205 protein-coding genes, 1 tRNA gene and 1 riboswitch (2 of these 207 only partly in view) are annotated in these 230686 nt (G+C 55.3%); of the genes, 94 read left to right on the top strand and 112 right to left on the bottom strand.

Annotated elements, in window-relative coordinates; all coding sequences use genetic code 11:
- The 5 genes from ytfQ to IB237_RS13095 form a co-directional block, all read left to right on the top strand.
- A protein-coding gene (gene ytfQ / locus IB237_RS13115; RefSeq protein WP_192489116.1) for a galactofuranose ABC transporter, galactofuranose-binding protein YtfQ crosses the window boundary here: on the top strand, positions 1 to 827 show its 3' portion. It extends 175 nt beyond the left edge of the window; the window shows 827 of its 1002 coding nt (coding positions 176–1002); its start codon lies beyond the left edge, outside the window; the stop codon is at positions 825 to 827.
- 262 nt (positions 828 to 1089) lie between these two features.
- Complete coding sequence (locus IB237_RS13110; protein ID WP_192489115.1) at positions 1090 to 2622, top strand: sugar ABC transporter ATP-binding protein; 1533 nt, start codon at positions 1090 to 1092, stop codon at positions 2620 to 2622.
- On the top strand, positions 2622 to 3662 hold the full coding sequence (locus tag IB237_RS13105; protein ID WP_192489114.1) for an ABC transporter permease: 1041 nt from the start codon (positions 2622 to 2624) through the stop codon (positions 3660 to 3662). Before IB237_RS13110 ends, IB237_RS13105 begins: the two co-directional genes overlap by 1 nt.
- Positions 3659 to 4639 (top strand): galactofuranose ABC transporter, permease protein YjfF, encoded by a 981-nt coding sequence (yjfF, locus tag IB237_RS13100; RefSeq protein ID WP_076846325.1) that lies wholly within the window; start codon positions 3659 to 3661, stop codon positions 4637 to 4639. The genes IB237_RS13105 and yjfF overlap by 4 nt, the downstream gene beginning before the upstream one ends.
- 147 nt (positions 4640 to 4786) lie before the next feature.
- Positions 4787 to 5686, top strand: coding sequence for a LysR substrate-binding domain-containing protein (locus tag IB237_RS13095; RefSeq protein ID WP_192489113.1), 900 nt, complete (start codon positions 4787 to 4789; stop codon positions 5684 to 5686).
- Between the two features lie 102 nt (positions 5687 to 5788).
- On the opposite strand, the gene IB237_RS13090 is transcribed toward IB237_RS13095, so the two are convergent.
- Complete coding sequence (locus IB237_RS13090; RefSeq protein ID WP_192489112.1) at positions 5789 to 6055, bottom strand: cyclic nucleotide-binding protein; 267 nt, start codon at positions 6053 to 6055, stop codon at positions 5789 to 5791.
- 241 nt (positions 6056 to 6296) lie between these two features.
- Between IB237_RS13090 and IB237_RS13085 the strand changes: the two genes are divergently transcribed.
- From IB237_RS13085 to IB237_RS13065, 5 genes are all read left to right on the top strand, one after another.
- Positions 6297 to 7859: an ABC transporter substrate-binding protein gene (locus IB237_RS13085; protein ID WP_192489111.1), complete on the top strand. Its 1563-nt coding sequence runs from the start codon at positions 6297 to 6299 to the stop codon at positions 7857 to 7859.
- Positions 7859 to 8806 (top strand): ABC transporter permease, encoded by a 948-nt coding sequence (locus IB237_RS13080; RefSeq protein ID WP_192489110.1) that lies wholly within the window; start codon positions 7859 to 7861, stop codon positions 8804 to 8806. The genes IB237_RS13085 and IB237_RS13080 overlap by 1 nt, the downstream gene beginning before the upstream one ends.
- Complete coding sequence (locus tag IB237_RS13075; protein ID WP_192489109.1) at positions 8803 to 9627, top strand: ABC transporter permease; 825 nt, start codon at positions 8803 to 8805, stop codon at positions 9625 to 9627. The genes IB237_RS13080 and IB237_RS13075 overlap by 4 nt, the downstream gene beginning before the upstream one ends.
- Positions 9624 to 11240 carry an ABC transporter ATP-binding protein gene (locus IB237_RS13070; RefSeq protein ID WP_192489108.1) on the top strand — a complete coding sequence of 539 codons (1617 nt, stop codon included), beginning with the start codon at positions 9624 to 9626 and terminating at the stop codon, positions 11238 to 11240. The genes IB237_RS13075 and IB237_RS13070 overlap by 4 nt, the downstream gene beginning before the upstream one ends.
- A 94-nt stretch (positions 11241 to 11334) precedes the next feature.
- The gene (locus IB237_RS13065; RefSeq protein ID WP_192489107.1) at positions 11335 to 13338 is read left to right on the top strand and encodes a CocE/NonD family hydrolase; all 2004 of its coding nucleotides are present in this window, start codon (positions 11335 to 11337) and stop codon (positions 13336 to 13338) included.
- 43 nt (positions 13339 to 13381) lie between these two features.
- On the opposite strand, the gene IB237_RS13060 is transcribed toward IB237_RS13065, so the two are convergent.
- Both IB237_RS13060 and IB237_RS13055 read right to left on the bottom strand, forming a co-directional pair.
- Positions 13382 to 13999, bottom strand: a complete 618-nt coding sequence (locus IB237_RS13060; RefSeq protein ID WP_210323939.1) for a nuclear transport factor 2 family protein — start codon at positions 13997 to 13999, stop codon at positions 13382 to 13384.
- 71 nt (positions 14000 to 14070) lie between these two features.
- A complete protein-coding gene (locus tag IB237_RS13055; protein ID WP_192489106.1) occupies positions 14071 to 14907 on the bottom strand; it encodes a bifunctional 5,10-methylenetetrahydrofolate dehydrogenase/5,10-methenyltetrahydrofolate cyclohydrolase in 837 nt (278 codons plus the stop codon).
- Positions 14908 to 15033: 126 nt separating this feature from the next.
- Here IB237_RS13055 and IB237_RS13050 point away from each other — a divergent pair, with 126 nt between their 5' ends.
- From IB237_RS13050 to IB237_RS13030, 5 genes are read left to right on the top strand one after another with little or no spacing between them, the layout of a single operon-like run.
- Positions 15034 to 15615, top strand: a complete 582-nt coding sequence (locus IB237_RS13050) for an NAD(P)H-dependent oxidoreductase (protein ID WP_192489105.1) — start codon at positions 15034 to 15036, stop codon at positions 15613 to 15615.
- A 39-nt stretch (positions 15616 to 15654) separates the two neighbouring features.
- Complete coding sequence (locus tag IB237_RS13045) at positions 15655 to 16434, top strand: ABC transporter ATP-binding protein (RefSeq protein WP_192489104.1); 780 nt, start codon at positions 15655 to 15657, stop codon at positions 16432 to 16434.
- Positions 16434 to 17288 (top strand): ABC transporter permease, encoded by an 855-nt coding sequence (locus IB237_RS13040; protein ID WP_192489103.1) that lies wholly within the window; start codon positions 16434 to 16436, stop codon positions 17286 to 17288. Before IB237_RS13045 ends, IB237_RS13040 begins: the two co-directional genes overlap by 1 nt.
- Before the next feature lie 40 nt (positions 17289 to 17328).
- Positions 17329 to 18489, top strand: coding sequence for a hypothetical protein (locus tag IB237_RS13035; protein ID WP_192489102.1), 1161 nt, complete (start codon positions 17329 to 17331; stop codon positions 18487 to 18489).
- A gap of 10 nt (positions 18490 to 18499) precedes the next feature.
- Positions 18500 to 19357 carry a bifunctional 5,10-methylenetetrahydrofolate dehydrogenase/5,10-methenyltetrahydrofolate cyclohydrolase gene (locus IB237_RS13030; RefSeq protein WP_192489101.1) on the top strand — a complete coding sequence of 286 codons (858 nt, stop codon included), beginning with the start codon at positions 18500 to 18502 and terminating at the stop codon, positions 19355 to 19357.
- Here IB237_RS13030 and IB237_RS13025 read toward each other — a convergent pair.
- The 8 genes from IB237_RS13025 to IB237_RS12990 all read right to left on the bottom strand — a co-directional run bounded on the left by IB237_RS13025 (position 19354) and on the right by IB237_RS12990 (position 28167).
- The gene (locus IB237_RS13025) at positions 19354 to 20754 is read right to left on the bottom strand and encodes a mannitol dehydrogenase family protein (RefSeq protein ID WP_192489425.1); all 1401 of its coding nucleotides are present in this window, start codon (positions 20752 to 20754) and stop codon (positions 19354 to 19356) included. The two genes, IB237_RS13030 and IB237_RS13025, sit on opposite strands and share 4 nt — an antisense overlap.
- Before the next feature lie 2 nt (positions 20755 to 20756).
- A complete protein-coding gene (uxuA, locus tag IB237_RS13020; RefSeq protein WP_192489100.1) occupies positions 20757 to 21953 on the bottom strand; it encodes a mannonate dehydratase in 1197 nt (398 codons plus the stop codon).
- Between the two features lie 28 nt (positions 21954 to 21981).
- Entirely contained in the window at positions 21982 to 23022 is a 1041-nt protein-coding gene (locus tag IB237_RS13015) for an L-idonate 5-dehydrogenase (RefSeq protein WP_192489099.1), read from the bottom strand.
- Between the two features lie 62 nt (positions 23023 to 23084).
- On the bottom strand, positions 23085 to 24491 hold the full coding sequence (locus IB237_RS13010; protein ID WP_192489098.1) for a TRAP transporter large permease: 1407 nt from the start codon (positions 24489 to 24491) through the stop codon (positions 23085 to 23087).
- A gap of 3 nt (positions 24492 to 24494) precedes the next feature.
- A complete protein-coding gene (locus IB237_RS13005; protein ID WP_192489097.1) occupies positions 24495 to 25070 on the bottom strand; it encodes a TRAP transporter small permease in 576 nt (191 codons plus the stop codon).
- Between the two features lie 65 nt (positions 25071 to 25135).
- Positions 25136 to 26110: a sialic acid TRAP transporter substrate-binding protein SiaP gene (locus IB237_RS13000; RefSeq protein ID WP_192489096.1), complete on the bottom strand. Its 975-nt coding sequence runs from the start codon at positions 26108 to 26110 to the stop codon at positions 25136 to 25138.
- Positions 26111 to 26179: 69 nt separating this feature from the next.
- Complete coding sequence (locus IB237_RS12995) at positions 26180 to 26893, bottom strand: FadR/GntR family transcriptional regulator (protein WP_192489095.1); 714 nt, start codon at positions 26891 to 26893, stop codon at positions 26180 to 26182.
- Between the two features lie 206 nt (positions 26894 to 27099).
- Positions 27100 to 28167, bottom strand: coding sequence for an Ldh family oxidoreductase (locus IB237_RS12990; RefSeq protein ID WP_192489094.1), 1068 nt, complete (start codon positions 28165 to 28167; stop codon positions 27100 to 27102).
- A gap of 155 nt (positions 28168 to 28322) precedes the next feature.
- Here IB237_RS12990 and IB237_RS12985 point away from each other — a divergent pair, with 155 nt between their 5' ends.
- Positions 28323 to 29315: a GntR family transcriptional regulator gene (locus tag IB237_RS12985; protein ID WP_192489093.1), complete on the top strand. Its 993-nt coding sequence runs from the start codon at positions 28323 to 28325 to the stop codon at positions 29313 to 29315.
- A 170-nt stretch (positions 29316 to 29485) separates the two neighbouring features.
- Positions 29486 to 29992, top strand: coding sequence for a BA14K family protein (locus tag IB237_RS12980; RefSeq protein WP_192489092.1), 507 nt, complete (start codon positions 29486 to 29488; stop codon positions 29990 to 29992).
- 60 nt (positions 29993 to 30052) lie between these two features.
- Here IB237_RS12980 and IB237_RS12975 read toward each other — a convergent pair whose 3' ends face one another.
- Entirely contained in the window at positions 30053 to 30445 is a 393-nt protein-coding gene (locus IB237_RS12975) for a rhodanese-like domain-containing protein (RefSeq protein ID WP_192489091.1), read from the bottom strand.
- Between the two features lie 82 nt (positions 30446 to 30527).
- On the opposite strand from IB237_RS12975, the gene ftrA reads away from it, so the two are divergent.
- Positions 30528 to 31529 (top strand): transcriptional regulator FtrA, encoded by a 1002-nt coding sequence (gene ftrA / locus IB237_RS12970; RefSeq protein ID WP_192489090.1) that lies wholly within the window; start codon positions 30528 to 30530, stop codon positions 31527 to 31529.
- Here ftrA and IB237_RS12965 read toward each other — a convergent pair whose 3' ends face one another.
- Together IB237_RS12965 and IB237_RS12960 are read right to left on the bottom strand one after the other, a co-directional pair.
- Complete coding sequence (locus tag IB237_RS12965; RefSeq protein WP_192489089.1) at positions 31530 to 32900, bottom strand: sigma-54 dependent transcriptional regulator; 1371 nt, start codon at positions 32898 to 32900, stop codon at positions 31530 to 31532.
- Between the two features lie 2 nt (positions 32901 to 32902).
- Entirely contained in the window at positions 32903 to 34744 is a 1842-nt protein-coding gene (locus tag IB237_RS12960; RefSeq protein WP_192489088.1) for a sensor histidine kinase, read from the bottom strand.
- A 241-nt stretch (positions 34745 to 34985) separates the two neighbouring features.
- On the opposite strand from IB237_RS12960, the gene IB237_RS12955 reads away from it, so the two are divergent.
- Together IB237_RS12955 and IB237_RS12950 are read left to right on the top strand one after the other, a co-directional pair.
- Positions 34986 to 36326 (top strand): dicarboxylate/amino acid:cation symporter, encoded by a 1341-nt coding sequence (locus IB237_RS12955; RefSeq protein ID WP_192489087.1) that lies wholly within the window; start codon positions 34986 to 34988, stop codon positions 36324 to 36326.
- 137 nt (positions 36327 to 36463) lie between these two features.
- Positions 36464 to 36901 carry an EamA family transporter gene (locus tag IB237_RS12950; RefSeq protein WP_192489086.1) on the top strand — a complete coding sequence of 146 codons (438 nt, stop codon included), beginning with the start codon at positions 36464 to 36466 and terminating at the stop codon, positions 36899 to 36901.
- 18 nt (positions 36902 to 36919) lie between these two features.
- On the opposite strand, the gene IB237_RS12945 is transcribed toward IB237_RS12950, so the two are convergent.
- On the bottom strand, positions 36920 to 39274 hold the full coding sequence (locus tag IB237_RS12945) for a response regulator transcription factor (RefSeq protein WP_192489085.1): 2355 nt from the start codon (positions 39272 to 39274) through the stop codon (positions 36920 to 36922).
- Here IB237_RS12945 and IB237_RS12940 point away from each other — a divergent pair.
- The 11 genes from IB237_RS12940 to IB237_RS12890 all read left to right on the top strand — a co-directional run bounded on the left by IB237_RS12940 (position 39239) and on the right by IB237_RS12890 (position 52127).
- The gene (locus tag IB237_RS12940; RefSeq protein ID WP_192489464.1) at positions 39239 to 39412 is read left to right on the top strand and encodes a hypothetical protein; all 174 of its coding nucleotides are present in this window, start codon (positions 39239 to 39241) and stop codon (positions 39410 to 39412) included. The two genes, IB237_RS12945 and IB237_RS12940, sit on opposite strands and share 36 nt — an antisense overlap.
- On the top strand, positions 39412 to 40440 hold the full coding sequence (locus IB237_RS12935; protein WP_192489084.1) for an ABC transporter permease: 1029 nt from the start codon (positions 39412 to 39414) through the stop codon (positions 40438 to 40440). Before IB237_RS12940 ends, IB237_RS12935 begins: the two co-directional genes overlap by 1 nt.
- Positions 40440 to 41321, top strand: a complete 882-nt coding sequence (locus IB237_RS12930; RefSeq protein ID WP_192489083.1) for an ABC transporter permease — start codon at positions 40440 to 40442, stop codon at positions 41319 to 41321. The genes IB237_RS12935 and IB237_RS12930 overlap by 1 nt, the downstream gene beginning before the upstream one ends.
- Before the next feature lie 3 nt (positions 41322 to 41324).
- A complete protein-coding gene (nikE, locus tag IB237_RS12925; RefSeq protein ID WP_192489082.1) occupies positions 41325 to 42971 on the top strand; it encodes an ABC transporter ATP-binding protein in 1647 nt (548 codons plus the stop codon).
- A 14-nt stretch (positions 42972 to 42985) separates the two neighbouring features.
- Entirely contained in the window at positions 42986 to 44542 is a 1557-nt protein-coding gene (locus tag IB237_RS12920; protein ID WP_192489081.1) for a hydantoinase/oxoprolinase family protein, read from the top strand.
- The gene (locus IB237_RS12915; protein ID WP_192489080.1) at positions 44535 to 45671 is read left to right on the top strand and encodes a DUF917 domain-containing protein; all 1137 of its coding nucleotides are present in this window, start codon (positions 44535 to 44537) and stop codon (positions 45669 to 45671) included. The genes IB237_RS12920 and IB237_RS12915 overlap by 8 nt, the downstream gene beginning before the upstream one ends.
- Before the next feature lie 39 nt (positions 45672 to 45710).
- Positions 45711 to 47306: an ABC transporter substrate-binding protein gene (locus IB237_RS12910; protein WP_192489079.1), complete on the top strand. Its 1596-nt coding sequence runs from the start codon at positions 45711 to 45713 to the stop codon at positions 47304 to 47306.
- 167 nt (positions 47307 to 47473) lie between these two features.
- Positions 47474 to 48550, top strand: a complete 1077-nt coding sequence (locus IB237_RS12905) for a DUF917 domain-containing protein (RefSeq protein ID WP_192489078.1) — start codon at positions 47474 to 47476, stop codon at positions 48548 to 48550.
- On the top strand, positions 48547 to 50085 hold the full coding sequence (locus IB237_RS12900) for a hydantoinase/oxoprolinase N-terminal domain-containing protein (RefSeq protein ID WP_192489077.1): 1539 nt from the start codon (positions 48547 to 48549) through the stop codon (positions 50083 to 50085). The genes IB237_RS12905 and IB237_RS12900 overlap by 4 nt, the downstream gene beginning before the upstream one ends.
- Before the next feature lie 42 nt (positions 50086 to 50127).
- Positions 50128 to 51072 (top strand): isoaspartyl peptidase/L-asparaginase family protein, encoded by a 945-nt coding sequence (locus tag IB237_RS12895; RefSeq protein WP_192489076.1) that lies wholly within the window; start codon positions 50128 to 50130, stop codon positions 51070 to 51072.
- Positions 51073 to 51083: 11 nt separating this feature from the next.
- Positions 51084 to 52127 carry a dipeptidase gene (locus IB237_RS12890; RefSeq protein WP_192489075.1) on the top strand — a complete coding sequence of 348 codons (1044 nt, stop codon included), beginning with the start codon at positions 51084 to 51086 and terminating at the stop codon, positions 52125 to 52127.
- Between the two features lie 79 nt (positions 52128 to 52206).
- On the opposite strand, the gene IB237_RS12885 is transcribed toward IB237_RS12890, so the two are convergent.
- The 9 genes from IB237_RS12885 to IB237_RS12845 form a co-directional block, all read right to left on the bottom strand.
- Positions 52207 to 53481 (bottom strand): FAD-binding oxidoreductase, encoded by a 1275-nt coding sequence (locus IB237_RS12885; RefSeq protein ID WP_192489074.1) that lies wholly within the window; start codon positions 53479 to 53481, stop codon positions 52207 to 52209.
- Positions 53478 to 54977: a tripartite tricarboxylate transporter permease gene (locus tag IB237_RS12880; protein WP_192489073.1), complete on the bottom strand. Its 1500-nt coding sequence runs from the start codon at positions 54975 to 54977 to the stop codon at positions 53478 to 53480. The genes IB237_RS12885 and IB237_RS12880 overlap by 4 nt, the downstream gene beginning before the upstream one ends.
- A 10-nt stretch (positions 54978 to 54987) precedes the next feature.
- On the bottom strand, positions 54988 to 55446 hold the full coding sequence (locus IB237_RS12875; RefSeq protein WP_192489072.1) for a tripartite tricarboxylate transporter TctB family protein: 459 nt from the start codon (positions 55444 to 55446) through the stop codon (positions 54988 to 54990).
- Entirely contained in the window at positions 55446 to 57806 is a 2361-nt protein-coding gene (locus IB237_RS12870) for a molybdopterin guanine dinucleotide-containing S/N-oxide reductase (RefSeq protein ID WP_246787880.1), read from the bottom strand. Before IB237_RS12870 ends, IB237_RS12875 begins: the two co-directional genes overlap by 1 nt.
- A 25-nt stretch (positions 57807 to 57831) precedes the next feature.
- Complete coding sequence (locus IB237_RS12865) at positions 57832 to 58803, bottom strand: tripartite tricarboxylate transporter substrate binding protein (protein WP_192489070.1); 972 nt, start codon at positions 58801 to 58803, stop codon at positions 57832 to 57834.
- 113 nt (positions 58804 to 58916) lie between these two features.
- Positions 58917 to 59696, bottom strand: a complete 780-nt coding sequence (locus IB237_RS12860; RefSeq protein WP_192489069.1) for an SDR family oxidoreductase — start codon at positions 59694 to 59696, stop codon at positions 58917 to 58919.
- Positions 59697 to 59706: 10 nt separating this feature from the next.
- Positions 59707 to 60651: a 4-hydroxy-tetrahydrodipicolinate synthase gene (locus IB237_RS12855; protein ID WP_192489068.1), complete on the bottom strand. Its 945-nt coding sequence runs from the start codon at positions 60649 to 60651 to the stop codon at positions 59707 to 59709.
- 132 nt (positions 60652 to 60783) lie between these two features.
- The gene (locus IB237_RS12850) at positions 60784 to 61512 is read right to left on the bottom strand and encodes a TetR/AcrR family transcriptional regulator (protein ID WP_192489067.1); all 729 of its coding nucleotides are present in this window, start codon (positions 61510 to 61512) and stop codon (positions 60784 to 60786) included.
- Between the two features lie 144 nt (positions 61513 to 61656).
- Positions 61657 to 62595 (bottom strand): AraC family transcriptional regulator, encoded by a 939-nt coding sequence (locus IB237_RS12845; protein WP_192489066.1) that lies wholly within the window; start codon positions 62593 to 62595, stop codon positions 61657 to 61659.
- A 136-nt stretch (positions 62596 to 62731) separates the two neighbouring features.
- Between IB237_RS12845 and IB237_RS12840 the strand changes: the two genes are divergently transcribed.
- From IB237_RS12840 to IB237_RS12820, 5 genes are all read left to right on the top strand, one after another.
- Entirely contained in the window at positions 62732 to 63979 is a 1248-nt protein-coding gene (locus IB237_RS12840; RefSeq protein WP_192489065.1) for a sugar ABC transporter substrate-binding protein, read from the top strand.
- 67 nt (positions 63980 to 64046) lie between these two features.
- Positions 64047 to 64910 carry a carbohydrate ABC transporter permease gene (locus tag IB237_RS12835; protein ID WP_192489064.1) on the top strand — a complete coding sequence of 288 codons (864 nt, stop codon included), beginning with the start codon at positions 64047 to 64049 and terminating at the stop codon, positions 64908 to 64910.
- Positions 64907 to 65725, top strand: coding sequence for a carbohydrate ABC transporter permease (locus IB237_RS12830; protein WP_192489063.1), 819 nt, complete (start codon positions 64907 to 64909; stop codon positions 65723 to 65725). The genes IB237_RS12835 and IB237_RS12830 overlap by 4 nt, the downstream gene beginning before the upstream one ends.
- A 7-nt stretch (positions 65726 to 65732) precedes the next feature.
- Positions 65733 to 66779 (top strand): NAD(P)-dependent alcohol dehydrogenase, encoded by a 1047-nt coding sequence (locus IB237_RS12825; RefSeq protein ID WP_192489062.1) that lies wholly within the window; start codon positions 65733 to 65735, stop codon positions 66777 to 66779.
- Positions 66779 to 67831 carry an ABC transporter ATP-binding protein gene (locus IB237_RS12820; protein ID WP_192489061.1) on the top strand — a complete coding sequence of 351 codons (1053 nt, stop codon included), beginning with the start codon at positions 66779 to 66781 and terminating at the stop codon, positions 67829 to 67831. Before IB237_RS12825 ends, IB237_RS12820 begins: the two co-directional genes overlap by 1 nt.
- Positions 67832 to 67909: 78 nt before the next feature.
- On the opposite strand, the gene IB237_RS12815 is transcribed toward IB237_RS12820, so the two are convergent.
- Positions 67910 to 70054 (bottom strand): TonB-dependent siderophore receptor, encoded by a 2145-nt coding sequence (locus IB237_RS12815; protein WP_192489424.1) that lies wholly within the window; start codon positions 70052 to 70054, stop codon positions 67910 to 67912.
- Between the two features lie 331 nt (positions 70055 to 70385).
- Between IB237_RS12815 and IB237_RS12810 the strand changes: the two genes are divergently transcribed.
- Genes IB237_RS12810 through IB237_RS12795 form a run of 4 tightly spaced genes read left to right on the top strand, consistent with a single transcriptional unit; the run spans position 70386 to position 74243 of the window.
- Positions 70386 to 71357 (top strand): iron-siderophore ABC transporter substrate-binding protein, encoded by a 972-nt coding sequence (locus tag IB237_RS12810; protein WP_192489423.1) that lies wholly within the window; start codon positions 70386 to 70388, stop codon positions 71355 to 71357.
- Positions 71354 to 72397, top strand: coding sequence for an iron ABC transporter permease (locus IB237_RS12805; RefSeq protein ID WP_192489060.1), 1044 nt, complete (start codon positions 71354 to 71356; stop codon positions 72395 to 72397). The genes IB237_RS12810 and IB237_RS12805 overlap by 4 nt, the downstream gene beginning before the upstream one ends.
- Complete coding sequence (locus tag IB237_RS12800) at positions 72394 to 73434, top strand: iron chelate uptake ABC transporter family permease subunit (RefSeq protein WP_192489059.1); 1041 nt, start codon at positions 72394 to 72396, stop codon at positions 73432 to 73434. The genes IB237_RS12805 and IB237_RS12800 overlap by 4 nt, the downstream gene beginning before the upstream one ends.
- Positions 73431 to 74243, top strand: coding sequence for an ABC transporter ATP-binding protein (locus IB237_RS12795; RefSeq protein WP_192489058.1), 813 nt, complete (start codon positions 73431 to 73433; stop codon positions 74241 to 74243). Before IB237_RS12800 ends, IB237_RS12795 begins: the two co-directional genes overlap by 4 nt.
- A 56-nt stretch (positions 74244 to 74299) precedes the next feature.
- On the opposite strand, the gene IB237_RS12790 is transcribed toward IB237_RS12795, so the two are convergent.
- From IB237_RS12790 to iolG, 16 genes are all read right to left on the bottom strand, one after another.
- The gene (locus IB237_RS12790; protein ID WP_192489057.1) at positions 74300 to 77059 is read right to left on the bottom strand and encodes a M16 family metallopeptidase; all 2760 of its coding nucleotides are present in this window, start codon (positions 77057 to 77059) and stop codon (positions 74300 to 74302) included.
- 161 nt (positions 77060 to 77220) lie between these two features.
- Positions 77221 to 78474: an LVIVD repeat-containing protein gene (locus IB237_RS12785; RefSeq protein ID WP_192489056.1), complete on the bottom strand. Its 1254-nt coding sequence runs from the start codon at positions 78472 to 78474 to the stop codon at positions 77221 to 77223.
- Between the two features lie 62 nt (positions 78475 to 78536).
- The gene (locus tag IB237_RS12780; protein ID WP_192489055.1) at positions 78537 to 79580 is read right to left on the bottom strand and encodes a substrate-binding domain-containing protein; all 1044 of its coding nucleotides are present in this window, start codon (positions 79578 to 79580) and stop codon (positions 78537 to 78539) included.
- A 47-nt stretch (positions 79581 to 79627) separates the two neighbouring features.
- Complete coding sequence (locus tag IB237_RS12775) at positions 79628 to 80662, bottom strand: ABC transporter permease (RefSeq protein ID WP_192489054.1); 1035 nt, start codon at positions 80660 to 80662, stop codon at positions 79628 to 79630.
- Positions 80662 to 82140, bottom strand: coding sequence for a sugar ABC transporter ATP-binding protein (locus IB237_RS12770; RefSeq protein ID WP_192489053.1), 1479 nt, complete (start codon positions 82138 to 82140; stop codon positions 80662 to 80664). Before IB237_RS12770 ends, IB237_RS12775 begins: the two co-directional genes overlap by 1 nt.
- Positions 82141 to 82337: 197 nt before the next feature.
- On the bottom strand, positions 82338 to 82841 hold the full coding sequence (locus IB237_RS12765; RefSeq protein WP_192489052.1) for a DUF2478 domain-containing protein: 504 nt from the start codon (positions 82839 to 82841) through the stop codon (positions 82338 to 82340).
- 179 nt (positions 82842 to 83020) lie between these two features.
- Positions 83021 to 83803 carry a TIM barrel protein gene (locus IB237_RS12760; RefSeq protein ID WP_192489051.1) on the bottom strand — a complete coding sequence of 261 codons (783 nt, stop codon included), beginning with the start codon at positions 83801 to 83803 and terminating at the stop codon, positions 83021 to 83023.
- A gap of 24 nt (positions 83804 to 83827) precedes the next feature.
- Entirely contained in the window at positions 83828 to 84625 is a 798-nt protein-coding gene (gene iolB, locus IB237_RS12755; protein WP_192489050.1) for a 5-deoxy-glucuronate isomerase, read from the bottom strand.
- A 123-nt stretch (positions 84626 to 84748) separates the two neighbouring features.
- Positions 84749 to 85645 carry a myo-inosose-2 dehydratase gene (gene iolE / locus IB237_RS12750; protein WP_192489049.1) on the bottom strand — a complete coding sequence of 299 codons (897 nt, stop codon included), beginning with the start codon at positions 85643 to 85645 and terminating at the stop codon, positions 84749 to 84751.
- Between the two features lie 9 nt (positions 85646 to 85654).
- Entirely contained in the window at positions 85655 to 87487 is a 1833-nt protein-coding gene (gene iolD, locus IB237_RS12745; RefSeq protein WP_192489048.1) for a 3D-(3,5/4)-trihydroxycyclohexane-1,2-dione acylhydrolase (decyclizing), read from the bottom strand.
- A complete protein-coding gene (gene iolC / locus IB237_RS12740) occupies positions 87484 to 89409 on the bottom strand; it encodes a 5-dehydro-2-deoxygluconokinase (protein WP_192489047.1) in 1926 nt (641 codons plus the stop codon). Before iolC ends, iolD begins: the two co-directional genes overlap by 4 nt.
- Before the next feature lie 4 nt (positions 89410 to 89413).
- Positions 89414 to 90532 (bottom strand): Gfo/Idh/MocA family protein, encoded by a 1119-nt coding sequence (locus IB237_RS12735; RefSeq protein WP_192489046.1) that lies wholly within the window; start codon positions 90530 to 90532, stop codon positions 89414 to 89416.
- A gap of 53 nt (positions 90533 to 90585) precedes the next feature.
- On the bottom strand, positions 90586 to 91365 hold the full coding sequence (locus IB237_RS12730) for an ATP-binding cassette domain-containing protein (RefSeq protein WP_192489045.1): 780 nt from the start codon (positions 91363 to 91365) through the stop codon (positions 90586 to 90588).
- Between the two features lies 1 nt (position 91366).
- Positions 91367 to 92473, bottom strand: a complete 1107-nt coding sequence (locus IB237_RS12725) for an ABC transporter permease (protein ID WP_192489044.1) — start codon at positions 92471 to 92473, stop codon at positions 91367 to 91369.
- 54 nt (positions 92474 to 92527) lie between these two features.
- The gene (locus IB237_RS12720) at positions 92528 to 93448 is read right to left on the bottom strand and encodes a sugar ABC transporter substrate-binding protein (RefSeq protein ID WP_192489043.1); all 921 of its coding nucleotides are present in this window, start codon (positions 93446 to 93448) and stop codon (positions 92528 to 92530) included.
- Between the two features lie 144 nt (positions 93449 to 93592).
- Positions 93593 to 94585: an inositol 2-dehydrogenase gene (gene iolG / locus IB237_RS12715; protein ID WP_192489042.1), complete on the bottom strand. Its 993-nt coding sequence runs from the start codon at positions 94583 to 94585 to the stop codon at positions 93593 to 93595.
- Positions 94586 to 94756: 171 nt separating this feature from the next.
- Between iolG and IB237_RS12710 the strand changes: the two genes are divergently transcribed.
- The gene (locus IB237_RS12710) at positions 94757 to 95779 is read left to right on the top strand and encodes a LacI family DNA-binding transcriptional regulator (RefSeq protein ID WP_192489041.1); all 1023 of its coding nucleotides are present in this window, start codon (positions 94757 to 94759) and stop codon (positions 95777 to 95779) included.
- A gap of 190 nt (positions 95780 to 95969) precedes the next feature.
- A riboswitch (FMN riboswitch) is annotated at positions 95970 to 96116 on the top strand.
- A gap of 129 nt (positions 96117 to 96245) precedes the next feature.
- Positions 96246 to 96872, top strand: a complete 627-nt coding sequence (gene ribB / locus IB237_RS12705) for a 3,4-dihydroxy-2-butanone-4-phosphate synthase (RefSeq protein WP_192489040.1) — start codon at positions 96246 to 96248, stop codon at positions 96870 to 96872.
- 73 nt (positions 96873 to 96945) lie between these two features.
- On the opposite strand, the gene IB237_RS12700 is transcribed toward ribB, so the two are convergent.
- From IB237_RS12700 to IB237_RS12680, 5 genes are all read right to left on the bottom strand, one after another.
- Positions 96946 to 99186, bottom strand: coding sequence for a methyl-accepting chemotaxis protein (locus tag IB237_RS12700; RefSeq protein ID WP_192489039.1), 2241 nt, complete (start codon positions 99184 to 99186; stop codon positions 96946 to 96948).
- A gap of 279 nt (positions 99187 to 99465) precedes the next feature.
- On the bottom strand, positions 99466 to 99771 hold the full coding sequence (locus IB237_RS12695; RefSeq protein WP_192489038.1) for an XRE family transcriptional regulator: 306 nt from the start codon (positions 99769 to 99771) through the stop codon (positions 99466 to 99468).
- A 78-nt stretch (positions 99772 to 99849) separates the two neighbouring features.
- Positions 99850 to 100488 carry a YitT family protein gene (locus tag IB237_RS12690; RefSeq protein ID WP_192489037.1) on the bottom strand — a complete coding sequence of 213 codons (639 nt, stop codon included), beginning with the start codon at positions 100486 to 100488 and terminating at the stop codon, positions 99850 to 99852.
- 247 nt (positions 100489 to 100735) lie between these two features.
- Entirely contained in the window at positions 100736 to 101407 is a 672-nt protein-coding gene (locus tag IB237_RS12685; protein WP_192489036.1) for a helix-turn-helix transcriptional regulator, read from the bottom strand.
- A gap of 115 nt (positions 101408 to 101522) precedes the next feature.
- A complete protein-coding gene (locus IB237_RS12680; protein ID WP_192489035.1) occupies positions 101523 to 102173 on the bottom strand; it encodes a response regulator transcription factor in 651 nt (216 codons plus the stop codon).
- Between the two features lie 252 nt (positions 102174 to 102425).
- Here IB237_RS12680 and IB237_RS12675 point away from each other — a divergent pair, with 252 nt between their 5' ends.
- On the top strand, positions 102426 to 102776 hold the full coding sequence (locus IB237_RS12675) for a DUF952 domain-containing protein (RefSeq protein WP_192489422.1): 351 nt from the start codon (positions 102426 to 102428) through the stop codon (positions 102774 to 102776).
- The gene (locus IB237_RS12670; protein WP_192489034.1) at positions 102773 to 103864 is read left to right on the top strand and encodes a quinone-dependent dihydroorotate dehydrogenase; all 1092 of its coding nucleotides are present in this window, start codon (positions 102773 to 102775) and stop codon (positions 103862 to 103864) included. Before IB237_RS12675 ends, IB237_RS12670 begins: the two co-directional genes overlap by 4 nt.
- 48 nt (positions 103865 to 103912) lie before the next feature.
- On the opposite strand, the gene IB237_RS12665 is transcribed toward IB237_RS12670, so the two are convergent.
- Entirely contained in the window at positions 103913 to 104407 is a 495-nt protein-coding gene (locus IB237_RS12665) for a CAP domain-containing protein (RefSeq protein WP_192489033.1), read from the bottom strand.
- Between the two features lies 1 nt (position 104408).
- Entirely contained in the window at positions 104409 to 104675 is a 267-nt protein-coding gene (locus IB237_RS12660; protein ID WP_192489032.1) for a DUF6460 domain-containing protein, read from the bottom strand.
- 144 nt (positions 104676 to 104819) lie between these two features.
- Here IB237_RS12660 and IB237_RS12655 point away from each other — a divergent pair, with 144 nt between their 5' ends.
- Positions 104820 to 105761 carry a methyltransferase domain-containing protein gene (locus IB237_RS12655; protein WP_192489031.1) on the top strand — a complete coding sequence of 314 codons (942 nt, stop codon included), beginning with the start codon at positions 104820 to 104822 and terminating at the stop codon, positions 105759 to 105761.
- A 21-nt stretch (positions 105762 to 105782) separates the two neighbouring features.
- Here the strand turns inward: IB237_RS12655 and IB237_RS12650 are convergent, their stop codons facing one another.
- Together IB237_RS12650 and IB237_RS12645 are read right to left on the bottom strand one after the other, a co-directional pair.
- Positions 105783 to 106658, bottom strand: coding sequence for a transporter substrate-binding domain-containing protein (locus IB237_RS12650; RefSeq protein ID WP_192489030.1), 876 nt, complete (start codon positions 106656 to 106658; stop codon positions 105783 to 105785).
- A gap of 209 nt (positions 106659 to 106867) precedes the next feature.
- Positions 106868 to 108628 (bottom strand): acyl-CoA dehydrogenase C-terminal domain-containing protein, encoded by a 1761-nt coding sequence (locus IB237_RS12645; protein ID WP_192489029.1) that lies wholly within the window; start codon positions 108626 to 108628, stop codon positions 106868 to 106870.
- A 634-nt stretch (positions 108629 to 109262) separates the two neighbouring features.
- On the opposite strand from IB237_RS12645, the gene repA (IB237_RS12640) reads away from it, so the two are divergent.
- From repA (IB237_RS12640) to repC, 3 genes are all read left to right on the top strand, one after another.
- Positions 109263 to 110486, top strand: a complete 1224-nt coding sequence (gene repA, locus IB237_RS12640; protein WP_192489028.1) for a plasmid partitioning protein RepA — start codon at positions 109263 to 109265, stop codon at positions 110484 to 110486.
- Positions 110483 to 111514 carry a plasmid partitioning protein RepB gene (gene repB / locus IB237_RS12635; RefSeq protein WP_192489027.1) on the top strand — a complete coding sequence of 344 codons (1032 nt, stop codon included), beginning with the start codon at positions 110483 to 110485 and terminating at the stop codon, positions 111512 to 111514. Before repA (IB237_RS12640) ends, repB (IB237_RS12635) begins: the two co-directional genes overlap by 4 nt.
- 195 nt (positions 111515 to 111709) lie before the next feature.
- The gene (repC, locus tag IB237_RS12630; protein WP_192489421.1) at positions 111710 to 112924 is read left to right on the top strand and encodes a plasmid replication protein RepC; all 1215 of its coding nucleotides are present in this window, start codon (positions 111710 to 111712) and stop codon (positions 112922 to 112924) included.
- Positions 112925 to 113464: 540 nt separating this feature from the next.
- On the opposite strand, the gene IB237_RS12625 is transcribed toward repC, so the two are convergent.
- Entirely contained in the window at positions 113465 to 114325 is an 861-nt protein-coding gene (locus IB237_RS12625; protein ID WP_192489026.1) for a D-amino-acid transaminase, read from the bottom strand.
- A gap of 148 nt (positions 114326 to 114473) precedes the next feature.
- Here IB237_RS12625 and IB237_RS12620 point away from each other — a divergent pair, with 148 nt between their 5' ends.
- On the top strand, positions 114474 to 115415 hold the full coding sequence (locus IB237_RS12620; RefSeq protein WP_192489420.1) for a glyoxylate/hydroxypyruvate reductase A: 942 nt from the start codon (positions 114474 to 114476) through the stop codon (positions 115413 to 115415).
- A 77-nt stretch (positions 115416 to 115492) separates the two neighbouring features.
- On the opposite strand, the gene IB237_RS12615 is transcribed toward IB237_RS12620, so the two are convergent.
- On the bottom strand, positions 115493 to 117610 hold the full coding sequence (locus tag IB237_RS12615) for a TonB-dependent receptor domain-containing protein (RefSeq protein WP_192489025.1): 2118 nt from the start codon (positions 117608 to 117610) through the stop codon (positions 115493 to 115495).
- A gap of 145 nt (positions 117611 to 117755) precedes the next feature.
- On the opposite strand from IB237_RS12615, the gene IB237_RS12610 reads away from it, so the two are divergent.
- Positions 117756 to 119201, top strand: coding sequence for a glycosyl transferase family protein (locus tag IB237_RS12610; protein ID WP_192489024.1), 1446 nt, complete (start codon positions 117756 to 117758; stop codon positions 119199 to 119201).
- Positions 119202 to 119446: 245 nt separating this feature from the next.
- Here IB237_RS12610 and IB237_RS12605 read toward each other — a convergent pair whose 3' ends face one another.
- From IB237_RS12605 to IB237_RS12575, 7 genes are all read right to left on the bottom strand, one after another.
- Complete coding sequence (locus IB237_RS12605; RefSeq protein ID WP_192489023.1) at positions 119447 to 119629, bottom strand: hypothetical protein; 183 nt, start codon at positions 119627 to 119629, stop codon at positions 119447 to 119449.
- Positions 119630 to 119778: 149 nt separating this feature from the next.
- Complete coding sequence (locus tag IB237_RS12600; RefSeq protein ID WP_192489022.1) at positions 119779 to 120882, bottom strand: alanine--glyoxylate aminotransferase family protein; 1104 nt, start codon at positions 120880 to 120882, stop codon at positions 119779 to 119781.
- On the bottom strand, positions 120869 to 121672 hold the full coding sequence (locus IB237_RS12595; protein ID WP_192489021.1) for an ABC transporter ATP-binding protein: 804 nt from the start codon (positions 121670 to 121672) through the stop codon (positions 120869 to 120871). Before IB237_RS12595 ends, IB237_RS12600 begins: the two co-directional genes overlap by 14 nt.
- A complete protein-coding gene (locus tag IB237_RS12590) occupies positions 121669 to 122469 on the bottom strand; it encodes an ABC transporter ATP-binding protein (RefSeq protein WP_192489020.1) in 801 nt (266 codons plus the stop codon). The genes IB237_RS12595 and IB237_RS12590 overlap by 4 nt, the downstream gene beginning before the upstream one ends.
- Entirely contained in the window at positions 122466 to 123302 is an 837-nt protein-coding gene (locus IB237_RS12585; protein WP_192489019.1) for an ABC transporter permease, read from the bottom strand. Before IB237_RS12585 ends, IB237_RS12590 begins: the two co-directional genes overlap by 4 nt.
- Positions 123299 to 124288 carry an ABC transporter permease gene (locus tag IB237_RS12580; RefSeq protein ID WP_192489018.1) on the bottom strand — a complete coding sequence of 330 codons (990 nt, stop codon included), beginning with the start codon at positions 124286 to 124288 and terminating at the stop codon, positions 123299 to 123301. The genes IB237_RS12585 and IB237_RS12580 overlap by 4 nt, the downstream gene beginning before the upstream one ends.
- Positions 124289 to 124525: 237 nt before the next feature.
- Positions 124526 to 126136, bottom strand: a complete 1611-nt coding sequence (locus IB237_RS12575; protein ID WP_192489017.1) for an ABC transporter substrate-binding protein — start codon at positions 126134 to 126136, stop codon at positions 124526 to 124528.
- A 300-nt stretch (positions 126137 to 126436) separates the two neighbouring features.
- On the opposite strand from IB237_RS12575, the gene IB237_RS12570 reads away from it, so the two are divergent.
- The 3 genes from IB237_RS12570 to repB (IB237_RS12560) all read left to right on the top strand — a co-directional run bounded on the left by IB237_RS12570 (position 126437) and on the right by repB (IB237_RS12560) (position 130436).
- A complete protein-coding gene (locus IB237_RS12570; RefSeq protein ID WP_192489016.1) occupies positions 126437 to 127627 on the top strand; it encodes an aminotransferase in 1191 nt (396 codons plus the stop codon).
- Positions 127628 to 128098: 471 nt separating this feature from the next.
- Entirely contained in the window at positions 128099 to 129355 is a 1257-nt protein-coding gene (gene repA, locus IB237_RS12565) for a plasmid partitioning protein RepA (RefSeq protein WP_192489015.1), read from the top strand.
- 13 nt (positions 129356 to 129368) lie between these two features.
- Positions 129369 to 130436 (top strand): plasmid partitioning protein RepB, encoded by a 1068-nt coding sequence (gene repB, locus IB237_RS12560; RefSeq protein WP_192489014.1) that lies wholly within the window; start codon positions 129369 to 129371, stop codon positions 130434 to 130436.
- Positions 130437 to 130742: 306 nt separating this feature from the next.
- On the opposite strand, the gene IB237_RS12555 is transcribed toward repB (IB237_RS12560), so the two are convergent.
- Positions 130743 to 131768 (bottom strand): saccharopine dehydrogenase NADP-binding domain-containing protein, encoded by a 1026-nt coding sequence (locus IB237_RS12555; protein ID WP_192489013.1) that lies wholly within the window; start codon positions 131766 to 131768, stop codon positions 130743 to 130745.
- Between the two features lie 77 nt (positions 131769 to 131845).
- Between IB237_RS12555 and IB237_RS12550 the strand changes: the two genes are divergently transcribed.
- From IB237_RS12550 to IB237_RS12540, 3 genes are all read left to right on the top strand, one after another.
- Entirely contained in the window at positions 131846 to 132211 is a 366-nt protein-coding gene (locus tag IB237_RS12550) for a helix-turn-helix domain-containing protein (protein ID WP_192489012.1), read from the top strand.
- Between the two features lie 594 nt (positions 132212 to 132805).
- Positions 132806 to 134749: a methyl-accepting chemotaxis protein gene (locus IB237_RS12545; protein WP_192489011.1), complete on the top strand. Its 1944-nt coding sequence runs from the start codon at positions 132806 to 132808 to the stop codon at positions 134747 to 134749.
- 448 nt (positions 134750 to 135197) lie between these two features.
- Positions 135198 to 137126, top strand: a complete 1929-nt coding sequence (locus IB237_RS12540; RefSeq protein WP_192489010.1) for a methyl-accepting chemotaxis protein — start codon at positions 135198 to 135200, stop codon at positions 137124 to 137126.
- 55 nt (positions 137127 to 137181) lie between these two features.
- On the opposite strand, the gene IB237_RS12535 is transcribed toward IB237_RS12540, so the two are convergent.
- On the bottom strand, positions 137182 to 137430 hold the full coding sequence (locus tag IB237_RS12535; RefSeq protein WP_192489009.1) for a hypothetical protein: 249 nt from the start codon (positions 137428 to 137430) through the stop codon (positions 137182 to 137184).
- 101 nt (positions 137431 to 137531) lie between these two features.
- Between IB237_RS12535 and IB237_RS12530 the strand changes: the two genes are divergently transcribed.
- From IB237_RS12530 to IB237_RS12520, 3 genes are all read left to right on the top strand, one after another.
- A complete protein-coding gene (locus IB237_RS12530; RefSeq protein WP_371815312.1) occupies positions 137532 to 138083 on the top strand; it encodes an RNA polymerase sigma factor in 552 nt (183 codons plus the stop codon).
- Between the two features lie 102 nt (positions 138084 to 138185).
- The gene (locus tag IB237_RS12525; protein ID WP_371815311.1) at positions 138186 to 139181 is read left to right on the top strand and encodes a FecR domain-containing protein; all 996 of its coding nucleotides are present in this window, start codon (positions 138186 to 138188) and stop codon (positions 139179 to 139181) included.
- Between the two features lie 111 nt (positions 139182 to 139292).
- Positions 139293 to 142076, top strand: a complete 2784-nt coding sequence (locus IB237_RS12520) for a TonB-dependent receptor (protein WP_192489007.1) — start codon at positions 139293 to 139295, stop codon at positions 142074 to 142076.
- A gap of 118 nt (positions 142077 to 142194) precedes the next feature.
- Here the strand turns inward: IB237_RS12520 and IB237_RS12515 are convergent, their stop codons facing one another.
- Positions 142195 to 143445: an MFS transporter gene (locus IB237_RS12515; protein WP_192489006.1), complete on the bottom strand. Its 1251-nt coding sequence runs from the start codon at positions 143443 to 143445 to the stop codon at positions 142195 to 142197.
- A gap of 546 nt (positions 143446 to 143991) precedes the next feature.
- Here IB237_RS12515 and IB237_RS12510 point away from each other — a divergent pair.
- Together IB237_RS12510 and IB237_RS12505 are read left to right on the top strand one after the other, a co-directional pair.
- Positions 143992 to 144849: a transketolase gene (locus tag IB237_RS12510; protein WP_192489005.1), complete on the top strand. Its 858-nt coding sequence runs from the start codon at positions 143992 to 143994 to the stop codon at positions 144847 to 144849.
- The gene (locus IB237_RS12505; RefSeq protein ID WP_192489004.1) at positions 144849 to 145823 is read left to right on the top strand and encodes a transketolase family protein; all 975 of its coding nucleotides are present in this window, start codon (positions 144849 to 144851) and stop codon (positions 145821 to 145823) included. The genes IB237_RS12510 and IB237_RS12505 overlap by 1 nt, the downstream gene beginning before the upstream one ends.
- A gap of 82 nt (positions 145824 to 145905) precedes the next feature.
- Here IB237_RS12505 and IB237_RS12500 read toward each other — a convergent pair whose 3' ends face one another.
- Together IB237_RS12500 and IB237_RS12495 are read right to left on the bottom strand one after the other, a co-directional pair.
- The gene (locus tag IB237_RS12500; RefSeq protein WP_371815310.1) at positions 145906 to 147384 is read right to left on the bottom strand and encodes an NAD-dependent succinate-semialdehyde dehydrogenase; all 1479 of its coding nucleotides are present in this window, start codon (positions 147382 to 147384) and stop codon (positions 145906 to 145908) included.
- Positions 147385 to 147403: 19 nt separating this feature from the next.
- Positions 147404 to 148438 (bottom strand): L-idonate 5-dehydrogenase, encoded by a 1035-nt coding sequence (locus tag IB237_RS12495; RefSeq protein WP_192489002.1) that lies wholly within the window; start codon positions 148436 to 148438, stop codon positions 147404 to 147406.
- 79 nt (positions 148439 to 148517) lie between these two features.
- Between IB237_RS12495 and IB237_RS12490 the strand changes: the two genes are divergently transcribed.
- From IB237_RS12490 to IB237_RS12445, 10 genes are all read left to right on the top strand, one after another.
- Positions 148518 to 149351, top strand: coding sequence for a shikimate dehydrogenase (locus IB237_RS12490; protein ID WP_192489001.1), 834 nt, complete (start codon positions 148518 to 148520; stop codon positions 149349 to 149351).
- A complete protein-coding gene (locus IB237_RS12485; protein ID WP_192489000.1) occupies positions 149348 to 150418 on the top strand; it encodes a glycerol dehydrogenase in 1071 nt (356 codons plus the stop codon). Before IB237_RS12490 ends, IB237_RS12485 begins: the two co-directional genes overlap by 4 nt.
- A 2-nt stretch (positions 150419 to 150420) precedes the next feature.
- The gene (locus IB237_RS12480; protein ID WP_192488999.1) at positions 150421 to 151230 is read left to right on the top strand and encodes an SDR family NAD(P)-dependent oxidoreductase; all 810 of its coding nucleotides are present in this window, start codon (positions 150421 to 150423) and stop codon (positions 151228 to 151230) included.
- Positions 151230 to 152327, top strand: a complete 1098-nt coding sequence (locus tag IB237_RS12475; RefSeq protein WP_192488998.1) for a mandelate racemase/muconate lactonizing enzyme family protein — start codon at positions 151230 to 151232, stop codon at positions 152325 to 152327. Before IB237_RS12480 ends, IB237_RS12475 begins: the two co-directional genes overlap by 1 nt.
- On the top strand, positions 152324 to 152791 hold the full coding sequence (locus tag IB237_RS12470; RefSeq protein ID WP_192488997.1) for a VOC family protein: 468 nt from the start codon (positions 152324 to 152326) through the stop codon (positions 152789 to 152791). Before IB237_RS12475 ends, IB237_RS12470 begins: the two co-directional genes overlap by 4 nt.
- A gap of 53 nt (positions 152792 to 152844) precedes the next feature.
- Positions 152845 to 153519, top strand: a complete 675-nt coding sequence (locus tag IB237_RS12465; protein WP_192488996.1) for a GntR family transcriptional regulator — start codon at positions 152845 to 152847, stop codon at positions 153517 to 153519.
- Between the two features lie 76 nt (positions 153520 to 153595).
- On the top strand, positions 153596 to 154183 hold the full coding sequence (locus IB237_RS12460; protein WP_192488995.1) for a glutathione S-transferase family protein: 588 nt from the start codon (positions 153596 to 153598) through the stop codon (positions 154181 to 154183).
- Positions 154184 to 154360: 177 nt separating this feature from the next.
- A complete protein-coding gene (gene dctP / locus IB237_RS12455; RefSeq protein ID WP_192488994.1) occupies positions 154361 to 155347 on the top strand; it encodes a TRAP transporter substrate-binding protein DctP in 987 nt (328 codons plus the stop codon).
- Between the two features lie 73 nt (positions 155348 to 155420).
- Positions 155421 to 155927, top strand: coding sequence for a TRAP transporter small permease (locus IB237_RS12450; protein WP_192488993.1), 507 nt, complete (start codon positions 155421 to 155423; stop codon positions 155925 to 155927).
- 67 nt (positions 155928 to 155994) lie between these two features.
- Positions 155995 to 157287, top strand: a complete 1293-nt coding sequence (locus tag IB237_RS12445; RefSeq protein WP_210323934.1) for a TRAP transporter large permease — start codon at positions 155995 to 155997, stop codon at positions 157285 to 157287.
- 259 nt (positions 157288 to 157546) lie between these two features.
- On the opposite strand, the gene IB237_RS12440 is transcribed toward IB237_RS12445, so the two are convergent.
- From IB237_RS12440 to IB237_RS12430, 3 genes are all read right to left on the bottom strand, one after another.
- On the bottom strand, positions 157547 to 158077 hold the full coding sequence (locus tag IB237_RS12440; protein ID WP_192488992.1) for a hypothetical protein: 531 nt from the start codon (positions 158075 to 158077) through the stop codon (positions 157547 to 157549).
- 66 nt (positions 158078 to 158143) lie between these two features.
- Positions 158144 to 159193 (bottom strand): biotin/lipoate A/B protein ligase family protein, encoded by a 1050-nt coding sequence (locus tag IB237_RS12435; protein WP_192488991.1) that lies wholly within the window; start codon positions 159191 to 159193, stop codon positions 158144 to 158146.
- 42 nt (positions 159194 to 159235) lie between these two features.
- Positions 159236 to 160030, bottom strand: coding sequence for a MetQ/NlpA family ABC transporter substrate-binding protein (locus IB237_RS12430; RefSeq protein ID WP_192488990.1), 795 nt, complete (start codon positions 160028 to 160030; stop codon positions 159236 to 159238).
- 330 nt (positions 160031 to 160360) lie between these two features.
- On the opposite strand from IB237_RS12430, the gene IB237_RS12425 reads away from it, so the two are divergent.
- A complete protein-coding gene (locus IB237_RS12425; protein WP_192488989.1) occupies positions 160361 to 161149 on the top strand; it encodes a creatininase family protein in 789 nt (262 codons plus the stop codon).
- Positions 161150 to 161168: 19 nt separating this feature from the next.
- On the opposite strand, the gene IB237_RS12420 is transcribed toward IB237_RS12425, so the two are convergent.
- The 18 genes from IB237_RS12420 to IB237_RS12335 form a co-directional block, all read right to left on the bottom strand.
- Entirely contained in the window at positions 161169 to 161558 is a 390-nt protein-coding gene (locus tag IB237_RS12420) for a RidA family protein (protein ID WP_192488988.1), read from the bottom strand.
- 29 nt (positions 161559 to 161587) lie between these two features.
- The gene (locus IB237_RS12415; RefSeq protein WP_192488987.1) at positions 161588 to 163276 is read right to left on the bottom strand and encodes an ABC transporter permease subunit; all 1689 of its coding nucleotides are present in this window, start codon (positions 163274 to 163276) and stop codon (positions 161588 to 161590) included.
- Complete coding sequence (locus IB237_RS12410; protein ID WP_192488986.1) at positions 163273 to 164331, bottom strand: PotD/PotF family extracellular solute-binding protein; 1059 nt, start codon at positions 164329 to 164331, stop codon at positions 163273 to 163275. The genes IB237_RS12415 and IB237_RS12410 overlap by 4 nt, the downstream gene beginning before the upstream one ends.
- Before the next feature lie 37 nt (positions 164332 to 164368).
- The gene (locus tag IB237_RS12405) at positions 164369 to 165400 is read right to left on the bottom strand and encodes an ABC transporter ATP-binding protein (protein ID WP_246787878.1); all 1032 of its coding nucleotides are present in this window, start codon (positions 165398 to 165400) and stop codon (positions 164369 to 164371) included.
- Positions 165401 to 165570: 170 nt separating this feature from the next.
- Positions 165571 to 166566: a LysR family transcriptional regulator gene (locus IB237_RS12400; protein ID WP_192488984.1), complete on the bottom strand. Its 996-nt coding sequence runs from the start codon at positions 166564 to 166566 to the stop codon at positions 165571 to 165573.
- Positions 166567 to 166611: 45 nt separating this feature from the next.
- Positions 166612 to 168192: a gamma-glutamyltransferase family protein gene (locus tag IB237_RS12395; RefSeq protein WP_192488983.1), complete on the bottom strand. Its 1581-nt coding sequence runs from the start codon at positions 168190 to 168192 to the stop codon at positions 166612 to 166614.
- Between the two features lie 17 nt (positions 168193 to 168209).
- The gene (locus IB237_RS12390; protein WP_192488982.1) at positions 168210 to 169376 is read right to left on the bottom strand and encodes an amidase; all 1167 of its coding nucleotides are present in this window, start codon (positions 169374 to 169376) and stop codon (positions 168210 to 168212) included.
- Positions 169377 to 169390: 14 nt separating this feature from the next.
- Complete coding sequence (locus tag IB237_RS12385) at positions 169391 to 170350, bottom strand: PDR/VanB family oxidoreductase (RefSeq protein ID WP_192488981.1); 960 nt, start codon at positions 170348 to 170350, stop codon at positions 169391 to 169393.
- Positions 170351 to 170354: 4 nt separating this feature from the next.
- Positions 170355 to 171155: an ABC transporter ATP-binding protein gene (locus IB237_RS12380; RefSeq protein ID WP_192489417.1), complete on the bottom strand. Its 801-nt coding sequence runs from the start codon at positions 171153 to 171155 to the stop codon at positions 170355 to 170357.
- Positions 171156 to 171157: 2 nt separating this feature from the next.
- The gene (locus IB237_RS12375; protein ID WP_210323933.1) at positions 171158 to 171991 is read right to left on the bottom strand and encodes an ABC transporter permease; all 834 of its coding nucleotides are present in this window, start codon (positions 171989 to 171991) and stop codon (positions 171158 to 171160) included.
- Complete coding sequence (locus IB237_RS12370) at positions 171988 to 173682, bottom strand: CocE/NonD family hydrolase (RefSeq protein WP_192488980.1); 1695 nt, start codon at positions 173680 to 173682, stop codon at positions 171988 to 171990. The genes IB237_RS12375 and IB237_RS12370 overlap by 4 nt, the downstream gene beginning before the upstream one ends.
- The gene (locus IB237_RS12365; RefSeq protein ID WP_192488979.1) at positions 173679 to 175073 is read right to left on the bottom strand and encodes an FAD-binding oxidoreductase; all 1395 of its coding nucleotides are present in this window, start codon (positions 175071 to 175073) and stop codon (positions 173679 to 173681) included. Before IB237_RS12365 ends, IB237_RS12370 begins: the two co-directional genes overlap by 4 nt.
- A gap of 4 nt (positions 175074 to 175077) precedes the next feature.
- Positions 175078 to 175902: a creatininase family protein gene (locus IB237_RS12360; protein WP_192488978.1), complete on the bottom strand. Its 825-nt coding sequence runs from the start codon at positions 175900 to 175902 to the stop codon at positions 175078 to 175080.
- Positions 175903 to 175971: 69 nt separating this feature from the next.
- A complete protein-coding gene (locus IB237_RS12355) occupies positions 175972 to 176967 on the bottom strand; it encodes an ABC transporter substrate-binding protein (RefSeq protein WP_192488977.1) in 996 nt (331 codons plus the stop codon).
- Between the two features lie 31 nt (positions 176968 to 176998).
- On the bottom strand, positions 176999 to 178390 hold the full coding sequence (locus tag IB237_RS12350; RefSeq protein WP_192488976.1) for an FAD-binding oxidoreductase: 1392 nt from the start codon (positions 178388 to 178390) through the stop codon (positions 176999 to 177001).
- Positions 178391 to 178406: 16 nt separating this feature from the next.
- Positions 178407 to 178826, bottom strand: coding sequence for an oxalurate catabolism protein HpxZ (gene hpxZ / locus IB237_RS12345; protein WP_210323932.1), 420 nt, complete (start codon positions 178824 to 178826; stop codon positions 178407 to 178409).
- Positions 178823 to 179608 (bottom strand): cysteine hydrolase family protein, encoded by a 786-nt coding sequence (locus IB237_RS12340; RefSeq protein WP_192488975.1) that lies wholly within the window; start codon positions 179606 to 179608, stop codon positions 178823 to 178825. The genes hpxZ and IB237_RS12340 overlap by 4 nt, the downstream gene beginning before the upstream one ends.
- A 3-nt stretch (positions 179609 to 179611) precedes the next feature.
- The gene (locus IB237_RS12335) at positions 179612 to 180034 is read right to left on the bottom strand and encodes a cupin domain-containing protein (protein WP_192488974.1); all 423 of its coding nucleotides are present in this window, start codon (positions 180032 to 180034) and stop codon (positions 179612 to 179614) included.
- A gap of 143 nt (positions 180035 to 180177) precedes the next feature.
- On the opposite strand from IB237_RS12335, the gene IB237_RS12330 reads away from it, so the two are divergent.
- The gene (locus tag IB237_RS12330) at positions 180178 to 181101 is read left to right on the top strand and encodes a LysR family transcriptional regulator (RefSeq protein ID WP_192488973.1); all 924 of its coding nucleotides are present in this window, start codon (positions 180178 to 180180) and stop codon (positions 181099 to 181101) included.
- An 80-nt stretch (positions 181102 to 181181) separates the two neighbouring features.
- Here the strand turns inward: IB237_RS12330 and IB237_RS12325 are convergent, their stop codons facing one another.
- From IB237_RS12325 to IB237_RS12305, 5 genes are all read right to left on the bottom strand, one after another.
- On the bottom strand, positions 181182 to 182012 hold the full coding sequence (locus IB237_RS12325; protein ID WP_192488972.1) for a carbon-nitrogen hydrolase family protein: 831 nt from the start codon (positions 182010 to 182012) through the stop codon (positions 181182 to 181184).
- Between the two features lie 16 nt (positions 182013 to 182028).
- Positions 182029 to 182781, bottom strand: coding sequence for an aldolase/citrate lyase family protein (locus IB237_RS12320; RefSeq protein ID WP_192488971.1), 753 nt, complete (start codon positions 182779 to 182781; stop codon positions 182029 to 182031).
- A gap of 41 nt (positions 182782 to 182822) precedes the next feature.
- Positions 182823 to 184196, bottom strand: coding sequence for an aspartate aminotransferase family protein (locus IB237_RS12315; protein ID WP_192488970.1), 1374 nt, complete (start codon positions 184194 to 184196; stop codon positions 182823 to 182825).
- Positions 184193 to 185701 (bottom strand): NAD-dependent succinate-semialdehyde dehydrogenase, encoded by a 1509-nt coding sequence (locus tag IB237_RS12310; RefSeq protein ID WP_246787934.1) that lies wholly within the window; start codon positions 185699 to 185701, stop codon positions 184193 to 184195. The genes IB237_RS12315 and IB237_RS12310 overlap by 4 nt, the downstream gene beginning before the upstream one ends.
- A gap of 126 nt (positions 185702 to 185827) precedes the next feature.
- Positions 185828 to 186289 carry an Lrp/AsnC family transcriptional regulator gene (locus tag IB237_RS12305; RefSeq protein ID WP_192489414.1) on the bottom strand — a complete coding sequence of 154 codons (462 nt, stop codon included), beginning with the start codon at positions 186287 to 186289 and terminating at the stop codon, positions 185828 to 185830.
- A 140-nt stretch (positions 186290 to 186429) separates the two neighbouring features.
- On the opposite strand from IB237_RS12305, the gene IB237_RS12300 reads away from it, so the two are divergent.
- The 9 genes from IB237_RS12300 to IB237_RS12260 are packed head-to-tail and all read left to right on the top strand — an operon-like array spanning position 186430 to position 196255.
- Complete coding sequence (locus IB237_RS12300) at positions 186430 to 187977, top strand: ABC transporter substrate-binding protein (RefSeq protein WP_192488968.1); 1548 nt, start codon at positions 186430 to 186432, stop codon at positions 187975 to 187977.
- 22 nt (positions 187978 to 187999) lie between these two features.
- Positions 188000 to 188944, top strand: coding sequence for an ABC transporter permease (locus tag IB237_RS12295; protein WP_192488967.1), 945 nt, complete (start codon positions 188000 to 188002; stop codon positions 188942 to 188944).
- Complete coding sequence (locus IB237_RS12290; protein WP_060725923.1) at positions 188941 to 189756, top strand: ABC transporter permease; 816 nt, start codon at positions 188941 to 188943, stop codon at positions 189754 to 189756. The genes IB237_RS12295 and IB237_RS12290 overlap by 4 nt, the downstream gene beginning before the upstream one ends.
- A 3-nt stretch (positions 189757 to 189759) precedes the next feature.
- On the top strand, positions 189760 to 191424 hold the full coding sequence (locus IB237_RS12285) for an ABC transporter ATP-binding protein (RefSeq protein WP_192488966.1): 1665 nt from the start codon (positions 189760 to 189762) through the stop codon (positions 191422 to 191424).
- Positions 191421 to 192977 carry a serine hydrolase gene (locus tag IB237_RS12280; protein ID WP_192488965.1) on the top strand — a complete coding sequence of 519 codons (1557 nt, stop codon included), beginning with the start codon at positions 191421 to 191423 and terminating at the stop codon, positions 192975 to 192977. Before IB237_RS12285 ends, IB237_RS12280 begins: the two co-directional genes overlap by 4 nt.
- Entirely contained in the window at positions 192970 to 193827 is an 858-nt protein-coding gene (locus IB237_RS12275; protein ID WP_192488964.1) for a creatininase family protein, read from the top strand. Before IB237_RS12280 ends, IB237_RS12275 begins: the two co-directional genes overlap by 8 nt.
- Entirely contained in the window at positions 193820 to 194518 is a 699-nt protein-coding gene (locus tag IB237_RS12270; RefSeq protein WP_192488963.1) for an RraA family protein, read from the top strand. The genes IB237_RS12275 and IB237_RS12270 overlap by 8 nt, the downstream gene beginning before the upstream one ends.
- Entirely contained in the window at positions 194515 to 195408 is an 894-nt protein-coding gene (locus tag IB237_RS12265) for an N-formylglutamate amidohydrolase (RefSeq protein ID WP_192488962.1), read from the top strand. Before IB237_RS12270 ends, IB237_RS12265 begins: the two co-directional genes overlap by 4 nt.
- 13 nt (positions 195409 to 195421) lie before the next feature.
- A complete protein-coding gene (locus tag IB237_RS12260) occupies positions 195422 to 196255 on the top strand; it encodes an alpha/beta hydrolase (RefSeq protein ID WP_192488961.1) in 834 nt (277 codons plus the stop codon).
- 32 nt (positions 196256 to 196287) lie between these two features.
- Here IB237_RS12260 and IB237_RS12255 read toward each other — a convergent pair whose 3' ends face one another.
- The 3 genes from IB237_RS12255 to IB237_RS12245 are packed head-to-tail and all read right to left on the bottom strand — an operon-like array spanning position 196288 to position 198381.
- On the bottom strand, positions 196288 to 197166 hold the full coding sequence (locus tag IB237_RS12255) for a sucrase ferredoxin (protein WP_210323931.1): 879 nt from the start codon (positions 197164 to 197166) through the stop codon (positions 196288 to 196290).
- Between the two features lie 6 nt (positions 197167 to 197172).
- On the bottom strand, positions 197173 to 198117 hold the full coding sequence (locus IB237_RS12250; protein ID WP_192488960.1) for a GntR family transcriptional regulator: 945 nt from the start codon (positions 198115 to 198117) through the stop codon (positions 197173 to 197175).
- Positions 198118 to 198174: 57 nt separating this feature from the next.
- Positions 198175 to 198381, bottom strand: a complete 207-nt coding sequence (locus IB237_RS12245) for a hypothetical protein (RefSeq protein WP_192489463.1) — start codon at positions 198379 to 198381, stop codon at positions 198175 to 198177.
- On the opposite strand from IB237_RS12245, the gene IB237_RS12240 reads away from it, so the two are divergent.
- Entirely contained in the window at positions 198362 to 199522 is a 1161-nt protein-coding gene (locus IB237_RS12240) for an AAA family ATPase (protein ID WP_192488959.1), read from the top strand. The two genes, IB237_RS12245 and IB237_RS12240, sit on opposite strands and share 20 nt — an antisense overlap.
- A gap of 21 nt (positions 199523 to 199543) precedes the next feature.
- Here the strand turns inward: IB237_RS12240 and IB237_RS12235 are convergent, their stop codons facing one another.
- On the bottom strand, positions 199544 to 199825 hold the full coding sequence (locus tag IB237_RS12235) for a M20/M25/M40 family metallo-hydrolase (RefSeq protein WP_371815326.1): 282 nt from the start codon (positions 199823 to 199825) through the stop codon (positions 199544 to 199546).
- 1 nt (position 199826) lies between these two features.
- Positions 199827 to 199902, bottom strand: a tRNA-Lys gene (locus IB237_RS12230).
- 207 nt (positions 199903 to 200109) lie between these two features.
- On the opposite strand from IB237_RS12230, the gene IB237_RS12225 reads away from it, so the two are divergent.
- Positions 200110 to 200574: a GNAT family N-acetyltransferase gene (locus IB237_RS12225; protein WP_192488958.1), complete on the top strand. Its 465-nt coding sequence runs from the start codon at positions 200110 to 200112 to the stop codon at positions 200572 to 200574.
- A gap of 109 nt (positions 200575 to 200683) precedes the next feature.
- Here IB237_RS12225 and IB237_RS12220 read toward each other — a convergent pair whose 3' ends face one another.
- From IB237_RS12220 to IB237_RS12180, 9 genes are all read right to left on the bottom strand, one after another.
- Entirely contained in the window at positions 200684 to 201478 is a 795-nt protein-coding gene (locus tag IB237_RS12220; protein ID WP_192488957.1) for an ABC transporter ATP-binding protein, read from the bottom strand.
- Complete coding sequence (gene fhuB, locus IB237_RS12215) at positions 201475 to 203445, bottom strand: Fe(3+)-hydroxamate ABC transporter permease FhuB (RefSeq protein WP_192488956.1); 1971 nt, start codon at positions 203443 to 203445, stop codon at positions 201475 to 201477. Before fhuB ends, IB237_RS12220 begins: the two co-directional genes overlap by 4 nt.
- Complete coding sequence (locus tag IB237_RS12210; RefSeq protein ID WP_210323929.1) at positions 203442 to 204335, bottom strand: ABC transporter substrate-binding protein; 894 nt, start codon at positions 204333 to 204335, stop codon at positions 203442 to 203444. The genes fhuB and IB237_RS12210 overlap by 4 nt, the downstream gene beginning before the upstream one ends.
- Positions 204329 to 206473 carry a TonB-dependent siderophore receptor gene (locus tag IB237_RS12205; protein WP_210323928.1) on the bottom strand — a complete coding sequence of 715 codons (2145 nt, stop codon included), beginning with the start codon at positions 206471 to 206473 and terminating at the stop codon, positions 204329 to 204331. Before IB237_RS12205 ends, IB237_RS12210 begins: the two co-directional genes overlap by 7 nt.
- 41 nt (positions 206474 to 206514) lie before the next feature.
- Complete coding sequence (locus IB237_RS12200; RefSeq protein ID WP_192488955.1) at positions 206515 to 207438, bottom strand: helix-turn-helix domain-containing protein; 924 nt, start codon at positions 207436 to 207438, stop codon at positions 206515 to 206517.
- A gap of 273 nt (positions 207439 to 207711) precedes the next feature.
- Positions 207712 to 208872, bottom strand: a complete 1161-nt coding sequence (gene nagA / locus IB237_RS12195) for an N-acetylglucosamine-6-phosphate deacetylase (protein ID WP_371815325.1) — start codon at positions 208870 to 208872, stop codon at positions 207712 to 207714.
- Complete coding sequence (locus IB237_RS12190) at positions 208869 to 209891, bottom strand: SIS domain-containing protein (RefSeq protein WP_192488953.1); 1023 nt, start codon at positions 209889 to 209891, stop codon at positions 208869 to 208871. Before IB237_RS12190 ends, nagA begins: the two co-directional genes overlap by 4 nt.
- A gap of 34 nt (positions 209892 to 209925) precedes the next feature.
- Positions 209926 to 210690 (bottom strand): GntR family transcriptional regulator, encoded by a 765-nt coding sequence (locus tag IB237_RS12185; protein ID WP_192488952.1) that lies wholly within the window; start codon positions 210688 to 210690, stop codon positions 209926 to 209928.
- Positions 210687 to 211574, bottom strand: coding sequence for an N-acetylglucosamine kinase (locus IB237_RS12180; protein ID WP_192488951.1), 888 nt, complete (start codon positions 211572 to 211574; stop codon positions 210687 to 210689). The genes IB237_RS12185 and IB237_RS12180 overlap by 4 nt, the downstream gene beginning before the upstream one ends.
- 208 nt (positions 211575 to 211782) lie before the next feature.
- On the opposite strand from IB237_RS12180, the gene IB237_RS12175 reads away from it, so the two are divergent.
- The 7 genes from IB237_RS12175 to IB237_RS12145 all read left to right on the top strand — a co-directional run bounded on the left by IB237_RS12175 (position 211783) and on the right by IB237_RS12145 (position 218725).
- Complete coding sequence (locus IB237_RS12175) at positions 211783 to 212676, top strand: N-acetylmuramic acid 6-phosphate etherase (protein WP_192488950.1); 894 nt, start codon at positions 211783 to 211785, stop codon at positions 212674 to 212676.
- 61 nt (positions 212677 to 212737) lie between these two features.
- Positions 212738 to 213997, top strand: a complete 1260-nt coding sequence (locus IB237_RS12170) for an ABC transporter substrate-binding protein (protein ID WP_192488949.1) — start codon at positions 212738 to 212740, stop codon at positions 213995 to 213997.
- A gap of 151 nt (positions 213998 to 214148) precedes the next feature.
- Complete coding sequence (locus IB237_RS12165) at positions 214149 to 215084, top strand: carbohydrate ABC transporter permease (RefSeq protein ID WP_371815308.1); 936 nt, start codon at positions 214149 to 214151, stop codon at positions 215082 to 215084.
- Between the two features lie 10 nt (positions 215085 to 215094).
- On the top strand, positions 215095 to 215934 hold the full coding sequence (locus IB237_RS12160) for a carbohydrate ABC transporter permease (protein ID WP_192488947.1): 840 nt from the start codon (positions 215095 to 215097) through the stop codon (positions 215932 to 215934).
- Positions 215931 to 216989: a Gfo/Idh/MocA family protein gene (locus IB237_RS12155; protein ID WP_192488946.1), complete on the top strand. Its 1059-nt coding sequence runs from the start codon at positions 215931 to 215933 to the stop codon at positions 216987 to 216989. The genes IB237_RS12160 and IB237_RS12155 overlap by 4 nt, the downstream gene beginning before the upstream one ends.
- Positions 216990 to 217004: 15 nt before the next feature.
- Positions 217005 to 218006 (top strand): ABC transporter ATP-binding protein, encoded by a 1002-nt coding sequence (locus IB237_RS12150; RefSeq protein ID WP_192488945.1) that lies wholly within the window; start codon positions 217005 to 217007, stop codon positions 218004 to 218006.
- Entirely contained in the window at positions 218003 to 218725 is a 723-nt protein-coding gene (locus IB237_RS12145) for a copper homeostasis protein CutC (RefSeq protein WP_192488944.1), read from the top strand. The genes IB237_RS12150 and IB237_RS12145 overlap by 4 nt, the downstream gene beginning before the upstream one ends.
- Positions 218726 to 218793: 68 nt before the next feature.
- Here the strand turns inward: IB237_RS12145 and IB237_RS12140 are convergent, their stop codons facing one another.
- From IB237_RS12140 to phnD, 4 genes are read right to left on the bottom strand one after another with little or no spacing between them, the layout of a single operon-like run.
- Positions 218794 to 219933 carry an ABC transporter substrate-binding protein gene (locus IB237_RS12140; protein WP_192488943.1) on the bottom strand — a complete coding sequence of 380 codons (1140 nt, stop codon included), beginning with the start codon at positions 219931 to 219933 and terminating at the stop codon, positions 218794 to 218796.
- A gap of 35 nt (positions 219934 to 219968) precedes the next feature.
- Positions 219969 to 221069, bottom strand: coding sequence for an ABC transporter ATP-binding protein (locus IB237_RS12135; RefSeq protein ID WP_192488942.1), 1101 nt, complete (start codon positions 221067 to 221069; stop codon positions 219969 to 219971).
- On the bottom strand, positions 221069 to 222907 hold the full coding sequence (locus IB237_RS12130) for an iron ABC transporter permease (RefSeq protein WP_192488941.1): 1839 nt from the start codon (positions 222905 to 222907) through the stop codon (positions 221069 to 221071). Before IB237_RS12130 ends, IB237_RS12135 begins: the two co-directional genes overlap by 1 nt.
- 39 nt (positions 222908 to 222946) lie before the next feature.
- Positions 222947 to 223909 (bottom strand): phosphate/phosphite/phosphonate ABC transporter substrate-binding protein, encoded by a 963-nt coding sequence (gene phnD, locus IB237_RS12125; RefSeq protein ID WP_192488940.1) that lies wholly within the window; start codon positions 223907 to 223909, stop codon positions 222947 to 222949.
- Between the two features lie 97 nt (positions 223910 to 224006).
- On the opposite strand from phnD, the gene IB237_RS12120 reads away from it, so the two are divergent.
- The 3 genes from IB237_RS12120 to IB237_RS12110 are packed head-to-tail and all read left to right on the top strand — an operon-like array spanning position 224007 to position 227060.
- On the top strand, positions 224007 to 224687 hold the full coding sequence (locus IB237_RS12120) for a response regulator transcription factor (protein WP_192488939.1): 681 nt from the start codon (positions 224007 to 224009) through the stop codon (positions 224685 to 224687).
- Complete coding sequence (locus IB237_RS12115; protein ID WP_192488938.1) at positions 224687 to 226084, top strand: sensor histidine kinase; 1398 nt, start codon at positions 224687 to 224689, stop codon at positions 226082 to 226084. The genes IB237_RS12120 and IB237_RS12115 overlap by 1 nt, the downstream gene beginning before the upstream one ends.
- Positions 226077 to 227060, top strand: a complete 984-nt coding sequence (locus tag IB237_RS12110) for an ABC transporter substrate-binding protein (protein WP_192488937.1) — start codon at positions 226077 to 226079, stop codon at positions 227058 to 227060. The genes IB237_RS12115 and IB237_RS12110 overlap by 8 nt, the downstream gene beginning before the upstream one ends.
- 8 nt (positions 227061 to 227068) lie before the next feature.
- Here the strand turns inward: IB237_RS12110 and IB237_RS12105 are convergent, their stop codons facing one another.
- The 4 genes in view from IB237_RS12105 to IB237_RS12090 are tightly spaced (at most 7 nt apart) and all read right to left on the bottom strand, a layout consistent with a single transcriptional unit that may run on beyond the window.
- Positions 227069 to 227407 carry a hypothetical protein gene (locus IB237_RS12105; protein ID WP_192488936.1) on the bottom strand — a complete coding sequence of 113 codons (339 nt, stop codon included), beginning with the start codon at positions 227405 to 227407 and terminating at the stop codon, positions 227069 to 227071.
- 7 nt (positions 227408 to 227414) lie between these two features.
- Positions 227415 to 227975, bottom strand: coding sequence for a hypothetical protein (locus IB237_RS12100; protein ID WP_192488935.1), 561 nt, complete (start codon positions 227973 to 227975; stop codon positions 227415 to 227417).
- A 3-nt stretch (positions 227976 to 227978) separates the two neighbouring features.
- Complete coding sequence (locus IB237_RS12095) at positions 227979 to 230333, bottom strand: SpoIIE family protein phosphatase (RefSeq protein ID WP_192488934.1); 2355 nt, start codon at positions 230331 to 230333, stop codon at positions 227979 to 227981.
- Positions 230333 to 230686 carry the end of a class I SAM-dependent methyltransferase gene (locus tag IB237_RS12090; protein ID WP_192488933.1) on the bottom strand. Its footprint extends 819 nt past the window's final position, so the window shows 354 of its 1173 coding nt (coding positions 820–1173); its start codon lies beyond the right edge, outside the window; its stop codon occupies positions 230333 to 230335. Before IB237_RS12090 ends, IB237_RS12095 begins: the two co-directional genes overlap by 1 nt.

Raw genomic sequence — 230686 nt, 5'->3', positions numbered from 1 at the left:
TCACCAAGCAGCAAGCGGAAAAGCGTGGCATCACACTGAAGTTCGCTGATGCCCAGCAAAAGCAGGAAAACCAGATCAAGGCCGTGCGTGGCTTTATCGCGCAGGGCGTTGATGCCATCCTTATTGCGCCTGTTGTTGCAACTGGCTGGGATGCTGTCTTGAAGGAAGCCAAGGAAGAAAAGATTCCGGTTATCCTTCTTGACCGTCAGATCGAAGCTCCGGATGATCTTTATCTGACTGCCGTCACCTCGGATCAGGTTCATGAAGGCAAGGTCGCCGGTGAATGGCTGGTCAAGGACGTCGGCTCCAAGGACTGCAAGGTGGTTGAGCTTCAGGGCACGACCGGTTCGTCCCCTGCCATCAACCGTAAGAAGGGCTTTGAAGAAGCCATTGCTTCGCACGCAAACATAAAGATCGTGCGTTCGCAGACCGGTGACTTTACCCGTACCAAGGGTAAGGAAGTCATGGAAAGCTTCATCAAGGCTGAAGGCGGCGGCAAGGACATCTGTGCCGTTTATGCCCACAATGATGACATGGCTGTCGGTGCCATCCAGGCAATCAAGGAAGCTGGCCTCAAGCCGGGCACGGACATCAAGGTCGTGTCGATCGATGCCGTGCCTGATATCTTCAAGGCAATGGCTGATGGTGAAGCCAACGCAACAGTCGAGTTGACGCCTGACATGGCTGGCCCTGCCTTTGATGCGCTGGATGCGTATTTGAAGGACAAGAAAGAGCCTGCAAAGTGGATCCAGACGGAATCCAAATTGTACACCGCTGCTGATGATCCGATGAAGGTCTATGAAGCGAAGAAGGGCCTCGGCTACTAAGTCGCAAGGAACTTCAGTTCGAAACAACAAGACAAAAGATAGGGCATTCCCGTGATGCGGTTTTGAGCGGGAGTGCCCTACCTGCAATCGAGAGAGATGCGGTGGGGTCAGCTCACCGCGTCTTCCCTACAGTGCAAGGACAATGCCGCGCCGTTTGTGCGTGCCGCAGTCTTGGCTCTGTAACGTGTTCGAAATGCTGCGTAATCCCTGGTTATCCGCGTTTCCAAGGGTTTGATGCAGGCAGTTGGCAGGAACCTGATATATGGCAGTAAAGGCCCCACTTCTTGAAGCGCGCACCATTGGAAAATCATTCCTTGGTATTCCCGCGCTGGATGGAGTTGACTTCACGCTGAACGAAGGTGAAGTCCATGCCCTTCTGGGTGAAAACGGTGCAGGAAAATCCACTCTCATCAAAATTCTGACTGGCGTTTACACGCGTGATCGCGGTGCGATTTTTTTGGATGGCGATGAAATCTCCCCCTCCAATGTCGGTGAGGCCCAGCTTCTGGGGATCGGTACGGTGTATCAAGAGGTAAACCTTCTTGAGAACCTGACTGTCGCCGAAAACCTGTTTCTCGGACGTCAGCCACGACGTTTCGGTCTGGTTGACCGCAGGGAAATGAACCGCAGAGCGACTGTTTTGCTGGCCCGCTACGGTCTGTCGATTGATGTCACGTCATTGCTTTCCAGCTATTCTGTCGCCGTACAGCAGATCATAGCCATTGCACGTGCTGTTGACCTCTCAGGGAAAGTGTTGGTGCTTGATGAACCGACTGCCAGTCTCGACAGCCATGAGGTCGAGATGCTGTTTGCGGTGCTTCGCCAGTTGCGTGATGAAGGCCTTGGTATCGTTATCATCACCCATTTTCTCAATCAGGTGTATGACATTGCTGACCGTGTGACAGTTTTGCGCAATGGTCGTCTGGTTGGCTCTCGCGAGATTGCCAGTCTGCCGCGCTCGGAACTTATTTCCATGATGCTGGGCCGCGAGTTGCAGCAGGTCACACATCACAGCCATGCGACGGAAGAAACCGTTGCGGATGGCACGGCGCCGATCCGGTTTGAAGGATATGGGAAGCGCGGCAGTGTTGCGCCGTTCAATCTGTCCATTCGCCCCGGTGAGGTTGTTGGCATTGCCGGTTTGCTGGGATCAGGCCGCACTGAAACGGCATTTCTGCTATTTGGCGTGGATAAATCCGATAGTGGCACTGCCACGGTTGACGGACAGCAGATCACCCTTTCGACACCGGAAACGGCTATTGCGCATGGCTTTGGGTTTTGTCCCGAAGAGCGCAAGACCGACGGCATTATTGGCGATTTTTCAGTGGCTGATAACATCGCGCTTGCCTTGCAGGCTCGGCAGGGTTGGGCAAAACCATTGTCGCGACGCCAGAAGGCTGCCTTGGCAGATGATTTTATCAAGTCACTGGACATCCGTCCGGCTGACCGTGAGCGCCCGATCAAGTTTTTGTCCGGTGGCAACCAGCAAAAAGCCATTCTGGCACGGTGGCTTGCCACCAACCCGCGACTGCTAATTCTGGATGAGCCGACACGCGGCATTGACATCGGTGCGCATGCGGAAATCCTGAAAATGATCGAAAGGCTCTGCGAGCAGGGCATGTCTCTGGTCGTCATTTCCTCCGAGTTCGAAGAACTGACGGCGATTGCGCATCGTGTCATCGTGCTCTCTGATCGCAAGCACGTCGCCGAACTCAGCGGTGATGCCGTCAATGCGGATGCCATAATGCAGGCGATTGCAGATGCCGCTGCCGCATCGAGAACGGAGGCCGCGTGATGACCATGATTGTTTCCCGCTTCAAACGTCTTGCGCCGCAGCTTTGCGCGCTTGCCATTATCCTCGCTGTCATTGCGGTCCTGTCACCTGGTTTCCTGACGATCTCATTTCAGCAGGGCCGCCTTTATGGCAGCTTGATCGATATTCTGGTGCGTGCTGCGCCTGTGGCACTTCTCACCATTGGCATGACGCTCGTGATTGCGACAAGAGGTATCGACCTTTCGATTGGGGCAGTGATCGCAATCTGCGGCGCAGTTGCCGCCACGCTCATCAGTGATGGGCACTCGTTGCCTGTGGTTATCATCGTCTCGTTGGCGGTCGGCATCGCTTGCGGTCTCTGGAACGGTCTACTCGTGGCGGTTCTCGACATCCAGCCGATCATTGCCACACTTATACTGATGGTCGCCGGGCGTGGCATTGCGCAGCTGATCACCGAGGGTGTTATTCTAACCTTCAACAACGACACTTTTGCAGCCATTGGATCCGGGTCCTTTACTGGCGTTCCCCTGCCCGTATTGATCTGGATCGGTGCGGCGCTCATCATCGGAATTCTTGTGCGGCGAAGTGCGCTTGGCTTGTTGATTGAAGCGACCGGCATCAATCGCCGGGCTGCTTCACTTGCTGGCGTCAAGGCGCGTGTGTTGTTGTTTTTTGTCTATGCTATTTCCGGGCTTTGTGCGGCACTGGCAGGACTGATTGTGACCGCCGACATCAGAGGTGCGGACGCTAACAATGCCGGCCTGTGGCTGGAATTGGATGCAATCCTTGCCGTGGTTATTGGTGGCACCTCACTAAATGGCGGTCGTTTTTCCATCGCTGCGTCATTGATTGGCGCCTTGATTATTCAGGCGATCAACACCGGCATTCTAGTTTCCGGTTTTCCGCCGGAATTCAACCTGATCATCAAGGCCGGGATCATCATCATCGTCCTGACGCTGCAGTCACCGGCCATCTCGACTTTCATCAGTTTTCTGAGACCTGAGAAACCAAAACAAAAGACAACGACATCAAATGTTACCAGAGAAGGGCCGGCACAATGATCCACACCCGCAATCTGCCCTTTCTGGCTGCTCTGGTAATCTTTCTCATCGCTTACGCGCTTTGCGTGGCGCAATTCCCCAATATGTTGTCGACCCGTGTTATCGGTAATCTTCTGACGGATAATGCGTTTCTCGGGATTGCCGCCGTTGGCATGACCTTTGTCATTCTGTCCGGCGGTATCGACCTGTCCATCGGCTCTGTCATTGCCTTTGCCAGTGTCTTTGTCGCGGTGCTGGTTGGATCGTATGGCGTTCATCCGCTGGTCGCTTTCGCAGCGGTTCTGGTCATCTCGACGCTGTTCGGATGCTTGATGGGCGGCATGATCCGCTTTCTCGGCATTCCCCCGTTTGTGGTAACGCTGGCAGGCATGTTTCTGGCGCGTGGTGCTGCCTATCTCATCTCCACCCAGTCGGTGCCGATCTCACACCCGGTTATTGATGCCATTCAGGGCTTCTATTTCCGTTTTCCTGGTGGTGGCCGGCTGACTGCACTGGCAATCGTCATGTTGCTGGTGTTTGCAGCTGGCATCATCATTGCCAGCAGAACCCGCTTTGGTGCCAACGTTTATGCGCTGGGCGGCAATCAACAGTCTGCGGAACTGATGGGTGTGCCCGTTGGCGCCACCACCATTGGCATCTACGCTTTGTCCGGCTTCCTGTCGGGTTTGGCAGGAATTGCCTACACGCTCTACACATCGTCCGGCTATTCACTGGCAACCGTTGGTGTTGAGCTGGATGCCATCGCGGCCGTAGTGATTGGTGGTACACTTTTGACAGGCGGGGCAGGTCTGGTGGCAGGCACCTTCATTGGCCTGCTCATTCAGGGACTGATCCAGACCTATATCGTGTTCGAAGGGACGCTGTCGTCCTGGTGGACAAAGATCGTCATCGGTATTCTGCTGTTTGTCTTCATTGTTTTGCAGCGAGGAATTGTCTGGTACTCCAACCGCAAGCTGACTGCAGCGGCGCATGCCTGATAGGTAACGTTCCCGTTGCAGGCGCTTTCTTGACAGTTGAAAATTAAGGCCGTCCAGCCGTATAAGGCTGAATGCATGAGCGGGGTGCTGAATAAGGGCTAAATAGGCAACCCAGGCCATGATTTGCTTCAAATCTGGAGATGGCACATGGGAACGGCAACTCGGCTTCCGCCGCTGGAGGCGCTGGTGGTTTTTGAAACCGCTTCGCGGCTCGGCAGCTTTTCCCGTGCGGGCATTGAATTGGGCCTGACGCAAAGTGCTGTCAGTCGCCAGATCAGCAAGCTGGAAGCCTTCATTGGTTCCAAACTGTTTGATCGCGTACCGACTGGTGTACGTCTGACGACAATGGGTGAAAACTATTCGATCGACGTTTCACGGCTCATTTCTGAAATAGCCAGCGTGACGGATAGTGTGCGCTCATGGTCTGGCGCACGACAGATCACCATTGCCTGTTCACGCGGTATTGCTGACCAGTGGTTTTTACCCCGCCTCTCGAAACTCAAGCAGGACATCGCCGGCGTCGAACTTAGACTGCGAGTGACCGATGATGTCGCGCATCTGCGCCTTGATGAATTTGATCTGGCAATTTTCTACCGCAAGGAACGCCCTATTGGTGTCTGGCTGTCCGAACTTGGGCGGGAGGAAGTGGTGCCGGTTTCCAAGGGGGGGATGCCTGACCTCATGGACCAGAACGCGCCCGTTTTGATCTCGATTGAAGATTCGATGCGCGAATGGCAGGACTGGCGCGACTGGTGGCATTCATCACAGATCACCCCGCCACAGGACGCTATTCAATGGCGGCTTGGAGACTACGGTCTTTGCGTTGCTGCGGCATCGCAAGGGCTTGGAGTAACCTTGGGCTGGACATGGCTTATCCGCGATCAGCTCGATAGCGGCGCGCTTGTTCCCATGCATTCGCACACCATGCGCTCGGAAGGAAAGTTCTATCTTATGCGTCCTTCAGATCGCCATCAGCGCAAAATTGTGCGCGAGGTTTCAGATTGGCTTATCGCCAATAATCAAGAAACTACACGGGAAAATTTGTAATGCGGCGCAGTTGCGCTATTTGCTGAAACCATACGTAGAAACCAAAGCGCGCCTTGTCTTTGACGCGCTTTGGTGGCGGTTGACATACGTCAACGATCAATCCTAGACAGGCACAACACGAGCTTTACGACGCTTTTCCATCAGGAAACGCGTGTAGCCGATGATCGTAAAAATCAGCCACGCAACCTGCGAGATGAGTGAGCCGATATTGAAGTTCCACATCAGCGAATAGATGAGTGCAACACCGCCCAGAACGTTGAGGAGCGTGTAACGCCCGTCTTCAATTGTCAGGAAGCGCAGCTGCAACAGAGCATAGGCGAAGAGATAGAAAAAAGCTCCTGCAAGGCCAACAAAATCAGCAAGCCCCATGGTTCACTCCATACGCGATAACCCCTGTGTCTCAGGGGAATAATGACACCGGACAGGCTCCGGCGTTGCTCATCTACTCCGCTTGAAAAAGAAACCAATACATTGAGATTTCATGCCCCCATGCATAAAAATCATACCCCCTCGGAGCGTCGCTTAGCTAGTACCGAACGATGGAGTACGATAGGGCAATGGCCTCGGCCGAGCCTTGCTACGGCTTGGATAAAAACAGGGAACCCATAGTATGACGTCTTCACCCTTTTCCTTTGCAATCAATCGGCGAGGCTTCCTTGCTGGTGCCGCCGGTTTGACTGCGCTTTCTGCCGGTTTCATCACCGATGCGCGCGCCCAAGGTGCCGAAACGCCGAAAAAAGGCGGTGTTTTGAAGCTTGGTATCGGCGGAGGCAGCACGACTGACAACCTCGATCCACGCATTCTGAAAGACTGGGTTCCCGTCAACCAGGCCTTCATGATCATGAACGGGCTTGTCGAAATTGACGCCAACAATCAGGCTGTCCCTGAACTGTTTGAAAGCTGGGAAGCGCAGCCTGGTGCAGTTGAGTGGACCTTCAAACTGCGTCAAGGTGTCACGTTCCACAATGGCAAGGCCCTGACAGTTGAAGACGTCATCTATTCGATCAACCTGCACCGTGGTGAAACCACCTCCGCTGCTCGCTCGGTTGCTGCAGCCTTGAAGGCTGTCGAGAAGGTTTCCGAAAGCGAAGTGAAGATCGTGCTGGAAAGCGGCAACGCTGACCTGCCTTACATTTTGTCCGATTACCACTTCCTGGTCGTTCCCGAGGGCTGGACCGATTTCAGCAAGCCTGTCGGCACTGGACCGTTCGTTTACGAGAGCTATGATCCGGGCGTCCGTTCGCGCTTCACCCGTAACCCAAACTACTGGAAGCCGAATGCGGCCCACGTCGATGCGGTAGAAGTTATCGTTATCAATGACATTTCGGCCCGTACCAACGCCATGATGTCCGGTCAGGTTCATGCGATCAACCAGCTCGACTTCAAGACCGTTGACCTCCTGCGCCGCAACCCGAACCTCAATATCGTTCAGTCGGCCGGTGGCCAGCACTTCACATTTTTGATGGATTGCACACAGGCGCCTTACACGGACAACAACGTCCGTCTGGCACTGAAGCACTCGATCGACCGTGAGCAGTTGCTGAAAACCGCGCTGCGTGGGTACGGCCGCATCGGTAACGACCATCCGATCCCAAGCTCGGACCGTTTTTATGCGGCGGACCTGCCACAGCGTCCATACGATCCCGAAAAGGCGAAGTTCTACCTCAAGCAGGCAGGTCTCGATAGCCTGAAGGTTGAGCTTTCTGCGTCTGAAGCAGCCTTCTCTGGTGCTGTTGATGCGGCTGCGATCTTCCGCACAGCTGCTGCTGCAAGCGGCATCGAAATTTCGCTCAAGCGCGAACCAGCTGATGGTTACTGGGATAACGTCTGGATGAAGGCACCGTTCTGCATGTCCTATTGGGGCGGCCGTCCGACTGCAGACCAGATGCTGACCATCGCCTATGCCTCGACATCGGCACAGAACGATACGCATTGGAAAAATGACAGCTTCGACAAGAAGCTGGTCGAAGCACGCGCATTGCTTGATGATGCAAAGCGCAAGGAAATCTACGCTGAACTTCAAGGCCTGATTTCCAATGACGGTGGCGCAATTATCCCGATGTTCGGCGATTACCTCGATGCTGCTTCCAAGAAGCTGAAGGGCGTGACCACTCACCCCATGTTCAACTTCATGGGTGCACGCCTTGCTGAAAAGGTCTGGTTGGAAGAATAATGACAAAACTTATCCTGAAGCGCGTTGCTTTGGGTATTTTGACGCTACTGCTGGTGTCGGCGCTTATTTTCGCCGGCACTCAGCTTCTGCCCGGTGATGTGGCGTCAGCGATACTCGGCCAGAACGCTACGCCTGAATCCCTTGCAGTCCTTCGAGCCGATCTCGGTCTGGACCAGCCTCTCCTGCAACGCTATTTCACTTGGCTCGGCGGTTTTGTAACCGGCGATCTCGGAAACTCTTTGGCCAACCGTCAGCCTGTCGCGGATCTTCTGTGGCCGCGCTTTTGGAACACCATGGCGCTGGCGCTTTATGCCGCTCTCGTCAGTGTGCCGGTTGCCATCCTTCTCGGCCTTCTCAGCGCTATCTGGCGCGGCAGTCTTTTCGACCGGATCGTCAATGTCGTCGCGCTGGGGTTTGTTTCTCTGCCGGAATACTTTCTCGGCCTGCTGCTGATTCTGTTCGTATCGGTGCATTACAACCTGCTGCCAAGCCTTGCTGACATCTACCCTGGCATGAGCTTTACCGATTGGTTGAAGGCGACAACATTGCCAGCCTTGACGCTGGTCCTGGTGACGGTTGCCCAGATGTTGCGCATGACCCGTACTGCTGTTCTGGCGGTTATGGATCAGGCCTATGTGGAAACGGCATACCTCAAGGGTCTGCGCACCAAGCGTGCAGTGATGCGTCACGCGCTTCCCAATGCCGCAGCTCCCATCGTCAATGTTGTCTCGTTCAACATTGCCTATCTCATTACCGGTGTTGTGCTGGTGGAAGCGGTCTTCAACTATAATGGCCTTGGCCGGTTCATGGTTGACGCTGTTTCGAAACGCGATTTGCCTCTGGTTCAGGCGGCTGCACTGGTCTTTGGTGCCGCTTACGTCATTTTGAACATCATCGCCGATGTTTCGGCAATCGCCCTCAACCCGCGTTTGAGGCATCCACGATGAAAACCATTCGTTCCATCACTCCGACCGCATGGGTCGGTCTGTTTATCATTTCCGTCAACATTATCCTGTTTGTTCTGGGGCCAAGCATCGCACCATTTGGACAGGAAGAAATTGTCGGCGCACCGTTTGACGCTCCGTCGGCTGCCCACTGGTTCGGCCTTGATCAGAACGGTCGTGACATGCTGTCGCGTCTGCTCGCCGGTGCACAGATTTCAATCGGTGTTTCCCTGGCGGCTTCACTTCTGTCCTTCACCATCGGCATCACCTTCGGTTTTATTGCTGCGATTTTCGGTGGCTGGCTGGATACCGTGCTGTCGCGTATTGTCGATACGGTCATGTGTATACCGGTTCTGATTTCAGCGCTGGTGGTTCTTCAGGCGCTTGGTTCATCCATTCCGGTGTTGATCATCACGATCGCGCTGCTGGATTCGACCCGTGTGTTCCGTCTGGCCCGCATTGTGGCGCAGGGCGTCAACGTGCTTGAATATGCCGAAACGGCGCGCCTGCGTGGTGAAGGTTTGTTGTGGTTGGTTTTCAAGGAAATCCTGCCCAATGCCTTGCCTCCATTGATTGCCGAATTTGGTCTGCGTTTCTGCTTTACCTTCCTTTTCGTTGCGGGTCTGTCCTTCCTTGGACTTGGCGTGCAGCCACCATTCGCCGACTGGGGCGGTATGGTGAAGGACAACCAGCAGGCCATTCTTTATGGTCTTTACGCGCCGCTCTATCCGGCTGCTGCCATTGCCATTCTGACGATTGGCGTCAACCTGGTGGTTGACTGGTTGCTGGCTGGCCGCAGTTCAGTTCAGGGAGCAGACAGATGAGCGATAGCAATGTTCTGCAAATCCGTGGCCTCAAGGTTGCGGCTCCAAATGGGGCTATTCTCGTCGACAATGTCGATCTCGACCTGAAACGCGGCGAGGTAAAGGGACTGATCGGTGAATCCGGTGCGGGCAAATCTACCATTGGCCTTGCGGCCATGGGCTATGGCCGTAACGGTTGCCGTATCGTCGACGGCGAAATTCTCGTCGACGGTGTGTCGCTGATGAAGGTAACGCGTGCAGGCCGCGAGGCTGTGCGGGGTGCACGGATCGCTTACGTGGCACAGAGTGCTGCTGCGGCTTTTAATCCGGCCATGAAAATCGGCGAGCAGATCATGGAAGGTCCGCTTTATCACGGTATCATGAACCGGCAGGAGGCGCAGGCCTGGATGCTGGAACTGTTGCAGACGCTGCAACTGCCGGATTACCAGAACTTTGGTAACCGGTATCCGCACCAGGTGTCCGGTGGTCAATTGCAGCGTGCCATGGTTGCCATGGCCATGTCCTGCCGCCCGGATATTCTGGTTTTGGACGAGCCGACCACGGCGCTTGATGTAACGACGCAGATCGAGGTTCTCGCGCTGTTGCGTAGTCTGATCCAGCGGTATAACACCGCCGCACTTTACATTACGCACGATCTGGCTGTTGTTGCGCAGATTGCCGACAGCATTACTGTTCTTCGTCACGGAAAACAGGTTGAAGCAGGTTCGGCCGAACAAATCCTGGAGCATCCGCAGGAAGACTACACGCGTCGTCTTGTCTCGGAACGTGAAGCCAGCATTGCCGGTAATGGTGCGCACCACAAGGGTGGTGAAGTGCTGCTTGATGTGCGTGACGTCACCGCCTATTACGGCAAAAAGAAAGTGCTGACTGACGTCAATTGCCAACTTCGCAAGGGCGAAACGCTTGCGGTCGTGGGTGAATCCGGATCCGGTAAATCCACCCTCGCCCGGGTCATTGCCGGCCTGCCTCCGCACTCCTCAGGTGTTATCACGCTCGCCGGCCACCGGCTTGCCGACAATTATACCAAGCGCAGCCGTGAAGAATTACGCCGCATCCAGTTGGTCTACCAGCTTCCGGATGTTGCGCTGAACCCGCGTCAGTCTGTTGGTGAAATCATTGGCCGTCCAATGTCGTTCTACTTCGGTATGAATGAAGAGCAACGCAAAGCAGAAGTGGCACGCATACTCGACCTGATCGGTCTGCCGCAGGATTTTGCAGAGAGACTGCCAAAGGCGCTGTCGGGTGGCCAGAAGCAACGTGTTTGTATTGCACGTGCGCTTGCTGCACGGCCCGACCTCATTATCTGCGATGAGGTGACGTCGGCTCTTGACCCTCTGGTGGCTGAAGAAATTCTGAGACTTCTGCGGTCCCTGCAGGACGAGTTGGGTGTTTCGTACCTGTTCATCACTCACGACCTCGGTGTTGTTCGCCGTCTGGCTGACCGCACCATGGTGATGCAGCATGGCCGCATCGTTGAAACCGGTACGACGGAGGAGATCTTCAAGCCTCCTTACCAGCCTTACACCGAACAGCTGATTACCTCTGTTCCGGAACTGCGCCGCGACTGGCTCGATGACGTGCTGGCAAAACGTGACGGCGTCACTGCGGCCTGATTTCAAGTGGCGGCTGGCCTGTCTCAGCCGCCACTTCTGCTCTCCTTTCGCGGTGGCAAGCGCCTGACCGCAACAGCTTCAATTGGAATATCCCATGACCGTACGTGTTGAAGAACATATCTGGATCACCATGAGCGATGGTGCGCGCCTTGGTGCCCGCCTCTGGCTGCCCGAAGATGCAGAAACGTCGCCCGTTCCGGCAGTTCTCGAATATATCCCTTACCGCAAGCGTGACGGCACCCGCGGTCGTGATGAGCCGATGCATGGCTATTTTGCAGCGCAGGGTTATGCCGCCATTCGTGTTGATATGCGCGGAACAGGTGAATCCGACGGCCACATGGCTGACGAGTATCTAAAGCAGGAACAGGATGACGCTCTTGAGGTGATCGACTGGATTTCGCGTCAGCCATGGTGCAGCGGCAATGTGGGCATGATGGGCAAAAGCTGGGGTGGCTTCAACAGCCTTCAGGTTGCCTCCCGCCGCCCACCGGCATTGAAGGCAATCATCACGGCCTATTCGACGGATAACCGTTACACCGACGACATCCACTACATGGGGGGTCTGTTGCTTAACGACAATTTGTGGTGGGGCACCATTATGCTTGCCTACCAGAGCCGTCCGCTTGATCCAAAAATCGTTGGTGACACGTGGCGTGACAGCTGGCTCGAACGGCTTGAAAAGCTGCCGTTTTTTCCGGCTTTGTGGCTCGAGCATCAGCGTTACGATGACTACTGGAAACATGGTTCGGTTTGCGAAGACTGGAACGATATTCAGTGCCCGGTTCTTGCAATCGGTGCGTGGGCGGACAGCTACACAAACCCGGTATCTCGCCTGCTTGAAAACCTGAAGGTTCCGCGCCGCGGCATCATCGGTCCATGGGGTCACATCTATCCACAGGACGGCGTGCCTGGCCCGGCAATCGGTTTCCTGCAGGAAGCGACACGCTGGTGGGATCATTGGCTGAAGGGCAAAGAAACCGGCATTATGGACGAGCCAATGATGCGCGCCTTTGTGTGCGACACCATTGAGCCGACCGGCACCCGCACCACGACCAATGGCCGTTGGGTTGGTGAAGCTGAATGGCCGTCTCCAGCGATTTCGCCCAAAAAATTGCATCTTGGTGCAGATCGCGGCCTGACTGAAGCGGCGACAACGGAAGGTGTTCTGTCCATTCGTTCACCGCAGAGCCACGGCAAGGCCGGTGGCGAGTGGATGTCGACCGGTTGTCCGGGTGAACACCCCACGGATCAGCGCCTGGACAATGGCGGCGCGCTTGTTTTTGAAACCGCGACATTGCAGGACGATCTCGACGTGCTCGGAGCCCCTGTTGTACGCCTGCGCATTGCTGCAGATTGCCCTGTTGCGCAGATCAACCTGCGTCTTAACGATGTCCTGCCGGATGGGCGCGTCTCCCGCACCAGCTATCAGGTGTTCAACCTGACCCACCGTGACAGCCATGAAAATCCGGAAGCGCTTGTCCCAGGTCAGTTTTATGACGTTGCAATCAAGCTGAATGATTGCGGTTATCGTTTCGCCAAGGGGCACAAAGTCCAGCTGGCAATTGCAACGGCCTATTGGCCGATGGTCTGGACCGCTCCTTATGATGCTACCTTGAGCATTTCGGTTGCCGAAAGCGCGCTGGAACTGCCGCAGCGTGCTGTCGGAGACGGCCTGCCTGTGCAGTTTGAAGCTCCAGCCCACGGCCCATTCACACCGGTCACACAAACAGATGCTGGCACGGTTCGCCGCTGGACCGAGCAGGACCATGAAACCGGCATCAATACCTACATTACTGAGGGTGTTGGTGGTCTGTTCGGAGAAGGTGTGCTGCGTTTCGACGAGATCGACACCGAGTTGAGCCATAGCTTGCGGCGCGAGTTGACCATTCAGGATAACGACCCGCTCACTGCAAAATACGTGCTGACGCAGACCTATGAAATGGGTCGTGAAGGTTGTCGCATCAAGGTTGAAAGTCGCACAGCAATGACCTCCGATAGAGAAAATTTCTATCTGACAGGCACATTGACGGCTTACGAAAATGGCGCAGCGGTGAAAACTCGCGAGTGGGACGAGAGTTTCAAGCGCGATCTGATGTAAATGAAAACGCCCGGACAGTTACAGAAACTGTCCGGGGATTTTTTTAAGGACAAGTGTTGGTTGGCGCAGCCTTAACCAGCGGGAAACAGCCTTTCCACTGCTCGGTACGAGGTGGCCAAGGCGTCAAGGTTTCAGGGCTTTCTTCAAGCTGCAAAACGCCAAGAGCCTGCAGGTCTTTGACCCGTCCGTCGAGGTATTCCTTGATGACGCTGATCTTGCCGTTCTTGACGTGGGCGATCCAAACATCGTTCACCACCTGGCGGTTGCCGCGCTGAAAGGTGCGGAACTGCAATTCGGCTGCGATACGCCCCTTTTCCATGTCGATGAAGAATGCATCTGCCGGAAGGTAGATGCTGGTATCCTTGGCATTTTTGCAGAACTGCGCGAGATCCTCCAACATCTTGTCACGGCCGGAAACATGATTGGTCGGGTAGGAAAACTCCACATCCTCGGCCACCGTGTTTTTCATCAGATTTGTGTTGCAGGATGCCCATGCTGAGGCGAGGTCGAAAATGAGGTTCTGCATGGCGGCGCGGCCAGCATTCTTCTCGATCTCTCCGGCAAATGTAACGCCAGTGCGCACTTCTGCGGCGATGCCCATGGCAGGCATAAGCAGGCATACGGCCGTAGCCGCTGCTATTGTTTTTATCGTCCCAAACATGTCGTATTCCTTCCAGCCTCACCCGCGAGCCGGGATATGATCGACATAAGAATACGTTTCTTCGCTACAAATCAAACGATACTCGAAGCTGCTTCGGCGGCTTCCAGAATATTTCGAAACAGGCAGGCAGTGGTGATGGGGCCAATGCCATCAGGCACATGTGTGATGACGGAGGCGATGCCCCTGAGTGCTGCCTGATCCGCATCTCCGACGAGCCCTGTTGCGGTGCGATTGATCGCAACGTCGATGACAATGGCGCCTTTGGCAACGTGGTTTGTACCAAGCAATTTTGGAACGCCAGCGGCCGTTATGATGATGTCCGACCGGAGTGTGTGAGACGGTAAATCCCGGGTCGCGACATGTGTAATGCTGACAGTTGCTTCCTGATCGAGCAACATCTGTGCAAGTGGCCGCCCGACAATGCGAGACGCACCAATAATGGTGACGTTTTTCCCGTTTAGAGAGCCCACCAGTTCCTGCGCCATAAGCAGGCAAGCATGTGCCGTTGCAGGAGCGCGGGATGGAACTCCAAGTGCAAGTCTGCCCGCGTGAAGCGGGTGCAGACCGTCTATATCCTTCTCGGGACCAAGGGCCAATGACAAATCGACAGGGTCAACGCCCGATGGCAGTGGATAGAGAGTGGCAACGGCATCAACAACAGGGTCGTCCTTTAAAATGGTAATGCGTTCAAAGAGGTCCGCCGCATTTGCCGGATATGTTTCGGTTTCCAGCTTTACGCCCGCTTGTAGTGCCATCGAACGTAAGCGTTCTGCATAGGCATTCATGCCGGCATTTGTCTGATTCATCAGGATCGTGCAGCGCGGTGGCCTCGCCATTGCTGATGAGCGCTTTAGCGTTTCCGCATTGATCCCTGCAGCGATTTCGAAACCGGTGACAAGTCTGGTCATGAAATTGGGCTCCACTTTATGCCTGTCACGTCTTCTGGCGCGGTTTTAATCTCTCGCGCAACAAATTTGATATCAGCCCTCTGAGGGACATTTCTTTTTCCGGGATAATTTCTTAAAGCTTCGGCGATGAAAGTACATGTCATCTATGCTCACCCGTTGAAAGACAGCCTGAATGCCCGGCTGCATCAAGTCGTTGTCGAAAGTCTCAAGGCCGCCGGCCATGAGGTTGATGACCTCGATCTTTATGCTGAAGGCTTTGACCCCGTTTTGTCGGAAGCAGATCGTCGGGACTATCATGATGTCAGCATCAATCGTAGCCGCGTGGCACCTTATGTTGACCGGCTGAAAAATGCCGATGCACTGGTGCTCTGTCATCCGATCTGGAATTTTGGCTGGCCTGCCATTTTGAAGGGCTATTTTGATCGTGTGTTCCTGCCTGATGTGTCATTTGTATTGAAAGATGGGAAACTCGGTCCAGGTCTTGCCAACATCAAGAAACTGGCGACGGTGACCACTTACGGATCGCCGCGCTGGCGGGCAATTTTTCTCGGTGATACACCGCGTCGCAATGCGACCCGTTTTCTACGTGTTGTGTGTAATCCCCGCGTAAAGGTGAGTTATAATGCCCTTTACAACATGAACAACGCCAAGCCTGAACGGGTAGAAGCATTCATTGAAAAAATACGCAGGGACATGTCACGGTTCTAAGCGATAACAAGGCTATCTATCCATGAACCCATCAATGCCATGACCACAGGAGACAGCACCTTCCCGTCACATTTGCCACAGGCCAATACCGCTCTCGCCTTTGATCAGGTTTCGCTGCGCTTCCCCGATGGTGTGCAGGCGCTGCAAGATGTCACATTGTCCGTAAAGACCGGTGAGTTCGTCTCGATTGTCGGTCCATCGGGTTGCGGAAAATCGACATTGTTGCGCGTGGCGTCCGGTTTAATGCGGCAGACAGCTGGCGATGTTTGGGTGGACAGGCAACAACTGGGTTACACCTTCCAGGATGCTACACTTCTGCCTTGGCGAAAAGTTCAGGCTAATGTCGAACTGCTGATGGAACTGAGGGGATACTCTCTCACAGATCGACAAAAGATTGCCCGTGAACAAATTGATATGGTTGGTCTTTCGGGTTTTGAGGATTATTACCCCAAAAGCCTTTCCGGCGGCATGCGTATGCGCGTTTCACTGGCCAGATCGCTTGCACTCAACCCCAATGTCTTCTTGTTCGATGAGCCCTTTGGTGCATTGGATGAGATCACCCGCGAACGCCTGAATGATGAGGTGATGGCCCTTTACCTCAATCAAGGTTTCAGTGGTCTATTCATCACACATTCCATTGCGGAGGCCGTCTATCTCTCCAGCAAGGTTGCGGTGATGTCGAATAGACCCGGCCGTATTGTCGAAGTTTTCGATGTGGACTTCGCCTATCCACGCGAACCGGATTTGCGTTACACCCCTGAATTTTCAGCTTTGTGTGGGGAAATTTCCAAATCCCTGCGCAAGGTGATGGAAGCGTGATGAAGCCCCAGAAACCTTTGTTGGAACGCCAATCCGCCATATCACCGGCCAGACCGTCGGGCTTTGCACGTCAATTGCTGAAGGCCTTCTTGCCGCCCCTGATCATGGGTGGCATCCTGTTCTGTCTATACGTCTTTGTGCGTGGCAATCTTGAGCCGCATCGCCAGTTTCTGATGCCAGGTGTCAGCGATCTCTGGTCACAGGCATTTGGAATCGCTGCGGTGCGCGAAGAGTTGCTAGAGCGTTCCATGATCACCATGTCGATTGCGCTTGCAGGATTGGGCATTTCGATACCGACCGGTATTTTTCTCGGCATCATCATGTTCCGGTTCTATGTGATGGAACGAGCGGTGTTCCCTTACCTGGTTGCCTTGCAGTCCATTCCGATCATGGCAATTATCCCGCTCATTCAAAGCGCGCTGGGGTTCGGTTTTTTTCCGAAGGTGCTGATTGTTGCGCTGTTTACTTTCTTTGCCATCCCAACCACGCTTCTTCTGGGGCTGAAAAGCGTCGATCGTGGTATCATAGATCTGTTCCGCCTTCAGGGCGCCAGCTGGTTTGTCATGTTGCGTAAGGCTGGGCTGCCATCAGCGGCCCCTGCTTTGTTTGCGGGATTGCGTATTTCGGGCAGTCTGGCGGTTATTGCGGCAATAGTCTCAGAGCTGTTCTTCCTGTCTGGACGCGGTGGACTGGGCCAGATGCTGATGAACACCAAGATCGACTTCAAATACGAACAGATGTATGCGGCGCTTATCGTGGCGTCGATCCTGTCGATCTGCGTGTATGTGTTCTTCAACTGGCTGGGAAACCAGCTGTTTTCACAGTGGCATGAATCGGCGCGCCGCAATAAATAGACTGTCCGCTGCGGAGGCGAACGGGATGAGGGAAACGACCATGAAAAAAACAAGCGCATTTTTTCTGTCAACTGTGATTGCGGCAACCGCAGCCACATCGCTGCGGGCGCAGGAGCCCGGCGCATTTGCCCGAGAACATTACACGACCTCGCTGAAGGACGTGTGCCCCAGCCCGCTTTACATTCAGAAGGACTGGCTGGCGCAGGCCGAACATGGCGGGCTTTACCAGTTGATCGGTGTCGGTGGTAAAATGGAAACCGGTCGTTATTCCGGCCCACTCGGCGCAACGGGCATCGAACTCGTGCTGCTGGAGGGCGGCAGCGGTGTTGGTCTTGGCGATGGCGAGACCGCCTATTCCGCGCTTTACAACGGCAACTCAAAAGCCGGCGTGACACCGCATATCGGTTTTCAGGAACTGGACAACGCGTTCATTTTTTCCAAGCGTTTTCCTGTCGTCGGTGTGATGGCGCCGCTTGATAACTCCCCGACGGCGCTCTTCTGGGACAAGGCAACCTACCCAGATGGCTTCAAGTCGATCGCCGATCTGAAGGCCTTTGCAGAAAGCGACAAGGGCAAGATCTATGTATCGACCATCAAGCGGACCTTCGGGCTCTACCTTGTCGAACAGGGCGTACCAAGCGATGTTTTTGTTGAGGGCTACCGAGGTGACGGCGAAAACTTCGTCACGAACAACGGTGCATGGCTCAATCAGGGTTTTGTGACCAACGAGGTCTACAAGTTCAGCCACGGCAACAACTGGGGCAAACCGCTTGAGTATCTGCTGATCGATAGTCTCGGCTACCGCAATTATACCGGAATGCTGTCGGTCGCGACAAACCGTCTGGAAGAGCTGGCGCCATGCCTCGAAAAACTGGTTCCGTTGATCCAGCAGGCCCATGTCGACTACGTGAAAGATCCGGCCGAAGTAAACAAGCTGATCTTTGAATTCAACCAGGCCGGATTTGCCGCCAGCTGGTGGAAAACACCTATGGACCTGATTTATAACGCGTCCAAGGTCATGGTGGAAACCGGTGTCATCGGCAACGGCCCAAATGCGACAATTGGTGATTTCGACATGGAGCGCGTTGCGGAAATGTTGAAAATCGTCAAGTCACGGCTGGATGAGCGCGCCAATCCGGATGTTACACCGGAGCAGATCGTTACAAATCGCTTTATCGATCCGTCCATTGGTCTGAAGTGAGGTTTTGCAGATGGCTGGCAGAGCAATCGTCCTTGATGGTGATCTTCTGGCCGTTGAACTGCGACGGGAGATGAAGAGCCGCGTTGCGGCTTTGCGAACTGCCGGAGTGACACCAAAGATTGCCACTGTGCTGGTGGGGGATGATCCCGCCAGCCACAGCTATATCGCCCGCAAACATGCCGATTGCGTTGAATTGGGCATTGAATCCATCGATTTAAGGATGCCCGGCGACGTCGACATGTCTGGCTTGCTTGCTCAGGTGTCCGATCTCAACCGAGATAAAAGCGTTCACGGTTTTCTGGTGCAGCTTCCATTGCCATCCCATCTGGATGGGGAGGCAATTCTTGCAGCCGTTGATCCTTCAAAAGACATTGATGGTCTGCATCCCGTCAATCTTGGTGCGCTATGTGCCGGTTTTCCGGAAATCCTGGCCTGCACGCCGTCTGGCATTTTGACGCTTCTTCGTCATTACCAGGTACCGCTGGCGGGTAAAAACATCACAATCATAGGTCGCGGGATGTTAACTGGGCGACCACTTGCCATGTTGCTATCGCTTCCCGGTATCGATGCTTCGGTCACGTTGTTGCACAGCAAATCTGCCGACATTGCCAGCCACACGAAACACGCAGATGTGGTGATTTCGGCGACGGGGTGCCCCGATCTGGTCACCGCTGACATGATCAAACCGGGTGCTGCCGTTGTTGGTGTTGGCATTTCTTATAATGCCAATTTCGAGGCGGTTTCAGATGTTGCTGATGATGTGGCCGATGTTGCCGGTTGGGTTACGCCCCGACACGGTTCTGTTGGCGCGTTGACGCGCGCCAAGCTGCTATCAAACCTCATCGATTGTGCGGAACGAGCCGGTTAAAGTATTGCCAGTTCGGCATTCACCTGATCCCGCCAGGAACGGGCACTCAGCAATTCCGGCGGGAACAATCCCGGTATAGCGAAGTATGGTGCGCTGGCATCTGCGGGGTCAGTGATCGCCGCTGCGGCAAGAATTTCCTGCCTGCGTGGATCATCGAGATCACCACGTTTCTGGATTGATTTGATCCATAAGGCAATCACATAGGCAAAGGTGATTGCATCTCTGCCGGCTGCCAGTGTTTCAGATGTGGCAGACAAAATGCGTTGTGGCAGTTTCTGGCTAGTGTCCAGCGCAATCTGTTCGGTGCGGTGGGCAATGGTTGGATTGGCAAAACGTTCCAATAGTTGTTTGCGGTAGAACGGCAGGTCGATGCCGGGAACCGGATCGAGCGTGGCGACAACAGCCTCCATATGCCGCTCAACCTTTGCAACAAATTCCGGCACGGCCATCACATCGCGGACAAATTCAAGATCATGCAAAATGCCCAGATGGGCAATCAACGTGTGAGAGCCGTTGAGTAACCGCAGCTTCATTTTTTCATATGGTTCCACATGGGTGGCGAACACTGCACCGCCAGCCTCCCATGTCGGCCGTCCGGAAATGAAATCATCTTCGATGATCCACTGCATGAAGGGTTCGGTTTCAATGGCCAACCGATCATCGACGCCAAGCAGAGAGATCGCCCGCTGCCGCGTTTCTGCTGTTGCCGCAGGCACAATACGGTCAACCATGCTGCAGGGGAATTTGCCTTCTTTTGCAATCCAGCGCGCGAGCTCTGGGTCTCGCTGCTCAGCCATTTCCAGCACAAGGCGACGCACCACGTGGCCGTTGGATGGCAGGTTGTCGCAGCACAGGATCGTGAAAGGCAAATGGCCGCGCTCCCGGCGTCTGACGAGACCTTCGACCAGAAAACCGACCACGCCAACTGGTGCATGCGGGTTGGCCATATCGGCCTTGATTGCAGGATGTTGCAGGTCAAGACCGCCCGTGACAGGGTCAAGCCCATAGGCTTTCTCACTGACGGTCAAAGTCACGATACGGGTGTCCGGGTTTGAAAGGTAAGCGGTAACGTCGCCTCCCCGTTCTGCCGCACAAATCCAGTCAACCGTTGCGCCAATGATATCAGCCTTGTCGCCATCTGCGCTACGGGTGATGACCGAGTAAAGGCCCTCCTGTTGTTGTAGTGCCTTGACCGGGTCAGAAGATCTCAAGTTAACAGCCACGATGCCCCAGGGGCCAAATGTGTTCTCAATGGCTTTCTGGGTGAATACGGCCTGATGGGCGCGGTGAAATGCGCCAAGACCAATGTGGACGATACCCGGCTTGAGCAATTTTCGATTGTAAGTCGGTTGCGAGACGTTGGCCGGCAGAACGCTGCACGACGAGAGAGTTTCCATTGTCATACACGCCCATACTGCGAGTGTAGCAAGGTCCGCTCGATGCCGCGCAATTCCGCCAATCCCTTAAGGCGACCAATTGCTGGATAACCCGGTTGGGCGCCGCGCGTCAGGTCATCAAGAATTTCCTGACCGTGGTCTGGACGCATGGCGATGCGGTGGTCTTCTCGCCCCTCCTGCTTGCGTTTCTTTTCCTCCGCCAGCAGCGCTGCGATAACCGCCACCATATCCGTGCCGCCCTCAAGATGTTCGTCTTCGAAGAACGAGCAAGGCACAGTGTCGGTGTCGCGCGTCACATTGCGCAGGTGAACGAAATGGATGCGGTCTGCAAAACGTTTGGCGATAAACGGCAGGTCATTATCCGCTCTTGCACCCAGCGATCCGGTGCACAGGGTGACGCCGTTGGCGCGGCTGTCGACCTGTTTCAGCATATGCGCGTAATCGTCTTCAGTGGAGAGAATGCGTGGCAGCCCCAGAAGCGGCCATGGTGGGTCGTCGCCATGGGCACAAATATTGATGCCAACCTCTTCCGCCACAGGAACCACTTGCGACAGGAAATCAATCAGATTGGATTGCAGCCTTGTGCGATCAATGCCCTGATAGGTCCGCAACTTCTCCAGCAATTGCTCAAGCGTGTAGCCATCGGCAGACCCCGGAAGGCCTGCGCCGATGTTCTTGCCAAGTGCAGTAATCTTGGTGTCGGGCATATCTGCAAAACGTTTTGCCGCATCGTCTATCAACCATTCCGGATAGTCATTCTTGGCGTCGGGGCGTTTCAGGATATGGATGTCAAATGCTGCAAAATCCGTCAGGTCAAAGCGCATGGCTTTCGCGCCATGACGGGTTTCCCAACGCAGGTCGGTGCGTGTCCAGTCGAGTACGGGCATGAAGTTGTAGCAAACAGTACGGATGCCGGTGGTGGAAAGTCGGCGCAGTGTTTCCTGCCAATTGGCAACATGATCTTTCCAGTCACCTGTCTGTGTCTTGATTTCTTCAGACACTGGCACGCTTTCCACGACGTCCCAATAAAGGCCGCCAGCTTTGATTTCTTCGTGCCGTTTGCGGATTTCATCAACTGGCCAGACGGAACCGGTTGCAATGTGGTGCAATGCGCTAACAATGCCTTCTGCACCGGCCTGAGCCGCATCACGAACGGTTACCTTGTCAACGGGACCAAACCAACGCCATGTATGTTTCATTGCAATATTCCTTTAGAAATCAGTGAGGTCAGCTGAAGGCGATCTGCACCTTGCAGGCAACGGAACGGTCGCCAGCCTGTTCAAAGGCTTCAACAGCGTTTTCCAGCGGAAAGTGGTGCGAGATAATCGGTCGAACGTCGATGGAATGTGATGAAATGGCCTGAACGGCTTGCGCAAACTCTTGGTCAAACCGCTGTGAGCCACGCCAGATGACTTCCTTGCCGACAAGCGCATTGAGTGGAATAGTCATGTCTCCGGTCACACCGACCTGCACAATTGTGCCTCGCGGCTTGATGGCGGCGAATGCGGAACGCAACGCCGGGCCAGCGGCTGAGCAATCAAACACCACTTCGAATGTGCCCTTACCTTCCTGATAAGGTGCAAGGCCCTGTGGATTGGAGATGACGTTGATGGTCTGGGTGGCGCCCATGGCAGGCGCGCGGGACAGTGCGGCATCAGCAAGATCTGTCACAACAACTTCACTTGCGCCAGCGTGTTTTGCGGCTGCGACAGTCAGCAGTCCGATGGGGCCGGCACCGGTCACCAGTACTTTTTTGCCAGTGAGATCCCCGGCTTGGGCGACCGCATGCAGGCAAACGGCCAGCGGTTCGGCGCAAGCTGCTTCTGCCGGTGTAATGTCACTTGGAAAAGCGAAGCATTGTTTTGCGGGAACGACCAACCAATCCCGGAACATTCCCTGTTCGTGGGGCAGACGCATTGCGCTGCCCATGAAACGCATGTCCAGGCAATGAATAGGCTCGCCATTATCGCAATATTGGCATTTTCCACATGGTTGGGATGGATTGACGGCGACCAAGGCGCCAATCGTCAGTTCGCTTACGCCGACTCCCAGTTTGTCTACGTAACCGGAAGCTTCGTGGCCTGATATGATGGGTTCGCGCACCTGAATGGGTCCAAAGCCACCATCCTGATAATAATGCAAATCCGAACCACAAATGCCGCCGACGGCCATACGAAGCAGCACGTTGCCGGGCCCGGGTTCGCTGAACTCCTGGGTTTCAACCTTGAGATCCTGTTTGCCGTAAAGACGCGCAACACGAGTGAGCATTCAAACTGCCTTCATTTTACGAAATGGTTATGCCGCGCGGCTTTCGCCGCGCGGATGGTGTGTTAGCGGATCAGGCCCATCTGGGTCGGCAACCAAAGGGAGATCGCCGGGATGAAGGTTATCAGCATGAGAGCGATGAACAGCGGGATCATCCATGGAAGAATGGCCAAAGTCGTTCGCTCGACGGACATTTTTGATATGCGGGCGAGCACGAATAGCACCATCCCCACCGGCGGAGTCAGCAAGCCGATCATCAGGTTGAGCGTTACGATAAGACCGAGGTGTACAGGGTCAATGCCGTAACGGGCTGCAACTGGCATGAGGATCGGAACAAGGATACTGATGGCCGCGATCGTATCAAGGAAAGCACCAACAATCAGCAGCAACACGTTGACAAGAATAAGGAATGTCCACCAGTTGTCTGTCAGGCCGAAGATGAAGTCCGAGAACAGTTGAGCTGCCTGGCTGACAGTGAGCAACCATGCAAAAATTGAGGCGGCAGTCACGATGAACAGTACCGATGCTGTGGTTTCAATCGTATCGAAGGACGCCTTTGCAAGCGTTTTGAACGTCATTGTGCGATAACGAACAAGACCTAGGAACATCGACCACATCACGGCTGCAACGGCCGCTTCTGTTGGTGTGAACCAGCCCATTGTCATGCCGCCGATGAGAAGTACAGGCGTCATCAGCGCCATGACGGCCGAGAAGTCGAAGTACCAATCAAGAGCGACCAACGCCACAAGACCGATAAGAACCGCAAGATTGACCGAGAGGCCCGCCAGCACAAGCAGATAGACCGCAGCCGGGAAGGAGAAAACGATAACAACTTCTAGCGAGGCGCTCATAAGCTGTTTGAGTTCGAACGGCGTATCAGAGCCCCAGCCCTTGCGGCGCGCAAAGACATACACCGTCAACATCATCAGCACGGTCATAACGATGCCGGGAATGATGCCCGCCATGAACAGCGCGCCAATGGAGGCGTTTGCCATCATGCCGTAGATCACGAACGGCAAGGAAGGCGGAAAGATCGGTCCCAATGTTGCCGAAGCCGCAGTAACGCCTACTGCCGCCTCCACGGGGTAACCGTGATCTTTCATCGCCTTGATTTCGATGGTGCCAATACCGGCCGCATCAGCGAGTGCTGTGCCGGACATGCCGGAGAACACCACAGAACCGATGATATTGACCTGCGCCAGACCACCCTTCATCCAGCCGACGAGCGACAGGGCGAAGTGATAGATGCGACCGGTGACGCCGGCGCTGTTCATGAGGTTGCCAGCCAGAATGAAGAAAGGCACTGCAATAAGCGGAAAACTTTCCACGCCAGCGATCATGCGCTGGGCGGCGATGATGTCAGGTGCAACGCCATAAAGGACAAGATACAAAAGCGAGGAGACTGCCATGGATACGGCTACAGGTGTGCCGATGAGCATGAGCAGCAGAAATGAACCAATCAGTAGCAGCATCGCTCAAATTCCCTGTGTATTAATGGCTTCGTCAGCCTGCTCGCGGACGGTTTTTTTACTGGTCATGTCCTTGACGAAGTTCTGCACCGAACGCAGGAACATCAATATGTAAGCTGCAAACACGGTATAGAAGACAATGCCGCGTGGAAGGTCGACTGTGACCATGCGCTCATCGCCGACGATTTCGAGATAACGCCACATCAACCAGGTGATATAGGCGAAAAAACCGATGTTGATGAGGTCAACGACAACTTCAAGGGCACGTCCTGTCTTGCGCGACAGGAAGCGATAAATCAGGTCGACCTGAATGTGTCGGACCTGACGGACACACATAACGGAGCCAAGAAACACCACGACCACAAGGCAGTTGGCGGCAATTTCTTCTGTCCAGGCAAGACTGTTGTTGAGAGCGTAACGTGTGAAAAACTGCAGGAAGACACTGGTTGCCATTCCCCAGAATACCAGCATGGTCAGCCAGTCTTCAAATGCGTAGGGAGACAGGTCGACATCGCCAACCTCTTCCTCGAAGGCATGCGCCATCTCTTCCACGCTGATGGGCGCGTTCTTTTGATCTGTCATTTGGAAAGCTCCAGTGGACGAGGCCAAAGGGATGTCCGGTGCCGTGTAGGCACCGGACGGTGCAATTACTGGATGGCGCGGATGGCTTCCCAGTCAGCCTTGTCGTAACCGAACTCTTCGAAGGTCACTTTATCCAACACGTTCTTTTCGAAGTCGGCCTTGTCGACTTCCGTGACGGTCAGGCCACGCTTCTTGAAGTCCTCGACAAGAGCATTTTCACGTTCTTCGATGATCTTGGTTGTGCGTTCTGCCGCCTGCTGCATGACTTCCACGAAGATTTTCTTGTCTTCGTCCGAAAGGCTGGCCCAGCGGCTCTTTGAGATCAGCGTGTTGAGGTGGTCGACGATGTGGCCAGTCAACACGATGTTCTTCTGCACTTCGTAGAACTTCTTGGCATCAATGGTTGTCAGGGGGTTTTCCTGAGCATCCACAGTACCGTTCTGTAGCGCAAGATAGACCTCCGCAAAGGCAATCGGCGTGGTGTTGGCGCCACAGGCCCGTGGCATTGCAAGGTATGCAGGAACATCAGGCACGCGCATTTTCAAGCCAGCCATATCGCCGCATTTTTCGATAGGCGTATTGGATGTGGTGTGGCGTGTGCCGTAGTAGCTTACAGCGGTGATTATGTTGCCAGTCTTGTCTTCATAACCTTTCGCCAAGCGCTTGAACACATCGCTCTTGGTGTAGGCGATGAGGTGAGCAGGATCGCGGAAGATGTAAGGGAAGTATGTTACGCCAATCGGCTTATAGTCGCGGGCTGCAAAGCTGGAGCCAGAGATGATCATATCAACAGTGCCGAGCTTCAGGCCTTGGTTGATATCCGCTTCCTTGCCGAGCTGTGAAGCTGGGAACACGTCGATCTTGTAACGGCCGTCGGTGCGTTTTGCTATTTCTTCAGCGGCCCATACCGACTCCGTATGGAAAGGCTCTGTTGTTTCATACACATGCGCCCACTTCAGGGCAGTCTGCGCCTGGGCAGTGAGTGCCGATGCCATAATCATTGCTGTTGCACCCAGCAACGTTTTTAATCCGAATTTCATCCTCAAATCCTCCCGAATTGATTTCAGATTTCGTATGGTTGTGATCCCTCCGCAAGAAGCGCGACAGGGTTATTCTTCTCCTCCCAACTCCTCACCGAAGCTCTCAGAGAATCTCTTTTGCGCCCGTATCATGTGCAGTCGCATGGCCTCACGAGCGGCAGATGGGTCATTGGCCGAAATTGCGTTGCGGATGGCCACATGTTCTTCCATTGCCAGCTGCCAGGTATGCGGGCCTTCAAAGTAGCCCGCCAGTTTCTCGAAATAAGGTGTCATCCGCTGATCGTAGATCAGACCCGTGAATCGGTTCAGTGTCGCGTTGCCGATGATGTCGGCGATGGCTGTATGGAACTCCCGGTCGACGGCCAATGCACGTGTTGCATCATGAAGCGACTGGCGCATGCGATTCAGATTGTCATCGAGTATCGCCACATGCTGTGGGGTCGCTAGGCGTGCGGCTTCTTCAGCAATTGCACTTTCGATGATGCAACGCGCCTGCAAAATTTCGAATGGTCCGTCACTGTCATCCGCGGGCAAGACAATCTTGGCCGGGTTTGTCTTGCTGCTGATATACACGCCTGAACCCATGCGGATCTGGATGTATCCCTCCACTTCCAGAACAATCAAAGCCTCGCGAACGGTCGGGCGCGATACCGAAAATCTCTCTGCAAGCTCGCGCTCGGCAGGCAGGCGGGCTCCATCGGAAAGCTCTCCCGTTTCGATAAGCATACGTATTTGGTCCGCGACCTGCCGATAAAGGCGGCGCGGTTCCAATGCCACAAACATTTAAATCCTCCCATGCGCCACTCCCTTGGCGCACATCTGGTAAGATGGCCTTACCAATTTTTTTTATTAAAGCTGCTTCAGTCGATAAGTCAAGCAGAAAAGTGAATAAATATTACAATTAAGTATATGTTTTTAAACGCGAAAATGTTGTCGGCGGCAAGCTGGTTGCCACCGGTATTTTCCCGCGATGGAGCCGTTTTTGCCTCTCAGAACAGAGGCATTTCCAAGCCATATTTGTCGGCAAGCTCTTCGAAAGCCTGCCTTGTGGAGGGGTCAACAGTGACTCCCTCTCGTTCTCTTTGCGCCGCGACAAGCCATTCCCGGTCGCCCGGTGCCATAACCTTGCAGTCTTCACGGGTTGGAGAGGTGCGCAGCACCTGCAGATAGCGCTGCATGCCCGAATCAAATGTCTGCCGGTCAACGAATGCTTCCGGTTTGATAGCCAGTACGAATGCGCCCATGCCGCGTGGCTTGGAAAAATCAGGCCCACCCATCGGGGCAATGTCGAAGCTCAGCTTCATGCCGGTCAAAATTGCGCTGAAAATTTCTGCGACGCCTGCAAGAGCCGCGCCCTTGAAGCCGAATTCGCCACCGAGCGGCGCGAGCATGTCAGCAGCATTGGCATCCTTGGTGTCAACGCCCGTTTCATCAGATGCAGTAGCGTTTGGCAGAGCTTGGCCGAGGCTGCGATACAGCAGAACGCGGTTATAGGGGATGGAGCTGGTCGCCATGTCGAGCAACCACGGATCGTCCCCGGAAACCGGAACGCCAACCGAAATCGGGTTTGTGCCGTGGAAACGCATCGCACCGTCATGCAGGCGGACAAAGCTGTCCGAGTTGCAGAATGTGATGCCGATGTAACCTTTGCGGGCCGCTTCGATGGAGTAAGCGCCAGCGGGACCAAAATGTGAGGTGTTGCGGATAGCAACTGCGCCAATTCCGAACTTGCTGGCGAGGTCGATCGCGTTGTCCATTGCCGTATATGTGGCAAGGGCACCGTGCGCGTCATCTGCATCCAGCGTTTCGATGGCGCCAAAGCTTGTTACTTTTTTGATATCAGGTGCGCCGTTGATGCGACCGCCGTTCAGCGCTGTGATGTAGTGGGCAAGAAGGCGGACACCGTGGCTGTCGACGCCGTGACGGGTGCCATGCATCATGGCTCGCGTTGCAGCGTCTGCCGTTGCCGTGTTTGCGCCAGCGGCGGCAAACACGGCACGACAAAACCGGTCGAGCTCGTCCAGCGACACATTGTTCTGTGCGTTGGTTTGCAACATCCCGGTTCCTCCCCTCCAAAATGTACTATGTGTACACTAGACATTATTTTTGAGTCACGCAATGCCGCTATCTGCAAAAATCTGCTGTCAAAGCGGTTGCAAGGCAAAGCCGCTTCCCGCATCTTCGAACCAGAAAAACCAGAGCAATATCATCCATGTCCACCACCGGTTCCGGCACAGCTCCCAAACTCTACCAGCGCGCTTGCGAGGTTTTGGCCTTGGATATCAGCAATGGGGCCATCGAGGTTGGTAGCCGCCTGACGGAAACAGGGGTGGCTGAGCGCTTTGGAATCAGCCGCGCACCTGCCCGGCAGTCGTTGATGCAACTTGAGCGCATGGGGCTGATACAAAAAGCCTCATCGCGTGGTTATGATGTTTTGGCACTCGCCAATCCAGCGTCTGTCATCGTGGCCCCCAAAGCTGCGGCCAATGACGATCCCAAGATACATTTCCTGCCAAGTTGGGAGTTGATCTACTCTGAAATCGAAATGGAGATTGTCTCACGGACAACCTTTGCCAGCTGGCGCATCAATGAAGCGATCCTGGCGAAACATTACGGTGTCAGCCGAACGGTTGCACGCGATGTGGTGGCCCGCCTGCAGCAGCGTGGCATTGTTCAGAAAGATGACAGCGCACGGTGGTTTGCACCCGCACTGACCATGCAACACATTGATGAGCTCTACGAGTTAAGATGGGTTCTGGAGCCGCTGGCGTTGGAAAAAGCCGTACCCAATTTGCCAGAGGGGTTTCTCACCCGGGTTCGCGGCAATATCGAATCAGCAATAAATTGCCAAGTGCCGCAAGTCGGCAGCACGCTGGACAGGTTTGAGCAGGAACTTCATGTCGAGCTTTTGGGGTATTGTGGCAACAGTTCACTTATGCGGGCGATCAGCCTGCCGCAGTCGCTGCTGATTGCCCACCACTTCCTCTATCCCCGCACCACCGATCTGTTCGAGACGGAGCCGTTTCTGCCGGAGCATCTGGAGATACTCACCCATATTCAGGACGGAAATATCGTCGGCGCCAAGGACGCGATGACGGCACATCTGCAGATTTCCCGCGAAAGAGCCATGATGCGTATTCAGGCGGTGACTCATTCGATGACGCCAGATGAGCTTCCCTATCTAGACCTCATGGAGCCGCTTTGACGCTGTGACGATTTCGGGTTGCCATTTCGTTTAGATTGATACTTCGCAAGCCCCGACAAACTCCGTGCTTGTGCCTTAATTCATTCAGCATCCATTCAGGCAGCGGGAACTATTTCTTATGCCATGATGTTTTAACGGGTGACAAACCACCCTCTGGATGGACGAAGACAATGTTCACAGTTGCAAAGAAAACAGTACTGGCAATTGCGGTCGCTGCCACAGTGATTGTTCCGCTACAGTCAGCGAATGCCGGTGACTGGAACCGCCGTCACCGCAACGAGGCAGCTGCCCTCGGCGTGATTGGTCTTGCGGCTGGCTTGGCCGTCGGTTCAGCGCTCGCACGTCCGTCTGAACCGGATGGCCCTGTTTACATTGACCCGCCGCGCCGTGGTCCGGTTTATGCCGAACCTGAATATGTGTATCAAGACCCATACGCGAATGACGGCTATTATCCTGAGCCTCCGCGTACCGTTTACCAGCGCCCGCGCCCAGTTTACGAGACACGCCCGGTTTACGAAACACGTCCTGCCTATCAACCGCGGACAGTTTACCGCACGATCGAACCATGGTCGCAGTCTTGGTATGACTATTGCTCGCAGCGTTACAGAAGCTTCAACGCTCGCACCGGTACCTACACCGACTATAGTGGCCAGCGTCACTTCTGCACTGCTGGCTAAATAGCAGTCTCAAACATGTCAAAAGGCCCGCAGGCTGACGTCTGCGGGCCTTTCTTGCGATTAAAGCACCGCCAATTCGAAACCCTCATCGAGCCAGCCGGTAATGCCGCCAGCCATGATCTTTACCGGCCGCCCCAGTTGAGCAAGCCGCAAGGCGCCTTTTGCTGCGCCGTTGCAATGCGGCCCCGCACAATATGTCACGAAAATAGTGTTTTGAGGCCAGGCTGCCATTTTCGATGCAGTCATTTTGCCATGCGGCAGGCTAATGGCACCGGGAATATGTCCCTTCGCGTAGAGCGCTGGCCCGCGCACATCGAGAAGCACAAAATCTGCGCCCTTTGACAGCGAGTCGTGGACATCCCAGCAATCGGTTTCAAAGCTGAATTCGGCTGCGAAATGTTCAACAGCCAGATGGCTTGGTGCAGGTTTTACGATGGTAACGGCAGTGGTCATTGATCTGTCTCCTTTGCATAGCCCATTTTGCAAAGATGGCTCTGATTGCAAATTGGCGTAAATGCCAATAAACGTAAAAATCATGCCAAATGTATCAGACTGTCCGCAGCCTCTAAACGGCCCTCTCGTAGTAGCCTTGCTCTATGACCAGCTTTGCACGTTCGAATTTGGTATCGTTGCCGAAGTTTTTGGTCTGTTTCGCCCGGAGATGGGGGAGAACTGGTATCGGTTTGCCAGTTGCGCGGTGGAGGATGGACCGATGCGTGCCCATGGCGGGCTACGTGTAACGGCGGACGCTGGTCCCGAGCTGCTTGACATCGCCGACATTATCATTGTGCCGGGCTGGAAGGGGGCTGATGCTGCTGTCCCGCCGGAGCTCTGTGATCGTTTGCGGGCAGCGTATGCGCGAGGCGCGCGTTTGGCATCAATATGTTCCGGCGCATTTGTGCTTGCTGCAACGGGCTTGCTGGACGGTGGGGTCGCGACCACCCATTGGCGTTACGCGGAGACGCTGCGATCGCGTTATTCTGCAGTGTCCGTGGATGATGCGTCCCTCTATCGTTCCCATGACCGCATCTATACTTCGGCCGGCAGTGCCGCTGGTATTGATCTGATGATTGAAATTGTACGTCAGGATTTTGGTGCCGTTGCGGCCAATTCAGTGGCAAGGCGTCTGGTGATGCCGGCACATCGCACCGGAGGGCAAGCACAGTTTCTGGAACGCCCGGTTGCGAAACGTGACGGTGTTGAGATTTCTCCGCTGTTGGACGCGGTGCGGTCCGATCTCTCCCGCGCGTGGACCATCACCGAGATGGCGCGTTTCTGCCGAATGAGTGAGCGGACGTTTCTCAGGCGTTTTACCGAAGCAACCGGTGCTGCACCGGGCCAATGGCTGACACATGTGAAGGTCGATGCAGCAAAACAACGCCTTTGTCAGGGGCGCGAGCAGATGGAAGACATTGCGATGGCGGTCGGGTTTGGTAGTGCCCACACACTTCGTCATCACTTCCGGCAAACCATGGGCATCAGTCCGGCGGAATATCGCGCCCGGTTTATGAACGAACAGGTTCGCTTGCCGGTATAGTCAGGCTGGGGCGTTCTTTTTGGCGGTGTAATCGGCGCGATTTATGCCATGCCGTTGCAGCTTGTCGTAGAATGTCTTGCGCGCGATGCCGAGCGCGGCGATGGTTGAAGCGACGTCACCATCATTTTGCACGAGAGTTTCATGAATGATCTGTGCCTCATGCCGATCAATACGCTCAGTTAGAGTGCCAGACGCTGAGGCTTCTTCTTTCGGTGGGATGGCAGACAGTGTTCCACTTTCCAGCCCAAGAGCGACGCGCTCGGCAAAATGGCCAAGTTCACGGACATTGCCCGGCCAGTCGTGATCTGCCAAATGACGCGAGATGCTGGTGGAGATTTGCGGAACCGGCATGTTGAAGCGTTTGGTGGCGCGCGACAGAAAATGGGAAAACAACATCGGAATATCCTCCCGGCGCTCGCGTAGCGGCGGGATGGACAATGTGACAACGTTCAAACGGTAATAGAGGTCGTCCCGAAACTGGTCGCGGCGTGCAGGGTCGCCAAGATCGACCTTTGCGGCTGCTACAACACGGATGTCTACGGACCTCTCGTCATTGGATCCGAGCGGAGAAACCTCCCGCATTTCAAGGACACGCAGCATTTTCACCTGCACCGCTAGCGGCATGCTCTCAATTTCATCCAGGAACAGCGTGCCACCACTCGAGTGCTCAATACGGCCAACGCGTTTTTTCTGCGCGCCGGTAAAAGCCCCTGCCTCATGACCGAAAAGCTCGCTTTCAATGACGCTTTCCGGCAGGGCACCGCAGTTCAGCGCGACGAAGTTGCCTTTCGAGCGCTTTTTGCTCCAGCGGTGCAAAGCCGTCGCGACCACTTCTTTGCCGCTACCGGTCTCTCCCGCCACGAGCACGTCGACGTCGGCATCGGCAATATGACGGATGGTGTCGCGAAGGCGCTGCATGGCAGGCGTTTGGCCAATCAGCGGCAGGTCGCCTTCAGCCTGTTCGGCGGCCAACTTCAACGCGCGGTTTTCCATGATGAGATGACGTTTTTCCAGCGCACGCATTGTGCTTTCTACCATGCGCTCGGCGGCAAATGGTTTGGTCATGAAATCATAAGCGCCGTTATGCAACGCTTCGACGGCCATCGGGATGTCGCCGTGGCCCGTCATCAGGATGACGGGCAGATCGGTATCGACACGGCGGACTCGTTCGAAAAATTCCAGTCCATCCATCCCGGGCATACGCACGTCGCTGATAATGACGCCGTCAAACTCGGCAGATAACGCATCTAATGCGAGTTGTGCGCCGGGAAAGGACGTTACCTCAAGGCCTGCCAGTTCCAGTGTCTGGCGCATTGCCTTGCGCAATGCGGAGTCGTCATCGACGAGAAATACCTTGCCTGAAATGCCCATGATCATGCCTTTTTGAGATAGACGGAGAAGCAGGTTCCACTCGGATTGCTTTCCACCTCGATACGTCCGCCATAGTCAGCGGCAATTTCGCGGGAGATAACCAGTCCAAGCCCAAGTCCACCGTCTTTCGATGTGTTGAAGGGCGTGAACAGAGCCTCAAGAATGTCTGGCGCAATGCCCGGCCCGTTGTCTGCAACGCTCAAGACCACCTGATCGGCAGCGTCGCGCACGCTGATCGTTACCTGACCACCGGCCTTGTCTTCAACTGCTTCCAGCGCATTCTGGAGAAGGTTGATCACGATCTGCTCCAGCCGGATGGGGCTGCCAGACACCATCAAGGTTTCAGCGGGAAGAGCGATATCAAGCGCCTCCATATGACCAGCGAAACGGCTGCGCAGCAGCACGACTGCACCTTCGATGACAGCCTTGACACTGACAGGCTGTGCAGCCCCCCTGCCCTTGCGGGCCAGTATCTTCAAATCACTGGTGATGACGCCTATGCGCTCGGTCAACGCAGCAATGTCTTTCATGTTTTCGTCGGCTTCTTCCAACCGCCGGCGGTTCATGAGAGTGCGTGCATTGTCCGCAAAGGCGCGGATCGTCGCGACAGGCTGGTTGATTTCATGGGCGACGCCAGCTGCCACCTGTCCGAGAATGGCGAGCCGGTTTGCCTTTACAAGTTCCTGCTGGACAGTTTGCAATTCTCGACCGGTCTGCTGGTGGCCGCTGATTTCGGTTTCCAGCTGGTCCATGGCACTTTGCAGGTCACGTGTTCGTTCATCCACCCGGCGTTCCAGCTCTGCGCGGGCCTTGGCCGCAACTTCTTCAGCTTGTCGGGCTTTTTGGCGCCGTCGCAACCACAAACCAGACAATACGATAAGCGGCATCATGCCGGCCAGCATCAGCAGACGCATCCTCTGCACCTCTACCATCAAGGTAGGTTCAACCGGCAAAAGATAATGCAAGTGCCATGAGGTGGTTGGAACAGGCAGGATGAAGCGTAGGTAGTCACCACTGTTGACGGCGGGAGAGTTGATGTGAATCAGCTCCGTCGAATTGTCGATAAAGCGCAACGAGGAAAATGGCAGCAGATCAAGTGTTTCATTGCCAAATTGCAGGCTGTCGGCAATGGTGCGGCGGGTCTGTTGGTCTATGGGTTTGATTGTGTCAAAGCGCCATGCCGAAATACTCGTCATCAGCACAACGCCGTTGGCATCAGCGACATAAACCGGTTTGCCACCTATTCTCCAGTCAGCCTCCAGACGGTTGAATTCGACCTTCGCGATGACGACACCGAGCGCTTTGCCATCTTCAGAATCCACACGTCGTGATATGTAAAGGCCGGGTTTGCGGCTGACATTTCCCAAGGCGTAGTGCTCGGCCATGCCTGTGCGCATTGCGAGGCTGAAGTAGTCCCGGAAGGAATAGCTGGTGCCGACAAAACTGTCTGCGGCACGCCAATTGCTGGATGCTATTGCGACGCCATTCGGCCCTGTCACGTAAATCACCGAGGCCTGTGTGCCTTCGATCAGTCCCTCCAGTTTGCGGTTAAGCCGATCTACTGCGACACCACCAGTTTCCAGAGCTGCAACGAGATCCCTATCGCCTGATAACACAAGCGGCAGGGCGCGGGGCCGCTCTAATGCAACATTCAGAAGCGCGACTTTCAGTTGCCCGTCAGTCGAGGCGTCCTGCTGTAAGGCCTTGATGGTTTCCGTTCGGCCAAGTTCGCCTGCGACATAAATCGCCACCACCGCAATTACAGCCCAGATAAGCGCAAACAGCCACCACGGCCTTTGCGCGGCATCGATATGTTTGAACCCGGATGCGGTGAATGTGGTCATCGTTTACCTTGTGCGTATTTTCACACAAAAGGCAATATTTCTGCGCGGAAATCTACACGATTCCAGATTTAGTGAAGCTGCATAAAGAAATTAAATCGATTTATTTCAGGTATTTATCTGATTTTTCTTGTCTTGGCACGGTGTTTGCAGACCCGTCATCAAGCGGTCGCGAGGCCCCAGACCAAACAAGGCTGACCGGGAGGCCCCTATAAAGGCAGGTCCAGCCGAGGAGGAGAAAATCATGATTGATAGTACAGCTGTGGCTGCAAGCCATGCCCGCATGCCATTTTACCGTCACCTGTATTTCCAGGTGCTGGTTGCCATTCTGGCCGGTATCCTGCTGGGCCATTTCTGGCCGTCCATCGGTGAGCAGCTGAAGCCATTGGGTGACGGTTTCATTCGTCTCGTCAAGATGATCATTGCACCTGTTATCTTTTTGACCGTTGCGACGGGTATTGCCGGTATGAACGACATGAAGAAGGTCGGGCGTGTTGCTGGCAAAGCGATGATCTACTTCCTGACCTTTTCGACGCTTGCGCTGGTCGTTGGTCTGATTGTCGCGAACGTTGTTCAGCCGGGTGCCGGCATGAATATCGACCCTGCGTCTCTCGATGCGACGGCGGTTGCGACCTATGCCGACAAGGCACATGAGCAGACGATCACCGGCTTTTTGATGAACATCATCCCGACCACCATTGTCGGTGCATTTGCCAGTGGTGACATTCTCCAGGTGCTGTTCTTCTCGGTGCTCTTCGGTATTTCACTTGGTGTCGTCGGAGAGAAAGGCAAGCCGGTCGTCGACTTCATGCATGCCATGATGTACCCGATCTTCAAGCTGGTCGCGATCCTGATGAAGGCTGCTCCTATTGGTGCTTTCGGCGCGATGGCTTTCACAATCGGCAAATACGGCATTTCGTCGGTGACCAATCTGGCGATGCTCATTGGTACCTTCTATCTGACATCGCTGATCTTCGTGCTGGTTATCCTTGGTGCGGTCGCCCGTTACAACGGCTTCTCCATTCTGGCGCTTATTCGCTACATCAAGGAAGAGTTGCTGCTGGTTCTCGGTACATCGTCTTCGGAAGCTGCGCTTCCGGGCCTGATGAGCAAGATGGAAAAGGCCGGCTGCAAACGCTCGGTTGTCGGTCTGGTTATCCCGACCGGTTACTCCTTCAACCTTGACGGTACCAACATCTACATGACGCTTGCGGCCCTGTTCATTGCGCAGGCAACAGGTATTCACCTGTCGTTCGGTGAGCAGATCCTGCTGTTGCTGGTTGCGATGCTCAGCTCGAAGGGCGCTGCTGGTATCACCGGTGCCGGTTTCATCACGCTTGCTGCAACGCTGTCCGTTGTTCCTTCCGTTCCGGTCGCTGGAATGGCGCTCATTCTCGGTATCGACCGCTTCATGTCCGAGTGCCGCGCACTGACCAACTTCGTTGGTAATGCCGTTGCCACTATCGTCGTTGCGCGTTGGGAAGGTGAACTTGATCAGGCTCAGCTTCAGCGCGTTCTAAACGGTGAGGAAATTGCCAGCATCGATGTGATCGACGACACGCCGATGCCGCAGCCTGCTGAATAAAATCGCGCAAGGCGAAACAACAGAACCCGGCTTCCTCAGGTGTCCGGGTTTTTCTTTGTCATGGAAAAAGGCTTGCGGCGGCTGCGTTGCGGTGCATTGACTGAACCCGAACCTTCTGCAGTTTCCGAGATCAAAAAATGAAAGGTCTTTTTGCTTTATGGCCTTTCTGGGCATTGCTGTCGGCTGCTTTCGCCGCCTTGACCGCGATTTTTGCCAAGATCGGTGTCGAGAATGGCAATTCTGACTTTGCAACATTCATTCGCACCATTGTCATTTTATGTGCCGCCGGTCTGATGGGGTACATGACAGGCAACTGGCAACAACCATCCGGCATTTCCGGACGGACCTGGCTGTTTTTGGTTCTTTCCGGCCTTGCGACCGGAGCCTCGTGGATTTGTTATTTTCGCGCGCTGAAGCTTGGCGATGCCGCTCGTGTTGCGCCAATCGACAAACTGAGCGTCGTGTTCGTGGCCGTATTTGCAGTTTTGTTTCTGGGGGAGAGATTGTCACTGTCGAACTGGCTTGGCGTTGTTCTCATCGCGTGCGGTGCGGTACTGATTGCTTATAGAGGATAGGACAGTAAGAGCGTCGTTTCAGAGCCAACCGAGTGCGGTGGCGGCTCTGATGGCTTCGGCGCGGCAGTTGCAGTCGAGCTTTCGAAACAGGTTTCCAAGGTGAAACTTGACGGTGACTTCAGAGATGTTCAGGGCTTGAGCGATTTTTTTGTTGGACATGCCGCCGGCCAGAAATTGCAGCATCTGTACTTCGCGTTGAGACAATCCACCATGGATTGCGCGGGCTTGCGGGGAGTTCACTGAAGCTGCAAAAATCGCCAAAGCAGCGCGCACATCAGACGAGGTTTCGATGAAGCTGCGTATTCGACGATTTTCGAGAAGCGGCGACAGAAAGATTCGTTCTTCGGAAAGGACGCCATTGCAGCCGAGGGGCGTTGCCGTTTCCAGTGCCAGCAAGATATTGGCCCGCGCAGCAGCATTGTCACGGCGTTGATGGGCCGTGTAGCTCTGCCAGATCAGCAGCGCCACCCTCTCGCGATTGGTGACTTTCGGATTGGCAATTAGTGCATCGATCTGTCGTGGCAGATAGTTGCGGGGCGTCCAGACGTGAACCGCATCTCTAAGCCAGGCCATGACGTAGGTGATCTCGTCACGCCGCGTCAGTCGGGTCAGTTCTTCTTCGGCACTTTCGACCCAGTTTTTACCCATCGGCATACGGATGGAAGTCAGTGTCGCAGCAGCTTCCGACCAGCGGTTGGTATTTTGGTAGGCTATCGCGGTGCGGATTTCCATCATCGCATGAAACTGTAATCCTTCAGACAGGTGTATCCACAGGCCATCCAGAAATCCCGGCCTTATGGTCATCGGGAAATGGTCCATGACGATCTGGGTCGCATAATGCAGAGCAAACTGCATGAGGCTCGGCCAGATCTCAGCGGCCGCGAAGTGCTCAAAGTCTTTCTGGATGAATTCCAGCAGATCGCGTGGGCGGCCTGATTCGTAGTTTATGCAGGCTTCCGCCAGCCGCAACATGCGCCTTTCTTGCGGGACTTCGTGCGTGACCTGCTCCAATCGTTCACGTGCATCTTGCGCTGCCCGCCGTGCCATCAGCGCATCGCCGCTCATCAATCGCAGCACGATCTGGTGCAGGTGGATGAAGAATTCGAGAAGTGGTTGACCGCCCATTTTGCGCAGATAGATAAGCGCTCGGGCAGCCGCAGCTTCCGCCTCACGGAAGTTACGGCGGCGGATTTCGAACTCAAGAAGGGCGTTGTAGTAGCCGGCCCATTTGCCATGGTCACCCATTGGGTAATCCGCCATGAATTCACCAAGGCGGGTAATCATCGCATCGTTGGGTGTCAGGTCTTCCGTAATCATCAGATTCAGACGGAAAGTGCGGGCAGCAAAGGAAAAGCGCGAACCGTTTGCCAGAACCCTGAATGGATCAAGGTAATCTGAACCAAGATGCTTACCGACGAGATGGCGCACGCGCTGCAACTCACCCTGCTTGAGCAGTGCTCTGCATACCGCAAACAATACCGTTTCGTTAGAGGCAATCATGTCATGCGAGAAGTGCATGATGATGTTTTGAAACGCATTGACACTGCTGCGATAGATCAATTCACGCCCATGCGCGCGCGCTAGAATTTGCGCGGCATGTGTTTCATATCCCTTGTCCAGCAGCAGAGCCATGGCTTGCAGCGCGCGGTCCGCCTTCTCCAATGCGGAAGCCAATTCGACAACTGCGATGCTGTTTTCCAGAACTTGGAGACGCTCGTGCACTGCAATCGTCAACAGTCGTATCAGGTCTTCGTGCCGTTGCGGATGACGTGTCAGAAACGGCGGTAGCTGACTAGCCCAGGGTTGATGCGCGGCGCCATCAGGCGCTTCAAGCCATATCGACAGCGCCATGGTCTGTTCTGGCGAGAGATGGCTTAAGAAGGTTTCGCGCAAATAGTCGCAACAGGTGTCATCATCGATGTTGCCCTGAAGTGGCAAAAAGGCTGGCCAACCGGCGTAACCTTCCCGCATCGATGCTGCGCTCGCCGCTGGTAGCGCATTAAGCTCTTCATCGGAAAAGGTCAGGTCTTCAGCGCCGATCGTTGTCGAGCCATGATGCAATATCTGCCGACCAAGGCCGCTGATACGTTGTTCGGGGCGACAGGCGATAATGACCGTGGTCACGGTTTGAAGGGTTGCGGCCGGTATCTTGGCTGTGCGTGCAGCGACCGGGACATCCCATAAAAGCCAGCCGTCTTTTACATCCTCAGTTTTGGGATGTGTTGACGTGCAAACAGAACGTTCCGTCAAGCCGGCGAACAGTTTTAACAGGCTGGTTTTCCCCGCTCCTGCCGGTGCCCGCAAAAAGATGACGCCTGCAGTTTCCTGGAGGATGCGTTGGCACAGATGAGGGCGTGGAAGCATGACATTCATGCCGAATGGATAGGCTATAGTCGTACAAAAACCTATACCATGACGATAAAAAACTATACTTTTTTGCGGTTGCTGATCTCTTGTTATCTGGTGATGTTGATGCATCAAAAAGCCGATGCACAAGGAAACTTCCGCTGATGCAGCAACATCCGTTGATCGCAATTATGACCCGGCTTGGTACATTCGTGCTTGTCATGATTGCCCTGTCCATCATGATTTTTGCATTGGCGCGTGTGGTGCCGGGTGACCCGGCGCGTATGGCTCTTGGCCCTGCTGCCACGCAGGAACAGGTTGAGGCGCTACGCCTGCAGATGGGTCTGGATAAGCCTCTAGCCTTGCAATATGTCGATTATGTCAAAAATGCCCTGCACGGGGATCTCGGCATGTCGTTGGTGTCGCAGCGCCCGGTCACAACAGACCTTGCGCAGACTGTTCCCGCGACCGTTGAACTGGTGCTGGTATCCGTCATATTCATGTTTCTGGTCGCAATTCCCCTTGGCGTCATCACCGCGCATTACCGCGATAGAGGGCTCGATCATCTCGGCCGCATTCTGTCCCTGACCGGCGTCACCATTCCGAGCTTTCTGTTTGCCATTACCCTGCAGCTGCTGGCTGCCAGATACATCAGTGGCTGGCCAATCATTGGGCGGCTGGACCATTCACTTGGCTGGCAAGGTGGACCAACCGGTTTCATTCTCGTCGATGGTCTACTGGCCGGTCGTTTTGATGTGGTCGGCGATGCTCTCAAACATCTCGCACTGCCAGCATTTGCGCTGTCCATGGCCGGTATCGGACAGATCACCCGCATTACCCGCTCCTCGATGATCGAAAATCAGCGCAAGGATCACGTGCTGACGCTGCAGAGCTTCGGCGTGCCTGAACGGGTCATCATCTTCCGTTACCTCTTGAAGCTGTCATCCATCGCACCCTTGACAATCATGGGCCTGGAATTCGCCTCGCTGATCGGCAACGCCTTTGTTATTGAAATGGTTTTTGCCTGGGGCGGTTTTGCTTCCTACGGCCTGAACTCAATCCTTCAGAAAGACCTCAATGCCGTTACCGCTGTGGTTCTGGTCGCCGGTCTGTTCTTCATCGTTGCAAACATGATCGTCGACGTTCTGATCTCGATCATCGACCCACGCCTGCGTCACAAGGAGGCACGCTGATGGCCGATATGAAAATGCTCGACACATCCGACAAGGCGCTGAGTGCCGGTTACATTCTGTGGTACCGGTTCAGTCGCAACCCGGCTGCCGTTATCGGCGCGCTCATCCTGCTCTCGGTCGTTATTCTTGCTGTCTTTGCACCATTTTTGACGCCTTATCCGAAGCATGTTGGCGCAGTGGTTGATTTTCGCGCCAGACACCTGCCTCCCGATGCCCTGCACTGGTTTGGCACGGACAAGGCGGGCCGCGACATCTTTTCGCGCACTGTTTTTGGTCTGCGTATCTCGTTGCTGCTGGTTATCGGCGTGCTGGGTATCTCCGTACCAGTGGGCACAATTCTCGGGTTGGTGGCTGGTTACGTCGGCGGCTGGACAGAGAAATTCATCACCGGCCTTACCAACGTCATGCTGGCGATGCCCCCTCTGGTAATGGCGCTTGCCGTGTCTAACCTTCTCGAACCGACACTGATGAATGCGATGATTGCTATTACGCTGTTGTGGTGGACATGGCACGCGCGCCTCATCTATTCGGTATCGAAGTCGATTGCCTCGGAAGATTACATCGAGGCGGCACGCCTTGCCGGCGCCGGTCCCATGCACATTCTTTTCCGGGAAATATTGCCGAATTGCGTGTCGGTTATCTCGGTCAAGACCACGCTTGATGCGGCATTCGTCATCCTGTTCGGCGCGACGCTCAGCTTCCTCGGTTTCGGCGTGAAGCCTCCTATCCCTGACCTTGGCTCGATGGTGGCTGATGGCCGTCAGTTCATGCCTGAATTCTGGTGGGAAGTGCTCTGCCCCGGTGCCGCTGTTCTCTACGTTACTCTTGGTTTCAACCTGCTGGGCGATGGCCTGCGCGACATGTTCGACGTGGAGAATTGATTGATGACTGAACCGCTTCTTCAGGTTGAGAACCTCAACGTTTCCTTCACGACGTATGGCCGTTCGCGTCAGGTGTTGCGCAATGTGGGCTTTACCGTTGCTGCTGGCGAACGTGTTGCACTGATTGGTGAAACAGGTTCGGGAAAATCCGTAACCGCCAAGGCAATCATCGGTACCTTGCCGAAAAATGCTTCGATCACATCCGGCTCGATTGTGGTGGGTGGAAAAGATGTTCTTACCCTGCCAAAAGCAGAACGTGAGGCACTGAAGGGTACGGCATTTTCCCTGATCATGCAGGACCCGCTATCGTCCTTCAATCCGGTTTTCAGGATTGGTACGCATCTAGATGACGTCATGCGTTTTGCAGACAAACGCAATGGCATCTCGTCATCGAAGTCAGAGCGTCGCAACCGTATCGCCGAGGTGTTGCGTCGCGTGCAGCTGGCAGACACCGAACGTGTCATGAATGCCTATCCGTCGGAACTGTCCGGCGGCATGCGCCAGCGTGTTCTGATCGGTCTTGCCTTGCTGCACCGTCCAAAGCTGCTGATCGCCGATGAGCCGGGTACGGCTCTCGATGTGACCACGCAGGATGAAATTCTCAATCTGATCAATCGTCTGGTCATTGAAGAGAATATGGCCCTGCTGATGATTACCCACAATCTTGGCGTAGTTCGCAAGGTGGCAGACCGCGTGGTGGTCATGCACCATGGTGATATTGTCGAAACCGGCCCATGCTCGGAAATTCTTCATGCGCCGCGCGAGCCCTATACCAACTCTCTACTGAACGCTGTGCCGCCGCTTTACGGCCCACGTGTTGTTGATGCGCCGGAAAGTGATCGCGAGCCGATTGTCCGGCTCAATGATCTCAACAAGATTTTTGGCAAGCGTAATGGTTATCACGCCGTTCGTGACGTGACCCTGACATTGCGTGAAGGTGAGATATTTGGCCTTGCCGGTGAATCCGGTTCCGGCAAGACGACTGTCGCCAGAATGATCATGGGCCTGTCTTCACCGACGTCTGGCAGCCTGTCCGTTGATGCGCCAGCACCGGCGCGCGGTAAACGCCTGACCCAGATTGTTTATCAGAACCCGGGCACATCGCTGAACCCCAAACGGTCTGTCCGACAGACGCTGACCTTGCCTTTAAAGTCGATTGGCATGGACAAGACCGCCCGCGAAGCACGGATGCTGGAGTTGATGGATCTGGTCCGTCTGCCGCAATCCTATCTCGCCAAGTATCCTCACGAATTGTCGGGTGGCCAGAAACAGCGTGTCGCGATTGCACGCGCTTTGGCGGCCGAACCGAAGATACTCATTCTGGACGAACCGACCGCCGCTCTTGATGTGTCTGTTCAGAAAACGGTCATCGAATTGCTGGAGCAGCTGCGGCAGGAACTCGGACTGACCTACCTGATGATTTCCCATGACCTTTCGCTCATGCGCAACTTCTGTTCGCGCATCGCAATCATGCTGCGCGGCGAAATCGTCGAAGAAGGTTCAACGCGCGAGGTCTTTGCCGATCCGCAACACCCTTACACCCGCGCACTAATTGCCGCGATCCCTGTCGTTACCGATGAGGAAGAACGCGAGAAACCCACCGTCACCGAAGAAGAGCGCTTGCGCTTTCTGGTGAAAACAACGGACTGATGAGAGGAGCTGACGTGTATCGCGTTGGAATTGATGTAGGCGGCACCAATACGGATGCTGTAGTCCTGAAGGATAAAATTGTACTGGCGGGAGTTAAGGCTTCCACCACGGAGGATGTGACATCCGGCGTTCTCGAAGCGCTCGAAAAGGTTATCGAGGCTTCGGGTATTGATCGCAGTGTGATCTCCGCTGTGATGATCGGCACGACACACTTCACCAATGCCGTCATTGAGCGACGGCATATGGAAGAGGTGGCCGCTATCCGTCTTGGTCTGCCATCGGGCGCAGGTTTGCCACCGATGGTGGATTGGCCAGACGATCTGCGCAAGATCGTTGGCAATCACGGCTATCAGGTCAAGGGTGGTTATGAGTTCGATGGCCGCGAAATTTCGCCGCTCGACGAAGATGCCATCGTGCGGATCGCTAGCGACATTCGCGTCAAGGGCCTGAAGGCTGCTGCCGTGACTTGTGTGTTCAGTGGCATCAACGATGCCATGGAACTTCGCACCAAGGAAATTCTGCAACAGCATTGCCCAGGTCTTCCTGTTGTCATGTCCAAGGACATCGGTCGCCATGGCCTGCTGGCGCGTGAAAGCGCCGCGATCATGAACGCAAGCCTGCTTTCTCTGGCAGACCGGACTGTCGCGGCATTTGGCAAGGCGCTTGCCACTGCTGGCATCACCTGCCCGTTTTACATCACACAGAACGACGGCACGTTGATGGCTGCTGACGTTGTCCGTGCCTTCCCTGTTCTGACATTTGCGTCCGGCCCAACCAACTCGATGCGTGGTGCGGCATTCCTGACAGGTCTCAAGGATGCAGTTGTGGTTGACGTTGGCGGTACAACATCGGATGTCGGCTCCCTGTCGCATGGGTTCCCGCGTCAGGCTTCGACAACTGTCGACATCGGTGGCGTACGCACCAACTTCCGTATGCCAGATGTGTTCTCCATCGGCTTGGGTGGCGGTTCGCTGGTATTAAACGGTGGTTCGGAAATCACCGTTGGACCGAAGTCAGTTGGTTACCGTGTCCGTGAAGAAGCTCTGTGCTTCGGCGGTGCGACATTAACCGCGACCGATATCGCTGTTGCTTCCGGCAAGGCCGATATTGGCGAAAAGGCACTGGTTGAAACTCTCGACAGCAAGCTGGTCAAGGCTGCTGCTGCCAAGATCAATTCCATGTTGGAAGCCTGCGTTGAGCGCAGCCGTATTTCCTCTTCTCCAATTCCGGTTATCGCCGTCGGCGGCGGTTCCATCCTGATGCCAGGGCGGATCGGTGATCTCGAGGTGATCCGCCCGGACAACTTCGCAGTTGCCAATGCCGTTGGTGCAGCGATTGCGCAGATCAGCGGCGAAACCGACCGCGTTTTCTCGCTGGTGGAAGGCCGTACACGCGAAAGTGCACTTGCAGAAGCGGAAGCTGAAGCCCGTGAAAAGGCAATCGCGGCCGGTGCCCTGCCAGAAACGCTTGAGGTTATCGAACGTGAAGACATGCCGCTGGCTTACCTGCCGGGTAACGCCACCCGCATTCATGTGAAAGTCGTCGGAGAAATGGGAGGCCATCATGGCTGAGACGCGCAAGTTGAAATATGACGAGGCCAACCTGCGCACGCTGACGGTTGAAGATCTTGATGCGCTTGAAATCGGCTCGGGCATTCTGGGTACGGGCGGCGGCGGAAATCCCTATCAGGGCAAGCTGCTGGTGCTTGAAGCGATGAAAGCCGGTTATGAGATGAAAATTCTCGCGACCGACGCCATTGAGCCGGACGCGCTCTGCATGTCGCTTGGCGGTATCGGTGCGCCAGTGGTTGGTGTCGAGCGCATTCGTGAAGGTCGTGAAGGTCTGCGTTGCCTGCGGGCGATGGAAGAACTTATCCGTGCGCCAATCGACGCAATCGTCTGTGAAGAAATCGGCGGTGCGAACTCCATGAACCCGCTGGTTACAGCGGCACTTGGCGGTTTGCCTATTCTGGACTGCGACGGCATGGGCCGCGCCTTCCCAGAAATGCAGATGACAACATTCTCGATCTATGGCCACAGTTCCACGCCGTCTGTGATGTGCGACCTGCATGGCAATGCAGTGATCTTCAGTCATGCGGTATCGGAAGTCTGGCATGAACGTATGGCGCGTGCCTGCGTTGTCGCGCAGGGTGGCGGCGCCATGTTGGCCACTGCACCCATGCAGGCCCACTATGTGCACCAGTACGGCATTCCGAAAAGCTACACCAAGGCAATCGCCATTGGTGAGGCGGTTATCCGTGCCCGCAAGGCTCAGGAAGACCCGATCGCAGCCGTTTGTGAATTGGAAGGCGGTCGTCGCATCTTCAATGGCAAGATCACCGATTTGAAGCGTCACCTGCGTGGTGGTTTTGCAGTCGGTGAACTGGAACTGGCAGGTTTCGACGACTTTAGTGGCCAGACGGCTGGCGTCGCAATCCAGAACGAATTCCTGATTTTCCGTCGTAACGGCGAGGTCGAGGTTTGCGTGCCTGACCTGATCGTTCTGCTGGACGTCGACACCGGTTATCCGATCACCACTGAAATGCTGCGTTATGGCCAGCGTGTCGCGGTTATTGCGATCCCTTGCCATGATTTGCTGCGGACTGCCCGCGCGCTTGAGGTCGTTGGTCCTGCTGCATTCGGCTACCCGGATATTGCCTATTCACCCCTGCCTGCACCGGTTCGTGAGGCTGCGGAATAACAAGCGGGATTTTCCCGCATTACAAAGAGGAGAACTTCCATGAAACTGCATTCCAGACATTCGCGTTTTGCGGCATTAGCGCTTGGCACGGCAATCGCCCTGCCTTTGGGCTTCTCCGCGCAGGCGGCTGATGAAAAGGTGTCGATTGCCGTCAACACCATGCAAATCTTCAGCTCGCTCGACCCTGCCAAGGTCACCGACTACACCGGCTACATGGCCGTAGTGAACATGTATGACGGTTTGACCACCGTGAGCCCATCGGGTGAAGTGGTTCCGCATCTCGCGAAGTCTTGGGACATTTCGGAAGATGGCCTCACCTACACATTCCACTTGCGTGATGACGTGAAGTTCCAGGATGGCACGGCCGTTAAGGCGTCCGATCTGGTCTGGTCTATCCAGCGGCTTATCGGTATCAATAAGGGCCCGTCGAACCTGCTGGTTGGTCTGGTAAACCCTGATAACGTGACCGCGCCTGATGAGGCCACCGTTATCGTAAAGCTTGACCGCCAGTTTTCTCCTTTCATGTCGGTCACACCTTTGATGGTTGCGCTGAACGAGAACCTTATCACCGCCAATGCCAAGCCTGACGACAAGTGGGGCGAAGCCTATGTCGGCGAGCATTCATCAGGCTCTGGCCCCTACAGCCTTGTTAGCTACAACCGCTCTGCCGACATGGTTATTGCCCGTAACCCCGATTATTTCGGCGGCTGGAACAAGGGCAAGCCGATCGATGAAGTTCGTTTTGTCCAGACAAGCGACGATGCCACAGTAAAGGCTCTGGCTGAGAAAGGTGAACTTGGTCTGACCTCGCACGGTCTCGGTAACGACACCTACGAGTCCATCGGCAAGATGGATGGTTACAAGATCATCCAGACCCGCACTGCTGGCGGGTTTGTCATCAAGCTAAACACCAAGGCATACCCGACCGATGACGTTCATGTTCGTCGCGCCATTGCCTATGCAACGGACTACAAGACGATCCAGGAAGTTATCTATCCGGGCTTCGACATGCAGGGTCCACTTTCGGACGCCTTCAAGGATGCCCATAACGATGGCATCGAGCCGGGCGTTTTCGATCTGGAAAAGGCCAAGGAAGAACTGGCAAAGTCCAAATATGCCGGTCAGCCAATCACGCTCGTCAACAGCTATGTTGCCTCTCTGGCTTTCGAAGCTGAAGTGGCTTTGATGCTGCAGGCCAATCTGGAGCAGATCGGCATCACGCTTGATATCAAGCCAGAGCCATGGAACCGTATTGTTGAGCTCTCTTCGAAGCCGGAAACCACTCCAGCCTCAACACAGGTCAACATTTCGCCGACCTACCCTTCGCCGGACGCAATGTTCTACAACCAGTACCACTCGAAAGCGTCTGGTACATGGATGTCGATGGAATGGTTGCAGAACCCGGAAATCGATGCGCTGATCGACAAGGCGCGTGCGACGACCGACGTTGCTGAACAAAATGCAACCTATAAGGAACTGCAGACGAAGATTGCTGAGCTGCAGCCGGATGTCTGGGCTGTTGCACCCAACCGCCGTTACGGTGCGAACAAGTGCCTGCAGGGTTACGAGTTCGTGCCGATGCAGAGCTGGGATCTGAACTTCTCCAATTTCCATTGGGACTGCTCGGCTAACTGATAGGCATACAGAAAATCCGGCCCCGTACATGCGGGGTCGAAAACACAATTTCCCAGAGCGTTTACGCATGTTTTGATTGCGAAAATCGCTCTATCTCTTTGTTTTAAAGCAATTCCTGAACGTGAGGCGCGCTGCGCTATTTTGCCGGAATTGCTCTAGGGTGGGACATGCTTCAGGAATTCGCAGAAGAAAACATTGAACCGCTGGCCACCGGCGCATGGATTTTGGGTACCGGTGGTGGAGGCAATCCTTACATCTCCACCCTGAACCTCAGACGTCTCTATGCCGAAGGTCGCCGCGTCCAGATCATGGACCCGATGGCACTTGAAGATGACGACATGGTTGCAGTTGTCTCCAAGATGGGCGCGCCGCTGGTTGGTCAGGAGCGTCTTGGAGACCCTGTCCATCTTGCCCGTGCGGTGGAGGTGATGGAAGATTACCTGGGCAAACCGTTCCGCGCCATCATGAGCGTGGAAATTGGCGGTTCCAATGCTTTGTCGTCCTTCCTCGCCGCTGCAATGCTGGACCGACCGGTTGTGAATGCCGATGCGATGGGACGTGCCTATCCCGAAGCGCAGATGACGTCATTTGCGATTGGCAATCTGCCGATGTTTCCGCTGTCACTGGTTGATGTGCGCGATAACGAGGTGATTGTTACCCGTGCCGCATCCTGGAAGTGGATGGAGCGGATTTCCCGTAAAGTCTGCACCGAGGTTGGCTCGACGGCGGCGACCTGCAAAGCGCCACGCACCGGCAAGGAAGTCAAGGAGTGGGGCATTCACTACACCGTCACCAAGGCGGTGGAACTTGGACGTGCCGTTATGGATGCGCGTGCACGGCATGCTGATCCGGTACAGGCGGTTCTTGACCACGAAGGTGGCAAACAGCTTTTCCGCGGAAAGGTGATTGACGTGGCGCGTGAAACTACCGGTGGCTTCCTGCGCGGCAGTACGGTGATTGAAGGCATGGATGCCGACAAGGGTTCGCGTATGGAACTGGCCTTCCAGAATGAATGGGCTGTCGCCTTCCGCGACGGTTCGCCTGTCGCCATGACGCCTGACCTGCTTTGCCTGCTCGATACGGTTTCCGGCAGTGCTATCGGCACTGAATCGGTGCGCTATGGACAGCGCGTGACGGTCGTTGCTTTGCCCGCACCGGAACTTCTGACAACACCAGCTGGTATTGCTGCGGTTGGTCCCCGCGCCTTTGGCTATGACATAGATTTCAGATCGGTATTTCCATGAAACGAATCGGTATTGACGTAGGCGGCACCAACACGGATGCCGTGCTGATTGATGGCGAAACAATTATCTCTTCCGTCAAGGTTCCAACCACACAGGACGTGCTTTCGGGTGTGAAGGCGGCGTTGGCACATGTCTCCGGGCATCCGCAGGCGGCTGGCACGCCAATCGATGCGGTAATGATCGGAACAACGCATTTTACCAATGCAGTGGTCGAGCGTGCGCGGCTTGAGCGAGTTGCCGCTATTCGCATAGCGCTACCAACCGGCCGTTCCTTACCACCGATGTGCGATTGGCCGGATGATCTGCGCAGCGCTGTTGATCCGATGATCTTCATGGTGCATGGCGGCCATGAATATGATGGCAGCCCACTGGTGCCGATGATCCCGGATGAAATCCGTGAAGCGGCAATGAAGATCCGCGACGCGGGCATCACTTCCATTGCGATCTCGGCTACATTTTCACCGTTGACCACCGAGTGTGAAATCAAGGCCGCAGACATTGTCCGTTCGGTTATTCCGGATGCGCGCATCACGCTGTCGCACACGCTGGGTCGCATTGGCTTGCTGGAACGTGAAAACGTTGCACTTTTGAATGCCGCGTTGCAGACCCTGGGGAAAACGACAGTACAGGCATTTTCGGACGCATTACGCGAAGCGGGCGTAACGGCACCGTTCTTCCTGACGCAGAATGATGGCACAGTCGCTTTGGCAGATGTCGCTTCGGCAAACCCCGTGCACAGCTTTGCGTCCGGGCCAACCAATTCCATGCGTGGCGCGGCTTTCCTGACCGGATTGACGGATGCGATGGTCGTGGATGTCGGCGGTACGACATCGGACATTGGTTGCCTGATTGGCGGCTTCCCGCGCGAGGCAAACAACATCGTTCATATCGGTGGCGTGCGTACGCTCTTCCGCATGCCAGACCTGTTGCCAGTGGCGCTTGGTGGCGGCACCATTATCGACCCTGAAACAGGAACCATTGGTCCTCGTTCGGTGGGTTACCGTATTCTGACAGAAGCACGAGTGTTCGGCGGCAATACGCTGACCACGTCGGATATCGCCGTCGCTGCAGGTCTGATCGAAATGGGTGACATGGATCGGGTCAAGGATATTGATCCAACTTTCGTCAAGTCATGCCTTGGCCGCATCCGAGACATGGTCGCTGATAATTTCGATCAGATGAAAACCTCTGCTGAAGATGTGCCATTGATCGCCGTTGGCGGCGGTGCATTTCTGATCCCGGAAAGCATACCAGGTGCGTCGGAAGTGTTGCGTGTTGAAAATGCCGGTGTGGCCAATGCCTTGGGCGCTGCTATGGCGCAAGTCTCTGGCGAAGTCGATCAGGTGTTTTCCGGCATGAGCCGTGATGAAGCGCTTGCAAAAGCGGAAGCTGAAGCGCAGGACGCCGCAGTTGCCTCCGGTGCTGGCCGCAGCACTCTCAAGACACTGGAAGTCGAGGATATTCCGATTGCTTACCTGCCGGGCGGCGCACGTCGCGTTCGGGTGCGGGTTATCGGCGATATCGACTTCACCTGAACCTCTGCACCCGCTGATAGCAGGGCATGATTGGAGCATGACATGACTAAAATCGCACTGGCCATACATGGTGGTTGTGGCGTGCTGCCACAGGATAGCATGACGGCGCAGGAATGGGCTGAGGCGCGGCTCGATCTAGGACATGCCTTGCGTGCCGGCTACGCCGTGTTGAAGGCGGGTGGACGGTCGATTGACGCTGTTGAAGCTGCCGTCGTCGTGATGGAAGACAGCCCGCACTTTAATGCCGGGCATGGCGCGGCACTCAACGAACATGGCCTACATGAACTCGATGCGTCGATCATGGATGGGCAGACGCTGGAAGCTGGAGCGATCAGTGCTTCGCGCGTCATTCGCAATCCGATCAAGGCGGCCCGCGTGCTGATGGAAGACGGTCGCGCCGTTTTCCTGACCGGTCCTGCGGCTGACACCTTTGCTGGAGAAAAGGGTCTGGCCGTTGAACCACAGTCCTACTTCACAACCCCGAAACGCGTTGAGGCCCTGCAAGCGATGAAGGCCCATGCGGCTGCTGGAACTGAAGCAACCGAAAACGAAAAACACGGCACTGTCGGCGCCGTGGCACTGGACGCTGACGGGCATTTGGCCGCCGCCACATCAACAGGTGGTTACACCAACAAACCGGATGGCCGTGTGGGCGATAGTCCAGTTATCGGTGCGGGCACCTATGCCCGCGATGGTGCCTGCGCTGTTTCTGGTACTGGCAAGGGCGAGTTTTTTATTCGCTACGTGGTTGGTCATGAAGTGGCGGCGCGCGTGTCTTATCTCGGGCAGGACCTTGAAACGGCAGCCGGTGGACTGATAAACGACGATCTCGCTGCTCACGATATTGGAGCCGGATTGGTTGCTGTTGATGCCACGGGTAACATCAGTGCACCATACAACACGCCGGGCATGTTTCGTGGCTGGGTGACAACGGAAGGCAAGGCCTTTGTTGCCACGCATGAAGAACTTTATGAGATTACACTGTAAGGACGCTGTGAATGACTGCTGATCTCGTACGTGTGCCCGTATTTGACGGCCACAATGATATCTTGTCCCGCTTGATGCGTGAGGGTGTCGAAGGGGCTGAACAGCGCTTTCTGCAAGGGCAGAACAATGTCCATATCGACATTCCGCGCGCTCGTGAAGGCGGTCTGGCCGGCGGACTTTGTGCCATCTACGTTCCATCACCTGCGGGCGGTCTTGATGCCAATGGTGATCTGCCGCGTGTAGAACTGCACAGTGCAATCGACCAGACGATCAGTCAGGCGGCACTTCTCGGACGGATAGAGGCGCAGTCAGAGGGTGCTTTCACCATCTGCCGGACAGCTGCAGATATCCGCAAGGCCATGGAAAAAGGCAGCTTCGCCGCGGTGTTCCATATCGAAGGTATCGAGGCCGCCGGCCCAGACCTAGATATCGTCCACGTTCTCCACGCAGCGGGCCTGCGGACGCTCGGACCTGTCTGGAGCCGGCCAAACATATTTGCACACGGCGTCCCCTTCCGCTTCGGTCACGACCCCGATATCGGACCCGGTCTGACGGACGCAGGGCGTGATCTCATTCGCCTCTGCAATCGTCTGAAGATCATGGTCGATCTTTCGCACATGAATGATGCCGGTTTCCGTGATATCGCAAAAATTTCCGATGCGCCGCTTGTTGCGTCTCATTCAAACGCATTTGCCGTTTGCCCGCACAGCCGCAATGCCACTGACTGGCAGCTTTCGGCCATTCGTGACACCGATGGTCTGATCGGCCTGAATTTCGGCGTCAAATTCCTGCATCCGGAAGGCAAGGCCGACCCGAATATGGATATTTCCGTGATGGTGCGGCACATCGACTATCTGGTCGAACATGTCGGTATCGATCACGTCGCATTGGGGTCGGATTTTGACGGTACGCTGATCTCACAGAAGATTGGTGACGCCACCGGCCTGCCGCGCCTGCTGACCGCATTGCGTGATGCCGGTTATGACGAGGAAAGCCTTGTCAAAATTGCGCATGGCAACTGGATTGCGTTGCTCGAACGGACCTGGGGCGCCTGATAAAGGCGATTTATCACGTCGCTTTTCGATCATTTTGTCCCGCACGATAATGTCGTGCGGGATTTTTTGTTTGTTACGTTCAGGCAAAAATACGTTTAAAACGCGATGCCGCAAAGGCTGCGATATGCTGCGAGGTTGGTCTACCTGATATGAGATCAGCGACGATGCGCCCACTGGCCGGGCCTGTTGCCAGACCAACATGGCCGTGCCCGAATGCATAAATGATGTCACTGGTAGCAGAGGACGGGCCGATGACCGGCAGTCCGTCCGGCGTTGACGGGCGATGACCCATCCACCAGTCGATACGTTTTTCATCAAAGGCTTTTGTCAGAGCTGGATAGGCACGTTTGGCATGGCCAAGCAGAATGTCGGCGCGGCTCTTGTCCGGTGACGTGGCTGTACTTGCCAATTCCACCTGCCCGGCAATGCGAAGACCCGCCAATGTCGGGTTGTTTCCCATTTTCCCATCACCAGGCATGATCGGCATCGCACCTGTTACGACGTCATGCGGAATGACCACGTGATAACCGCGCTCGCTTTCCAGCGGGACCTTGTCGCCGGCTTCGGCAGCCAGTGTCTTGGAGTGGATGCCAGCGGCGATCACCGCTCGATCGCAGGCGATGCTGCCGGCGTCTGTTTTCACACCTTTCAAGCGACCAGCCGATATATCAAAACCGATTGCCTTGCCCCTTACCCGTTTTGCCCCGAGCGCTACTGCATGGTCAACGAGGGAGCCGACATATCCGCCGGGATCGATGCAATGCCCACCCTGCTCTACCAGTACGCCGAAGGAATAGGCTTTTGACAGTGCCGGTTCCAACCGATGCAGTTCGTCCGATGAAAGCTCGCGGTAGACAACGCCATTGTCGCGTCTCAAGCGCCATGCAAGCGCTTCGGATTCAAACATGGCCCTGTCGGGATAGGTGTAGATCAGTCCTTTCCGGACAATCAGATCAGAACGTCCAGCCTCCTTGGCAAGCGCTTCATGTCGCGCCGGTGCGTCATGCAGCAGCGACGACAGGATGCGGGCTGTTCGTTCAACTTTGGCAACGGTAGCGCCAGCCGATACGAAGCGCAAAAGCCATGGCGCTAGACGCAGGATATTGCGCCAGCGAATAATCAGCGGGCCGTTGGGGTCAGCGATGAGACCGGGTACTTTTTTCCAAAGGCCGGGCATCGACATGGGGATAATCGAGGCCGGGCTCAACCAGCCGCTATTTCCATAACTCGATGCCTGACGCCCGCCCGGCTGTTCCGGTTCGATGATGGAAACCGAATGCCCATCTCTCAGCAATTCAATAGCGGTTGCTGCACCAACAATGCCTGCACCGATAACGACGACATGCGAGGTCATTCCTGGAACGCCTCCTTGCGCACCGAGCCGAATTTCGGCAGCACGATCAATGCCAGGACGACAACGGCGGCCACCAGAAGACCAGCAGAGATTGGCTTGTCGACAAAAATGCTGAGACTACCGCGTGACAGGAACATGGCGCGACGGAAGTTTTCCTCCAGCATCGGTCCGAGAATAAGGCCCATGACCAACGGCGCAGCGTCGCAATCCAGCTTGGTGAAGATATATCCGAGAATGCTGAAGATCGCTAAAAGCCACAGGTCGAACACCGAGTTACCAAGCGAAAACGCACCGATGGCACAGAACACAATAATCGCAGGATAGAGGTACTGGAACGGCAACGTCAGCAGTTTTGTCCAGATGCCGATCAGTGGGAGGTTCAGGACCAGCAGCATGAAGTTGCCGACCCACATGGAGACGATAACGCCCCAGAAGATTTGCGGGTGATCGCTGATAAGGGTCGGGCCTGGTGCGATACCCTGCATGATAAGCGCACCGAACATCAGTGCCATCACGGCATTTGCCGGAAGACCAAGCGTCAGAAGGGGTACGAAGGATGTTTGCGCACCCGCATTGTTGGCGCTTTCAGGTGCGGCAACACCCTCGATAGCGCCGTTACCGAACCCTTCCGGTGGTTTGGCAACGCGTTTTTCAATCGCGTACGCGGCAAAGGCTGCAAGCAGTGCGCCACTGCCGGGAAGAAGACCAAGCAGAGAGCCAATGCCTGTTCCGCGCAAGATCGGAGCGGCCATGCGGCGCCAATCCTCACGCGATGGCAACATGGAAAAGAATGGCGCCTTGATCGCGGTTCGGTTTTCTGTGTGTTCGAGGTCCTTGATCAGCTCACCAATGCCGAAAAGGCCCATGGCGACCACCACGAAGTTCACGCCGGTTGCCAGCTCTTCGTAGCCCAGCATGAAACGCGGTGCAGCCGTCTGCACGTCCTGCCCGATCATGCCGATCAGAATACCAGTGAATACCATCGCCAGGGCTTTGGGCAACGATCCGCGCGCAAGAACGATTGAGGCGATAAGGCCGAGGATCATCAGTGAGAAATATTCAGCTGGACCGAAAAGCAGACCGACTTCAGCCAGCGCTGGCGCAAACAGTGCCAATAGCAACGTTGCAACCGTACCGGCAAAGAATGAACCAATAGCAGCGGTCGCCAAAGCCACACCAGCGCGGCCTTTCCGGGCCATCTTGTAACCATCAATCGCTGTGACCACCGATGATGCTTCGCCCGGCAGGTTCAAGAGGATCGCTGTGGTGGAGCCACCATATTGCGCGCCGTAATAGATGCCCGCCAGCATGATCAGCGATGTCACCGGTTCGAGACCGATGGTGAATGGCAGAAGGATCGACATGGTTGCTGCAGGTCCGAGGCCGGGCAAAACGCCGACCAGTGTGCCGAGCAAGGCGCCAATCAGACACCAGAAAAGGTTGACCGGCATGATAGCCTGATCAAGACCGAGGAGAAGAGCGTTGATTGTTTCCATTGGTCTTTCCTCAGTAACCGAACCACGGACCGACAATGCGTACCGGCATGCCCAAACCTAGGATGAATGCGGCACTGCACGCCGCACCCAGAAACAGGCCGTACAGCCCCATGGCAATTGGCCGAAACGGACGCGACGCGAAGGATGCAATCAGACTGCAAAGCGCGACGGATATAAGCAGGCCAGCGCCGCGAACCGTAAGGCCGAATATCACGATAGAGGCGATGATGATGACGACGCGCGAAGGATTGACGCGCAAGGCCTCACCAGCCGTGCCCATCCTGATGCCTTTCAACGCAACAATCACCCCCATGATGATAACGCCAACTGCGACCATCGCTGGAAAGCCACCGGGGCCAATTCTGCGCAGTGTGCCAAACGACAAATCGAGACTGCCAATCAGAAACAGACTGCCGATCAATATGAACAGCAGACCTGAGAGTAATTCGGTATTCAGACGTGAGGACATTATCTTACCTCGTTTCTTCTGGTGGTCTTGCGCGGATCTGGGACCAGATCCGCCGGTCGGTAGGCACGGACTGGTGGTGCGATACCATCAAAACGCGCTATTTCGACAAGGCACGAATTGGGGCTTGGCCCTTGTGCCAGACGTGAGGTGCCGTGATCAGCCGTGAGGACATTCGGGTTGCCGTTCAGTTCCAGTGAACCTGCAACGGAAGGGTCGGATGGGTCAAACCATGCGCCAGTTGCAAGTTGCACGACCCCTTCCCTCACAGCGTCCGTTATCGAAACGCTCGCAAGGCATGCCCCGCGTGGGCTCGTGATCGTGACTGTGTCGCCATCTGCCAGATTTCGTTTTGCAGCATCTTTCGGGTGGATACGCACAGGTTGACGACCTGAAGCCTTGGTACGACGCGACGGTTTGGCATGGTCCCACTGACTATGCAGCTTGTCATGCGGCTGGCATGACAAAAGATGAAGTGGGAACTGCTGTGCAACCGGTGATCCCAGCCATTCCTTCGGTTCGAACCATGCCGGATGTCCGGGGCAATCATCATAAGCAAAGCCGGCAATGGTCTGTGAGCCGAGTTCAATGCGGCCTGACGGTGTGCGGAGTGGATGCGTCTGAGGGTTGGCTCTGAAATCTGCAAGCAGCGCGCGTTCCGGGGACTGTGCTGCCACTTCGACGATGCCGGTATTCTGGAAAGTCTCTATATCAGGCATATTGATGCCACGTGTGGCCGCGTTCACGCATGCCTGACCATACAGGCGCTCAAGCCACTGGTCCTCGCTCAGGCCTTCGGTGAACTCTGCCTCTACTCCCAGTCGGCCTGCAATGCGCCGCAGGATTTCGTGGTCGGTCACAATGCCCTCAGGCGGCGCTGCAAGGCTTGAAGACCAGCCGATAAAGCTGTCACGACCGCTGGCGATGACGTCATTGCGTTCCATGAACGTCGATGCCGGAAAAACGATATCCGCATGGCGCGCATGGGCGTTCCACCAGTGCTCATGCGCAATGATCGTGTCAGGCCTTTGCCACGCTTCGACAAGACGGTTGAGGTCCTGGTGATGGTGGAATGGATTGCCGCCAGCCCAATAGACAAGCTTGATATCCGGATAGGTACGACGGGTGCCATCATGGTCGTATTCGGTGCCGGGATTAAGCAACATATCTGCAATACGGGCGACCGGGATGTAGTCGGTGATTGGGTTTTTGCCCTGAGGCAGGGATGGCCAGTTGATCGGTGATGCGGGCTGGCCGATGCTGCCGACTGAGGCATAACCGAAACCGAAACCCTGACCAGGCAAACCAATGCCGCCCAACAGACTTGCGAGCGCAATTGCCGCCCAGTAGGGCTGCTCGCCGTAATCGGCCCGCTGCAGCGACCACGACATCATGATAAAGGTCTTTTTTCTGGCCATCATCCGCGCCAGATCCGAAATCACTGCTGCGTCTACTTCGGTTATCGTGCTGGCCCAGGCGGCATTCTTTACGATACCATCCTGCTCACCCATCAGATAGGCGCGAAATGTCTCAAAGCCTTCTGTGTAGCTTGCAAGGAAATCCTGGTCGTGCAGATTCTCGGCGATCAGCGTGTGGGACAATGCCAGCAGCAATGCGGTGTCGGTACCGGGTCTAAGTGGCTGCCACTCGGCAGATAATTCGGCTTCTGTATCATCGCGCACCGGCGAGATATTCAGCAAACGTGCACCGGAATCCCGGCAGGCAAGAAGTGCACTGCGTGCGGTATGGCGTGTGATGCCACCGGCATTAACCTGCGCATTGCGCAACGGGGTGCCGCCAAACATCACAATAAATTCGGAATGCCCGGCAATCTGTCCCCACGGCGTATGGCCGCTGACAAGACCGTTCAGGTTGCCGATGACATGCGGAAGAATGACTTCACCCGCTGCGTAACTGTATGTCTGAACGGAGCGAACCGAGCCGCCCGCCATGTTGAAGAAACGCTTGAGCTGGCTCTGCGCATGATGGAAGCGTCCTGCACTCGACCACCCGTAGGAACCTGAAAAAATCGCGCCATTGCCGTAGGTTTGCCGGACACGGCTTATCTCCGAGGCGACGAGGTCAAGAGCCTCGTCCCAGGATACTTCGACAAATGGTTCGGCGCCCCGTCGACCATGGTCCGTTCCTGGGCCATGTTCGAGATAGGAGCGCCGTATTGCGGGCCTGAGGATGCGCGACGGCGACAGCCGATCTTGCGTCAGTTCCGTGCCGAACATGGCCGGATCCGGATCTTCACGAAAAGGCTTCAGGCCTCCGGACTTGCTGTCATGTTCGTAAAATCCCCAATGGCTCCCGACAAGCTTCCGCTGTCGGGAGGGCTCCGAAAAATCCTTATTTTTCATGAGGTTTACCGGAGCCTTGCTCATTTTACTCGACCTTGATGCCAGCCGAATCTACGATTTCGCCATAACGCTTGGTTTCGTCGACAACGAAAGCTTTCAGGTCTGCACTGTTCTTATACATCGGCTCGAAACCGAACACAGTGAGTTTTTCCTTGAACTTGTCGGAGTTGACGACCTTGGACACTGCTGCGTCGAGGTATTCGGTAGCTTTCGGATCAAGGTTCTTGGGTGCCCACACGCCGTACCAGGACACCATGTCCAGTGGCTGCATGCCACTTTCTTCAACGGTCGGGATTTCTGGAGCAAGAGCCGAACGCTTGAGGCTGGTAACAGCCAGAGCCTTCAGGCGACCTGCCTTAACGTGTGGCAGCGACGACAGCATCGGGTCAGCCATCAGCTGAACCTGACCACCCATCAGATCGGTAAGAGCCGGACCTGCGCCCTTATAGGTCACGACATCAGTATCAACGCCAGCCTGTGCCTTCAGCACTTCGACTGCAAGGTGGCCAGCAGAGCCGTAGCTCGATGTTGCGAAGTTGAAACCTTCCGGATCAGCCTTCACTTCTTCAAAGAACTCCTTGAGAGTGTTGGCTTTTGTGGATGTCGGTGTAACGACCAGCAGCGGACCTGCGGCGATACCGGCGATGTGGGTGAAGTCGTTGAGAACGTCAAACGGCACGTTCTTGTTGATCAGCGGTGTGACCACATGGATCGATGCATTGAGAAGCAGTGTGTAGCCATCCGGCTCTGCCTTGGCGACTTCTGCGGAGCCAACAACACCACCTGCACCACCGGCGCGGTTATCAACGACAAATGTCTTGCCTGTTGATTCAGACAGTTCAGCGGCAAGCACGCGGGCTACACCGTCAACGGCGCCACCTGGTGGGTATGGCACAACGATGCTGATTGCGCGTGCAGGGAATTCCTGTGCAACGGCAACGCCACCGGAGATGGCAGCGAGCGATGCGGCAAGAAGCAATGATCCAATATTTTTCATGTCTGGTGGCTCCTTCTGAATTCAGGATACAGATGTACGTTCGCTGCGGAAATGCGCAGCGTTAAACAGTGCGGTGGCTTGTCAGCTACCGTAGAATGGGGTGTGCCGAAACCCTAGTAGGTTCCGGGGTATTGACCTCCGTCAACGAGCAGATTTTGTGCGGTAACAAAACCGGCCTTCGTTGAACACAGGAATGCAATATAAGCGCCGATCTCGTCCGGATCGCCGTAACGACCGGCCGGGTTCTGTGAGGCCCGTTCTTTCCAGATGTCATCGAACGGGCGGCCACTTTGCTCTGCCAGTACTCTGACATGCTCGCGCTGGCCATCCGAGGCAATAATTCCGGGAAGAACATTGTTGATCGTCACATTGTGACTGACGGTCTGGCGCGCCAGGCCAGCGACAAAGCCCACCAAGCCAGAACGCGCAGCATTCGACAGGCCAAGTTCTGGCTGTGCGATCTTGACGCTGCGGGATACGATATTGACGATGCGGCCGAAACCCCTGTCCATCATGCCATCGACAGTCAGACGTATCATGTCGATCGGCGTCAGCATCATGCGGTCCATGCCGCGCAGCCAATCTTCGCGTTTCCAGTTTCGAAAATCGCCAGGCAATTCCCCATCGGCATTGTTGACCAGAATATCCGGGTTGGGGCATGCAGCGAGCGCGGCTTGCCGTCCCTCGGCACTGGTGATGTCGGCCGCAACGGTCGTGACGCGGGCGCCGGTCTTGGAGCGGATTTCCGCAGCCGTTTCCTCGAGCGTTTCCGCAGTGCGGGCAACAATCGTCAAATCCACATTTTCATGTGCAAGCGTCATCGCCGCTGCTTTACCCATGCCACGGCTTGCGCCGGTGACGAGAGCTTTTCTGCCAGAAATCCCGAGGTCCATCTGTCTCTCCTTAGGCGGCGAGAGCTGCAGTGTTGATCTTCCAGCCGTACACCTTGTCGAGGCCAAGTTCCTGTACGATGCGAACGCCGCGTGCCAGTGCTTCACCTTCGAGGCCGGTCAGCGGACGGCGCAATTCACCAGCAGGCAGACCAACGGCCTTCATAAGCGACTTTACGGCAACCGGGTTGATGGCTGAGTAGTTGTAGTGCAGCAGCGGAAGCAGGCGCAGGTAATTGTCGCGGAAACCTTCGGCTTCGGTGTAGCTGGTCCATGGACGCGACATGACGGCCACTTCGGCAGGCGCAATGTTGCCGCCCATGTTGGCCGTACCGTGGCCGCCGAGGCTCATTGTCGGAACGACAAGGCCTAGATTGGGGCTGTCGCAGCACATGACCGAAACGTCTGGGCGTGCCGCGAGAACTTGGGCAACCTGACCAACACGTGCCGTCGATTCTTTGTGAATGACGTAGTTCGGGTGCTTGAAGATGCGCAGCAGGTGGTCCCAATGCAGGTCGCTCTTGACGCGTGGCGGGTTGTTGTAAAGGCCAAGTGGCAGGTCTGTTGCATCAGCGATCTCAAGGAAGTAACGCTCAATGTCGGCTTCTGGTGCGCAGATATAGGCTGGGGCGGCGAGGATCGCGCCATCGGCACCGTTATCCTTGGCGAACTTGACGTTGTCGATTGTGGTGTCGGTGTTGTTGCCCGTGCAGCCAAAGAAGATTGGCATCTTCTCGGACTTCATCTTTGAGGTCTCGACGATGATCTTGCGCTTTTCGTCCTGCGACAGCATCGACACTTCACCGGTCGAGCCCATGATGAGGACCGCAGAGGTGCCATTGGCCTCATGGAACTGCAGCAGTTCACGGAACGCGCCGATATCGACAGCGCCAGAGCGATCAAATGGCGTGATAAGCGCGACGAAAGAACCGGTAATTTTCTTGGCTGCTGAGGACATTGAGGCTGCTCCATCGGAGAATAAACAATGTTTCAAACATAGTTTTAAATCCATTTCAGTCAACGACTATAAATGGTCAAAATGCCCATGAATGCAGCATGGTTTGCTCAATATATTATCAGAAATAGAAAACTATTCCGGCTGAGCGAGGACTGCGTCTTTTTGCGTGATTTTGACAGCTGGTGCCAGGAAACCGGCGCAGACGAATGTGGTCAGTTGCGCGATGATCTGCTCATCATCGTCAGTGTCACAAAGACCGCCGGACAGGTTTTTGAGACGGTAGGTTGCGTGGTCTGAATCCGTCAACACCTGCATGACGGAGCCGATGGCAAAATTGTAGCGCCAAAAAATGTCACGACGCTCAAGCGAAGGTACGGCGTGACCGAAGGCATCGATGAAACGAAACACCGCTGGGTCGACGCGGCGCAAAAAAAACCGTGTGGTGATTTCTCTTGGACGCGAGCGAACCTGCTGGATCATTCGGATCAGCGGACGGTCACCAACGGCATCGCGGCTGAACTGCACCATCGGGCGCACCAGCGCCTCGGCAACATCCTGCAATGTTGGCAGGTTTGGATGCGCCGATTTCTGACAGGCCTCCAGTGCGGCGATACGCGCAGTGGTATAGGGCTCCATCATGATACTCAGCACTTCGCTGATCAGTTCATCCTTGGAGCCGAAGTAATAATTGATGGCGGCCACATTAACGTCGGCGCGCAGAGTGATCTCGCGCACGGTTGCCAGATCGAAGCCCTGTTCGATGAAAACGGCGCGTGCTGCGACAATAATACGCTCGCGCGGATCCTCGGTACGCTCGATCGGCCCATTGGATGACGCTGGAGTCTTGGCTTTTTTTGCCATCTATTTTGGCTCTCTCGTTCCGTCTGGCACCCGGAATCGGAATTGCCCTCTCTATTGAATGCTCTGTAGCATGTTACAACAAATAGGTGCGACCCCCATAATTCGACGAAAAATTTGTGCCGCGTATAAGTTCTGGGCCAGATGTTATTTTGTCCGTATCTCGGGTGAAGGCACGATCGACTTGTTGCGAATGCGTGATGCCGTCCTGTAGTCACGCGGCGTCAACCCTGTTTCCATCCGGAAATAACGGTTGAAGTTGGACAGGTTATTGAAGCCTGCTTCAAAGCAGATGTCGGTAATCGGCATCTCGGTTTCGGCAAGCAAGGTACGGGCGCGCCACACACGCACCGAGCGAATATAGGTTGAGAAGGTCATGCCGGTCAGTCGTCTGAATGCGCGGGAAAATGCCGAAGGGTCCAGCCCCACAGTCTCGGCAACCTCATGCATTTGTGTATCAGGTCTGGATTGCAAAATCTGAATTGCCTGGTCAATGCGGCGATGGCGTTTGTCGGATAACTCGCCATAGAGCGATATGAAATGTTCTGTCGCCAATGCACGCTTGCGCGGTGCAGCTTCGATCGCGTTCAGAATTTCTAGAAACAATCCCAAGCCAACTGAGCCTTTTCGGCTATTTAATTCAACAATCATCTCTCCAATATCAATGGCTTCCGACCCTAGAATTTCAATGCCTCTGCGAGACATCGGTTTCAGACGGTGCAGCACGTCGAGTTCTGGGCAGATGGCGCGGGCCTGCATCAACGTATCCGCATCGAATTGCAAAACGAGGTCACGACCCGGCAGGCTTGGGGCGCCGGGGGTGATCCAGTTATGCGGCAGGTTGGTCCCGGTTAGAACTAGGTGACCCGGTTTGAACGGGCCGACATAGTCGCCGACATAAGCAAAACCCGCAGCGTCAGAGATGTAATGAATTTCCCACTCCGGATGATAGTTCCAGATACAGATCGGGTTGGGATAATCATCCCGCCGGATGAGGTAGGACATGTTGTCCGGAAGAATGATTTGTTCGCGCGTCGCAGTATAGGTATCTGACACCGAGTGGGGAAAATCTGATGATATACGCATGTGTATCTCTCATCATTGGCGTGATAATGTCAAAATAGTATCAGTTAACGGTAAAAAGCCAACTAGTTCCCAACCAATGTTTTTCGAAAATAGGCGCGTGGGCTGTACAGGAGTGCAGCTTCTGAGGGAGGAAATCATGTTGAAGACTTTACTCCGCACTGGTTGTGCGGCGATTGCGCTTTTTGCTGCGTCCAATACTTTTGCTGCCCAGTGCAGCGCGGATGTCCGTATTCTTGCACAGCCACGTGACGGCCTGACGCTGCTGGAAGATTATGTTGATGAGTTCGAGGAGCTGTCCGGTGCAGGCTTTGAAATCAGCTATCTGAATGAAAATGACCGCCGCGCCAAGTCGCAAGCCGATGCATCGACCGTTGGTAGCTTCAACGTTTATTACGTTGATGAGGCAAACCTAGCACTCTTTGCATCTTCCGGCTGGATTGTACCGCTTGATGGCCTTTATCCGGCTGAATATGACTACAACGACTTCGACGCAGGTATGCGCGCTGCTGCGACCTACGACGGCAAGCAGTGGTTTGCACCGGTACAGGGCGGCGGCGACCTGATGGTTTATCGCATCGACCTGCTCGAAAAGGCTGGCATTCAGCCACCTAAGACATGGGACGAATATCTCGCCGCCGTGAAAAAATTGCACGATCCGGCAAATGGCATTTACGGTACGGCACTGCGTGGTCAGCGCGGTTCGGGTGCCAATGTCTGGCGCTGGATGCCACTGTTTAAGGCCAATGGCGGTGAATGGTTCAAGGATGGTCAGCCTGCATTCAACTCCGAAGCAGCTGTAAAGGCCACGCAGACATATCTTGATCTGTTCAAATATTCCGCTCCAGGCACTCAGACCGGTTCGTGGGATGAATCCACCGGCGCCTTCCGCGCTGGCAAGGTTGCTATCCTGGTAGAATCCGCACCACTCGGCGGCATGTCCGTCGACAAGGCGCAGAGCCAGGTTGCCGACAAGGTTGCATTCTCCGTTCCACCATCTCCACTGCCAGGCGCTGGTTATGCCCATGGTTTCGCAGTGGCCTCCAAGGCAAATGCGACGGATGAGGAAAAGGCTTGCGCCGGTCTGTTTGTTGCATGGGCGACCTCCAAGGAACAGGAAGCTCGCCGTCTCGCTGCCGGTCAGCCGGGTGAGTTGACCAGAACCAGCACCTACCAGAGTGCAGAATATGCCAAGACATTCGGTCAGAACCTTTCTGACGCGATGGCAGAGACCGGCAAGCACACGCAGGTGACGTTCTGGCAGGATGCTCGCTGGCAGGAGCTGGGCAATCAGTGGGGCATCATGCTCGAAGAGCTGATCACCGGCAGCCGTACCGATATCAAGGGCACTCTGGACGAACTTGAAGCCTTCGCCCGCAAGCTCTGATGCTGCATAATCAAAAACAGGGCGCGCTTTCATGCGCGCCCATCTTTTCAGCCTAGGATCTGCTGTGATGCGACGCGGACGTTCACTGCCCTATGTATTTCTGGGGCCGACCCTTTTGATCTTGGTCGTGCTGGCACTGGTGCCCACGGTCTATGCGGTCAATATTTCTTTGCAGAACCGGACACTATCCCAACCAGTGGCCGACTACATCTGGTTTGCAAATTACATTGCTCTCTTTTCGGATGCGCGTTTTCTCAATGCCCTCTGGGTATCGGTAAAATGGGAAGTCATCAGCGTCAGCTTGACCATGTTGACAGGCATCGGACTTGGTATTGCGATGTTTGAAGCTGCTGGACCGCGCATGCGCAATGTGCTGTGTCTACTTTTCATCATTCCGGTTCTGTTGCCGCGCGTTTGTGCTGCATTCGTCTGGAAATTCGGCTTTCATCCGCTTTACGGTGCGTTGACGTGGCCGGTGCGTGAATTGACGGGCAGCACCCCTGATATTCTCTCGACACCTTGGGGTGCCCTTCTGGCTGTTGCCTTCGTTGATGTTTGGCAATGGGGATTGTTCTTCGCGGTTATCATTTTGAAGTTGCTGGAATCTCTGCCGCCGCAACCGCTCGAAGCTGCGCGCATTGACAAGGCAAGCCGTTGGGAAATTCACCGCTTCGTGACATTACCGATGTTGAAGGCGCCACTGATCAGTCTTCTGCTGGTGAAAGCGATTGAAAGCTTGCGCTCTTTCGATCTTGTCTATGTCATGACCCGAGGTGGTCCGGGCATTTCAACCGAAACGCTCGATATGTATGCCTATTCGCAAGGCTTTATTGAATCCGGCAAGATTTCCTATGCGTCTTCAATGGCGGTCATCATGATGGTGCTGACAGTCGTAACCTTTACCTTTACCTGGAAGAGGTTGAACCGATGAAGATTTCCACCATTCTCCTTCGGCTGGTGCTGATCGTTGCTGCGGCGTTTGTCGTCCTGCCGCTTCTCTGGACGCTACTGAATGCGTTCAAAACCAATGCGGATCTGCTGGTCAGTACACCAAAGCTGTTTTTCCAGCCTGTCTGGGACAATATGAGTTACGTGTTGAACCGTCGCTCTGTGGCACGGGCTTTGACCAACTCGGTCATTATCTGCTCGTCGGCCGTGGTGATCGGTGCCATCATTGGCGTTCCCGCGGCTTATGTGATCGCCCGCTTCAAGAACCGGCTGACCGCAGAAGCGCAGTTCTTTGTTCTGTCGCTGCGTTTCCTGCCGCCCGTCGCGATTGCTATTCCGATGCTGGTGATCTGGCTGGGCCTCGGTCTCTACGATTCACGCCTGTCGCTGATCGTAACCTATCTGATCGTTACAGCGTCGATTACGATCTGGTTGTCCGTTCCTGCCTTTGAGCGTGTGAGCATTCACGTCGAAGAAGCGGCCCGGGTCGATGGGCTTGGGCCTTATGCGACATTCTTCCGCGTGGCATTGCCAATTGCCCGGTTCCAGATTTTCGGCGCGATCGCCTTTTCTTTCGTGCTCGTCTGGAATGAGTTCCTCTTGGCAATGATGCTTACCACATCCAATGCGAAAACCTTGCCAATCATCGCATCCGAAATGTCCCAGCTCGGCATGAATGTGCCCTGGGGTATTCTAAACGCTGCCGTCGTTCTTTTGTCCCTGCCCCCTCTTATCCTGCTTGGATTGCTGGCGGGCGGTCTGAATGCCGCATTCTCGAAAAAACAAAATCAGGGTTGATTATTCAATGAAAGCACTTGTCCTGGAACGCGTTGGCGAATTGAACCTGCGCGATATCGATCTGCCCCAGACCATGGGACCGGATGACGTCCGTATTCGCCTGCATACGGTTGGTGTGTGCGGCAGTGATGTGCACTACTACACACATGGTCGTATTGGTGATTTCGTGGTCAACGAGCCAATGGTGCTCGGTCATGAGGCCGCCGGTACGGTTATTGAGGCTGGTGCCAACGTCACCCATCTCAAAGTCGGTGACCGCGTTTGCATGGAACCTGGCATTCCTGACCCGATCTCGCGTGCATCGCGCCTTGGCATCTATAACGTCGACCCTGCCGTTACCTTCTGGGCGACGCCGCCTGTTCACGGCATTCTGTGCCCGGAGACCGTGCATCCTGCCGGTTTCACCTACAAGCTGGCTGACAATGTTTCCTTCGCGGAAGGTGCGATGGTCGAGCCTTTTGCTGTTGGTATGCAGGCGGCTGCCCGCGCCCACATCACGCCCGGCGATACAGCCGTTGTCATGGGCTGCGGCACCATCGGCATCATGGTTGCTCTGGCGGCACTGGCTGGTGGTTGCTCGCGCGTATTGATTTCGGACCTGTCCGAAACCAAGCTGAAGTTGGCTGAGACCTATGAAGGCATCACCGGCATCAATCTGCGCGAAAAAGATATTGTCAGCGCGGTGAATGAGGCGACAGAAAATTGGGGCGCAGACATCGTGTTTGAATGCTCCGGTGCACCTGCTGCCATACGTGACCTGTTCAAGGTCGTGCGTCCGGGCGGCACTGTCGTTCTGGTTGGTTTACCGCCGGAGCCGGTTCCTTTCGATATTGCTGCAGCCTGCGCCCGTGAGTGCCGTATCGAGACCGTGTTCCGCTACGCAAACGTCTTTGACCGTGCACTGGCGCTGATTGCTGCTGGCAAGGTCAATCTAAAGCCGCTCGTTTCGGACACATATAATTTCGATCAATCGATTGCCGCTTTTGAGCGGGCTGCCGAAGGGCGCCCTGAAGATGTGAAGCTGCAAATCGTGCTGGATAAGGAAACGAGCTGATGGCTACAGTCGAATGCCGTTCCATCCGTAAGGTTTATGGTTCGCTTGAAGTCATGCGAGACTTCAACCTGTCGATCAATGACCATGAATTCGTGGTGTTCCTCGGCCCGTCGGGCTGCGGAAAATCCACCATGCTTCGCATGATTGCCGGTCTGGAAGATATCTCTGGCGGCGATCTTCTCATCGGCGGTCAGCGTATGAATGACCGCGATCCCGGTGATCGTGGTATTGCCATGGTGTTCCAGAACTACGCGCTTTATCCGCACATGACCGTTCGCGAGAACATCGTATTCGGTCTTGAACGTGCGGGAGTTGCAAAGGATGCCATCAACGCACGTCTGGCACCGGTCGTCGAAGCGCTGGGGCTCAACGTCTATCTGTCGCGCAAACCGACAGAGCTCTCCGGTGGTCAGCAGCAACGCGTGGCGATTGCGCGTGCTATGATCAAGACACCGGAAGTGTTTCTGTTTGACGAGCCGCTTTCAAACCTCGACGCCAAGCTGCGCGGAAGCCTGCGAGTTGAAATCGCCCGTCTGCACCATGACTTGAAAACCACCAGCATCTATGTGACGCATGATCAGCTTGAGGCGATGACGTTGGCTGATCGCATCGTGCTGATGAAGGATGGTCATATCGAACAGATGGGTACGCCAGAGGAGATCTATCAGACGCCTGCCACATTGTTTGCAGCAGGTTTCATCGGTACGCCGAACATGAACTTCCTGGAGCTACAGGCATCAGATGGCGTTTTGGCTGGTGATACAGTCAACTTGGGCGCACCTTTCAATGTCCGCCCCGGTGCTGTGACAGTTGGTATTCGTCCTGGCGCTTTTCGCCTGAACGAAACGGCCGGAACCTTCCGTGGACAAGTTGATCGCAACGAGTTTCATGGCGAAACACGTCTGGTAACACTGAAGAATGGTCGCCATGAATTCAGCGTCGCACTTCCAGCTGAAACGCGCCTGAATGAGGGGCAAAACATCGGCTTCGACGTCGATCCCGCAAACCTGCACCTGTTCGATACGACGAGTGGACAACGTCTGTCAGCCTGATCGACTACACCAGTCCCGGCAAAACAGGCATTAAAAAGTTTACCCCCACCAGACGGTTTGTCAGGTGGGGGTATTTTGTTACCAGGTTCGGCGCAGTGTGACGGCGAACGACCGGCCCGGATTGTAGAAGTCTGCTCCAAAACCGCCATAGGCGACGTACTTCTTGTCGAACAGATTGCTGACATTCAGATCCAGCGATGTGTTTTCCTGAATCTTGTAGTTGAACGACGCATCGAAAACGACGTTGTTTCCAGTTTTTTGCGTGTTTGCATCGTCGAAGTAGTAAGACCCAATGTAACGAGCACCCAATCCAAACGTCATGTCGCCAATGGTGTCGTTACCTTCAAGCGTATAGTTACCCCAAACAGAGGCTGTGTGATTTGGAACGAAAGAAAGTTCGTTGCCATCTGTCCTTTGCGGACCACTCTCGAGAATTTTTGAGTTGAGGTATGAGTACGAGGCCGTCACGCTGAGGTTGTTGGTGATTTCCGCTTTCGCCTCTAGATCAAGGCCACGAACGCGCGCCTTCCCTATCGTTGTTACTACGCGGGTATTTGGATCCGTAACCGCAAAGTCTTCACGTGTCAGGTCGTAAATGGAGGCACTGAATAGCGCTGGGAAACTGTCTGGCCGATATTTCACACCAATCTCGTACTGTTCACCCAGCTCTGCCTTGGTAAGGACGGAGGACGGAACGGCCGACTGCGCGTAACTGGCATATGCCATAAATTCTTCTGTAAATTTATAGGAGAGGCCGAAACGAGACGTAAACTCGCTTATATCGCCTGAAGACCTCGTGTCGTTTAGAATGTCATTTTGATTTATGTCCATCCAATCATTACGCAAACCAACAGATGCAGTCACCTTATCTAGGAATGTGAGATCCTGTTGAATATACAGTGACTTTGTATCTTGGTGACTTTTTAATTGCTCTATCAGAGGGATAGAGGAAAGTGGGCCGCTATAGATCGGGTTGGTCCAGTCTATACCTGGCGCAGTACCTAGCCACGATGGTGGACCTTCGAAATAAGTCATATTGGTACTGGATAGCGTGTTGTAAGTTAAACCAACCAGTGTCTTACTGTCGATATCGTTGAAGCTTGTTTCGTATAGCAAATGGGAATCAATGACGAAGTTTTCATCTGAATAATCGTTAGCAAAGAACCCACGTTCGGCAATGGTCGAGCCACTGGTCGGCGTAGACGCAATATATGCGTAACCAAAATCGGTGTTTGCATTACTGTACCGGGCATTTGTACTGAAACTCAGACCTGAGCCAAAATCATGATCGAACATGACGCTCAAGGAGTTTCTGTTGACACCGCGATAATTAAAATCCGGCTCGCCGAAGAAACGACTTCTGCTGAAATCCGTGCCGACGGGATGGCCACCACTTCCCGGTACGCCATCGGTATTGAGGTGGTCATAGACCACAGTCAGGCTGGTGACGTCAGTTGGCCGCCACGTAAGGCCGCCCATGAAGAATTTCTCGTCATCATTCGAGAAGTCGAACTCGGCATTGGCATTTTTCACCTTGCCCGTAATGCGATAAGATAGCGTGTCGTCCTCAGTGATGTTGTCGCCAAAGTCGATCCCAGTTTCGGCGCGGTCGTAAGATCCCCCGGTCACATAAGCTTCGCCAAATCTTTCACTTTTGGGTCGCTTGGTCATGTAGTTGACGGCACCACCTGGGTCAGAAACGCCGAATGTTGCGGAGTTGGCACCTTTAAGTACTTCGACGCGTTCATATGCGAAAGGCTCTTCACGGAGACCACCAAAGGGACGTCCGATCAAAAGGCCGTCGCGATACATATAGGCATCGAAACCGCGAATCTTGAAATAATCAAACCGGTCGTCTGAGCCGTAAAAATCAGTTGTGACGCCAGCGGTGTACTGCAACACTTCTTCGACGTTCTGCGCGCCACGTTGCTGGATTTCTTTTGACGTGATCACAGAAACGCTGGCAGGCGTGTTCATGATGTCCGTGGCGATCTTGCCGCCACTGGTTGTTTTGGTGGCAACAATGGATTTGCTGTCATCATCCGCACCGGCGCCATCGATAGTAATGGTTTGCAAAACAGTATTGGTACCCGAACTTTCGGTATCCTGCGCCAGCGATGTTACCGGCGAAAAAGCGATCAGTGCCGTGCATCCAAGAAGGGCAGCATTGCGAGAATGAAGACGGGACCGTTTGCCTGTGCTGCCGTTTTTTTTGCTGTGCATGTCCAAATTCCAGAGGTTGGCGTTGTTGTTGCTGGTCACCAACAGGGTGCTTTTCGCAGTCCTTTGCCGAAGCGGTTCTGTGCGTCGCTTTGATGCGGAATGGCACGGACTGTGGCGATACCCTGTATTCACCTTCCGCGCTTGTTAACTTGAGGCGTACAGTCTGGTATTGTAGATTCCTCTGGTTTTGTATGAAACTCCGGAAACTTTGACGCGCTGCCGGTTGGTCGTTTGCGTAAGCCTTGACGCATCCCCATTAAACTGGAACTGGAAAGCCAACTTTAAATATCAAGGAGGGTTGGCCGTGCCAAGGTTCTTCGGTTTTTACGCAATGGTGGTTGTGACATGCCTTTCATTGCTGGCATTCACACAGGTCCGTGCAGACGAAAACACGTCTTATCCGATCGTCATCAAACATGCGTTGGGAACAACCACGATTGCCAAAAAGCCAGAGCGCGTCGCGACTGTCGCTTGGGCCAATCATGAAGTTCCGTTGGCATTGGGCATTGTTCCCGTTGGTTTTGCAGCAGCCAATTTTGGCGATGACGATGGCGACGGTCTGTTGCCATGGGTCGCTGAAAAGCTGAAAGAGCTTGGTACTGAAAAGCCCGTGCTGTTTGATGAGGGGGATGGAATTGACTTCGAGGCCGTCGCTGCAACCCAGCCGGACGTCATTCTCGCAGCCTATTCCGGCCTCAGTCAGGCCGATTACGACACGTTGAGCCAGATTGCACCGGTTGTTGCCTATCCGGAGTCATCCTGGGCGACTGATTGGCGCGATATGATCCGCTTTAACAGCGCCGGGCTCGGCATGGCGAAAGAAGGCGATTCACTAATTAAGCGGATTGAAAAGGAGATCACTGATACTGTCGCTGGGCATCCTCAGCTTGTGGGCAAGTCGGCAATGTTTGTGACGCATCTCGACACCACGAACCTCAGCATCGTCAATTTTTATACCGCCAATGACACTCGCGTGAAGTTTTTTACCGATCTCGGTCTTAAGTCACCCAAGAGCGTTTTGGATGCAACCACCAAGGGCCAGTTTGCTGCGGGCGTCAGTGCAGAACGTGTCGACGCCTTTGATGATGTTGATATCGTCGTGACTTACGGCAGCCAGGCCTTGCTGGATGCGGTGAACGCTGATCCCCTGCTTTCGCGAATGCCCGCAGTCGCCAATGGCGCAATCGTCATGCTGGGCCGCAATCCACTCGGTACTGCATCCAATCCAACACCATTGTCGATTTCGTGGGTGTTGAAAGACTACGTCAATCTGCTTGCCGAGGCGGCGGGAAAGTCCAAATGATATTGAATAAAGGGTCCTCGCAGGCTGCGAAGGCTTTTCCCGGAAATACCCGCCGTTCGCGGTTATTAGGTTTGGTTGTAGTGCTGGCAGCACTTGCTTTTTTGTGCGCCTTGTCGGTCGCGATCGGTACACGAGACGTGTTTTGGAGCGATATCTTAATGGCATTGCGTGGCCATACGGATAATATAAGCCAAGCTGCTGTCGCAGTCCGACTGCCAAGGACTCTGCTTGCATTGCTTGCGGGCGCTTCACTCGGTTTGGCAGGTGCGATCATGCAGGGCGTTACCCGCAATCCTTTGGCTGATCCCGGCATTCTCGGCGTCAATATGGGTGCGTCTTTGGCGGTCGTGGTGGGTGTGGCGTGGTTCAGTATCGCGTCGGCATACGCCTACATCATGGTTGCCATCTTAGGTGCCGGCATTTCAGCTGTTTTTGTTTACGTCATCGGCTCGATGGGGCGCGGCGGTGCGACACCGCTCAAATTGGCACTGGCTGGTGCCGCGACATCGGTCGCTTTTTCCTCTTTGGTTATCGCTGTAGTCTTGCCACGCAATGATATTGCGGGCGGCATTCGCGCCTGGCAGATCGGTGGTGTTGGTGGGGCGACATTTGAGCGTATTTCTCATGTGCTGCCGTTTCTGATCGTTGGTTTTGCGATCAGCCTATTGTCGGCTCGCAAGTTGAACTCATTGGCGCTCGGCGATGAATTGGCCGCTGGTCTGGGCGAACGTGTTGCGACTGCCCGGGCCATAGCGTCATTCGGGGCAATCCTCTTATGTGGTGCAACGACTGCGATTTGTGGTCCGATCGGTTTCCTTGGTCTCGTCGTTCCACATCTGTGCCGCCTGCTGGTGGGGGTAGACCACCGTTGGCTATTGCCTTTCTCGGCCTTGAGTGGAGCTTGCCTACTACTGGCCGCGGACATTATGGGACGCATCGTGGCACGGCCTGCCGAGTTGGATGTGGGCATTGTCACTGCACTCGTCGGGGCGCCGTTTTTTATCTGGATTGTCAGGCGGCAAAGGGTGCGTGAATTATGAGCATGCTTTCCCCTGTCATCACCTCGATCGCTGGAAACCGGCGTCAGCGCGCTAGTGGCCGGTGGCTTGTTATCTCCGGTCTGGTGGTGTTGTTATGTGCCGTCTTTGCACTGACGCTGATGTCCGGCCAGACGTTTACGCCGCCGAAAGACGTTATCCGTGTGTTGCTTGGTGAGAATATCCCGGGTTTGAGTTTCACCGTTGGTCAGTTGCGGTTGCCGCGCGCTGTCCTGTCCATTGTTGCGGGACTTTGTTTTGGCATGGGTGGCGTCGCCTTTCAGATCATGCTCCGCAACCCACTCGCCAGCCCTGACATTATCGGCATCAGTTCCGGCGCAAGTGCCGCTGCGGTTTTTGCCATTGTTGTCCTGTCGCTCAGCGGGCCGATCGTGTCAGTTTTCGCCGTCGTCTCCGGGCTTGGTATTGCGCTGTTGGTCTATACTCTGTCGTTTCGCAACGGTGTTGCAGGGACGCGATTGATCCTTGTCGGCATTGGTGTCTCTGCCATGCTGCAGAGTTTTATTGCTTACATATTGTCTGTCGCGCCGGCCTGGAGCCTTCAGGAGGCGATGCGCTGGCTGACGGGCAGTGTGAACGGCGCACAGATGTCGCAGACACTGCCGCTCATTCTCGCCTTGGCTGCCTTCGGTGGACTGCTGCTGACCCGCGTTCGTGATCTGGAAGCCTTACGGCTCGGCGATGATACTGCCGCAGCACTTGGCGTGCGTGTCGCCAAGACACGGATCATCGTTATCATCGCATCGGTTGGAATGATCGCATTTGCCACAGCAGTGGCCGGGCCTATTGCATTTGTTGCTTTCCTCTCCGGGCCGATCGCTGCAAGGATCATGGGTAACAATGGTTCGTTGCTTGTGCCTTCGGCACTGGTCGGCGCAACGCTCGTTCTGGTTGGCGATTATTGCGGGCAATTCCTGTTGCCCAGCCGTTATCCGGTCGGTGTCGTTACAGGTGCGCTCGGCGCTCCCTACCTCATTTTCCTTATCGTGCGCGTCAATCGCGCCGGAGGTTCACTATGACTACCTATTCACTTGCCGCCACGAAACTTTCAGCCGGGTATGGCGATAGCGTCATTCTGAATGACCTCGATCTGGTGGTGCCACATGGCAAAATAACAGTGATTGTTGGCGCCAATGCCTGTGGCAAGTCGACACTGCTGCGCACCATGTCGCGGCTGATTACGCCGCGTGCAGGCCACGTGCTGCTTGACGGCAAGTCCATTCACAAAATGCCATCACGGGAACTGGCGAAAGTGATGGGGCTTTTGCCACAATCCCCTATCGCGCCTGAAGGTATCATGGTGGCAGACCTTGTCAGCCGCGGCAGGCATCCGCATCAGGGCATATTTGCGCGCTGGACATCAGCGGATGACGAAGCTGTCGCGACAGCGCTTATTGCCACCAAAACTGTCGAGCTGGCAGAACGACCGATCGACGAACTTTCCGGCGGGCAAAGGCAGCGTGTCTGGATTGCAATGGCACTGGCGCAGCAGACTGAAATCCTGTTGCTGGATGAGCCAACGACCTTCCTCGATATCAGTCATCAGATTGAGGTGCTGGATCTGTTGACCGATCTCAATCAGTCGCGTGGAACGACAATCGTCATGGTTCTCCACGACCTCAATCTGGCGGCTCGATATGCGGACCATCTTGTCGCCATGGCAGGTGGCCGACTGCACATCACGGGAAAGCCGGAAGAGGTCCTGACAGAGGACAATGTGCGGCAGGTGTTTGGCCTTGAGAGCCGCATCATCACCGACCCCACGTCAGGGCGCCCGCTGATGTTGCCAATGGGCAGGCATCAGATGATCGGTGAAGATGTCATGTAAGGACGAAATAGACGCAGCAATTATCAACGAGCTGCGTCTAGATCTGAACGGCGCAATTACTGCGCCCTGGCCAGAGGTAGTCGGGTCAGCACAGCCATATTGTCTGTTTTAAACACCTGCTCCGCATAGGTCTGCAACGCGACTGACGTCAACTGTTCGCTCAATTTTGGCATGTTGCTGAGGTAGGTCGGGTCGCCGTAACGGCGGTAACTCAAAGACAGGCGGCGCAGCCACGTGTTGGCGTCACTCATACGCCCGCTTTCGGCAAAATTGATGTCTGCCTGCAATCGCTTGAAGTCCACAGCCTGTATGTTCTGCGGCATGTTCTTCAGGACATTTATGGCAGCGTCTGCCAGCTCTTCCGCCCGCTCCGGCGCACAAATGAACGACAAGGTACTGATGCTGCGGTTGGTCTCCGGGTCCATGCGCAACTCAAACTGCAGCGTATAGATGCCGCCGAGATGATTGCGCAGTTCATTTTTAAGTGCTTGCTGGGCGAGTGGTGTCAGTGTCGAAATGAGGAAGGCTTTTTCTGGCGTCCATTCAAGGGCTGTGAACGTAGATATTTCGACCTGGGCCCGATGATCCCTAAATGTTTGAATGCTCTTTTTGTGTATGCCGTCTTGCTGCCTGGCGGGTGCTGGTGTCAGCGTTGAAGCGCGTGCCAACGCACCTACTGTTGTTGCAAACGTGGCTTGAGTCTCCCGCGTTGGGGCGGGACCGACCGCAAACCAAGTCACCGGTTCCGCGACGAATGCACGAGCAGCCTTTTCCAGTGCCTGTGCATCAATCTCTGCAATATTTGCATCGCCGGGGTGATCGGCAGACTCTCCGTAGAGCAACTGCGAATATTCATTGGCAGAGGTGAGGTTGCTGGCCATCTGGGTGCGGAAAGCGTCAGAGGCCTCTTCACGAACCAGACCGAATTTTATACTCGCTGCATATTGACGCAACAAGTCCGGGAGTTGTTCCGGCTTTGCAGCCACGGCAACGTCGAGCATGCTGTCCTTCAGCGCCCAACTCCAGCTCGCTGGCTGGGCTTTTTTCCAAAGTTCATATTCGTCCTGTGACCAGAAATTGAAACCGCTTTGTTCCCAGAGTTGAATGGCAGCCTGTGAAACTGTGCTGCCGAACTCGGCATTCATGAAACCCGGTCTGGATTGTCCTGATAGATAGACCTTGCCATCCGTCGTGTCGCGCTCCAGCCAGACCACGCGATCGCCGTTCGAAAGTGCCCATTCCTGTATCGTTGGGTTGTCATGACGGGTTTCCGAGACGATTTCTCCCGTTACATCAACCGTCGCGTCTGTTGGCCATATTGGCAGCGGCTGCTCTTTCGCGACCGGCGCCTTCGCTACAATGGCGGGCAAATCTGGTAGTGCTGTAACCGTGGACAAGGCCTGACGTTGGGCACTGATCTCGTCGACCGATGGAAGCTCTACCGACTTGTCGCCCGGAGCCTGATACATCATCACCTGGTCGGGCGCGCGCAGCATATCCTGCATACGGGCAGACAGGCTTTCGAAGGTGATCTGCTCCAGCAGGGCATGTGTGTCCCTCGCCTTTTCACCTGCATCTTGCAGCACGGAATCCATCATCACTGCGTTGGTAATACGGTCTTCCCACTCTGCATAGGTTCGCTGGGCCGCGGCGTCAGGATTGCGGCTGTTGATCCGGACAGCTTCTTTCATCAGAGCGTCGAAGCCATCTCGAGACAAGCCCGTACGCCGCAGTCGCTCGACACTTTCAAGCAAAATGTCTTTCGCTCTGTCATGATTTTCGCTTCTGGCGTTGAAGGCCAGAATAAGCCGCCGCTCTACAGGTTCTTGAATGACGAAACTGAGTGAGTCGATCATCTCCGCGTAATGTTTACCCTGCGTCTGTATCGCGTCGCGCATCAGGCGGGTCAGGAAATATTTCTCGAGATAGGCAAGTCTGCCGTCATCGCTTTGACGGGGTGGCATTTCCAGTCTGAAAGCATAGGTTACTTGCGAGGTGGTGCCCTGTGGGTCCTGTACCAGGCCGACGGAGAGTTCATCTTTCAACGGGAATGCCACGTAGTCTCTGGATGGTTGTGGCTTGTTCGGTGCTGAGCCAAACAGACGGATAATCGCCTTCTCAGTGCTTGTCGCATCTATCCTGCCAGAGACGATCAGGGTCATGTTGGACGCGACATAATAGGTATCGTAAAACGCCTTGATGTCAGCGATGGTCGTCGCTTCAATTCCCTCACGTGTGCCAATCGTCGGACGATCAACATAACGCGAACCTGCACGCAGCAGCTCTTTTTTCTGTCGGTTGATGCGTTCAGCCACCTTGTTATCAAGGCGCAGTTCTTCAAGAATGACGAAACGTTCTTTGTCCCAGTCCTCGGCCAACAGTTTCGCGCCAAAGGCCATGTCAGCAACCAGTGCCAAGGACCCTTCTACATCGAGCGCATCATTCGGGCGGGTACGAACCATATATTGGGTCTCTGCTTCGCGCGTGACTGCATTGATCTGCACGCCGGTGCGCCACCCAAGCTTCTGAAAGTAGGTGTGTAATGTCTCGGGGTGCGCCTGCGTCGACTGGAACACCATATGTTCAAGGATGTGGGCAGTGCCACGCGGTATCTCTTCATCAACAGATCCGGCGTGCACAACAAGGCGGATGTTGAACGGTTCATCTGCGCGTTTGCTGTCGTAGAGAATGTAGGAGAGGCCGTTATCCAACTTTCCGTGCGTCACCTTCTTGTCCCACTCCACACCATTAGCCTGAGCAAACTGAAGTCCGGCAAAAAGGGTAACTAGGGCAAACACGGCGCGCACAAAGATCATAACGTCACTTTCAAAATTCCACGAACGAATGCGTTCACTGGTATTCGACGTTTGATCTCGTTTGATCTCACAAAAAATCTGAGTATTTGGCGAATGATTAAAAGCGAAACCTATGGTCCTACGATATCATCAACGGACCATAGGGGTGCTAGCGTCTGCGATCAGCCGCCATATTCGATTATTTCAAGGCCAGCATTGTAGTCGGTTGCATAGATCAGGCCATTGGCATCAACAAAAACGTCAGCCGACTGGATAATCCTAGGCCGATTTGGTCTCCGGTCCGTCATTGTTGTTGGGCCAGCCGGTACGAGCGCGCCCGTTTCAACGGGGTGATAGGGGTCGGATATATCGAATGCCCGGATACCGGCATTCTGCCATGTCGCAAAAATCAGAGTTTCCGACACAAACGAACCGGGGCGGTTTTCGTGAAGATTGTGTGGACCAAAATGGCCGGCCTTTTTGGTGTAGTCGATCTCATTTGGGATCGGGAATGTCGAAATACTGATCGGGTTTTCGGGAACCCGGATGTCGAATACCCACGTATGTTTGCGGCCGTCTTCTTCGTTATCAAGCACCGCCTCGTCGGCGACGACAAGCAGATCGCGTCCTGGCAATGGCAATGGAGAGTGCGTGCCACCGCCATAGGGAGGGCACCAGTTGTGGTGTTTGATCAGCTTTGGTGCGGAATGATCCGACACATCAAGAAGGGTCAGGCCACCATCGCGCCAGCAGGCATAGGCTGTGTTGCCATGCACAAGGGCGTGGTGAAGTGCATAACGACGCCCCTCACCCCAGTTTGGTGTTTCGCCAGCCGCAAGGTTCATGCCCGGCAACCACCAGCGGCCAACAAGTTCGGGTTTCGCGGGATTGGCAAGGTCGATAGTCACGAAAATATAATCCGAATAACCATCCAGAAGTGCTGAAGCATAGGCGTAACGGCCGCCGACGTACCAGATGCGGTGCAGACCGACGCCGTCGACATCGAGCTGGCCGATTTTGCGGGGCTGAGCGGGGTTTGAAATATCGTAGACGCTCATTCCAGCCGTCCAGGAACGCTCGCGTTTTGTCGCCGCGACGGTTTCACCTACCGACTTGGTGTAATAGGCCTTCTCATCGGTGAAGGTTTCGACGTCGGCAAACAGGTCAAGCGCATTGATGACCAAAAGCAGATCGCCGTGTGTCTGCAGATGGATGTTCCAGGTGTTCGCAGGCGCCGCTACATAATTGACCGTGCGCGGGTTCTTGGCATCCGAGACGTCGACGATTGAGAAGCCCTGCGACCAGGGGTGGGCAATATAAGCGTGGTTGTGGTGAACCATAAGCTGCAGGCCATCACCACGACCGCCAATATCGCTGTGGCCAATCAGTTTCATGTTGCGGGCGAAATCCGGTTTTGGCAGGTCTGTCATGGCCATTCTCATTGCTTGGTAAAGGGAAAAACGCCGCCTTGCGGGCGGCGCCATTTTCATCTTTGGCCTTACTGCTTTGCAGCAGGAATCCATTCGGCAGAGGCAGCATCGCTCTTCTGGAATGCCGGGAACTTCTGTTGAAGCTCCTCGATCGTGCCGATGTTGTTGTTGACCAGGTCGTCACGGGTAATCAGGGTTGGCTGAAGCAGAACGGAACGGCCAGGGAACTGACCGGCAATCGCCAGCGATACGGCGCGAACAGAGACTTCACCCACAACAGCGGCGTTGGTGGCGGCAGTTGCAACCCATGCGCTATCTGGCTCGGTAATCAGTTGAATGTCAGCGGTCGAAATGTCGACGCCATAGATTTTGACCTGCTGAGAAAGACCCAACTCATCGATAGCCAGCTTTACGCCCTTGGCGAATTCGTCCCAAGGCGTGAAGATGACGGAGATATCCGGGTTGGCGCGCAGGATTGCTTTGGTCTGGTCAGCTACTGATGCTGGTACCGTGTCGTTCACGACGCCCCATACGGCCTTTTCAGTCAGCTTGTGTTTTTCGACGAACTCTTTCCAGACGCCATAACGGCGATCAAGCGGTGCAAAACCTGCAACATAAACGGCGCCGCCGACAAATGCTTCGCCCTTATCTTTCACAGCCTGCTCAAGAACAAGCTTCGCCATGTCCTTGTCGCTCTGTTCAATCTGCGGGATCTGCGGGTTATCGAGATCTACGTCATAGGCGACAACCTTGATGCCGGCATCAAGCGCCTTCTGGGCGACGTCCTGCAGAACCTCAGGGCGACCATTATTAATGATGATGCCGTCAACGCCGAGATTGATGGCCTGCTCAACCAAATTGCGCTGGGTGTCATTGTCGTTACGTGCCTGAGAGACAGTCAGATTGATGCCGAGTGCATCAGCCTGCTTTTTCACGCCAGCTTCAAATGCCTGCAGCCAGTCGCCGCTACCAAGGAAGCTGACGACGGCAATGTTGACAGTCTTGCTGTCGAACGGCGCCGGTGCACCGGCGATGCCGGCGGCGGAGGCCGGGGCTGTGATGATCGAACCGGCAATAACGAGGGCTGCCAGCCTTTTCAGGGTCTTGAACATGGTTTTTCCATTTCGTTGCTAAGAATATTTCAGGAGAGAATGTCTGGTTAGTTTTGCGTGCGGCCAATGCCGTAGGTCAGCGCCAATGCTCCGACGAGTACAGCACCCTTGATGAAGTCCTGCGTGTAATAAGGGGCGTTCAGCATGGTCAGGCCATTCAGCAACACACCAACAAACACAGCGCCGATCAGGGTGCCGAGGACGTTCGGACGTCGCAGGCCGAGAACCGCAAAACCGATCAGCGACGCGGCAACAGAATCCATCAACAGCGATGCGCCTGACGATACGTCGCCTCTGCCGACGCGGGCGGCAACGATAATGCCGCCCAACGCAGCAAGAGTGCCAGAAAGCACATAAGCGAAGGTCTTTATGCGGTTGACATTCGCACCGGCCAGTCGTGTGGCAACTTCATTGCCACCTGTTGCATAAAGCAGGCGTCCCAAGCGCGTCCGTTCCGTCAATACAAACAGGATCAGGGCGACCAGCAACATCATCAGCACGGAGAACGGGATGGTGCCAAACAGGCTGGAACGACCAATCGTCAGAAACGCCGGATCGTATTTTCCGGTCGCTGTCGTACCATCGGGTAGAATGAGGCCAACCGAAATCGAGCGTCCAGCTGTTGGAATAAGCTGCAAACCGGTCAGCAGAAACATGGACGATAGAGTTGCCAGTAAGTCTGGTACCTTCAGCTTCACAATTAAAAATGCATTGGCGAAACCGACAAGCGCACCGAAGGCCAGCACCAGTGGTACGGTCTGATAGGCATTCAGGCCAAGCACGATCATGGCGTAGCTCGCGGCCATCACACTTGAAGCAGCAACTGCGCCGACGGAAAGATCGAAGCCACCAATGGCAAGCGTGACCGTGACACCCGCGCCGATGATTGCGACGACGGATACCGCCTGCAGAATGCTCATCAGGTTGTTGATGTTGATGAATGCGGGTTGCGCCAGCGAGAAGCCGACAACAAGCGCGATCAGCAGAATGAAAACCGCACCACGGCGAATGGTTTCTCGAACTGTCTCCAGACCATTGCCGCCGCGTGGATTTTCAGAAGTGTGTTGGGCGCTGTTGGTCATTAGACAGTGTCCTCTTGATAGCCGGTGAAGGCCGAATGTTTGGTTTCCTCGCGCAGCGTATGATGGTCCATCACCAATACGCGGTCCGCAACTTCATGCGCTTCTTCCGCGTCTGAGGTTGCGATCAATGTCGCGCGGTCGGTGTGGCTGCGAATTGTTGCGATGATGTCCTGGCGCGCACCGACGTCTACACCCTGAAATGGCTCGTCCAAAAGCAACACCCGGCTTGGCTCAGCTTCCCAACGTGCAATCACTGTCTTCTGTTGGTTACCGCCAGACAGCGACCACACTGACGCGAGAGAGTCGACTGCCTTGATGCCAAGCCGTTTGATGGCAGCATTGCCCTCATTTTCTTCGCGTTTCGAGAACATGAAGCCTGAACGATACCAACGGTTCAGATGCGGTAGGCTGATGGTGGAGGCGATGCTTTCGCCGGGCCAACCTGCATGTATCAGCGACGAAGTATGTCGATCTTCAGCCGCCATGACCACGCCTGCGGCAATGGCGTCTGCCGGCTTGCGCGCGTTGGACGGCCGTCCGTTCAATGTGATGCTACCAGATACGAATGAACCGACACCGAACAGACCGGAGAGAAGACGACTTTTGCCGGCTCCGAGCACGCCGGTTATCGCAACGACTTCACCCTTGTGAACGGTCAGATCGAATGGCCGACTGTCGGGTAAAAGCTGAATACCTTTCAGCTCCAGGACTGCCTGTCCAAATTCTCGTTGGTCGGGCCGTGCCGATTCAAGCGACCGTCCGATCATTGTCTCAATGGCAGCTGAAAAATCAATTGGTCTGCTAAAGGCGCCGACATTGCGACCGCCACGCAAGATGACGACCCGGTCAGCCAATGCCTCCAGATCTGCAGTGCGGTGTGAGATATAAAGGACGGCGATGCCACGAGCCTTCAGTTGCCGCAAAATGTCATAGAGACGCTCCGCTTCCCGCACCGAGAGACTTGCAGTCGGCTCGTCTAGAATAAGCAGACGTGCGTTTTGCGAGAGAGCGCGCGCTATAGCCACCATTTGCCGGTCCGCGGTGCCAAGCGTCTCGAAGTCGCGATCAAGGGGCAGATCAAAACCCGCTTCCTGCAGAATGCGTGCGGCTTTGCGCCGTACTGTTTTGTGGGAGAGGAAAAACGGATGACTGCGATCAACGAATTGATTGAGCAAAAGCGCATCTGCAACGCTCAGACCGGGAATGCCGACCACGTCAGTGGACTGATGAACGGTGACAATGCCGCGTGCGGCGGCCTCGGCCGGGTTTTGCGGTTTGTAGTCTGTATCTTCCCAGACGATCCTGCCGGAATCTGCCGTGTAAAGACCGGAGAGTATCTTTACCAGCGTGGATTTTCCCGCACCATTTGCGCCCATAAGGGCTACAATTTCGCCGCGCTCGACCTGCAAAGAGGCATCCCTCAAGGCCTGCGTCGAGCCAAATGCTCGCGAAATATTTTGAACGTCCAGAAGAGGCATGATGGAAGAAAACCTGCAAATATTATCAGGATTTCGTAGCCATCCTTTGTCGGCAAACAAGGCCGTGAATTCTATTCTCGACCTATTCCACGGAATAAATTTCCAACGGGCCGTCGGGCCATTGCGAGAACTTGAATTTTGTTAAGAAAAACAAATGAATTGCCTGTGCTGTGGCGCAGTATTTTATCTCGCGTCGTCTAGTGTACTGCCTCAGCTGTTACCCAGTTTACAATGTAATTCGGGTCTGCTGGCAGGATTTCCGCGCAGCCATCTGCGAAAGAGAGAAAGGCTTCGAGATTGAGTTTGTTGACACCGATGACTACGGGAATGGCCCGTTCCATGGCGTCGATGATCATCGAAACAAAGCCGCGACCCTCGGATTCATGTTTGCCAAACTTGTTGACGATCAACACGGAGGCGCCATCTGAGCGTGCAGCAGCTTCTGTTGTCGCTGCCTCCAGAGCAGCACTGTCCAACCGGCATCCGGTTGCGAGTTCACCTAAGTTCTGGCTGATCCGAAACACTGGCCCATCCGGTAAAATCTGAAGGTCCATGTCGCATTTGCTGCGGTTTGGACCTTTGTATGGTGCATGAATTGCGCCTGACGGTTTCATGCCTGCCTCTTCAACCAGCTTGACGAGCTGCGACAGGCATTTGTCCAATTCATCGCCGTCGGTCAGGTTGATGTACCCAAGCCGCATGGTCGTTTCCCTCACACTTCCGTCACGCCAGACACTGGCCAATATTCTGGAGTGCATGAACCATGCGGTGTTTCACGTCGTCAATAGCCGGTGCTGTAAACAAGTCTTGTCTGGTGTGTGGTTGTGAAAAAGAGTGGGCGCAGACAATGCGCGAAAGGAGCGTCGCTCAGAAACCTTGCCTATAAGGTGAAGGCATTGCGGAAGGCTTCGAGCGCCTCCTCAGGATCATCTTTTGCAAATGCCTCCATGCCGACCGGTCCGCGATATCCCATGTCGTTTAATGCTCTTGCGATCACGGGATAGTTGATTTCGCCGGTGCCGGGTTCACATCGTCCAGGTACGTCCGCCACCTGTATCTCGCCAACCCATGGTAAGCAGGACTTGCAGGTTTCAATCAGATTTCCCTCACCGATCTGCACGTGATAGAGGTCAAGATTGAGACGCAGGCGGGAATGATTAACGGATGACACCAGAGCAAGCGTGTCTTCTGCCCGACCAAAAGGTGTGCCGGGGTGATCGACCGGAAGATTGAGGTTCTCAAGTGTGTAGACGACACCCTCCTCTTCCGCCATCTCGGCGATACGTAGCAGAGTATCGCGTGCCTTGAGCCACATTTTGCCGGTGACGATCTCAGTGGGTTGAGCCGGCAGGCCGCCCTCGCCGAGGCCAGTGCCATGCAGGTTAAGCCGGGCGACACCAAGCCGCTTGCCAATTTGGGCCGTTTCCCGTGCTGAACGCAGCAGTTCAGTGGCTCCTTCATCGTCGGCCAAACGGCCAGTGAGGTAACCGTTCATGATCGAGAAACTGGCGCCGGATTTCTCCAAGGCTTCCAGATCATGATCCGGCCAGTTCCAAAGGCCGACGTCAAACCCCATTTCGGCAAGGCGTGCGCAACGCCATTCAATCGGCTTGTCCCGCCAGATCATTTCGGCGCAGACGGCAAGTGCAAACGGCTGGGTCATGATAAATACTCTGAGGTTCTGCGGTTACTTCAACAGATGTGCGACGTTGGGGGCTGCAACGAACCGCCATTTGCGCAGTGGGCCAGCCATCACATTGAGATAATACATCTCGAAGCCGTAGGGCGCGCCGCAGGGATGGTGGCCGCGTGGCACACAGACGACGTCGCCGTCGTGAACTGCCATGGTCTCATTCAATTGCAGGTCATCTGTATAGACCCGCTGCACGCCAAAACCGTCCGCAGGGTTCAGGCGGTGATAATAGGTCTCTTCGAGGTAGGTGATGCGCGGAAAATCATCTTCGTCGTGGCGATGGCTTGGATAGCTTGACCAGTTGCCAGCCGGTGTGAAGACCTCGGTGACCAGCAGCGAGTCACAATAATCCTCGTTTTCCATGGCGATATTGTTGATGTAGCGCGTGTTGCTACCCTCGCCGCGCTGTGTAAGCGTAATGTTGTTTGGTTCAATCAGGCGGGCTTCGTGACCACTCTTGCCGGGAGCGGAACACACGGCAATCACGCAATCTGTTTCGGCCGTCGCCTGCCAGTTCGAGCCATTTGGCAGATAAAGCGAATGGGGAGCTGTCTTTTCAAACACATTCATGCGGTTGCCCAAGACACCCCAATCGCGGCCGTCCGAATTTATCGCGGCTTTACCCTCGATCAGGACAAGGATCACTTCACGATCACCCGTTGCCTCTGCGGCTTTTTCACCTGCTCTTAAACGATAGAGTGAAAAACCGACATAACGCCAGCCAGCCGAGGTGGGAGTGATTTCGTGCACCTTTCCGTGGGTGCCAAAAGGCCGATGGAGAAGATTGGGCATCGTGTTTCCTCCTGGGGAATATCACCCGCTTGAGCAACCTTGGGTGATGCATGCAATAAAACTATTGATAAGAGAACGCTGCATACGGGTTCACTGGAGCAGCGTTCTTGTGCTCAGTGTGTTTCAGGCGAGACCTGTCTTTGCAGCGGCCTCTTTCAAGGTTTGGAGGCCGAGAGACTGGTATTTATGGGGATTGCGGACCTTCGGGTCCTGCTCGGCTTCGATGACGATCCAGCCCTGATAACCCTCATCCTTGAGTATTTGCAGAAGCGGCAGGAAATCGACGCCACCTTCGCTGTCGCCCGGAACGGTGAATACGCCTGCCCGCACACCATCCATAAATGACAGGCCGTTTTCGCGGACCTGTCGCATGATGGCGGGACGGACATTCTTGGCATGGAAGTGCGCGACGCGCTTTACGTATTTGCGAAGCACGGGTGTCGGATCGGCGCCGTTAGCGCCGAAGTAGCAATGTCCGGCGTCAAAAAGCAGATGTGTTGCCGGGCCAGTCGCGGCCATGAAGGCATCGATCTCTTCCGGTGTTTCGACAACAGTGCCCATGTGATGATGATAGACCAGCGTAATGCCCTGCGACGCCGTGAATGCGGCCAGTTCTTCCACCTTGGCAGCGAAAGCCTTCATCTCGTCTGCTGAAAGGTGCGGGCTTTCCGAAAGTGCTGTCTGCAGCCCTTGAATGGAATTGGAGGTTTCACAAACGATGCAGACTTTGCAGCCATTGTGCTTCAGCTTGTCGAGGTGTTTCTGAATTGCTTTCTTTTCCTCTTCGACAGATTGGGTCAAAAGGTTGAGCGAATACCAGCCGGAAACGAAGGAAAGACCATAGGAACCAAGAAGGCTTTTCAAAGCCTCCGGTTCATCGGGCCAGCGGTGGCCGTTTTCGATACCGTCGAAACCGATCTCGGATGCTTCCCGGAGGATCTGTTCTGTCGGTATATCTGCGCCAAGGGTCTGGTCGTCGTCATTGGCCCAGGCGATTGGATTAGTTCCAAAGCGGATCATGCTCATTCCTCAATTTACCAGTGTTTGCCGTGCCATACCTTCAAGGTAGCGGGCATAGGCTGCTTTCAATTTTTCTGTTGTTCCGACTTGCGGCACGGCAACATCCCACCAGTTTCCAGCGTCGCCAAAACCAGGTCCATTGGTCGGATCGGTATCGATGACGATGACGGTAGGGATATCGCGCTGTCGGGCTTGTGCAATCTGTTGTTCAAGATCGGCAATGTTCTTCGCCTTGATGGCAACGGCACCCATAGACGCCGCGTGAGCGACAAAGTCGATTTGCGGCTGTTGTTCGATGTTGCAATCGGCGTAGAGGTTGTTGAATGCGGCACCGCCGCTGGCGTGTTGCAGACGGTTGATGCAGCCATAACCACGATTATCCGTGAGAACGACCGTAAAAGGTACTTTGCGCATGACCGCTGTGGCCAGTTCCGAATTTGCCATCATGTAGGACCCATCGCCGACAAAGCAGATGATTTCCCGTTCCGGCCGCGCCAGTTTCAGGCCCATGGCACCGGCGATTTCATAACCCATGCAGGAGAAGCCGTATTCCATGTGGTAGCCACCCTGACTTGGCTGCCACAGCAATTTCAATGCACCGGGCATTGTGCCGGCCGCACACATGGCAATCGCGTTATCACCTGTTGCGCGTTGTACGGCGCCAATGACCTGTGCGTCGGTCGGCAAGCCGTCACTCTTGGGCGCTGCACAGTGGAGATCAACAGCCGCCAGCCACTCCGAGCGCAAGGCGCCGTCTTCCTGTTCCGACTTGTGACCGCCCAAGGCGGCGCTGAGTGCTTCGAGCGCAACTTTGGCATCGGCAACAAGACCAATGGCACCGTGTTTGTCGGCATCATATGCCTGCACGTTGATCGAGATGAGTTTGCGGTCCTTTGCTTCAAACAATGTCCAGGAACCTGTCGTGAAGTCCTGAAAGCGAGTGCCCACGCCGATGACGACATCAGCCTTACGCGCAACAGCATTCGCTGCCGCTGATCCGTCAACGCCTGCAGCACCGAAGTTCATCGGGTGCGTTTGCGGCAAAGAGGATTTGCCTGCTTGCGTTTCGATGACCGGTATGTTGTGGCGCGTTGCGAAATCGGCCAGTTCTTGCTCCGCCCCGCTGTAGATCACACCACCACCTGCCACGATGACCGGGTTGCGTGCTGCGCGGATGGCTTTTTCAACCTCTACAAGGTCGCGTGTGTCCGGCGCTGGACGGCGTATGCGCCAAACGCGGCTTTCAAAGAACGCTTGCGGCCAATCAAAAGCTTCGGCCTGAACGTCCTGGCAGAATGACAATGTCACCGGGCCGCAATTGGCAGGGTCTGTCAGCACGCGCATGGCGCGTGGCAAAGCAGTTAGCAGCTGTTCCGGCCGGGTAATGCGGTCGAAATAACGGCTGACAGGACGCAGGCAATCATTCGCCGATACCGTGCCGTCATCGAAGTCTTCGATTTGCTGCAACACTGGGTCAGGACGACGATTGGCAAAAACATCGCCGGGAATAAGCAACAATGGCAGACGGTTTACGTGCGCCAGAGCAGCAGCAGTGACCATGTTGGTCGCACCGGGGCCGATGGATGATGTCACCGCCTGGGCACGTGTGCGTTTTTTTGCCTTGGCATAGGCGATGGCCGCATGTGCCATGGTCTGCTCGTTTTGCCCGCGCCAAGTTGGCAAGCTGTTGCCAGCCTTCTGCAAAGCTTCGCCAAGTCCCGCAACGTTCCCGTGGCCGAAAATCGCCCAGATACCGTCGATGAAACGTTCGTTTTCTTCCGTCAACTGTGCAGAGAGCCACTTCACCATGGCTTGTGCCGCTGTCAATCTTATGGTCGTCATGCGGCATACTCCTTGGCCTTAGCGCGTGCATTGTCCCAAACCCGGCACAAACGGGCGTAACGCGACACCATTTCATCTGTGGCGGCAGCGTCTGTGATCTCACCTGCCAGCCAGCGTGTTGCGACATCTGCAAAGATCGTGCGACCGACTGCAAAACCCTTGACCAGATCGAAGCTCGCGGCGACCTCGAAGCTCTGTGAAAGCTCTGCTTCGGGCGCTTCAAGTCCCAGAACAACGATGCCTCTGGTGTGGCGATCGTGTGCCTCAATGGCGTCGATCGCGTTAGCCCAAGCCGCATGCGTCTTCAGCGGTTCCAGTTTCCACCAGTCAGGGAAAATATCAGCTTCATAGAAACGGTGCACGAGGGTTGCGACCGTGTTGTCATCTGTTGTTGCCACCTTGGATGGAATGATTTCCAGAAGGAATTCCAGCCGATTACGGCGTGCAGATTCAAACAGACGTTTTACGGTTGCTATATGTTCGGACCATACCTCTGCACTATCTTGCGGGTGGCAGAAGCACAGAACCTTCACGACGTTTTCGCGTGCCCATTCGACCAGTGTCCCGCAGTCTGTTCCCAGTTCTGGTTCAAGCTTTAGAGGTCTTGATCCCGGGAGTTCTGCCGGACGGCCAATCCAAAGACCTGTTCCAGAGGCGCGTTGCAAGGCTGAGCGTCCAATGCGGTGGTCGCAAAGAATGCCGTAGCCAGCCTGGCCATTCTGCACTTTGAGAGCCGCATCAAGGCACAGTTCCTTGAAAGCACCGCCCTTTTCCAAGGTGTAGCCCGGCATACTCTCAAGCTGCATGCGGTGGTCAAAGGCAAAAACCCGCATGGTTGACCAATCGCCATTAACGCGCGTGTGTCTTGTGGTTGACCAGTGCAATTGTTCCAGAACTGGATCATTGCGCAAGTCAGGTCGTACAACGCCACGCTCAAGGAAAAATTGCAGCTCTTCCCAGCTTGGGTAGGCTGGCGTGCAGCCATGTCGGCTGACCGCAAATGCGCCGCAAGCGTTGGCGTATTTGAGAGATGTTGGCCAGTCCTGATCGGTCATCCAGCCACGGAGCAGGCCGGAGAAAAAGCCGTCGCCAGCACCCAGCACATTAAACACTTCAATCGGGAAACCTTGGCCGGACTGCCCTTTGTCAAGCCTGTCAGGAATATCGTTTTCGAATGCGACGGCACCGAGTGCACCGCGTTTGCAGACAAGGGTGGCTGGCGTAAGCGCCCGCACAGCCCTCAGGCATGCCAGTGTGTCGGTGCTGCCGCCGGCAATATGAAACTCTTCTTCCGTCCCGACGATCAGGTCGAAGTAATGTAGCGATGCCTGGAGTTTTGCGGTGACCTTTTGGCTTTCGACGAAACGGCTTTCACCGTCGCCATGACCGGCGACGCCCCACAGGTTTGGACGATAATCAATATCAAGCGCTGTCCGCAGACCATGTTTACGCGCGAGTTTCAGCGCCTTGATAACGGCGGCTTCAGTGCGCGCGTTGCTAAGATGCGTGCCGGTCACGACGACGGCGCGTGCAGAGGCGATAAAGGCCTCGTCAACATCATCTTCGCACAATGCCATGTCTGCGCAGTTTTCACGGTAGAAGATCAGCGGGAATTGTTCGTCGTCGCGGATGCCCAGAATAACGAGAGCAGTCAGTCTCTCAGGATCGATTTTGACGCCCTTGGTGGAGACACCTTCCCGCGCCAACTGCTCAAGAATGAAGCGGCCCATATGTTCGTTGCCAACACGGCTAAGAAGCGCTGTTTTCAGACCAAGACGTGCGCTGCCGCAGGCAATATTGGTGGGAGAGCCTCCGATGTATTTTTCGAAAGACCCCATATCTTCCAGACGGCCACCGACCTGTGCACCGTAGAGGTCCACACCTGCGCGACCGATTGTAATGACATCGAGTGTTTTGGTCACAGCCTTACCTTTCAATATGCACGACACTTCCATGGGACGTTGCCATGGCGTGAATTATCTTTTCGATTTCCAATCCCTGAATGAAATCAGGGCCACAGGCAGCGCCACCTGCGATCGCGCGCAACAGATCGCGTGCCTCAACGACCTTCTGTTCGTTGAAGCCGAAATTGTGGCCCGGTGCCGGGCAAAATGCTGCGAAATCAGGCTGGTCCGGTCCGGTGAGATGACGGGTAAAACCGGCTTCGCCATGGCGATGCAGCCAAAGTTCGTTCATGTTCTCCTGATCGAAGACGAGCGTTCCATCCGTGCCATGCACTTCCCACTGCAAACGGCATTTGCGGCCACGAGCGACACGTGACGTGGCGAACGAACCTTGGGCACCAGAGGCGAAACGCAACAATGCGAGTGCGCTGTCTTCGTTCTCGACCGGCTTTGGACCTTCGGGAGAGTTGCGGGTTGAAACAACGATCTGTGTCTGTGCCACAACTTCGGTGACAGGACCCATCAATGCGATCATTTGGCTCACGAGGTGGCAGCCCAGATCCCCAAGAGCACCCAGACCACCACCTTCGTGAGTCATCCGCCATGACCAAGGGAGGAGCGGGTCAGCGGAATAGTCTTCGTCATAAACGCCGCGAAATGCCACGGGCTTGCCAATGACGCCATTTGTAATCATCTTTCTGGCGGACTGGAATGCCGGGCTGCGCAGGTAGTTGTAACCAAGAATGGTTTTCTGATCGGGATGTTGTGCGGCAAGAGCCGCCATGGCGCGGGCGTCGTCAAGTGTCAGCGCCATCGGCTTTTCAAGCCAGACATGTTTGCCTGCACTTAGAGCCGCCTCCGCCATTGGGCGGTGCATGCCGTTTGGCGCAGTGATTGAGACGACATCGACTTTGGGGTCATTGATTGCATCTTCCCAACGGGAGGTCGCGCGTGCAAATCCGAACTGACGAGCGTAATTCTGCGCTGCCTCTTCCGTAACATCATTCAGGATTTCCAAGCGGGGATGCACCCCGCCGAACACTGCTGCCACATTGCGCCAGGCCATGGCGTGACACTTGCCCATAAAGCCGGTGCCGATCAGGGCGATGCCGAGTTCTTTTGCAGGCATTGGATAAGACATCTCTGTCACCAGTTCACTTTCTATGGATAGATATGGGCACGTCTGTTGACGGATCAGATCGTGCCGCCGAGAGACCCTTCAAGCTCGGCAAGCTGCTGGCCTCCGGCCATAAGGTCCTGCAATTCCGGTGCTGTGATTTCGCCCTTTTTCGCCGTGCCCAGCGTCTGGCCTCGGTTCAGGACGGTAAAGCGATCACCGACGGCCATGGCATGGCGGACGTTGTGAGAGATGAAGACGACGCCAACACCCTGTGCGCGTACCTTCATGATGGTTGCCAAGACATTGGAGGTTTGCCGCACACCAAGCGCCGAAGTCGGTTCGTCAAGGATCAAGACCTTCGCACCAAAATAGACCGCTCTTGCGATGGCAACTGTCTGGCGTTCACCACCTGACAATGTGCCCACAGCCTGGTCAGGTCCGCGCAGATTGATGCCCATCTTGCGCATTTCCTGGACAGTAATCTCGTTGGCACGGTCGATGTCGAAGCGCTTGAAGATACCCTTACCCGTTGTCGGCTCGCGGCCCATGAAAAAGTTGCGGGTAACTGACATCAACGGGATCATGGCGAGATCCTGGAATACGGTGGCAATTCCGGCTTCCATCGCGTCACGCGGCGTTTCGAAAGACATGGGGCGTCCTTCGAAGGTAATGCTGCCCTCATTAGGTTTGTGTACGCCCGACATTGTCTTGATGAAGGTAGATTTGCCGGCACCGTTGTCGCCCAGAAGGCAGTGGCATTCTCCGGGCATGACATCAAAAGTCACACCGTTCAGGGCAATGACATTGCCATAGTGCTTTTTGATGTTTTCCATGTGGATGATAGGTGCAGTCATCTCAACGCTCCCCGGTTACGCGTTTGCGGATTGCATTGTTGAAAATCACAGCCAGCAGCAGCATCGCGCCAAGGAAGATCTGGAACCAGTCCTGGTCGAATTTGGTGTAGGTGAGGCCAATGGTGACCATGCCGAAGATGATGGCGCCGAAGAATGCACCGACCGCCGAGCCATATCCGCCCGTCAACAAGCACCCGCCGATAACGGCCGTGATGATGGCTTCGAATTCCTTCATGAAGCCGCGACGTGCATCGGTAGAACCAGCATCGATGACAGTGATGATGGCGACCAGAGCTGCAGCCATCGCTGTCAACATGAACAGAGAAAGTTTGACGCGACGGACTGGGACGCCCGAGTTCTGTGCGGCCACGGAGTCACCACCTGTTGCGAAAATCCAGTTGCCAAAAGGCGTGCGCAAAAGGACGTAGGTGGCGATAATGGCAAAACCGATGAACCACAGGATTTCAACGGGCACACCCGGTACTTTGGGTGCGCCGGTGCGCAATGTGTCGATCAGCCCCTTGTCTGCCATCCACTGGAAGAACCAGCCGAATGCATCCCCGGAGAAGATTGGTGCAATGAAGTCACCGCCGACTGCTTCACGGACACCACGCAGCTGTGTCGAACCCCCAGTGACGATTTTAAGGCCAACAAGCGATGCGCCGCGCAGGATGAAAAGACCAGCAAGTGTGACGATAAAAGAGGGCAGCTTGGTGCGAAGGACGATGAGTCCGTTTGCAATGCCAAGAGCACCGGCAAGGCCCATGGTCAGGGGAATGGCAACGATCAGCGGCAGGCCGATATTAACGGTGAAAGCACCGAACAACATCCCGGCAAAAGCGACCATCGAGCCGATGGAGAGGTCGAACTCACCGCCAATCATTAACATGGCAGCGGCGATGCCGAGAATACCCAATTGAGCTGCAGGGGTCATGAAATTCATGATGCCTGACAGCGTGAACATGGTGCTGTCGGCGGTAATCAGGAAAAAGATCGTGACGAGGACGACGCCTCCGATTGCTCCCAGTTCTGGTCTTTTCATGAGCCTGGTCACAAAGGACTCAGCTTTAATGCGTTCATCCACCATAGCAAGCGTCTCCGTCGACATGCTGTTCCTCCCGATAGAAAGCCAGGCCACACCAGTGCATGGCCCGGCTGTTGCTTAGCGGATGCCCTTTGCGGAAAGCTCGATGACTTTTGCGGCCGAGTCTTTCATCACAAGGTTCGGGCCGGATGGTACGTCACCGCCCGGGATCAGGCCGTATTCGGCATGAAGCGCCAAGAAGGAAACAGGCAGATAACCCTGCAGGAACTGCTGCTGATCGATGGCGAAGGTTGCCTTGCCGTCGACAATGTCCTGCAGGAAGCCAGACGACAGGTCGAAGGTAGCGATCATGACCTTGTCGCGGCCGATTGCCTGCGCTGCCTGCACTGTGGGCTCACCGACCAGCGAGGCGTTCAAAGACAGAACCGTGTCAACGTCGGCGTCGGATTCGAGAGCGGCGCGAACCTTGGCCTGCACTTCTGCTGGGTCGTTACCGGTTGGGATAACGGTGACTTGCCCAAAGCCTTCAGCAAAGCCTTTGCAACGCAGGTCGAGGGACACGTTGCCGACTTCCTGGTTGATGCAGATGCCTTTCTTACCGCCCAATTCAGCGAGCTTGGCACCAGCTGCCTTGCCAGCGTCGAACTCAGACTGGCCGACGTGAAGAAGGGCGCCGAGCTCGTGAGCGACATCGGAACCGGAGTTCATGGAAATGACCGGAATACCGGCTTCCACCGCGCGCTTGATGGATGGGCCAAGTGCATCGGCATCAGGGATGGAAACTACAAGCCCATCTGGCTTCTGGTTAACTGCTGCATCAATCATCTGGCTCATCTGAACCATGTCGAAGGTTTCAGGCGAACGGAATTCTACGGTTGCGCCTGTGTCCTTGCCGGCTTTTTCCACGCCGTTTTTGACGACTGACCAGAACGGGTCGTTGGCCTGTCCATGTGCAACAACAATAATGCTGGCGGACAAGGCCGGACCAGCCATAGCAATGATTGCGGCTGTCGATACCGCGGCAAATAACTTCTTCATGATATCCTCCCGTTAAGTTTCGCAAGGCGCCCCGTCTGAACGCCCTTGCCTCCCGGCCCTCCAAGCCGGATTTCGAGACCGGGTGCGCGTTCTCCCTACGCACTCCGGCCAAAAACTCATGCATCATGACGAGTGGTCAGATGCCTACAGCGTCAGTTCAACCGAACGACCTGTTTGCGCCGATTGCGTTGCCGCTTCAGCAAGTGCCAGCGCCTGAACGCCATCTTTCAATGTGACTGGGATCGCTGCGCCATCAAGGACTGCGGCGACAAATGCATTCCATTCCGCAACATAGGCACGCATGTATCTTTCAAGGAAGAAGTGCTCTGGCTTCGCGCTCGTCACGCCGGCCTTGGTGGCCTTGGAAACTGTGTTTTCCAGAATGTTGGCGGCCGAAAGCAGGCCTTCCGAACCGAGCAGTTCCAATCGCTGGTCATAACCATAAATGGCGCGGCGGCTGTTCTTGATAACCGCGATGCGGCCGTTTGCGTAGGTCAGCGTCACAACTGCCGTGTCGACGTCGCCAGCTTTGCCAATCTCCGGATCGACAATCGATGTGCCAACAGCATGCACGGTCTTGGGTGCGTCGCCCATAATGAAGTTAGCCATGTCGAAGTCATGGATCATCATGTCGCGGAACAGGCCGCCGGAAACCTTTACATAGCTGACAGGTGGCGGTGCCGGGTCAAATGATGTGATCGACAGTAGTTCCGGCTTGCCGATTTCACCGGCGTTGACCGCAGCTTTTACAGCCGCAAAATTTGGATCGAAACGGCGATTGAAACCGATCATCACCGGCAGGCCCAAGGATTCTGTTTTCGACAGGCAGGCCTTGGCGCGCTCAAGGGAAAGATCGACCGGCTTTTCGCACAGCACAGCCTTTCCGGCTGCTGTCGCTTTCTCGATAAGATCAGAGTGGGTATCGGTCGAAGTTGCGATAAGGACTGCATTGATGGCTTTGTCTGCCAGAATATCCTCTATCGAACGTGCCTGGGCACCGTAATGTCCGGCTAACTCATCTGCGGCCGCTGTATTAACGTCCGCAACGGCGACCAGCTCGCTTCTGGTGTTTGCGGCAATATTGACCGCGTGAACCCGACCGATGCGGCCAGCGCCGAGCAATGCAACTTTAAGCACTCTATTCCTCCCGAATTGGAAGCCCTCCTGCTCCCGTGAGCAAGACCTAGCACTCATTTGCTCCCGTGAGCAACAGCAATTTGCTCCCGTGAGCAAAATAAATGGAAGCGTGTGCAAAAAGGAGCTATCAATGAACCGCGATACACGACATAAGGTTACGAGGAGACGATTATGCCGCAAGAGAAGAAACCTCTATTCGCCGCGAACGTTACCGCGGATGACGTAGCGGTTGAGGCTGGCGTATCGCGGTGGACGGTCAACCGTGCGTTTCGCAAAGACGCCTCTATTTCCCCGAAAAGCCTGGCAAAAGTCATGTCTGCGGCGGAACGACTTGGTTATGTTCCCGATCTTCGGGCAGCGAGTCTCTCCTCTGATCGGACCAATCTTGTTGCTTTGCTCATTGACGATTTCGCCAATCCTCACAAGCTGGTGATGATGGAGCGATTGACGCGGATCCTGCGTCGTGAGGGATGGGACATTCTCCTCGTCAACACCCTCAACAAAGACGATGCTGGACATGCTTTGCTCAATGCCAGCCAGCGGCGGGTTGATGCGGTTATCCTGATTGGTATTCAGTTTGATGACGAGGTTCTGGAAACCGCCCTGCACGCCCGGCGGTTTCGTAAGCTGATCATTTTTGCCAGAACATCTCGTAACCCGAATACAATTTCTATTGCCGTGGATGACGTGCATGCAACGACTGAAATTGCCAATTACGTCCGTGATCGCGGTTATAAACGTCCGATGTTTCTGGCCGGACCACGCACCTATTCCGCACATTTGTTGCGCAAGGAAACCTTCGTTGACCGCTGGCGGGATTACTTTGGCGTTGAACCGGAAACAGCAAGCGTGCCCGCCTATGATCCTGAACTAGCAGCTGACGTCATCATGAAGGCGTTCACTGGACGTGATTTGGTCAATCTGCCTGATATCATCGTTTGCGAAAACGACGCTCTGGCGCTCGGTGCTGTTGATGTCATCCGCCATAAACTTGGTCTGCGGGTGCCGGAGGACATCGCTGTGGCCGGTTTTGATGATGTGCCACAGGCAGATAGCCCGAATTATCGTTTGACGACCTATCGCCAACCACTGACCGATATGGTCGAATATCTCGTTGAGGTGCTTGGCAGTTCCGAAGACAAGGATTTTGACAGGCTGTTTTTGGGCAAGCTGATTCCCAGAGAGAGCGCCTGAACGTAAGATGCGCGGTGCCTGACATGTAACTGCCATTAGAAATCGGCAGATTGCATACATGATTTGCTACGCTAGCTGCAAAGCTTAGACATCTTTTTCATGCAACACAGTGTTCAGCGTATCGATCATCTAAATATCGATTTTGAAATCAACACGCCTTGCATTTCGCCAGCTTATGCACTTATCTTCAGCCTGTTCTCAGGGCGGGGTGCAATTCCCCACCGGCGGTATCGGGAGTAATCCCGGAGCCCGCGAGCGCTTCCGGTTCCGCCGGAAGGTCAGCAGATCCGGTGAGATGCCGGAGCCGACGGTATAGTCCGGATAGAAGAGAGCAGGTCACGACAGCCATCCTTCGGGGTGGCTGGGCAGTGTTTGTTCGCCCAAGGGAAGTTTTGCCGAAGTGCCCCCAAGCACGGTTGGCGCAACATAAGCCGGACTTCTGGCTCAACCCTTGAAAGACTATGAAATGACTATCTCTAAAATTGAAAATGCTATCTCGGCCATTGCTCGCGGTGAAATGGTGATCGTTGTTGACGATCAGGACCGCGAAAATGAAGGTGATATCGTTTTTGCATCGCAGGATGTGACTGCTGAAAAGATCGCCTTCATGATGAACAAGGCCCGTGGCTTGATTTGCGTGTCTATGGAAGGTTCACGGCTTGATGAACTCGACATTCCATTGATGGTGCCAAACAATACAGAGTCTCTGAAAACAGCATTCACAGTGTCTGTCGACTATTTACCCGGCACGACCACCGGAATTTCTGCAGCGGACCGCGCAGCGACCGTAAAGGCTTTGCTTGATCCTTCGGCAAAGCCGGATGAGTTTGCGCGTCCGGGCCATATTTTCCCACTGCGTGCCAATCCGAATGGTGTTTTGGGTCGTCCAGGGCACACCGAGGCTGCCGTTGATCTTTGCAGACTTGCCGGCAAGTCGCCTTCGGGCGTCATCTGCGAGATTGCCAATGATGACGGTACCATGGCGCGTCTGCCGCAGCTCGAGATCTTTGCGGAGCAGCACAATATCCTGCTCGTTACGATCGAAGATCTGATTGCCTACATGCAGAACACCGTGACGGAAGTCGCAGCCTGATGAGGCGATAAAATTAAACCGCTCCGTTTTCGCGGAGCGGTTTAGATGACATCAGATGGTATGGAGCGGAGCGTTACGCCGCATAGCGACGATACGAGCCGTTTTGCTGGGGGTTACCCTCCTGCATTCTGAACTGCGCAAGAAGGTCGGAAAGACGACCACTTTCTTCGGCGAGATTTGCGCCAGCGGCATTCATCTCCTCAACCATTGCGGCGTTCTGCTGTGTGACTTGATCCATGTGATTGACGGAAGTGTTGATCTCCGCCAAGCCTGAAGCCTGCTCGCGGGCCGCTGTCGCAATGGCGTCCATGTGTTCATTGATAGCGGTCACAAGCTGGGCAATTTCGGTCAAACCGCTGCCGGTATCATTCACCAATGTAACGCCCTGATTGACGGCAGCTTCGGAGTTACCGATCAGCGCTTTGATTTCTTTGGCCGCATTGGCAGAGCGCTGTGCCAGTTCGCGAACTTCCTGTGCAACCACCGCAAAGCCCTTGCCTGCTTCGCCGGCACGCGCAGCTTCAACACCGGCATTCAACGCCAGAAGGTTGGTTTGGAAAGCGATCTCATCAATGACACCGATGATATTGCTGATCTGCCCGGAGGCCATCTCTATCTTCTGCATGGCTTCGACTGCGCTAGATACAACAGTGCTTGAAGCAACTGCTCGCTGGCTTGCGTGACGTACCATCTCACGGGCTTCACCCGCACGCTCGGAGGTCTGCTTAACGTTGGTTGTGACCTCTTCAAGCGCGGCTGCGGTTTCTTCAAGCGATGCCGCCTGTTGTTCTGTCCGCTTGGAAAGCTGGTCCGACGCAGTCGAGATTTCGCCACTGCCATTGCTGACGCTCTGCGCGGTCTGGTTGACCTGCTCCAGCGTAATGCGAAGCTGATGGACGGATCTGTTGAAATCTTCACGCAGAGCTTCGAATTGCTCGCTGAATTCCTCGTTGATCTCACAAAGCATGTCGCCGGAGGCAAGACGCTTCAGACCATTTGCAAGGCCGGATGTTGCCTTTGTGAGACGCTCTTCTGCTTCCTGTTCAGCACGCTCCTGAATGGAGATGCGTTCGGCCTCAGACGCACGACGGTTTTCGTCTGCCTGTCTCTCGAGTGCCTTGTTGTGCAGGGCCGCCTCTTTGAAGACTTCGACTGCGCGTGCCATTTCGCCGATTTCATCGCTGCGTCTGGAGCCCAAAACCGTGACGGACAGATCGCCACCGGCCAGCTTGCGCATGATGGCCGTCAGTTCAGCGATCGGATTGGTGATACGGAAGATGATTGTCAAAATGCCGACCAGTGACAGGCCCGTTATCAAGAGCGTGGCGATGGAGTACGCGATGATTGATCTTGTGGCCGACGTTGCATTGGCAGCGGTGAAGGCGGTCATCTCGACCAGCGCTGCGGATGCGATATCGGCAAGCGATGCCTGTGCCGGTGCTGCATCCTTACGCCAATCATCGACATTGATGTCGACGGCTACACCATCCTTGGAGGCTGCGAGGGCTTTGGCTTTTTGCGCCGCGTAAGGGCCGCCGAAGTATGAATTTTGCGCAACGTCGAACAGCTTTTTGAGCTGTTCAGGTGCAGTTGGGCTGGCGACGATCTGGGCAATGACGTCGCGTGCAAAGTCAACCTTGGCATCCTGTACGGAGATTTCGGCGAGCTTTGCAGCGCTCAGAGGTTCTTTGGCAATCAATCCACCGACCAGCGTCGAGTTCGCAGCGCCACCGTTTGTGCGGGCCTGCCATCCAAGCGAGCGCAACTGCGTGAACATGATCATGCCGGGTTCCCGACCGTTGATTGTCGCTTCTACCCGGTTGGCGGCCTTTTCCAGGTCCGACAACATGCCGTCAGCAAAAGCCAGCACTTGTTTGCCCAATGCTGGATCACGGCTTGCGACAGCCTGCTTCAGCGCATTGTCGATGTCCGCGCGCTGGGACGTCCATTTGGCGTAAGCATCCAGCACCGGCGTGGTGGCGCTTCGAATTTCGCTGGAGCCGATATTGTCGACCAATGTGCGAATTGTGCTGAAGGCGCCATCGACCTGCTTGCGGCCTGTCTCGAGATTGACGAGGCTTGACTGCATGGCAGAGGTTTCGAGTTTGATTGCCGAGGATATGGCGCCACGTTCGCCTCGAAGGCCAAGCAGGCCATCAAACAAGCTGGCGTCCAATTGTGCCAGCTCTGAAAGTCGGGAGGAGTTATCGTATGTTTTAATTTCCTGGATAAGCATTTTGCTCATCAAACCAATAACAGCGAGGCTTAAGCCGACAAAGGCAAGCACAAGAGTGTGTTTTATTGAAATTTTCATGCGATTCCCCCGAAATATGAGGTCGTATTCGGGTTTTCACGTTCCACACGACAGCAATACCGGCTGTGACAGGAGGTGACAGATGTCGCCGAATACTCCCTGAATATCAGGCTTTTCGCATGACAACGCTAAAAATTGAATTAATTACAATCTACAACTTATTATCGGTGTGCATGTATAAATTTTATCTTGCTTGAATTCATTGACGCCCGGGGGAATTATTGATGCCTGCTTGGAAGAGATTGTTATAGGATTTAAATCTCTGCCTTCCGGTTGTTTTTAGATGACGTTGTCATCTGCAGCACTTCCACCCTCACCTTCCCAACCAACGATCTCTTGTCTTTCCTCGCGGTCAAACTTGAGGCGAACGCCAGCTCCATTACCTTCCTCAGGCAGAAATACAGCGCCGAGTTCCTCAAGTGCGAATTTCAAGGCGCTCAGGACGCCCTGGGGAGGTGTTTCGATGCCGCTTTCAAACCGTCTCAACAGGTTCAATGGAACGCCTGATGTCTCGCTGAGCAAGGCCTGATCGGCCTTAACGAGCGCACGTGCTGCGTGACAGAGTTCAGGGGTCAAAATGGGCATTTTGCTTTCCCTTTCAGTCTCAAAAGGTCAATGCAAAGCAGTATAATCTCGTTTAGCCTGAAAAGGAAAGAATGAGCATCACCGCACAACGATGTAACGATCGGCGCGGTGATTGATGGCGAGGAAGATGTTCAGCACGACCGCACCAAGGATGGAATAGGTAACGGTCATTGGATCTATCACACTGAAGGCGCACAGCATGACAACGGCATCAAATGCCAATTGTATCAGGCCCGCGCGAATGCCGAAGCGGTCTTGGATATAAATTGCAAGAATGCCGATGCCCCCAAGACTTGCCCTGTGTCGGTAAAGTGCCAACAGGCCGTAACCCAAAAGCAGGCCGCCAAGCAGCGCCGCCCATATCGGGTTGATGCTTTCAATCACCAGCATGCGGGATTCCAGTTCGGTAATCACCGATACCAGCGCAATGGCAATGAATGTTTTCAGAGAAAAAGCCGCACCTAGGCGTTTGAACGACAGGTAGTAGAATGGCAGGTTGACGACAAAGAACAGCAAGCCGAAGCTTATGCCCCATGCATAGTGCATGAGGAAGGCGACGCCAGCAGTGCCGCCCGTCAACAGACCGACTTTATTCATGAAATAAAAGCCCAAAGCGGAGATCATGCTGCCGGTAAATATGCCCTGTATGTCTTCGGCCGCAGAGTGATGCGACGGATCTGACTTCCACATGCCATATATGCTTTTGGACTTTACCATTCCCCATCCTTTCGGGCTAATGCATGCTATTTTGCATTGCGGCCTAGGGTTCATCAAGCAGGGTAAGTAAGCAAAGCTGACCTATCATGAAAAATGCAAGAAAACATTATGTCGCAGCGCTTTGCGCGAAATAAACAGAATGTTTAAACGGCTTTTTTAATCTCCGTGAGAACCGTAAAAATTGAAAGACGGTGACGCTTGTGTTGCTTGCGGGAGCAAGCAGCAAATTGACGCGTTTTTGAACACCTTATTGGCTTGCCCAAATGATACGGGCGATCCACTCAACTTCGCTGATGTCGAATGTTCGGTTGGGATGTGCCGGGTTCAAGGACAGCAATTCGATAGAGCGTGGGCTTTGACGGGCGAGAAGTTTTGCCATGACTTCGCCGTCACGGCTTTTAACCACCACACGGTCACCACGTCTGACCTGGGCGCCGGGCTCGACAATTAGAATATCGCCGTCTCTGTAGAGCGGCATCATGCTTTCGCCCTGTACTTCCAGAGCGTAAACACCTGCCTTGTCCGCCGGAGAGGTTGGAAACTCAACAATGTCCCAGCCCTGACCAGCAGGAAAGCCACCATCGTCAAAAAAGCCGCCGGATCCAGCCTGCGCAAAGCCAAGCAAGGGTATTGCCCTAAGTTCAGCTTGTGAAAATGCGGTGTTTTGAAATGCAGCGTTTGTATCACTGTTGGTTATGACAATGCCAAAAAAGTCATCGACACTTGCGCCTGTCGCCTCCAGCACCTTGGATACTGACTCTGTCGAGGGCCAGCGTTGACGACCATCAGGGCCCAGCCGTTTGGATTTGTTAAATGACGTAGGATCAAGCCCTGCCCGCCGTGCAAGTCCGGAAGGGGTCAACTGATTGCGTTCAGCAAGGTTGTCGATAGCGCTCCAGATCGCATCGTGTGAAAGCATTGGCGTATGGACCCATGAGTGGGGTTGTTACGTGAGTCACCCCTATTGTCATCTGCCCCATGTTAGACATTGGTACGATAAAGTAAAGTGAAGAAGGAATAAAATCCTTTCCTCCCTACGCCACCATGGCTGAGCTGTTTATTTTCGACAGCTGTATGACCGCCTGAGTGCGGCTATCCACCTTGAGTTTAAGCAGGATTGCCGAGACATGCGCCTTTATGGTGGCTTCAGAAACCCCAAGAGCATAAGCGATCTGTTTGTTAAGCAGTCCTTCGCCAAGCATGCCAAGAACGCGGCTCTGTTGTGGGGTCAATGTGCGTAGTCTGTTGATGAGGTCCGCAATGTCAGGATCGTGTTCGCGTCCGTCCTGATAGCCGTTCGGTGTTGAAATTCCCCCGTTCAAAACCGTCTGAATGCTTTTGCGCAACTCATCAATGCCGGCAGATTTCGAAATGAAACCAGATGCGCCCAGCTCAATGGCGCGGCGGACTGTTGTCGTGTCGTCCGTGGCAGACACGATGACAATCGGCAGGCTTGAGAACTCTGCGCGCAATGCCATCAGACCTGAGAAGCCGCTGACCCCCGGCATGGCGAGATCGAGCAGCAGAAGGTCCGCATCTTTCTGCTCCTGCGCTGCGGCATGTGCGGTTTCGAAATCCCCGGCCTCCACAATGGTCTGGTCTGCATCAATGCCATTGACGGCCTGTTTCAGCGCACCTCGAAATAACGGGTGATCGTCCGCGATGATGATCGTGAGTTGTGTCATGGGAAGCCCCCTCCCAAGGGCACGGGCACACTTTGGCTTGCCCTATAACGGGAAAGTTTAATCTTGCCCGCCAGTAGATACAACTGATTGCTGACTCTATGGCGCATGATGTTGCTGTATGGCGCGTTTGAAAAGCGTGTCTTTGGCTATTTCCAACGGAAATCGGTAAAACTTGTCGATGAAAGATGGACAAGGGCATTCCTTTGGGGCAAATCGGCTGGCATCATTGACCCCACACAGAGATTTACTGGCATGGTGGCTTCCGTCATTTACAAGATTGTGCCGCAAGCACTCTGGCAGCCTGCCCGCCAGAAAGGTGTTTTTGACGGAGCGCCGATCGACCTTCAGGATGGCTTCATTCATTTCTCGACGGCTGCCCAGGCTTTGGAAACAGCGGCACGGCACTTTTCCGGGCAAAACGATCTGCTGCTTATTGCAGTAGAGGCGGCGAAACTGGGTGAGGCTCTCGTCTTTGAACCGTCAAGGGGCGGCGATCTTTTTCCGCATCTCTACGCTGCTTTACCGCTTGATGCTGTCTTGTGGGAAAAACCTCTGCCACTTGGCGCAGATGGTCTTCATGTTTTTCCGGAGCTATCAGAATGAACGATTTTCTGTCGTCGATTGGCCGTCGCGGTCTGTTTATGCTTGATCCTGAAACAGCGCATGGTTTGTCGATCAAGGCCCTGAAAAGCGGTCTCGTGCCAAGCTGTGCGCCTGCTGCAGATCCCCGTCTGGTTCAGACGGTTGCCGGAATTCGATTTTCCAATCCACTGGGCATGGCTGCCGGTTACGACAAGAATGCCGAAGTGCCAAATGCGCTGTTGAAGCTGGGTTTTGGTTTCACTGAAGTTGGAACACTGACGCCGAAACCACAGGACGGTAACCCGAAACCACGCATTTTCAGATTGACGCAGGATAATGCCGTCATCAATCGCTTGGGTTTCAACAATGAGGGCCATCAAGCGGCATTTGAACGCCTGTCAGCGGGGCGGTTGAATGGCGTCGTCGGCGTTAATATCGGCGCAAACAAGGACAGTGCAGACCGCGTTGCCGATTATGTTGCCGGTATCGACAAATTCTATTCGGTTGCCTCTTATTTCACAGCCAATATCTCTTCTCCGAACACACCTGGGTTGCGTGACTTGCAGGCACGGGAAAGCCTTGCTGTTCTTCTGTCGGCCGTGCTGAGCAAGCGAGATGCACTGGCGGCAGCTAGTGGTAAACGTATACCGATTTTTCTGAAGATCGCGCCCGATTTGACCGAGGAAGGGCTGGATGACATTGCAGCCGAAGCGCTGGAACATGACCTCGACGGTTTGATCGTGTCCAACACCACGCTATCTCGGGCAGGTTTGAAGGCTGGCCCCCATAATGGCGAAGCTGGCGGCCTGTCTGGTACGCCATTGTTCGAGCGTTCGACCATCGTACTGGCCAAGGTCAGACAGCGCGTTGGCAAGTCCCTGCCGATTATCGGTGCAGGCGGTATTTCCTCGGCTGAGACAGCCATTGAGAAAGTCCGCGCTGGCGCTGACCTGCTGCAGCTTTATTCGTGCATGGTCTATGAAGGGCCAACGCTGCCGTCACGGATCATCCGTGGTCTTTCGAACTTTATGGATCGCGAAAAGGTCTCGTCGATAACGGAGTTGCGCGACGGCGCAGTGGATAAATGGGCTAGCAAACAGCTCGATTGAGCCATTTGCTGAATTTGCCGGTGGTTTGAATTTGTCTCTATTGGGCGGTTAGCTTGAAAGCACCATCGCCCAATAAGGCCGATTTCCTGACGACGCATCCCGTGCCATGGCAACGCCAAGGCCATGATAATTGCCCAGCATATTTTCCAGATGCTTTGGAGAATCAATCCAGGCCTGAACCGCTCTCTGCACCTCGGCTTGGCCGCTGGCAATATTTTCCGCAGCAGGAAGTGGCACAGAGTGGCTTTTCATGCGGCTGAGGAAACTGTCGCCCAAACCGATGAGATGAGACATCTTGTCGGCTTTTGCCATGCGAACCGCCTGGCTTGCTGCCGCCTGTCTCGCGCTTGTGTTGGCGCTCAAGGGCGAAAGTCCGCGCCCTTCACGAAGCTTGTTAACCATCGCCAATGCGGCACCGGTTTCATCCGAGGTATTACCCGAGAGCTTTGGTGCGCGTGATGATACGCAGGCCGACAGCAAGACAGTTGCTGAGACTGCAAGAATGTTTCTGCGCGAGATTTTTGGTATGTTTTGCAAGGTCATATCAACGGCGATAGTTGAAAATTCGCAGGATGATGAAAATAGGAATGACGATGGTCGCTCCCAGTATCAGGTAATCGCCAATTTTCCCGAGTGCGGCAAAACCACTGTGCCAGATATCGAGAATGAAATTGCGGATGCTGTAGACGAGATCCCATGGGTCAACGCCAAAGATCGCCATCAAAAAACCGACGATCAATGATACGACCACCAGCTTCAGTACGGTGCGAGCGGGGCTATCCCCCAGGAACCTGTTCACATCACCAGCCATTGTGTTCTCCTTTTGGGACAGAGATATGAAAGGCAACGCCTGCCTGCAACCCTATTTCTATATGTATGAGCGCTGCGTGAATGAAATAAGACTTGAGTTTTTTTATGACTGCTGCAATTAGCGCCATCGCTTCAGGATATTGCTATGGCCTCAACCCAATTTTCTTCCGGTGACGTAATCGTAGACCGCCGGGCGGATTATGCCCGAATGCTTGCTGAAAGCGGCGATCACCTCGCCGCGACCGAACTTATGGCGCAAGCCTTGGAACTGGCCCCCAACTGGCCGGCGGGATGGTTTATACTGGGGGAATATCAAGAGAAATCCGGAGATAAGGGAGGCGCAATATCTGCCTACGAAAGGGTGGTATCCCTGGACCCAGAGGGGATATTTGCAGCCAGCCTGAAGCTCGCTGTTCTTGGGGCCGCGGAGGTGCCCGATCAACCCCCCAGCCGTTATGTCGAGGAATTATTCGATGAATATGCCGTACGGTTTGAAACGGCACTGGTTGAAAAACTCGAATATTCCGTTCCGGCCAAACTTACGGCCCTGATCGAAAAAAATATCCCCACCCCTTCGTTTCGCTGTGTTGTTGATATTGGGTGTGGAACTGGCCTGCTGGGTGTTGAAATCAAATCCATGGCAGGCAGGCTTGAAGGCTTTGATATCTCTGCCAACATGCTGTCCAAGGCAGAAGAAAAAGAGATATATGACTATCTCGGACAGGCCGATCTGGCGTTGGGGCCAGAAGAATCCGCCTTATTTAGTGAAAGTTTTGTCCAACATCGTGCTGATCTTGTCGCTGCGGCCGACGTGTTGATGTATCTCGGAAGCCTTGCGACGGTATTTGACCTGACCGCAAGCCTGTTGATGCCAAAAGGCATATTCGCTTTTTCCGTTGAGGATGCTGGCGATAAAACTGGCTTCACGCTTCGCCCTTCGCTGCGATACGCTCATTCCTTCGATTATGTCTGTGATCTCTTGGCGAAAAAAGGTTTCGACCTGTTGGAGAGCGTGCGGACCACCATCCGAATGGATGCAGGTAAACCTATTACGGGTATCCTGTTCATTGCACGTAAGGCCGATTGAAAGAGCTTGAAGCCTGATGCCTCAGTAAAGGCCACGCGGAAAATAGCGGCGATAGATCTCGTCCAGCTTGCCATTGCGTGACAAGGTCGCCAGCGCCTGATCAAAAGCCGGGATGAGGACATTTTCGGGATCATTCGCCATAATCGTCAGACCTTCACCCAGGAATTTGTCGGACATATAGGGCCCGTCAAACAGCTCACAACAATCCGCTGACGCTGCGCCAGATACCCAGAATGGCAAACGCAATCCATCGGCAAAAATGGTATCTACAGCACCGGTTTTGACAGCCTCGAACAGCTCGTCGTAATTTTTATATTCGGTGCTGGTAATGTCAGGGAAAAAGGCTTTCAGCATTGCCTGGTGGCGAGAGTCAGCGACAACACCGACCTTGCGTTTGGCCAGTGCAGTTGCTGCACTACCTTGCAACTTGGCATTCTTGTTTGCGACAAAACGCGCTGGCAGCATCATATAAGGACGGGAAAACGAAAAACGCTGGCGCAGCGAACCGGTGACCGCCATGCCAGAAACGACTGCGTCTCCCTCGCCCATCTCCACAGCCGCTTCCAACTCATCAAACGGCAGGGCCTGCATCTGGCACTTTGCGTCCATTTTCAGCTGCGCACAGACTTCGCGCACCAGATCGACGTTAAAGCCGGTCAGGCGGCCATTCTGGTCGGTGAAATTAAACGGCGGAAAATCAACCGACATCAGGAAACGAATGCTGCTTATGTCAGAGATATTGGCGCTAGGAAGACGCTCGCGTGTATCAAACAAGACCGGAAGCATGCCATCGGTATTCTTCTCAGCGCTTTCTGCAGGCGGACTGAACAGAATGCCCAGCGTTGCTAGAAATATCGAAAGGCTCGGTAACTTCAGCGATGCAAGCTGGCGGGGCATGGGCATGATCCATCTTGGATGTAGGAGGCCATCAGTTCAGTGGCAGTGTAACAGAATGCTACATACTGAATATACACCCGAACGGTCAGTATCCATGTCTAAAAATTGTCAGCTGTTTTTTGCAGCGATAGGTGATGATAACCAAAGTGAGCCAGAAAAGCTGGCCCACCTGAATTTTGGTGCCGATCTGATCAGATGCCTGCTGTTTGTTAAAACAGCTCCGCATCAAGCGCCATGATTGAAACCGCGCCGTTCTCAATGGCTTTGGCCAAAGCCTCGGTTTGTGGAAGCATGCGATGGGCAAAAAAATCTGCAAGCACAGTTTTTCGACGTTCGAAATCGTTTGTTTTGCCAGCCGCTTCTTTTGCCATTTTTGCCCACATCCAGCCGAAGCACACAAGGGCAAACATCCGCTGATAATCGGTTGCCGCAGCGCCGCTAAAGGCGGCGTCACTCTGGCGCGAAAGCAGGGTTTCCGTAACGGCTTCCAACTGCTTTAGTGCGGCAAGAGAACTTTCAGCGATTGTTTTCCCTGCGTCTGTCTTGGCAGCACTTTGCATGTCTTGGCGCATTGTTTTGAACAAACCTCGCACCACGCCACCGTTCTCAAGTGGTAACTTGCGGCTTACGAGATCGATGGCCTGTACGCCATTGGTACCCTCATATATCTGGGTAATTCTGGCATCTCTGACAAACTGCTCCATACCCCACTCGCGGATGTAACCGTGCCCGCCAAATACCTGCTGGGCCAGCACTGCAGTTTCGAAGCCGAAGTCGGTGAAAGACGCTTTCACGACAGGGGTCAGAAGCGCCACTAGATTGCCGGCCTCATTCCTTGTCTTTTCATCCGGATGCCGGTCTGCGATGTCCATTTGCAAGGCTGTCCATACCGCCAGAGCGCGCGCGGCTTCGATTAAACTGCGTCCGGTCAACAGCATCTTGCGCACGTCAGGGTGTTCGATAATTGGCACCGGACTGCGCGCGCCATCTGCTGAGCGGCCTTGTAACCGCTGACGTGCGTAATCGCTCGCTTTTTGTACGGCAGCTTCGGCTATGCCCAACCCTTGAATGCCGACCATAAGTCGCTCGGCATTCATCATCGTGAACATGGCGTTCAGCCCACGACCAGCCTCTCCAACAAGCCAGGCCGTCGCTCCGTCATAATTCATGACGCAGGTTGGTTGGGCGTGAATACCCATCTTGTGTTCCAGCGAGCCAACGGACATGGTGTTGCGATCACCCAGGCTACCATCTGCGTTGACATGGAATTTCGGTGCCAGAAACAGGCTTATGCCTTTCACGCCCTTCGGTGCATCTGGCAAACGTGCCAATATCAGGTGGATGATATTGCCGCCAAAGTCGTGGTCGCCTGAAGAAATGAATATTTTGGTGCCTTTGAGCTTATAGCTGCCATCACCAACCGGTTCGGCCCGTGTGCTCAGCAGACCAAGATCAGTGCCGGCCGATGCCTCGGTGAGAGCCATTGCGCCTGTCCATTCACCTGAGGTCATTTTGGATAGGTATGTCTGTTTCAAGGTGTCGTCAGCATGGTGGGCAATTGCTTCAGCGGCGCCCCGGGTCAGGCCTGGGAAAAGCCCAAATGACAGATTGGCCGAAGCCATCATTTCATCCAGCAACAGTTGCAGTACTCGAGGAAGCCCCTGGCCGCCAAACTCCGGATCACCAGATAGCCCGCCCCAACCCGCTTCGACGAATGTCTTGTAGGCGTCCGCCATTCCTTTTGGTGTGCGGACCACGCCGTTTTCCAGAGTGGAACCTTCCTCATCACCGGCTCGATTTATCGGTTCCAGCACACCCGTTGCAAACTTACCGGCCTCTTCGATGACGGTAACCGCAAGTTCTGCATTGACCTCCTCAAATCCCCGGAGGTCTTGCATAACACCATCGAAGTTGAAAATTCTCTCCAGCAGAAACCCGATATCATCGACCGGTGCGGTATATGGCGCCATTTCAGATTTCCTCCACCCTTGGAATGCCGCGTCCTAACAGGGATGATGGCACACCACCTGTTTGACCCTCAATGTACCAAACGACTGTTACACTTTTCAAGGACGAAAATTTCACAAATTTATACCGGTTTCTCGATTGGAGGGACGACGGTTATGTGGCTCTTTGAATGGCCGTCTCCATTACTGAGTCAGGCAATATGTGCGGAATCAGGGTTTTGCTGACGTGTAAGTATAATGCATTCTTGTTGCCGCTGACCCCTGCCAGGGGCGGCAATGATTCGCGGTTTTTGATGAATGAACTGTCTGAATTTGTCAGTCTGATGATGAAATGGCTAACCGCTGGAGGTTTTGCCCTCAACAGGCGGGTATCTGCAGGTTCCTATGTTTTCAAGATAAAGTCACTCAAGGGTGACATGAGTAATTAATTGAATTATATATAGAAAGATGATTTTCCTAATTTAGTTTTATTATAAAATTCTCCCGATTTCCGCCTTAAGTGTAAACGGCTAGAGCGTTGTTTTCTGTGGTGTAAAAGCACTGTTAACCTTCACTTCTGGACGAAGTGTCAGAATCATGTTCTACGTCTTGGCGGGCATAGGTCGGCAAACCGACAAAATGCCGCCAAGGGGAGAATATGACGATAGTTGAGCGTGCAGGCGCCAAAGCTGTAGTGAAGGAAGACGCTGGTAGTAAAATCATGCGTCACGCTACCGTGTTGTCTGGTCAATTGCAGCAACTCAGAACTCGTATGTATCCCCCAAAGGCTGAAAAATCATTGCGTCATTTTATGACCAATGAGGTTTCCAGATTGACGTCCATTCCTGACTCCACCCTGAAACTGATGTCCAGCGAAGGACGTGGGCCCGTTCCGAGTCGATTGGAGAACAATCACCGAGTTTACACTCTTCCGCAAATTAATGAGCTGCGCGAACTGTTTGCCAAGCAGAAGCCCGCCGACGCGCTTCGTTTTCTGCCGCGTCGTCGTGCTGGTGAACATTTGCAGGTGTTGGCGATCGCCAACTTCAAGGGCGGTAGTGCCAAGACGACAACCTGTGTCCATCTCGCGCACTACCTCGCTCTGCAAGGCTACCGGGTGCTGGCGCTTGATCTGGACCCACAGGCTTCCTTGTCGGCAATGTTTGGTGCGCAGCCGGAAGTGGATGTTGGTGCAAACGAGACAATATATGCGGCGCTGCGCTACGAAGATGCTGAGCGTCGTCCAATTCGCGACATTATCCGCAAGACCTATTTTGACGGTATTGATCTGATACCCGGCAATCTTGAGGTCATGGAATATGAGCATGAGACACCGCGTGTACTCGCCAATAAGTCCAGTTCCGGCGCGATCTTTTTCGAACGACTGAAGTTGGCTCTTGATGAGGTTCAGGACGACTACGATATCGTTATCCTGGATACGCCGCCATCTCTTGGCTTTCTGACGTTGAGCGCTATCTACGCTGCCACCAGCATGATCATCACTGTGCATCCTGCCATGTTGGATGTCGCGTCGATGAGCCAGTTTCTATTGATGATGGGTGATTTGATCGGCGTTCTCAACGAGAGCGGCGCGCAGCTCGATCAAGATTTCATACGGTATTTGATTACACGTCATGACCCGAATGATGGGCCTCAGTCCCAAGTGGTGGCGATGCTACGTCACCTGTTTGGAACCGATGTTCTGTTGCCAACATCGATTGAAAGCACAGCCGTGGAAGCGGCCGGACTTGCCAAACGTTCCCTCTATGAATTGGAGATGGGACAGATCGGCCGGGACACTCATAAACGTGCTCGCGAAGCTGTCGATGCCGTGAACGAAGCGATCATTGATTTGATCAATAGCAGTTGGGGGCGCAAATGAGCAAAGGATCTCGCAAATCGATCGTGGCCAGTTTCGGACTGCTTTCGGCTGAGTTGGAAAATCACCTTAAGGGTGAGGTTTCTGCACCGGCAGTGGCACCTCAGGCTGCCAACAATCGTGTGGGAGCTGGTGTCATTGGTGCTGCACATCGTGCCATTGATGATATTCGTGCCGAGCGTGACCGTTTGAAAGCTTTGGTAGAGGCTGGTGGTGGTTCACTGCTGATGCTCGACACCGCCGTTGTTGACCCCTCGCCCTATCCGGACCGTTTGCCGGAAGATGACCCGGATGCATTTCAGGCCTTCAAGACGTCGATTGAGACTGAGGGACAAAAGGTACCTATTCAGGTTCGCAAACACCCAACGGCCGCCGGCCGCTATCAAATTGTCTACGGTCATCGCCGGTGGCTCGCCGCCAAGGAACTGGGCAAGCCGGTTCAGGCAATGGAAGTGGATATTTCCGACCTGGATCTTGTTGTCGCGCAGGGTATTGAAAATGCCAGCCGACAGGATTTGAGCTGGATTGAGCGTGCCTTGTTTGCATCGCGTATGGATATGGCGGGGATCAAGCCGCGCGACATTTATGCGGCGCTTTCAATCGATGACGCCGAACTGGCGCGGATGCGTGGCGTTTACCGCACAGTACCAGCCGACGTGATTGAGGCCATTGGGCGGGCGCCAAAGATTGGTCGACCGCGTTGGGTCGATTTCGCTAAGCGCATCAGCGCCAACAAGAATGCTCTGGAGTTGATCCGGAAAACTCTTGCCGATGGCGGTGGTAAGTTGCTGACATCAGACAAGCGGTTCCAGAATGTGCTGGAAGCCATCAAGCCGACGGTCACCGAAAAGGCACCGACCGAGATACTCGACGCCAATGGTGATCGTCTCGTGGCACTGAATACGTCCGCAAAAGAAGTTCGCATTTCTGCCGAGGATCAGCTTGGCAAGGAATTTATCAAGTTTGTTGCGGAGCAATTGCCGACACTCGTCGAGCAGTTTTCGCTTCAACGCGCAAAAAAGAACAACTGATAGCACCAGCTATCTTATTGATCGAAAACGAAGAAAGGTATTTACCGCAAAAGAAAAAGGCCCCCAAACGTTGCCGCATGGAAGCCTCTCTCAGATTTAGCACTTCGAGAATCGCATTTCCATGATTCACAGTCAAGAGTTTTCGGCATCTTTTTGGTGAGCGGATTTCTGTTGCCTTAAAAGAGGTAAAAGATGATGCAACCTGTCAATGTAACGACGCCCTTTGGGCGGCGGCCGATGACGCTTGACCTGATGAAACGGCAAGTCGCCTCGGCTCAGATTCAATCCGGTAAAACCGCTGATAAGTGGAAAGTGTTTCGTGATGTGTGCGAGGCTCGAGGTATGCTCGGCGTGCAGGACAGATCACTTGCTGTGCTCGATGCGCTTTTGAGCTTTTATCCTGAAACAGAACTGCGTCAGGGTGACCAGCTTATCGTATTTCCATCAAATGCGAGTCTCTCTGTTCGCGCCCATGGCATGGCGGATGCCACATTGCGCCGACATTTGGCAGCATTGGTTGGAGCAGGGCTTATTGTCCGCAAAGACAGCGCTAATGGCAAACGGTTTGCCCGCAAAGATCGTTCAGGGGAAGTCCAGGACGCATTCGGTTTTGACCTTTCACCGATACTTGCAAGAGCAGAAGAATTTGCACACCTGGCGCAAGAGGTGGCTGCAGAGCGTGCGAAGTTCAGACGGTCAAAAGAAGCTCTGACTATATGCCGACGCGATGTTCGCAAGCTCATCTCGGCAGCGATCGACGAAGAGGCCGACGGCGATTGGCATGCGATTGAAGAAATTTACAGCGAACTGGTTGCGCGTATTCCAAGGTCACCAACGACTGATGAACTGAATTCGCTGCTCGATGAGATGCAGATGCTCAGGGCAGAGGTACTCAATCTGCTGGAAACACTGGATAATTCAGATAATATAAGCGGCAATGCAGATCATTTTGAGCGGCACAAACAGAATTCAAATACCAACTATCTAAATGAACTTGAAGCTAGCTCTGAAAAAGAGCTCGACCCAAAACCTGGTGCCAAAATAGCCAAGCTGAATGTGGAGCTGAAGGCATTTCCTTTGGGTATGGTGCTACGCGCCTGCCCCGAGATTATGCCCTATGGTCCGTCCGGCGTTATTGAGAATTGGCGCGATTTGATGAGCGCCGCGGTGACTGTTCGCTCAATGCTGGGTGTCAGCCCGTCCGCCTATCAGTCGGCGTGCGAAGTCATGGGCCCTGAGAATGCAGCTGTTGCTATCGCCTGTATTCTGGAGCGAGCACAGCACATCAATTCAGCCGGCGGATATCTGCGCGATTTAACCAAACGTACGGCGCTCGGCGAATTCTCATTGGGGCCAATGTTGATGGCTCTGCTGAGAGTGGCTGGGACTAATAACCGCAAGGCCGGATGACGCGTGGCGTTATGTCTAAAGAAGCCAATCGGTGGGTACCTTGATAAATAAGTCCACCGTCTGATTTCCGAAATCAGACGGTGGTTCATAGCCAAAACGAAAGTAGTCGCAGATGTCGGAAGCATTAATCGCTGGCAGCGGAGTATGGAAGATTGCGCCGAACCGGCAGGCTTAAAGCTTATTTCGCAAGTGGCATTAAATGGAGACTGAATTTGTTTCGAAATGTCACCGCTACTGTTGGTGAGATTTTAGTCTGATGACACAGCATTTCCAGGCTGCGAGAAAATAGTGGGGTCAGCACTCGCTGAGCATGCTCTGCAGCGGAAGTGATTATCAACCATCGGTCAACCCGACCGGTCAAACGGCAATGAACGGCTGAAGTGGCGGTGACGTTTTTGATTTTCGTTAGAAAGGGGGAAAAAGAACACGGCTAATTATTGGCGATATGGGACGACAGTGACGGCTGATGTAAAAGCCGCCCATTAGGGCAAAATAAAACCCTGTCAGTTGACAGGGTCTTTGGCGTTTCTGATGCCTGAATCAGGGGCCTTCGCTGGTGTCGATGCTATGCTGGATATAAAGTGAACGCAATTTTTGGCTTATAGGACCAGGCTTTCCGTCTCCGATTTTTTGTCCGTCGATAGCGATGACGGGCATAACGAAAACCCCGGCCGAAGTGATAAATGCTTCCGCGGCCGATTTTGCTTCATCAGGTGTAAAAGACCGCTGCTCCGTCGGAATACCATTCTTCTCCGCGATATCAAGAATCGAGCTGCGGGTAATTCCATGGAGCAGAGCATTTGATAATGCGCGGGTGATAAGTTTGCCATCGCTGGTCACGATATGAAAATTGTTGGATGTGCCCTCGGTGATGAAACCATCCTCCACAAAGAGAGCATCATCTGCGCCCTTGCGTTGGACTTCCATCTTCGCCATCGACGAATACAACAATTGCACGGTTTTGATCTGGCGATTGGACCAACGGCCTTCAGGGACCGTGGCGACTGAAATTCCGGTTTCCCATCTTGGATTTGCCAAGACATTGCGGGCCTGGGTAAACATCACAATTGTTGGCTCGAGACTGGCACTATAGAGAAAGTCGCGATCTTCAGCACCACGCGAGATTTGCAGATAGATCAAACCGTTCGTAAGTTCATTTCGGCGAATGATTTCGAAATGGAGCGTCTTGAGAACATCATTGGTCACCGGCGGTTTGATACCGAGCGCTTCGAGTGAACGGGCGAGACGTGCCGCATGGCCAGTGAAGTCGATCAGCCTGCCGTTAGCGACTGCGGTTACTTCATATATCGCATCGGCGAAAAGATAACCGCGATCGAAGACAGAAACCTTGGCGTTTTCTTCCGCGACCCATTCACCGTTGACATAAACGGTCCTGCTCATTTCGCTTTTCCTTTAATGAATTTTGAAGCTCACCCGTCCTACAACATGTGTGATTAACGGGGAATTGCTTTCCTTTCGAATGCCGGTTGAATACGGTTTGCCCAGTTACACTCATTTCCAAAAAAGGTGTTTTTGATAGATGTCCCAACTGCCGCCTATTGCATTTGTCTCGCGGAGTGATGCCGCCTCCGAAGCCGTCTGGATCGGTGCCTTGAGTGCGGCTTTACCGCAAGAGACAATCATCTCTTTTTCGGCAATGTCAGACGATGAAAAGCAGCGCGCAGAAATTGCTATTGTCGCCAATCCTGACCCCGAACACATCGCAGCACTGCCAAACCTGAAGTGGGTTCATAGTCTTTGGGCCGGCGTTGAACGTTTGGTTGCGGAGTTGGGTCCAAAGGCTCCACCTTTGGTTCGACTGACTGATCCGGAACTTTCGCGAGTTATGTCTGAGGCTGTTCTTGCCTGGAGTTATTACCTCCAACGGGATATGCCCGCTTATCGGAAGCAGCAACAGCATCGTGTCTGGCAGGAACTGGAATATCGGCAACCAAGCGAAATGACCGTTAGTCTGATCGGCCTTGGTGAGTTGGGCGCAGCTTCTGCCAGAAAACTGAAAGATGCGGGTTTCAACGTAATTGGCTGGAGCCGTTCGATGAAATCGCTAGCCGGAATTGAAACAGTTTCCGGTGATGAGGGGTTGAATACCATGTTGCAGCGTAGCGACATTGTGGTCTGCCTTGTGCCACTCACCGAGCAGACCCGTGGATTGCTCAATGCATCTCGGTTTGGAATTATGAAAAAGGGCGCCAGCCTTATCAACTTCGCACGCGGACTGATTGTCGTGACTGATGACCTCTTGGACGCTTTGGACAGTGGTCAGCTTTCACACGCTGTACTCGATGTCTTCGAAGTAGAGCCGCTACCCGATAGTTCGGCGTTTTGGGATCATGAGAAAGTGACAGTGCTACCGCACATTTCCGGACCAACCGGTCGTGAAAGTTCCGCGCGTATCGTTGCTGGGAATATTCGCAACTGGCGGCAAACTGGCACCTTGCCACCGATTGTCGATATTCAACGGGGATACTAGATTTTGGACAAAAATAACCCGGCTTTGATGAGGCCGGGTTATCTTGAAGCGTGACGCGATGAAGCGCAGATGTATTGTTAGAATTTGGTGGTTACGCCAAGGAAGAATGTGCGGCCATTTTCCACAAAATTGGATTCGCTCTTCGGCTGCGCATCGAAAATGTTATTGATGCCAGCTTTGAAGTCGACATTCTCATTGAAGCTGTACCTGGTCGAAATATTGGCAACAGCGTAAGGCTCGACGTTCTGAGCGATGAGCGTTTCAGGTGTTGTGACATAATCGACCTGTTTTCCGTAATAGTCACCTGAGAGTGTGAAGCTCAAATTCTCACGGGCCTGCCAAACCAGTTCCGTATGGATGGAGATTTCCGGATCCGCAGACAATGGCAGGTTAGTTTCGAGGTTCTTCGATTCAAACAGCCAGGTAAATGAGTTTGTCCAGGTCAAAGTGTCGTGTAATGGAATGGCGAAGTTACCTTCCAATCCCTGTGATCTGGCACGGTCAACATTGATCTGTTGAACATATTTCGTGCCGCCGGCAGTGATTAGCGAAGCCACGCGGGCAGAGGTAATTTTGTCTTCAATTTCATTGAAGAAATAATTCAGGCCTGCCTGCAGTCCCGCGGAATTTTCATAGAAGAAACCGCCTTCGAAACTGTTGCTGGTTTCCGGTTTGAGGTCTGGATTACCGACCATTTCGCAAGGGCCGCCGACAGCACCGCAGCCACGGCCGCGGGATGTTTGCACCCAATTCGGATTGAGTTGGCGAAGATCAGGCGCTTTGAAGGCCTGAGCCCAACCGGTTTTGAAAGTCAAATCCGGAGTGACATCCCAGGTGATGTAAGCGCGCGGAGAAAGATGACTGCCAAACATGTCGTGGTAGTCATAACGCAGACCCGTTGTCAGATGGACAGTTTCGATGATGTCGAGCTTGTTTTCGGCAAACAGCGCAGCTGTCCAGTTGTCGGTTTGTGGAGAGCCACTTGTTCCGGTTACGGTATTGGCCTTGCCAAGATTTTCTGGATCGTCCAGTTCTTCGTAGCGGAATTCGCTGCCAATAGTCAGGCCATCCGTCCAGAAATAATCCAGTGGCATGGCCAATTTACCGTCCAGCGTGTAGCTGCGAACGGTGATGCTGTTACCGAGAACATCGCCCAAACGATCGGTGATGGTGTGTTTGTTTTCGGCATTTTCCAAAAAGCCGGTGACTGTTGAGGTACCAAAGTCCCACTCGCCGACATGGCGAAGCGAAACTGAGGTGCGCTCAATTGTTGTCGGTGTGTCGGCCTCGCCCGGTTCAAGATACGGGATGTAACGCTCACGCCCAAAACCCGCTTCAAGATCAATAACTTGATCGGTTGATGGCGTCCATGTCAAACGACCTGTCAGGTCGAAATCACGTGTGCCGCGTGGTGTTTCCACACCGCCGCCCAAGCTCTCATCGGCTTCTTTTTGTTTACTCACATTGCCAAATGCGCTGAAGGACAGAACATCAGGGATGATCGGACCACTGACGTAACCGCTGAGTTTCTGTTTGGAGCCGGTCAGGGCATTGCTTGGCAACAGCGTTTCTGCGGTCACCGATCCACGCCAGCGATCACTGTTTTTCTTGGTGATGATATTGACGACACCGCCCAATGCATCGGAGCCATAAAGTGTCGACATCGGGCCGCGCACGACTTCGATACGTTCGATTGCATCGATTGGCACCCAATCAAGATCGCCGTTATATTTGCGCATTGTCGTCAGGCCGGCGTTTACGCGCTTGCCGTCTATGAGGATGAGAGTGTAGCTGGAGCCGAGGCCACGTATACTGACACCGCGCGTGCCGTTACTGCCAAATCCGACATTGACACCTGGTTGAGTGCGGATTGCCTCGGAAATATCCGTGACGGCTTTTCGTTCAAATGTATCAGAGTTGATAACCGATACACTGGCCGGTGCGTTGCGCAAATCGGTTGCGACCGACGAGGCTGTCACGACAATCTGTTGAAGCATGAGTGCTTCTTCATCTGTGGCTGTGTCAGCTGACTGTTGCGCGTAAGCGTTTTGAGCAATGAAAATGGCTGTACCTGCGAGGCACGCCAAGGCAATTCGGTGCTTTCCGGCTTTCAGGTTTTCGCTTGGATGCTGGCGTTTTTTTGCGCGCAACATCGTCCCCTGCCCGTCCCCTCGACGGTCAGCGATCAACTTCATGTGACACTCCAGACAATTAACTTGAGTAATGGTATCCACATAATTAACGGGTCTGGTAAGAGCAACCTTGTTGTTTTCGAATGATTCCAAATTTGAATATGAGGAAGTTACGGGGCAGAACGGAGATGTCGTGACAGGGGAAAAAATGCGACGCGGGGGCGTTGATCAGCCACAAGATCGATCAGGACAGCTGCGTCTTTTGATCGTGCTGGACACTCTTTTGCGAGAGGGGAGTGTCAGCCGCGCAGCGGCAAGTATGGGTATACAACCACCTGCAATGAGCAGAATGCTCGGGCAATTGCGGGAAATTTATGGCGATCCGCTATTCCATCGAACGGCGCGAGGGTTGGTGCCGACGCCACTAGCAGATTCCTTGCGGGTTCGTGTTCGGGCACTTGCGGCAGAAACGGATCGGTTGTTAGCGCCGCAAAAGGAGACCGTCTCCTCCTCCAGGCCCGGCGAAACCGGTTGGAGTGGCCCTGCCCTGTTGGACGTACCACCGCTTGCGGTTCGGCCCTCGATGCTTCTGGATGGACAGCCATCACCAGAGCACATCGCCGATAAATTATCCCGGATAGGGGACAACGCACCGCCGATGCAGCGACTTGCGAAATATATCGCACTGTCCGGCGCAGGCGTAGGTCGCAGCCGCTCGCTCAACCGGGAAGAAGCGCAAGACGCCTTATCCATCATTCTCGATGGCGAGGCAGATCCGATCCAGATTGGTGCTTTGCTGGCGACAATGCAGTTCCGCGGTGCAACGACATCTGAATTTGCAGGTTTTGTCAGGGCACTTCGTGCTCATCTCAACGCATCGGATGTCGGGACCACGACGGCTGATCTCGATTGGCCGGTATATTTGTCACCGAAGTTACGCACCTCTCCCTGGTTCATGCATGCCGTGCGACTGGTTAATATGGCTGGTTACCGCGTGGCAATGCATGGTTCTGCCGGCGGTGGTCAGGACGAAGCAAAATTTGTTATCGCTGCGAAGATGTCGGGCATTCCGGTTTGCGCATCGATCAAAGATGCGAAAAACGCGCTGAAGACGGCTGCGAGCGTCTTCATTCCAATGGAAACCCTCGACGCACAAATTACCCGGCTTATCGGTCTCTATCCGTTGATGGAAATGCGCTCGCCGCTCAATACGATTCTGCAGTTGATCAATCCCTTGGGCGCGAAGGCCAGCATCATGGGTGCTTCGGGGTCCGCGCGACGGGATCTACACCGCGACATTGCGATGTTGCTGGGTGTGCAGCAGCTGTCCATCATCGGCAATGTCAGGGATATTCCTGAATTTGGCCCGTTCAGAACGACGACGATCTATCGGTTGCTGGATGGTGCATCCTATGATTTTTCTATTCCGGGCATGAAACAGCCAGGTGCCGAACCGGACACGTTGATGACGATGCGGGAATACTGGTTTGCGGTTTGGACAGGTGCGGCGCGTGATGAACGTATGGAAATGGTGATTTGTGCGACGGCCGCCATGGCGCTGATGACGATTGAATGTGCATCTGCGGATAGTTTTCTGGAATACTATCAACGTGCGTTGAGACTATGGAAGGACCGTTTGGTGGCGGCTGCGTAACCATGGTCCTGGGTATGGCAGCACCTTCAAAATCCTCAATATGATGCAACAGCTATAAAGTGGCCGCGTTAAAACCCAGCGTCTGAAATGTATTCTGAAAATATGGATTGAAAGATTGGAAGGATATTGAAGGTGCCGCTAAGGCCATGATCTAAAGGGATAAAATCCGTTTCTTAGATCATGGTTTTGTCTTATGTTGTGGCACTTTTATCTCAAAAAATGCCACAAGAAATATCATCCGGATGTTAAATTACCGGATAGAGGGACCAGAAAAACAGTTCGTGTTCCTGCTCTACATCCTTTCGAGATGCCTCATCGCGCGCAGTGGGTGCCGCAGTTTTTTCACTGCCCGTTTCTGACTTGTTCTCGGGCATTTTGCGGCCGAGACCGAAGAGGTCAAAGGAAAGCATGTTCATACCTGCTACCATTTACGTATCTCCTGTCTAATCGTTTACGTTCCGTTAAGTGTGCTTTGTTGCCACTTTTTCGTCAAGATTGGTCAGGCAATCAATTTTCTATTTTTTCTGTAGACTATAGCAAGAATATTTACTGATGGAACGCGAGAGAAAATGCGGGCTTAATTTGGGCCTTCGAAGGTTTTTGTCAGAGCTGAGTGGGCAGGGATCGCGTCATGTGCGACATTAAAATGTTTGAGTAGGGAGATATAGGCATCGATATTGGCGGTGACTGGCTCTCGAGAGGCGCGACGTCCTGTGTGGTTGAAGCGGACAAGTCGTTCCGCGCCAGGGCCTACACCCGATGTGAGATCAGATCCCGCACTCCATGATCGAGCTGCGAAGTCATTCAACGCAATTTTTTCTGGTAATATGGCGGTTGTCACAAGCGCGGATGCCTGGTCTTTTTCTACCCATAGTGTGGCGCCCAAGGCTTGCAATGCACTGCGGGTGGCGCTTGCGGCACGCTTATGACGCGCCACAATGTTGGCTATTCCCTCTTGCTCCACACGCTGCAAAGCTGCTCTCAAGGCATAGAATTCCAGCGGCGCCGGTGTGCCAGGGAGTGCACCTCTCCCTTTCTCAAGCCATTGTTTTTTCTGGTCAATCAGCGACAACATAGAGTCGCGTGGTGGATTATCATGATCAAGAAATGCCCATGCCGCTTTGCTAATAGAGATAGCAGATAGTCCGGCTGGACCTGCCAAAGATTTTTGCGGGCCAATGACGGCGATGTCTATGCCCAGCCTGTCGACTTCCAATGCGTGGCCACCGACGGAAGCAACGGCATCCACGACGGTGACAATGCCGCGTTTTTTCGCAAGGGCAACGATCTCCTCCAATGGATTGAGAATGCCACTGGCCGATTCCGCGTGCACCACTGCAAGGATTTGGATGTCAGGTTCTGCATCAAGGGCGGCTTCGACAGCTTCGATTGTGATCGGTTTGGCTGGGGCAGCCTGCAAGTTGCTCACTTGCGCGCCGCCGCGCGACAGCCAGCCGCCGAACCAGCTGCCATAGGGGCTGGTGACGATGTTGAGTGCGGTGAGATCTGGTCGTGCCAGACTGGTCGCAACGGCTTCAAGTGCCAGCACCGCTTCTGCCTGAATTAGGAGAACATCGTTTCGAGTACCAAGTATCGCTGCCAGTTGATCCGCCAATGGCGCATAGGCATCGGCCGGGAAGGCCGGTGTGTCGAGCAGGAAAGTCCAGTCACGGTTCGGCATTGCGGATGTCCTCATGCAATATATCAAGCCGCGGAACGGCCTCAATCAGTTGTTTGGCGGCGGCAGATTGCGGTGCGGCAATGACTTTGCCGGTAACACCGCTTTCAACGATATGCCCCTTTTCCATCACCGCAATGCGATGGCAGACAGCGCGGATAACGGCAAGATCGTGTGATACAAAGATGCAGGCGATACCGGTATCACGCTGAATTTCAACAAGAAGTTTCAAAATTCTGCTGCGAACGGAGACATCAAGCGCAGAGACGGCTTCATCCATTACCAGCAAATCGGGGCGCAGTGACAGGGCCCGGGCAATCGCAACACGTTGGCGTTGCCCACCTGATAGAGCCATGATCGGGCGTACGGCGTAACTGGCTGGTAGACCCACACGTTCCAGCAATCGGTGAATTTCACGCTCACGCCCAGTGGCTGGTACAATATTGTGGATCCGTAACGGATCGCCGATAGCACTTGTGACCGTTGCGTGCGGATTGAAGGCTCCTACAGTGTCCTGAAACACCATCTGCATGTGCTTGCGCTGTTTTCGAAGCGCTGCCTGCGGGAGGGCCAACCAGTCCTGTCCTTGAAAACGAATAGACCCGCTATCCGGTGGAACAAGCCGCATCAAGATCCGGGCTAGTGTCGATTTTCCGCAACCTGAAGCGCCGGCAAGACCCAGCGTTTCGCCTTTTTCGACGCTGAAGGTGATATTGGACAGTGCCGTCACCTTACGTGGTCCGCCGTCATAGGTTTTTGACAGTCCTGTTACCTGCAGCAGTGGCTCGGTCATTGTTGGGGCTCCAGCACCAGCGGTGGCGTGGAAAGATCAATATGCGCCGAAATCAGTTCGCGCGTGTAGGGATCTTCGGGAGAGTTTATGACCTCACTCGCCCTGCCCTGCTCTACCAACCGTCCGGATTGCAAAACAGCGATGCGGTCCGCCAGACTGCTAGCCAAAGCGATGTCGTGTGTGATGAAGATCAGCGTCATGCCTTCCTCTCGCACCAGACCATCGAGCAGTCGGGCAATTGCCGCCTGAGTGACGCTATCAAGCGCACTTGTGGCCTCGTCGGCTATCAATATGGATGGTTTCGCCGCAATGGCCGCTGCAATTGCTACACGTTGTTTCTGGCCACCTGAGAGTTGATGTGGATAGGCATTCACTAAGCGCTGAGGTTCCGGCAGTTGAACCAGTTCCAGCAGATCTACAGCCTGTCTCAACGCCTGTTTATAGGAGATATCGAGATGCTGATGTGCAGTTTCGGCGACTTGCTCGCCTATTTTCAGCACAGGATTGAGGCTACTTCCAGGATCTTGAAAGACATATGCCAGTTCACGACCGGCTTGTGGGCGGGCCTTTATGCGCTTTCCATGCAGGGCCCAATCAATTGAGCCGCTCGATTTAGCGCCCTGCGGTAAAAGTCCCGCGAGAGATCTGGCCAGTGTCGTTTTGCCGGAACCGCTTTCACCGATGATTGCCAGTCTCTCTCTTGGATAGATCTCAAGGTTAATATCTGTCAATGCCGGAGTTCGTTGTTTGGGGTAGGTTATGCCGAGATTTTGGATATGGCACAGTGGAAGCGTCATTGGTCCCCTCCCCTGTCGCTTTTTGACAAAGCCTGATTGATACCTTCGCCCAGAAGATAAACACCCAGCACCAGTGTCAGCAAACCAAGGCCCGGTATGATGGAGAGCGATGGTGCTGAGCGAAGCACATTACGTCCCTCGGCAATCATCGATCCCCAGGTAACGATGTTCGGGTCTCCCAATCCCAGAAACGACAAAGCGGCTTCTGTCAGCACGGCTGCTGCGACGATGATGGCAGCCAGTGCCAGAACCGGTGGCAGGGCATTGGGCAATATCTGCCTGAAGGCGATTTCAAGCGGGTGCATGCCGATCGTGCGGGCAGAGGCGACGTAATCGCTTTCACGAATGGACAACACCTGTGCGCGCGTCAAACGGGCGGGATCTGCCCATGCGCCGAGTGCAATTGCGATGACCACAATTGGCATGGAGGTACCGATGGTACTGACGAAGGCAAGTGCCATGAGAAAGCTGGGCACGATTTGAAAGGCGTCAGTGACACGCATCAGTGCCTCATCAATCAGGCCACTGGCGAAACCGGCAAGGGTGCCAATGATCGTACCGAGGGTTATTGCGGCTATAGCTGCGGCCAGTCCGACGGCGAGTGACGCACGTGTGCCATGTACCAGCCCGGCCAGAACATCGCGGCCCAGCCTGTCGGTTCCGAGCGGAAAGCTCATGTCGGTGAACGGCGGAATGAGTGGCGCACCGGCAATCGACAGAGGATCGGCAGGAAAAAGATAGGGCGCAGCCAGCGCAATCGCGCTCAATGCGAGCAGGATGATCACGCCGGCCAGTCCCGATGCGGAAGCCATGAGAAAACGGAGCTGTTTCATGTGCCGGTGGTCCCTGCCCCGACGCGCGGATCGAGCGTGGCGTAGAGGATGTCGACAAGCAGGTTGACGACAATCACGAACACGGCGCTGACAAGAATGATGCCCATCAACAATGGGGTATCTCGTCCCGACACAGCTTCCTGCGCCAGACGTCCAAATCCCGGTATGGCAAACACGCTTTCAATCACCACGCTGCCCCCCAGCATCGCCGCTGACTGCAATCCAAGCACCGTGACGAGTGGTAACAGGGCATTGCGTGCGACATGGCGTAGAACGATCCTGCTGCGTGAAAGCCCCTTCGAGCGGGCAAACAGCACGAAGTCGAGTTTCCAGATGCTGGCCATGGAGGTGCGCATGACGCGCAGGAAAAGTGCCAGATAGATCAGACCCAGACTGGTGACCGGCAAGACGAGATGTCTGGCGATATCGAGTGCCCTCGCCCAACCGAGCTTGCCAGACGCGATGGTTTCAATACCGGATGTCGGAAACCAGCGAAGCTGAACCGCGAATATAATGGCAAGCACCAGGCCGAGCCAGAAACCCGGCATGGCGTAAAGTGCCAGTGAAGAGATCGACAGGAACCGATCACGCACACTTCCCGGTTTTGCCCCGGCGACAATGCCAAGCACGGAGCCCAATGCGAAAGAGATGGCTGTGGCGCTTCCCATGAGTAGTAGCGTATTCGGCAGCCGTTCGAGTATGAGCGCAAGCACGGGGCGATCGAAGGACAGAGACCAGCCAAGGTCTAAACGCGCTATGGAGCCAACGTAGACCCAAAGACGGGCCAGCATGGATTGGTCCAGGCCGTATTGCGCTCGCAGTGTCTGCACAAGGTTCGCATCGCCGCCTCCAATCGAGGTTAGATAGGCATCAACGGCGTCTCCCGAGGCGTTCTCAAGCAAAACAAAAGTAAACAGCAGCACGATCAGCAGGACCGGAATGGCGCTGACGGCTCTTCGTTTCACTAATGTCATGGACCGGCGCATAGCTGATATCCCCGACTATCGATATTCTTGCGAGCGCAGCCAATCAGTATTCGGAAGCATTGACCAGCCCGTTGTGAAAATTTGTCGTCCCGAACTTCGGCCGGAGGTAGAGACCCGGCGATAATTGCTGAGGCTGAAAACGTCGATACTGCAACGTGCAGCAGATTTTTCTGGAGACCGACTGTTGTTGAAGTCAGGGTTTGGAAGAGTTGTCACCCTGCCAAACCCTGTCAGGTGTCAGGAAACCAGTTCCGCATCTGCCCAGTTCGAAACCGCCCAACGTGGGTTGCTTGCCACGTTCTGCACGGTATCGCGGGCAACTGTGATGAAGCCCCACTCCGCAACGTTGATGAGAGGCAGATCCTCGGTGACCTTTTTCTGGAACTCCTTGTAGAGTTCCGTACGGGTCTCGGTATTGACCGTCTCGGCAGCCTTGTCGATCAGCGCATCCAGATTCTTGTTTTCATAGCCACCCTGATTGGAGAAGCCGACACCAGCCGGTGTGCCTGACTTGACGAGAATGGTGGTAGAGATGGCCGGGTCTCCACGGAACACAGGTGGAGCAATCGCCAGATCAAATGCATGATCGGTGTAGACTGCCTTTTGATGCGCGGCGGAATCATTGTTGACCAGCTCGGCATCAATTCCGACTTCGGCCAGAGCCTGCCGCAGATAGGCACCAAACTGTTTGGTTTCATTAAAATAGGGTGCCGGCAGCAGCTTCAGCGAGAAGCGATTACCGCCCTCCCCGCGCTTGTAACCTGCCTCATCCAGAAGGGCGTTGGCCTTAGCGACATCGAAATCATAGGTCTCCACTTCGTCCGTGTAGAACTCCGGCGCATTCTTGGGCACAGGGCCGCTCGAGGCCGTTGCATAACCAAGGAAGATGGTGTCGACCACGAACTTCTTGTCGATAGCGTGCGCAATCGCCTGGCGTACCTTCAGGTCGGCCAACTCCTTGCGGCGGTGATTGATTTCGACGACCAGCTGATAGGTGAGCGCCTCGTAACCGTCGGCAATCACCATTATTCCCGGCACCTTGGAGATGCGCGACAAGTCTGCCAGCGGAACCGCCGAGAAGGCCGCAAGGTGGATTTCTTCCGCCTCAAGCGCAGCACCCGCCCCTGCCCTGTCTGGAAGAATGCGGTAGATGATTTCCTGCAGCTTCGGTTGGCCGGCATTCCAGTATTTTTCATTGCGTGTCAGACGGTAATACTCACCTGGTTTGTATTCGGCAAACACGAATGGGCCTGTACCAACCAGCTTGTTGTTGGCCGGATTGGTGGCAATGTCGGTGCCTTCATAGACGTGTTTCGGCAGGACGCTGGTGACGACCGGAAGCGCATTACGGATAAGCTGGAATGGTGTTGGCTTGGAGAACCGGAAGACAGCCGTATGGGCATCCGGTGTGTCGACGGTTTCGAGATGCGCGAAAACCAGACGGCCGAGATTCTGCAATGTCTTCCACACGGACAGCGCCGAGAAAGCTACGTCAGCCGATGTGAACGGTTTTCCGTCGTGCCACGTGACGCCCTCACGCAGTTTGAACGTGGCGCTCAGGCCATCTTCAGAGCCCTGCCATTCCACGGCAAGACGCGGCGCGAGCCCATCCTTGCCATCAAACGAGGCTTCGGCCAGCGGCTCGATAACCTTGCTGGAAATGAAGAATACACCGTTTGACGCGACGATAGCAGGGTTGAGGTTTTTAGGTTCGGAGTCGGCTGCGACGATCAGACGTCCGGAGGCTGCCTCCTGCGCAAAGCCCCTGCCCGCAAGTGTGGTCGAAGCGGCCAGCAGAATGGTGCTTTTTAAGAGCAGGCGTCGGGACAGTGAGGACGAGAAAGACATGATTTCCACTCCGATAGATGAGATGCTTCGCGGGCCGCAATGCAGCATCTTATGCCTGCGGTGAGAGGAGTGTCCATCTTAAAGGGAAGATAGGACAGCAATTGCATTTCAGCTTTTTTGAGATGCAGAGCAATTTAGATGCAATGTGTGGTTTTAGGTGAAATGCTATTCTGCGAACCCTGCGACGCTATCAAACCGCATGAAAACACTTGCACGCTTTCCGCTCCTATTTCATGGTCTGTCGCCAGATAAGACGGCCCCTGCCCGGTAACGATTTTGCAAGACGCTCAAGGACATTCCATGCCATCCGCCGATAACAAACCTGTATTCAACTCTCTTGTCGCTGAGTTGTCGCCACCACCTGTTCCCTTCGTTTTTGCTTGGGCACGGGCTTACGATGGCGCAAGCGGACCGATGATCGACCTGTCTCAGGCCGTACCGGGTTACGCGCCGCATGACGATATTCTGCGCTGGTTGGGTGAGGCGGCATCCTCAAAACAATATTGCGGATACGGTCCGATTGAGGGTGAGACGGAGTTGCGGCATGTCTATGCGCAGCACGTGTCAGGGCTTTATGGTGCAAACGTTGTCATCGAGAATATCCACATCACGTCGGGCTGCAATCAGGCCTTCATGTGTGCGGCGATGGCTGTGGCCAAGGCTGGCGACAGTGTTGCATTGACGGATCCGTTTTATTTCAATCAGGACACGACACTTGCCATGCTCGGTATCAACCGGGTGCTTGTGTCCTGTGACCCAGATAATGCATTTCTCCCAAACATCGTTGACGTCAGAAGAGTATTGGACACGGGCGTTAAAGCTCTGGCTCTGGTAACGCCAAACAATCCGACCGGTTCGGTTTATCCGCCAGAGTTGTTGCTGGAGATTTTCCATGTCTGCCGGAAAAAAGGTGTATGGCTTATCCTCGACGAGACCTACCGTGACTTTCTTCCTGGCCACACGCCGCGCCCGCACACACTCATGAATGTCGAGGGTTGGCAGGATAATCTCATCATGCTGTACAGCTTCTCGAAATCCTTCTGCGTGCCCGGGCATCGTGTCGGCGCGATAACAGCAGGCCCGCAGGCTGTCACCGAAATCGCCAAGATCATGGACAATCTGCAGATCTGTGCAGCGCGTGCACCGCAGGCAGCCGTTGCAAAGGCTATTCCCGCTTTGGCCGATTGGCGCGATGGCAATCGGGTCGAGATTGAAAGACGGGCCGATGCACTGCGTCAGGTCATGCCGAAGATCAGTGGTTGGGACCTGGTTTCGGTTGGTGCTTACTTTGCGTTTATCCGCCATCCGTTCCGTGGTGTTTCGTCTACAGCTGTATCGGAGCAGCTGGCGAAAAGGGCAGGGGTGGTGTGTTTGCCTGGCGTCTATTTTGGTCAGGGCCAGGAGGACTATCTGCGCTTCGCTTTCGCCAATGCCGATGTGGAAACCATTGCCAAGCTGGAGAGCCGTCTCTCGGGATTTAAGCTGGCATGAGCGGCTGAAGACCAAGACATGTCGCGAGTTGACAGCTGTCAACTCAGTCAACAAAGCCGCAGATTCCCAGATTTTGCGGCTTTTATTTGCCCAGACGAAATAGGATAGTTTGTGGCCGTGGGCCACATCTAGACCGCATAATTGAGGTTAGCAGCGCTCGATACATCGTTAACTAGCTGAAATATATCCACGTTATGCGGTTGACAGCTGTCAACAAGCGCTGAATTTTGTGCCAAAAATCAAATGTCTTGGGTCGCGGAGTGCTTGACGAGAATCACTGCATCCGTCATCTTGTTACGGAAATTCGCAAAAATTTGAGTATTTGTCGTAACTGGCCAGATTTTCTGTAAATCTCGGCATGGTTGGTTAGCTTAAGATCGTTGTCCTGGTCCTCCTTCTGGACGCTTAAGGAATGATTTCACCGCTGTCGAACCCACAGTGCTCATACTCGCCAGTCAGGAGATCGAACCCATGGTGTCTGTAGTGCAGGCGACCGATGAAAAGCCACAGGGCACGCCGAGCATCGTGGCAGATGCCGCGATTGCGGCGGACGCACGTGCGCTGTCCGAGCAATTGAAGGCGATGCGTGAACGCCTTTATCCACCGATGGCACAGAAGACACTGCGCCAGTTTTCCTCAGGTGAGGCCGCAAAGCTGATCGGTGTTTCGGATGGCTACTTGCGTCAATTGTCGCTGGCGGGCGAGGGGCCGCAACCTGAAACTGGGACCGGCGGCCGACGTTTCTATACGTTGAACGACATCAATGCGCTGCGCCATCATCTCGCTGAACAGGCTTTGGCAAAAGGCAACACTGCGAAGGCACGCAGTTATCTGCCGCAGCGTGATCTGTCGCGCGGCGAACATATGCAGGTAATCTCGGTTACCAACTTCAAGGGCGGTTCGGGCAAGACCACTTCAGCTGTTCATCTGGCGCAATATCTGGCGCTGACCGGTCACCGTGTTCTCGCTATCGATCTTGATCCGCAGGCATCGTTGTCGGCGATGTTTGGTTATCAGCCGGAGCTGGATCTGACCGGCAATGATACGCTGTATGGCGCTATTCGTTATGACGATCAGGCCCGCCCACTCTCGCAGATCATTCGCGGCACCTATTTCCCTGGGCTTGATCTGGTTCCTGGAAATATCGAACTGCAGGAATTCGAGCACGAGACGCCACAGGCGCTGACACGCCGCCACAGCGGCATAGACAGCGGGCCGCTGTTCTTTGCACGTATACAGGCCGCTCTGGCCAGCGTGGAGCAGAATTACGACGTGGTGGTCATCGATTGCCCGCCGCAGCTGGGATATCTCACCCTGTCGGCGCTTTGCGCCTCCACATCCGTTATCGTCACGGTCCATCCGCAGATGCTGGATGTGGCGTCGATGAACCAGTTTTTGTTCATGACCTCGGATTTGCTGGGCGTGGTGCGTGAGGCTGGTGGGGAGTTAAACTTCGACTTCCTCCGCTATCTCGTTACCCGTTTTGAACCGAATGATGGGCCGCAAACACAGATTGTCGGCTTCATGCGTTCGCTGTTTGGGGATCGGGTTCTGACCGCGCCCATGCTGAAATCCACAGCTGTTTCCGATGCTGGCCTGACCAAGCAGACACTGTATGAAGTGGGCCGCGAAAACTTTACTCGCACCACCTACGACCGCGCGCAGGAAGCGATGAATGCGGTCAATGCAGAAATTGAGAAACTCGTTCACGATGCATGGGGCCGATAGGAGGCTGACGAATATGGTTGGAAACTCCCGTAAAAGCGAACTCAAGGCTTTGTTTGGCGGCTCTCTGCCGGTTACGCCAACACCGGCTGTTGCGCCGGAAGTCAAACCTGCCAGCGCCGCACCAGTGGCTCCGGTCAGCAATACCGAGACAAATGCACCGGCGCGCAGCGCCTCTGGCGCAGTTCGTGCCATGGGCCTGTCGCTCGGTTCGATGACCCGTGAAGCCGAAGAGGCGAGGGCACTGCGGCAGGCCATGAGCGATGGTGAACATGTGCTGGCCGTTGATCCAGCGCAGATCGATGCTTCATTCGTCGAGGACCGTCTGAGTGTGGCGGGTGTCGATGATGAGGACTTTGCGGTGCTGCTGGAAAGTATCCGCGAAAGTGGCCAGCAGGTGCCAGTTCTCCTGCGTCCGCATCCGGAAAAACAGGGTCGTTACCAGACGGCCTATGGTCACCGCCGTATTCGCGCGGCGCTTAAACTGGGACAGCCGGTCAAGGCAATCATTCGCTCTTTGAGTGACGATGAGCTGGTCTTGGCGCAGGGTAAGGAAAATGCCGAACGCCGCAATCTTTCCTTCATCGAGAGAGCAATTTTTGCCAGAAACCTTGCGGAGCGTGGGTTTGATCGCAAGGTGATTGGTGACGCGCTTTCGGTTCAGAAAAGCGAACTCTCACGCCTCATGCAGGTGGTGGAAAATGTGCCAGCCCGGTTCATCACTATGATCGGGGCTGCTCCCAAGGCTGGCCGTGACCGTTGGATGAAGTTGGGTGAGATGTTGCAGAGTGATGCCGCTCAGGGCAACGCCCTGGACGAGATCGGCACAGATCGTTTCGGCACATCGCAAAGCGACCAGCGGTTTGAATTGCTGTTCAAACGACTTTCAGCCCGCCCGCCTGCTAAACAGAAAACCCAGCGTCCACGTGAACTCCGCGATGGTAAGGGGAAGGTGTTTGCGACACTGCGCGTCGATGGCAAAGCGCCGCGGATCGACTTTGTCGGAAAAATGGATCCGGAGTTTATCGAGAAGGTCGCCGTGCTGCTGTCGCGGGAATACACGGCGCATACTGTCAAGCGCTGATCGGAACAGGCCAGAGCACATCTGCGTGTTTTCAACATGTTGCGCTCTGGGTTTCACACCGATGACACTGGATTTTTGCAGGCTGGAACTGGATTGAACCAGTCATTTCGGATGGATTTGGACGTTGAGCTTCGCAATCGAAGCAAAGCCGCAATTTTTGCCCATTAAGAACCTGACGACGGGGCGTGCGGTTTTAGGTGTATATCTGCATCAAACTCCACATAGCTATCCGTGCCACAGCTATGCTGGTTGGACAGAATCTGTCCCTGCTTTCACACTCAATGTCCAAAAAACCATTGCGTTGTGTTACGCAGCGCCTGAGAGAGTTACGCCCCCTGCGGCTAGGCAATTGCTGTAGTGTTCGATCGACGTGACTTGATCGATATGCCAGACGCCGGGCGCGATGGGTGTGTCAGTAAGTAACCGCACGGTGTTTGCAGCGACCAGCGCAGTGATCGCCGCTTCCTCTCTTCCTTTCAGTGACATGGTGGCTTTGGCCTGTCGGCTATCACGTGAGCCCGTCACCACCACTGAAAGAGCCGTGCGATCAGAATCGAGCCTGATGTGCATCATGCTCTTGCTGACCAGACGGCGGAGAAAAGCGCTTTTTGTCACGAGTGGCAAAAGGCGGAATAAAATCCGACTTAGCGTCGCGCTATCAAAGGTCAGCAATGTTCTAACCTTGCCGATACCGCGTGTGCGCCGAAGCACGTGTTGATCTGCAAAATTGAATTCCATTGCCGGCTGCGGGTGATCATTTTTACCGAAATGGAGTTCTTCAATGGGTGCGCGTTTGAAATTCTGAAGTGTCCAGTCGATGGCAGCCGGTCCATGCGTATCACCAAGACCGAGCAAGATACCGATACGCGCCTCCGTCGCGTCATCAAGCTTATTGGCACAGGCTTTGACCAGCAGATTGGTGAGGCCCGGCGCGAGACCGACGGACAGAAGCGCCGTTCCGCCTGATGCCCTGGCGAGTTGGGCAAGCTGCTCGACGTCTCTGAAAAACCTATCGTCGGCGGTAATGTCGATATAGAGCAAGCCTCTCTTCAGAACATGTTCGACGAAGCCCGTGTCGGTTTGATCGACGCAGACAATAACCGTCTCAATTGCGGCAAGTGCTTTGCTCCAGGTTTGTGGATCGCGCACATCAAGCTGTGTTGCTTTGCATCCCAAACGGTTGGCCATGGCATTCGCTTTTTTTTCATCACGGCCAGCGATGCAAACCTGATACCGGCCGGCTGTCATCAGACGGCGGGCAATCTGGCCGCCGACATGGCCGTATCCGCCGACGATCATGACGCCCGGTCGGATTGTTGTTTGGTCACCCATTACTGTCGCGCCTTTGCATGTCAGGCCGAAAAATTTATGTTCCGGCGAATCGATTGGTCCGATGGTAGATAAAGCAGATGGCAACTGAACTATCCAAACGGGAAGAACAGGGACTGCAAGGTGAGGCAGTGGGCGCGGAACAGGCACTTCGCCATGTGTCGCAATGCCCGGTGGAGGATTGGCTGACGTTTCTCGGACACCGCTGGAGTGCGTTGATCCTCTGGCGTCTCTCCGATCGTGAATTCGGTTTTTCAGAACTCATGGAGACGTTGCCGAAGATTAGCCCGAAAGTCCTGACGGAGCGGCTCGAAGGTTTTGCCGAAAGGGGACTGGTAACCCGGTCTTCGAGTTCCACATTTCCCCGCCGCACGACCTATACACTGACCGATGCAGGACGGGAGATTACGCAGATGCTATCGGGGCTTTACGAGTGGGCGCGCTAAGGAGCCCTTCGCGGGCCGTATTTGCCTACATCGAAAAACTGTTGTTTGAGAACTAGCATGAAGGGCAAATATTGATGTGGCTTCTGGCATCGGCGGAGCGCTTGCTTTGGCTCTTGCATAAGAGGGATGGACACAGTGACGACGAGTTGGCCCGTGTCGTTTCGCAATCTCCTGGAGCGATGCAGACAGACACACTGATATCACAAAATCCCGTAACTTACGGATGACCTTGAGAAGCGGTCGAGCCGCTCAGGGGGGGTGACCTCCTGATGTTCAAGCCTTCCGTGCGCCTCACGAATTGCAATAACTAAATAACTGGAAATATTGCGATTTAATCTCTTTCCATGATTGTTTGTATGAATAAAGTAATACTTAATTTAAACTTTTCGCAAAATGTACAATTTGCAGGTTCCCGCTTTCAAGGCTGGAGCCGGTAGAACAATCGGATCACGCTCTTGCCCTGCATGATGCAGCTGCCAACAGTATTGCCGCTTGTCGCCCGATGAGTGGGCACACCTACCTGCAATGTCTTATCATGTGCTCACAAACTGCCCTCTTAGGGCCGGTTTCGAGGCCGTCTGGCTTGAGGTCTATATGTCGTTTTTGAAAAATGCCAAGATACAAACAAAAGTCGTTTTTGTAATTGCTTTGATGAGTATCGTTTCGTTGTCTGGCCTGGGTTATGTCAGCCTGCAATATAAACACACTGATGATAATTATAGTGAGTTCATCGCCAATAACGGAGTTGCAGCGGTCCTGAACGCCAGAACCAGCGGTAACCTCAATGCCTTGGGCATGCAAATTCTCCGGGCCACTCTCAATGAAGCCGGCAGCAGTGATTTTGAAAACGCCGTCAAGACTTTCCGTGGTGACAGCAAGCAACTTGAAGACCGCCAGAACACGATCGTAAAGCTTATTCCATCGCGCGCCGATGCGGCTCGTGACATTCTTAACGGCGTTGCAGAGGTACAGGCTGTCGGAGAACGCACTATTGCACTGATGCAAGCAGGACAAACTGCAGACGCTCAGAAGATGGCGCTGGAACTCCTCAAGAAGCTGGGAGAAGTTTCGCCAAAAATAAGTGCCGGTAACGAGCAACTCATAGAGAGAATGGTCAAGGGTAGCGACGAGCTTACTGCAAATACAAACAGCACGATTTTCAAGAGCATTACCGGCATTGTGATCCTGTCCTGTCTGCTGATTGCACTTGGCCTTTACGTCTCGTCGCGTGGCATCACGATGCCGATTGCCCGTCTTCGCGAACGGATGGCTTCGCTGGCAAATGGCGACACGGCGGCAGAAGTTGACGGCATGGACCGCAAGGATGAAGTCGGCCAGATGGCCGCTGCCGTACAGGTCTTCCGTGAAGGTGCCATTGAGCGCATTCGCCTTGAGAATGAAACGGAAGCCAATCGTTCCTTGTCTGAAAAAGAGCGAATTGAACGCGCCAAGCAGAAAGAACAGGAAGAGCGAGACGTGCAGTTTGCGGTCGATAATCTGGCCACAGCTCTTTCTAAGATCGCGCATGGCGATGTGACCTACCGGATTGCACAGCCTTTCGTTGGCAATCTTGACGGTATTCGTGGCGACTTCAACAAAGCTGCAGAACAGCTGCAGACGACGCTCAACCAGGTTGCCCAGAATGCACGCGGTATCGATGCCGGCGCAAATGAAATCAAGTCCGCCGCTGATGATCTGGCCAGAAGAACAGAACAGCAGGCGGCTGCTGTTGAGCAGAGCGCTGCGGCACTAGAAGAAATCACGACGACGGTTCAGGACTCGACAAAACGTGCGCAGGAAGCAGGCCAGCTCGTCAGCCGCACAAAGGTCGGCGCCGAAAAGTCTGGTGAGGTTGTTCAGAAGGCCGTCGCGGCTATGGAACAGATCGCAAAATCTGCAGGTGAAATTTCCAACATCATCGGTGTCATCGACGAAATTGCTTTCCAAACAAATCTGTTGGCGCTGAACGCCGGTGTAGAAGCCGCGCGTGCCGGTGAAGCCGGTAAGGGATTTGCGGTTGTTGCGCAGGAAGTGCGTGAACTTGCGCAGCGTTCTGCGGGTGCTGCAAAGGAAATCAAGAACCTCATTACAACCTCAAACAGCCAGGTACAGCAGGGCGTGCAGCTGGTTGGCGAGACCGGCAATGCATTGTCGGTGATTGTTGCAGAAGTGCAGGAGATCAACCGCCACGTTGCTGCGATTGCAGAATCCTCACAGGAACAGTCATCCGGTTTGCAACAGATCAACACCGCTATTAACCAGATGGATCAGGACACGCAGAAAAACGCTGCGATGGTCGAAGAAAGCACCGCTGCAAGCCACGGACTTGCACGCGAGGCGCTGTCGCTCAACCAGCTGCTGTCCCGGTTCACGCTGTCTGACAATGGATATGGCTCTGCTTCTCCCAACGTTCGTCCGGCATCCCCGGTTGATCGGCCGGCTGCCTCTCCGGCGCGTGCGCTCGGTGGCAAAGTTCGGGCTGCATTTGCAGGCAATGCTGCGCTGAAGACCTCTCCCGATAGTTGGGAAGAGTTTTGATAATTGTGCAACCCTAGTGGTTGGCGAAACTTGAATTAAAACTCCACCCCATCCGGCGTGTCCGGGTGGGGTGGTTTTGTTTTAAGCCTGTGCGGTCTCATTTGCACGCGAGCCATATCGGACCTCTTGAGTTCGATATAACCGTCCGTTCGCCGTCGATAAGAAAGAATATTCTCAACTGTGCCGGGTTTTGTGGTTTCGAAAGACGAAAATGTTGATCATTACCGTTACCGCGATAGCTTTTTTTCGCTGTTTATGTTGCGGCGCAGCAAAAAGTAAGATTTTCTTATTGTTCTTCTCCTAGCGTTTTGGCTTGGGACATAGCGACCAAATCTGGTCACCAGCGCGCATGATGTGCGCCGCCTTCTCAGGCGGTTTCCTGCTTTTCTTCCTCACTTTTCTGCTGCCAAACGCTTAGTCCCTCCGCCCCGCACCGAGGTTTTTTCCGATGCTCCAAAATTTAAAAATCAAAACCAAATTTCTTATGGCAATCGCCATTCTCAGCCTCATTTCACTTGCTGGTCTGATGCACCTGACTTTGAAGTTTTCCGAGGCCAACACGGCCTATTTCGGCTTTCTCCAGCATGAAAGCCTTGGTGCAAACTATGGTCCTCGTGGCGCAGCAGGAACCTGGACCGCGACGACCTGGCTAACGCGTGCGCTGGCTCAAAATCCAGCATCGCCTGCCTTCAAGGACTTTTCCGAGCGTTTTACGAAGGAACTTGCGGGCGCGCGTGGGCGCCTTGCGCAGGTGGCAGACCTTGTGCCGTCCCGTAGAGAGGCGATGAACGAAATCCTCGTTCTGGTCGACAATTTGAAATCGATTGGTGATCAGGTGCTGAAAGCACATGCGGAGGGGAATTCTGCAGAGGTCGAAAAACTTTCCGCAATGCTCGACAAAGCTGTGATTGATCTGTCCCCGAAATTCGGTGCCAACAATGTCGTTATGGCCGAAGCTTTGACCAAAGGTGGCGAAGAACTATCGAATTCAGTTTCACAAACAATCCTTTACACGACTTGCGCCTTGTTGGCCGGCATCGCAATCGCGATTGCAACCAGCCTCGCCATCGCTCAAAAGGGTATCACCGCGCCGATGGCACGGTTGCGTGAACGCATGGCGTCTTTGGCCGCCGGTGATGTTCGTTCAGACATCGACGGCCTCGGACGTAAGGATGAAATCGGCCAAATGGCCGAAGCCGTTGCGGTCTTCCGTGATAATGCCCTTGAACGGGCCCGCCTTGAACTGCAAGCCGATGAAAACCGCAGCCTGTCGGAGAAAGAGCGCGTTGAACGGGAGGAACAGCGTGCCCGCGAAGCATCTGAAGTCAAGTTTGCCGTTGAAAACCTTGCTGAGGGCCTTAGCAATCTCGCAGACGGCAATGTCGTCTATCGCATCGAGCAGCCCTTCACATCCATGCTGGATGGTGTTCGCGGCGACTTCAATGCTTCGGCAAGTAAGTTGCAGCTTGCGCTGGAACAGGTTGCTGAAAATGCCCGCAGCATTGAGGCCGGTTCGTCTGAAATCAGATCTGCCGCCGACGATCTTGCCAAACGGACTGAACAGCAGGCCGCTTCTGTCGAAGAAACAGCTGCAGCCCTCGAACAGATCACAACAACCGTCAAAGATGCGGCCAGCCGTGCCCATGAAGCCGGATTGCTGGTGAGCCGGACACGGGCCGGTGCTGAAAAGTCAGGCACCGTTGTACAAAATGCCGTTGCCGCCATGGAGCAGATCGAAAAGTCTTCGGGCGAGATCAGCAATATCATTGGGGTTATCGATGACATTGCTTTCCAGACCAACCTGTTGGCACTGAACGCAGGTGTTGAAGCAGCACGCGCTGGTGATGCCGGGAAGGGCTTTGCTGTTGTTGCACAGGAAGTGCGCGAATTGGCGCAGCGTTCCGCAAACGCAGCCAAGGAAATCAAGGCTTTGATCAACAACTCAAACCAGCAGGTACAGAACGGGGTTGAACTTGTCGGCGCAACCGGTACAGCCTTGAAAACGATTGTCGCCGAGGTGCAGGAGATCAACCGACACGTCAACGCAATCGTTGAATCGGCACAGGAACAGTCCTCCGGATTGCAGCAGATCAACACTGCGGTAAACCAGATGGATCAGGATACCCAGAAGAATGCGGCGATGGTAGAGGAATCCACCGCAGCCAGCCACGGCCTTGCCCGTGATGCAGCATCGCTGAATGCGCTTCTGGCGCAGTTCAAGCTCTCCGGCCGTTCTCAATATGCTGCTGTTCGTCCAGCACAAGCGCGCGACGTTCCAGCGGCATCACCAGCACGCAATCTTGCACGCAAGGTGGCGTCAGCCTTCTCCGGCAATGTGGCACTCAGCACGGCGTCCGATAGCTGGGAAGAGTTTTGATCTTCGCTTGAGATAGGTAATTGCTTTGAAAGAACTGCATCCCCGTCACTGCGTGTTACGTAATGATGGGGATGCACAGTGCGACATTCGCTTTTCCAGCATCGTGTGCGGATGCCGGTACCGCATGCAATTCGATGACGAAAATTTTATTCATCATTCCAAAAAAATGCCACCAATCATGAAGCATCAGCTGCGGCTGAACGAACCGGGATTCATGCAGTAAAATCAAATAGAAAATATGCGTGCAATACTCATGTTTTTTTGAGCGGGGGCTAAACGCGCATGTTTCAGCGTCGTCTCGCATGGTTGCAATCCCATTTGACCTTGACTAAGCCGTGTCGCGCGGTTGCTGCAAACGCATAAGCCATCCAGCGTCTCAGGCGAAATTGACATGTGCAATAGTGTTTGGCTTTACAGATTAGAAGGGCGGGGGAGGCTGATTTGTCAGCAGCCCTGAATGCAATTTTCCAGTCTCGCCGACGCTCCCTGATCTGGGCGGTCATGAAGATCGTTGGCGATGCACAGACCGCTGAGGATGTCGCGCAGGAAGCCTATCTGCGTGCCCGGCGGGCGGTAGAAAACGGCTCAATAGACCATATTGAAGCTTTCCTTCACCAGACCGCTCGCAACCTGGCACTTGATCACCAGCGCCATCGCAAAATGCGCTCGACCTATGAAGCCGACGGTGTGAGCGACGATTTTCTGCAGAACATTCCTGACAATGTACCGTCGATTGAGGCGGCAATATTGGATAGGGAGCGTTTTCATGCGCTGCAAAAGGCACTGAGTGGATTGCCTGAGCGAACGCAGACGGTGATGAGACTGAGCAGGATCGAAGAGTGGTCCAACCGAAAGATCGCCGAACATCTCGATATTTCAGAGCGAACCGTGTTCAATGACCTCAAGCTTGCCATGGCCCATTGCCGCGAAACGCTTGCCCGCTTTGACAGTCAATAACTACCCGGTTTTGAAAACGGGATAACTTTCTTTGCTGAATTTCAGCGCGTCGAGCGTCTCATATATAAAAGGCGCGAAAACAGCATCAATTGGACGGCTTGAGTGGCACCACAGGACGACGATCAGGATATGAACCAGAGCGGCTTTAAACACGATGATCCCATCGTGGATGAAGCCTTGGAGTGGTTTGCCCGCCTGCGCAACACAACACCTGATCCGGCGACCCAAGCTGCCTTTGACCGTTGGATTGCGACAAGCCCGCTTCACGCGCAGCATTATCGCGAACTCGAAGACATGTGGGGAGCGCCCGCATTCAAAAAGGCAGTACAGAGCCTTCCGGCAACACCCGTGCCGCATCTGGCGGTCAAAACAAAAACCTTTGGCTGGACGCGCCGTTTTGCTGCCATGGCGGCCGCCGCTGTGATGGCAATCGGTATATGGCAATATCCGGCGATGATGTTGCGGTGGGAGGCTGATTACCTTACCACCGTTGGCGACAGGTCTAGCGTGATGCTGCCGGATGGATCGCGGATGACGCTGGATACCGCGTCGGCCGTTGCCGTCGATTTTGCTGATGGAAAGCGCAATATCAAGCTGTTGCAGGGAGAGGCGTTTTTTGACGTCAAGCCAGATCCGGCCCATCCGTTTCGCGTAGTGGCAAGTTACAGTGAAGTCGAAGTGAAAGGCACGGCGTTTTCGGTGCGTCGCAACACTGAGGCCGACCGTGTAGTCCTGGAACACGGGCTTGTCGAGGTTCGCCGTGTCGGCAATCAAACAGAGAAAGCCAATCTTCGCCCCGGCGAGATGATTTTTGCCAACGAAGCATCGCTTTCGGCTGTCTCTCCGGCCGATCTATCAACTGCGCTTGCATGGCGCGATGGCCGCCTTATTTTTGAAGACCAACCCTTCTCCCGCGTGCTCAGTGAATTGCAGCGTTACTACAGAGGTACGGTCGTTATGGTCGATAAACGTCACGACCAGTTGGCTGTGACCGGTAACTATCGCCTGGATAATGTCGAAGCGGCAATCCAGACACTTGCGGATGCAGCAGGCGTCTCCATCACCCGTCTGCCGGGTGGGATCATAATCCTTCGTTAAATTCTCAACTATTTTTTCCGACTCGCCACACCTCGTTCGTCAAGGAATACGAAGGCCCATGCCAACATGATGTGAGCAGGGCTCTTTGGAATTGATGAGAAGGGTTTGGGAATGGGGCGTAGGAATTTTGAAGGCGGCGTTGCAAATGGCGCTGGCAGACAGCAAAGCCGTTTGCGCGTGGTGTCGCTGCTGCTGGCATCCACTGTTCTGGGGTATGTTTTTACCGGCACGACCACGTTTGCACAAGCGCAACAGAATGCCGCGCCGGTTGCCGATCATGCCGTCCAGTTCTCCATTCCTGCACAGCCTCTGTCATCCGCAATCAATGCCTTTATCCGCAAGACCGGCTGGCAGATCAGCTATTCTTCCGCACTGGTCAGCGGCAAAACCTCGACGGCTGTAGCGGGCAGCTACACACCATCGCAGGCTTTGCAGCAGCTTGTTGCCGGTACCGGCGTCAGCATCCGTTTGAGTGGAGCAAATTCTGCAGCGTTGATTGTCGGCGACAGTGCTGCCACTGATCCCGTCGATGCGAGTGGTTCAACACTGCTTGATCCGATCACGATCGTCGGCAAGACAGGGCGCATAGCAACGCTTGGCGCATTGGCCGACGAGGATGCCAATTATCGCACCGCCGGCAGCAGCGCGTTTCTAAGTGAACAGAAGGTTCAGCGGTTTCGCGGATCGTCGGTTGGTGATTTTATCAAGGGAACGCCGGGTGTTCTGACCGGGGATAACCGCAACAGCGGCGCTGTCGACGTGAACATTCGCGGTATGCAGGGGTTTGGTCGTGTTCCCGTGGTTGTTGATGGCACCACGCAGCAGAACACGGTTTACCGCGGTTATTCTGGCGTTGCCTCACGCAACTATGTTGATCCTGACATGATTGGCGGCGTTGTTATCGAAAAAGGTCCCTCTGCCAGTGTCTATGGTGTTGGCGCAACCGGAGGCCTTGTGCGCATGGAAACCATCAACGCAGACGATATTATCAAGGGTGATAAAAACTGGGGTATCCGGGTGCGCGGTGGCCTGATGAGCAATACGACCACGCCGCCAGCCGTTGGCACGCCGGGTGGTTATCCACCCTTGGCACAGTCCCGCTTCATTACCGGTTGCAACTACACCCCCTGCGCCGTCGATACTATTCCTGATAACTTGCTCTCGGGTAGCCCTTACGGTTTGGACCGCCCTGCTTTTCTCAACCCGACCACCGGCAATGGTAGTGTCGCAATCGCCGGACGCAATGACATGTTCGAGGTTGTCGGCGCCTATGCAAGACGCAAGAACGGTAACTATTTTGCAGGAACGCGGGGCAGGACACCTGTGCTCAAAAAATCCTATGACACCTTGATTCGCCCGGGACGAAATGGCACTCCAGACCGGATTACGGATTATACGGTTTTCTCTCTAAATGGCCTGAACCGCTATCGAGGCGGTGAGGAGGTTCTCAATACCTCACAGGACAACACGTCCTATATGCTGAAGTCGAAACTGGAATTGGACGGCGGCCACACCTTTGATATGAGCTACATGCGGTATCACAGCATGTTTGGTGAAATGATGCCGTCGGTGATCATTCGTTTTGATGGCGCAACGCAGGCACCTCTTAGCAAGGTTTCCGTCAATACATACCGTGCCGGGTACAAATGGAACCCGGAAGAAAACGATCTGATTGATCTCAAAGCCAACCTCTGGATGACAGACACCGACACCAAGATTGTTACGCCTTATGCCTTTAGTTTTCCTTTCGGCGGAACATTGGAGTTGCCGCAGGCCTATTGGGATATCGCCAAGCGCTACGGTTTTGACGTCGTCAACACATCTGAGATCGACACGGACTGGGGCGACGTCGGTGTGTCAGTTGGCGGATCCTTTGTGTATGAGACCATTGAACCGCCTTCAGGTCATGTGAATATTGATTCCAATGGATTGCTCGCCTCGCGTGACGGATGGCGCAAGGAAGCCAGTGCTTTCACTGCCGTCGATTGGAAACCCACCGATTGGTTGAAATTCGATGGCGCGATCCGTTACACGTGGACGCAGTCTTATGACAACAACACCAATTATGGTTCCACGCTGCATAACGAAGAGAAAAACAGCGGCTGGGCGCCGATGATCGGTGCGACGATCGAGCCGTGGGACGGCATCCAGTTTTACACGAAATATTCCGAAGCAATTCGTTCGCCGAGCCTGTTTGAATCGACCACCGGTTTTTCATTCAATACCAACCCGCTGGTTGGCGTAAGACCGGAGCATTCACGCAACACGGAAATCGGTATCAATGTTCTTCAGGAGGATGTGTTGTTTGGCGGCGACAAAGTGCGGTTCAAGGCATCCTACTTCAACAATAATGTGAAGGACTACCTGTCGCGTACAAACTACCCCGATGTGTCGGTCAAGAACATCGATAGCGCTTTGTTTCGCGGTTACGAGGCGTCGATCGGTTATGACGTCGGGTGGGGCTACTTCGATATCGGTGGCACGGTTTACGACAAGACCGAGTTTTGTGCTGCGGAGTTGAATCTTGGCGTAAATTGCCGATCTTCCGGTATTCAGAACGGTTATGCCCAGTTGCATCTGCCGCCTCGCAAAAGCGCCTCGCTGACAGCCGGGGTCCGGCTAATGGAAGAGGCTCTGGAAGCTGGCGGACGTGTGACTTTTGTTGGCGACCGGGGAACCATGACCAGCAATGACACCGGTGGTTATACGACCGTGGTCAATTGGTCGAAATACACACTGCTTGATCTGTTCGCGAGCTATAAGGTCAATGACAGTGTCAATATCGACTTCGCCGTCGATAATGTTACCGACGTTTATTACATGGACGCATTGACGCTTGGTCTTATGCCGTCTCCGGGACGTACGTTCCGTGTTAACATGACCGCAAAGTTTTGATCTCACAGTTTTGAATGAGGGCAAGGCATTGGCCTGACACTCGGGATTGGTGGGTCTGATCTCGAATAAACTTTTGCAAGCATGCGGCCTGAACGTTCAGGCCGCATCTTTACGCGGATCAAGACTCGTTGTCGTGTACGCCTTGGATCATTTCGTCGGTGACACGCAGTTCGGCGCCAACCGGCGTCATCGCTGTTGTTGCTGCAAATGGTGCAACATGGTTCGATTCAGGGCGGACACCACGTCTCCAAAAGAAGAATGATATCAGGCCGACGTTGAGAACAGCCAATGACCAGAACAGGCCAGATGCACCGAAATGGTTCATGACGGGCGAAATGGCGATTGGACTGATTGCCGAACCAAGGGAGTTTATGAGCAACAGACCCTGAATGATTGGTACCAGCGATTCTGATGAGGCGCGGTCGGCCGCAAAGCTGACCGATACCGGATAGATGGCAAACACGCCGCCGCCGAACAGGAACATGGTGATCATGAGTGTCGTCGATGTATGTGGCAGCAACAAAATGGCAGCACACAACAACAGGCAAATGAATGCCAGTGTGATCAGCACGATACGTCTGTCCTGCCGGTCAGACCAGCGTCCCACTGGATATTGCAGCACCATAGCGCCTAGGATGACGCTGGCCATCATGTGACCGACCTCTTCAACCTGCAGGCCAGTATGTTGCAGATAAAGCGGCAGAAGCGAATATATTGCCGCAATTGCGACACCAGAACCAAAGCAGCCGATAACGCCACTCGGCGACATCTGAAACAGTCGGGATGGTTTGAGTGCTTCCACCCGTTCTACTGTTGGTGTTATGCGCGGCAAGATCACAATTGGCAGGACCGAGAGTGAGGCAAGCATCGCTGCGGTGATGAACGGTGCAGTTTCTCCCAGGCCTGCAACGGATCCAAGCAGCACCTGACTGAGAGCGCCAGCGCCATAAAATGAAATCATGTACAAAGCCAGCAGACGGCCGCGTACACTCTGGTCGGCGGCAAGCAACAGCCAGCTTTCAATGACAAGAAAAATACCAACTGTCGTCCAGCCATACACCAGACGCGCGAGGATCCAGACGGTCCAGTCCGGGGACAGTGCCTGCATCAGGATGCTAACGACGCCCAGCGATGCAAAACTGCTATAGGCACGAATGTGACCTATCCGCACGATCAGTCGGTCGTGGAACAGAGCGCCGATCGTGAGGCCGATAAAATAGGCGGAAGAAACAATGCCAACCATGTTGGCGGATGCGCCGCTGGCGTCAAGCCGCAGGGTGGTAAGCGATGACAGGAAGCCATTTCCGACACTTAGAATAAAAAGGCCGAGTAGCGGAGCCAACACCTTTGCCAGGAGTTGCATAGACATGAGTATCTCATTTCAGGGGGGAGGATATGGGAAGGCTGATGAGTACCTGCAAACATTGGCATTCATCGGGTTTTACACAGATCAAGCTGGACATTGCCGGAAACAGGTAACGACATATTGGTCGTAAATACTGATGTTTTTACAAAGGGATAATCCAGTCTGACGGAACCGTTTCAGCGTCGTTGCTGAACCAGTCCGAATAATCAAATTCGGCGGCAATCTCGTCTTATTGGGACCAAATTGGAATGCCGGAAACGACAAATTACTGTCCAATTTGCGACATCGCTGAAAATTGAGTTTTGGCTGAAGCGGCTGCTTGGTTTCGTTGGTCTGCAGCGCTAACCCCCAACCTCCTGTCACGCAGGAGTGGCGGATCTCAGGTAAATCATTACCTCGTATCATATATGATGCATCATGCTTGACGCATGATATTTTTCTTCGTATGTTTTTTTCACTGAACGGCAGGGGCCACAGTGGAGGAGCTGGCCCGGGCACCGCCGGAAATGGCGGAGGTCGGGGCGTGCCTCGTAACGACAAAAGCGAGATATGTTTATGCAGAACACCGAACTGGGGCCGGAGCTGATTGCCCGTCTCGAGGAGCGGGCGAAATTCGTCCGACTGGAGACCATTCGGCTTATCAGCATCGCCAAGGTCGGACACTATTCGTCCGTCTTTTCATGCGCCGAGATTTTCTCTTCACTCTATTATGACGTGATGAATATTCGGCGTGGAGAGCCGAAATGGGCTGATCGTGATCGTTTCCTGATGGGCAAGGGCCATGCGGCGGTTGGTCTGTTTCCCATTCTCGCTGATCTTGATTTCTTTCCCGTAGAATGGCTGGACGACTATACGCGTCTTGGCAGCCCTTTGGGTGACCATCCTGACATGCGCAAGGTGCCGGGTGTCGACTTCAGCTCGGGTTCTATCGGCCATGCGCTATCCAATGGTGTTGGCATGGCGCATGGCGCGCGGATCCAGAAGCAGAATTTCGACGTCTTTGTCTTGCTGGGTGACGGCGAGATGCAGGAAGGCCAGGTATGGGAAGCGGCATTGAACGCGTCCAGCCACGGCCTGTCCAACGTCATCGCCATCGTTGACCGCAACGGCTATCAGCTGGATGGCAAGGTGGACGATGTCATTGCAATCGAGCCACTGGATGAAAAGTGGCGTGCTTTCGGTTGGGAAGTGCATGTGGTCGATGGCCACGACATTGTTGAGCTCACCGAAAAACTCCGTGAGGTCAAGGCCGACCGCGAGCGTACCAAGCCATGCTGCATCATTGCCAAGACGCTGAAAGGCAAGGGCATTGATTACATGGAAACGGAGCCTGGCTGGCATCTTGGTTGGCTTGCCCCGGATGATGAAGAGCGCGCGCGCCAGACCATACTTGATGGAGTCCAATAATGAACGCCCCACAGAACCCACAATCCTGGCAATATCGCGATCTCAACAAGAAGGCGCCGTCGCTTTCCGTGCTGTCCGATGCGCTGATTGAACTTGTCGAAGCTGGTCATCCCATTGCCGCAGGCACTGCCGACCTTCAGCACTCCAACGGCCTTTTTGCCTTCGCGGAACGTTACCCCGATCGTTTTGTTCAGTTCGGTATTTCCGAACAAAACATGGTGTCTGCCGCCGCTGGTATGGCGACGACCGGGCTTATTCCCTATGTCGCAACCTTTGCGTCTTTCATCGGTCTGCTGACATGCGAACAGATTCGCATGGATGTGGCCTACTGCGCGCAGCCGGTGCGGCTGATCGGGCATCATACTGGTATTTCCATGGGCTTTTACGGCACGTCCCACCATGCCACGGAAGACATTTCCACCATGCGGGCCATCGCGGATCTAACGGTTATCTCACCCTCTGATGGTCAGCAGTACAAGCAGCTTTTGCTGGAATCTGCTGTATACAAGGAACCGATCTATTTCAGAACCCATCGTGGTCACGATCCGGTTGTTTATGACGACAAGGAAAAATTCCAGATCGGCAAGGCGAAGGTTCATGCTATCGGCAAGGACCTCACCATCATTGCCTGCGGCATGCCGGTACATGGCGCGAAAGCGGCAATGCAGGCGCTTAACGCCAAGGGTTATTCCGTCGGTTTGATCGATATGCACACCATCAAGCCGCTCGATGTTGAGGCGGTTCTTGAGGCGGCCAAAGCCTCCAAAGTCGTCCTGACGGTGGAAGAGCACAATATTCTTGGTGGTCTGGGTTCCGCGGTCGCTGAAGTGATGGCGGAAAACCCGGGTTCGGCTCGATTGGTGCGTCACGGTATCATGGATGAATACAGCCTGATTGCCCCGCCAACCCATCTTTACCGCCACTACAAACTTGATGCGGCCGGTATTGAAGACGTGGCATCACGTCTGGTCTGATCTCCCGTGGTCCGTAAAAACAGGCTTGAAAAAATGGCGGTCTCTTGGAAGATCGCCATTTTTGTTGTGACAATAGAAACGTTTAGCTCCCGATGCCACCCAGGCAGATATATTTTAGCTCCATGTAGTCATCCATGCCGTATTTCGAACCTTCGCGGCCGGTGCCGGATTGTTTGATGCCACCAAACGGTGCGACTTCGGTGGATACCAGCCCGGTGTTGACGCCGACGATGCCGTATTCGAGTGCTTCCGCCACCTTGAAGACACGCGATAGATCGCGAGCATAAAAATAGGCGGCTAACCCGAATATCGTGTCATTGGCCATCTCAATGACTTCGTCGACGCCGCTGAACCGGAAAACCGGAGCGAGCGGTCCGAATGTTTCTTCGCGTGCAACAGCCATGCCCTGATGAACGTCGCGCAGCACGGTTGGTTGGAAGAAACGTCCACCACGCTCATCAGGTTTGCCGCCCACAACCAGTGTGGCGCCTTTTGAGAGGGCGTCGGCTATATGCTCCTCGACTTTGGCCACAGCTGCCTTGTCGATCAGCGGGCCGATTTTGATGTCTTCTTGCAGGCCGTCGCCGATTTTCAGATTTGCCACGGCTTTCGCTAATTTCTCGACAAATGTGTCGTAGATGCTGTCATGGGCATAGATGCGGTTGGTGCATACACAGGTTTGCCCGGCATTGCGGAATTTCGAAAGGATTGCGCCTTCGACGGCCTCATCGATATCGGCATCCTCAAACACGATGAATGGCGCGTTGCCGCCAAGTTCAAGGCTCAGTTTCTTGATCTGGTCCGAGGCCTGACGCATCAGGATACGGCCAACTTCTGTAGATCCGGTGAAGCTCAGTTTCCTGACCTTTTCATTTTCGCAGAATTCGGCGCCGATTGCTGAACTTGAGGCGGAGGTCAGTACAGAAAATACGCCGGTCGGGACGCCGGCACGCTCTGCGAGGACCGCCAGTGCCAATGCTGAAAGTGGTGTCTGTTTTGCCGGCTTGGAGATGAATGTGCATCCTGCCGCCAGCGCAGGAGCAGCCTTTCTGGCAATCATGGCGATTGGGAAATTCCACGGGGTTATCGAGCCAACCACGCCAACCGGTTGTTTGATGACCATGATCCGTTTGTCGTCGGAGTGGCCCGGGATCATGTCGCCATAAGCACGTTTTGCTTCCTCGGCAAACCATTCGACATAGGCCGCGCCGTAGGCAACTTCGCCGCGCGCTTCAGCCAACGGTTTGCCCATTTCCGTGGTGAGGATGATCGCCAGGTCTTCCTGATTGGCCATTATCAGTTCAAACCAGTTGCGCAGTATCTTGGAGCGCTCACCGGCGGTCAGGGCTGCCCATTTCTTCTGGGCAACACATGCCGCGTCGATTGCTCGCGCGGTCTCTGTGCGACCCATGTCGGGCACTGTGGCAATTTCCTTGCCCGTTGCGGGATTATCGACAGCCAGTGTGCGACCGCTGTCAGCTATTGCCCACTGGCCAGCGATGAACGCCTTGTCTGCAAGCAGGCTCGGATCAGTGAGCCGGGAACGAAGATCATATGTCACGGGATAAGGTTTCCTGTTTTTATGCAAAGTCGAGCATGACCTTGATGGCCTGCTGTCGATCACGGGCGAAGGCGAAAGCGTCGTCAGCGCGGTCAAATTTGAAGGTGCGGGAAATGATTGGCCGCACATCGATGGTGCGGTCTGAGATCAGCCGGACAGCCAGATCAAATTCGCTGTCGAAACGAAATGATCCCCGGAAGGTGATTTCCTTGGTGATGACAGGATTAAAGGCTGTGGTTATCTCGTCAGGCAAAAGCCCTACTTGAATAATCGTGCCGCCGGGCTTGGTGACGCCAATGGCTGTCTGCATTGCAGCCTGATTGCCAGAGCATTCAAATACCACATCGAACTGCCCCCGATCGCGGTATTCTTCTTCCATAATACCGGGCATTGTGACGTTCCAAGTCTTTTCTGCCCCCATTTGCGCTGCAAGACGAAGCGGCATGTCGGCAACATCGGTCGCAGAGATTGCAGCTGCTCCGGCGTGTCTTGCAGCAAGGAATGTCAGTGCGCCGATTGGCCCGAAACCGGTGACAAGAACGCGTTTGCCCCGCAGATCCGGTGCCTGCGATACCGCATGCAGGCATACGGCCAATGGTTCTGCGCAGGCTGCTTCATCAAGCCCTGCAAGTGTCCCGACCGGCACGGCCTGCGCCGCCCGAACCACTACATATTCGCGGAAACCGCCATCAATATGTGGGTTGCGCATGGCGCTGCCCATGAAGCGCATATCGGAGCAGTGCCGTGGCATGCCCGACGCGCAGTAGCTGCATTTTCCACAGGCGAGCGACGGATTGACTGCTACTGATGTACCGACGCTTTTTCCAGAAACATCTGCGCCAAGGCGTTCGACAACGCCCGAAAGTTCGTGTCCGGGCACCATCGGTGCCTTCATGCGCACTGTCCCGAAGCCGCCATGATGGTAATAATGCATGTCCGAGCCGCAGATTCCCCCCTTATGAATGCGGACCAGCACCTCTCCGTCGCCTGGAACGGGCATATCTCGATCCTCGATCACCAGATGATGTGGTGCGTGTAATACAACTGCCTTCATTGCTCCTCCCAAAGACTTTTGCGTTGACGACAATCAAATATCATGCATGATACGTGATGACAATGCGAGGGAGGCGCTGATGGAGATTAACGGGAGAACGCAAGTTCTCATTCATATTGCGTATCCGTCTGCGCATTTGCGGACTCCGCAGCTGTTTAATGCCCGCTGCACGGAGCGTGGGCTGGATGCGGTGCTGGTGCCCTGGCAGGTCCACCCTGACAATCTCGTTGCCGTGATGAATGCGCTGCGCATCAGCGAAAGTGTGCCCGGTGCGATTATCACAATCCCTCACAAGGAGACCGTTGCTGCGTTGTGCGACAGGCTTGAAGGCCCTGCCGCATTGCTTGGTGTTGCCAATGTCGTTCGCAAGGATGCTGACGGAGCCTTGGTCGGTCGTATACTCGATGGTGAGGGTTTTACGGGCGGTCTATCGCGTCTGGGGCGTAACCCAGCTGGCAAGAAAGCGCTTTTGGTGGGCGCGGGCGGTGTTTCTGTTGCCATAGCCGATGCGCTTCTGGCGGCCGGTGTCCGCGAGTTGGTTATCAGCAACCGTACCGAAGCCCGTGCGCAAGCGTTGGTGGACCGTTTGCAGGCACTGCATCCGGCAACACCTGTCAGTGTTGGCAAGGCCGATGGCACCGGTTTCGATCTGGTGGTCAATGGCACGGCTCTTGGCATGCATGATAATGATCCGCTGCCGCTTGATCCCGATACGCTGGAGCGTGACAGCATCGTTGCCGAAGTCATCATGTCGCCACCCGTTACGCGGCTTCTGGAAGAAGCGCGCCTACGCGGCGCGACTGTCCACGAGGGCGTTCATATGCTGACCGGTCAGATAGATCCTTTCATTGATTTCGTTGTCCGGCAGGTCCCGGACGAACATATTTCGAATATCCGGAGAGAAAACGCATGATTATTTTTGGAGCACCACGCCGCTATATTCAGGGGCCAGGCGTTCTTGCAGCCATCGGCAAGGAACTTGCGGGATTTGGAACGTCCGCGATCCTTCTGGCAGATGATAATGTCCACGCAATTGTAGGCCCAACCATTACCCGCAGTGCGCAGGAGGCAGGCGTTAGTGTGACGGGTCTGCGTTTTGGCGGCGAAATCACCTATGCCGAGATTGAGCGACTGGTGAAGGAAGTGTCCGATGCGAAACATGACGTGGTGATTGCTGCAGGTGGTGGCAAAACCATCGATACCGGCAAGCTGGTGGCAAGGGAGCTGAAGGCCGCTTTCATTTCGGTTCCGACGGTTGCCTCAAATGATTCTCCCACCAGTCATATCGCGGTTGTCTACGACAGCGACCACAAGCTGGTTGGCGTGGAACAGAACCGTGCCAACCCTGATCTGGTGCTTGTCGATACAGCTATTATCGCCAAGGCACCGCTGAAATTGCTGTCCGCAGGCGTTGGTGATGCGCTGGTCAAACGTTTCGAGGTTGAGCAGTGCATTGGCGCAAAGGGCAACAACGTGTTTGGTGCGGCGTCCCCGCGCTCTGCTCTGGCGCTCGCTCATGCATGTTATGATACTGTGCGTGAACACACAACCGCCGCTTATGCCGCGCTTGAGCGCGGCGAACCGGACGAACATCTCGAGGCACTGGTTGAAGCCTGCGTTCTGATGAGCGGTCTGGCCTTTGAAAGTGGCGGACTTTCCGTGTCTCACGGCATGACGCGTGGACTGTCAGCAGTGCCCGGTATCGCCAACGCACTTCATGGTCATCAGGTCGCTTACGGCCTGCTGGTGCAGCTTGTGCTTGAGGACCGCGATGATAACTTCATGGCCGATATGTACGATTTCTATCGTGACGCCAAACTGCCGCTGAAACTGGCGGATCTCGGTCTGGACGAGCGGTCGAATTCGGTTGTCGAAACCATCGCTACCGTGTCTGCCGAGGCCGCGCATATGAAGAAATTTGTAAAGCCGATTTCGGCTGACGATATTGCCCGCGCCATTACCATCATCGAGGCCGCTTGATCATGACCACAGGGACTGAACTTTTCTCGTTGAAAGGCCGCGTTGCATTGGTAACCGGTGCTGGTCGCGGCATTGGTTTTTCCTTTGCCAAAGGACTTGCCTCGGCAGGTGCGCACGTCGTTATCAACGATATCAATGCCGATAACGCCAACGCTGCGGTCGAGAGCTTGAAGGCCAGCGGCTGGAGTGCCGAAGCCGTCACCTTTGATGTGACTGACACGCCAGCGGTTGCCGCCGCTGTCGACGGTATTGTTGAGCGCAATGGCAGGCTCGACATATTGATGAACAATGCCGGTATTCTTATTCGCAAGCCGGTTGAAAGCCATGACATGGATGACTGGAACAAGGTCATTTCCATCAATCTCAGTTCGCTCTACGGCGTGGCGCGTGAATGCATTCGCCACATGCGCAAGCAGAAATACGGCCGTATCATCAACACAGCGTCGGTCATGGCCATCAGTTCGCGCCCCGGCGTCATATCCTATGTTGCGGCCAAGCACGGGGTGGTTGGCATAACACGTGGTTTGGCAGCGGAGCTTGGTTCCTTTGGCATCACGGTCAATGCGATCGGCCCTGGTTATATTTTGACTGACATGAACAAGAAGGTGCTGGGGACGGGAACTTTTGAGCAGCAGGTCATCGACCGCACGCCTCTGGCACGCTGGGCCGAGCCAGATGAGTTAATGGGTTCGGCAATCTTCCTGGCGTCCGAAGCAGCAAGTTTTGTGACAGGCCACGTCTTGATGGTGGATGGCGGCATGACAGCCAATGCATTCCTCACCGAAAGCGCTGATCTGGGCGTGGCAAGCTGATGACGACAATTGCAAAACTCGAAGCGAGGTCTGTCTGCATCCCGCTTCAAAAACCGGTTCAACTCGGTCCTGTTACCATCGCACAACGGGATTATGTCGTTGTGAAGCTGGTGCTTTCCGACGGGTCGGAAGGTTACGCTTATGGCTATGATCGTGGTCTGCCGCTCTTTGATCTGGTGGCTAAGGCGGCCCGGCATTATCCGGGCGAAAAGGCGGCCGATCGAAACCGGTTGCGTAAACTTGCACTGGGACCAACGCCTGCACCGCGTGCGGCCATGGTCAGAGGAATGAGCCTTTGTGACATTGCGCTTTGGGATGCCTGGTGCGTGTCGGTTGGCCAACCGCTTTCCACTGTTTTGGGCGCCGTTCGGGACAAGGTGCCTGTCATGCCGGTGATCGGTTACGGCATGACGCCGGAACGGGCTGCCACGGAAGGCGCAAATCTCGCTGCCCGCGGGTTCAAGACCATCAAATGCATGATTGATGGGCTAAATTTCGAGGCTGACAAGGCTGTCATGGAGGCTCTTGCTGCGTCACTGCCAACAGGTGTCAAATTTGGGATTGATGCGCATTGGTCGTGGACCAGCATTGATCAGGCGCTTCCCTGGTGCAGGCTGGGGGAAAAGCTTGGTGGTGCTTTTGTTGAAGACCCATTCGCACCAACGCAGGTGCATGCCATCGCCTCATTGTCCTCGCGGCTCGACATTCCGCTGGCGGTGGGCGAGGACGTCATCGATCTCTCGGGCTTTCGTGATCTTGCCAATGCTGGCGGTATTCTCCGGGTCGATGCCTCGGTCAGTGGCGGCATTACCGGTGCAGTAGAGGCAATTGCGGTGGCTCGCGCCTTTGACAGGCCCGTCATTCCGCATGTTTTTGCAGCGCTTCACGCTGAGCTGGCATTGGCTTTTGATGCGGTTCGCTGTGTCGAAATGATCATGCCGGAGGTCGGGGCCGATCCGATCGACCAGTTTTTCTTGTCACCTCCGGTCATCGAAGGCGGAAACATCATTGCCACTGGACGCAAAGGTGCGGGTCTCGCACTCGATTGGGACCGGCTGGCGCCCTACACAACCCGTCAGGAAATTTTTTCGAAATGACAGATCAGGCCTATCTGGAAAAATGGGGACAATCCAGCCTCGACCATACCGGCTGGATTACCCCCGATATTGAGCGCTCGGTTGCCTTCTGGACCAATGTGATGGGATTTGAGGCGAAACCGATTGGCGAACGACGTCAGCCATGGATTTCACGCTTCATGGGTGTGCCAAATGCGCAGGTGAAGCTCGTGCATCTCTATGGCCATGGTGGCCATATCGAGTTCATCCAGTTTGATGAACAGGACACGCCATCCGTGCCGCGTAGCAGCCAGCCGGGTGCCGCACATATCTGCCTGCGCATAAAAAATGTCGAGGCGCTGCGCGATGACATTCTCCGGAATGGCGGATCTGAGCAAGGCGAACTGACCGAGATTACCGAGGGTATAGCGGCCGGTTTGCGGGGGTTATACATGCGTGATCCACATGGCGTGCTTATCGAACTGGTCGAGCTACCCAGGTCATAGAGAAGTATGTTAGATCATATATGATTTGTTTCGTTGCCTGAAAGGATGCCGGATTGGCCCAGAAACCTATTTCGCGGGAAAACCTGTCGACACAGCTTTATGGCAATTTGCGCAATGCACTTATGGACGGCCAGTATGCACCGGGCCAACGCCTGACGATCTCAGGCGTGGCCGAAGAATATGGCACGAGCATAACCCCGGTACGCGAGGCGATTTTCCGTCTGGTCAGCGAGCGGGCCCTGGAAATGCGCGCTGCCACATCTGTGCAGGTTCCTGATCTTTCCCCGCAGAGTTTGCGGGAGGTGCAACGTATTCGCGTCGAGCTTGAAGGTGTTGCAGCAGGACGTGCAGCAGAATTGGCCACCAAGGCAGATATCAAGGCGCTGAAAGCCATCAACGCTGAATTTATCAAGGCCGCTGCGACAAGCCCTGAGCGAGCAAGTGTTTTGAACCGCGATTTTCACTTTGCAATCCTGCGTCTTGCGCAATTGCCGATCCTCGAAAGCATCTGTGAAAATATGTGGGTCCTGATGGGCCCGTTCCTTCGTACCTTCCACGACCGGATGCCGGTACGTCAGCTTTCGGGTGACAATCACAAACATTATGACCTGATTGCTGCGCTGGAAGCCGGAGACGCACAGGCAAGCCGTGCCGCCATGCAGGAAGATATCCTGTGGGGCGAAGAAATGGTGCGGACCCTCGAAGCCGAGCGCAAGACAGCGGTCTGAGCAGTCCTGGATTTCTGATTTTTATAACCGCCGATGACGTCATCGGCGGACGCTTTTTCACGCCCGGAGAACCCCCATGAAACTTCTATATGCAGTGCCTTCACCCTATTCCCGCAAGGTCAGGGTGGTTGCGCACGAACTCGATGTGCCGCTTGAACTGGTTACCGTCAATGCCATGTCTGACGATGTAACGCTTGCTGCCGTCAATCCGATGAACCGTGTTCCGGCCCTACTACTGGACGACGGAAAGGCATTTTTCGATAGCCCGCTGATCTGTGAATATCTCGATGTAACCTATGGTCCAAAGCTATTTCCGCTTGAGAGCGGCGCGCGCTGGCAGGCGCTGTTGCAACAGGCCCTGGGTGACGGGATCATGGACGCAGCAGTCCCCCGCCGCCATGAAACATTGCGCCCCGTAGAACAGCAATCGCCTGAGCGTATCCGGCTTTACAGACGCACGATTGATCAAACACTGGCGCATTTGGAGCAAAACATTGGTGAACTGTCCCGCTTCCATATTGGGGCGATCTCGATTGCCTGTGCGCTGACATATCTGGATTTCCGTTTTTCCGAGGATGCTTGGCGAGTTCGTCACCCCGCACTCGCGTCATGGTTGGATGCTGTCTCCGCCAAACCGTCGATGCAGGCCACTTTGTTTGAATAACACGCGTTTGCAGGCTGTTGGCGGACTTGACGCTGAAAGAATATGATGCATGATATATGACTGAGGCCGAGGAGGAGTGAGCGGTGCTGGAGGAGCAGCCAGCCGCACACGGACCACAGGTCGGGATCGTCTTAACCGTGCCGGGGAGGCACGACACGTCCATCTGGAGGAAAATATATGCTGAAATTCACCCGTAGAGTTTTTGCGGCGAGCGTTGCTGCCAGCCTTGCTATGTCCTGTGCGCTGCCTGCTTTCGCGCAATCGCCGACATTGCTGCGCATGAACATGGTGGTGTCCAATCAGGACAAAACCTACCCGCTTTGGCAGGAGTTTGCCAAGGAGCTGGAAGCTGCGTCCAATGGCACACTCAAGGTCGAAATCTTCCCGTCGGAAGCTTTGGGCAAGACGGTCGACATGATCGACACCATCTCGCGTGGTGCGCCGGTACTGCAGGATTCCGATCCGAGCCACCTGTCCAACTATGTGCCTGACTTCTCGACTTTCATGGCCCCGTATCTTGTGAAGAAGCCTGAGGATATCGAGAAGCTGTGGAACTCTGACACGGTGAAGGACATGGAAGCGAAGCTTTCCGAAAAGGGGCTACGTGTTGTTACGCTTGTTTATTTCGGTACACGCCATCTGCTTTCCAACCGTGAGGTAAAGGCTCGTCCCGATACGGCTGGCATGAAGATCCGTAATGCCCCAACCAAGATGTGGAACGAAGTGTCCAAGACCCTTGGTGGAAACCCGACCAACACCGCATGGTCTGAAGCTTACAGCGCCCTTGAGCAGGGTGTGGCGGATGGCGTGGAAGCGCCGCTATCGTTGCTTTATTCATCGAAGCTCTATGAAACCCGTCCCAATATATCTTTGACCGGTCACGTTGTTGCCACCACCTCAATCCTGATGAGCCAGAAGGTGTATGACAGCCTGCCTGATGACGCCAAGAAAGCTCTCGATACCGTGGGTCGTGCTGAATCGGCCAAGCGTATCCCGAAAATCCAAGCGCTTGAAACCGAGTTCCGCAAGACGCTTGAAGACAAGGGCATCCGCTTCAATGACGTGGACAAATCGTCCTTCTTTGAAGCTGCTTCGAAGGTTCCGGATGCCTTTCCTGAGTGGACGCCTGGCGTCTACGACAAGATGAACGACATCATCAAGTAAGTTCCCATCTCCTCCACGCACTCATCGTGATGTCCGGTTCTGCCGGACATCGTTTATCTATGGAGTAAAGATCATGCATGTGATGAACCGGTTAGCGGGGCTCGTCTCAAAATTCGAGGTGACGGTATCTATGGTCGCATTTGCCACCATGGTGCTGGTTATTTCGGCCAATGTCATCATTCGTTTTACGACGGGTAACTCATTGGTTTTCACTGAAGAAATTGCCTATATCGCTTTCGGCTATTCCGTCTTTTTTGGATTGTCACTGCTGTTTCGAATGCGTGCGATGATCGCGGTGGATCTGGTCGTTGATATGTTCGCGCCCGTCCCGAAGCATATTGCGCATATCATCAGCTACATCATCATGGTCGTGATCTGTGGGTATTTCTTTTATCTGGCTGCAACGCTTGCGATGTCCGGATGGATTCGTCGTACAGCGTTTCTTGAAATTCCCTATTTCTGGATCAATCTCGCGCCGGCCATCTCGTTTGGTCTGATGACATTTTACAGCATCCGCTTTCTGGTGATGCTCCTCAGAGGGCAGGAACTGCCATCTGTTGATCTGGAAGAGCAGATGTAACTGTCATGTGCTGCGACCTTCTTCATCCCGTTATTACTTGCTCCATTGGGAGCGTCTGGGGGCTCACATGGGCTTGACTTCCTACCTGCCGCTTTTCGTCCTTTTTGCGCTGTTTCTTTTGCGTGTTCCGGTTGCTTTGTCACTGATGGGTGCTGCGGCTTTCTACTTCGTGTTCATCAACACTTTGCTGCCGACCGACACGATGGTCACCAATCTGATGGCCAATACGGAGGCGTTTTCCTATCTGGCAATTCCGCTGTTCACCTGTGCGGGCGTCATTTTCAACTATTCAGGAATTACAGATAAAATCCTGAAGCTGTCGAACGTGCTGGTTGGCCATTACACTGGCGGAATGGCGCAGGTGAATGTGTTGGTGAACATGCTGCTGGGCGGGCCTTCGGGTTCTGCCAATGCTGACGCGGCCATGACCACCAAGATGATCGTGCCTGAAATGACCCGACTTGGTTACGACAAGGGTTTTTCCACTGTGGTAACCGCCGCCTCATCCTGTATCGCGCCAATCATCCCGCCCGGTATCATCTTGATCCTTTATGCGCTTGTGGCTGATGTCTCGATTACGCGGATTTTCTTTGCCGGCTATTTGCCGGGGCTGCTGATCTATGTAGCGATTGCTATTACCGTTGCGATCATTTCGAAAAAGCGCAACTACAAGCCTAGCCGAGAAGGCAGGGCCTCATGGGGCGAGATCGGCCGTCAGGCGCTGGATTCCAGTTGGGCCCTGTTTCTGCCGATCGTTATCCTTGGTGGCTTGCGTTATGGCCTGTTTACCCCAACCGAGGCTGGCGCGATTTGCGTGATCTATGCGGCGCTTGTCGGTGCCTTGGTTTATCGCCAGCTGAAATGGTCGCACATTCCTCTCATTCTAATGGAGTCTACACTGGCGACTGCGGGCGTGATGTTCCTGATCTGCGCGGCGACTGTGTTCTCGGCCTACCTGACGTGGGAAGGCATTCCCGCCATGGTAGCCACAGCCCTGACGACGAATATCTCCGATCCGCTAATCATGCTGCTTGTCATCAACCTCATTCTGCTCGCTGTTGGCGCGTTCTTTGAGGGTGGTTCTGCAATGATCTTGATGGCACCGCTTTTTGTGCCTGTGGTCTTGGGCATGGGCATCGACCCGGTACACTTCGGCATCATCATGTCGATCAACCTGACGATTGCCGGCTTTACTCCGCCGGTTGGTACGATGATGTTCATCACCATATCAATCGCCAAGGTGAAAATCGGCCACTACATCCGCGAAAGCTGGCCATTCCTGTTTGCGTTGCTCGCAGTGCTATTCCTGGTGACTTACATCCCCTGGATTTCGCTGATCGTACCAAGGCTGTTCCTCTAAAAACGAAAACAGGGCCCGAAAGGGCCCTGGTGTTATTTCGATGTCTGGAAAGGCCTGTTGTAACGCCGGCTAACCGACCATCAACAGCCGTGCGGGTTGCAAGGAAACCACTTCATGGGGTGTGCCTGCCCGATTGATGGGAGCGGGAGGTATCACAAGTGCCAATTGGCCGTCGGGTTTGAGAATACCGGCCATTTCCGCCAAGCTATCAGGTTAAATCGCAATTCGAGTTGAATGAGCTTCCAGGTGTGAGCGGAAATCAATGCAGGGTGATGGAGGCTGGCACCTTCTGTCGGCGTGTCTCAGACTGCCTGACGATGCGGGCTCTTAAGCTGAATGGCAATGGTGCCAGGATCATGCCGGCATTGTGTAAGGCCATTGCAAAGGTCTCGGCAGACGCCGCCACCCTGATCCGATCGCTTTCGGCGCAGAGCTGTTTCAGGCAGGCACGGAATATTTGCTCATCCCAATGCTGAATCCCAGCGATAATTCCGAGCACCAAAACTTCGTCCGGACTGATAAACCGTGAACCTGGCGGGTAGGCGGCAATTGGGCTAGCTCGAAAAGTTTTTAGTGCGGCGACAAGTCGTTCAAGAGCTACGGCAGCTTCCGCGCCCGCAGGTTCGCCAAGATTGTCGTGATAAAGACGCAGTACTGATGGTGAAGTCAGTTTGGCGCGACTATCAGCCAATCCGGCCAGGAATCGATAACCCTCGATGACCAGTTGTTCGGCCCGGCGGTTGAGATAATCCTCGTTTGTGGTTGCGGCGCCAACCGTCATCTGTGCCAAGGCAACTCTCCTGAATGAATGATCTGGGCCGACGGCCCAGTCATGATGTCATGGCCAGTTATGATTTCAGGGTATGTGCCGCAGCCATTCGTCGGTCGAGAATTTCTCGGCTGCCAGCTTTTCGGCCGCTGCGTATTCATCCGCAGAAACGCCACCGGCAATTCCGCCATTGAGGGATCGGAAGGTTTCCTTCATCCGCTCGATGATCTCTTCGCGTGGTAAGCCGGTCTGGCTGCGCAGGGGATCAACGCGTTTGTTTGCGCTGGTTGTGCCCTTGTCGCTCAGCTTTTCCCTGCCAATGCGCAACACCTGCACCATTTTGTCGGCATCCATGTTGTAGGCCATGGTGACATGGTGGAGAACGGCACCCGACGTGAAGCGCTTCTGTGCAGCGCCACCGATCTTGCCCTTGGAACTGGAGATGTCGTTGAGCGGTTTATAAAACGCATCAATTCCCAGGGAGTTCAGAGCTTTCAAAACCCAGTCATCAAGGAAGGCATAGGAGTCTGCAAAACTCATGTCGCGAACGAGTTCGGCTGGTGCATAAAGTGAATAGGTCACGGTCGTGCCGGGCTCGACGAACATTGCCCCACCACCCGTGATACGACGTACGGTCTCAACGCCGAATTGGGTCGCAGCCTCCATGTCCACTTCATTACGAAGTGACTGGAAACCGCCAATAATGATGGCCGGACGTTCCCATTCCCAAAAGCGCAGGCAAGGGGCGCGGCGGCCTTCGCCCACTTCCTTTGCCAGAATTTCATCAAGGGCAAGATGCATGGCCGGACGAAGCGCAGGGGTCTCGATGATCTGCCATTCATAATCCCGCCAAGTGCCAGTGACGCCGAGCGCCCGGCGCACAGCGATTGCTACGGCCTCAGGGCTGAAGCCGATCATTTCAGCGCCAGGGCGCAGGCCGGCTCTGATCGCGGCAACAATGTCTTCAACGGTCGAGATAACCGGTAGCCCTTCCAGTGAGGTGCGGATATCGTCCAGAGCCTCGGCCGGCTCGAGGAAAAAGTCGCCGTGCACCTGCACGTTCGTCAGACGGTCGTTGATATTATCAAGATCCACGACCACGAGCTTACCGCCCTGCACCTTGTATTCACCATGCATGCTAGTGTTCCAATCCAGAAGGCCTATGCCTTGTCATTTCAATCAGGGGAAAGAGACCAGATTTCCATATAGTGAGCGCAGCTTTGCCTTTACAGCATCCGAGCCGCGATAGATGTCGATGAAGTTGCGCAGGTTTGCGTCGTCCTTCATGTCAGGACGCGTGACAAACTGGAACGCATAAATCGGGTCGTTCTCGAAGATCAGGCCAGATGCCGGGTCAAGACCTGCCAGTTTGGCAAATGTCGGATAGGTGGCAGCGGCATCGACCTCATCCAGCGCGCGGGCAATCTGCGGGCCATCAAGCTGCACGATGTTGAGCGGTTTGTGCCAGACGACAACGTCTTCCAATGTCGCGCGGTGACCAACATCGGGCTTCAGTTCAATCAGGCCCGCACGCTGCAGCAACAACAGGGAACGGGCGGTATTGACGGGGTCCCCAGAGAAAACCACGCGGGCATTGTCAGGCAATTCTTCAAGCGTTTTGTATTTTTTGGAATAGAGTCCGAAGGGCGTGCTGAATGCCGGGGCGACCGGAACCAGATTGTGCCCGGTATTTGCATTGGTGAATTCCAGAAACGGAATATGCTGGAACAGGTTTGCATCGACTTCGCGATCGGAAACCGCCGTGTTGGGGGTGTTCCAGTCGTTGAACTCGATGATCTCGATCTTCAAGCCCTTGGCTTCGGCCTCTTTCGCTGCAATCTCAACCGCTTCATTTGAAATGCTCGTCGCCAAAGCAATGCGCAGCGCCTTTTGTTCCTGGGCGATGGCGCTTGGAGCGGCAGACATGCTGGCCAGCAATGTCGCGATGATACCGACAACAATCCCGCGAGACATTCTAGTTCGCGCTGAAACATCTCTCAAACGGCGTTGGACGAACATATCGAATACTTTCAATTTGGAGCGTGTGCGGTGCGCATGCTCTACCTGATCCTGCTTGGGCCTACATAACATGATATTTGCAGTCAAGAATGTAATTAACTTTGAGAGGCGGACGATACCTTTGGTCGCATGTGCTTCATTGCTGTTTGATATGGAGATACGGTGAGCAGACTTCAAACCGTCGGGGGGCGTTCGCAGAAAAGCAACAAGGTGGACGCAAATTGATGCTGTTCGAGACCCGGCTAATCTTCTAACGATGATCGCAAAACAATCAGAGGGATTTACATGAGCAAGCCGTTTTATTGGAATGAATTGAATACCTACGATTTTGCTCATTTATCGCCCGAAAAAACCATAGCCATCCTGCCGCTCGCCTCGACTGAGCAGCATGGGCCACATCTGCCCGTTGCAACGGATGTCGCCATTGCCAATGGTATGCTCGACGAGTTGAAGACACAGCGCCCTGACGACCTCGACATACTCGTGCTGCCGACGCAGGAGATCGGCAAGGCGAATGAGCATGTCTACGGTCCGGGGTCATTGTCTTTCGGTCCCGAAATTCTTATCCCAGCCTGGACTGCCATCGGAACCAAAGTTGCGGAAGCCGGTATCCGCAAACTCGTGATGGTCAACTCCCATGGCGGTAATGCAGACATCATGAGCATTGTTGGCCGGGAGCTGCGGGTGCGCCACCAGATGGCGGTTATCTGCACTCATTGGGGCCGCTTCGGTCACCCGGATGGTTTGATCAGTGAGCATGAGAGACAATTCGGCATTCATGGCGGCGAAGTGGAAACGTCGCTGATGCTGCATTTCCGGCCTGAGCTCGTGCGTATGGAAAACGCGCAGAACTTCGTGTCGAAGGCTGAAAGCCGCTCGAAATTCATGCAGCCAGCGCCGCCGCATGTACTGTCCTGGCTTGCCCATGACCTGAACCCACATGGCGTGGTTGGTGACGCGACCAAGGGTAGTGCAGAAAAGGGCGAGATCATCTGCCGCCATCAGGTGGCAGGTTTCGTCGAACTGCTGCGCGAATTCGAAGGATTTTCGCTGGATGAATTGTATTCCCGCTGAGAACAGCGGGACTTTTCCCTTAAAATATCTTTGCGGCGGTAATCTCGACTTCGACCTTGAATTCCGGACGCGTGAAGCCACCCACCACGATCAAGGTCGAGGTGGGTTTGCGATCCAGAGTGAAGCGATCGCGCACGGCCATATAGGCTGGAAAATCTTCACGGCGTGTCACGAAGCCGGAAATGCGGATTACATCCGCAAAACTCATGCCCGCCTCCTCGAGAATTGCACCTATTGCCTGGAAGCATAGTTCTGCCTGTTCGCTGACATCGCATGGAATGACATCATCCAGACCGATGCCGAGCTGCCCGGAAGTGACCAGCAGGCTGGCGCCCGGAGGCACCAGCACACCGTGATTATAGGCTCCGAACGGTTTGGGAACCGCAGGCGGATTGAAAACCTGTTGCATGATGTTGGCTTCCTTTTCGCCGTTACCGTTTAGCGGGCATAGAGCTTGTCCAGTCGGACAAGGCGACCGACCAGGATCAGGGCCATCACCGTGAACACAATCAGCACTGCGGAGATTGCATGGGCTGTCGGTTCAAGACTGAAGGTTGATTCTGCGTAGATACGAACCGGCAGGGTTGTCAGGCGTGCCGTGGTCAGGAAGCTGGTGACCGTTACTTCACCAAAGCTCAGCAGAAAGCCGACGAGACTTGCTGCAAACAGACCCGGCGCAAGGCCTGGCAGTGTGATCAGGAAAAACATCCTGAAAGGGTCGGCGCCCAGACTTGCGGCCGCTTCCTCCTGCGAACGATCAAGCTGCATGACCGAGGTGGTGAGCAGGGTGATGGCAAACGGCAGGATGACGATGACGTGGATTGCCACAAGTCCGAGGAACGGCGGCACGATCAGATAGATTTGCAGCAGTTTCAGCATGCCGACACCAATTGCCACATGCGGCAAAGACAGTGGCAGCATCCAGAATGTCATCAGGACGGAGCGCCCCTTGAACGGAAAGCGGGCTAGGGCAAATGCTGCCGGAAGCGCCAGTGCAATGGCAACCAGCACCGAGACCGTGGCGAGCTGAACTGAAACCCAGAAAGCGTCCGCATAGGCACCGTTGAACAGAACTGCGTAATACCACTTGAGTGTGAAGCCCTTGAAACCGGCGGCCGTTGCCTGTGGCACATCGTTGAAGCTCTGGATGCATACGAGCACCAGTGGCAAGAGAAGCAAGCCAAGCGATGCCACAAGCAAAAGGCGGGCGATCACGAAACCGACGGTATCTGCCAGCCTGACAATGATATTCGGCAGGAATACCGGGTTGCTGGCGCGCTCGTTCAGCCATGGCATCAGACGTTTCATGCCGATGCCGCATAGGGCAGCAAACGCCAAGCTGGTGATGGTCATGATGACCGCAAGCGCCGAGGCAAGCGGTGCGTTGAGGTTCTTGATCGCCTCCTGCATGACCAGCATGCCTGTCGTCCAGACCTTCTTGCCGCCAAGCAAGGTGGCGGACACATAGGCTGTACTGGCCATCAGGAAGACGATGACAAGGCCGGAACGCAGGCCGGGCAGCGACAGGGGGAGGTCGACCGTCAGAAAACGCATCGCAGGCGATGCGCCAAGGCTTTCGGCAGCCTCATGCACACGCGGTGAGGTGTTCTGCATGCTGTCGTAAAGCGCAAGAACCATGAAGGGCAGGAAGACCTGCGCCAGAGCAACCGCCACAGCGCCATGGTTGAACAGCATGTTGGCGGCCTTGGGAATACCAACGAGGCCAGTCACCGAATTGATCAATCCGTCCGGCGCAAGCAGCAGAATAATGCCGAGCGAACGCACGACCACATTGGTTAGCAGCGGAATGAGAATGATGGCGAAGGCCGCAGCCCGGTATTTCACCGGAATGCGGGCCAGCCAGTAGGCGAGTGGATAACCCAGCAGGGCCGTCAGCAAGGTGACGCCAAGGCCGAGTGCAATCGTTTCACCCACAACGCGGAAATAGAAACTGTCGGTGACGATACCAATATACTGCGCCAGCGACGGCGCAGTGATCAGTGGTCCAAACGGATCAGGGTATTCGTGAAGCGACAGCAGGAAGATCGCGGCCATGGGTGCCGCGAAAGACAAAAGTAGCCAAAAAGTAACCGGTGCTGAAAGGGCCGGTCCTATCCACCGTGTCATCCGGCGATCTCCCGGTCATAACGGGACTGCCATTTGGCGCGGTTGGCGTTGATGAAATCCCAATCAAAATCAACCAGCTGCGAAACCTGCTCATCACCAACGATCAGCTTGCTCTTCAGATCGTCAGGAATGGTGATGTTGTTGACGGTCGGGGAGTAATAGATTTCGCGGGCATAGGCCAGCATGCAAGGTTCGGACAGGTGCAGGTTGACCCACTCTTCGGCCAGCTTCTGGTTCTTGGTGCCTTCGGTGATGCAGGCAACGTTCATTGCCAGTGCCTGACCTTCAGTCGGAGACGCAATTTCGATGTTCGGATTGCGGGTTTCCGCGTAAGAGCGGGTGAAGCTGCCGAACTCGACGGAGAGATCGCAGATGCCCTGATCGAACATTTCAAACAGCTGTGCCTGACTTGCCTGAATGGCAGCGAAAGGCTTCAATTCCTTCACCTTTTCAACCACCATATCGAAGTCTTTTTCAGTGCCGCCCCATGCGCGAGCTGTCATCATCAATGCAGAAATGCCTTCAGCGCCAAGCCCATCCGGCCAAGCGATGCGGCCCTTCCATTCCGGGTTCCAGAGGTCCTTCCAGGAGGTGATCGGCTTGGATGCCTTGCGCTTGTCGTAAACGATGGTGCAAGGGTTGAAGGCAACGCCATAACCTCCCTTGCGGGCGCTTGGGTAAAGCGCTTCGAAATTGGCAACGTTGGCGGTCGGCTCCTGCGTTACGCCATCTTTTACGGCCTGACGGCTCTCATAGATGTTGAGGTAAAGCACGTCGAAGCTTGGACGACCGCGCTCGGCATAGGCGCGTGCGCGACGGTCACCAGTGCCACCAAGCACGTAGCTAATCTTGCAGCCGTATTTTTCGACAAGCGGCTTTTCAACATATTCTTTGACGATTTTTTCCTGGGCGCCGCCCCAGATACCGACGACAAGTTCGTCGCCTTTTTTGATTTCGGCGTAGGCCGGGCGGATGATGTGAAATGGAGCTGCGAGGCCAACGCCAGCACCTGCGCCAAGTACGAGCCTGTTGAAATTGCGACGCGATAGGGTCATTGCAAATACTCCTGTGCGGTTCAGATGTTGGGTGGGGTCAGATAAAGGTGGCGCCGCCGGGCTGGGCCTGAAGGCTGCATGGTGCGCCCAGCGGTGGTGGCGGCAGATCCGAGGGAACGATCACACGGATCGTACCGGCTGCAGACTGAATGTCCGCTTCCCAGGTGTCTCCGAGATAGGCCGCGTTGATGAGTGTGCCGGGCAGGGTCAGCGGGCCGGCTTCCTCTGTAATTCTAAGGCGTGAGGCGCGCAGTACCAGTCGGGTTGCGCCATCTGGCGCGCCGGTGCAGGACAGGCCGGGTGCGCGGAAAACACCATTTTCGCTGCGGCCTTCGATAACGGTCCGGGCACCGAGGAAGGATGCCGTAAAAGCAGAGCGTGGATTGTCGCAAAGCTGTTCTGGTTTGCCGATTTCTTCCATGATGCCCTTGCTCATGACGGCCACGCGGTCCGACATGGCCAGTGCTTCCTGCTGGTCGTGGGTGACAAAGACGGTGGTGATGCCAAGGCGCTGCTGAAGCGAGCGGATTTCGCTGCGCATATCGGCGCGCAGATGGGCATCAAGGTTGGAAAGTGGTTCGTCGAGGAGGAGAACATCAGGCTCGATGACCAGCGCACGTGCAAGCGCCACACGTTGTTGCTGGCCGCCGGACATCTGTGTTGGATAACGATCCTTGTAGGGGCCGAGGCCCACAGTCTCAAGGGCTGCCGCCGCCCGTTCACGACACTTTGCCTTGTCAACCTGTCGCATACGCAGGCCAAAGCCGACATTATCCAATGCTGTCAGATGCGGAAACAGCGCATAGGACTGGAAGACCACGCCGATATTGCGGGCGTGCACCGGCTTTCTGGTGATGTCCTCATCGTTGAGAATGACCCGTCCCATGGTCGGTTTGACAAAGCCTGCAATCATGCGAAGCGTTGTGGTCTTGCCGCAGCCGGAGGGGCCGAGAAGCGAAAGAAGTTCGCCTTTCGGCACCTCAATCGTCAGACCGTTGACGGCCGTCTGGTCGCCGTAGCTTGCTGTTACGTTGTCCAGGGTGAGATAATGTTTATTTGACAACGTCATATCCTCAGGCGTGTGAATTCATGCGGGCTGTATCGCAGTGATGATGAAATCAACTGCAAAATGCTCAATATTTGAGCTTCAATAATTGATGCTTATCATATGAGCATTTGGATGTTGAGTGAACTCTACGGACACCGATATACGGTATAGATGAACTGCTATATCGACGCTCAGATTGGCAGCTGATTGAGGGAAGGGCGTGCCGGCGAAAGGGTCGGCTCGTGCAGGCTGAATTCAAATTCCTTCGCGACATCCCGGATGATACGGCGCAGCCATTTGTGGGCAATGCTGGTGTGGTTACGCTCGTGCCAAAGCAGGTAAAGATGCATGCGGTCGAACTCTGACGGCGCATCAATGACCTGCAGGTGCTGATCAGGTGTGTTGGCGGCCATATGTTCGGCATAGGCGCGCGCCGTGGTGAAGATAAGATCGGTGCCGCCGACGATAGGCGGGATCATCGCATATTCGGGCACGGACATGGCAATGTTGCGTTTCAGCCCGAGCTGCGCCAACCGCCCGTCTATCGGGCTGAACCCGGCGCTGGAACTTGCTGTCGGTGAAATGTGGCTAGCGGCGAGATAGGCATCGAGTGATATCGCGTCCCCTGCAGCCAAGGGGTGATCGCGATGGGCAATGCAGGCAATGTCGCATTGAAACAAGGCGGTAGACTTCAGGCTTGGCTGCGGTGCAGGCCAATTGCCGATGACCACATCGACACGGCCCGCACCAAGTTCTTCGGGAAGGTCAGGGTTATCACCCGGCGGAAAGAAGTCGAGCGTGACATTGGGAGCATTGTGATGAATGCGCTTGGCTATTTCCGGGACGAGAAACACCCCAAAACAGTTGAGCACAGCAATACGAATATTCTGGCTGGATAGACGCGGATCGAAATGGTCCTGACCGTTGAGGGCATCAGACAGGCCAAGCAGCACGCTGCCGATCAGCGTCTTGATCTCTTCGCCTCTTTCGGTCAGCACAAGCCGTTGTCCGGCTCGCACGAGCAGCGGATCGGCAAAGATTTCGCGCGCTTTCTTCAGGCAGGCGCTGACCGTGGGCTGGCTGTGCCCGAGCAGCACCGCCACTCTTGAGACATTGCGCTCGGTAAGCAGGAGGTAGGTGGTGCGGAGCAGCCGCACATCTATCGAGGGATTAATATTCGCAAACATGGTCATTCCCGGTCGTCTGGTTCAGGAAATGCAAGGGTCATGCCATTAGAGAGCCGCACCATCAGATCTTGGATCGGCAGCAGCTTCGCAAAGCCCGTTAGGATGCAGGACAACGGCTCCGGCATGGCCGCAAAGATCGGAAAACGGCGCGATCATCTCAATGTCGTGTCCCGCCGTTTTGAGCTTTTCGACAAGTGCCGTATCAAAGCGGCTTTCCAGTTTCAAATTGGTGCTGCTGGCGCCCCATGTGCGGCCGAGCAGCCAGCGCGGTGCGGTGATTGCTTCCTGAAGCGGCATGCCAAAACGGGCATGGCGGGTAAAAATTGCAGCTTGCGTCTGCGGTTGGCCCTCACCGCCCATGGTGCCATAGGCCATCACGCGGCCGTCGGCGAGCTTTGCGAAGGCCGGATTGAGCGTATGGAACGGCCGTTTGCCGGGCTGCAGCTGGTTTGGACCTTCGGCAAGCGAAAAACCGGCGCCACGGTTCTGGAAAAACACACCGGTCTCGGGGCAGGTAAGTCCGGAGCCGAACTCCCAATAGACACTCTGGATAAAACTGACGACATTGCCGTATCGGTCGGCAGCCCCCATCCAGATCGTATCGCCCTCTGCTGGTTTGTACGGCCATTGCAGTGCCCGGTTCATGTCGATCCTGGCGGCGAGATTATCGAGCGCTTTAGCCTCAAGCCATGTCTGGGCGTCGGCAGTCATTGTGGCCGGATCACCAAGGTCACGATTGCGTTTGATGAAGGCCTGTTTTGTTGCCTCGATCAGCCCGTGAATGTGGTCGTAACCTTCGCCAGTTTCGATTTGCAGCCGATCAAAGAGACCGAGGATCATCAGGGAGGCGACACCCTGGGTAGGCGCGACCATGTTGTGGAGCGTGCCCTCACGCGTCGTGACGCTGAGCGGTGTAACTTCACGCGGTGCATAGTGCCTGAAATCCTCAACCCGCAACGGACTGCCGTTGCGCTCAAGAAAGGCTGCATGGCTTTGAGCGAGATCGCCGTCATAATAGGAGCGCAGGCCTTTGCGCCCGAGCTCTTCCAGCGTATCGGCCAGTCGTGACTGTCGCAGACGCGCGCCAGCTGGCGGTATTTTTCCATCGATCAGATAGGTTTCGGCAAAACCCGCAACACCGGCAAGTTCGTGTAATTTGTCTAATGTGCAGATTGACTGGTTGGCGGTGACGGCAATTCCGTCGCGTGCTTTCGCGACGGCAGCTGAAACAAGTTCGGAGACAGAAAAACGCTTTGCGTTATCAACCATCGACAGCGCCATGTCCCATCCGCCGATGGTGCCGGGGACGGTCAGTGCGGCTTCGCCGTTGCGCGTAGGAATGGCGGCGACATGGCCACGGTCACGGTACCAGTCAACCGTCGCAAGACCGGCTGCCTGTCCACAGGCGGAAATGCCAGTGAGTGGTTTACCCGGTCTGTGGACTAGCCAGAAGCCATCCCCGCCGATACCGTTCATGTGCGGATAGACAACGGCGATCATCGCGGCTGCGGCAACCATGGCTTCCATGGCGGTGCCACCTTCATCAAGAATACGGCGTCCGGCATAGGCCGCTTCGCGGTGTGGTGCGGTGAAAGTGCCGTTAAAGGCGAGCGCGGTTTGCAGCATGCTGATGTCCTGACGCTTCAGAAGGATGGAAACGAGGCGGCGGCTTTGATGAGCAGCAGGTCGCTGCCCGGTCTACCGACCAGGGAAAGTCCAACGGGTGCGCCATCCACCGTTCCGAAGGGAATGCTGAGTTGCGGTAGACCCGCATGACCGGCGACCGACATCAGGCTCAGCGCTCGATTGCGATAGGGCTCAAGTTCTGACTGCGGTGTTGTCAGCAAAGGTGCAGGGCCGGGCGCCGTGGGATAGAGCAGGATTGTCCCTTCGGGTAAAAGTGCATCCAGCCGTGCACGAAGTCGCTCGCGGTAGGCGCTGGCCTCCTTGAATTCGGCTTCGGTAATTTTACTCGCCATGGCGAAACGTTCTTTGATGCCCGGTCCGAAGGCCGGTTGACGTTTGGTAATCCATTCCCCGAAATGCTGCCAGATCTCGTATCCCTGATGGAGACGAAATGCGCTTAAGGAAGCTTCCGCTCCACCGTCAGGCAGGATCGTATCAAGCCTGTAATCGAAGGCGGGGAGGGCAGAGCGGATATGTTCACGGGTTTCATCCATCGGTAAGGCCCAAAGGTCTTCGGGTGCCCAATAACGAATGTCTGTAGCGTCGGGTGATGTCTGGCAAAAGACCGAGATGATCCGTTCCATCAGATTGCGATCCCGGGTGAAGAAACCCGATACGTCATAACTCGCGGCCAGCGGCACCATGCCCTCGGATGAAATCAGCCCATGGGTAGAGCGCCAGCCATAAAGGCCGCAAAAGGAGGCGGGAAGCCGAACAGATCCACCGGTGTCTGTTCCTAATCCAATGTCGGCAAGGTCAGCGGCCACCGCAGACGCTGAGCCGGAGGAAGAGCCGCCTGGTACGCGCAATGGTGCTGCCGTATTCAACGGCACGCCGTAACGTGCGTTCAAACCCATCAGGCTGTAGGCAAGTTCGTCCATATGCGTTTTGCCGATGATGGAGGCGCCATTTTTCAGTAGCGTGTCGACAACGCCCGCATTTGCCGCTGCTGGTTTCTGATCCTCCGCAAATTCCGGGTTTCCAGCTCCTGTGATCAGGCCCCTAATGTCGAAATTGTCCTTCGCAGCGACGCTCAAGCCGGAGAGCGGCTGGTCGTTGATTACCGGGCTCGCTTGAAGCGTGTGATCAAACCGTTGGATAAAGGCATCGGAGATATCGGGCATGGGGCAGTCCTAAATTACAGATCGAGGGTTAGTTGAGCGGTTTTGGCGCGGGACACACAAGGCATGATCCACTGGCCGGATGCGATCTCCTCCGGGGTGAGAAATGTGTCGCGATGGTCGGCCTCGCCTTCAAGCAGGGCCGTCATGCAGCTTCCGCAAAAGCCCTGTTCGCAGGAGTGTTCGATGTCGTGGCCATTGGCCATCAATACGTCGAGTATGCTGCGATTGGTCGGCACATCGATTGTGGTTCCGCTACGCGCAAGAACCACACGAAAACTATCCGCACTCTCTGGAGCCGCCGCTCCGGAAAACCGTTCCTCATGGATTTCCGTCTCGGCCCAGAGGCGTGATGCCTGCGTCCGTACGTGATCCATAAAAGCTCCTGGGCCGCACATATAGAGATGGCTACCGCTGCCTCTTTGCACGAAAATTCCATCCAGAACCGGTGCTAGTGCCGCGGTCTCCAGACCAAAATGAAAATGGACATGATCTGCGAAGGCGCCGGATGAAAGCACTTCGAAAAAGGCGGCCTGTTCTTTCGACCGCGCGAAGTAATGCAGTCCAAATGGTTTGCTGGCGGAGAGGAAATGCATGGCCATGCTGTAAAGAGGTGTAATGCCGATACCGCCTGCCAATAGGATATGCCGCTCGGCTTTGCTTGATACGGAGAGAAGGCTTCGCGAAGCACCCATCTTCAACTTGGCGCCGATGTGCGCGGCCTCATGAAACCATTGTGAACCACCCCGTGACTGAGGTTCACGCTTGATGGCAATCCGGTAGAAGTTGGTTTCCGCCGGATCATTGCAAAGCGAATATTGCCGCACCAGACCGTCGGGCAGGTGGATATCGATATGTGCCCCTGCCGGAGAAGCTGCGAAAGGCTCACCATCGGTACTTTCCAGTCTGAAGGAGCGAATGCCGTCTGCCTCATCATCGATGGCGGTAATGACGATGTCACGCATCGAAACCTGCATCGGCCTACTCCATCGCCTTGTTGAGCAGCGCGGATACGTCGCGGCAGTAACCAGCATATTCAGGAGAAAGGCGGTATTCGGCATCGCGTGGATAAGCCCGCTCGATGGGGATTTCGCCAATGATACGGCCGGGGCGGGCTGCCATGACCACGATGCGGCTTGAGAGAAACACGCTTTCATAAACACTGTGGGTGACGAACATCACTGTGGACGAGGTAGATGCCCAGATGCGCAACAGGTCGTTGGACAGGCGGTTGCGGGTAATTTCATCCAGCGCTGCAAAGGGCTCATCCATCAGCAGCAATTTTGGTTTTGTGACCAATGCGCGGGCGATGGAAACACGCATTTTCATGCCGCCGGACAGTTCGCGCGGATAGGCATTCGCGAAGTTTTGCAGGCCAACCATTTCAATGACGGACAGCACGTCATCACGGGCGGCGTTTTTCGATTTTCCCGCTAGTTTCAGCGGCAGAAAAATATTGTCGAAAACCGTTGCCCAAGGCATGAGGTGCGGCTCCTGAAAAACGAAACCGATTTCCCCGCGTGCGTCGGTTACGTCGTCTCCCGGTCGGTCGACACGTCCTGCGGTGTGCTGGCCAAGGTCGGCAACAATGCGCAGCGCGGTAGACTTGCCACAGCCGCTTGGGCCGAGAAGGCTGACGAATTCGCCGGGCTGAACTTTCAAGTTAAGGTCGCGAAGAGCAACTGTGCCATTGCCATAAATCTTGTCGACGCCGCTGAGGCGCACGATTGGTTTTACCTGTGTCGAGGGCATGTCGAGCATAGCGGTGTTTCCTGCGTTCATCATCAACCCTCCTGCACCAGTTCGCTCTCATGCCAACGGCTGAGCAAAGCATGTTGCACCTTGGCCATGATGAACCAGATCGTCAGACCAAAGGCGGAGAGCATGAAAAGTGCCGCGAACATGCGGGCGACATCCAGCATCGCGCCGCTTTCAACGATGGTCCAGGCAAGGCCTGTGGCATTACCAGCGCCAGCAACAAATTCGGCAACCACGGCACCAATGACTGAAAGACCGGAGGATATCCGCGCCCCTGCCAGAATGAAGGGAAGTGCGGATGGCAGTTGCAGGTAGCGAAAACGCTGCCAGCGGGTTGCCTTGTAGAGGCTGAAGACGTTGCGCAGGCCGTGATCGGCAGATTTCATGCCGACGGCGGTGTTGGACAGCATGGGAAAGAAGGCCACGATCCAGGCAAGGATCATCAGTCCAAGCCATACCCGGTTCAGGCCAACCCAGATTACCACGAGCGGAGCAATCGCCACCATGGGGGTAACCTGCAGGGCAACGGCATAGGGCCAGAGGATACGTTCCACCTGCTTGTTTTGGGTCAGAAGCACGCCCAGGGTGACGCCGGATACGAGTGCGGCGACAAAGGCGCAGACGGTGATCGATGCCGTAAACCCAAGAGCGCTCAACAGCGAGGGGAACTCATCGACCATCTTGACGATAATTGCCGACGGTGGTGGCAGGATAAAACGCGACACCTGAAAATGGGTGACCAGTGCTTCCCATGCAATGAGGAAAATAACACCGCCGAGAGCTGGAGCAGCAGTCTCGGCCGCCGCCCTGCGCCATTTGACCGAGGTCGGATTGGAAGAGCTCACAGCAAGATCGGTCAAGACGGCACTCCCGAAAGTTCGGCGATGGGCAGACGCAAGGTTGAGCTATGCGACGGGCCATGTGACACGCAAATCGTCGTAACCACCGCCTTTGTTTTTGGGGTCGATACCGGGTCCTCACCGGTGCCGGGATTGACCGGATGGGCGGGGTAATCGGAGGCTGCAATGGATAGTCGCAACTGTTCACCCGCCAGAATGGTCGAACACGTTGTTGTCAGAGGCAGGGTGTAGGTTCCCTCGCCAGCGTCTCTATAATGTGCATAACCGCTGGAAATCTGCAGGACCCTACCGTCCTTTGTGACTGTGGAGAGAACGCAGGACAGATCGAAACTCGGGCAATCTGAGGTCGCGGATATCTCGATCACCGGTTCTCCGGCCAAGGTCAGGCTGGATTGCAACGGCGCGGTCGTGAATGTCAGAACATCACCACGCTCATCGGTCAGGCGACGGTCAACAGGGCCAGCCGGTACGCCGTAACAGCCACCTGTTACAGGAGCCGGGCGCCAAGGATCGTGTACGATGTAATCGCTGGCATCCAACAGACCTTGCTGTTCGCTCAACGTGCCGTCATCGTCACGGATTGCCGCACGGCCTGTGCTGCCAAGGTAGAAGGTCTGCTCATCCTCCGGCCAGCTTTCCAAGTCGCGCCAGGATTTTACGCCCATGTCGAAGAATGAGATTGGCTTGCTGGTGAGTTCTGTAGCCGACTTGTGTTTGAGAGCCTGATCGAAGAAGCGGATATGCTCCATGTCGGTGTCTCGCTCCGCCGCAGGCCCGAAGTCGACAGTGCCGACCTTGCTGACCCAGGGGAAATGGACCCAGGGGCCGATGATCAACCGCGATATTCCGTCATCGTCGTACGAAAGCTCTTTCCACGCTTTGATCGTGCTGGCCAGATGTGTGTCAAACCAACCGCCAATGACCAGCATGGGGAGTTTGCGGGCCTTGATTTTTTCGGCATGGGTTGAGGGGGAAATTTTGGCCCAAAAATCGGAGTCCGCAGGTGTTTCAAGCCAGTCCATGACATGAGAGTAATCGCGGTATTTTGTCAGAATATCCGGTTTTGCGGCAATTGGACCGTTAACTGGTAGGTTGGCAGATACAGCCATCAGTGCCGCGTAGGCTTCGTCGTCACCGGCACGCCGTGCCGCTTCGGCGGTGATCTGAATGCCCCAGCCGACCATCTGTTTCATCCGCAGCGCGCCGTTTTCATAGGCCCATGTGGAACCTGCATCCCACGGACCCATTGCCGGTGCGATTGCTTTCAGCGAAGGGCTGTTGCCAGTGGCGGCAAGCAGCTGGTTGTAGGACTGGTAGGAAAAACCATACATGCCGACATCGCCGGTCGATCCTTCCAGTGCTGCAGCCCATTCAACCGCTTGCGCACCATCCTCGATATCGTTTTCGCCGGGACGGAACACACCTTCCGACGTGCCGCGACCACGGATGTCCTGGACCACAACGATATAACCATGCGACGCATACCAGGCCGGATGCGCGTAACAGATGGTGCATGCGATGCGACGGCCATAGGCTTGCCGCTGAAGAAGCACCGGGTAAGGGCCGGGGCCAACCGGACGGTAGATATCTGCATCAAGCCTTATGCCGTCACTCAAATGCATCGACTGCGTTTCCGGAGGCAAAACGGCAAACCTGCCAGTGAGGTCTTTGGTGTTTGAAATGTCGTTCATGCCTGACGCCGATCCCATTTGTCTGTTGGAAGTTCGATGGCGAATTTTTCATCGGCCTTGTCGTCGATTTCGAAGCGGCCTGGATTGAGCAGATTGTAAGGATCGACCTGACGTTTGAAGGCGATCTCGCGTTCGGTGATTTCCTTTTTGCCGACGGCGCGCACATTGGAGGTATGTGAGTTGGAGACCACGGCTCCGGCCTCCTGCATCAGCCGCACCATGGTGGCCATCTGTTCCGGGCTTTCGTAAACGAAATAGGGCGAGCCGGAGCCAACCACCTGACCACCAACGCGCAGGATTTCCATGCGCATCGGGCCATAATGGCTGACCTTGTCGTGCACCCGCTGCACAAGTCCCACCAGATCGGCATCGCGGAAGAAGCCTTCGACGACGGAACGGCCGGGCTCGGTCTTTTGAATCTGGAACAGCGCGTGGCCGAACACGAATTCCCAGATCGGCCCGCCATAGGGACCTTTGCCTTCTGGCGCGGACGAAACGATGGTGCCACCGAAGGAGGCGACACAGGCCTCGAAATCCTCCCAATTGTCTTTTGCGATCATGGTCGAGCAGATCGAATGACCTTCGGGCACGATATCGGCAAATTGCCGGATCAGCTTTGGTGTTGGCCATTCCTGAACCGAAACGACCTTGCGGTTGATGCCCGCTTCATTGGCAAGCGTCACGCCAAAACGCACCGCCTGCATGTATTCCGGGAAAGCAACAATTGCTTCGATCCAAGGCCATGCCGGAGCAAGTGGCATCTCGACTTCGGTGATGATGCCGGTTGCGCCATAGGTATGGTGAATGAGCTGCGCGTCTGGCCCACGCAGTTCGATCAAGCGTGGTTCTTCCTCCATTGTCAGCACCTGCGCGCCGGCAATATTGCCGCGATCACGCAGGATGCCGTAGACGACCGAACCCGGCCCGCCGGTACCGCCAGCGATGTGGCCGGCGATGGTAGCAATGCGAGCTGTTGTCGGGTGGACGCGCAACTCCCAGCCGATCTCGCGGGCTGCCTTGTCAATGTCGATGACCAGTGTGCCTGCCTTAGCGCGGGCCATGCCGGGAGCTAGCTCGACCATGCCGGCATAGGCGCTCATGTCGAGCAGGATGCCGCCCCGCAGCGGCACGCTCTGGCCGTAATTGGCAGACCCGCCACCTCGTTCGGTGATGGGGATGCGATAACGGACCGCTGCCGAGACGACCCGCTTCAACTCCTCAATGGTTTTCGGCGTGACGACTACATCGGCCTGCTTGCCTTCCAGCATGGTGCGCAGCAGCGGGCTGACGGCGTAGCGGTCACGGCTTTTGACGCGAATGCGGCGCGGGTCCATCGTCAATTCGACACCCTCAATGGCGGCGGCGAACTCGGTCAGCGGGTATGAGGTCATTGGCTCATTTCCCCTTCGTGTACATTGTCTCGGACGTGATGCGATCGAGTGGGTAGTGGGCAATTTCGCCGATCAGCTTGATCAGTCGGTCAGACGCCCGCTCGACGGTGATGCGGCCGCGCTCCGCGTCGGCTGCGGCGGCATTGCCGCAAGCGCCGGACGGGTGAATATCCTGCGACTGCCAGCCGAAACCGACTGCACCGCCTTCGGTCATCAGCATGTCGTATTCTTTTTCAAGCTGCTTGGAGAGCGGTACGAAATCCTCGGCATATTGCATGTCGACCAGTTCCGGGTGCAAGTAACGCAGGACGCTGGTTTCGACTTCGCCGGCATGAATGCCGTGTTTGCGTTCTTCGCCATCGAACAGGTCGCTCAGGTCGGTGAAGCGCGACCACTGCGACGAAACGGCGAACATGCCGAGATTGACCCGCAATTGGCGGCAGACGATTTCCATGACCTGCGGCTGGCCACCATGCGAATTGACGAACAGCACTTTGCGCACACCAGCGCGGTAGGCGCTTTCGCAGACTTCGTACCAGAGACGGCCGAGCGTTTCGGCAGACAGTGTCAATGTTCCGGGGAAGGCAGAATGTTCGTTGGATTTGCCAACACTCATGGTTGGCAGGATAAGGGCTGGAAAATCGGGTGCCATCTTGGCGACCGCATGTTCCATGATGCCATTGTTTATGGCGGCGTCCACTCGGACGGGTAGATGCGGTCCGTGTTGTTCGACGGCGCCAACCGGCAGAACGGCCACGATCTTGCTCATGTCCAGCGTTGCAAAGTCACGCGCCGTCAGATCCCACCACCAATGCGATTTCAGGTTCATAGTCATATTCCCGGTTATTATGCGAAGTGTTGTGAGAGGGGCGGCAAGCGCCCGCCCTCGACGTCGTTGTCAGTTCATCGGCTTTTCAAGGAACCGTGTCGTAAAGGCGCTGGCGTAGTCGAAGTCCGCAGCAAACAGACCGTTAGCGACCAGCATCTCATAGTGAGACTTCCATCGCTCAGCTGAGATCCAGCCAATACCGTGTTTGGCGGTGTCGTCGTTTTCGACCAGGTTATTGGCCGTCATCATCTCGTGGCTGTAATCCATCAGCTCTTTGGTGATCTGGGGATTGAGCTTGTTGATGGCAGCAAAAGCGACCGACGGGTCTTTCAGGAAATCGACCCAGCCCTTGCGAGAGCCGTCAACCAGGCACTGCACGACCTCAGGCTTCTCATCGATCATCTTCTGCGAGACCACGACGATCACGGTGTAGGGGTTGTAACCCATGTCCGACAGCAGGAAGTAGGATGGCAGCTTGCCGGTCTCAGCCTTGATGCGGAACGGTTCCTGCGTCACGACACCCTGCTGGATGGAGGTTTTGTCCGACATCCAGGTTGCTATCTGGCCAGTGTAAGTGCGCAGCTGATCGTCGGTGTAGCCATATTTGGATTTCAGGAATGGCCAGAAAGTCGTGCGGTTGCTCTGCGAAATCAAGACAGGTTTGTCCTTGATGTCTTCGGGCGTCTTGATGCCGGATTCATCATGATACAACATCACCGTCAGGAACTTCTGCATTGAGGCCATCACGGCCTTGGCCGGGAAGCCGACCGAATTCATGCGCAAAACGCCATCATTCTGCGGCAGCAGCGCCACATCCACCGCGCCTGTTGTCAGAAGCTGAGTTGGATCGATACCAGGTGCCCCTTCGCGCAATGTCATGTCGATGCCGCAGGCGGCATAATAGCCTTTCTCAAGAGCTTCATAGAAACCTGCAAATTCCGGCTGGGCTTTCCAGCTTAGCTGAAAGGTGACTGGTTCGTTGGCGGCTGCGGGAGCGGCGAGGCCTGCAAACACGGCCACGGCCGCGATGGAGGATTTCAGGTAAGTGCCTATCTTCATTTCCATTGTTCCCTCATTGTTGTTTTGGGGTATGCGATCAGGCGGTTTTGGCTTCCAGCCAGCCATCGGTTTTCAAAAATTTATCGATGACGGCATCCTTGGTTTCATCAATCTCGAAACGGCCCGGATTGAGCAGGCCTTCGGGATCCATGCGTTTCTTGAAGGCGATGTCGGCCGGGCCGATTTCCTTCTTTCCGACGCCACGGACGTTTGAGGCATGGGGATTGGCGACGCGAATTCCCTCTTCCCGCATCATCCGCACGACATCGTCGACCTCTTCTTCCTTTTCGAACGTGATGAAGGTTGAGCCGGAGCAAACGAGATCGCCTTCCCAGCGGCGAACCTCCAGCCGCAGGGGGCCGGTGTGACGGATGCGCTCATAAACCCGCAAAACCTGACCCTCGAGGTCGCTTGAGCGGAAAAATCCCTCAACCTCTGTGACCGTCGGCACGGTTTTCTGGACTTGAAGCGTTGTGTGACCAAAGGCAAATTCATACATTGGCCTGCCATAGGGGCCTTGGGCCTCAGGCGCTTCGGTCAGGGTCGTGCCCCCGGCTTCGCTGACCATCTCGCGGTACAGCTCCATTGAGCATGCATCGATCATCGCCATGACCACGGACTGCCCTTGCGGCACGAAGGGTGCGAAAGGGGTAAGCCACTGACCGATTGGCCACTCGTAAGCCGAGGCGAGTTTTTTGACGAGCCCGGTCTCGTAACCGATTGCCAGGGCGTGACGTATGGCCGTCGGGTAGTCGTTGAAACCGACCAGGATCTCAACCCATTTGCGGGCCGGTGCCAGCGCAAATTCAACTTCGGTAATGATGCCGTTGGTGCCGTAGCCATGCTGCAGAAGACGGGTCTTCTTGCCGCGCAGTTCCACCAGTTGCGGCTCCGCTTCGACGGAACAGGCTTCCAGTGCGATGATGTTGCCCCGGTCACGCAGAACGCCCCAGGTGATAGAACCCACACCACCCGTGCCGCCTGCGATGAAACCGCCAATCGTTGCCTGTCGTCTGGTGGTCGGGAAGAAACGCAGTTCCTGTCCCGTTTCCTGAACTGCGGCCTCGATATCCTCGATCTTTGTTCCCGCACGTGCCCGCACCGCACCATCGCGAATGGATACGATGCCGCTCAGCCCGGAAAGGTCCAGCATGGCACCGCCACGAAGGGGAACACTCTGACCATAATTTGCAGTTCCCGCACCACGTGGTGTCAGTGATATGCGGTGTTTGTGGGCGGCTTTGGCAACAGTCAGAACCTCATCCTTGGTGCGGGGCGACACCACCAGTTCCGCCTGCAATCCCGCCAGTGTCTTTTGCAAGAGCGGGCTCAGCGAATAGTGATCGCGGCTTTTTGTCCGGATGGTGCGTGGATCTGTTGTTGCGGGAATATCGCCAAGATCTGAAATGAAGGCATGAATATCAGACATTCCGGCCTCCTGCGGCTTAACGGTCGGCGTTGATGAGTGAGACGTGAGCGGCGGCAATTTTCCAGCCGTCGACGGTACGTATCCAGGTCTGGCTCTGGCGCCCTCGGGTGCCGGTTGCTGGCCTGATAAATTCAAGATTACAGGTCGCGACATCGGTTCCGTGGGTCGTGATGACGCGGCGAAGGACGTCCCGTTGCGGCGAACCACCAGTACGCCCGACACGGTAGGCGCGGATTTCTTCTATGCCGTAGAGATTTTCGGCAATGCCGTAGCGTAGCGTTTCGCTGGCAGACCAGAAAAGCGCGTCAAGCGTGTCCAGATCATTCGCCATCAATGCCACCTCATAGGCGTCACACAAAATGGTGACTTCGGCGATGACGTCGGGCAAATTGACCGGCAATACGGCTGCGCTTGACGGAGTGGTGTTCGTCGTCATGCCAGCTGCTCCCGAATTTCGTTGGAACCGCAGACAAAACCGAAGCACTGGCGCACATTGTAGAGGGTAGCATCCATGCAGAAGGTCGGTGATGTCGTGGCCGAACAATCTTCCAGCATGATGCAGTCGAAACCCCGGAAGTTTCCGTCCTGTAGTGTGCACAGAACACATTGGTCCGCATTCACGCCAGCAAACAGCAAGGTTGTAACGCCGAGATTGCGCAGGATGCTTTCCAGAACCGTGTCATGAAAACCGGACATGCTGTATTTGTCGACACAGATATCATCCGGCTCGATAGCCAGTTCATCAACGACCTGTGCAGCCCAGCTTCCGACCTGAAGAACCTCCGCGTTGCGTGATGGCAACTTGTCGCCGATGCCGATGCTGACGCCGTCCGAATTGTAGACATGCAGCACGCCGGGCGAAAGGTTGGCGCGGTCCGCCCTGTTGCCCCAGTTCACCCAGATCACGGGGACGTCGGATTTGCGCAGCACTGGTAAAAGCGCTTTTAACGGCTCAATCGGCGCGCGTGCAGGGGTAACGTCTACGCCAATATGGGCAAGCCAGCCGTCGGGATGGCAGAAGTCGTTCTGCATATCGATGACGATGACCGCGGTGCGGGCCGCGTCGAATGTGATGGTGCGGTTACGGTCCTGTACCGAGACTGGACGTGCGCTGACCGGTACACGGATCATGTTGACCGTGTCAGCTGAAACCCGCCATTCGTTGCGGGCTGATGGGCCGAGGGGATTGAGGTGCGGCTGGCTTGCCATAGTGTCCATTGATCAAAGCCCCTGCAGAACGCGAAGGTCTTCTTCGTCGAGGCTGATGCGCTGGCCGCTGCGGATAAGTTCGGAAAAATCCTGGTTCGGCGTCATCACGGTCAGTGTGTAAAGCTTTGATGTGCCCGTGTTTTTGACAATGTGGACGCTGCCGGGGTTGAGCAACAATGCATCACCTTTCTTGATCGGCATTTCGTCGCCGTCGCTTGCGGCGGTGCCTTCACCGTGCAGCACGTAGAAAAATTCATGCGCATCTGAGTGGCTGTTGGGCGGCGTTGCGCCACCGACATTGAAGATTTCGACGACGAAGATGTTGTCGGTTGGTGCGGATTTCGGGTCGAACAGGATGGCGAAGTAGTTGGTATCCGTCGGCGAGATCTGGAACGCCTCGGCACTTGTCGCATTTTCAAAAGAAAAGGTTTTCATATTCGCTTCCTATGGAGTATTTGCCTAGTTTGTAGGCGTGGCGTTTTTTCAGGCGCATGAACATTGTTAGCAAGGATAAAATGAATTAAAAGCGCTTAATTGTGTTGTTTGCGTTGCCTTTTGGGCAACATGGATTTGACGTTATGCTGCACGCCAGATTGCTCAGCTATTTCGATGAAGTGGCCCGTTCAGGCTCGATCCGTAAGGCCGCCGAAAAACTCAATGTCGCGCCGTCCGCGGTCAGCCGGCAGATTCTTGCGTTCGAAGAGGAGCTCGGAACGCCGATTTTTCAGCGCACGACCCGCAAGCTGTTGCTGACGGCGGCGGGTGAAATTCTCATTAGACATATCCGTGCGACGTTGAAGGACATGGAGCGCGTCCAGTCGCAGATCGAGGAGCTGAAAGGCTTAAGACGGGGTGAAATTACGGTCGCGGTTATGAGCGGCCTTGCCGCCAACCTGGTGCCGCGTGCTGTTGCGCATTTCCAGAAGCGTAATCCGCGCGTCAAACTCCAGCTTCGGCTGCTGCCGACTGGTGATGACATCATGGACAGCGTGGAAAATGGTGAGGCACATATCGGTATCGGATTCGACTTTCCATCCAGACCCAACATCCGCGTTCTTGATGTAGCAATCGGCCGTCTGGGCGCTGTCATGGCGCCGGATCATCCGCTGGCGTCGCGGTCCAGCATTCGGATCAGTGATTGCATCGGTTACCGTCTGATCGTTGCGGATATGACCATGGCTATCCGGCCGCATCTCGACAGGCTGTTTAGCAAAATGAAGCTGGAGCCGCAGTTTGCGGTCGAAACCAACTCGATTGAGGTCATGCGGCACACGGCCCTGTCGGACGAGGGTATTACTTTCCTGACGCCATTCGATATCGAATATGAGCTAAGGCAGGGCAGGCTAGTCTATATTCCGATCCATGAACTCGCGCATCACACGCAGCAATTGATGCTGATTGGCAGTGAAAGAACACCAAGTGCGCTTGCCAGCCTGTTTGTCGAGAACCTGCGGCAGGTCATCCAGCAGGTTTCAAGTGTGCCGGACCTAACGTCGATTTAGTGCTTTATTGCAGATATCAAAAATGACACTCCGCCCGCGAGAGCGGAACGCCGTTTGTTTACGCGTCGCGAAACCAGCCTTTAGGCCTGGGTCGCGCCCGGTCTTGAACGCATCACGCAATGGTTGGCAACTGGCAGGTTTTGCCGGACGGACTTTATGTATGGTAGGTCAATCCGCGCCGTAATGGCGGTTACCAAATCCGGGCTCTGCGCAATCATGTGACCCCAAGGATTGACCACCATCGAGTGGCCGTAACATGCCTTCCTACCACCGGCATGAGTCCCGGTTTGTCCAACAGCCACAAAATATGTCTGCGTTTCAATGGCGCGCGCTCGTGCCAGAATTTCCCAGTGGTCCTTGCCGGTCGAGAGCGTAAATGCGGCAGGCAGGACAATGATTTCGGAGCCAAGGTCACGCAACCGCTGAAACAGCTCGGGAAAACGGATATCGTAGCAAATGCCGCAGCCAACGGTGATATCTCCGACCTTGTAGGTGACGACATCCTCACCGCGACGGATGGAGTCAGACTCGCGGTAGACAATGCCTTCAGGCGTTTCGACATCAAAAAGATGGATCTTGCGGTATCGTGCTATCTGTTGTCCGTCCGGTCCGAACACCAGTGACGTATTGTAGAAGTCCTCTCCTTCCTTTTCGACGATCGATCCCGCATGCAAGGTTACGCCATGTCGCGCTGCGGTTTCTGAGAGAAAGGACCAAGTCTCGCCACCGGGAAATATTTCAGCACTGGCGTGCATGGCGTTTCTGTCATCATCCAAAAATGCAAAATATTCCGGCAAGACGACGAGTTGAGGTTTTTCATCGCGGATGGCGGTCTCAATAAGCTTCGCCGCGGTTTGCAGGTTCGCCGCCTTGTCGTTTTGCGAATTCATCTGGATCAGTGAGATTTTCATGTCGCTATTTCCTTTGTCAGTGCGCTGGCGAGAGAAGTTGCGCGGTGGTGTTCCAGGCGTCACGAAAACCAAGTGCGATGGCACCATGCTCCATGGTCAACACAAGTGTGTGGGCATTATTTTCTAGGGCGAATTGCTTTTCGGAGACACTCCAGGCTGGTAGCAGCCAGTGTTTGCCAGCGGCCTTAGCTGCATCGGCAATCGCTTTCAGATCGGCAAAATCGGCCTCGCTGCGTTTGTAGGATCCGCGGCCGCGCCGCAGGGAGAGATCGCTCGGACCAATAAAAACGCCGTCCACTGTGTCGAGTGACAGGATGTGTTCGATATCTCTCAATGCGCTGGCGTGTTCGATCATTGGGTAACACCTGGTCTTGCGATCCTGATCGATGAACCATTGGTCATCGGGACTGCCATAGGCCACGGTTCGACCTCCGGCAAAGCTGCGCTCGCCATGCGGCGGGAACTTTGCAAAGGCACATGTTTTCTCTGCATGGGCAGCATCAAGAATGTGGGGAATGACCACGGCATCTGCGCCGAAATCCAGCGCCTGCTGGATGGGACCACGCTCAGGCGCCAATACCTTGGCCAGGACCTCCAGTCCCAAACCCTTGAGAACCGGAATGAACCGTTCAAGTGTGTCGAGGTCAAAACTGCCGTGCTCGATATCGAGCACGACGGCGGTGTAGCCGATGGAGGCAGCAATTTCTGCAGCTGCGATGTTCGGCCCGGAGAGCCAGACGGCTGATTTATGTCCGGAATTTTTTGTCATGCGACGGTATCCCTGATCTGGAAATGGATTGGCTGGCGCATTTATCCCAGCACCTGTCTGACGGCGTCGGCGGTGACCGAAACAATCTCTTCTGCCTCTTCACGTGTCAGGCACAGCGGCGGCGCAAAGCCGATGATGTCGCCCTGCGGCATGGCGCGGGCAATGATGCCTCTCTCCAGCATGGCCGCGACGATGGAGGCGCCGACTTTCTTTGATGGATCAAAGAAACGGCGATCATCGCGATCTTCCACCAGTTCCACGGCGGCCATCAGGCCGTCACCACGCACATCACCGACATTGGCGTGGCCGCCAACGGCCTGTGCCAGTGCATCGCGGAACCATGCGCCGGTAACGCGTGCGTTCTCTAGCAGACCCAATTCGTCGATCAGCTCTAGATTGGCGACACCGGCTGCGGCGCAGATAGGGTGGGCAGAGTAGGTCCAGCCATGGCCGATCGGCCCGAGCTGATCAGAACCCTGAACCAGAACATTCCACATTTTTTCGCTGACGATGCTGCCGGAAAGCGGTGCATAGGCAGAGGTCAGTCCCTTTGCGATGGTGATCAGGTCCGGTTCCATGCCGTAATGATCTGAGCCGAACATGCTGCCCAATCGCCCAAAGCCGGTGATGACTTCATCGGCAACCAACAAGATATCGTATTTGCGCAAAACGGCCTGAATGGCCTGCCAGTAACCCTGTGGCGGTGGCACGATGCCGCCGGTGCCGAGAATTGGCTCTCCCACGAATGCGGCAATCGTATCTGGGCCTTCGGCTAGAATAAGCTCTTCCAGCTTGTTTGCGCAGTGTGCCGAAAACTGGGCCTCATCCATGCTGCGGTCTTCGCGGCGGAAGAAATAGGGTGCTTCGGTATGCAGGATCGGCGCGCGAGGCAGGTCGAAAGCCTTCTGGAACGCTTCAAGGCCAGTCAGGCTGCCGGTCATGATGCCAGAACCGTGGTAACCGCGCCAACGCGAAATGATCTTCTTCTTTTCCGGACGGCCGAGTACGTTGTTGTAATACCAGATCAACTTGATGTTGGTCTCGTTGGCATCGGACCCGGAAAGGCCGAAATAGACGCGGCTCATATTGCGCGGTGCCCGTTCAATGATCATCCGCGCCAGTGTTACTGACGCTTCGGTGCCATGACCGACATAGGCGTGATAGTAAGCCAGTGACCGCGCCTGTTCGGCAATGGCGTCGGCAATTTTCTGGCGGCCGTAACCGACATTCACGCAGTAGAGACCGCCGAAGGCATCAAGGCTGCGGCGACCATTGGTGTCGGTAATGTAGACGCCTTCGCCGCTGGCGATGGTGCGAATGGGGCTTTCACCGCGTGCATGGGCGCCCATGGCCGTCGAGGGGTGGAAAAAGTGATTGCGGTCCCAAGCGTTAAGATCGTTGCGATGGTCGTTCATGCGTAGTTCCTTTCCATCCCGCGGTCAGCGGGGGTGTCGATGCACAGATATTTGAGTTCAGTGAATGCCTCGATGCCGTGGCGTGAGCCCTCACGCCCCACCCCGGACTGTTTCCAGCCGCCGAATGGCACCGGGCCGCCGGTGATTTTGATGCGGTTGATGGCAACCATGCCAAATTGCAGTGCGCGTCCCATGCGCCACTGGCGCGCGCCGTTTTCCGTCAGCACATAGGCGACAAGGCCGTAATCGGTATTATTGGCGCGTCTGATGACCTCTTCTTCGCTGTCGAATGCGTTGACTGCGGCCACAGGGCCGAATGTCTCCTGGTGCATGATAAGTGCGTCATCCGGCACGTCGGCAAGCAAAGTAGGGGTGTAAAACAGTGATCCGGCCGGGTGACGTTTTCCGCCGGTCAGGCAGCGTGCACCATAGGCCATTGCATCCTTCACCTGGTTTTCAACGCTGTCTATTGCCCGCTGATGCATCAGCGGACCGATCTCCGTTGCCTGATCCAGTCCGTTGCCTACGCGAAGGGCGGCAATACGTTTGGTGAATTGCGTCAGAAACTGTTCGTAGATCGAGCGATGCACGAAGATGCGGTTTGCCGCGAGGCAATCTTGGCCGGAGGTCGCAAATTTTGCGTCCATGGCGATGTCGACTGCACGCGATACGTCTGCATCTTCAAAAACAATCAGAGGTGCATGGCCACCCAGTTCCATGACCAACCGTTTCATCGAGGGTACACACCGTGCGGCAATCAGTTTTCCGACGGTGGTTGATCCCGTAAAACTCAGTGCGCCGACACGATTGTCATCGCACAGTGCTCCGACGATTTCTTTGGAATCGCCGGTCAGTACATTCAAGACACCCGAGGGAATGCCGGCACGCTCGGCGAGTTCCACCAAGGCCAACGCAGAAAGCGGTGTTTCTCCAGAGGGATGGGCGACGACCGTGCAGCCCGCTGCCAGTGCGGCAGCTGCCTTACGTGTCAGCATCGCGGAAGGAAAGTTCCACGGCGTCACCAATGCGGCAACGCCAATCGCTTCCCTGCGGACAATCATCTCCGCGCCAGGAAGATGCGACGTTACGCTCTCCGTGTTGAGGCGTTTGCCCTCTTCTGCATACCATTCCGGGAACGAGGCGGCGTAATCCTGTTCTCCTAGTGCTTCATTGAACGGCTTGCCCTGTTCAAGCACCATGATCCGCGCCAGATCCTCGCGGTGTTCGCGAATAAGCTCCGCCCAGCGACGCAATAGGGTGCCACGCTGTTCCGGCAACAATGCCTGCCAGACGGGAAATGCAGCCGCGGCTGCCGCGACGGTCTCGCGAACGTCGTCCACACCGACGGCAGTGACCCGTGCCACCGGCAGACCGCTTGCCGGGTCATTGACTGCAAAATCGGCAGGTCCGGCGATCCAGCGCCCGCCGGAGTAGGAAAGCTCGCGCAGCAGGCCCGGATCATTCAGGCTGTCGAGTGCGGCATGCCGCCTTTCGTGGCGGCTCATCCGGGCCTCGCTCATGTGTTCTGTCCTTGGCTGTTATTGAATACAGCGAGTATTGCAGAACACGGCGACATGATCGGGCCAAAGAGAGCTGCTGTGCAGCCCGTCCGGTCTGATCCTGGATTGAATTTAGTCCATCCGGTCTTTTACAGCCCGGGTCACGATATAGGTAAAGTAGCGCTGGATACCAATTTCCATGGCCAGCATTCGGTCGACGAGGCGTTGATAACTGTCGATATCAGTGGTTTCCACGGTCAGGAAATAATCGACGCCACCGCCGACTGACCAGCAGGACACAATTTCCGCTATGTCACTGACAGCGCTCTCGAAGCGTTTGAAATCCGAATGGCGATGGCTGGCCAGTGTTATTTCCATCAGCACCCGAACGGGCAGTGGTTGTTCCGCCCTCGATATGCGGGCGTGATAGCCGGTGATCACGCCTTGTGCCTCAAGCCGTTTCAATCGCGCCCAGGCAGGGGTGGCCGACAGGCCAACGGCCTCCGCCAGCGCCTGTTTGGTCAGGCGCCCATTGCGCTTCATGGCCTCGATAATGCGCAGGTCTATTGCATCCAGTTTCAGTTTTTCCTCCATGCGGCCGCCGCTACAGTTGCGGAATGGCGTAATCTGGGGTGGTTCGAACATGTTTTCATAATGCACATCGAAACATGCTTGACTATGATTTTTACATATGAAATGTTTTTTACATCAACATAAAACAAGAGGGCGAACTTATGTCACTGTCGAAACCGGCCTTGCGTGCATTATTTGCATCTGTGGCCCTAGCTATCCCCGGACTGGCTGTAGCCAACACACTGAACGTTCAGATTACCGCTGATATCAGAAGCTCCCAACCGGGTATAAACCGCGATGCTGGCACGGATTCCGTCATGCTCAACGTGGTTGAAGGACTGGTTGCGGCAGGTGATAGGGGCGAAATTCACCCGATGCTGGCCAAGGAATGGACCGTATCCGACGATGGCAAAACCTATACATTTACGCTGCGTGACGGCGTGAAATTTCACAATGGTGAGACGATGACCGCTGCCGATGTGCAGTGGAGCCTTGAAAAGCTCATTCGTGATCCGGAATTCAGCTGCAAGACATTCTTTGATGGCAGCCGTGACGCCAAGGTGGAAACAATCGAGGCGAAGGACAACACGGTTGTCGTAACGCTTGATCGTCCCGACGCGATGTTCCTGAACTATATGGCGCAGGCGCAGTGTGGTTCTACAGGTATCGTCCACCGTGCGTCATTCGGAGATGACGGTAAGTGGAAGGCGCCAGTCGCCACCGGCCCATTTGAATTCGGCGAATGGAAGCGCGGGCAGGGGCTGACACTGAAGAAGTTCGCTGACTACTCCATTTCAGGAGAGCAGCCCGATGGTTACGGCGGACGCAAGGAAGTCCTTGTGGATGAGGTGAAGTATGTTGTGGTGCCAGACACCGCAACGGCGGTGGCCGGTCTCAAAAGTGGCGCTCTTGATGTGCTGCCCTACCTGCCACCGGGCGAGGCCGCAAAGTTGAAGGACGAAAAGGACTTCAACATTGTTGCGGCTCCTCACGGTGGCCTCGTGACCATGCTGTTCCAGACCGCCGATCCGTTGATGTCCAAGGTTGAAATGCGTCAGGCTGTCATTGCCGCGCTGGATACACCGCAGATCGTTGATTCAGTAACCTACGGGCTGGGCGTTCCCAACAATTCGCTCGTTGCATCCGGCTCGCTTTATCATACGGCGGCACAGGATAATGGGTACACCTATGACCCAACTGCGGTGAAGGCCTTGCTCGACAAGGCAGGCTACAAGGGCGAGAAAATCAATATTCTCACCAACCGTCGCTCGGCCATCAACTACGATACCGCAATCATCGCGCAGGCCATGTTGCAGTCTGCCGGTATCAATGCGGAAATCGAAGTTCTTGAATGGGCAAGCCAACTCGACCGCTTCAACAGCGGCAAATACCAGATCATGGCATTCAATTATTCCAACCGCACCGATCCGGCGCTCGCCTATCAGACCGTTGTCGGTTCGAAAGCCAAAAAAGCCAATGCTGTCTGGGATGATGCTGATGTCAGCACACTCGTCAATCAGGCGCTGCAGGAAACCGATCAGGCAAAACGTCAGGCAATCTTTGATGACCTGCATGCCCGTTTTCTGGAGCAGGCACCGCTGGTGATGCTGGCCAACGGCCTCGATGTCGGCGTGTCCGGCCCGAAGGTGAAGGGATATCGCACCTGGCAGGGCTTCGCCCGCTTCTGGGGTGTCGAGAAAACCCAGTGAGAATGACTGGCGGATACTGACCATGCTGAAATTTGCCCTGAGCCGATTATTGTCGGCAGTCCCCACCCTGTTCATCGTTTCTGTGGCGGTGTTTGGCCTCATCCGCCTGATACCCGGCGACCCGGCCAGTCTGATGCTCGGCGATCTCGCCGATGCGGATGCGCTGGCCGCCGCCCGCAAGACGATGGGACTGGATAAACCCGTGCCGCTGCAATTTGTCATCTGGCTCGGCAATGTCGTGCAAGGTGACCTCGGCCACTCTGTGCTGAATGGCCAACCGGTGCTTGATCTTGTGTTGCAGCGTTTTTCGACCAGTGCGTGGATGGTGCTGATTGCAGTTGGTCTTTCCGTACTCATTGCCGTGCCACTCGGCATGGCAGCGGCATGGAAACAGAATGGCGGACTTGATCTTGCTATTGTTGCCATGTCCACTTTGCTGCTTTCAGTCCCGACCTTCTGGTTGGGATTGATGATCCTGCTCGGCTTCGGCCTCAAACTCGGCTGGTTACCGGTGCTGGGTTATGTCTCGGTCACTGACGACCCGATTGCCGGATTGATCTACCTGATCATGCCAGTGGCAACGCTGGTGCTCCATGAAGTAGGCATTATCGTTCGTATGGCCCGTGCCTCGACGCTTGATGTCCTGCGGCTGGATTACATTACCCATGCCCGCGCCAAGGGGTTGGGTGAGGCGGCGGTGCTTCTGCGCCACGCGGCACGCAATGCTTTTGGCCCGACCTGGACGCTGATCGGTCTTATTCTCGGCAACCTTCTTGGCGGTGTTGCGGTGGTGGAAACCGTGTTCACCATTCCGGGCCTCGGCCGACTGATTGTCGATTCCATCTACGCTCGTGATTACGCTGTGGTGCAGGGATGCCTGCTGTTTGTGGCTGTCACCTACCTGCTCGTCAATTTGCTGGTTGACCTGCTCTATCCCCTGTTCGATCCGAGAGTGACTGCAGAATGAAACGCCATCAACGAAACCGTATCCTCGGCGGCGCCCTTCTCGCCTGTTTTTTCGGGGCGGCGCTTGCCGGACGCATCTGGACACCTTTCGATCCGATGCGCATCGATCTGCGCTCCAAGTTGCAGGCGCCGGATGCTACCCACTGGCTTGGGACCGATGAATTCGGTCGTGACGTGCTGTCCCGACTGATGACGGCGGCAGGTACCAGTGTGTCGATCAGCCTTGTGACGGTGTGTATTGCAGTTCTGGCCGGCGTGTCGTTTGGTGTTCTGGCGGGTTATGCCCGTGGCTGGACGGACCGCGTCATCATGGCATTCAACGATGCGCTGCTGGCGTTTCCCAGCATGTTGCTGGCGCTGGCGCTGCTGTCGATTACCGGCGCCAATATGTACGGCATCATCCTGGCGCTCGGCATTGCCTATACGCCGTCCATGGTTCGCGTTGTGCGTGGCTCGGTGCTGTCGCTGCGTGAGCGGGAATTTATCGAAGCGTCCCGCATCATGGGCAATTCGGCCGCCTACACCATGTTCCGCCACATCGTGCCGAACTGCCTTGGTCCGGTGATCGTGCTGGCAACCTCCATGTTCGGATCGGTCCTGCTGACTGAGAGTGCACTCAGCTTCCTTGGTCTTGGTGTGCCGCCGCCAGCGCCGACCTGGGGCAACATGCTGGCCAGTGGCCGTCCCCATATCGCAGAAGCTGTATGGCTCGGCATCTTCCCTGGTCTCTGCATTTCGCTGTCGCTGCTTGGCATAAATCTGTTCGGTGATGCGATCCGCGACCGTTTCGACCCCCGCATGCGAGGATTGTAAGCAATGAAACAGCCTCTTATTCAGGTCGAAAAGCTTAGCCTTTCCGTGAATGGAATCGATGATCACCGCATCGTCCGCGATGTTTCGTTCAGCGTTGGTGCGGGTGAAATCGTCGGTATTGTCGGCGAAAGCGGTTCGGGAAAAACCATGGTGGCACGCAGCCTCATGGGTCTCCAACCACCAGCTATCGCCATTTCCGGTGGAGATATCCGTTTCGAAGGTCGCTCGGTACCATCAATGAAAGGTAAGGACATCCGCGCATTGCGCGGCTCCCGGCTGGGCATGGTGTTTCAGGAGCCGATGACCTCACTCAATCCGTCGATGACCATCGGCAAGCAACTGGAAGAGCCACTGAAACTGCATACGCAGCTGGATGCTGCGGCGCGGCGCGCCAAAATTCTCGAGATTTTGCGGCGGGTTGGCATTCATGATCCAGAAGGTGCCTTGTTGGCCTTTCCGCACCATTTTTCCGGCGGCATGCGCCAACGCATGATGCTGGCATCTGCCATGCTGCTGCGACCATCCCTGCTGATAGCCGACGAGCCGACTACGGCGCTTGATGCGCTGGTGCAGCGCGAAGTGCTGGAACTGATGTTGGAGATGGTGCGCAGTGAAAACACGGCACTGTTGATGATCAGCCATGACTTGCCCATGGTGGCGCGTTATTGCGACCGTGTGATCGTGATGCGACAAGGCGAGATTGTCGAGCAGGGTCCGGTAACCGACATCATCTCTAACCCGCGCCACGATTACACGCGCGAGTTGCTGCAATGCATGCCGATGCGTGGGCCGCTGAGAGATATTGATCCGCAATCGAAACCGGTCATGGAAGTGCGGGGCATCGAGGTGACATACAGCGCCCGCGCTGGTTTTCTGGCACCGAATACGACCAAGAAAGCTTTGCATGGCGTCGACCTTGTCGTGCGGCCGGGTGAAATCGTGGCGCTGGTCGGCGCCTCCGGTTCCGGCAAGACCACGCTTGGTCGTTGTATTGCCGGGCTGGTTCCTGCATCCGCCGGCCGTATTTTCTTTGACGGTGAAGAGGTAAAGCCGGATTCACCGGCATGGCGTAACTACCGTCTCAATTGCCAGATGATCTTTCAGGACCCGTTCGGTTCACTCGATCCGCGCATGAAAATACGCGATATCGTGGCGGAAGCCTTGCGTCACGACACTACGTCGATGGGGGAAGAAAAGCAGCAACGAACCCGCGCCATTCTGGAAGAGGTGGGGCTGGACGGGCGTTATCTTGACCGGTTCCCGCACGAGCTTTCCGGCGGCCAGCGTCAGCGCGTGGCAATTGCGCGTGCCATTGTTGGGCGACCGCAGTTCGTGATCGCTGATGAGGCGGTGTCGGCGCTTGACGTTACTGTGCGTGCCAGAGTGCTGGAACTGCTGGCTGATCTGCAAAAACGATATGGTTTTTCGTGCCTGTTTATCAGCCATGACCTGGGTGTAGTCGAACAGCTCGCAGACCGGGTAGTGGTGATGCGTGATGGCGCCATCGTCGAGCAAGGCAACCGCGACGACATTTTCGATGCTCCGCAGTCGGAATATACGCGGGCCTTGCTGTCCGCCATTCCAACCCTAACCCGCACCGAAACCGGCGTTTCGCTGAATTGGCGTTTCGCAGAAACGGAAAAACAGCAGGCGGACGCATTGCAATGAAAATGACAGCAATAACCGCGGATCTGCCACGGGCAACACCTGCTTCGCGTGGCACGGATCCAGCGATAATCCTTACCATGCTGGATGAGATCAAACGTCACGATCTCGAATTGCATAGCCTTCTCGTCTGGCAGGATGGTGCACTGATCACCACCGCTTACTGGGCACCTTATTCACTTGCCCGCCCGCATATGATGCATTCCGTGACCAAAAGTTTTACTTCCATGGCTGTTGGTCTGGCGGTCTCGGATGGTCTGCTGTCGGTCGATGATGCGGTTCTGCAATTTTTCCCTGACTATGCTGGACCGGTCGACGATAACCTCCGGGCCATGAAGGTGCGGCATCTGCTGACGATGACCAGCGGTCACGGACGTGGCATTTCCGGTGGCTCTTGGCGGCGAGTGCTTTCAAGCTGGGTGGACGATTTCCTGCGCCAGCCGAGCCCCCACAATCCTGGAGACGTGTTCGTCTACGACAGTGCCGCAAGCTACATGCTGTCCGCCATCGTGCAACAGGTCACAGGACGGATGATCGCGGATTACCTCTCAGAGCGGATATTCCTGCCGATGGGCATGTCCGCCAACATGACGTGGGACACCGGCACTGACGGCGTCAACACCGGCGGCAATGGTCTCAGCTGCACCAGTGAGGACATGCTGAAACTCGGTATATTGCATTTGCAGGGTGGCGAATGGCAGGGCCGACAGCTTCTGCCGCGCCCATGGGTTCAAGCGGCAACCGGCATGCAGATTCGCGACGTGGTGCTCGGTGTGTTTACCGGTGACCATTATCTCGGCCCGGACGAAGTTGGTGACGGTCAAAAGGTTAGCCGGCGTGAAGGCTACGGTTATCAATGGTGGCGTGGGCCACATAACAGCTTTTCCGCCAATGGCCTGTTTGGCCAATATTGTATCGTGCTGCCGGATGAAAATGCCGTCGTGGCGTTTACCGGCGGGCTGGAAGACAGTGATCGCCGTGTCCATCAGCTTATCTATGACGTGCTGCGTCCAGCACTCGGGAAAGGCGGTGGCACCCCTGAGAGCGCCGAGAAACTGGAAGCGCGTCTGGCTGGATTGCGGCTTGAAAATTTCGCTGACAACCCGTTTTCGTCAGACAAAGTGCCATGCGGCACATGGTTGGTCGAGCCCAACGAACAAGGTATCAAAAGCATCGCTCTTGCGCCCGACAATAACGAACTGAGTGTCATTCTTCGTGACGCCGAAGGTGAACATCAAATGCGGGCGGGATGTGGGTTTTACGTTGAAACCGTCACCACAATACCCGGCGCAAGGCTGCACCATTCCTACCAGCCTGCTGGCGGGTTGAGGGTCTTGGCGTCCGCCCGTCTTCTTGAAAATGATGGTGTCGGCGCGGTGCTGGAAATGGACTGGATATTCGTTGAAACGGCGTTCCGCGATACTGTCCGCTTACGCTTTGCAGACGACGTGATGACGCTTTCGCGGCGGGTGAATGTCAACTCATCCGAGCTTAAATTGCCTGACATCAAGGGGCGATTGCTGGAGCAGCATGCAAGGGAGAAACAGCATGGTTGACGATCAACAGGTTGCGATTTCCCGCATGACACACGAGACATTTGCGCAGCGTATGAAGCGTCCCGCAGTCATTCTCATTCCGCTTGCGTCGCAAGAAGAGCAGGGCCCGCATGCGCCGATGGGTGATTTCATGCTGACTCAAAGGCTGGCGGAAATGAGCGCCCGGGCGGGCGACGGACTGACAGCACCTGTGCTACCATTTGGCCATGCCGAATTTTTCCGCGCCATTGCCGGTGGAATTCAGTTACGTGCCGCGACGTTCACTGCAGTGCTCGAGGATATCCTGACCTCCTTCCTTGATCACGGCCATGAACAACTGCTGATTTTCAACGGCCATACAACCAATGCGCCGCTGATCGATCAAGTTTGCCGCAAGTTGCGCCGTGAAAAAGGCGTGCTGATACCGGCACTGAATATCTGGCAGAGCCTGCCAGATAGCCTGTGGAAGTCGCTTTACGGCGATGATGCTGCACGTGTGCGTGGCCACGGCGGTGAGCCGATGACCTCGGTTTATATGCATGTTTTTCCCGAACTGGTTCGAACCGAAGCGATGCGGGATCCTGCCCCGCGCGGCAGTGTGTTTGGTTTGCCTGTCGGCGGTGTCTCGGCCACTCGTTTTGAAGGAATTCCGGTCCAGATACCGCTGGATTGCACTGAGGTTGATCCGGCCGGCATGCTCGGTGGTCGGGCCTCATTGGCAAGTGCTGAAAAAGGCCAGGTGATCTGTGACCATATTGTCGGCCATACCGCACGGCTGATGCGTCATCTGGCCGGTTTCGATCCACGAAATGCTGTGCAGCCGTTTGAGGCATCTGCCGCAGGCCCGTCGCAAGGAGAACGCCATGACTGAGTTACGTATCGGTGCAATGCCGGTGAGCCCTCCGCCGCATGTTATCGACGCATTGCAGCAGATCGAAACGGCCAGTGTCGGGCATCTGCGTCATACCGGTTTCATGAGCGGTTCCATTCAGGCGATCCTACCGCAACAACGGGCCCGTGCCGGTGTTGCCGTCACGCTTGCCATTCCGGCCATGTGCTCGACCCTTTTGCATTATGCGCTGAGCCAGGTGCGCCCCGGCGACATGCTGGTAATTGATAGGCTGGGCGACAGTCGCCATGCCTGCCTGGGCGGTGCGGTGGCACGGGCTGCGCGTATGGCGGGCGTTGCCGGTGTGATAATTGACGGCCCGTGCACCGATGTGGCGGAAATCATCGCCGAAGGACTCCCTGTATGGTGCCGCGGTGTTTCGTCTGTGACAACACGCCAGCTTGATCTCGGCGGCACATTCAATCGTCCGATCGCCTGTGGTGGCGTGCCGGTTTTGCCGGGCGATATCGTATTGGCGGATGCTTCCGGCGTGGTGGTGCTGCCAGCAGATGAGGCCGCAGACATAGCTGAGACCTGCATTGCCCGTGAAACACGTGTCGCCCGTACCATGCAGCGGCTGCTTGATGGCGAAAAGCTCGGTGACATCACCCGCGCGGTGGACAAGGTGAATGCGCGCCTGAACCCGAGCGCAACGGAAGGAATACAAAAATGACCCCGCTCTATGGCCAGTTGCAAGATGTGACGCTGGACGGCGTGCTTTCAGTGATTGCACCCCGCACGCCTTTGGTCCCCATGGTGTTCGATAGCCCCCATAGCGGCCTGGACATGCCCAAGGGTTTCAACCCCGCTGTTTCCGCAGAGCGTGTGAGAGTGGCCGCAGACACCCATGTCGATGATCTGTTTTTGTCGGCATGTGATGTCGGTGCACCGTTGCTGAGTGCGCATTTTCCACGCAGTTTTCTCGATGTGAACCGGTCCTTGCTCGACATGGACACCCAGCTTGTGGACGGCGATTGGCCTCATCCGGTGCGTGAAAGCGCAACCGCAAAACGCGGCATGGGCTTGATGTGGCGTTATGCCTGGGGCGATGAGCCAATGTATGCGGCACCCATAAATGTGGCGGAAGCTGAGGGGCGGATCGCGACCTACTGGCAGCCCTATCATGAGCATCTGGCTGGCCTGCTGAATGCGGTCTACAGCCGCTTTGGTCGCGTTTATCACATCAACTGCCATTCCATGACCGCCGTCGGCCATGCGATTTCGTCTGATCCGGCGGGAACGGTGCGGGCAGATATTTGCCTTGGCGATCTGCATGGCGGGTCAGCCTCCAGTGAATTTATTGCGCTGATCACCGAAACTCTTGAAGCGGAGGGGCTGGTCGTTGCGCTCAATAAACCTTTTCGTGGCGCGGAACTGGTCGCGGCCTATTCAAACCCTGCACTTGAACGTCACAGTGTGCAGTTCGAGATCAACCGCAAGCTCTACATGGATGAGACAACACGCGAACGTAACGACGGTTACGAGGCATTAAAGGGCATTCTTGCCCGTATGAACCGCGTGCTGGCCGATTACGCCAGCCAGCAACCACCGAAAAAACTGTAAGGGAAATTGTTTCATGTCTGTCCCGCAACAAGCTGCGCCACTTAATTTCTATCGCCGTGGCCGCACACCGATCTTTGCGTCACGTATGGATCAGCGCTTTTCGTGGTGCTGCTATATTCCAGAAGGTTATGACCCGACCGGTGAAACCGTGCATCCGCTTGCCGTTCTCGTTCATGGCAGCCTGCGGGATGCTGATATCCTGCGGGATGAATTCATCGATTTTGCCGAACAACATCAATGCGTTCTGCTGGCACCGCTTTTCCCGGCTGGCATCGATGATCCTGATGATCTGCATAATTACAAACACATGATCTATCACGGCATTCGTTATGATCTTGTTCTGCTGGATATGATCGATGAACTGGCGACACGTTACCGTGTCGAAAAAGACAAGGTGCTGATGCACGGATTTTCCGGCGGCGCGCAATTTGCCCATCGTTTTCTCTACCTTCACCCGCGCAGGCTTCGGGCCGTTTCGGTGGGCGCGCCGGGTACCGTCACACTTCCCGATGATCGTGCCAAGTGGTGGGTCGGTTTAAACGGAATGGAAGAGATATTTGGCAAGCCCATTGATATCGATGCAATGCGTCAGGTGGCCGTGCAGCTGGTGATCGGTGACGCGGATATCGAAACCTGGGATGTCACCGTCGGGCCAAAGTCACCCTTCTGGATGGAGGGCATCAATGATAGCGGCGAAACCCGCGTTGAGCGTTTGCGCACCTTGGAAAAGGGTCTGAAGGCGGTTGGTGTCGAACCGCGTCTCGATACGGTTGCTGGCATCAGCCATGATGGCACCGGCATTCAGCCGCCCGTCAAGGCATTCTTCACGGCAGTTCTCGAAGGCTGAGGAAATATCGGTTTGGCCGAAAACTGCGGTGTTCAGTTTTCGGCCAGAACAGATGTGGCGACCCATCGCGCCACATTTTTTGTGCCCGCAGGTTCACCAATCGTGACGCAGCGTGTGTTGACCGCAAACTCGGGTCTGCCAACTGTTACAGTGGCGTGTTGCGTGCCAATCGTCGCGTGGAAATGAACTTGGTCGGGGTTGGAGATGTCGCTCTCCGTCTTGTGAAGTGTCACGTCCCCCGCTATGCCGCGCTGTCCTGCCCATTCCAGCAGCGCGATTTCTGCCGTCTGCGCAGGCGCATCGTAGGAGGGGTTGCCGCGATAGGCGGGCAGGTAGGGAATGCCCTGTTCCAGGCAGTTGAGAAAATCTCCAACCTGCAATGGTTCCAGTCGGCTGTAGCGGGCCCTTTGTGGTAAAACGACAAGCGAGGCGGCAAATCGGCATCCACCGAGATGGGTGGATTGCAGAATACGAAAACGATTTGGATCGGCTTCCTGCCGCAGAGCCTTCCATGTCGCAAAGCCGTAACGGGCGCAGCAAGGGTCCTGCTTTCCATCGGTGCAGCATACGATGGTCAAGCGTGGGTCGTGTATGCCCTCAAGCACGCCTCCACCGGCAATATGCATCAACAGTTGTTCGGCTTCCTCAGGCGTTACATGGTCCCTGACAGTATCTTGATGCGTGAAGCCGATGTCGTCGCCATCCACCAGCGCAACATGAATGCCTGCGGCGTTTGCGGCCAAAATCGCTTGCCCAAGCCCCTCGGACATGCCGTGCGACTTGATGCGTGGCACACGCCAATCACCGCGCGGCCAGTGAAGCAGCACATAGCTTTTTGACGATGGGCCTAGTCCCGATGCCGGTTCGCCGCGCTCAGCACACAGGTCACGGCAAAAGATACGTGCTGCCATCTGCGATCAATCGCCCAGCCGGGCGGGGCGCGCTTCGCCACCGGCGGAGGAACGGCTGAGATGGCGGAAGAGGATCGCCGAAGCCAGCTTGCGGTCATCGCTTTTGATGGCTTCGAGGATTGCCAGGTGATCACGCGCTGCCTTGCGCACGCCAGCCTCGCTCAACTCGGCAAACTCGGCATATTCGGTCATGCGCCGCAGGCTGTTCTGGCGGCGGATTGCCTGCTCAAGAAATCGGTTGTTTGCCCAGGAAACCACAGTTTCGTGGAAACGGGCATTTGCCTCAAACCATGCGGATCCTTCGATGGATGCTAAGGGGGCATTGAGTAGCGTTGTCTGTTCGCTTTCGAGCGCCAGCAGCATTTCCATGTCGACCCTGAATGTATCCTCCATGACGGCGCCGCACTCGATGATAGCGCGGAAAGCATAGCTTTCATTGACTGCCTGCCGGTTGTCGAGGCACTCGGCAAAACGCCAGCCGTGTCCGTCTCGTCGCTCAGCCAGTCCTTCGGCAGACAGGCGCATCAGTGTACGACGCACGACACCACGTGACGTGCCGAAATGTTCCAGCAGTTCCGTCTCGGAGGCTTCGCTGCCGATCAAGCCGTTTGCTCTCGCATGCATGATTTGTCGGTAAAGTGTATCCACCCCTGATGGCGGCACCAATTCGTCCAGCCTGTCGTTTTCGGCTGGCGCACGCACCAGTGCAAAACCTCTGTTGTCGATCTGTGCCAACATGCCCTTTTCAGTCAGAAACTGCAGGACTTGCCGGACCGGGGTGCGGGAAATGCCAAACTCACGCGCAAGCACCGCATCGGAAATCTTTTCACCTGCCGCCCAGCGTCCACCACGAATAATAGGCATCAGTTTGCGGGCCACCTCGATTTGCAGGGAGCTTAACTCACCTGTCTCAAGGGTGAACTGTTCCGGCGTATCCCCAACTGCACTCACGAACGACGAATCCCTTAAAGTAAAAATGATTTATAAACACACATAATACAAAAATCCTCAGGCTTTAAAAGATGATTTATGCCTGAGGATTTTTTTTGATTTCTCGTGTGAGTTGTCGGTCTGATCGAGCCGGTGTGCTGCACATTCTTTTCTGCCGATGACGGTATGCGACGACTGACGCTGTTCAGTTTCGAAGTGAGACAGCTCTTGCCTTGCCCTTGCAATTTGTGAGAGCTTTCCACCTATGATTTTGACCATCGCCATATCAGGGTATCGTTCTCTTCGAAATCTGGTTTTGCCGTTAGATAGGCTGACCGTCGTGACCGGCGCAAACGGCTCAGGCAAATCGAGCTTTTATCGGGCGCTTCGGCTTCTTGCCGATGTTGCGCAAGGCCGGGCCATTGCTTCGCTGGCGGCGGAAGGCGGATTGCAGTCTACAATCTGGGCCGGGCCGGAAGCCTTTTCGCGTGGCATGAAGGATGGCAGCGTACCCTTGCAGGGAACCGTGCGCAAAAATCCGGTTGCCTTGAAACTGGGGTTTGCATCTGAAGACTACGGTTATGCCATCGATCTCGGCCTGCCGGTGCCGCCACCGCCGCCGAGCTATTTTTCGCTCGATCCTGTCATCAAGGCGGAGGCAGTCTGGGCGGGTGAGGTCTTGAGCCGACGCAATGCATTCGCAGAACGTGCAGGCCCCGCTGTTACTGTGCTTTCAGCAAGGGGGCAGCGTCAGGTGCTGATCCGTGATCTGCCATCTTTTGAAAGCATGATGACGCAATCGGCAGATCCGAAAAACCTGCCTGAACTGCTTTATCTTCGTGCGCGCATGAACGGCTGGCGCTTTTACGATCATTTCCGCACCGACCCCTACGCACCAGTCCGGCAAATGCAGGTGGGAACCCGCACGCCGGTGTTGTCGTCGGATGGAGCAGATCTTGCCGCCGCAGTTGCTACCATTTTGGAAATCGGTGACGCTGCGGGGTTCCACGCCGCTATCGATGATGCTTTTCCGGGAAGCACCGTCGAAATTACCCAGGACCGTGGCCGCTTCGAGCTACTGATGTTGCAGAGGGGGTTGCTGCGACCGCTTTCAACTGCCGAACTGTCCGATGGCACGCTTCGTTATCTGCTTTTGGTCGCAGCGCTGATGACACCCCGTCCACCATCGCTCATGGTTCTGAATGAACCTGAGACAAGCCTGCATCCAAGCCTGCTTGCGCCACTGTCGCGCCTTATCATGCGGGCTTGCGACCGCTCACAGCTTATTGTCGTTTCCCATGCGGATGAACTGGTCTCGGCTTTGGAGGCAGAGGGTAAGGCCATGATGGTGATGCTCAGCAAGGTGCTGGGTGAAACCGTGGCTGGAGACATTGAGGCGCCTGGCTGGAACTGGCCCGCACGGTGAGGATGACCAGCCAAGTTGGTCTTACGTTGCGGCTCGTATGAGCCGGCACCAGAATTCGACGCCGGTTGCGATGATCTGGTCGTTGAAGTCGTAGTCAGGGCTGTGAAGCGGCGCACTGTTGCCGTTCCCCAGGAAGAAGAAAGCGCCCGGTCGTTTCTGGAGAAAATATGCAAAGTCCTCGGACGCCAGTTGTGCCGGTGTTCGACGATCAACATTAGACACCAATGATCGTGCCGAAGCGAAAGGGCGCTGGTTGAGAGAGTGTGTGTAAGTCGAGGAGAGTGTTCTGTGAGATCTGTTAATTTGGTGGGTGATGTAGGGCTCGAACCTACGACCCGCTGATTAAGAGTCAGCTGCTCTACCAACTGAGCTAATCACCCGCCGACAACGACAAGCGTTGTTGCTGGGGGCTTTAAACCTGATTTGTGTTTCTGTCCATCGCGGTCATTGCTCTTTTCGCATTCTATCCACCACGACTTTAATCTGCCGCTGTCGTTTGGTGGAGAAGCGGCTTAGAAAACATCATGGTTTGATTTTTCGAAGTGGGCGAGAAATCACCGTGCTCAGTTGTATAAGGTGAGTTGTAGATGACAGAGTTGAAATTCCGTGCCGCGAAAATCGAGGATCTAGCCGCCATCGTCGCGATGCTGGCGGACGATATCCTCGGAAAAGACCGAGAAGACAGCAGCACGCCCCCAAACCCGCGCTACGTTTCGGCGCTACAGGCAATTATTGCCGATCCAAACCAAATGCAGGTTGTCGCAGAGCTCAACGGTGAGCTGGTCGGCACGATGCAATTAAGCTTCATTCCTGGCATCGCAAGAATGGGTGCTTGGCGCGGTCAGATTGAGGGCGTTCGCACACGTGCGGGACACCGGGGAGCTGGTATTGGTCAGGCGATGTTTGAGTGGGCAATCGAAGAGTGCCGTCAACGCGGATGCTCTCTCGTGCAGCTAACCACCGACAAGGACCGCCCCGATGCACACCGATTTTATGAAAAGCTTGGCTTCGTCGCCACGCACCTTGGTTACAAACTGAAACTCGGCGCGTAAATCCTAATAACGAAAAAGCCGTCGTCGCATTCACTGAAGCCATCTCCCAATCCCCAAGGATTGGGCTGAAAGCTTGCCGTTTGACAGGTTTTGGATAGATGGGAGGCCCCTAGGGCGTTTCTTTGCATATCCGCTGATTGCGCGGAAGGGCGAAGACATCACCGTCCTGCAAAGCCACCGTCATAGGCAGTCCATAAACCTGCATCAGTGCGTCCGGGGTCATGAGGTGTGAGATGGGGCCGTTGAGCAGCAGCTTGCCCCCACCAAGTGCCACGACACGGTCGCAGTAGCGGGCGGCCATGTTGACATCATGCAGCACGATAACGGCCGAGAGCCCCGTTTCGCGGCACATATCGTGCACCAGTCCGAGGACCTCCACCTGATGCGCCACATCCAGCGCGGAGATCGGTTCGTCGAGCAGCAAGGTACCTGCGCCCTGCGCCAGCATCATGGCGATCCAGCCGCGCTGCCGCTCTCCGCCTGACAGCGTGTCGACCAGCCGTTCTGTCAGATGCGACACGCCGCATCGCGCGACGGCAGATGCGATGGCTTGTCTATCTTCCGATCTTAAGCGCCCCAGTGCACCACGCCAGGGGTACCGGCCGAGTGCAACGAGTTCGCCTAGCTGCATGCCTTCAGCTGGCGGCGTGACCTGTGGCAGATAGGCAAGGTCGCGGGCGAGCTCTTGTCGGCGCCAGTCGGTAAGCGCGCGCCCATGATAGGCGATGGAGCCGGCGGATGGGTATGCCTGTCCGGCAAGTAACCGGAGGAGCGTCGATTTGCCCGAGCCGTTGCGCCCGACGAGCGCGGTCACGACGCCCGGCTCAAGCTCAAGATCGAGCCCGTCGATCAATTGGCGGCCTGGGACGTTGTAGCTCACGCCGGACAAAGCGAAGAGGGTCATGCTTGGCCTTTCCTGAGAAGAAGAATGAACAGCCAAGGCACGCCGATGAGCGTTGCGAAAAGCCCGATAGGCAGTTCATAGGGATATGTGGCGGTGCGCGCGCCAAAGGCTGCAAGCACCATCAGCAGGGCCCCGAGCATCCAGCTGGCCAAGAGGAAAGACCGAGGGCGGACGAGGCCGGCACTGCGGGCGAGATGCGGCGCCATCAGGCCAACGAAACTGACAGGACCGACAAAGGTTGTGGCCGCCCCGGTCGCAAGTCCCGCAGTCATGATAAGGAGGAACTGAACACGCCGGACAGGAAGCCCAAGCGCCGATACCGTTTCTGTACCAAGCGGCAGCATTTCCAGCCAGCGTGCCGCAATGAGCGGGACTAAGAGCAGGGCAAGAGCCAGCGTTGCAAGTATTGTTGCCCCACCTGACGTGACCGAAGAAGTGCTGCCCGCCAGCCATCCGAGTATGGACCAGGCCTGAGGGCTGCTCGATGCCATGATCGCCATCAACACGGCAGAGGCCAGCGCTCCAATCGCCAGGCCGGCAAGCAGTATCCGGGCCGGTGCCATGTCCCGGCGCAGTACAAAGATTGAAAGGCTTACCAGGGCAAGCGTGCCGCCCGCAGCTGTTCCAAGCGCCAGTGCAAGGTCCGATGGTTCTGTGACCAGAAAGACCGTGGCGGCGTAGCCCAATGCGCCTCCTCCGGTGACACCCAGAACCTCGGGCGCAGCCATCGGATTGGCCGTCAATCGTTGCAGAACGGCACCCGAAATGGCAAGCAGCGCGCCGGCTGACGCGGCGGCGACCAGCACTGTCGCCCTGATCGGTAAAAACGTATCGCGCAGCGCGGAGGGCACGATATTCCAGCCTTCGGGACCACGTCCGGTAAACAGGCAGATAACGAAAGTGACGCCTGTCAGAAGGGTGATAATGCTCAAAAGCCGGACCGGATTGTCGGAGCGCGGCTGGGTGTGCCTGCCATCCTCGGCCGTCTGCGGTACGGTTGCCTGCATTCGGGGAAGAAGCCAGATCAGCAGCGGCCCGCCGATCAGTCCGGTCAATGCTCCGGTCGGCAGGGAAGGTCCGCCGAATGCGGCGACCAACAACAGGATGTTGTCGGTGAGCGACAGCAGCAGGGCTCCGGACACTGACGCAATTATCAGCCGTTGCAAAATGGTGCGGGCGCCGAGACTGCGGGCGATTGCCGGCGCCGCCAGTCCGACGAAGCCGACCAATCCCACCTCCGCTGAGACGAATGCCGAGAGAAGAACTGCCAGACACAGGGTCACCAAGCGCAGTCCCGCTACTTTCAAGCCGAGACCCCGGGCACCTTCCGCGCCGAGAGACATGACGGCCAGTGGCCGGGCGAGCAAAGCGGCGCCAACCAGCGCTGCGAGCAGGCATAGAAAAAGACGCAAGGCAGGAACAAAATCATTCTGTGTCAGCGCACCGCCGTTCCACAAAACCAGTGTCAGCAGGTAATGTCCTTGTGAGAGGGTGACTGCCATGGCAACTGCCGATGCAAGCATTCCCACCAGCATGCCGGTGATCGTGATTGTCACCGGCGCATAATTCCTTTGCGCACCGATCGTCATCACAAGAAGGGTTGCCACGGCCGCGCCACAGAGCCCGATCAGCAGATTGCCGCCAGCCAGCAAGCCGGGGGCAAATACCGTGGCCATAACGATGGCGAGTTGTGCGCCAGCGGCTGTACCCAATGTGGTCGGATCAGCCAGGGGATTACGCAGGACAGCCTGCATCAACGCGCCTGCCAATCCCAGCAGTGCACCGACAAGCAGGGCGACCGCCGCGCGGGGGACCAGACCGAAGGCCAGAAGGATTTGCTCAATCGTCATGTCGGTGGCATGCCAAGGCAGGGTCGGCCAGTTTGTGATGGGAAGGGCATTTAATGCAGTAAGAAACCAAAGACCGGCTGCGATGACGCTTCCGGTCGCCAGAGGCCATAGTCTCATCCCCTTTCCTCCAGCGATCGCGTCAGTTCTCGTGCGAACTGAAGTGCTGAAGGCATGCCGCCAAACCCGTTCATGTCGCCTATCCGTAAGACCCGACCGGCACGTACTGGCGGCACCGCATTCCATAACGCCGAGCGGGAAAGCCCGTTTTCTGTCTGGACGGGTATATCGCCCGTTATGACCAGCCAGGCATCGGGAAACTGCACAATGTTTTCCATCGGGACGGGAGCGGCGAATGAGAACCGGGTACCAGCTCCCCAGGCATTGCGTAGCCCGATTGCCTCGATCATGCCGCCAAACAGGCTGTCGGTGCCATAGACGCGGACATGACGCGGATCTCCGATCTCGATAAGGAGGAAGGGTCTGGAACTCCAGCTTTGAACGCGCCTGCTCAGAGATGCGATGGCGTCAGCGGCGGCGCGCTCTGTGTTTTGCCCGAGCTCGGGTAGATCCATCCGCTCCGACATGCTGGCTATCAGTTCCATTGCTTTCGGCAGGACTGGTTCACTTGGTACGAAGATCGACTGCGAAAAAACAGGCGCGATGCGCTCCAGTTTCGGTGCGAAGGTCGCGTAATAATTCGACGAGAGAATTAGGTCTGGTGCCACGAGGCTCAGCGCCTCGAGGTTTGGCGAACCGCGCAGGCCCAGATCCACGGTATCTAAGGGCACATGAGTGTCGAGAAGTCGCCGCAAACCGCGCAATTCGGCAATCGCCGCTGGTGGATGACCCAGCATGGCTGCGGTTTCGGCCATTGCCCAGTCAATTGCGGCAAGCCGTGGTCCGGATGATGAGCCTGCCGCAACAGCGTTCCGGGGAAGCAAGGCCAAAGCCATGCCCCCGAGAAGTGTGCGTCTGGTCAAATCGCCCGGGTGGGCACCATTCACCATTTATAGGTCAGGCTCGCCTGTATGTTGCGGCCGTTTCCGAAATAGGCCGAGTTGAGACCGATTGCCGAGATGTAGGCCTCGTCCGTGACGTTAGAGATGTTGAGACGTCCGACCAGACCGTTGTCCCACTTGTAGCTTGCGCCCAGGTCGAGAAGCGTTACAGCGTCCAGCTTCAGAGTGTTGGCATCGGAACTGAAGCGCGTGCCGATATGACGGACACCGGCACCGAGCGTCAGGCCTTCCAGCGCGCCATTGTTGATTGTGTGTGACAGCCAGATACTTGCGGCGTGGCGTGGGGTGTTCGCCAGCTCGTTGCCAGAGTTCAGACCTGCAAGGATCTCGGTCGTAGAATAGGTATAAGCACTCTTGACCGTCCAACCGTCTGCAATTTCTGCCGCGGCTTCCAGTTCAAGACCGCGAACCTGTGCCTCGCCGATCTGACGGATACCGGAGATCGTGGTGCCACCGATATCTTCAAACACCGTTGTGTTACGGTCGGTTTCCCGCAAGTCGTAGAGCGCAGCGGAAAACAGGCCGTCGAAGGCTGTGGGTTCGTATTTCACACCCACTTCCCACTGCTTGCCATGCGTTGGGTTCAGCGCGACATTCTCAATATCAACGCCAGGCTGGGGCAGGTACGAGGTGGAGTAGGAGACGTAGGTCGCGACGCCACTATCCCAGACATAACCCAGGCCAGCATGGCCGGTTGCCTGATGGTCGCGGCGGTCAAAATTCGTCGTGCCGCCGAAATTGGTCACGTTGGCACCGGACTGGTCTGTCCATTCCTGGCGCAAACCGAGTGTCGCACGCCAATTGCCAAGCGCCAATTCATCCAGTGCATAAAGGCCGACTTGCGTCGCGTCGACATTCTTGTTGGCCGTATACCATGGGGCCGCGATGCTCAGACCGCCATAGGTTGGGGAAAGATAATCGATGGCGCTGGAATAGGAAAAGCCGGTATAGGCCTTTTCCCGCAGCTTCTGGGCGTCGAGACCGAATACGAGGTTGTGTGTTACGTCACCGGTGTCAACTTCGCCGGAAAGACGGACATCAGCTGCAAGGGCGCTGAAGGACTCGTCCTGCGTGATGATGCCGCGTCCCACCGAGCTGCCGGTTGCGGGATCAAGGTACATGCTGTGATAGTTCCAGTCATGGTTCGTATAACGGAAGGTGCCGTTCAGCTTCCAGTTGTTTTCGAACTCATGCGTAATGCCGGCCGACAGGGTTCCCATGGTGCGGTCACTATCGTCGACGGAGTCGTCACCGAAGTAAAAATCGCGCAGATCCTTGTCGTTATAAACGCCCACGAAACTGTCCGGTACGCCGGTTGGCGTCATCGGCTTGTCTTTGTGCAGGCTGCCCATCAGTTCCAGTTCGGTTGCATCGCCCAGCGCATAGCTGGCGGAAAGTCCGAGATAGAGACGCTTGTTGTCGATCTCGTGGACATCAGTTCTTTCGTTGCTGACCTTACCGGTCAGGCGATAGGCGAAATCCTCGTTTACGACACGGTTCACATCTCCGAATGTCGAAAGGGAGCTGTTGGTGTCGAAACCAACGCCCACTTCGCTAAAATCGCCGTCGGCCTGGGCGCGCTTCTGGATGGAGTTGACCAGACCTGCGGGTGTGCCTGCACCGTAAAGAACCGATGCCGGGCCACGCAATATTTCAACGCGCTCAAGACCGTACAGCTCGAATGACGGCGCGCTGGTGGGGAACTGCGTTGAACGCATCAGGCGCAGGCCATCGAGAAACTTGTCGTTTTCCAGGTTGAAGCCGCGCAGATAGAGACTGTCGAAGCGCGGGTCACCGCCATAGTTCTCGGTGATCACGCCAGCGGAATATCGAAGGGCGGAGGCAAGGTTGGTGGCACCAATCGCATCGATCTGAGCGCGGGGCACGACCGAAACGGAGGACTGCGTCTCAAGGATCGTACGGCTCGTCTTGCTGGTTGCTGCAATCTTTGCAACACTGCTTTCCAATGGGGCTGTGGGGTTTTCGCCGCCCGTGACGTTGATCACGCCCAGAAACGTCGAGCGAGTGCCGTTCTGCTCATCTTGCGCAAAGGCGGAGACGGAAAGCAACGCGGAAAGGCTGACGCCCAGCATGAGAGATGCGGTCGATTTGGTGTGCAACATCATGATACCCCCAAAGAAAATATCATGAGCGTCTAACTCCACTATTAAATAATGTCTTGAACAGGGCTGTTGCGTTTTGAACAAGGCTTTGGAAATCGCTCACGTCTCCAGCGCGATGGCGGTTGGCCGTATTTCGCACGAAACACGCGTGATAGATGGGCCTGATCGGAAAAACCGGTGGCGTGAGCGATCTCTGCGAAAGACATGGAAGTTTCCGCCACCATTTCGCAGGCTGTTTCCAGCCTTAAACGCGCCTGCCAGCGCTGCGGTGTCTCTCCATGTTGCGTGCTGAAGCAATGGGCAAACCAGCTCGGAGAAAGGCCCGCAACGGTGGCCATTTCTGCGACGGTGACTTGGCGCGTCATGTTTTCCTGAAGAAAGCGCTTGAGTGCTGAAAGTTTGTGGGGTGTGAGATTGCCGGGAGCTGGGGCGATGACATCGGTTGCCGTGGTGAAAATTTCCCCCAGCGCTGCTCTGAACAGGCCATCAAGCATCATGTCGCCACGGCTTGGTTGGCGCACTTCCTTTGCCGCCATCCGGCCGATCGTCGCCAGAACGTCATTCGAACCGATAAATCTCGGTTTTGTCAGGTCGCCGTTGATGCCTGCGGCACCTAGGCGCGCATGAAGCGTCGACGTCTCGAAATGAAAATCGATATGGCTGAAATCCTGGGCCGTTTCCAGCCGGCTCCATAAAGGCACACCCGCTGGAATATAAAACGCGCCCACGCCGCGTTTTTCATCGGCATCTTTCTTTGTCGTTAGAGAATGGGCTGGGATGTCGTCATCCAGCATTATGACGATGCGTGGATCCGGAGACACGTAGAAGCCGCCAGCTCCTGCCTTGCCGCGGATGGACCATACATCGGCAATTGTGCCGGCAAAGCGTCGCCATGAAAGCGGTTCCAACGTTCGCAGAGAATGAACATTGGTCTGCATTTTTGGTGTGAACTCTGCTTTGGTATGCATCAAGGCTTCCACAGACAACTTAATAAACTATACTAATATACTCATCTATTGTTCTGCGTCCATAGTTAGACTGACGTCGGGTCACGTTTTCGGATTACGTCTGCCATTTGGAGATCGTCATCGGGTTTGGAGACACTGGCTTTGGTGAGTGGTCGATTGATGAAGCTGAGCGCGGAACCACGTGCGGCATAAGGGTGCGTCAGACACGAATAATCGTGCCGAAACGTAGAACGCAGTAACGCATCGAGATCGACCTCGAGGTCGATGTTGTCGTCAGGCGGTATAGACCTGTTCGCCGCCGATCCAGGTGTGTCGCAACTGGTGGTCTTTGCTCAGCACAACAAAATCGGCATCATATCCGCTCATCAATCGGCCTTTCCGGTCCGCCACATGGGCGGCTTTTGCCGGGTAAAGACTGGCCATCCGTACTGCTTCTTCGAATTCGAGGCCCAGTTTCCGATGAACGTAGAGAACCGATGACAGCATATCGATGTCTGCACCGGCGAGCGTGCCATCTGCTAGCGTCAGGCGTCCATCCTTGCGGAAAATCTGACGCCCGTTGAGTGTCAGGCCAGTTAAATCCGTGCCGATGCTCGACATCGCGTCGGTCACGAGGAAAACCCGTCCGGGTCCACGCTTGGCGCGTAGAGCAAGATCAATCACTGCGGGATGAACGTGAAAACCATCGGCGATAATGCCGGTGGAAAGGTCTCCGAGATCAAGCGTTGCACCCACCAGGCCCGGTGCGCGGTTTTCGATCTGGCTCATGGCGTTGAACAGATGGGTCACGGTCTGTGCCCCCGCCGCGACATAATCCTTCACAATGTCATAGGTCGCGTTGGTATGCCCGAGACTGACAATGAAACCGCTATTGGCAAGTGCACGAACCTGTTCTTGCGTGGAGTTTTCCGGTGCGATCGTAATCATCAAGGCGTCGAAACTGCCACCGATCGCCAGAAGGCGTTGCAGGTCGGTGTCTTCCATCGGCCTGATCAGCTCCGGATGGTGTGTGCCTTTGCGCACAACGGAAAGATGCGGTCCTTCCAGATGCAGCCCCAGAAATCCGGGAACCTTTTCAGCCTTCGCTTTTAAACCGGCTTCGATGGCCGACGCGGTTATCTCCGGTGTGTCGGTTATCAACGTTGGCAGCAGGGCCGTTGTGCCGAACTTTGCATGGGCGGCACAAATCTGGCGAATGCCATCGACCGAGCGCTCGTCATTCAACATCACACCGCCGCCGCCATTGACCTGAAGGTCAATGAAGCCCGGCACAATGATCAAGCCTGCCGCATCCACCAGCCGTGTGTCGGCGGGAATGTCATTCTTTATCAGCAGACCGGCAACCTTGCCGTCATTGATCAGTAAGCATTTGTCCTGGTGCCAGTCATGCCCGTCGAAAATCCGTGCATTCGTCAGTGCAGTTGCCATGGTCAGTGGGTCTCCGTCACTTTTTTAAGCGCTGCAGGCGCATCCGGATTAAACCCACGAGCGCGCGACCATGATTCAACAAATCCATAAAACGGTACGATCAGCGCAAGGGCATCAGTGAAGGGATGGCCGGTTTCAATAAACGGCAAACGCCGTGCGTGAGCAGCGCCATCGGCAGAGATGAAAGCCAGTGCGCCCTTTTCAGCAAGACCATCCGCAGTTGCTAGAACAGAGGAAAGGGCAGCGTCGCGTGCCGCGAATGTCACGACCGGGAAACGGCGGTCAACAAGTGCGATCGGGCCGTGCAAAACCTCGGCGCTGGAATAGGCCTCGGCATGCATTTCCGATGTTTCCTTGAACTTCAGGGCTGCTTCACTCGCAATCGCCAGCGAGGGGCCTCTGCCAAGCATGTAAAGTGATTCAGCTTCACCAAGCTCATTGGCAAGCTCGTGCCAATCCAGCTCAACAGCCTGTGTGAGCTTTTCTGGAAGCTGCCGGATCGACTTTTGAAGTTCGGTGTCGAGTGTCCATTCCGAGAGTACGGCCAGGCCGGCCAGCACTGAGTTGAAAAAGGACTTGGTGGCGGCGACCGCAAGTTCCGGACCCGCATTGATATCAACCGGATGGGCACATGCGTCGGAAAGCGGTGACGGTTTGGTGTTGGTCAGTGAAATCGTCAGCGCACCGGATTGTGCTGCTGACCGGGCGAGTGCGACGATGTCAGGGCTTTTTCCCGATTGGGAAATGGATATTGCCGCCGCACGATCAAGCTTCAGCGACTTGCCATAAATCGAAGCAAGCGAAGGACCAATCGATGCCACTGCGCGACCAGCCTGCTGCTCGATGGCATATTTGAGGAAATGTGCGGCGTGATCGGACGAGCCGCGTGCAATGGTAATGAGGAAATCTGGATCCCTTTCGCGCAGTGCTTTGCCGGTGGCCTGCAGCACGCCATGCGACTGTGTGAGCAGTCGTTCTGCTGCTTCTGGAATTTCATTGATTTCACGTCGCATATTTGTCGGCATATCTATTCTTCCTTGTCACATTTACCGAATTTGATCAGCCGTCCGTCAGCGTCATCTCCGCGACGAAATCATAGGCATCGCCGCGATAAAGCGAGCGGGTCAGTTCCACGACCCGGCCGGAGTCGAGGTAGGATATTCGTTCGATTGCAAGACCAGCCGACCCTTCGGGAACGGCGAGCAGTGCTGCATCCTCACGATTGACGTTGCACGCCGAAATCCGCTGGACGGCACGCACAGGGCTGTAACCGGTGCGGCGAAGTTCGGCATATAAGGATGCTTCGATGACTTTCGGTTCCGGCAATATGTCGGATGCGAGGCTGGCCCTCTCAATGGCAAGCGGTAATTCGTTGGCGATACGCAGTCGCTCCAGACGTGCAACCAGCATGCCGACCTTCAGGCCAAGCATCATCATCTCGTCCGGGGACGGGGAAAACAGACCGCGTCCCAGCCATTCGGAGCGCGTGACGTAACCGCGCCGTGCCATATCTTCGCTAAACGAGGTCAGTTGAGACAGTGGCTGCTGAAGCCGGGAAACCGGCCGCATGACGAATGTGCCTGAGCCGTGTTTGCGGGTCAAAAGGCCATCCTTCACCAGATCATCGACCGCCTTGCGCACAGTGACGCGGCTGACATTGGCAAATTCGGCAAGATCACGCTCTGGAGGAAGGGCCTGACCATGTGTCAGCCGACCGGACAAAATCGCATTTTCCAGGCATTGACGCAGTTTGATGTAAAGCGGGCCGCTGCCGCTCGCCTGCAAATCATCGGGAGAAAACAGGTCAGACAGCGCCAGGGTCATGCTGTATTCTCCGCGTGTTTTAAGAAAGTGTCTTTGGCAAGCGAGATTGCACCGTAGAGAGCGTCCTCTGCCGGTTGAACCAGACGTTGCTGATGTCTTTCTGCAAGGTATGGTGCATAAAGTGCCGACAATCCGCCCAGCAGGCAAAGCCTGCCGCCATTGGATATCTCGGCCACCCGATCAAGCGCCAGATCAATGGAACCAACAGATTGGCTGAGCAGCGCAAGCGCCGCTGTGTCTCCCTGCGCTGCGAATTCAAAAACACGCGGTGCGTAGCGACCAAAATCACCCGGAATTGCGCTTTGTGAAAAGGCAATCATTTTGCGTGGGTCATTGGAAAACTCGCCCATCAGCGCATGCGTCATCGGCGTGTGTTGTGCTATGCCGTCATAGGCGAGCAGTGTTTCCTGCAGCGCCATCTGCCCGAGCCTGCCACCGCTTCCCAGGTCGCCGAGATAATAACCCCAGCCGCCGATGTAACGAACGTCGGTGCCGATGCGGGCAATGTAGATCGTACCCGTTCCAAGAATGGCAATCGATCCGTCACCGTCGCCAAGTGCACCCTGAAGCGCAATGAGCCCGTCCGACTCGATAACTGACTCATAGAATGGCAGACGCGGCAGCACGTAGGAAACTGTGTTTTCAACATTATTACCAGCAAGACCGAGATATGTGCAGGCCTCTGTGATGAGTTCAGGCGCAAGGCCAGCATCGATAAATGCGGCTTGTGCAGCCTTGGTTATGTTTTGAATAGCGATATCAGGCGCGGTCATGATGTTGGATGCGCCGCTTTTGCCGCGTCCAAGAATTCTGCCAGTAGTGTCTGCGACCGCTGCCCGGCAACTCGTGCCGCCGCCGTCGACTCCCACGAGATATCGATGCATGAACTGTCTCCTCAATTGATAATACCAACAAAATACCAATTTCCAAGTGGCAGCTCGGTAATTTTCTGTTTTTCTTAAAAATCCAATCAAAATAGGCGATTATGGTTCGTTCGTTACGCGCCACTGGCCCAAAAATAAAAGAAAAATTAAAAGACGCTGGACAAGTGGTATTTTTTTGGCATTAAATCTGCTCATTGGGAGTTTCATAATGATTGCAGGCGGAACGGAAGGTTTGCAGGACAGGGCAAAGGGCCTCGACACCATGGTGTCGAGTGAGATCCTCTCCCTTCTGAGCGGAGGACAGCAGGATGCAGCGCGCGCAGTGGACGCGGCGCGGGATGATATTGCTGCGGCCTCGACGCTTGCCGCGGAAGCCATTTCGTCTGGCCACAAGCTTATCTATGCAGGCGCAGGAAGTTCTGGTCTGATGGCGCTGGCCGACGCGCTGGAATTGCCAGGGACATTCGGCATCAAGCGAGAGCAGATCGCCATATTGTTTGCTGGCGGCACAGCCAATCTGTCTGAAATGCCAGGTGGTCCCGAGGATGATGTTGAGCAAGGTCGCCTTGATGCTGAAGCGGTGATGGCAGCAGGAGATTGCGTTGTCATCATTTCTGCCAGTGGGTCGACGCCCTATGCGCTGGCCGTTGCGCAAGTCGCAAAGGAAAGAGGCGCGCGTATTGTGGGCATTGCCAACAATGCGGACGCGAAACTCTTCAGCCTGAGCGAGGTTGCTATTATGCTTAAAACCCCGCCGGAATTCGTGGCGGGTTCGACGCGCATGGGCGCTGGTACCGCACAGAAAATCGCTCTCAACATGTTTTCGACCTTGATGGCGATCCGGCTTGGTCACGTGCATGACGGCTACATGGTCAATCTGCGGGCCGACAACAAAAAGCTCATCGCACGTGCGGCAGGGATTGTTGCCGGCGTGACCGGGATTGAGACGGAAGAGGCTGGACGGCTGGTGGAAAAGGCGTCCGGCTCCGTCAAGGTTGCTATTCTGCTTGCCAAGGGGGCGGGCGACAAAAAATCAGCCGAAGATCTGCTTTCGCAAAGTGGCCAGAATGTCCGCCGTGCGCTCGCACTGATCGGCGGATAAGACGGAAAAATTATAGTTGCTGGACGCCAAGATGGCGTCACATCAAGAGGGAGAACGAACGATGACCCGTAATATCACCAAGGCTCTGCTGCTGGGAGCAAGCCTTCTCGGTTATGCCAATATTGCATTGGCGCAGGACGTAACGTTGACCATCGAAAGCTGGCGCAACGACGACCTCGCTATCTGGAAAGACAAGTTTATTCCGGCATTCGAGGCGAAGAACCCCGGCATCAAGGTGGTCTTTCAGCCCATGGCGCCAACGGAATATAACGCCGCGCTGAATGCCAAGCTGGAATCCGGTTCTGCCGGTGATCTCATCACCTGCCGTCCTTTCGATGCGTCGCTTGAACTGTTCAAGAAGGGCTATCTTGCTGACCTGACCAAGAATGGCGGTATGGAGAACTTCTCCGACGTCGCCAAGGCAGCATGGTCTACGGACGATGGTAGCCAGACCTTCTGCGTGCCGATGGCTTCGGTAATTCATGGCTTCATCTACAACAAGGACGCCTTCGACGAATTGAAGATCGAAGTGCCGAAGACCCAGGCCGAGTTCTTCGCTGCCCTCGACAAGATCAAGGCCGACGGCACCTATGTGCCTATGGCCATGGGTACGAAGGACCTTTGGGAAGCCGCAACCATGGGCTACCAGAACATTGGTCCGAACTACTGGAAGGGTGAAGAAGGCCGTCTGGCACTGATCAAGGGCGAGCAGAAGCTGACCGACGCCGACTGGGTCAAACCTTATGAGGTTCTGGCCAAGTGGAAGGACTACCTCGGCGACGGTTTTGAAGCCCAGACCTACCCTGACAGCCAGAACATGTTCACGCTGGGTCGCGCAGCGATTTTCCCGGCAGGTTCCTGGGAAATCTCCGGCTTCAACACGCAGGCACAGTTCAAGATGGGCGCATTCCCGCCGCCGGTCGAGAAGGAAGGCGACACCTGCTACATTTCTGACCACACCGACATCGGTATCGGTCTGAATGCAAAATCGGAACATGCTGCAGAAGCCACGAAGTTCCTCGAATGGGTTGCTTCGGCAGAGTTTGCCGATCTTTACGCCAATGCGCTGCCGGGCTTCTTCAGCCTGAACAAGACAGCCGTCAAGATGGCCGATCCGTTGGCGCAGGAATTCGTGTCATGGCGCGAAACCTGCAAGCCGACAATCCGCTCGACCTACCAGATCCTGTCGCGCGGTACGCCAAACCTGGAAAATGAAACCTGGGTTGAATCTGCAAACGTGATCAACGGTACCGACACGCCTGCTGTGGCCGCTGAAAAGCTGCAGAAGGGCCTCGACAGCTGGTACAAGCCAGCGAAGTAAGGGCATAATCCCTTGCCCAAGGCGTTTATAAGCGCCTTGGGCACTGACCGAAAATCACTATCGCTATAACGTCGATCCTGTATCGTTGCATCTGCACGATGGCGCGATCCATTTTCTTCATGCTAACCGGGCTGGTTCAATGAGCGCCGACATGACTTCAACCGATCAAAGGCCCAGCCGACGCCCCGTTCGTTGGCACATATTCCTGTTTATGCTGCCGGCCTTTCTCGTCTACACGGCGGTCATGATCGTGCCGCTTGGCAGCACGTTGTGGCTTTCCTTTTTCACTGAGGTGGATGGACAGAGGGTTTTTGTCGGGTTACAGAACTTCAGGACGTTGTTCGGTGAACCACGCTGGGCGGCCAGCTTCTGGAATGCGCTGACCAACAACACGATTTTTTTCATCATTCACATGTTGGTGCAAAATCCGATAGGCATCGCGCTGGCGGCCCTGCTGTCGATACCGAAGCTACGTTTTGCAGCGGTTTACCGCACCGCGATCTTCCTGCCGACGCTATTGTCCTTCGTTATCGTCGGTTTCATCTGGAAGCTGATCCTGTCGCCTTTGTGGGGCATCGCCCCTATGCTGCTTGATCTGGTTCATCTGAAGAGCCTGTTTGCACCGTGGCTTGGTCGCCCGAACTCGGCGCTGATTGCCGTGTCCCTGATCTCTGTCTGGCAATATGTCGGTATTCCAATGATGCTGATCTATGCAGCTTTGCTCAATATTCCTGACGAGGTGATCGAAGCAGCTGAAATGGATGGCATTACCGGCTGGAGCCAATTCTGGAAGATCAAGCTGCCGCTTATCCTGCCGGCCATCGGTATCATTTCGATCCTGACATTCGTCGGCAATTTTAACGCTTTCGACCTGGTTTACACCGTGCAAGGGGCGCTCGCCGGACCGGATGGTTCGACCGACATTCTCGGTACTCTGCTTTACCGCACGTTCTTCGGTTTCCAGCTTCAGCTCGGTGACCGCTCGATGGGCGCAACCATTGCAACCGTGATGTTCTTCATCATTCTCGCCGGCGTCAGCTTTTATCTTTTCGCCATTCAGCGTCGCATGCGTCGCTATCAATTTTAAGGAGCAAAGAATGTCGAAAGCACGATCTTCCTTTGCCCGTACGGCGTCCGCTCACGCAATCCTGCTGGCCTACACCGCGATTTCTCTGTTTCCGGTGGTGCTGACAATCATGAACTCGATGAAATCGCGAAATGCGATTTTCCGGGATCCGATGCAGCCACCGACACCTGCGACGTTTGACCTGGTCGGTTATACAACGGTGTTGGGGCAGGGCGATTTCGTCCAGTACATGCAGAACTCTCTCGTCGTCACAATCGGGGCGATTGCTCTCGTCCTGTTGTTTGGTGCGATGGCTGCTTTTGCGCTGTCGGAATACCGTTTCCGCGGCAATACCCTGCTGGGTCTCTATATGGCGCTCGGCATCATGATCCCGATCCGGCTTGGCACCATCGGTATCTTGCAGGGCATGGTCGCCACCGGACTGGTCAACACCAAAACGGCGCTCGTTCTCGTTTACACGGCGCAAGGCCTGCCGCTGGCAATCTTCATTTTGTCAGAGTTTATGCGCACGGTCTCTGACGATCTGAAAAATGCCGGACGTATCGATGGGCTTTCCGAATACCGGATATTCTTCCGGCTTGTCCTGCCGCTGATCCGCCCAGCCATGGCAACCGTTGCCGTCTTCACCATGATCCCAATCTGGAATGACCTCTGGTTTCCGCTGATTCTGGCGCCCAGCGAAGCCACCAAAACGATCACGCTAGGTGCGCAAATCTTCATCGGACAATTCGTGACCAACTGGAATGCAGTGCTGGCAGCGCTTTCGTTGGCCATTGCGCCAGTACTTGTCCTTTATACCATCTTCTCGCGGCAGCTTATCCGCGGCATTACGGCAGGAGCAGTGAAATGAGCGCGCAGCCACTTAGGGTTCTCGTGGCCGGTCTCGGCAATATGGGCTTGAGCCATGCCCTGGCTTATGCGGCCAATCCGGGTTTTGAGATTGTCGGCCTCGTCAATCGCTCAACGCCTGAGTTGCCTGCAGCCCTCGCGGGACGTGAGATATTGCCATCTTTCGATGAGGCACTGAGCGAACTGAAGCCGGACCTATGTTCGATCAACACCTACTCGGATAGCCATGCCAAATTTGCCATTCAGGCAATGGAAGCAGGCTCGCATGTCTTCGTGGAAAAACCCTTGGCAACCACCGTCGCAGATGCTGAGCGCGTTGTTGCCTGTGCCCGTGCCAACGGCCGCAAGCTGGTCGTAGGTTATATTCTACGTCACCATCCATCCTGGGTGAAATTGATCGCGCTCGCTCGCGATCTTGGCGGTCCATATGTGTTCCGCATGAACCTCAACCAGCAGTCATCAGGTCATACCTGGGCAACGCACAAGGCGCTAATGCAGACTACACCGCCAATCGTCGATTGTGGCGTGCATTATGTCGATGTGATGTGCCAGATCACCGATGCGAAGCCGGTGTCCGTTCGAGGCATGGGCTTGCGACTTTCCAATGAGATCGCCCCTGACATGTATAATTACGGCCACCTTCAGGTGATGTTCGAGGATGGTTCGATCGGCTGGTACGAGGCGGGCTGGGGACCGATGATCTCGGAGACGGCGTTTTTCGTGAAGGATGTGATGTCGCCGAATGGCTGCGTGTCCATCGTGATGGATCCGAATGCAAAGTCCGACGACATTGATACCCACACAAAGACGTCGACCATTCGCCTGCACAAGGCCGAAACCAGATCCGATGGTACATTTGCCGCTCCGGATCAGTTTCTGCAGATGGAGGGTGAACCGGGTCACCAGGAGTTGTGCGATCTGGAACAGGCCTATGTGTTGAAGGCCATCCGCGAGGACATTGATCTGGACCGCCACATGACCGACGCTGTGCAATCGCTTCGCATATGTCTTGCCGCAGACGAAAGTGTGCGAACCGGCCGAATGGTCGACCTTTGAATCTGGAGAATTGTTTTGGGTAAACTGACACTCAAATCTGTTGCGAAGTCCTTTGGTACGGTGGATGTGCTGAAAGGCATCAACCTCGAGGTCGACGACGGGGAATTCGTGATTTTTGTCGGACCTTCCGGCTGTGGCAAGTCCACGCTGTTGCGGACGATTGCGGGCTTGGAAGATATCACTGCTGGCGAAATCGTTATTGATGGTCGCGAAGTGTCCAACGTGCCGCCGGCCAAACGCGGCATCGCCATGGTCTTCCAGTCCTACGCGCTTTATCCGCATCTGACGGTCAAGGACAATATGGGACTTGGTCTCAAGCAGGCAGGAACGCCGAAGGCCGAAATTGAATCTCGTGTCGCTATGGCGTCGTCGCTTCTGTCGCTGGAACCCTACTTGGCCCGACGCCCGGCTGAACTGTCCGGAGGACAGCGACAACGTGTTGCCATTGGTCGCGCCATTGTGCGCGAACCGACATTGTTTCTGTTTGATGAACCGCTTTCCAACCTCGATGCGGCACTGCGCGTACAGACCCGTCTGGAAATTGCCCGGCTGCACCGGCGCCTCAAGGCAACAATGATCTATGTGACCCATGATCAGGTTGAGGCTATGACGCTGGCTGACAAGATCGTGGTGTTGAATGCTGGTCGCATCGAACAGATCGGTTCGCCGATGGAGCTTTTCAATCGTCCGGCCAACCTGTTTGTTGCTGGTTTTATCGGGTCGCCACAGATGAATTTCATCGACGCTGCCCGGTTGGGCGAGAGTGGTTATAAAACCCTCGGCATCAGACCGGAACATATGACCCTTTCACGTGAAAGCGGCACGTGGTCGGGCAAGGTCGTGCATGTCGAACACCTTGGTGCCGATACCATCGTTTATCTCGAAAGCGAGAGCATTGGCCTGTTGACCGTGCGCCTGTTCGGAGAACATGCCTACGAGCCTGACGATGTGGTCTATGCCTCTCCCAATGGCGGTGCGACGCATCGTTTTGGCGAAGACGGCAATGCCATCAGATGACAGACATTCTGCTGGAAGTCTGTGTCGATGACATTGCAGGCCTTCAAGCGGCGATTGAGGGTGGAGCGGATCGTATCGAGTTATGCAGTGCGCTCGACCTGGGCGGCATGACGCCTTCTGCCGGATTGATGACCTTTGCGGCACGCACTCCAGTACCGTGTTATGCGATGATCCGTCCACGGGCCGGAAACTTTGTCTATAGCCCTGACGAACTGGCTGTCATGGAGGATGATATCCGCTTTGCCGCGTCCTGCGGTCTTGCGGGTGTTGTTTTCGGCGTAAATTTGGCCGATGGCAGGCTGGACACTGAAGCGATGAAAAAACTGTCGAAAGCAGTTCCGGGCATGCCGCGAACCCTTCACCGTGCGTTCGATCTGGTTCCCGATCTGGAGGAAGCGCTTGAAATTGCTATTGCCTGCGGTTTCGAACGTATTTTGACGTCAGGTCGAGCAACGTCTGTTCCAAAGGGGCTGAGCGAGCTGCGAAAAATGATGGACATTGCCGATGGGCGTATCCGTATTATGCCCGGCGGCGGCGTCAATCTCGGCACTGTTGACGCAATACTGGAGACAGTTGCGGTCTCAGAGCTTCACTCATCCTGCTCGACCACAGTCGACATTACCGATCCCGCGGTGGTTGCATTCGGTTTTTCCGCCTCAACGGTCAGACGTACCGATGCGTCGGTTGTCCGTGCGTTAAAGCAAAGACTTACCCGCTAGAGCGGCCTATTCGTTTCGCCAAACGTAACGGCGATGCCCCACGCCAGCCATGGCGTGGGGCGTCGTTGTTATCGGGAATTACTCAGCCAGAAATCCTGCCAATCCTGCAGCTTGGCAAAGTCGTCCTGGGTGGTCTCGGAGTGGTTGACGTAGAGTAGGTCAACGAAGTTCGCGATGCCGGAGACTTCGCTTTCAGGCATCTTGGCCTCCGTGTTGGTGGAGATCTTTCCGTCACCGAGCTGCGGCGCCATGCCTTCTTCAGTCATCATGAACCGCGCGAAAAGCTTGGCAGCGTTCGGGCTTTTGGTTCCAGCGGCGATGACAGCAACGCGCGGTGTAAGCTGGCCGATCCAAGGCTTCATCTCCTTGCAGATGCCCATGCCATAACCGTCTTTCTTCGCATCACGGAAGATGGCTGCGCTGAGGAAACCAACAGGTGGCTTTTCTTCCTTGGCACCGACGATCGGGCCAACATCCGTATCGGTCTTGGTGACCTTCGGTTTGTTCTGGGCGAGGCGTTTGACCCACTCTGCCGTTGCACTTGCCTCATCGGTCTTCAGGTCTTCACCAAACTGCGCCTTGTAGGCTTCGCGCATCGCGTCGTCGCCATGGGTTGCCAGCTGGTTGAACCAGAACATCGTTTCATTGCGAAGCAATGGATCCGGAATGGCAACGCGGCCCTTCCATTCCTCTGTGGTCAGGGCCCACAGATTGTTAACCGGGCAGGTCTCACCGTTGACGTCGGTGTTGTAGGCAAAGACCCAAGGGTTGTTGCTGGTGATTGCTGGGCTCTGATATTCAGCCGGGATCTTATCCTTAAGATCAGGTGCCAACCAAGAAACACCGAAACCCTGCGGCAGGATCTGGCTTGCCACCGATGGCAAGTTGCTCATGTTGAAGACGTCAGTGCGGACGTTGCCAGCGGCGGCTTCGCGAGCGATAACCTGCTCCTGTTCCTGTCCGCTCATCTTAACGCCGGTTGCCTTCAGACCGTAGGTCTTCGAGAAATTCTCGGCCATCGAGACGATCTTGCCGGTGGCGTCGATGACGGTGATCGGCCCTTCTTTTTTGGCGGCCTCAATCAGCGCGTCCAGCGAATATTCGCTATCGGGAATGCCGATTTCCTTGACGTCCTGTGCCTGGGCGCTTGAAAGGCCCATTGCCAGAACGGAAATGCTAGCCAGCATGTAGATTGATGTTTTAGGCATAGTTTTCCTCCACTGCCTTTGATTTCGCATCCCCGTTAGCGGGCGATACGTTTCTTCTCCTGGTCGAACAGATGCAGGTGCTGTCGTTCGACCCAGAAATGGATGCGCTCGCCTGCGGCGATGTGCGGGTTTTCAGTTGCTATGGCGAAGAAGCTGGCTCCTTCGACGTCGAGTTCGACGATCCAGCTGCCGCCGGTCGGAACGACGTCAACGATGGTGCCTTGTCCGGCCGCGCAGCGGCTGGCCTCTTCATCAGACAGGACACCCACACGTGTGGCTTCCGGTCTGATGCCGGCCGAAGCGACGGCCGCACTGTCGATGCCGAAATGCGAGAGAACGCCATTCAGCCAGACATGCAACGGGCCGGTCTGACCCTCAGCTCTCTCAATGATGTTAATGGGAAGGCTGCCGACGAATTCGGCGACAAAGCGGTTGGCCGGACGCTCATAGATATCGTCAGGCGTGCCGATCTGCTGCAACTCTCCCTCACTCATAACAGCGATGGTGGTGGCGAGTGTCATTGCCTCCCACTGGTCATGGGTAACAAACACGATGGTTGAACCGGCTTCCGCGTGAATGCGCTTGAGCTCCGCACGCATTTCCAGACGCAGCTTGGCATCAAGGTTTGACAGCGGCTCGTCGAGCAGGATGATCGAAGGTTTCAACGCCAGCATGCGGGCCAGGGCAACGCGTTGTTGCTGACCGCCCGAAAGCTGTGCCGGGTACCGATCCGCATATCGTGCGATGCCCAGTTTCGTCATGACCTGATCAACGATGGCGTTGCGTTCGGCGGCCGGTATCGACCGTAATGTCAGGCCGAAGGCGACGTTGTCGCGGATCGTCATGTGCGGCCACAGCGCGTAGTTCTGGAAGACCAGTCCCATATTACGTTTTTCTGGAACGGTGAAAACGCCGTCACCAACGGAGACGATAGGCTTGCCATCCACGAGAATGCGACCGTCGGTGGGATGTTCAAGGCCTGCGATCATGCGCAGTGTCGTGGTTTTTCCGCAACCGGACGGGCCGAGCAGGCAAAGGAACTCGGATGCACCGATTTCCATGTTGAGATTGCCGATCGCGGCAGGCCCGCTGCGACCATAGCTTTTGCGAATGTTTTCTAGGGTAATGCTGGACATTATTTGCTTCCCATGCCGTCTGAGAGATTGGCCTTGCCGATTTTCTGGACGAGCATCGTGCCGGTGAAGGCGACGATGCAGAGCATCACAACCACTGCATTGGCAGCCTGGCTGTAGCCGTAATCGACGAGGCGGATTGCGTAGGTCGTGAGCAGATCTGTGCCTGGAACGGCAAGCACCACGACAAGACTGAGGCCCTTGATGCCGGATATAAAAGGCAGAAGGATTGCCGACACCAATGCGCCGCGCTGGATCGGTAGTACGATGGAGCGCATGCGGCGGAACCAGCCAGCACCGACGATCTGCCCGGCTTCCTCGGGTTCCTTGCCAAGCTGCATCATTGACGAGATGCCGGCGCGCGAGGCGAATGGCATCTGGTCTGCGAGAATGGCGAGGACAAGGATGATCGGCGTGCCGTAAAGTGCCGGCAGTGGTGGACGGGCAACGGCAAACATCGAGAGATAAGCCGCAGCGAACGCGATACCGGGCACGAGATAAGGCAGGAAGGTGATCTGCCGCAGCGCCACTGACACGAAGGGTACCGGTGAGCGAACCACGGCGTAACCGACCAGCAAGCCAAGCAGGCCCGCGCCAGTGGCGGCAAGGCCGACCATCCAGACCGTGTTCCACAGCGCCAGCCAGAATTCACCCGTCAGCAAGATACCCTGATGCAGTGCGGTTGTGCCAAGATTGGTGCCAATCCAGTAATCGAGCGTGAAGTTATCAAGACTGAACGAACCCGGCACGCGCATGACAGTCGTCAGCGTCAGGGCGACAAGCGGAATGGCTGCGCTGATGGCGAATACCGTGAATGCCCAGGTGAGTGCCGGAATTTGCCATTTGCCCAGCGGCGTCTGACGGACCATCGAGCCTTTCGAGCCAATGGTCACGAAACGTTTGGCTTCTCTCAAAAGCCGCATGTCGATGACGATGGAGATGGCCCCCAAAAGTACGATCATGCCAGCAAGCACGGCAGACGCACCGGCCTGGCTGGTGGAGATGGCGCGGAACAGCGAGGTTGCGAGCACATCGAAACCAACGGGGACACCGAGCACATAGGCAACGCCGAAATCACCGAGACATTTGGCGAAAATCAGCGTTGTTGCCGAGACCAGAGATGGCATCATCAGCGGCAGGATAATGCGGCGTGCGACAACGGTAGGGCTCGCACCGAGGCTACGCGCGGAATCTTCCAGCTGTGTGTCGAATTGCTTGAGCGCATTGCCAAACAGCAGGATGACGAAGGGTGCGTAATGAAGTGCCAAGATGAGCGAAATTGGTAGCGCACCATAGGCAAGCCAATCCGGCGGAGTGAAACCGAGTGTCTCCATCCAGCCGGGTTGACCACCGGTCGTGCGGTTCTTGAAAAGCGTCAGCCAGGCAAGTGCGAATGTCCAGGATGGCAACATGTAAGGCACGAGCAGCGCGGTGGAGAACCACTTCTTGCACATCAAATCCGTCCGGCTCAGCAGCCAGCCGATCGGCGCACCCACCAGAAATGCGATGATGATGGCTGCAGCCGAAATGATCGCGGTATGGGCAAGCGGCCACCAGAAGAGATCCCGCGAAATTGGCGAAAGAAGCACGCGGTTCAGGTAGTAGAGCGTCAAATCGCCCAGTTCCTGCCGGGTGCGTGCGAGATCGGCGAAATGCACCGTCACCGCATCGACCAACAGCAGCAGGACCGGGGCGAGGATAAGATAACCGAAGACGACCAGCAGCAGCAGCGCCAGTAACAGCGTCGGGTCCGCGCTGTTGACGCGCATGAGATAAAAAAGCCTTTTCCAGGCCGGTTGAGGGCGCAAAGGGTCCTCCGGCAAAGTTGTTTGCAGGGTCATGGGATCACTTTCTGGGGTTTGAACGGTGTTGTTCCGACGTCAGTCCGGTAAGGTGCCCACCGCGTCGGTCACCGCACGGACGGCTCGCCAAGCCTCGTCATATCGAACTGGCAAGAACTGCTCGTCGCCGTTGAAGGCGGCAGTCATTTCCGGCGGAAAACGGAATGAAAAGAAACATGCTTTCAGCTTGTCCGCGAGCACGGGATCAAGATCATGAGCATGGGTAAAGGCGGCGGTTGGAAATAGCGGGCTTTGATAGATGACCCGAATGGCCGCCTTATCAATTGCCCCGCGTTCCACCAGGCGCTGCAGGACGTCGGAGGCGACCGCTGCCATATCATAATCGCCCGACAGCACGCCCATTACCGATTTGTCGTGAGCGCCGGACATGATCGGGCGATAGTCGGTATCCGGCACAAGACCTTCGGCGGGAAATAGTGCGCGGGGCGCGAGGTTGCCGGAATTAGACGCGACAGCGATATGGGCGACACGTTTGCCCTTCAAGTCTACCAGATGTTGGTAAGGGGAATCTGCGCGTACAATTGCGACGAGGTGATAACCGCGAACCTCACCGTTTTGCCCTTTGGCGGCAAAAGGCACAGCGCCAGCCATGTTGACCGCCTCGACCGTCGGGCCAGTAGAAAAGCCAGCAAAATGCAGGCGGCCGGACCGCATCGCGACAATTTCCGCCGAGACGGATTGCACAGGGTAATAGACAATTTGCCGGTCAAGGCAGGTGGAAAGGTGTTTTGTGAACGGGCGGAACAACCGCGCATAAACCGCCGGATCCTCGATCGGTGCGAAGGCCCAGACGAGAGTATCGGGATTGCGCAGTTTTGACGGGTCGGTCGGTAGGTCGGCGACGAGGTCGCCATCGGCGTCGCAATAGGCCTGATCCAGCGCTGCGCGCTGATCGCACGGGGCTGCGCTTGCAACCGCCCTATCGGTCGACATGAAAGCAATCAGCATGCAGCCTGCCGCAAGGGCGCCGTTGTAATTCATTTTCTCCTCCCGAAGGATTTTACCGTCTCGCGTCGACAAAACCCTTGCTATAGGATGAAAGCTATACCGAATTTCCTGTCAGAGTCCTGTCAACCTTATGCGCATCCTTCTCATAGAAGATTCCGTCGACATTGCCGAAGCGATCGAATCCAAACTGACGCGGGCTGGACACCATATAACGTGGGCGCAGGATGGTATATCTGGCGAGGAGTTAGCGATCCATGGCGAATTTGATGTTGTGGTGCTTGATATCAACTTGCCGGGGCGGAGCGGTTTTGAGGTCATGGCGCATATGCGCGGCGGGAATTCACCGACCCCGGTGCTGGTGATTACGGCCAGAAATCAGCTGGATGACAAGATCAGCCTGCTTGATCTGGGCGCCGATGATTACATTGTCAAACCGTTTGACCTCGGTGAACTTGAGGCGCGGTTGAGGGCGGTCACGCGCCGCCACAAGGGGCTTGCCAAATCGGTAATCCGCATTGGCGGGCTGGAGATTGATCTGAATTCGCGGGCAGCCAGCGTGGATGGAAGCCCGCTGGAACTCGGGCGTCGCGAATTCGAGTTTCTTGAGGTGCTCGCCACGCAAGCCGGGAATACTGTCAGCAAGGACAAGCTTTATCTGAAACTGTTCGGGCATGATGATGTTGGCACACCCAATGCCGTTGAGTTGCTGGTGTCGCGTGTGCGTAAAAAGCTTGAAGCCGTTGATGTCGAGATCGTCACCCATCGTGGCGCGGGTTACATGCTGCGCAGCAAGACCGATGCGGTAAGCTGATGGCGCGATTGTCGATCGAGCGCCGTTTGCTTATCACAACTGTCTGTCTGTTCGTGGTGATTGGCAGTGTGCTTGCCCTGACGGTCCGCACCTATGCGCGGCGTGCAGCAGACGAGGCGTTTGACCGTGTGTTGACGGCCTCCGCACTCGCCATTGCCGACACTGTTGGTATCGAGGAAGGCGCCGTTACGGTCGATATTCCCTATTCCGCCTTTGCTATCCTCGGGACCTCGCGTCTCAATCGGGTGTTCTATAGGGTCACAGCGCCCGACGGCAGTCTGGTGACGGGCTCCCCTATTCTCGGCCTCGACATACCACTTGCCAATGAAGAGACCTTGCACCTGCATGATGCGGTCTATCGCGGCGATGCAGTGCGTATCGCTTCGGTACAGCGTTATCGCGCCGACACGGTGACGGGAACGGGCGGCTGGATCGGCGTGATGGTGGCTGAAACCCGCGAGGCGCGCCGAGAACTGGCCGGGCAATTGACCTTCAACGGGATGTTGCCAGCTGTCACTATTGCGCTGTTGGCCGGTGGTCTGATCCTCGTTTCGGTCCGTTCGGCCTTTTCGCCGCTTCGCCTTATCGAAAGTAATCTTCGGGCACGGCGTCCGTCCGATCTGAGCCGGATTGATCGGGAAGTTCCGGTGGAAGTGTCCGCGCTGGTCTCTGCTTTGAATGAGTTCATGGACCGCTTGGGCTCGGTTCTGGATGGAGTAAAACGTGTCACTGCGGATGCTGCGCACCAGTTGCGCACGCCACTGGCCGCTATTCAGGCGCAGGCCGAGGTGGGACTTGAAGAAGCGGAAGACCCGCAAACGCGTCGCCGTTTGTCGCGTATTCATCACAATGCGCGTGAAGCTGGGCTGCTGGCGAACATGTTGCTTTCCGAAGCAACAACACTGCACCGATTGGAAACTCAGGAACGCGAGATCGTCGATTTCGGCGATGCCATCAGAAATGCCTTGCAAATGCTGCGGGCAGAGAGCGCCTATACCAGCCAGATGCACTCCCTCACGCTCGTGACGCATGATGCTCCGGTCCCGGTTGAGGCGGAGCCGGTTGTGTTGCGTGAGATGGTTCGGAACGTCATCGAAAACGCCTTCATTCACGCGGCTGGTCCAACGACGGTGCAATTGGAGGCGGTGGATGGTTCGGCGACCTTACAGGTCATGGACCGTGGGCCGGGTATACCGGATGCGGAAAAGGGCAAGATTTTCCAGCGGTTTGTTCGCGGTGGTGCGCGACGGCCAGGGTCAGGCCTTGGCCTTGCCATTGCTAAGGATGTGGTCGTGGCCTTCGGCGGACGTATTTCCGTTGCGGACCGTGTCGGTGGTGGTCTTGTCGTCGAGGTCGTGCTGCCGATGAATGCTGGAGGCCAGGACCAAGATGTCTAACGTTGTTCATAGCGCGCTGTTTTGCCTGTTGTTGATTGGCAGTCTTGTACCAATGACCGTGCAGGCACAGGACAGAGCGGTCCGCATTGCCGGTGTCGTATCTGACGGACGGATTGCGCCTTTGATTGCACTGATCGAGAGCCGCTTGCCTGGAACGCAGCTGTCTTACGTCAGGCTTTCCTCTGCGCAGATTGCTGCCGAAGCAAAACGTGCCAACCCGCCATTTGACATTGCTCTGTTCTCTTCGCCGGATATTGCCGTCTCCGTCGCCAATGAGGGTTACGCAGCCGATAACGGCGCGGCTGTTATCGTTGCCGAAGAACAATGGCGTCATGAAGTTTTTGGTTTTTGGTCAGACCCCGCCGTGATGGTGTTGAGGCAGGACGCCTTTGCGGATCGTCTGCCGCGCACCCGTATCGAGCTGGTACGTGCCCTTGAACAGAATAGCGAGCAGTTCTCACGCCGTGTCGGCATCGTCAATATCGGGATAGATGATGTAAGCTACCTGCTGGCTTCGCAGGACTCCATTCGCACTTCGCTCTATTGGCGACTGATGCGCTCGTTCGGTGTTGCCAAGGCGCGAATTTACGACACGACAGACGATTTGCTGGAGGCGTTGCGGGCCGGTGAGATTGATGTTTTGTACAATGTGCCGCTGTCTGCCCTCTCAGCCAATGGTGCCTTGCCAGCGGGTGTGACGGTTGCCGTACCGCAAGACTACGTGCTTGCGGTGCCGTGGACTGTGCTAATGCCAAAAGGTGCAACAAACCTTCGTGATGCGCGCGCTGCCCTGCAAGTGCTGCACTCGGTTGACGCGAAGCCCGCTCTTGCCGAAGCCGGTTTCAGCTATCCCATCGATTTTACGTCGTTCGACAGTCTGCAGGGGATCGAGCTTGGGCCTGAACTTCTGGTGTTTCGCGATACGATCAAACGCAGCAAGTTTCTCGACATCTGGTTTCAGATGGTTGTGAATTGACTGCTTTTTCAGGCCAGCTGCAAGTCAAGCTGTGGGTAAAGCTTTTTGAGGTTTGGCAGGGATTTCGATTGCCAGGGATATTGCGAGGTGCCCTTGATCACAAACTGCGTCTCTGATTGTTTGCGTGCTTCGATTGTCAGTTTCGCTAGAAGGTTTATCCCGGATGAGTTCAGGAACTCCAGGCCGGTCAGATCAAAGATCACCCGACCGCGATTTTCGTGAAGCGCAGTCAGGGCAAGAGAGTAGATCGGCGCATAGGCATCCGGCCCAGCCAGCCGCAAAACTCCATCAAAATAAACGCAATCGCTTTCGGTCCATATCCGAAAATTCTCGTCTCTGATTTCCATCTGCTGTTCACCCGTTGGAGGTCAGTGGCAACGCAAGCGAAGCTGTTGTTGTCAGTCTAACGCGATCGTCATTGGAAGTTTCAAACTCCCATGACATGCGCGCGTCATAATCGGCCAGAAGCGTTAGCAAGCCCAATCCCGAACCTCCGGAATCAGATACGGCATTGGCTTCAATTTGCCGGATAAGCAGTTCGCCCGGGTCAACTGATAACATGTTTATCAGTATTTCCTGAAATTTACCTGATGTTTCGGCATTGATCTTATTGCGAACCCGCATCAGAAACGTGGCATCGACAACACAGGCCTCGATGACGATCTTGCCGGGCTGCCTAAATTTTACGGCGTTTTCGATCAGTTCGTTGCTCAGATATCCAATGTTGTGACGAATGTTCGTGTGCAGCGCTCGTGAGCCGAAAAAAGGCAGTGCCATCGCCTCGGCGATAAAATCGGATGTGAGCCCCGAGTGCCGCCAACCAAGTTCAAGCGGACCGTCAACCAGCGTCAGACGGGCCCCTTGTGAGAAGCTTGCTTCGGTAAGATTGTAAACCCCAAGGACGTTTCTGGACATAGCTTACCTGTGCCGCAATACGAGAAGGGTGATGTCGTCGTGAACCTTGTGTGGACCGATGTAGTCCATAAGCTTGGCGATGATGCCGGCGGCGATACGGTCAGCACTTTGCCGGTGTAATTTCACCGCTTCGTCGCAAAGACGGTCTATGCCGAAAAGCTCTCCGCTAACGTTTTCTGCTTCGGTCACACCGTCCGTGTGCAGAACGATGATATCGTCTTTTGCCAGACTGATCTTGCGCGTTCCAACAAAAGGCGAAATGTCGGACTCCAACCCAATTGGAAGGCCGAGGTCCATGGTTTCGATTCGTTCCAGCGCACCATTGGCACGCACGACAATGACCTCCTCATGCTGTCCGGAAATCAGCATGTCGTGCCCGTCATAGTCAAGGAAGGCCAGCGTCAGATGTTTGTCGATCCGGGTTCTGATGATATTCTTGAACAGTGCGCTGTTCAGATCAACCAAAAACTTTACCGGATCGGTCGTGCCTGCTTCATGCAGCGCTCTGGCAACAGATTGCACCATCAGCATCAGGACACCACTTTCAAGGCCGTGCCCGGTGACATCACCGATACCAATCTTGAACCGCCCATTCGCTTCCAGAACGTCATAGTAGTCACCGCCCACCTCGTCAGCGGCGCTCATAAAGGCAGCGATCTCCAGATCCTTGGATGAAGCAAGTTCGGAGGCAAGTGGCAGAACCATCATCTGGATTCTTTCGGCAACTGCGAGTTCCGTGCCCAAGCGCCGATTTTCTTTTTCTAGCTGGGCGTTGAGCACCGAAATCTCTTCTTTCGCCTCTTCGATTTCGGCGGTTCGCTCCTCAACCAGCTGTTCGAGATTTTCGGTGTGATAACTGATCTGCTGCGCCATTCGGTTGAACGCTTCACTTGCCTGCCCCACCTCGTCGCGGCTGGTGACCGGCACACGCACCGAATAATCCTGCGTCTGGATCCGGCGTGCGGCACTTGCAAGCGCACTGACGCCGCCGGTAATGCGTTTCGACACTGCCAGCACGGCCAATGTCACAATGATCAACGACAGGAGGATCGCGAGGACCTGATAGATGATGATGCGGTTGGTTGCGTCGGAAATCTTCGATTGAGCCGCGAAAAGGGAAGCATATATTTCCCGCTCAGGTACAACGATGCCAAGCGACATAGCATCTTTGCGGACATGGCCCGGCTCCCATAGGTTGCTGGCTGGTAGGTTTTTCATGATCACCATATAGGGCACCGGCTCGCCGTCCTGATCCAGTGTAAGGTGCCTGATGTCCTCACCGGGATTGTTGGCCAATTCCGTTATGGCAGGTTGCGAGCTGCCTTTCAGTGAGCGTTCGAGACCGGTCACACCGGTTCCCTTGGTGTCGTTGGCCGAACGGAGGCCAATCGTCTGTTCACCGTCCTTGCTGATGGCGATGACGTTGCCATCGGACATCGACAAAAATCCAAAGCCGGTTTCGGCAACTTTCACATTTTCGACGATCTCGGCAAGCTGATCGAGGGTGATGTCGGCACCAGCCGTTCCGGCAACGTTTTTCCTGTCAGTGCTCCAAAGTGGATGAAAAAAGCTGACAATCTGCTTGCCAGTTATAGCATCGGTATACGGGGCTGTTCGGGTGATGTCATCGGGACCGGTATGTGCCCTCAACTCCGCGTCCCAACCCTGCCAGGACTCATAGAGGCCGGGGAAAAAGAAGTCCCAGAAATTGGCGGTGTTGTGCCCGGGATAAAGCCGGTCAAAAGTCTGCGCCTGATCGGTATAGGGTGCGGTCCTGAAGATCGGCCGTTCCTTTGGGCCGATAAAATACATTTGAAGTTTGGAAGAGCCGTTTTTCAGAAGACTGGGTGCCACGAGATCAAGAACGGCGCTTGTCTGAATCTCGTCCTGTACATCAGCTCGCGGTGAACGGTCTTCATTCAGCAGGTAACCCCAGGCGCTGACGACAGATGGTGCACCCGGCGCATTCTGGGCCCACTGGCCGGCCGGGTCGAAAGTAAGCTGAACGCTGGCCGGCGACGTGCCGGAAATTGCAGAGCCGATATTTTTTTGCCGTTGTGGATTGTCTATCTGTTCCTGCAACACGCCGGCAAGGACGCTGACGTCATTGTTGACTTGGCCGAGAAGCAGCGAGACCTGGGCCGCCGTAGAATTGGCATAGGTTCGGATATAGTCCTGGCTCGCCTGCTCAAGACCATGGCCGACCTCTTCGGTTGCGTCACGCGACAGGCGCTGCACATTCCATAAAGCCAACCCACCACTGATCAGCAAGTCAATGAGAACAGCGCTGCCGACGACAATAATGAACTTGGCCCGAAATGAGCCCCAAGGGCGGATTGTGGTCAAGGTTTTGGGCATCAGTATGGTTTCCGTCCTGATGCAGCCCAGATTGGCCATCCCGCATATCCCTTGGGGTGTAGGGCGGCGAGCACATGATCTTTGAACCCTTGCCGGAACCGGCGGATGAAGTCGGGAGGATCACCCCGACGCACGGCCATCTGTCCGGCATAAACATCTTCCCACGCTTCAATCACATCGGCGAAATCTCTTGGGTCCCCATCGAGATTTGTTACCATGAAGGATTCCACCTTGATGTCGTCAAAACCGGCATCGTTGAGAAGACGGCGGCTTTTTGGTCCCATTTCCACATCCATGTCGAAATGGCTGAACAGTTTCGCCACCTGCTCATAGGTCCAGCGGATCGATTCCGA

Origin of the sequence: Agrobacterium sp. AGB01 (assembly GCF_014851585.1) — a bacterium.
GTDB lineage: Bacteria > Pseudomonadota > Alphaproteobacteria > Rhizobiales > Rhizobiaceae > Agrobacterium.
This window is presented reverse-complemented; position numbering and strand designations above follow the sequence as displayed.

Excerpts from the sequence above, each read along its gene's own strand:
- iolD (WP_192489048.1), bottom strand. The coding sequence starts at position 87,487 with ATGACGACCATAAGATTGACAGCGGCACAAGCCATGGTGAAGTGGCTC.
- IB237_RS12190 (WP_192488953.1), bottom strand. The coding sequence starts at position 209,891 with ATGCCGACAAATATGCGACGTGAAATCAATGAAATTCCAGAAGCAGCA.
- IB237_RS12870 (WP_246787880.1), bottom strand. The coding sequence starts at position 57,806 with ATGAAAAATAAGGATTTTTCGGAGCCCTCCCGACAGCGGAAGCTTGTC.
- IB237_RS12900 (WP_192489077.1), top strand. The coding sequence starts at position 48,547 with ATGAAACGAATCGGTATTGACGTAGGCGGCACCAACACGGATGCCGTG.
- IB237_RS12155 (WP_192488946.1), top strand. The coding sequence starts at position 215,931 with ATGAGCGCGCAGCCACTTAGGGTTCTCGTGGCCGGTCTCGGCAATATG.
- IB237_RS13030 (WP_192489101.1), top strand. The coding sequence starts at position 18,500 with ATGGCTGGCAGAGCAATCGTCCTTGATGGTGATCTTCTGGCCGTTGAA.
- iolE (WP_192489049.1), bottom strand. The coding sequence starts at position 85,645 with ATGATCCGCTTTGGAACTAATCCAATCGCCTGGGCCAATGACGACGAC.
- IB237_RS12995 (WP_192489095.1), bottom strand. The coding sequence starts at position 26,893 with ATGTTTGTGGCATTGGAACCGCGCCGCCTTTATCGGCAGGTCGCGGAC.
- IB237_RS12875 (WP_192489072.1), bottom strand. The coding sequence starts at position 55,446 with ATGTCCTCACGTCTGAATACCGAATTACTCTCAGGTCTGCTGTTCATA.
- IB237_RS12510 (WP_192489005.1), top strand. The coding sequence starts at position 143,992 with ATGTTTATGCAGAACACCGAACTGGGGCCGGAGCTGATTGCCCGTCTC.
- IB237_RS13065 (WP_192489107.1), top strand. The coding sequence starts at position 11,335 with ATGACCGTACGTGTTGAAGAACATATCTGGATCACCATGAGCGATGGT.
- IB237_RS12735 (WP_192489046.1), bottom strand. The coding sequence starts at position 90,532 with ATGTCTTATCCAATGCCTGCAAAAGAACTCGGCATCGCCCTGATCGGC.
- nikE (WP_192489082.1), top strand. The coding sequence starts at position 41,325 with ATGACTGAACCGCTTCTTCAGGTTGAGAACCTCAACGTTTCCTTCACG.
- IB237_RS12175 (WP_192488950.1), top strand. The coding sequence starts at position 211,783 with ATGATTGCAGGCGGAACGGAAGGTTTGCAGGACAGGGCAAAGGGCCTC.
- IB237_RS12990 (WP_192489094.1), bottom strand. The coding sequence starts at position 28,167 with ATGTTGCAAACCAACGCACAGAACAATGTGTCGCTGGACGAGCTCGAC.
- repB (WP_192489014.1), top strand. The coding sequence starts at position 129,369 with ATGGTTGGAAACTCCCGTAAAAGCGAACTCAAGGCTTTGTTTGGCGGC.
- IB237_RS12475 (WP_192488998.1), top strand. The coding sequence starts at position 151,230 with ATGACGACAATTGCAAAACTCGAAGCGAGGTCTGTCTGCATCCCGCTT.
- IB237_RS12545 (WP_192489011.1), top strand. The coding sequence starts at position 132,806 with ATGTCGTTTTTGAAAAATGCCAAGATACAAACAAAAGTCGTTTTTGTA.
- IB237_RS12915 (WP_192489080.1), top strand. The coding sequence starts at position 44,535 with ATGGCTGAGACGCGCAAGTTGAAATATGACGAGGCCAACCTGCGCACG.
- IB237_RS12140 (WP_192488943.1), bottom strand. The coding sequence starts at position 219,933 with ATGCCTAAAACATCAATCTACATGCTGGCTAGCATTTCCGTTCTGGCA.
- IB237_RS12835 (WP_192489064.1), top strand. The coding sequence starts at position 64,047 with ATGCGACGCGGACGTTCACTGCCCTATGTATTTCTGGGGCCGACCCTT.
- IB237_RS12200 (WP_192488955.1), bottom strand. The coding sequence starts at position 207,438 with ATGCATACCAAAGCAGAGTTCACACCAAAAATGCAGACCAATGTTCAT.
- IB237_RS13070 (WP_192489108.1), top strand. The coding sequence starts at position 9,624 with ATGAGCGATAGCAATGTTCTGCAAATCCGTGGCCTCAAGGTTGCGGCT.
- IB237_RS13025 (WP_192489425.1), bottom strand. The coding sequence starts at position 20,754 with ATGGAAACTCTCTCGTCGTGCAGCGTTCTGCCGGCCAACGTCTCGCAA.
- IB237_RS13050 (WP_192489105.1), top strand. The coding sequence starts at position 15,034 with ATGAAAGTACATGTCATCTATGCTCACCCGTTGAAAGACAGCCTGAAT.
- IB237_RS13105 (WP_192489114.1), top strand. The coding sequence starts at position 2,622 with ATGACCATGATTGTTTCCCGCTTCAAACGTCTTGCGCCGCAGCTTTGC.
- IB237_RS12675 (WP_192489422.1), top strand. The coding sequence starts at position 102,426 with ATGGTGGCTTCCGTCATTTACAAGATTGTGCCGCAAGCACTCTGGCAG.
- IB237_RS13110 (WP_192489115.1), top strand. The coding sequence starts at position 1,090 with ATGGCAGTAAAGGCCCCACTTCTTGAAGCGCGCACCATTGGAAAATCA.
- IB237_RS12260 (WP_192488961.1), top strand. The coding sequence starts at position 195,422 with ATGTCTGTCCCGCAACAAGCTGCGCCACTTAATTTCTATCGCCGTGGC.
- IB237_RS12690 (WP_192489037.1), bottom strand. The coding sequence starts at position 100,488 with ATGGTAAAGTCCAAAAGCATATATGGCATGTGGAAGTCAGATCCGTCG.
- IB237_RS12290 (WP_060725923.1), top strand. The coding sequence starts at position 188,941 with ATGAAACGCCATCAACGAAACCGTATCCTCGGCGGCGCCCTTCTCGCC.
- IB237_RS12315 (WP_192488970.1), bottom strand. The coding sequence starts at position 184,196 with ATGAACGACCATCGCAACGATCTTAACGCTTGGGACCGCAATCACTTT.
- IB237_RS12680 (WP_192489035.1), bottom strand. The coding sequence starts at position 102,173 with ATGACACAACTCACGATCATCATCGCGGACGATCACCCGTTATTTCGA.
- IB237_RS12610 (WP_192489024.1), top strand. The coding sequence starts at position 117,756 with ATGCGACGCGGGGGCGTTGATCAGCCACAAGATCGATCAGGACAGCTG.
- IB237_RS12585 (WP_192489019.1), bottom strand. The coding sequence starts at position 123,302 with ATGAAACAGCTCCGTTTTCTCATGGCTTCCGCATCGGGACTGGCCGGC.
- IB237_RS12225 (WP_192488958.1), top strand. The coding sequence starts at position 200,110 with ATGACAGAGTTGAAATTCCGTGCCGCGAAAATCGAGGATCTAGCCGCC.
- IB237_RS12805 (WP_192489060.1), top strand. The coding sequence starts at position 71,354 with ATGATATTGAATAAAGGGTCCTCGCAGGCTGCGAAGGCTTTTCCCGGA.
- IB237_RS12555 (WP_192489013.1), bottom strand. The coding sequence starts at position 131,768 with ATGGGTGACCAAACAACAATCCGACCGGGCGTCATGATCGTCGGCGGA.
- IB237_RS12570 (WP_192489016.1), top strand. The coding sequence starts at position 126,437 with ATGCCATCCGCCGATAACAAACCTGTATTCAACTCTCTTGTCGCTGAG.
- IB237_RS12515 (WP_192489006.1), bottom strand. The coding sequence starts at position 143,445 with ATGTCTATGCAACTCCTGGCAAAGGTGTTGGCTCCGCTACTCGGCCTT.
- IB237_RS13000 (WP_192489096.1), bottom strand. The coding sequence starts at position 26,110 with ATGAAATTCGGATTAAAAACGTTGCTGGGTGCAACAGCAATGATTATG.
- IB237_RS12800 (WP_192489059.1), top strand. The coding sequence starts at position 72,394 with ATGAGCATGCTTTCCCCTGTCATCACCTCGATCGCTGGAAACCGGCGT.
- IB237_RS12890 (WP_192489075.1), top strand. The coding sequence starts at position 51,084 with ATGACTGCTGATCTCGTACGTGTGCCCGTATTTGACGGCCACAATGAT.
- IB237_RS12210 (WP_210323929.1), bottom strand. The coding sequence starts at position 204,335 with ATGGTGAATGGTGCCCACCCGGGCGATTTGACCAGACGCACACTTCTC.
- IB237_RS12720 (WP_192489043.1), bottom strand. The coding sequence starts at position 93,448 with ATGAAGAAGTTATTTGCCGCGGTATCGACAGCCGCAATCATTGCTATG.
- IB237_RS12310 (WP_246787934.1), bottom strand. The coding sequence starts at position 185,701 with ATGAGCCGCCACGAAAGGCGGCATGCCGCACTCGACAGCCTGAATGAT.
- IB237_RS12280 (WP_192488965.1), top strand. The coding sequence starts at position 191,421 with ATGAAAATGACAGCAATAACCGCGGATCTGCCACGGGCAACACCTGCT.
- IB237_RS12425 (WP_192488989.1), top strand. The coding sequence starts at position 160,361 with ATGAGCAAGCCGTTTTATTGGAATGAATTGAATACCTACGATTTTGCT.
- IB237_RS12650 (WP_192489030.1), bottom strand. The coding sequence starts at position 106,658 with ATGCCCCGCCAGCTTGCATCGCTGAAGTTACCGAGCCTTTCGATATTT.
- IB237_RS12265 (WP_192488962.1), top strand. The coding sequence starts at position 194,515 with ATGACCCCGCTCTATGGCCAGTTGCAAGATGTGACGCTGGACGGCGTG.
- IB237_RS12600 (WP_192489022.1), bottom strand. The coding sequence starts at position 120,882 with ATGCCGAACCGTGACTGGACTTTCCTGCTCGACACACCGGCCTTCCCG.
- IB237_RS12905 (WP_192489078.1), top strand. The coding sequence starts at position 47,474 with ATGCTTCAGGAATTCGCAGAAGAAAACATTGAACCGCTGGCCACCGGC.
- IB237_RS12185 (WP_192488952.1), bottom strand. The coding sequence starts at position 210,690 with ATGACCCTGGCGCTGTCTGACCTGTTTTCTCCCGATGATTTGCAGGCG.
- IB237_RS12785 (WP_192489056.1), bottom strand. The coding sequence starts at position 78,474 with ATGGCCATGACAGACCTGCCAAAACCGGATTTCGCCCGCAACATGAAA.
- IB237_RS12540 (WP_192489010.1), top strand. The coding sequence starts at position 135,198 with ATGCTCCAAAATTTAAAAATCAAAACCAAATTTCTTATGGCAATCGCC.
- IB237_RS12435 (WP_192488991.1), bottom strand. The coding sequence starts at position 159,193 with ATGCATGGTGAATACAAGGTGCAGGGCGGTAAGCTCGTGGTCGTGGAT.
- IB237_RS12860 (WP_192489069.1), bottom strand. The coding sequence starts at position 59,696 with ATGGACCTCGGGATTTCTGGCAGAAAAGCTCTCGTCACCGGCGCAAGC.
- IB237_RS12415 (WP_192488987.1), bottom strand. The coding sequence starts at position 163,276 with ATGACACGGTGGATAGGACCGGCCCTTTCAGCACCGGTTACTTTTTGG.
- IB237_RS13060 (WP_210323939.1), bottom strand. The coding sequence starts at position 13,999 with ATGTTTGGGACGATAAAAACAATAGCAGCGGCTACGGCCGTATGCCTG.
- IB237_RS12470 (WP_192488997.1), top strand. The coding sequence starts at position 152,324 with ATGACAGATCAGGCCTATCTGGAAAAATGGGGACAATCCAGCCTCGAC.
- IB237_RS12980 (WP_192489092.1), top strand. The coding sequence starts at position 29,486 with ATGTTCACAGTTGCAAAGAAAACAGTACTGGCAATTGCGGTCGCTGCC.
- IB237_RS12885 (WP_192489074.1), bottom strand. The coding sequence starts at position 53,481 with ATGACCTCGCATGTCGTCGTTATCGGTGCAGGCATTGTTGGTGCAGCA.
- IB237_RS12480 (WP_192488999.1), top strand. The coding sequence starts at position 150,421 with ATGACCACAGGGACTGAACTTTTCTCGTTGAAAGGCCGCGTTGCATTG.
- IB237_RS12495 (WP_192489002.1), bottom strand. The coding sequence starts at position 148,438 with ATGAAGGCAGTTGTATTACACGCACCACATCATCTGGTGATCGAGGAT.
- IB237_RS13090 (WP_192489112.1), bottom strand. The coding sequence starts at position 6,055 with ATGGGGCTTGCTGATTTTGTTGGCCTTGCAGGAGCTTTTTTCTATCTC.
- IB237_RS13080 (WP_192489110.1), top strand. The coding sequence starts at position 7,859 with ATGACAAAACTTATCCTGAAGCGCGTTGCTTTGGGTATTTTGACGCTA.
- IB237_RS12385 (WP_192488981.1), bottom strand. The coding sequence starts at position 170,350 with ATGCAGGTTTCGATGCGTGACATCGTCATTACCGCCATCGATGATGAG.
- IB237_RS12430 (WP_192488990.1), bottom strand. The coding sequence starts at position 160,030 with ATGTCTCGCGGGATTGTTGTCGGTATCATCGCGACATTGCTGGCCAGC.
- IB237_RS12340 (WP_192488975.1), bottom strand. The coding sequence starts at position 179,608 with ATGGACACTATGGCAAGCCAGCCGCACCTCAATCCCCTCGGCCCATCA.
- uxuA (WP_192489100.1), bottom strand. The coding sequence starts at position 21,953 with ATGAAACATACATGGCGTTGGTTTGGTCCCGTTGACAAGGTAACCGTT.
- IB237_RS12975 (WP_192489091.1), bottom strand. The coding sequence starts at position 30,445 with ATGACCACTGCCGTTACCATCGTAAAACCTGCACCAAGCCATCTGGCT.
- IB237_RS12270 (WP_192488963.1), top strand. The coding sequence starts at position 193,820 with ATGACTGAGTTACGTATCGGTGCAATGCCGGTGAGCCCTCCGCCGCAT.
- IB237_RS12355 (WP_192488977.1), bottom strand. The coding sequence starts at position 176,967 with ATGGAAATGAAGATAGGCACTTACCTGAAATCCTCCATCGCGGCCGTG.
- IB237_RS12815 (WP_192489424.1), bottom strand. The coding sequence starts at position 70,054 with ATGCACAGCAAAAAAAACGGCAGCACAGGCAAACGGTCCCGTCTTCAT.
- IB237_RS12095 (WP_192488934.1), bottom strand. The coding sequence starts at position 230,333 with ATGCCCAAAACCTTGACCACAATCCGCCCTTGGGGCTCATTTCGGGCC.
- IB237_RS12645 (WP_192489029.1), bottom strand. The coding sequence starts at position 108,628 with ATGGCGCCATATACCGCACCGGTCGATGATATCGGGTTTCTGCTGGAG.
- IB237_RS12930 (WP_192489083.1), top strand. The coding sequence starts at position 40,440 with ATGGCCGATATGAAAATGCTCGACACATCCGACAAGGCGCTGAGTGCC.
- IB237_RS12965 (WP_192489089.1), bottom strand. The coding sequence starts at position 32,900 with ATGGGCATTTCAGGCAAGGTATTTCTCGTCGATGACGACTCCGCATTG.
- IB237_RS12695 (WP_192489038.1), bottom strand. The coding sequence starts at position 99,771 with ATGCCCATTTTGACCCCTGAACTCTGTCACGCAGCACGTGCGCTCGTT.
- fhuB (WP_192488956.1), bottom strand. The coding sequence starts at position 203,445 with ATGAGACTATGGCCTCTGGCGACCGGAAGCGTCATCGCAGCCGGTCTT.
- IB237_RS12520 (WP_192489007.1), top strand. The coding sequence starts at position 139,293 with ATGGGGCGTAGGAATTTTGAAGGCGGCGTTGCAAATGGCGCTGGCAGA.
- IB237_RS12855 (WP_192489068.1), bottom strand. The coding sequence starts at position 60,651 with ATGTCCTCAGCAGCCAAGAAAATTACCGGTTCTTTCGTCGCGCTTATC.
- IB237_RS12485 (WP_192489000.1), top strand. The coding sequence starts at position 149,348 with ATGATTATTTTTGGAGCACCACGCCGCTATATTCAGGGGCCAGGCGTT.
- IB237_RS12220 (WP_192488957.1), bottom strand. The coding sequence starts at position 201,478 with ATGACCCTCTTCGCTTTGTCCGGCGTGAGCTACAACGTCCCAGGCCGC.
- IB237_RS12100 (WP_192488935.1), bottom strand. The coding sequence starts at position 227,975 with ATGTCCAGAAACGTCCTTGGGGTTTACAATCTTACCGAAGCAAGCTTC.
- IB237_RS12360 (WP_192488978.1), bottom strand. The coding sequence starts at position 175,902 with ATGAACCTGAAATCGCATTGGTGGTGGGATCTGACGGCGCGTGACTTT.
- IB237_RS12115 (WP_192488938.1), top strand. The coding sequence starts at position 224,687 with ATGGCGCGATTGTCGATCGAGCGCCGTTTGCTTATCACAACTGTCTGT.
- IB237_RS12810 (WP_192489423.1), top strand. The coding sequence starts at position 70,386 with ATGGTGGTTGTGACATGCCTTTCATTGCTGGCATTCACACAGGTCCGT.
- IB237_RS12730 (WP_192489045.1), bottom strand. The coding sequence starts at position 91,365 with ATGACTGCACCTATCATCCACATGGAAAACATCAAAAAGCACTATGGC.
- IB237_RS12350 (WP_192488976.1), bottom strand. The coding sequence starts at position 178,390 with ATGTCTGATATTCATGCCTTCATTTCAGATCTTGGCGATATTCCCGCA.
- phnD (WP_192488940.1), bottom strand. The coding sequence starts at position 223,909 with ATGAATTACAACGGCGCCCTTGCGGCAGGCTGCATGCTGATTGCTTTC.
- IB237_RS12370 (WP_192488980.1), bottom strand. The coding sequence starts at position 173,682 with ATGAACGACATTTCAAACACCAAAGACCTCACTGGCAGGTTTGCCGTT.
- IB237_RS12205 (WP_210323928.1), bottom strand. The coding sequence starts at position 206,473 with ATGATGTTGCACACCAAATCGACCGCATCTCTCATGCTGGGCGTCAGC.
- IB237_RS12460 (WP_192488995.1), top strand. The coding sequence starts at position 153,596 with ATGAAACTTCTATATGCAGTGCCTTCACCCTATTCCCGCAAGGTCAGG.
- IB237_RS13010 (WP_192489098.1), bottom strand. The coding sequence starts at position 24,491 with ATGCTGCTACTGATTGGTTCATTTCTGCTGCTCATGCTCATCGGCACA.
- IB237_RS12595 (WP_192489021.1), bottom strand. The coding sequence starts at position 121,672 with ATGACCGAGCCACTGCTGCAGGTAACAGGACTGTCAAAAACCTATGAC.
- IB237_RS12820 (WP_192489061.1), top strand. The coding sequence starts at position 66,779 with ATGGCTACAGTCGAATGCCGTTCCATCCGTAAGGTTTATGGTTCGCTT.
- IB237_RS12590 (WP_192489020.1), bottom strand. The coding sequence starts at position 122,469 with ATGACGCTTCCACTGTGCCATATCCAAAATCTCGGCATAACCTACCCC.
- IB237_RS13075 (WP_192489109.1), top strand. The coding sequence starts at position 8,803 with ATGAAAACCATTCGTTCCATCACTCCGACCGCATGGGTCGGTCTGTTT.
- IB237_RS12400 (WP_192488984.1), bottom strand. The coding sequence starts at position 166,566 with ATGTTTGCGAATATTAATCCCTCGATAGATGTGCGGCTGCTCCGCACC.
- ftrA (WP_192489090.1), top strand. The coding sequence starts at position 30,528 with ATGCCAAATGTATCAGACTGTCCGCAGCCTCTAAACGGCCCTCTCGTA.
- IB237_RS13015 (WP_192489099.1), bottom strand. The coding sequence starts at position 23,022 with ATGCTCACTCGTGTTGCGCGTCTTTACGGCAAACAGGATCTCAAGGTT.
- IB237_RS12135 (WP_192488942.1), bottom strand. The coding sequence starts at position 221,069 with ATGTCCAGCATTACCCTAGAAAACATTCGCAAAAGCTATGGTCGCAGC.
- IB237_RS12725 (WP_192489044.1), bottom strand. The coding sequence starts at position 92,473 with ATGTCGACGGAGACGCTTGCTATGGTGGATGAACGCATTAAAGCTGAG.
- IB237_RS12660 (WP_192489032.1), bottom strand. The coding sequence starts at position 104,675 with ATGGCTGGTGATGTGAACAGGTTCCTGGGGGATAGCCCCGCTCGCACC.
- IB237_RS12700 (WP_192489039.1), bottom strand. The coding sequence starts at position 99,186 with ATGAAAATTTCAATAAAACACACTCTTGTGCTTGCCTTTGTCGGCTTA.
- IB237_RS12825 (WP_192489062.1), top strand. The coding sequence starts at position 65,733 with ATGAAAGCACTTGTCCTGGAACGCGTTGGCGAATTGAACCTGCGCGAT.
- IB237_RS12445 (WP_210323934.1), top strand. The coding sequence starts at position 155,995 with ATGGGCTTGACTTCCTACCTGCCGCTTTTCGTCCTTTTTGCGCTGTTT.
- IB237_RS13045 (WP_192489104.1), top strand. The coding sequence starts at position 15,655 with ATGACCACAGGAGACAGCACCTTCCCGTCACATTTGCCACAGGCCAAT.
- IB237_RS12110 (WP_192488937.1), top strand. The coding sequence starts at position 226,077 with ATGTCTAACGTTGTTCATAGCGCGCTGTTTTGCCTGTTGTTGATTGGC.
- IB237_RS12145 (WP_192488944.1), top strand. The coding sequence starts at position 218,003 with ATGACAGACATTCTGCTGGAAGTCTGTGTCGATGACATTGCAGGCCTT.
- IB237_RS12880 (WP_192489073.1), bottom strand. The coding sequence starts at position 54,977 with ATGGAAACAATCAACGCTCTTCTCCTCGGTCTTGATCAGGCTATCATG.
- IB237_RS12945 (WP_192489085.1), bottom strand. The coding sequence starts at position 39,274 with ATGAATGTCATGCTTCCACGCCCTCATCTGTGCCAACGCATCCTCCAG.
- IB237_RS12985 (WP_192489093.1), top strand. The coding sequence starts at position 28,323 with ATGTCCACCACCGGTTCCGGCACAGCTCCCAAACTCTACCAGCGCGCT.
- IB237_RS12180 (WP_192488951.1), bottom strand. The coding sequence starts at position 211,574 with ATGCATCGATATCTCGTGGGAGTCGACGGCGGCGGCACGAGTTGCCGG.
- IB237_RS12670 (WP_192489034.1), top strand. The coding sequence starts at position 102,773 with ATGAACGATTTTCTGTCGTCGATTGGCCGTCGCGGTCTGTTTATGCTT.
- IB237_RS12535 (WP_192489009.1), bottom strand. The coding sequence starts at position 137,430 with ATGCGAGACGACGCTGAAACATGCGCGTTTAGCCCCCGCTCAAAAAAA.
- IB237_RS12960 (WP_192489088.1), bottom strand. The coding sequence starts at position 34,744 with ATGACCACATTCACCGCATCCGGGTTCAAACATATCGATGCCGCGCAA.
- IB237_RS12305 (WP_192489414.1), bottom strand. The coding sequence starts at position 186,289 with ATGGAGGAAAAACTGAAACTGGATGCAATAGACCTGCGCATTATCGAG.
- IB237_RS12165 (WP_371815308.1), top strand. The coding sequence starts at position 214,149 with ATGACTTCAACCGATCAAAGGCCCAGCCGACGCCCCGTTCGTTGGCAC.
- IB237_RS12395 (WP_192488983.1), bottom strand. The coding sequence starts at position 168,192 with ATGCTGCAAACCGCGCTCGCCTTTAACGGCACTTTCACCGCACCACAC.
- repA (WP_192489028.1), top strand. The coding sequence starts at position 109,263 with ATGACGATAGTTGAGCGTGCAGGCGCCAAAGCTGTAGTGAAGGAAGAC.
- IB237_RS12120 (WP_192488939.1), top strand. The coding sequence starts at position 224,007 with ATGCGCATCCTTCTCATAGAAGATTCCGTCGACATTGCCGAAGCGATC.
- yjfF (WP_076846325.1), top strand. The coding sequence starts at position 3,659 with ATGATCCACACCCGCAATCTGCCCTTTCTGGCTGCTCTGGTAATCTTT.
- repC (WP_192489421.1), top strand. The coding sequence starts at position 111,710 with ATGCAACCTGTCAATGTAACGACGCCCTTTGGGCGGCGGCCGATGACG.
- IB237_RS13005 (WP_192489097.1), bottom strand. The coding sequence starts at position 25,070 with ATGACAGATCAAAAGAACGCGCCCATCAGCGTGGAAGAGATGGCGCAT.
- IB237_RS12505 (WP_192489004.1), top strand. The coding sequence starts at position 144,849 with ATGAACGCCCCACAGAACCCACAATCCTGGCAATATCGCGATCTCAAC.
- IB237_RS12665 (WP_192489033.1), bottom strand. The coding sequence starts at position 104,407 with ATGACCTTGCAAAACATACCAAAAATCTCGCGCAGAAACATTCTTGCA.
- ribB (WP_192489040.1), top strand. The coding sequence starts at position 96,246 with ATGACTATCTCTAAAATTGAAAATGCTATCTCGGCCATTGCTCGCGGT.
- IB237_RS12765 (WP_192489052.1), bottom strand. The coding sequence starts at position 82,841 with ATGCGGCTTGGGTACATCAACCTGACCGACGGCGATGAATTGGACAAA.
- IB237_RS12955 (WP_192489087.1), top strand. The coding sequence starts at position 34,986 with ATGATTGATAGTACAGCTGTGGCTGCAAGCCATGCCCGCATGCCATTT.
- repB (WP_192489027.1), top strand. The coding sequence starts at position 110,483 with ATGAGCAAAGGATCTCGCAAATCGATCGTGGCCAGTTTCGGACTGCTT.
- IB237_RS12780 (WP_192489055.1), bottom strand. The coding sequence starts at position 79,580 with ATGTTCAAGACCCTGAAAAGGCTGGCAGCCCTCGTTATTGCCGGTTCG.
- IB237_RS13085 (WP_192489111.1), top strand. The coding sequence starts at position 6,297 with ATGACGTCTTCACCCTTTTCCTTTGCAATCAATCGGCGAGGCTTCCTT.
- IB237_RS12615 (WP_192489025.1), bottom strand. The coding sequence starts at position 117,610 with ATGAAGTTGATCGCTGACCGTCGAGGGGACGGGCAGGGGACGATGTTG.
- IB237_RS12850 (WP_192489067.1), bottom strand. The coding sequence starts at position 61,512 with ATGGCAAAAAAAGCCAAGACTCCAGCGTCATCCAATGGGCCGATCGAG.
- IB237_RS12240 (WP_192488959.1), top strand. The coding sequence starts at position 198,362 with ATGATTTTGACCATCGCCATATCAGGGTATCGTTCTCTTCGAAATCTG.
- IB237_RS12580 (WP_192489018.1), bottom strand. The coding sequence starts at position 124,288 with ATGCGCCGGTCCATGACATTAGTGAAACGAAGAGCCGTCAGCGCCATT.
- IB237_RS12770 (WP_192489053.1), bottom strand. The coding sequence starts at position 82,140 with ATGCCTCTTCTGGACGTTCAAAATATTTCGCGAGCATTTGGCTCGACG.
- IB237_RS12775 (WP_192489054.1), bottom strand. The coding sequence starts at position 80,662 with ATGACCAACAGCGCCCAACACACTTCTGAAAATCCACGCGGCGGCAAT.
- IB237_RS13040 (WP_192489103.1), top strand. The coding sequence starts at position 16,434 with ATGAAGCCCCAGAAACCTTTGTTGGAACGCCAATCCGCCATATCACCG.
- IB237_RS12655 (WP_192489031.1), top strand. The coding sequence starts at position 104,820 with ATGGCCTCAACCCAATTTTCTTCCGGTGACGTAATCGTAGACCGCCGG.
- IB237_RS12790 (WP_192489057.1), bottom strand. The coding sequence starts at position 77,059 with ATGATCTTTGTGCGCGCCGTGTTTGCCCTAGTTACCCTTTTTGCCGGA.
- IB237_RS13035 (WP_192489102.1), top strand. The coding sequence starts at position 17,329 with ATGAAAAAAACAAGCGCATTTTTTCTGTCAACTGTGATTGCGGCAACC.
- IB237_RS12170 (WP_192488949.1), top strand. The coding sequence starts at position 212,738 with ATGACCCGTAATATCACCAAGGCTCTGCTGCTGGGAGCAAGCCTTCTC.
- IB237_RS12285 (WP_192488966.1), top strand. The coding sequence starts at position 189,760 with ATGAAACAGCCTCTTATTCAGGTCGAAAAGCTTAGCCTTTCCGTGAAT.
- IB237_RS12245 (WP_192489463.1), bottom strand. The coding sequence starts at position 198,381 with ATGGCGATGGTCAAAATCATAGGTGGAAAGCTCTCACAAATTGCAAGG.
- IB237_RS12255 (WP_210323931.1), bottom strand. The coding sequence starts at position 197,166 with ATGGCAGCACGTATCTTTTGCCGTGACCTGTGTGCTGAGCGCGGCGAA.
- IB237_RS12300 (WP_192488968.1), top strand. The coding sequence starts at position 186,430 with ATGTCACTGTCGAAACCGGCCTTGCGTGCATTATTTGCATCTGTGGCC.
- IB237_RS12275 (WP_192488964.1), top strand. The coding sequence starts at position 192,970 with ATGGTTGACGATCAACAGGTTGCGATTTCCCGCATGACACACGAGACA.
- IB237_RS12845 (WP_192489066.1), bottom strand. The coding sequence starts at position 62,595 with ATGCGTATATCATCAGATTTTCCCCACTCGGTGTCAGATACCTATACT.
- IB237_RS12160 (WP_192488947.1), top strand. The coding sequence starts at position 215,095 with ATGTCGAAAGCACGATCTTCCTTTGCCCGTACGGCGTCCGCTCACGCA.
- IB237_RS12365 (WP_192488979.1), bottom strand. The coding sequence starts at position 175,073 with ATGACCTCATACCCGCTGACCGAGTTCGCCGCCGCCATTGAGGGTGTC.
- IB237_RS12710 (WP_192489041.1), top strand. The coding sequence starts at position 94,757 with ATGCCGCAAGAGAAGAAACCTCTATTCGCCGCGAACGTTACCGCGGAT.
- IB237_RS12935 (WP_192489084.1), top strand. The coding sequence starts at position 39,412 with ATGCAGCAACATCCGTTGATCGCAATTATGACCCGGCTTGGTACATTC.
- IB237_RS12895 (WP_192489076.1), top strand. The coding sequence starts at position 50,128 with ATGACTAAAATCGCACTGGCCATACATGGTGGTTGTGGCGTGCTGCCA.
- IB237_RS12760 (WP_192489051.1), bottom strand. The coding sequence starts at position 83,803 with ATGACCCAGCCGTTTGCACTTGCCGTCTGCGCCGAAATGATCTGGCGG.
- IB237_RS12420 (WP_192488988.1), bottom strand. The coding sequence starts at position 161,558 with ATGCAACAGGTTTTCAATCCGCCTGCGGTTCCCAAACCGTTCGGAGCC.
- IB237_RS12105 (WP_192488936.1), bottom strand. The coding sequence starts at position 227,407 with ATGGAAATCAGAGACGAGAATTTTCGGATATGGACCGAAAGCGATTGC.
- IB237_RS13055 (WP_192489106.1), bottom strand. The coding sequence starts at position 14,907 with ATGACCAGACTTGTCACCGGTTTCGAAATCGCTGCAGGGATCAATGCG.
- IB237_RS13095 (WP_192489113.1), top strand. The coding sequence starts at position 4,787 with ATGGGAACGGCAACTCGGCTTCCGCCGCTGGAGGCGCTGGTGGTTTTT.
- dctP (WP_192488994.1), top strand. The coding sequence starts at position 154,361 with ATGCTGAAATTCACCCGTAGAGTTTTTGCGGCGAGCGTTGCTGCCAGC.
- IB237_RS12390 (WP_192488982.1), bottom strand. The coding sequence starts at position 169,376 with ATGCCCGATATCTCCGATGCCTTTATCCAACGGTTTGATCACACGCTT.
- IB237_RS12550 (WP_192489012.1), top strand. The coding sequence starts at position 131,846 with ATGGCAACTGAACTATCCAAACGGGAAGAACAGGGACTGCAAGGTGAG.
- IB237_RS12380 (WP_192489417.1), bottom strand. The coding sequence starts at position 171,155 with ATGAACGCAGGAAACACCGCTATGCTCGACATGCCCTCGACACAGGTA.
- IB237_RS12865 (WP_192489070.1), bottom strand. The coding sequence starts at position 58,803 with ATGAAAAATATTGGATCATTGCTTCTTGCCGCATCGCTCGCTGCCATC.
- hpxZ (WP_210323932.1), bottom strand. The coding sequence starts at position 178,826 with ATGACGACGAACACCACTCCGTCAAGCGCAGCCGTATTGCCGGTCAAT.
- IB237_RS12410 (WP_192488986.1), bottom strand. The coding sequence starts at position 164,331 with ATGACCCTATCGCGTCGCAATTTCAACAGGCTCGTACTTGGCGCAGGT.
- IB237_RS12490 (WP_192489001.1), top strand. The coding sequence starts at position 148,518 with ATGGAGATTAACGGGAGAACGCAAGTTCTCATTCATATTGCGTATCCG.
- IB237_RS12335 (WP_192488974.1), bottom strand. The coding sequence starts at position 180,034 with ATGAAAACCTTTTCTTTTGAAAATGCGACAAGTGCCGAGGCGTTCCAG.
- IB237_RS12405 (WP_246787878.1), bottom strand. The coding sequence starts at position 165,400 with ATGACGTTGTCAAATAAACATTATCTCACCCTGGACAACGTAACAGCA.
- iolB (WP_192489050.1), bottom strand. The coding sequence starts at position 84,625 with ATGCCCAATCTTCTCCATCGGCCTTTTGGCACCCACGGAAAGGTGCAC.
- IB237_RS12575 (WP_192489017.1), bottom strand. The coding sequence starts at position 126,136 with ATGTCTTTCTCGTCCTCACTGTCCCGACGCCTGCTCTTAAAAAGCACC.
- IB237_RS12605 (WP_192489023.1), bottom strand. The coding sequence starts at position 119,629 with ATGGTAGCAGGTATGAACATGCTTTCCTTTGACCTCTTCGGTCTCGGC.
- IB237_RS12295 (WP_192488967.1), top strand. The coding sequence starts at position 188,000 with ATGCTGAAATTTGCCCTGAGCCGATTATTGTCGGCAGTCCCCACCCTG.
- IB237_RS12840 (WP_192489065.1), top strand. The coding sequence starts at position 62,732 with ATGTTGAAGACTTTACTCCGCACTGGTTGTGCGGCGATTGCGCTTTTT.
- IB237_RS12320 (WP_192488971.1), bottom strand. The coding sequence starts at position 182,781 with ATGACAAAAAATTCCGGACATAAATCAGCCGTCTGGCTCTCCGGGCCG.
- IB237_RS12325 (WP_192488972.1), bottom strand. The coding sequence starts at position 182,012 with ATGAAAATCTCACTGATCCAGATGAATTCGCAAAACGACAAGGCGGCG.
- IB237_RS12830 (WP_192489063.1), top strand. The coding sequence starts at position 64,907 with ATGAAGATTTCCACCATTCTCCTTCGGCTGGTGCTGATCGTTGCTGCG.
- IB237_RS12795 (WP_192489058.1), top strand. The coding sequence starts at position 73,431 with ATGACTACCTATTCACTTGCCGCCACGAAACTTTCAGCCGGGTATGGC.
- IB237_RS12910 (WP_192489079.1), top strand. The coding sequence starts at position 45,711 with ATGAAACTGCATTCCAGACATTCGCGTTTTGCGGCATTAGCGCTTGGC.
- IB237_RS12950 (WP_192489086.1), top strand. The coding sequence starts at position 36,464 with ATGAAAGGTCTTTTTGCTTTATGGCCTTTCTGGGCATTGCTGTCGGCT.
- IB237_RS12625 (WP_192489026.1), bottom strand. The coding sequence starts at position 114,325 with ATGAGCAGGACCGTTTATGTCAACGGTGAATGGGTCGCGGAAGAAAAC.
- IB237_RS12685 (WP_192489036.1), bottom strand. The coding sequence starts at position 101,407 with ATGCTTTCACACGATGCGATCTGGAGCGCTATCGACAACCTTGCTGAA.
- IB237_RS12130 (WP_192488941.1), bottom strand. The coding sequence starts at position 222,907 with ATGACCCTGCAAACAACTTTGCCGGAGGACCCTTTGCGCCCTCAACCG.
- IB237_RS12330 (WP_192488973.1), top strand. The coding sequence starts at position 180,178 with ATGCTGCACGCCAGATTGCTCAGCTATTTCGATGAAGTGGCCCGTTCA.
- repA (WP_192489015.1), top strand. The coding sequence starts at position 128,099 with ATGGTGTCTGTAGTGCAGGCGACCGATGAAAAGCCACAGGGCACGCCG.
- IB237_RS12450 (WP_192488993.1), top strand. The coding sequence starts at position 155,421 with ATGCATGTGATGAACCGGTTAGCGGGGCTCGTCTCAAAATTCGAGGTG.